General features: G+C 33.3%; 197 protein-coding genes and 3 tRNA genes (2 of these 200 running past the window's edge). 96 read left to right on the top strand and 104 right to left on the bottom strand.

The genetic code is table 11. The annotated features are described in order from the left end of the window. The 3 genes from ACM55H_RS04925 to trmD form a co-directional block, all read right to left on the bottom strand. Window positions 1-1,056: the 5' portion of an NADP-dependent isocitrate dehydrogenase gene (locus ACM55H_RS04925; protein ID WP_416835436.1), read on the bottom strand. It extends 1,185 nt beyond the left edge of the window; only the first 1,056 of its 2,241 coding nucleotides appear in the window; it begins with the start codon at window positions 1,054-1,056; its stop codon lies off the left edge, out of view. A gap of 269 nt (window positions 1,057-1,325) precedes the next feature. Continuing rightward, window positions 1,326-1,676: a 50S ribosomal protein L19 gene (rplS, locus tag ACM55H_RS04920; RefSeq protein WP_035673785.1), complete on the bottom strand. Its 351-nt coding sequence runs from the start codon at window positions 1,674-1,676 to the stop codon at window positions 1,326-1,328. A gap of 171 nt (window positions 1,677-1,847) precedes the next feature. After that, window positions 1,848-2,525: a tRNA (guanosine(37)-N1)-methyltransferase TrmD gene (trmD, locus tag ACM55H_RS04915; RefSeq protein WP_416835435.1), complete on the bottom strand. Its 678-nt coding sequence runs from the start codon at window positions 2,523-2,525 to the stop codon at window positions 1,848-1,850. A gap of 396 nt (window positions 2,526-2,921) precedes the next feature. Between trmD and ACM55H_RS04910 the strand changes: the two genes are divergently transcribed. Beyond that, window positions 2,922-3,854, top strand: coding sequence for a peptidylprolyl isomerase (locus tag ACM55H_RS04910; protein WP_039111015.1), 933 nt, complete (start codon window positions 2,922-2,924; stop codon window positions 3,852-3,854). A gap of 117 nt (window positions 3,855-3,971) precedes the next feature. Here ACM55H_RS04910 and ACM55H_RS04905 read toward each other — a convergent pair whose 3' ends face one another. Continuing rightward, window positions 3,972-4,871: an alpha/beta fold hydrolase gene (locus ACM55H_RS04905; protein WP_416835434.1), complete on the bottom strand. Its 900-nt coding sequence runs from the start codon at window positions 4,869-4,871 to the stop codon at window positions 3,972-3,974. 195 nt (window positions 4,872-5,066) lie between these two features. On the opposite strand from ACM55H_RS04905, the gene ACM55H_RS04900 reads away from it, so the two are divergent. Beyond that, on the top strand, window positions 5,067-5,366 hold the full coding sequence (locus ACM55H_RS04900; protein ID WP_416835433.1) for a cytochrome c: 300 nt from the start codon (window positions 5,067-5,069) through the stop codon (window positions 5,364-5,366). A gap of 64 nt (window positions 5,367-5,430) precedes the next feature. Here the strand turns inward: ACM55H_RS04900 and ACM55H_RS04895 are convergent, their stop codons facing one another. Continuing rightward, window positions 5,431-5,985 (bottom strand): thioredoxin family protein, encoded by a 555-nt coding sequence (locus tag ACM55H_RS04895; RefSeq protein WP_416835432.1) that lies wholly within the window; start codon window positions 5,983-5,985, stop codon window positions 5,431-5,433. Window positions 5,986-6,159: 174 nt separating this feature from the next. Here ACM55H_RS04895 and ACM55H_RS04890 point away from each other — a divergent pair, with 174 nt between their 5' ends. Then, on the top strand, window positions 6,160-6,495 hold the full coding sequence (locus ACM55H_RS04890; RefSeq protein ID WP_416835431.1) for a tRNA-binding protein: 336 nt from the start codon (window positions 6,160-6,162) through the stop codon (window positions 6,493-6,495). A gap of 4 nt (window positions 6,496-6,499) precedes the next feature. Here ACM55H_RS04890 and ACM55H_RS04885 read toward each other — a convergent pair whose 3' ends face one another. From ACM55H_RS04885 to ACM55H_RS04860, 6 genes are all read right to left on the bottom strand, one after another. After that, window positions 6,500-7,048 carry an RBBP9/YdeN family alpha/beta hydrolase gene (locus ACM55H_RS04885; RefSeq protein ID WP_416835430.1) on the bottom strand — a complete coding sequence of 183 codons (549 nt, stop codon included), beginning with the start codon at window positions 7,046-7,048 and terminating at the stop codon, window positions 6,500-6,502. Between the two features lie 200 nt (window positions 7,049-7,248). Further along, entirely contained in the window at window positions 7,249-9,768 is a 2,520-nt protein-coding gene (gene mgtA, locus ACM55H_RS04880; RefSeq protein ID WP_416835429.1) for a magnesium-translocating P-type ATPase, read from the bottom strand. Between the two features lie 286 nt (window positions 9,769-10,054). Beyond that, on the bottom strand, window positions 10,055-10,888 hold the full coding sequence (locus ACM55H_RS04875) for an alpha/beta hydrolase (protein WP_416835428.1): 834 nt from the start codon (window positions 10,886-10,888) through the stop codon (window positions 10,055-10,057). A 24-nt stretch (window positions 10,889-10,912) separates the two neighbouring features. Further along, window positions 10,913-11,440 (bottom strand): hypothetical protein, encoded by a 528-nt coding sequence (locus ACM55H_RS04870; protein ID WP_416835427.1) that lies wholly within the window; start codon window positions 11,438-11,440, stop codon window positions 10,913-10,915. Between the two features lie 333 nt (window positions 11,441-11,773). Further along, entirely contained in the window at window positions 11,774-12,157 is a 384-nt protein-coding gene (locus tag ACM55H_RS04865; RefSeq protein WP_039110963.1) for a PUR family DNA/RNA-binding protein, read from the bottom strand. A gap of 69 nt (window positions 12,158-12,226) precedes the next feature. Beyond that, window positions 12,227-13,987 (bottom strand): ABC transporter ATP-binding protein, encoded by a 1,761-nt coding sequence (locus ACM55H_RS04860; protein WP_416835426.1) that lies wholly within the window; start codon window positions 13,985-13,987, stop codon window positions 12,227-12,229. 203 nt (window positions 13,988-14,190) lie between these two features. Between ACM55H_RS04860 and ACM55H_RS04855 the strand changes: the two genes are divergently transcribed. From ACM55H_RS04855 to yajC, 3 genes are all read left to right on the top strand, one after another. Further along, the gene (locus ACM55H_RS04855) at window positions 14,191-15,297 is read left to right on the top strand and encodes a Glu/Leu/Phe/Val family dehydrogenase (protein ID WP_416835425.1); all 1,107 of its coding nucleotides are present in this window, start codon (window positions 14,191-14,193) and stop codon (window positions 15,295-15,297) included. Between the two features lie 227 nt (window positions 15,298-15,524). Then, window positions 15,525-16,436, top strand: a complete 912-nt coding sequence (nusB, locus tag ACM55H_RS04850) for a transcription antitermination factor NusB (protein WP_416835424.1) — start codon at window positions 15,525-15,527, stop codon at window positions 16,434-16,436. A gap of 31 nt (window positions 16,437-16,467) precedes the next feature. Continuing rightward, window positions 16,468-16,740, top strand: a complete 273-nt coding sequence (gene yajC, locus ACM55H_RS04845; protein ID WP_039110960.1) for a preprotein translocase subunit YajC — start codon at window positions 16,468-16,470, stop codon at window positions 16,738-16,740. A 76-nt stretch (window positions 16,741-16,816) separates the two neighbouring features. On the opposite strand, the gene ACM55H_RS04840 is transcribed toward yajC, so the two are convergent. From ACM55H_RS04840 to ACM55H_RS04820, 5 genes are all read right to left on the bottom strand, one after another. Next, window positions 16,817-17,260: a hypothetical protein gene (locus tag ACM55H_RS04840; protein ID WP_416835423.1), complete on the bottom strand. Its 444-nt coding sequence runs from the start codon at window positions 17,258-17,260 to the stop codon at window positions 16,817-16,819. Between the two features lie 251 nt (window positions 17,261-17,511). After that, window positions 17,512-18,099, bottom strand: a complete 588-nt coding sequence (locus tag ACM55H_RS04835) for a YdeI/OmpD-associated family protein (protein WP_416835422.1) — start codon at window positions 18,097-18,099, stop codon at window positions 17,512-17,514. Continuing rightward, on the bottom strand, window positions 18,100-19,377 hold the full coding sequence (gene pepT, locus ACM55H_RS04830) for a peptidase T (protein WP_416835421.1): 1,278 nt from the start codon (window positions 19,375-19,377) through the stop codon (window positions 18,100-18,102). A gap of 223 nt (window positions 19,378-19,600) precedes the next feature. Next, entirely contained in the window at window positions 19,601-20,023 is a 423-nt protein-coding gene (locus tag ACM55H_RS04825; protein WP_416835420.1) for a DUF1003 domain-containing protein, read from the bottom strand. Window positions 20,024-20,186: 163 nt separating this feature from the next. After that, window positions 20,187-20,858, bottom strand: a complete 672-nt coding sequence (locus ACM55H_RS04820) for an alpha/beta family hydrolase (protein WP_416835419.1) — start codon at window positions 20,856-20,858, stop codon at window positions 20,187-20,189. A 434-nt stretch (window positions 20,859-21,292) separates the two neighbouring features. Between ACM55H_RS04820 and ACM55H_RS04815 the strand changes: the two genes are divergently transcribed. The 4 genes from ACM55H_RS04815 (at window position 21,293) to ACM55H_RS04800 (ending at window position 25,345) form a co-directional block, all read left to right on the top strand. Then, a complete protein-coding gene (locus ACM55H_RS04815; protein WP_416835418.1) occupies window positions 21,293-22,312 on the top strand; it encodes a quinone-dependent dihydroorotate dehydrogenase in 1,020 nt (339 codons plus the stop codon). Between the two features lie 125 nt (window positions 22,313-22,437). Next, on the top strand, window positions 22,438-23,301 hold the full coding sequence (locus tag ACM55H_RS04810; RefSeq protein WP_416835467.1) for a hydroxymethylglutaryl-CoA lyase: 864 nt from the start codon (window positions 22,438-22,440) through the stop codon (window positions 23,299-23,301). Window positions 23,302-23,402: 101 nt separating this feature from the next. Next, window positions 23,403-23,954: a hypothetical protein gene (locus ACM55H_RS04805; RefSeq protein WP_416835417.1), complete on the top strand. Its 552-nt coding sequence runs from the start codon at window positions 23,403-23,405 to the stop codon at window positions 23,952-23,954. Next, window positions 23,951-25,345: a DUF5723 family protein gene (locus ACM55H_RS04800; protein ID WP_416835416.1), complete on the top strand. Its 1,395-nt coding sequence runs from the start codon at window positions 23,951-23,953 to the stop codon at window positions 25,343-25,345. The genes ACM55H_RS04805 and ACM55H_RS04800 overlap by 4 nt, the downstream gene beginning before the upstream one ends. Before the next feature lie 7 nt (window positions 25,346-25,352). On the opposite strand, the gene ACM55H_RS04795 is transcribed toward ACM55H_RS04800, so the two are convergent. Then, window positions 25,353-27,854 (bottom strand): cation-translocating P-type ATPase, encoded by a 2,502-nt coding sequence (locus ACM55H_RS04795; RefSeq protein ID WP_416835415.1) that lies wholly within the window; start codon window positions 27,852-27,854, stop codon window positions 25,353-25,355. Between the two features lie 162 nt (window positions 27,855-28,016). Between ACM55H_RS04795 and guaB the strand changes: the two genes are divergently transcribed. Further along, window positions 28,017-29,489, top strand: coding sequence for an IMP dehydrogenase (gene guaB, locus ACM55H_RS04790; RefSeq protein WP_416835414.1), 1,473 nt, complete (start codon window positions 28,017-28,019; stop codon window positions 29,487-29,489). A 134-nt stretch (window positions 29,490-29,623) separates the two neighbouring features. Here guaB and ACM55H_RS04785 read toward each other — a convergent pair whose 3' ends face one another. From ACM55H_RS04785 to ACM55H_RS04770, 4 genes are all read right to left on the bottom strand, one after another. Next, window positions 29,624-31,864: a cation:proton antiporter domain-containing protein gene (locus tag ACM55H_RS04785; RefSeq protein ID WP_416835413.1), complete on the bottom strand. Its 2,241-nt coding sequence runs from the start codon at window positions 31,862-31,864 to the stop codon at window positions 29,624-29,626. 386 nt (window positions 31,865-32,250) lie between these two features. Further along, complete coding sequence (locus tag ACM55H_RS04780; RefSeq protein ID WP_416835412.1) at window positions 32,251-33,024, bottom strand: polysaccharide deacetylase family protein; 774 nt, start codon at window positions 33,022-33,024, stop codon at window positions 32,251-32,253. 30 nt (window positions 33,025-33,054) lie between these two features. Next, window positions 33,055-34,401: an adenylosuccinate lyase gene (gene purB / locus ACM55H_RS04775; RefSeq protein WP_416835411.1), complete on the bottom strand. Its 1,347-nt coding sequence runs from the start codon at window positions 34,399-34,401 to the stop codon at window positions 33,055-33,057. 66 nt (window positions 34,402-34,467) lie between these two features. Further along, the gene (locus ACM55H_RS04770) at window positions 34,468-35,160 is read right to left on the bottom strand and encodes an SIR2 family NAD-dependent protein deacylase (RefSeq protein WP_416835410.1); all 693 of its coding nucleotides are present in this window, start codon (window positions 35,158-35,160) and stop codon (window positions 34,468-34,470) included. A 65-nt stretch (window positions 35,161-35,225) separates the two neighbouring features. On the opposite strand from ACM55H_RS04770, the gene ACM55H_RS04765 reads away from it, so the two are divergent. Then, entirely contained in the window at window positions 35,226-35,888 is a 663-nt protein-coding gene (locus ACM55H_RS04765; protein ID WP_416835409.1) for a TrmH family RNA methyltransferase, read from the top strand. Between the two features lie 70 nt (window positions 35,889-35,958). Here the strand turns inward: ACM55H_RS04765 and ACM55H_RS04760 are convergent, their stop codons facing one another. From ACM55H_RS04760 to ACM55H_RS04720, 9 genes are all read right to left on the bottom strand, one after another. Further along, a complete protein-coding gene (locus ACM55H_RS04760) occupies window positions 35,959-36,264 on the bottom strand; it encodes a type II toxin-antitoxin system RelE/ParE family toxin (RefSeq protein WP_416835408.1) in 306 nt (101 codons plus the stop codon). Beyond that, the gene (locus tag ACM55H_RS04755) at window positions 36,264-36,482 is read right to left on the bottom strand and encodes a hypothetical protein (RefSeq protein ID WP_416835407.1); all 219 of its coding nucleotides are present in this window, start codon (window positions 36,480-36,482) and stop codon (window positions 36,264-36,266) included. The genes ACM55H_RS04760 and ACM55H_RS04755 overlap by 1 nt, the downstream gene beginning before the upstream one ends. A gap of 373 nt (window positions 36,483-36,855) precedes the next feature. Continuing rightward, on the bottom strand, window positions 36,856-37,218 hold the full coding sequence (locus ACM55H_RS04750) for a hypothetical protein (protein ID WP_416835406.1): 363 nt from the start codon (window positions 37,216-37,218) through the stop codon (window positions 36,856-36,858). Window positions 37,219-37,251: 33 nt separating this feature from the next. Further along, on the bottom strand, window positions 37,252-38,163 hold the full coding sequence (locus ACM55H_RS04745) for a GIY-YIG nuclease family protein (RefSeq protein WP_416835405.1): 912 nt from the start codon (window positions 38,161-38,163) through the stop codon (window positions 37,252-37,254). 523 nt (window positions 38,164-38,686) lie between these two features. Further along, window positions 38,687-42,028, bottom strand: a complete 3,342-nt coding sequence (secA, locus tag ACM55H_RS04740; RefSeq protein WP_416835404.1) for a preprotein translocase subunit SecA — start codon at window positions 42,026-42,028, stop codon at window positions 38,687-38,689. An 84-nt stretch (window positions 42,029-42,112) separates the two neighbouring features. After that, window positions 42,113-42,334 carry a DUF2795 domain-containing protein gene (locus ACM55H_RS04735; RefSeq protein WP_007138072.1) on the bottom strand — a complete coding sequence of 74 codons (222 nt, stop codon included), beginning with the start codon at window positions 42,332-42,334 and terminating at the stop codon, window positions 42,113-42,115. Between the two features lie 241 nt (window positions 42,335-42,575). Then, a complete protein-coding gene (locus ACM55H_RS04730; RefSeq protein ID WP_416835403.1) occupies window positions 42,576-43,145 on the bottom strand; it encodes a cob(I)yrinic acid a,c-diamide adenosyltransferase in 570 nt (189 codons plus the stop codon). Between the two features lie 31 nt (window positions 43,146-43,176). After that, entirely contained in the window at window positions 43,177-44,034 is an 858-nt protein-coding gene (locus tag ACM55H_RS04725) for an ATP-grasp domain-containing protein (RefSeq protein WP_416835402.1), read from the bottom strand. Window positions 44,035-44,213: 179 nt separating this feature from the next. Then, entirely contained in the window at window positions 44,214-44,900 is a 687-nt protein-coding gene (locus ACM55H_RS04720; RefSeq protein ID WP_039110941.1) for an ABC transporter ATP-binding protein, read from the bottom strand. 372 nt (window positions 44,901-45,272) lie between these two features. Here ACM55H_RS04720 and ACM55H_RS04715 point away from each other — a divergent pair, with 372 nt between their 5' ends. Then, complete coding sequence (locus tag ACM55H_RS04715) at window positions 45,273-45,947, top strand: hypothetical protein (protein WP_416835401.1); 675 nt, start codon at window positions 45,273-45,275, stop codon at window positions 45,945-45,947. Between the two features lie 148 nt (window positions 45,948-46,095). On the opposite strand, the gene ACM55H_RS04710 is transcribed toward ACM55H_RS04715, so the two are convergent. Then, a complete protein-coding gene (locus tag ACM55H_RS04710; protein WP_416835400.1) occupies window positions 46,096-46,725 on the bottom strand; it encodes a carbonic anhydrase in 630 nt (209 codons plus the stop codon). Window positions 46,726-46,758: 33 nt separating this feature from the next. Then, window positions 46,759-47,559 (bottom strand): O-methyltransferase, encoded by an 801-nt coding sequence (locus ACM55H_RS04705; protein ID WP_416835399.1) that lies wholly within the window; start codon window positions 47,557-47,559, stop codon window positions 46,759-46,761. Window positions 47,560-47,744: 185 nt separating this feature from the next. Here ACM55H_RS04705 and ACM55H_RS04700 point away from each other — a divergent pair, with 185 nt between their 5' ends. Continuing rightward, window positions 47,745-49,295, top strand: coding sequence for an SDR family NAD(P)-dependent oxidoreductase (locus ACM55H_RS04700; RefSeq protein WP_416835398.1), 1,551 nt, complete (start codon window positions 47,745-47,747; stop codon window positions 49,293-49,295). A 288-nt stretch (window positions 49,296-49,583) separates the two neighbouring features. Beyond that, entirely contained in the window at window positions 49,584-49,889 is a 306-nt protein-coding gene (locus ACM55H_RS04695; RefSeq protein WP_416835397.1) for a hypothetical protein, read from the top strand. A 119-nt stretch (window positions 49,890-50,008) separates the two neighbouring features. On the opposite strand, the gene ACM55H_RS04690 is transcribed toward ACM55H_RS04695, so the two are convergent. From ACM55H_RS04690 to ACM55H_RS04675, 4 genes are all read right to left on the bottom strand, one after another. Further along, window positions 50,009-50,614: an NAD(P)H-dependent oxidoreductase gene (locus ACM55H_RS04690; RefSeq protein WP_416835396.1), complete on the bottom strand. Its 606-nt coding sequence runs from the start codon at window positions 50,612-50,614 to the stop codon at window positions 50,009-50,011. 165 nt (window positions 50,615-50,779) lie between these two features. After that, window positions 50,780-51,655: a helix-turn-helix domain-containing protein gene (locus ACM55H_RS04685; protein WP_416835395.1), complete on the bottom strand. Its 876-nt coding sequence runs from the start codon at window positions 51,653-51,655 to the stop codon at window positions 50,780-50,782. Between the two features lie 149 nt (window positions 51,656-51,804). Next, window positions 51,805-53,667 (bottom strand): ABC-F family ATP-binding cassette domain-containing protein, encoded by a 1,863-nt coding sequence (locus ACM55H_RS04680; protein ID WP_416835394.1) that lies wholly within the window; start codon window positions 53,665-53,667, stop codon window positions 51,805-51,807. A gap of 147 nt (window positions 53,668-53,814) precedes the next feature. Then, on the bottom strand, window positions 53,815-54,432 hold the full coding sequence (locus ACM55H_RS04675) for a hypothetical protein (protein ID WP_416835393.1): 618 nt from the start codon (window positions 54,430-54,432) through the stop codon (window positions 53,815-53,817). Between the two features lie 136 nt (window positions 54,433-54,568). Between ACM55H_RS04675 and ACM55H_RS04670 the strand changes: the two genes are divergently transcribed. The 10 genes from ACM55H_RS04670 to ftsY all read left to right on the top strand — a co-directional run bounded on the left by ACM55H_RS04670 (window position 54,569) and on the right by ftsY (window position 62,351). Then, window positions 54,569-55,732 (top strand): glycosyltransferase family 2 protein, encoded by a 1,164-nt coding sequence (locus ACM55H_RS04670; RefSeq protein ID WP_416835392.1) that lies wholly within the window; start codon window positions 54,569-54,571, stop codon window positions 55,730-55,732. An 84-nt stretch (window positions 55,733-55,816) separates the two neighbouring features. Then, a complete protein-coding gene (locus ACM55H_RS04665; RefSeq protein ID WP_416835391.1) occupies window positions 55,817-57,118 on the top strand; it encodes a dihydrolipoamide acetyltransferase family protein in 1,302 nt (433 codons plus the stop codon). A 135-nt stretch (window positions 57,119-57,253) separates the two neighbouring features. Continuing rightward, window positions 57,254-58,024: a 3'-5' exonuclease gene (locus ACM55H_RS04660; RefSeq protein ID WP_039109505.1), complete on the top strand. Its 771-nt coding sequence runs from the start codon at window positions 57,254-57,256 to the stop codon at window positions 58,022-58,024. Window positions 58,025-58,102: 78 nt separating this feature from the next. Continuing rightward, the gene (locus ACM55H_RS04655) at window positions 58,103-58,714 is read left to right on the top strand and encodes a fumarylacetoacetate hydrolase family protein (protein ID WP_039109507.1); all 612 of its coding nucleotides are present in this window, start codon (window positions 58,103-58,105) and stop codon (window positions 58,712-58,714) included. Further along, complete coding sequence (locus ACM55H_RS04650) at window positions 58,714-59,058, top strand: Hpt domain-containing protein (RefSeq protein ID WP_039109508.1); 345 nt, start codon at window positions 58,714-58,716, stop codon at window positions 59,056-59,058. The genes ACM55H_RS04655 and ACM55H_RS04650 overlap by 1 nt, the downstream gene beginning before the upstream one ends. Window positions 59,059-59,269: 211 nt before the next feature. Next, entirely contained in the window at window positions 59,270-60,523 is a 1,254-nt protein-coding gene (locus ACM55H_RS04645) for a CinA family nicotinamide mononucleotide deamidase-related protein (RefSeq protein ID WP_416835390.1), read from the top strand. 72 nt (window positions 60,524-60,595) lie between these two features. Then, window positions 60,596-60,832 carry a 50S ribosomal protein L28 gene (rpmB, locus tag ACM55H_RS04640; RefSeq protein WP_024980263.1) on the top strand — a complete coding sequence of 79 codons (237 nt, stop codon included), beginning with the start codon at window positions 60,596-60,598 and terminating at the stop codon, window positions 60,830-60,832. Window positions 60,833-60,859: 27 nt separating this feature from the next. Then, a complete protein-coding gene (rpmG, locus tag ACM55H_RS04635; RefSeq protein ID WP_017495179.1) occupies window positions 60,860-61,042 on the top strand; it encodes a 50S ribosomal protein L33 in 183 nt (60 codons plus the stop codon). A gap of 75 nt (window positions 61,043-61,117) precedes the next feature. Further along, window positions 61,118-61,270: a DUF4295 domain-containing protein gene (locus tag ACM55H_RS04630; RefSeq protein WP_082014152.1), complete on the top strand. Its 153-nt coding sequence runs from the start codon at window positions 61,118-61,120 to the stop codon at window positions 61,268-61,270. A gap of 127 nt (window positions 61,271-61,397) precedes the next feature. Further along, entirely contained in the window at window positions 61,398-62,351 is a 954-nt protein-coding gene (gene ftsY / locus ACM55H_RS04625) for a signal recognition particle-docking protein FtsY (RefSeq protein WP_416835389.1), read from the top strand. 189 nt (window positions 62,352-62,540) lie between these two features. Here ftsY and ACM55H_RS04620 read toward each other — a convergent pair whose 3' ends face one another. After that, complete coding sequence (locus ACM55H_RS04620) at window positions 62,541-63,617, bottom strand: serine hydrolase domain-containing protein (RefSeq protein ID WP_416835388.1); 1,077 nt, start codon at window positions 63,615-63,617, stop codon at window positions 62,541-62,543. A 233-nt stretch (window positions 63,618-63,850) separates the two neighbouring features. Between ACM55H_RS04620 and ACM55H_RS04615 the strand changes: the two genes are divergently transcribed. Together ACM55H_RS04615 and ACM55H_RS04610 are read left to right on the top strand one after the other, a co-directional pair. After that, on the top strand, window positions 63,851-64,294 hold the full coding sequence (locus ACM55H_RS04615; protein ID WP_416835387.1) for a lipocalin family protein: 444 nt from the start codon (window positions 63,851-63,853) through the stop codon (window positions 64,292-64,294). Next, window positions 64,275-64,571 (top strand): DciA family protein, encoded by a 297-nt coding sequence (locus tag ACM55H_RS04610; RefSeq protein ID WP_073355171.1) that lies wholly within the window; start codon window positions 64,275-64,277, stop codon window positions 64,569-64,571. The genes ACM55H_RS04615 and ACM55H_RS04610 overlap by 20 nt, the downstream gene beginning before the upstream one ends. A gap of 142 nt (window positions 64,572-64,713) precedes the next feature. On the opposite strand, the gene ACM55H_RS04605 is transcribed toward ACM55H_RS04610, so the two are convergent. The 3 genes from ACM55H_RS04605 to bshC form a co-directional block, all read right to left on the bottom strand. Then, window positions 64,714-65,133 carry a nucleoside-diphosphate kinase gene (locus tag ACM55H_RS04605; protein ID WP_113634352.1) on the bottom strand — a complete coding sequence of 140 codons (420 nt, stop codon included), beginning with the start codon at window positions 65,131-65,133 and terminating at the stop codon, window positions 64,714-64,716. A 111-nt stretch (window positions 65,134-65,244) separates the two neighbouring features. Beyond that, window positions 65,245-66,516, bottom strand: coding sequence for an acyltransferase family protein (locus ACM55H_RS04600; protein ID WP_416835386.1), 1,272 nt, complete (start codon window positions 66,514-66,516; stop codon window positions 65,245-65,247). Between the two features lie 33 nt (window positions 66,517-66,549). Continuing rightward, window positions 66,550-68,175: a bacillithiol biosynthesis cysteine-adding enzyme BshC gene (gene bshC, locus ACM55H_RS04595; protein ID WP_416835385.1), complete on the bottom strand. Its 1,626-nt coding sequence runs from the start codon at window positions 68,173-68,175 to the stop codon at window positions 66,550-66,552. 104 nt (window positions 68,176-68,279) lie between these two features. Between bshC and ACM55H_RS04590 the strand changes: the two genes are divergently transcribed. Beyond that, on the top strand, window positions 68,280-69,563 hold the full coding sequence (locus tag ACM55H_RS04590; RefSeq protein WP_416835384.1) for an MFS transporter: 1,284 nt from the start codon (window positions 68,280-68,282) through the stop codon (window positions 69,561-69,563). Window positions 69,564-69,570: 7 nt separating this feature from the next. Here ACM55H_RS04590 and ACM55H_RS04585 read toward each other — a convergent pair whose 3' ends face one another. Next, window positions 69,571-72,909: a T9SS type B sorting domain-containing protein gene (locus ACM55H_RS04585; RefSeq protein ID WP_416835383.1), complete on the bottom strand. Its 3,339-nt coding sequence runs from the start codon at window positions 72,907-72,909 to the stop codon at window positions 69,571-69,573. Window positions 72,910-73,087: 178 nt separating this feature from the next. On the opposite strand from ACM55H_RS04585, the gene ACM55H_RS04580 reads away from it, so the two are divergent. From ACM55H_RS04580 to ACM55H_RS04540, 9 genes are all read left to right on the top strand, one after another. Continuing rightward, complete coding sequence (locus ACM55H_RS04580) at window positions 73,088-75,289, top strand: B12-binding domain-containing radical SAM protein (RefSeq protein WP_416835382.1); 2,202 nt, start codon at window positions 73,088-73,090, stop codon at window positions 75,287-75,289. Between the two features lie 104 nt (window positions 75,290-75,393). Then, window positions 75,394-75,879, top strand: coding sequence for an acyl-CoA carboxylase biotin carboxyl carrier protein subunit (locus ACM55H_RS04575; protein WP_416835381.1), 486 nt, complete (start codon window positions 75,394-75,396; stop codon window positions 75,877-75,879). A gap of 4 nt (window positions 75,880-75,883) precedes the next feature. After that, on the top strand, window positions 75,884-77,326 hold the full coding sequence (gene accC / locus ACM55H_RS04570) for an acetyl-CoA carboxylase biotin carboxylase subunit (protein ID WP_416835380.1): 1,443 nt from the start codon (window positions 75,884-75,886) through the stop codon (window positions 77,324-77,326). A gap of 3 nt (window positions 77,327-77,329) precedes the next feature. After that, window positions 77,330-78,871 carry an acyl-CoA carboxylase subunit beta gene (locus ACM55H_RS04565; RefSeq protein WP_416835379.1) on the top strand — a complete coding sequence of 514 codons (1,542 nt, stop codon included), beginning with the start codon at window positions 77,330-77,332 and terminating at the stop codon, window positions 78,869-78,871. 215 nt (window positions 78,872-79,086) lie between these two features. Further along, window positions 79,087-79,404, top strand: a complete 318-nt coding sequence (locus ACM55H_RS04560; RefSeq protein WP_416835378.1) for a GIY-YIG nuclease family protein — start codon at window positions 79,087-79,089, stop codon at window positions 79,402-79,404. Window positions 79,405-79,739: 335 nt separating this feature from the next. Next, window positions 79,740-80,831 carry an SGNH/GDSL hydrolase family protein gene (locus tag ACM55H_RS04555; protein WP_416835377.1) on the top strand — a complete coding sequence of 364 codons (1,092 nt, stop codon included), beginning with the start codon at window positions 79,740-79,742 and terminating at the stop codon, window positions 80,829-80,831. Beyond that, on the top strand, window positions 80,821-82,200 hold the full coding sequence (locus tag ACM55H_RS04550; protein ID WP_416835376.1) for a sialate O-acetylesterase: 1,380 nt from the start codon (window positions 80,821-80,823) through the stop codon (window positions 82,198-82,200). Before ACM55H_RS04555 ends, ACM55H_RS04550 begins: the two co-directional genes overlap by 11 nt. A 358-nt stretch (window positions 82,201-82,558) precedes the next feature. Continuing rightward, window positions 82,559-84,877, top strand: coding sequence for a beta-glucosidase BglX (bglX, locus tag ACM55H_RS04545; protein WP_416835375.1), 2,319 nt, complete (start codon window positions 82,559-82,561; stop codon window positions 84,875-84,877). A 180-nt stretch (window positions 84,878-85,057) separates the two neighbouring features. Continuing rightward, a complete protein-coding gene (locus ACM55H_RS04540) occupies window positions 85,058-86,014 on the top strand; it encodes an aldo/keto reductase (RefSeq protein WP_416835374.1) in 957 nt (318 codons plus the stop codon). Window positions 86,015-86,072: 58 nt separating this feature from the next. Here ACM55H_RS04540 and ACM55H_RS04535 read toward each other — a convergent pair whose 3' ends face one another. The 6 genes from ACM55H_RS04535 to ACM55H_RS04510 form a co-directional block, all read right to left on the bottom strand. Continuing rightward, the gene (locus tag ACM55H_RS04535; RefSeq protein ID WP_416835373.1) at window positions 86,073-87,632 is read right to left on the bottom strand and encodes a glycoside hydrolase family 28 protein; all 1,560 of its coding nucleotides are present in this window, start codon (window positions 87,630-87,632) and stop codon (window positions 86,073-86,075) included. Window positions 87,633-87,790: 158 nt separating this feature from the next. Further along, window positions 87,791-89,080 (bottom strand): glycoside hydrolase 5 family protein, encoded by a 1,290-nt coding sequence (locus ACM55H_RS04530; protein ID WP_416835371.1) that lies wholly within the window; start codon window positions 89,078-89,080, stop codon window positions 87,791-87,793. A gap of 174 nt (window positions 89,081-89,254) precedes the next feature. Then, window positions 89,255-90,457 carry an AGE family epimerase/isomerase gene (locus ACM55H_RS04525; RefSeq protein ID WP_416835370.1) on the bottom strand — a complete coding sequence of 401 codons (1,203 nt, stop codon included), beginning with the start codon at window positions 90,455-90,457 and terminating at the stop codon, window positions 89,255-89,257. Window positions 90,458-90,459: 2 nt separating this feature from the next. After that, window positions 90,460-91,653, bottom strand: coding sequence for a glycoside hydrolase family 130 protein (locus ACM55H_RS04520; RefSeq protein ID WP_416835369.1), 1,194 nt, complete (start codon window positions 91,651-91,653; stop codon window positions 90,460-90,462). Between the two features lie 23 nt (window positions 91,654-91,676). After that, on the bottom strand, window positions 91,677-93,068 hold the full coding sequence (locus ACM55H_RS04515; RefSeq protein ID WP_416835368.1) for an MFS transporter: 1,392 nt from the start codon (window positions 93,066-93,068) through the stop codon (window positions 91,677-91,679). Window positions 93,069-93,101: 33 nt separating this feature from the next. After that, entirely contained in the window at window positions 93,102-94,247 is a 1,146-nt protein-coding gene (locus ACM55H_RS04510; protein ID WP_416835367.1) for a glycoside hydrolase family 26 protein, read from the bottom strand. Between the two features lie 279 nt (window positions 94,248-94,526). Between ACM55H_RS04510 and ACM55H_RS04505 the strand changes: the two genes are divergently transcribed. The 12 genes from ACM55H_RS04505 (at window position 94,527) to ACM55H_RS04450 (ending at window position 112,919) form a co-directional block, all read left to right on the top strand. Then, complete coding sequence (locus ACM55H_RS04505; RefSeq protein ID WP_416835366.1) at window positions 94,527-95,405, top strand: helix-turn-helix domain-containing protein; 879 nt, start codon at window positions 94,527-94,529, stop codon at window positions 95,403-95,405. Between the two features lie 452 nt (window positions 95,406-95,857). Beyond that, complete coding sequence (locus ACM55H_RS04500) at window positions 95,858-99,166, top strand: VCBS repeat-containing protein (protein ID WP_416835365.1); 3,309 nt, start codon at window positions 95,858-95,860, stop codon at window positions 99,164-99,166. A 747-nt stretch (window positions 99,167-99,913) separates the two neighbouring features. Continuing rightward, window positions 99,914-103,060 carry a SusC/RagA family TonB-linked outer membrane protein gene (locus ACM55H_RS04495; RefSeq protein WP_416835364.1) on the top strand — a complete coding sequence of 1,049 codons (3,147 nt, stop codon included), beginning with the start codon at window positions 99,914-99,916 and terminating at the stop codon, window positions 103,058-103,060. 14 nt (window positions 103,061-103,074) lie between these two features. Beyond that, window positions 103,075-104,637 carry a RagB/SusD family nutrient uptake outer membrane protein gene (locus ACM55H_RS04490; RefSeq protein ID WP_416835363.1) on the top strand — a complete coding sequence of 521 codons (1,563 nt, stop codon included), beginning with the start codon at window positions 103,075-103,077 and terminating at the stop codon, window positions 104,635-104,637. A gap of 286 nt (window positions 104,638-104,923) precedes the next feature. Continuing rightward, window positions 104,924-107,788 (top strand): beta-galactosidase GalA, encoded by a 2,865-nt coding sequence (galA, locus tag ACM55H_RS04485; RefSeq protein WP_416835362.1) that lies wholly within the window; start codon window positions 104,924-104,926, stop codon window positions 107,786-107,788. Window positions 107,789-107,799: 11 nt separating this feature from the next. Then, window positions 107,800-109,041 carry a glycoside hydrolase family 27 protein gene (locus tag ACM55H_RS04480; protein ID WP_416835361.1) on the top strand — a complete coding sequence of 414 codons (1,242 nt, stop codon included), beginning with the start codon at window positions 107,800-107,802 and terminating at the stop codon, window positions 109,039-109,041. 2 nt (window positions 109,042-109,043) lie between these two features. Beyond that, entirely contained in the window at window positions 109,044-110,009 is a 966-nt protein-coding gene (locus ACM55H_RS04475; RefSeq protein WP_416835360.1) for a glycoside hydrolase family 5 protein, read from the top strand. Between the two features lie 223 nt (window positions 110,010-110,232). After that, window positions 110,233-110,652 carry a QcrA and Rieske domain-containing protein gene (locus tag ACM55H_RS04470; protein ID WP_416835359.1) on the top strand — a complete coding sequence of 140 codons (420 nt, stop codon included), beginning with the start codon at window positions 110,233-110,235 and terminating at the stop codon, window positions 110,650-110,652. A gap of 79 nt (window positions 110,653-110,731) precedes the next feature. Further along, window positions 110,732-111,133, top strand: coding sequence for an OB-fold protein (locus ACM55H_RS04465; RefSeq protein WP_416835358.1), 402 nt, complete (start codon window positions 110,732-110,734; stop codon window positions 111,131-111,133). A gap of 11 nt (window positions 111,134-111,144) precedes the next feature. Next, a complete protein-coding gene (locus ACM55H_RS04460) occupies window positions 111,145-112,008 on the top strand; it encodes a DUF5777 family beta-barrel protein (protein WP_416835357.1) in 864 nt (287 codons plus the stop codon). 18 nt (window positions 112,009-112,026) lie between these two features. Continuing rightward, complete coding sequence (locus ACM55H_RS04455; protein ID WP_416835356.1) at window positions 112,027-112,368, top strand: hypothetical protein; 342 nt, start codon at window positions 112,027-112,029, stop codon at window positions 112,366-112,368. Window positions 112,369-112,373: 5 nt separating this feature from the next. Further along, entirely contained in the window at window positions 112,374-112,919 is a 546-nt protein-coding gene (locus ACM55H_RS04450; protein ID WP_416835355.1) for a YceI family protein, read from the top strand. 69 nt (window positions 112,920-112,988) lie between these two features. Here ACM55H_RS04450 and ACM55H_RS04445 read toward each other — a convergent pair whose 3' ends face one another. The 3 genes from ACM55H_RS04445 to mmsA form a co-directional block, all read right to left on the bottom strand. Next, window positions 112,989-114,323, bottom strand: a complete 1,335-nt coding sequence (locus ACM55H_RS04445) for an aminotransferase family protein (RefSeq protein ID WP_416835354.1) — start codon at window positions 114,321-114,323, stop codon at window positions 112,989-112,991. Window positions 114,324-114,345: 22 nt separating this feature from the next. After that, window positions 114,346-114,795, bottom strand: a complete 450-nt coding sequence (locus ACM55H_RS04440; protein WP_416835353.1) for a GNAT family N-acetyltransferase — start codon at window positions 114,793-114,795, stop codon at window positions 114,346-114,348. Between the two features lie 103 nt (window positions 114,796-114,898). Further along, the gene (mmsA, locus tag ACM55H_RS04435) at window positions 114,899-116,356 is read right to left on the bottom strand and encodes a CoA-acylating methylmalonate-semialdehyde dehydrogenase (RefSeq protein ID WP_416835352.1); all 1,458 of its coding nucleotides are present in this window, start codon (window positions 116,354-116,356) and stop codon (window positions 114,899-114,901) included. Window positions 116,357-116,558: 202 nt separating this feature from the next. Here mmsA and ACM55H_RS04430 point away from each other — a divergent pair, with 202 nt between their 5' ends. The 10 genes from ACM55H_RS04430 to ACM55H_RS04385 all read left to right on the top strand — a co-directional run bounded on the left by ACM55H_RS04430 (window position 116,559) and on the right by ACM55H_RS04385 (window position 128,119). Next, window positions 116,559-118,085: a Na+/H+ antiporter NhaC family protein gene (locus ACM55H_RS04430; protein ID WP_416835351.1), complete on the top strand. Its 1,527-nt coding sequence runs from the start codon at window positions 116,559-116,561 to the stop codon at window positions 118,083-118,085. Between the two features lie 10 nt (window positions 118,086-118,095). Continuing rightward, complete coding sequence (locus tag ACM55H_RS04425) at window positions 118,096-118,767, top strand: GNAT family N-acetyltransferase (RefSeq protein ID WP_416835350.1); 672 nt, start codon at window positions 118,096-118,098, stop codon at window positions 118,765-118,767. An 18-nt stretch (window positions 118,768-118,785) separates the two neighbouring features. Beyond that, complete coding sequence (locus tag ACM55H_RS04420; protein WP_416835349.1) at window positions 118,786-120,132, top strand: aspartate aminotransferase family protein; 1,347 nt, start codon at window positions 118,786-118,788, stop codon at window positions 120,130-120,132. A 58-nt stretch (window positions 120,133-120,190) separates the two neighbouring features. Then, the gene (locus ACM55H_RS04415; RefSeq protein ID WP_416835348.1) at window positions 120,191-121,789 is read left to right on the top strand and encodes an amidohydrolase; all 1,599 of its coding nucleotides are present in this window, start codon (window positions 120,191-120,193) and stop codon (window positions 121,787-121,789) included. Between the two features lie 64 nt (window positions 121,790-121,853). Further along, the gene (locus ACM55H_RS04410; RefSeq protein ID WP_039109557.1) at window positions 121,854-122,339 is read left to right on the top strand and encodes an Lrp/AsnC family transcriptional regulator; all 486 of its coding nucleotides are present in this window, start codon (window positions 121,854-121,856) and stop codon (window positions 122,337-122,339) included. Next, window positions 122,332-123,633, top strand: coding sequence for an aspartate aminotransferase family protein (locus ACM55H_RS04405; protein WP_416835347.1), 1,302 nt, complete (start codon window positions 122,332-122,334; stop codon window positions 123,631-123,633). The genes ACM55H_RS04410 and ACM55H_RS04405 overlap by 8 nt, the downstream gene beginning before the upstream one ends. Next, window positions 123,630-125,051, top strand: coding sequence for an aldehyde dehydrogenase family protein (locus tag ACM55H_RS04400; RefSeq protein WP_416835346.1), 1,422 nt, complete (start codon window positions 123,630-123,632; stop codon window positions 125,049-125,051). The genes ACM55H_RS04405 and ACM55H_RS04400 overlap by 4 nt, the downstream gene beginning before the upstream one ends. 85 nt (window positions 125,052-125,136) lie before the next feature. Next, window positions 125,137-125,787 (top strand): GNAT family N-acetyltransferase, encoded by a 651-nt coding sequence (locus ACM55H_RS04395; RefSeq protein ID WP_416835345.1) that lies wholly within the window; start codon window positions 125,137-125,139, stop codon window positions 125,785-125,787. Between the two features lie 76 nt (window positions 125,788-125,863). Next, complete coding sequence (locus ACM55H_RS04390) at window positions 125,864-127,216, top strand: NAD-dependent succinate-semialdehyde dehydrogenase (protein WP_416835344.1); 1,353 nt, start codon at window positions 125,864-125,866, stop codon at window positions 127,214-127,216. Window positions 127,217-127,267: 51 nt separating this feature from the next. Then, window positions 127,268-128,119, top strand: coding sequence for a TorF family putative porin (locus tag ACM55H_RS04385; protein ID WP_416835343.1), 852 nt, complete (start codon window positions 127,268-127,270; stop codon window positions 128,117-128,119). Between the two features lie 91 nt (window positions 128,120-128,210). On the opposite strand, the gene can is transcribed toward ACM55H_RS04385, so the two are convergent. The 3 genes from can to ACM55H_RS04370 all read right to left on the bottom strand — a co-directional run bounded on the left by can (window position 128,211) and on the right by ACM55H_RS04370 (window position 130,934). Beyond that, on the bottom strand, window positions 128,211-128,846 hold the full coding sequence (gene can / locus ACM55H_RS04380; RefSeq protein WP_416835342.1) for a carbonate dehydratase: 636 nt from the start codon (window positions 128,844-128,846) through the stop codon (window positions 128,211-128,213). 61 nt (window positions 128,847-128,907) lie between these two features. Next, window positions 128,908-130,563 carry a SulP family inorganic anion transporter gene (locus tag ACM55H_RS04375; protein ID WP_416835341.1) on the bottom strand — a complete coding sequence of 552 codons (1,656 nt, stop codon included), beginning with the start codon at window positions 130,561-130,563 and terminating at the stop codon, window positions 128,908-128,910. Window positions 130,564-130,652: 89 nt separating this feature from the next. Continuing rightward, window positions 130,653-130,934 (bottom strand): hypothetical protein, encoded by a 282-nt coding sequence (locus ACM55H_RS04370; protein ID WP_416835340.1) that lies wholly within the window; start codon window positions 130,932-130,934, stop codon window positions 130,653-130,655. Window positions 130,935-131,510: 576 nt separating this feature from the next. Between ACM55H_RS04370 and ACM55H_RS04365 the strand changes: the two genes are divergently transcribed. Next, entirely contained in the window at window positions 131,511-132,560 is a 1,050-nt protein-coding gene (locus ACM55H_RS04365; RefSeq protein ID WP_416835339.1) for an outer membrane beta-barrel protein, read from the top strand. A gap of 433 nt (window positions 132,561-132,993) precedes the next feature. Here ACM55H_RS04365 and ACM55H_RS04360 read toward each other — a convergent pair whose 3' ends face one another. The 5 genes from ACM55H_RS04360 to ACM55H_RS04340 all read right to left on the bottom strand — a co-directional run bounded on the left by ACM55H_RS04360 (window position 132,994) and on the right by ACM55H_RS04340 (window position 138,559). Beyond that, window positions 132,994-133,896, bottom strand: coding sequence for an N-acetylmuramoyl-L-alanine amidase (locus ACM55H_RS04360; RefSeq protein WP_416835338.1), 903 nt, complete (start codon window positions 133,894-133,896; stop codon window positions 132,994-132,996). Window positions 133,897-133,927: 31 nt separating this feature from the next. Beyond that, window positions 133,928-134,395 (bottom strand): hypothetical protein, encoded by a 468-nt coding sequence (locus ACM55H_RS04355; RefSeq protein WP_039109568.1) that lies wholly within the window; start codon window positions 134,393-134,395, stop codon window positions 133,928-133,930. A gap of 42 nt (window positions 134,396-134,437) precedes the next feature. Then, window positions 134,438-135,751, bottom strand: coding sequence for a 30S ribosomal protein S12 methylthiotransferase RimO (rimO, locus tag ACM55H_RS04350; protein ID WP_416835337.1), 1,314 nt, complete (start codon window positions 135,749-135,751; stop codon window positions 134,438-134,440). 259 nt (window positions 135,752-136,010) lie between these two features. Then, window positions 136,011-137,513: an OmpP1/FadL family transporter gene (locus ACM55H_RS04345; RefSeq protein WP_416835336.1), complete on the bottom strand. Its 1,503-nt coding sequence runs from the start codon at window positions 137,511-137,513 to the stop codon at window positions 136,011-136,013. 47 nt (window positions 137,514-137,560) lie between these two features. Then, a complete protein-coding gene (locus ACM55H_RS04340; protein WP_416835335.1) occupies window positions 137,561-138,559 on the bottom strand; it encodes a hypothetical protein in 999 nt (332 codons plus the stop codon). Between the two features lie 101 nt (window positions 138,560-138,660). Here ACM55H_RS04340 and proS point away from each other — a divergent pair, with 101 nt between their 5' ends. The 5 genes from proS to rpsT all read left to right on the top strand — a co-directional run bounded on the left by proS (window position 138,661) and on the right by rpsT (window position 140,803). Beyond that, on the top strand, window positions 138,661-140,139 hold the full coding sequence (gene proS, locus ACM55H_RS04335; RefSeq protein WP_416835334.1) for a proline--tRNA ligase: 1,479 nt from the start codon (window positions 138,661-138,663) through the stop codon (window positions 140,137-140,139). Between the two features lie 78 nt (window positions 140,140-140,217). After that, window positions 140,218-140,289: transfer RNA gene (locus ACM55H_RS04330), tRNA-Glu, on the top strand. 47 nt (window positions 140,290-140,336) lie between these two features. Then, window positions 140,337-140,408 (top strand) — tRNA-Glu (locus tag ACM55H_RS04325). A gap of 38 nt (window positions 140,409-140,446) precedes the next feature. Then, window positions 140,447-140,518, top strand: a tRNA-Glu gene (locus ACM55H_RS04320). Window positions 140,519-140,551: 33 nt separating this feature from the next. Continuing rightward, the gene (rpsT, locus tag ACM55H_RS04315) at window positions 140,552-140,803 is read left to right on the top strand and encodes a 30S ribosomal protein S20 (RefSeq protein ID WP_039109573.1); all 252 of its coding nucleotides are present in this window, start codon (window positions 140,552-140,554) and stop codon (window positions 140,801-140,803) included. 61 nt (window positions 140,804-140,864) lie between these two features. Here the strand turns inward: rpsT and ACM55H_RS04310 are convergent, their stop codons facing one another. Further along, on the bottom strand, window positions 140,865-141,272 hold the full coding sequence (locus tag ACM55H_RS04310) for a response regulator (RefSeq protein WP_416835333.1): 408 nt from the start codon (window positions 141,270-141,272) through the stop codon (window positions 140,865-140,867). Continuing rightward, complete coding sequence (locus ACM55H_RS04305; protein WP_416835332.1) at window positions 141,272-142,987, bottom strand: PAS domain-containing sensor histidine kinase; 1,716 nt, start codon at window positions 142,985-142,987, stop codon at window positions 141,272-141,274. Before ACM55H_RS04305 ends, ACM55H_RS04310 begins: the two co-directional genes overlap by 1 nt. Window positions 142,988-143,156: 169 nt before the next feature. Here ACM55H_RS04305 and typA point away from each other — a divergent pair, with 169 nt between their 5' ends. Further along, window positions 143,157-144,953: a translational GTPase TypA gene (gene typA, locus ACM55H_RS04300; RefSeq protein ID WP_416835331.1), complete on the top strand. Its 1,797-nt coding sequence runs from the start codon at window positions 143,157-143,159 to the stop codon at window positions 144,951-144,953. A 159-nt stretch (window positions 144,954-145,112) separates the two neighbouring features. Here the strand turns inward: typA and ACM55H_RS04295 are convergent, their stop codons facing one another. The 7 genes from ACM55H_RS04295 to ACM55H_RS04265 all read right to left on the bottom strand — a co-directional run bounded on the left by ACM55H_RS04295 (window position 145,113) and on the right by ACM55H_RS04265 (window position 158,849). Further along, a complete protein-coding gene (locus tag ACM55H_RS04295) occupies window positions 145,113-147,902 on the bottom strand; it encodes a T9SS type B sorting domain-containing protein (protein ID WP_416835330.1) in 2,790 nt (929 codons plus the stop codon). 81 nt (window positions 147,903-147,983) lie between these two features. Next, window positions 147,984-152,453, bottom strand: coding sequence for a T9SS type B sorting domain-containing protein (locus tag ACM55H_RS04290; protein ID WP_416835329.1), 4,470 nt, complete (start codon window positions 152,451-152,453; stop codon window positions 147,984-147,986). Window positions 152,454-152,477: 24 nt separating this feature from the next. Beyond that, on the bottom strand, window positions 152,478-154,793 hold the full coding sequence (locus ACM55H_RS04285; protein WP_416835328.1) for a T9SS type B sorting domain-containing protein: 2,316 nt from the start codon (window positions 154,791-154,793) through the stop codon (window positions 152,478-152,480). A 15-nt stretch (window positions 154,794-154,808) separates the two neighbouring features. Then, window positions 154,809-155,645, bottom strand: a complete 837-nt coding sequence (locus ACM55H_RS04280; protein ID WP_416835327.1) for an ABC transporter permease — start codon at window positions 155,643-155,645, stop codon at window positions 154,809-154,811. 4 nt (window positions 155,646-155,649) lie between these two features. Beyond that, window positions 155,650-156,564 (bottom strand): ABC transporter ATP-binding protein, encoded by a 915-nt coding sequence (locus tag ACM55H_RS04275; RefSeq protein WP_416835326.1) that lies wholly within the window; start codon window positions 156,562-156,564, stop codon window positions 155,650-155,652. A gap of 64 nt (window positions 156,565-156,628) precedes the next feature. Then, window positions 156,629-157,030: a response regulator gene (locus ACM55H_RS04270; RefSeq protein WP_416835325.1), complete on the bottom strand. Its 402-nt coding sequence runs from the start codon at window positions 157,028-157,030 to the stop codon at window positions 156,629-156,631. Then, window positions 157,020-158,849, bottom strand: a complete 1,830-nt coding sequence (locus ACM55H_RS04265; RefSeq protein WP_416835324.1) for a sensor histidine kinase — start codon at window positions 158,847-158,849, stop codon at window positions 157,020-157,022. Before ACM55H_RS04265 ends, ACM55H_RS04270 begins: the two co-directional genes overlap by 11 nt. Window positions 158,850-159,193: 344 nt before the next feature. On the opposite strand from ACM55H_RS04265, the gene ACM55H_RS04260 reads away from it, so the two are divergent. Further along, complete coding sequence (locus tag ACM55H_RS04260) at window positions 159,194-160,258, top strand: hypothetical protein (RefSeq protein ID WP_416835323.1); 1,065 nt, start codon at window positions 159,194-159,196, stop codon at window positions 160,256-160,258. Window positions 160,259-160,281: 23 nt separating this feature from the next. Next, complete coding sequence (locus ACM55H_RS04255) at window positions 160,282-161,163, top strand: SdiA-regulated domain-containing protein (protein WP_416835322.1); 882 nt, start codon at window positions 160,282-160,284, stop codon at window positions 161,161-161,163. Here the strand turns inward: ACM55H_RS04255 and ACM55H_RS04250 are convergent. Beyond that, window positions 161,146-164,877, bottom strand: a complete 3,732-nt coding sequence (locus tag ACM55H_RS04250; RefSeq protein ID WP_416835321.1) for a metallophosphoesterase — start codon at window positions 164,875-164,877, stop codon at window positions 161,146-161,148. The genes ACM55H_RS04255 and ACM55H_RS04250 overlap by 18 nt on opposite strands. A 24-nt stretch (window positions 164,878-164,901) precedes the next feature. On the opposite strand from ACM55H_RS04250, the gene ACM55H_RS04245 reads away from it, so the two are divergent. Next, window positions 164,902-166,086: a Pycsar system effector family protein gene (locus ACM55H_RS04245; RefSeq protein WP_416835320.1), complete on the top strand. Its 1,185-nt coding sequence runs from the start codon at window positions 164,902-164,904 to the stop codon at window positions 166,084-166,086. Here ACM55H_RS04245 and ACM55H_RS04240 read toward each other — a convergent pair. From ACM55H_RS04240 to ACM55H_RS04195, 10 genes are all read right to left on the bottom strand, one after another. Next, window positions 166,083-168,452 (bottom strand): GAF domain-containing protein, encoded by a 2,370-nt coding sequence (locus ACM55H_RS04240; RefSeq protein WP_416835319.1) that lies wholly within the window; start codon window positions 168,450-168,452, stop codon window positions 166,083-166,085. The two genes, ACM55H_RS04245 and ACM55H_RS04240, sit on opposite strands and share 4 nt — an antisense overlap. 352 nt (window positions 168,453-168,804) lie before the next feature. Then, the gene (locus ACM55H_RS04235) at window positions 168,805-169,044 is read right to left on the bottom strand and encodes a hypothetical protein (RefSeq protein WP_416835318.1); all 240 of its coding nucleotides are present in this window, start codon (window positions 169,042-169,044) and stop codon (window positions 168,805-168,807) included. A gap of 210 nt (window positions 169,045-169,254) precedes the next feature. After that, entirely contained in the window at window positions 169,255-170,313 is a 1,059-nt protein-coding gene (locus tag ACM55H_RS04230) for a nucleoid-associated protein (RefSeq protein ID WP_416835317.1), read from the bottom strand. Window positions 170,314-170,361: 48 nt separating this feature from the next. Continuing rightward, complete coding sequence (locus tag ACM55H_RS04225; RefSeq protein WP_416835316.1) at window positions 170,362-170,721, bottom strand: four helix bundle protein; 360 nt, start codon at window positions 170,719-170,721, stop codon at window positions 170,362-170,364. Between the two features lie 80 nt (window positions 170,722-170,801). After that, entirely contained in the window at window positions 170,802-171,341 is a 540-nt protein-coding gene (locus ACM55H_RS04220) for an IS1096 element passenger TnpR family protein (RefSeq protein ID WP_416835315.1), read from the bottom strand. A 155-nt stretch (window positions 171,342-171,496) separates the two neighbouring features. Further along, entirely contained in the window at window positions 171,497-172,102 is a 606-nt protein-coding gene (locus ACM55H_RS04215; protein ID WP_416835314.1) for an HPP family protein, read from the bottom strand. Window positions 172,103-172,108: 6 nt separating this feature from the next. After that, a complete protein-coding gene (locus tag ACM55H_RS04210) occupies window positions 172,109-173,389 on the bottom strand; it encodes a chloride channel protein (RefSeq protein ID WP_416835313.1) in 1,281 nt (426 codons plus the stop codon). A 184-nt stretch (window positions 173,390-173,573) separates the two neighbouring features. Then, window positions 173,574-173,963 carry an SMU1112c/YaeR family gloxylase I-like metalloprotein gene (gloA2, locus tag ACM55H_RS04205; protein ID WP_416835312.1) on the bottom strand — a complete coding sequence of 130 codons (390 nt, stop codon included), beginning with the start codon at window positions 173,961-173,963 and terminating at the stop codon, window positions 173,574-173,576. 12 nt (window positions 173,964-173,975) lie between these two features. Continuing rightward, window positions 173,976-174,236 carry a hypothetical protein gene (locus ACM55H_RS04200; RefSeq protein WP_416835311.1) on the bottom strand — a complete coding sequence of 87 codons (261 nt, stop codon included), beginning with the start codon at window positions 174,234-174,236 and terminating at the stop codon, window positions 173,976-173,978. A 9-nt stretch (window positions 174,237-174,245) separates the two neighbouring features. Further along, window positions 174,246-174,803, bottom strand: coding sequence for a sugar O-acetyltransferase (locus ACM55H_RS04195; RefSeq protein ID WP_416835310.1), 558 nt, complete (start codon window positions 174,801-174,803; stop codon window positions 174,246-174,248). Window positions 174,804-174,942: 139 nt separating this feature from the next. On the opposite strand from ACM55H_RS04195, the gene ACM55H_RS04190 reads away from it, so the two are divergent. The 7 genes from ACM55H_RS04190 to ACM55H_RS04160 all read left to right on the top strand — a co-directional run bounded on the left by ACM55H_RS04190 (window position 174,943) and on the right by ACM55H_RS04160 (window position 182,419). Beyond that, entirely contained in the window at window positions 174,943-177,102 is a 2,160-nt protein-coding gene (locus ACM55H_RS04190; protein WP_416835309.1) for a TonB-dependent receptor, read from the top strand. A gap of 234 nt (window positions 177,103-177,336) precedes the next feature. Then, on the top strand, window positions 177,337-177,957 hold the full coding sequence (locus ACM55H_RS04185; protein ID WP_416835308.1) for a hypothetical protein: 621 nt from the start codon (window positions 177,337-177,339) through the stop codon (window positions 177,955-177,957). Window positions 177,958-177,985: 28 nt separating this feature from the next. After that, the gene (locus tag ACM55H_RS04180; protein ID WP_416835307.1) at window positions 177,986-179,341 is read left to right on the top strand and encodes a histidine kinase; all 1,356 of its coding nucleotides are present in this window, start codon (window positions 177,986-177,988) and stop codon (window positions 179,339-179,341) included. Window positions 179,342-179,389: 48 nt separating this feature from the next. Further along, complete coding sequence (locus ACM55H_RS04175) at window positions 179,390-179,689, top strand: 2TM domain-containing protein (protein ID WP_416835306.1); 300 nt, start codon at window positions 179,390-179,392, stop codon at window positions 179,687-179,689. Window positions 179,690-179,705: 16 nt separating this feature from the next. After that, window positions 179,706-180,059 (top strand): 2TM domain-containing protein, encoded by a 354-nt coding sequence (locus tag ACM55H_RS04170; protein ID WP_416835305.1) that lies wholly within the window; start codon window positions 179,706-179,708, stop codon window positions 180,057-180,059. Between the two features lie 62 nt (window positions 180,060-180,121). Then, window positions 180,122-181,612, top strand: coding sequence for an ArnT family glycosyltransferase (locus ACM55H_RS04165; protein WP_416835304.1), 1,491 nt, complete (start codon window positions 180,122-180,124; stop codon window positions 181,610-181,612). 51 nt (window positions 181,613-181,663) lie between these two features. Beyond that, window positions 181,664-182,419 (top strand): LytR/AlgR family response regulator transcription factor, encoded by a 756-nt coding sequence (locus ACM55H_RS04160; RefSeq protein ID WP_416835303.1) that lies wholly within the window; start codon window positions 181,664-181,666, stop codon window positions 182,417-182,419. A 106-nt stretch (window positions 182,420-182,525) separates the two neighbouring features. On the opposite strand, the gene ACM55H_RS04155 is transcribed toward ACM55H_RS04160, so the two are convergent. The 5 genes from ACM55H_RS04155 to ACM55H_RS04135 all read right to left on the bottom strand — a co-directional run bounded on the left by ACM55H_RS04155 (window position 182,526) and on the right by ACM55H_RS04135 (window position 186,899). Then, the gene (locus tag ACM55H_RS04155) at window positions 182,526-182,708 is read right to left on the bottom strand and encodes a CsbD family protein (RefSeq protein ID WP_416835302.1); all 183 of its coding nucleotides are present in this window, start codon (window positions 182,706-182,708) and stop codon (window positions 182,526-182,528) included. A gap of 240 nt (window positions 182,709-182,948) precedes the next feature. After that, a complete protein-coding gene (locus ACM55H_RS04150) occupies window positions 182,949-183,722 on the bottom strand; it encodes a CDP-alcohol phosphatidyltransferase family protein (RefSeq protein WP_416835301.1) in 774 nt (257 codons plus the stop codon). Window positions 183,723-183,778: 56 nt separating this feature from the next. Next, window positions 183,779-184,801, bottom strand: a complete 1,023-nt coding sequence (locus ACM55H_RS04145; protein ID WP_416835300.1) for a COX15/CtaA family protein — start codon at window positions 184,799-184,801, stop codon at window positions 183,779-183,781. 50 nt (window positions 184,802-184,851) lie between these two features. Then, entirely contained in the window at window positions 184,852-186,285 is a 1,434-nt protein-coding gene (locus ACM55H_RS04140) for a CCA tRNA nucleotidyltransferase (protein WP_416835299.1), read from the bottom strand. A 53-nt stretch (window positions 186,286-186,338) separates the two neighbouring features. Further along, on the bottom strand, window positions 186,339-186,899 hold the full coding sequence (locus ACM55H_RS04135; RefSeq protein WP_416835298.1) for an L-threonylcarbamoyladenylate synthase: 561 nt from the start codon (window positions 186,897-186,899) through the stop codon (window positions 186,339-186,341). A 70-nt stretch (window positions 186,900-186,969) separates the two neighbouring features. Here ACM55H_RS04135 and ACM55H_RS04130 point away from each other — a divergent pair, with 70 nt between their 5' ends. From ACM55H_RS04130 to ACM55H_RS04120, 3 genes are all read left to right on the top strand, one after another. Then, a complete protein-coding gene (locus ACM55H_RS04130; RefSeq protein WP_416835297.1) occupies window positions 186,970-187,941 on the top strand; it encodes a WaaS/CpsH family glycosyltransferase in 972 nt (323 codons plus the stop codon). Between the two features lie 86 nt (window positions 187,942-188,027). Further along, a complete protein-coding gene (locus ACM55H_RS04125) occupies window positions 188,028-189,140 on the top strand; it encodes a glycosyltransferase (protein ID WP_416835296.1) in 1,113 nt (370 codons plus the stop codon). A 21-nt stretch (window positions 189,141-189,161) separates the two neighbouring features. Beyond that, window positions 189,162-189,983 carry a polysaccharide deacetylase family protein gene (locus ACM55H_RS04120; RefSeq protein WP_416835295.1) on the top strand — a complete coding sequence of 274 codons (822 nt, stop codon included), beginning with the start codon at window positions 189,162-189,164 and terminating at the stop codon, window positions 189,981-189,983. A 66-nt stretch (window positions 189,984-190,049) separates the two neighbouring features. On the opposite strand, the gene ACM55H_RS04115 is transcribed toward ACM55H_RS04120, so the two are convergent. Beyond that, window positions 190,050-191,120, bottom strand: a complete 1,071-nt coding sequence (locus ACM55H_RS04115) for a glycosyltransferase family 4 protein (protein WP_416835294.1) — start codon at window positions 191,118-191,120, stop codon at window positions 190,050-190,052. 141 nt (window positions 191,121-191,261) lie between these two features. Between ACM55H_RS04115 and ACM55H_RS04110 the strand changes: the two genes are divergently transcribed. After that, the gene (locus ACM55H_RS04110; protein ID WP_416835293.1) at window positions 191,262-191,969 is read left to right on the top strand and encodes a lipopolysaccharide kinase InaA family protein; all 708 of its coding nucleotides are present in this window, start codon (window positions 191,262-191,264) and stop codon (window positions 191,967-191,969) included. Here the strand turns inward: ACM55H_RS04110 and ACM55H_RS04105 are convergent. Genes ACM55H_RS04105 through ACM55H_RS04090 form a run of 4 tightly spaced genes read right to left on the bottom strand, consistent with a single transcriptional unit; the run spans window position 191,955 to window position 195,692 of the window. Next, a complete protein-coding gene (locus tag ACM55H_RS04105) occupies window positions 191,955-192,743 on the bottom strand; it encodes a glycosyltransferase family 2 protein (protein WP_416835292.1) in 789 nt (262 codons plus the stop codon). The genes ACM55H_RS04110 and ACM55H_RS04105 overlap by 15 nt on opposite strands. 31 nt (window positions 192,744-192,774) lie before the next feature. Then, a complete protein-coding gene (locus tag ACM55H_RS04100; protein WP_416835291.1) occupies window positions 192,775-193,839 on the bottom strand; it encodes a glycosyltransferase family 9 protein in 1,065 nt (354 codons plus the stop codon). Window positions 193,840-193,859: 20 nt separating this feature from the next. Beyond that, a complete protein-coding gene (locus tag ACM55H_RS04095; RefSeq protein WP_416835290.1) occupies window positions 193,860-194,840 on the bottom strand; it encodes a glycosyltransferase family 2 protein in 981 nt (326 codons plus the stop codon). A 36-nt stretch (window positions 194,841-194,876) separates the two neighbouring features. Beyond that, window positions 194,877-195,692, bottom strand: coding sequence for a 2,3,4,5-tetrahydropyridine-2,6-dicarboxylate N-succinyltransferase (locus tag ACM55H_RS04090; RefSeq protein ID WP_039109614.1), 816 nt, complete (start codon window positions 195,690-195,692; stop codon window positions 194,877-194,879). 146 nt (window positions 195,693-195,838) lie between these two features. On the opposite strand from ACM55H_RS04090, the gene ACM55H_RS04085 reads away from it, so the two are divergent. From ACM55H_RS04085 to ACM55H_RS04075, 3 genes are all read left to right on the top strand, one after another. Next, window positions 195,839-196,573, top strand: coding sequence for a class I SAM-dependent methyltransferase (locus ACM55H_RS04085; RefSeq protein ID WP_416835289.1), 735 nt, complete (start codon window positions 195,839-195,841; stop codon window positions 196,571-196,573). Between the two features lie 24 nt (window positions 196,574-196,597). Further along, window positions 196,598-197,014: a Holliday junction resolvase RuvX gene (gene ruvX, locus ACM55H_RS04080; protein ID WP_416835288.1), complete on the top strand. Its 417-nt coding sequence runs from the start codon at window positions 196,598-196,600 to the stop codon at window positions 197,012-197,014. A 120-nt stretch (window positions 197,015-197,134) separates the two neighbouring features. Further along, complete coding sequence (locus ACM55H_RS04075) at window positions 197,135-198,631, top strand: malate:quinone oxidoreductase (protein ID WP_416835287.1); 1,497 nt, start codon at window positions 197,135-197,137, stop codon at window positions 198,629-198,631. 65 nt (window positions 198,632-198,696) lie between these two features. Here ACM55H_RS04075 and ACM55H_RS04070 read toward each other — a convergent pair whose 3' ends face one another. After that, window positions 198,697-200,910, bottom strand: a complete 2,214-nt coding sequence (locus ACM55H_RS04070; protein WP_416835286.1) for an FUSC family protein — start codon at window positions 200,908-200,910, stop codon at window positions 198,697-198,699. 196 nt (window positions 200,911-201,106) lie between these two features. Between ACM55H_RS04070 and def the strand changes: the two genes are divergently transcribed. The 4 genes from def (at window position 201,107) to ACM55H_RS04050 (ending at window position 204,744) form a co-directional block, all read left to right on the top strand. Continuing rightward, window positions 201,107-201,694 carry a peptide deformylase gene (gene def, locus ACM55H_RS04065; RefSeq protein ID WP_039109618.1) on the top strand — a complete coding sequence of 196 codons (588 nt, stop codon included), beginning with the start codon at window positions 201,107-201,109 and terminating at the stop codon, window positions 201,692-201,694. Between the two features lie 90 nt (window positions 201,695-201,784). Next, window positions 201,785-202,270 carry a DUF5606 family protein gene (locus tag ACM55H_RS04060; protein ID WP_416835285.1) on the top strand — a complete coding sequence of 162 codons (486 nt, stop codon included), beginning with the start codon at window positions 201,785-201,787 and terminating at the stop codon, window positions 202,268-202,270. An 82-nt stretch (window positions 202,271-202,352) separates the two neighbouring features. Beyond that, window positions 202,353-203,135 (top strand): nucleoside triphosphate pyrophosphohydrolase, encoded by a 783-nt coding sequence (mazG, locus tag ACM55H_RS04055; RefSeq protein WP_416835284.1) that lies wholly within the window; start codon window positions 202,353-202,355, stop codon window positions 203,133-203,135. Between the two features lie 160 nt (window positions 203,136-203,295). After that, a complete protein-coding gene (locus ACM55H_RS04050; RefSeq protein WP_416835283.1) occupies window positions 203,296-204,744 on the top strand; it encodes an APC family permease in 1,449 nt (482 codons plus the stop codon). 1 nt (window position 204,745) lies between these two features. Here the strand turns inward: ACM55H_RS04050 and ACM55H_RS04045 are convergent, their stop codons facing one another. Continuing rightward, window positions 204,746-205,426 (bottom strand): Crp/Fnr family transcriptional regulator, encoded by a 681-nt coding sequence (locus ACM55H_RS04045; protein ID WP_416835282.1) that lies wholly within the window; start codon window positions 205,424-205,426, stop codon window positions 204,746-204,748. Between the two features lie 110 nt (window positions 205,427-205,536). On the opposite strand from ACM55H_RS04045, the gene ACM55H_RS04040 reads away from it, so the two are divergent. The 8 genes from ACM55H_RS04040 to ACM55H_RS04005 all read left to right on the top strand — a co-directional run bounded on the left by ACM55H_RS04040 (window position 205,537) and on the right by ACM55H_RS04005 (window position 214,273). Further along, the gene (locus tag ACM55H_RS04040) at window positions 205,537-207,942 is read left to right on the top strand and encodes a heavy metal translocating P-type ATPase (RefSeq protein ID WP_416835281.1); all 2,406 of its coding nucleotides are present in this window, start codon (window positions 205,537-205,539) and stop codon (window positions 207,940-207,942) included. 117 nt (window positions 207,943-208,059) lie between these two features. Continuing rightward, a complete protein-coding gene (gene ccoS, locus ACM55H_RS04035) occupies window positions 208,060-208,251 on the top strand; it encodes a cbb3-type cytochrome oxidase assembly protein CcoS (RefSeq protein WP_039109622.1) in 192 nt (63 codons plus the stop codon). Between the two features lie 68 nt (window positions 208,252-208,319). Continuing rightward, complete coding sequence (ccoN, locus tag ACM55H_RS04030; RefSeq protein WP_416835280.1) at window positions 208,320-210,509, top strand: cytochrome-c oxidase, cbb3-type subunit I; 2,190 nt, start codon at window positions 208,320-208,322, stop codon at window positions 210,507-210,509. 5 nt (window positions 210,510-210,514) lie between these two features. Beyond that, entirely contained in the window at window positions 210,515-210,685 is a 171-nt protein-coding gene (locus ACM55H_RS04025) for a CcoQ/FixQ family Cbb3-type cytochrome c oxidase assembly chaperone (protein WP_082014155.1), read from the top strand. A 27-nt stretch (window positions 210,686-210,712) separates the two neighbouring features. After that, the gene (locus ACM55H_RS04020; protein ID WP_416835279.1) at window positions 210,713-211,651 is read left to right on the top strand and encodes a cbb3-type cytochrome c oxidase N-terminal domain-containing protein; all 939 of its coding nucleotides are present in this window, start codon (window positions 210,713-210,715) and stop codon (window positions 211,649-211,651) included. 4 nt (window positions 211,652-211,655) lie between these two features. After that, the gene (gene ccoG / locus ACM55H_RS04015; protein WP_416835278.1) at window positions 211,656-213,074 is read left to right on the top strand and encodes a cytochrome c oxidase accessory protein CcoG; all 1,419 of its coding nucleotides are present in this window, start codon (window positions 211,656-211,658) and stop codon (window positions 213,072-213,074) included. Between the two features lie 38 nt (window positions 213,075-213,112). Then, window positions 213,113-213,562 carry a FixH family protein gene (locus tag ACM55H_RS04010; protein ID WP_416835277.1) on the top strand — a complete coding sequence of 150 codons (450 nt, stop codon included), beginning with the start codon at window positions 213,113-213,115 and terminating at the stop codon, window positions 213,560-213,562. A 9-nt stretch (window positions 213,563-213,571) separates the two neighbouring features. Continuing rightward, complete coding sequence (locus ACM55H_RS04005) at window positions 213,572-214,273, top strand: sulfite exporter TauE/SafE family protein (RefSeq protein WP_416835276.1); 702 nt, start codon at window positions 213,572-213,574, stop codon at window positions 214,271-214,273. 73 nt (window positions 214,274-214,346) lie between these two features. Here the strand turns inward: ACM55H_RS04005 and hemN are convergent, their stop codons facing one another. The 8 genes from hemN to ACM55H_RS03965 all read right to left on the bottom strand — a co-directional run bounded on the left by hemN (window position 214,347) and on the right by ACM55H_RS03965 (window position 224,619). After that, on the bottom strand, window positions 214,347-215,711 hold the full coding sequence (gene hemN / locus ACM55H_RS04000; protein WP_416835275.1) for an oxygen-independent coproporphyrinogen III oxidase: 1,365 nt from the start codon (window positions 215,709-215,711) through the stop codon (window positions 214,347-214,349). A gap of 137 nt (window positions 215,712-215,848) precedes the next feature. Then, window positions 215,849-216,322, bottom strand: a complete 474-nt coding sequence (locus ACM55H_RS03995) for a hypothetical protein (protein ID WP_416835274.1) — start codon at window positions 216,320-216,322, stop codon at window positions 215,849-215,851. A 118-nt stretch (window positions 216,323-216,440) separates the two neighbouring features. Next, on the bottom strand, window positions 216,441-216,788 hold the full coding sequence (locus tag ACM55H_RS03990) for a hypothetical protein (protein WP_416835273.1): 348 nt from the start codon (window positions 216,786-216,788) through the stop codon (window positions 216,441-216,443). Window positions 216,789-216,932: 144 nt separating this feature from the next. Beyond that, a complete protein-coding gene (locus ACM55H_RS03985; RefSeq protein WP_416835272.1) occupies window positions 216,933-218,954 on the bottom strand; it encodes a DUF349 domain-containing protein in 2,022 nt (673 codons plus the stop codon). Window positions 218,955-219,279: 325 nt separating this feature from the next. Then, window positions 219,280-220,029 carry a shikimate dehydrogenase family protein gene (locus ACM55H_RS03980; protein WP_416835271.1) on the bottom strand — a complete coding sequence of 250 codons (750 nt, stop codon included), beginning with the start codon at window positions 220,027-220,029 and terminating at the stop codon, window positions 219,280-219,282. Further along, entirely contained in the window at window positions 220,029-221,423 is a 1,395-nt protein-coding gene (locus tag ACM55H_RS03975) for a tetratricopeptide repeat protein (protein WP_416835270.1), read from the bottom strand. Before ACM55H_RS03975 ends, ACM55H_RS03980 begins: the two co-directional genes overlap by 1 nt. A 286-nt stretch (window positions 221,424-221,709) precedes the next feature. Then, entirely contained in the window at window positions 221,710-222,900 is a 1,191-nt protein-coding gene (locus ACM55H_RS03970) for an aspartate aminotransferase family protein (RefSeq protein ID WP_416835269.1), read from the bottom strand. An 84-nt stretch (window positions 222,901-222,984) separates the two neighbouring features. Further along, window positions 222,985-224,619: an OstA-like protein gene (locus ACM55H_RS03965; RefSeq protein ID WP_416835268.1), complete on the bottom strand. Its 1,635-nt coding sequence runs from the start codon at window positions 224,617-224,619 to the stop codon at window positions 222,985-222,987. Between the two features lie 273 nt (window positions 224,620-224,892). Between ACM55H_RS03965 and ACM55H_RS03960 the strand changes: the two genes are divergently transcribed. After that, a complete protein-coding gene (locus ACM55H_RS03960) occupies window positions 224,893-226,761 on the top strand; it encodes an alpha-amylase family protein (RefSeq protein ID WP_416835267.1) in 1,869 nt (622 codons plus the stop codon). 59 nt (window positions 226,762-226,820) lie between these two features. Here ACM55H_RS03960 and ACM55H_RS03955 read toward each other — a convergent pair whose 3' ends face one another. The 6 genes from ACM55H_RS03955 to ACM55H_RS03930 all read right to left on the bottom strand — a co-directional run. After that, window positions 226,821-227,264: a hypothetical protein gene (locus ACM55H_RS03955; protein WP_416835266.1), complete on the bottom strand. Its 444-nt coding sequence runs from the start codon at window positions 227,262-227,264 to the stop codon at window positions 226,821-226,823. A 252-nt stretch (window positions 227,265-227,516) separates the two neighbouring features. Next, window positions 227,517-228,290, bottom strand: coding sequence for a superoxide dismutase (locus ACM55H_RS03950; RefSeq protein WP_416835265.1), 774 nt, complete (start codon window positions 228,288-228,290; stop codon window positions 227,517-227,519). Between the two features lie 8 nt (window positions 228,291-228,298). After that, the gene (locus ACM55H_RS03945) at window positions 228,299-228,568 is read right to left on the bottom strand and encodes an acyl-CoA-binding protein (RefSeq protein WP_416835264.1); all 270 of its coding nucleotides are present in this window, start codon (window positions 228,566-228,568) and stop codon (window positions 228,299-228,301) included. Further along, the gene (locus ACM55H_RS03940; RefSeq protein WP_416835263.1) at window positions 228,568-229,221 is read right to left on the bottom strand and encodes a phosphatidylserine decarboxylase family protein; all 654 of its coding nucleotides are present in this window, start codon (window positions 229,219-229,221) and stop codon (window positions 228,568-228,570) included. The genes ACM55H_RS03945 and ACM55H_RS03940 overlap by 1 nt, the downstream gene beginning before the upstream one ends. After that, on the bottom strand, window positions 229,211-230,101 hold the full coding sequence (locus ACM55H_RS03935) for a phosphatidate cytidylyltransferase (RefSeq protein ID WP_416835262.1): 891 nt from the start codon (window positions 230,099-230,101) through the stop codon (window positions 229,211-229,213). The genes ACM55H_RS03940 and ACM55H_RS03935 overlap by 11 nt, the downstream gene beginning before the upstream one ends. 1 nt (window position 230,102) lies before the next feature. Continuing rightward, on the bottom strand, window positions 230,103-230,686 hold the 3' portion of the coding sequence (locus ACM55H_RS03930; protein ID WP_039109643.1) for a lactate utilization protein B/C. The gene runs 19 nt beyond the window's last position; only the last 584 of its 603 coding nucleotides appear in the window; its start codon lies beyond the right edge, outside the window; it ends in the stop codon at window positions 230,103-230,105.

Genomic DNA, 230,686 nt, shown 5'->3' with positions numbered 1-230,686 from the left:
CATTGAAGCATCAACAATTACATCCGAAGGAACGTGAAGATTAGTAATTCCTTTTTCAGAATTTACCATGGCCAATGCTGGTCCGTTTTCTATTGCTTGGTTTATTGCAGCTTCCACTTCAGCCTGCATAGGATGTCCTGCAATTTTTGCATATACATCACCTAAACCATTTCTAGTGTCAATATTCAATTCATTAAATAAAGCAGCGTATTTTTCGAAAACAGCAGCGAAATAAACTTCTACGATAGCCCCAAAAATAATTGGATCAGAAACTTTCATCATCGTAGCTTTCAGGTGAACTGAAAGTAAAACGTTTTGTTCTTTAGCTTCTTTGATTGTTTTAGCAACAAAACTTTTCAAAGCATTCAAGTTCATAACAGAACTATCGATTATTTCACCTGCTTTTAATGGAGTGCTTGCTTTCAAAACAGTAGTTGAACCATCTTTAGCAACAAATTCTATTTTCACATCAGTAGCATCAGCAATAGTAAGTGATTTTTCACTTCCGTAAAAATCGCCACTTTCCATAGAAGCTACCTGTGTTTTTGAGTCAGATGACCAAGCTCCCATTGAATGTGGGTTTGCTTTAGCATAATTTTTAACTGCTTTAGGAGCTCTACGGTCAGAGTTTCCTTCACGTAAAACTGGATTTACGGCAGAACCTAAAATTTTAGAATATTTAGCTTTGATTGTTTTCTCCGCTTCGTTTTGTGGTTCTTCTGGGAAATCAGGTAAATTATAACCATGAGATTGTAATTCAGCAATAGCCGCTTTTAATTGAGGAACAGATGCCGAAACATTTGGTAATTTTATAATGTTTGCTTCTGGAGTTGTTGCTAATTGTCCAAGTTCTAATAAAGCATCTCCCGTTTTTTGATCTTCAGTCAAAAATTCAGGAAAGTTTGCTAAAATTCTTCCGGCTAAAGAGATATCTCTAGTTTCAATTTCAATGTCAGAAGTTGATGTAAATGCTTGTACAATAGGTAGAAATGAATAAGTTGCCAACAAAGGCGCTTCATCAGTAAGGGTGTAAAAAATTTTTGATTTCTGTGTCATTTTTGTATTTTTATAATCGAATCACGGTTAAATGTAGCTTAAATAAGGTCTTTCACTTGAAATAAGGCGGACAAATATATGAAAATCAGATGTAATAGCAGGCGCATTTTATATAGAAAAATACGAATTTTTAGATTACTAACTTGTTATTCTTAATTTGTTAGTTTTATAGGTTCTATAATCCTAAATTAGGAATTTATGAGGAGAAAAATTAGCAAAAAAAAAGTCCCAACATTGTAGGGACTTTTTTATAGTAAAGAGATAGTTGACTATCTTCTTTTGTCTTTAATTTTAGCTTTTTTACCAGTAAGTTCTCTAAAGTAGAAAATTCTAGCTCTACGAACTGCACCTTTTTTGTTGATTTCAATTTTTTGTAAAGCTGGTAAGTTTACTGGGAAGATACGCTCAACTCCAATAGCACCTGACATTTTACGAATTGTAAAAGTTTCTGTATTAGCAGAACCTCTTCTTTGAATAACAACTCCTTTAAAAAACTGTGTTCTAGTTTTTTCACCCTCTCTAATTTCGTAGTAAACTGTGATAGTATCACCAGCTCCAAAAACAGGAAAATCTTTTCTAGCTACTAATTCGTCTTGAACGAATTTCATTAAATCTGCCATGATAATTTTTTAATTATGGTTTTTATTAAATCAACATTCACGGATCTCGCCAGAGGTTAACCTAATGTGGGCGCAAAAGTAAATAAAAAAGTTTAAAGTTTAAAGTTTTTCTTGTTTAAAGTTTAGAAGTTGTTGAATGCCAACTTTAAACCTCAAACTTTAAACTAATTTTTACTCATCCAGTAAATCCGGTCTTCTATTCTTAGTATGCTCATACGCCATATCTTCACGCCATTTATCAATTTTGGCAAAATTTCCGCTGGTCAAAACATCAGGAACTTTCCATCCGTTATAATCAGCAGGTCTTGTGTAAATAGGTCCTGACAATAATCCATCTTGAAAACTATCCGTCAATGCTGAGGTTTCATCACTCAAAACACCAGGAATCAATCGGATTAAAGCATCCGATAAAACCAAAGCACCTAATTCACCACCACTTAAAACATAATCACCAATCGAGATTTCCTTTGTAATGAAATGGTCACGTACCCGTTGATCCACACCTTTATAATGACCGCAAAGGATAATAATATTTTCATACATCGACATCGTGTTCGCCATTTTTTGGTTCAGGGTTTCCCCGTCTGGCGACATATAAATGATTTCGTCGTAGGTTCTCTCACTTTTCAAATGCGTAATGCAAGCATCAATCGGCTGCACCGTCATCACCATTCCTGCACCACCGCCATAAGGGTAATCATCCACACTTTTCTGTCTGTTGGTTGTATAATCCCGTAGATTATGAAAATGAACTTCCACCAATCCTTTATCGATGGCACGTTTCATAATTGAAGCCTCAAATGGACTTCGCAATAATTCTGGGAGAACAGTTACAATATCAATGCGCATAATTTCTTTTCTAAGTTTTAAAGCGCAAAGGTACAAAGTTTTTGAGACTCAAAATTTCTCAAATAAACGAATAGCCAAATAAGCAATTAAACTTTTCTTTAGGAGCTATTTCCAGCTATTCGTTGCAATCTTTTTATTCGTCGAAAAAGGCGAATAAAAAGGATTTTCACTGCAAACGAAGTTCACTGAACTCCTATGAAGATAGAAATTAAGTGAAGTAATCTGGGCTAGGGTTTAGTTGAATTAGGAGGTTATATAGAAGGTGTTATGTTAGAAACGTTTTCTAAAAATCCATTCCTGTTGAATATCCAAACTTTCAAATAACCAAATCAACGCCTCAATTCCCTTTTTAAAATTAATTTCGTAAATTTGCCCTTCAATAAAAATTATACAAAAATGGAAAACGGAATATATGCTAAATTCAACACCACAAGAGGTGCTATTTTAGTAAAACTAACACACGATTTGACTCCAGGAACAGTTGGGAACTTCGTAGGATTGGCAGAAGGAAACTTAGAAAATAAAGTAAAACCTCAAGGGGTTAAGTTTTATGACGGATTAAAATTTCATAGAGTAATTCCTGATTTCATGATTCAAGGTGGTTGTCCGCAAGGAACAGGAACTGGAGATCCAGGATATAAATTTGACGATGAATTTCACCCAAGTTTGAAACACAACCGTCCGGGAGTTTTGGCTATGGCTAATTCAGGACCTGGAACAAACGGTTCTCAATTTTACATCACACACATTCCAACAGAATGGTTGGATAACAAACATACTGTTTTTGGACATGTAGTAGAAGGACAGGATGTTGTTGATGCAGTTGCTCAAGGAGATGTTTTGGAATCTTTAGAAATTATCAGAGAAGGTGAAGAAGCTAAAAATTGGAATGCAATTGAAGCTTTTATTACTTTTAAAGGTTCACGTAACAAACGTGATGCAGCTTTAAAAGCAGAGGCGGAAGCTGAAATGGAAAAATTAGCTGCTGGTTTTGAAAAAACAGAAAGCGGTTTGCGTTACCAATTCATCCAAAGAGGTGAAGGTAAAAAAGCAGAAAATGGAAAAACGGTTTCAGTACATTATACAGGACAACTTCCAGATGGTAAAGTTTTTGACAGTTCATACCCTCGTAAAAAACCAATCGAATTCCCATTAGGAAGAGGAAACGTTATTGAAGGTTGGGATGAAGGAATTGCCTTGTTGCGAGTAGGTGACAAAGCACGTTTCGTGATTCCAGCTCATTTAGGGTACGGATCTCGTGGTGCTGGAGGAGCAATTCCACCAAATGCTACATTGATTTTTGACGTAGAATTAATGGACGTAAAATAGTCTAATTCAGATAACAGATTTTAGTTGTCAGATAAAAATAAAAAATCCCAAAACGAAAGTTTTGGGATTTTTTATGCGATAAATGCAACTTGTACTTATTTCTCAATTTGAGTGATTTCAAATCTCTGAATTTAAAAATTCAAGCAAATCCTTGTTTAATCTATCTTTCTCAATATAAAATAAACCATGCGGAGCTCCTTCGTAAATAATAAATTTGTTGTCTGGTATTAATTTTGTTGCTATCTCAGAAGTGATTTCTATAGGAACAGTTTTGTCCTCATCTCCATGAATGATTAATGTGGGCACATTTACCGAGGCCATTTCTCTACGAAAATCGGTTGAGGAAAATGACTTTGCACATGCTAAAGTCGCGCGTGGTGACGCAAAAGAACATAGCATTCTATAATAATCCAATAAAGGGGTGCTGATGGGTTTACTGATGAAACTCACTCCGAAAAAAGTTTTTCCAAAACTATCCAGAAAACCCATTCGATCGTCTTTAATTTGTTCTGCCATAGCATCGTATTTTTCTTGTGAAACACCATCTGGATTAGAATCTGTTTTTAATAGAAATGGCGCTATAGAAGCTATTAATACTGCTTTTGAAAGTCCTTTGCCGCCATGCCTGCTAAAATAGCGAACGACTTCGCCACCGCCCATAGAAAATCCAACAAGTGTAGCGTCTTCTAAATCCAATTGATCAATAATTGCCTTTAAATCATCAGCTAATGTGTCGTAGTCATACCCGTCCCAAGGTTGTGAAGATTTACCAAATCCCCGACGGTCGTAAGCAATAACTCGGAAATTATTTTCTACAAGTGTTTCAATTTGATATTCCCACATTTCATTAGAAAGCGGCCATCCATGAATAAGAATTACAGGTTTTCCTTCTCCATAATCCTTTACATATAATTTTACATTTGGAGCTGTTTCAATATATTTGTCTGACGCAGTTTTTAATCCGGAAATTGTATTGTCTTTATGTGATTCGCTATTGTTTATTTGGTTCGATTCCATAAGTTTAATTTTTTATGTGATGAATTTTTATTCGTGTTTTGTAAAATTAGGTTCAAATCACAAAAATAATATTACAGAATTTGTGCAATTAATTGCAAAATTGATAGGTTTGTTGCTCAATACATCAATAATTTAAATATCAAAGACTTAATGTTATTGGTATTTTTTTATATTTGTTATTCTAAATAACTAATTATGAAATCAAAAATAGTAGCAGTAGCAGCACTTGCAGTAGTTTTATTTTCGTGCGCTTCTAAAACGGTGGCGGTACAAACTGCTCCAACAGAAGCAGCAAAAACAACCGTACTTTCACCAGAACTGGTTGAAGGAAAAAATTTATATGAAAATAGTTGTGCCAGATGCCATAAATTGTATGCTCCAACTGCATATAGCAAGGAAAATTGGCAGCCAATCTTAACAAGAATGCAAGTAAAAGCGCACCTTGACGATGTTAAAATGGCAAGTATTTCAAATTATATATCTTCTCAATTGTAATATTTTATTTTTACACTATAAAAAAGTATGTTGACTTTATCCAACATACTTTTTTAAATTAGATTTATTTCCATTTTATATTACAACCAATACTTGGTTTTTGATTTGGATTAATTATTCGATTGTAAATTACACTATCAATCGCACCCCGCAAATCATTGCCACTAAGCGGAATCCCATTTCCTGGTCGGCTGTCGTCCAACTGACCGCGATACACTAATTTATTTTGGTTGTCAAACAAGAAAAAATCTGGTGTGCATGCCGCGTCGTATGCTTTGGCAACGTCTTGTGTTTCGTCATATAAATAAGGAAATTCCATTTTGTTTTCGAAAGCAAATTCAGTCATCAACTCCGGTGCATCTTGAGGGTATTGTGAAATATCATTACTTGAAATAGCGATTATACCAATTCCCTGAACCCGATAATCATTAGCGATCATTACGACTTCTTCAATCACATGACGCACAAACGGGCAGTGATTGCAGATGAATAGTACTAAGGTCCCTTTTTCACCCTTTAAATCTGAAAAAGAAAACCATTCATCAGAATTAGTGTTTTTCAAATGAAATTCAGGTGCAACAGTTCCAAGCGGAATCATTTTTGAAGCAGTTTTTGACATTTATGTTTTTTTGGATTTAAGTTTTAAAAAACGCTTTTTTTAAAAGTTGTGATGTCTTTTTTTAGATTTTAAACTTTAAAGTTATGAAAAAAGGATTGTTTCTAAACAGAAAACAGTAAATTTCGTTTGTAAAACAGTGTCATTGAAAATTGACTTTAAAACGAAAATAAATTTATGGAATTAACTTGGTCTGAATTTGAAAGAGTGGAAATGCGCGTGGGAACTATCTTAGAAGTAAATGATTTTCCCGAAGCTAGAAAACCTGCCTATCAGTTAACAATAGATTTTGGTTCAGCAATCGGAATTAGAAAAACATCGGCGCAAATAACGAAACGCTACCAAAAGGAAGAATTGAAAAATCGGCAAATTGTTGCAGTGGTCAATTTTCCTAAAAAACAAATTGGGAAATTCATAAGCGAATGCTTGGTCTTAGGAGCAGTGGGTGATGAAGGAGATGTTATTTTATTGGCTCCGGATTTTAAAATTGAAAATGGGTTGAGAATAGGATAAACAATTAATTATTAATTTTATCAATTAATTGTTGCAATAGCATTTGTCCTTCTTCCCAAAATTCGAGATTTGATTCGGAATTGATATGTCCTTTTTGACCAATATTTATAAAATCACTTCCCCACATTTCAGCAAAATATTCGGCTCTTTGTACAGCTATGTATGGATCATTTTCGCTAGTCACTACTATGGAAGGGAAATCTAATTTGGATAATGGTATTGGCGAAAAGTTCCAAATTTTCTCTGGTGTATGCTCAGGTGAATCTACATCTGCAGGTGCAACCAGTAAAGCACCAATTATATTAGGGTTATTATTTACAGAAACCCAATGCATTACTAAAGAAACGGCAAGACTGTGTGCAACCAAAATAGTGGGTTCTTCCAGTTTTAGTATTGCTTCGTTTAGTTTTAAAAGCCAATCCTCGCGTTGAGGTTCGTCCCAGTTGTTTTGAATTACCTTAGTGGCATTTTTATATTTTTTGAGCCAGTAGCTTTGCCAATGCTTTTCTCCTGAATCACCCAAGCCTGGGATGATTAATAATTTTATTTCCATTCTGAATATATAACTAATAGGAGTTCATCTAAAAAAAAACGTAAGTTTTTAGAAGAACTATTTTATGGAATAAAAATATGCAATTTAATCGATATAAAAATCCTTTTTTTAGAAATAAAAAGGAGAATTCATTTGGGGAAATACAAGCTCAATATCAGTTATTCATAGTAATATTAATTAATTTTAAGGCATATTCAATATTAAGTTCGTATGTACTTTTTGAAAAACCAAACTTTTAAAAGGTCAGCTGTAATGATATAGATCAAAACTATTAGTAACATAATACCCATATTGAGAAGAGGAATTGGCGATAATCCTATTGTAGTTGCAATAGGAAGGTAAGGAAGTGTAACTGTAATTATTAACCCCAGTATACTCAAAATAAAAAGATACTTGCCCGGTTTACTTTTAAAGAAGTTTTTATGTGTTCGTATTATAAACAGGATGAATAATTCAGTAAGTATGGATTCTACAAACCAAGCAGTTTGAAAGGCAGATTCTTTTACTTTTAATATATAATAGAGTATAAGAAAGGTTATCACGTCAAATAGTGAGCTGTGAATCCCAAAAATAATCATGTAATTTCTAATGAATTTTAAATTCCATTTTCCGGGTTTGTTCAATTGTTCTTGGTCAACATTATCTGATGCAATGGTGAGATAAGGAAAATCAGTTATGAAATTAGTTAATAAAATTTGTTTGGGCAACATAGGCAGAAATGGTAATAAAAGGGAGGCAATCGCAACGCTGAACATATTTCCAAAAGTAGAGCCTGTGTTTATAAAAATGTATTTTAAAGTATTTGCAAAAGTTTTCCGTCCTTCTTTAATGCCATCTATAATAACTGCTAAATCTTTTTCCATTAATACAAAATCGGCAGCTTCTCGAGCGACATCAACAGCATTTTCTACAGATATTCCAATATCGGCAGCTGTTAAAGCAGATACATCATTAATACCGTCACCCACATAGGCAACTGTATATGTTTTTCTTAAAGCCTGAATAATATGCTCTTTTTGTTGTGGTTCTACTTCGGCAAAAATGTGTGTTTTCCCTACCAAATGTTTTAATGCTTCCGGACTTGTACTGAAAAGTTCTTGTCCTGTCATCACAACAGGGTTAATGATTCCAATTTTTAAAGCGATGGATTGGGCTACATTTTTATTATCACCAGATATTATTTTCAGGTGTACTTGTAGTTTTTTTAATTCCTCAATTGTTTCTATAATACCTATTTTAACGGGATCTTCGAGTAAAATAAAACCAGCAAAAATCATGGAGGTTTCATCTTCTTTTACAATAGCATTGGAGTTGATGTTCTTATAACATATGCCGATGCTTCGCAATCCTTTGATCCCAAATTCTTCATATTTGTTTTCAATTTCGGCTTTATGTTGTTCTATGTCTTCAACAGTTCCATTACTCAATCTCACCGTAGTACAAATACTCATGATATTGTTAAACGCTCCTTTACTGATCAATAATTTATTTGCGTCGGTAATAATAGCGATGCTTAATCTTTTACGTATAAAATCATAAGGAATCTCGCCTAATTTTGTTGGATTAGCTTTTGTTTCTATTTGCAACTTTTTTATGGCTTCATCAATTGGGTTGGCGTAACCTGTTTCAAAATAAGCATTCCAATAGGCCAATTCTTTTACAAATTCATTTTCGGTGCCTAAACCATCAACGGTTCCTGCTACTATAATTGCACCTTCTGTAATGGTACCAGTTTTATCAGTACACAATAAATTGACTTCTCCTAAATTTTGGATAGAAGCCAGTTTTTTTACGATTACTTTTTTATCTAACATTCTTTTGGCACCTGCACTCATTGCAATAGTAGTAATGGCAGGGAGCAACTCAGGTGCCATTCCTACGGCTAAAGCCAATGCAAATAAGGCGGATTCAATGGCACTTTTGTGATTTAATAAATTGACAATCAGTATGAATATTGAGAGCACTAATGTTATTTTCATTAAGAAATAACCAAAGTCTTTGATGCCTTTTTCAAATTTAGTTTCTACTGTAGCGGAAGCACTTTTTGCAATGGCGCCAAAAATAGTTTTGCTTCCTGTATTAATTACTACTGCTTTGGCTGTACCACTGACTATATTTGTTCCTTCCCAGAGGCAGTTTGTTCTTTTGGTTAGTTCTGTTTTTGCATCCACTATTCCTGCTATTTTTGCTGTTGGATAGGATTCTCCGGTTAAGCTGGCTTCATTGGCATGTAATTCATTGGCTTCAATAATTAGGCAATCGGCGGGTAACATATCTCCAGCTTTCAAGAAAATAATATCGCCGGGAACTATAGTAGAAGAAAGAATTTCTTGTTCTTTTCCATCTCTCAAAATACTGCTTTTTAATGCAATCATAGATTGTAAAGCAGCTACAAAACGACCTGCATTTCTTTCTTGGAAAAAACTAAGGAAACCGGTAGACAAAACGATAAATAGTATAATAAAAACATCGGAGGTGTCACCAAGAAAGGCTGATAATATTACAGCTCCAATAAGCAGTAACATCAACGGACTTTTAAATTGTCCTATGAAAAGGAAAAAATCCTTTTTCAAAATTGATTTGTTTATTTTGTGTTCTCCGGATTCTAGCAGGATTTTTTCAGCAATTGTTTTGGATAAACCTTTGTCGCTACTATTTAGTTTTTGAAACCAATAGTTCGGGTCAAATTGCCAAAAATTATCAGTTGGAGAAGTTTGCATAAAGACTAATTTTTTAAGTTATTAAACTGCAAATTAGAAAAGCAATTGGATTATTTTTTGCTACATGTAATAGCGGATAATTGAGATAAATTTGGACAACAATAGTTTATTTTAAAAAAAAAACTATTAGTTGAAGATTTTGATTTTCAATAGATTCTCAAAGTTAATGATTTTAGGGGTTAAATATTCGATAACAAAAGCAGAAATTAAAAAGAAGAATGATGCCGGAAGGAAATCGCTTTCTGAAAGAGTGATTTCACGTTCGTCAAGAATAGTTGTTTTAGCATTATTTTTTTATATTTTTTTTCTCATGGACAATTCTTTGTACTTCTTTTATAACTAAAGGAAAAGCAGGTTCTGTCATGTTGTGACCAAAACCATCTAACTCGTAGAGCTTTGTTTCCTTATGGCCGGCAATTTTCATCATTCGCATTAAATAGGCATTTTCTTCATAACGGCCTAACATTTCTAATTCACGGTCGCCGGTTATTAATAATAGAGGCGGAGCATCGGCACGAACATGAAACAGTGGCGCAAGCTCGTCTATTACAGGTTGTGTTTCAGGAATACCTCTTTCTTTTCTTATTTCAAAATGGGTAATAGCCTGACCACTTAATGGAATGATTCCTGCAATTTTGTTTGCGTCTATTCCATCAGCCAATAACCATTTTTTGTCTAAACTAATCATACTTGCCAAGTATCCACCAGCAGAATGTCCGGAAATAAAAATCAAAGAATTATCACCGCCAAACGTGTTTATATTTTTAAAAACCCATGCTACAGCTGCTGCGGCATCTTCAATATATTTTGGAGAACTTACTTTTGGGGACAAACGATAATTTACGGAAACTACACAAATACCTTTGTCTTTAAGTCCTTCAGGAAGTTCTTTGCTACCCGAAGTTAATCCGCCTCCATGAAACCAAACTACAGTTGCGAAACCACTACTGTTTTTTGGATAATAAATATCGAGAAGGCATCGTTCGTTGAGGTAAGCATCTGTTTTGTTTATCGCATCGCTATAGTATGGAATGTTTGATTTTGTAATGTATTCCAATTTTTGGGCAGAAATTGTAATACCAAATAAGAATATAAAAATGGGAAGGAAAATTTTCTTCATTTTGATTTTTTTTTGAATCTTATTTTAGTCTTTTAAACTGTATATTATTTTTTGAAAGTCTGCTTTAAATTTATCTTTGTTTTCAGCTGCTGACCAAGATAATACTTTGTAATAAGCAGATTTTGTTTCAACTATTCCCACTAAATAATAAATGTTAATTTTTGCCTCTTTATCGTAGTAAGTCACGTCAGATTCAACAAAATTAATATCCCCGTTTTTTTTATATAATGGTTGTGAAATAATTCTGTCGTCTTCATCTGTTAGAAAGTCTTTTATAAAACCTTCATAAAATTCGTTGATAGAGGAATAGTTTAATTCGGCTAATTTTAGTTCTTCTTTATTATCTTCTATTACGAAACCATATACATCTTTGACTTCACTTTTGTACTGGATAGTTGCGGAGTTATTCAATCCTATCGTTTTTCCCATATATTCTGGTAGACCAATATGAAAAACGTGTCCGGCTTCGTACTCTTTTAAAGGTGTTTGTGCATATAAAGTGCTTGACATTACAATTAAAGTAGTCATGAAAAGTGTGAATTTTTTCTTCATTTTTTGTTGATGTGTTATTTGTTTCAATAATTTTAAGCGGTCATTTATTGGTCTCAAATATAGTTTAAAACTATGCACTTTTAGGGCATTTCGCTTTAGCTTCTAAAAATTTTCACCGCGGATTCGCAAATTATTTATTCAGCTTTGATGTGCTTAATTTGCGAATTTGCGGTTTAATTTTTTTGTTCTCGTTTTAACCGTGGAGACTTTAAGTCTGCTAACTAAATCTATGGACTGAAAGTCCATAGTGGTTTAGTTTTTTAAATGTACAAAAAAAGTCCAAAAATCATAAGACTTTTGGACTTTTTAGTTTTGTAAATTAGTAACTAAGAATTAAATATCATCAAATTCTATATCAGTAAAAGTTGATGTTTGTGGTAAAATTTCGTCATCATCTGTTTTGTCCGATGCGTATTCTTTTTTGAAATCTTTTTGGTGTCTTTCAGAGATTACTTCTTCGCCTTTGTGGTTCAAAACGTAAGAAGTCATTTCTCCAAGAATTTCTGCAAAAGCTGCAAAGTCTTCTTTGTATAAATAAATCTTGTGTTTCTTAAAATGAAACGATCCATCTTCTTCAGTGAATTTTTTACTTTCGGTAATCGTTATGTAATAATCATCAGCTTTGGTAGCTCTCACATCAAAGAAATAGGTTCTTCTTCCAGCACGTAAAACTTTAGAAAATATCTCTTCTTTTTCTAACATGTCATTTTCTCTCATAATCCTTTCTGTCAATTTTTTTATTTAATAGCAATCAAAAATCATAAAAATTTATTTATTATACAACAATTATAGTAATTCTTTTTCTGAAAGTTGTTTCAAATAAAGTGATGCATAATACCCTTCTTGATTTATCAATTGATTATGAGAACCTTGTTGAATAATTTTTCCGTCTTCAAGAATGATAATATTATCTGCATTTTTAGCTGATGAGACCCTATGGCTAACAATAATAGTGGTTTTGTCCTTACAAATTTCATACAAGTTGTTCAAAATAGCTTCTTCAGTTTCCGTATCAACTGCAGATAAACAATCATCAAAAAGTAAAATTTCCGGGTTTTTAATAATGGCTCGCGCTATAGAAACGCGTTGTTTTTGTCCACCTGAAAGAGTGATTCCGCGTTCGCCAAGAATAGTGTCGTATTGTTTGTTGAAACCAATGATATTGTCGTGTACGACTGCATTTTTTGCAGCAGTTTCTACTTCCTCATCAGTTGCATTTTCTTTCCCAAATTTGATGTTGTTCTTGATACTATCCGAAAACAAGAAAGCATCTTGCGGTACAATTCCAATGCTGTTTCTTAAATCATAGAGGTTCAAAGTACTTATTTCATTTCCATCAACTGATATTCTTCCATCGGTAACTTCGTATAATCTGGAAATCAAAGAGGAAATGGTTGATTTCCCAGATCCTGTTTTTCCGAGAATTGCCAGCGTTTCTCCTTTCTTTACTTTAAAAGAAACATTTTTTAATGCTTCTATATTGGTATCTTCATAAGTGTAGCTCACATTTTCGAATGAGATAGTACCTTCAATAATAGATTTATTTGGATTTTTATTTTTTATTTCCGGTTCGATTTTCAGGAACTCATTAAGACGCTTTTGAGAAGCTTCGGCCTCTTGAACCATTGACGAAACCCATCCTAATGAAGCAACCGGCCACGTTAGCATATTGACATATAAAATGAATTCTGCGATGGTTCCAATACTTTTTATAGTGCCATTAATATACATTAGACCACCAAAATAGATCACAACTAAGTTGCTTATTCCTATTAGTGCCAACATTAAAGGACCGAATAAAGACTGTACTTTTGCTAAATCTAAACTTTTGCTTTTACTTTCGTTTGCCAAATCGACCATGTTGTTTTGATGTTGGTCTTCTAATGAATAGGCTTTAATTACTCGGATTCCAGAGAATATTTCTTGTGAAAAACTGGAAACTTTCGACAGGTATTGTTGGAAAATAGTACTTCTTTTATTGATTTCAGAACTTAATTTGAAGATGCAATATGATAAAACCGGTAAAGGAAGAATGGTGTATAATGTCAATCGTGGCGATACATTGTACATGTAACCAATTACAATTGCAAAACGGATAAAGGTGTTTATCGTATACATTACGGCGGGTCCCACATACATTCTTACTTTGGAAACATCCTCACTGATACGGTTCATCAAATCACCAGTTCGGTTTTGTTTGTAGAAATTTTGCGACAAGTTTTCATATTGTCTAAAAACTTCATTTTTTAAGTCAAACTCAATATGTCTTGACATTACAATAAGGGTTTGTCTCATCAAAAAAGTAAGAAAACCAGCTATAATGGTAGTGGCAATAATCAGTAAAATGTTTGAAACTAATTCCTGTTGAATAACATCCGCTGTAACGGATTTGTCTTTTGAAAAGGCTTCAATTGCTTTAAATGATTTACTAATCAATTTTGGTGTAAACAAAGAAAATATTTGTGCAATAATTGTAAATAAAATACCAAGGGAAAAGCTGTATTTATATTTGATAAAATATTTGTTTAAATAACGTAATTCTTTCATTTTTTTAAGATATTCTGTGTTGAAAAAGTTTTATTTTTTGATTAATAATCAATTTTTGATATTATTAAAAATTAATCATTTATCTCTTGTAATTGTGATATTGATAATTTAACGAATGAATATTAGGATATATTTATTTTTTATGTAAATTTGATTTGTCTTTTTGACGAATTCGTAATTTATCACTATAAAAATCAATACTTATGAATGCAGCTTTCACAACTGGAAAGGAACTTCAAAAAATGGATCCCGTTTTTGGTCAATTATCATTTGATGATCACGAACAAATTGTATTTTGCAATGACAAAGATACAGGTTTAAAAGCAATTATTGGTATTCATAATTCGGTTATGGGTCCTGCTTTAGGTGGTACGCGTATGTATAATTATGCCAATGAATGGGAAGCACTAAACGATGTATTGCGACTTTCTCGTGGTATGACTTATAAAGCGGCTATAACAGGATTGAATATTGGTGGAGGTAAAGCTGTTATTATTGGCGATGCCAAAACTCAAAAGAGACCTGAATTGATGCGTAAGTTTGGAGAATTCGTTCATTCTCTAAGCGGAAGATATATTACTGCCGAAGATGTAGGAATGGAAACTAGGGATATGGATATCGTAAGAGATGTTACGCCTTATGTTACTGGGATTTCTGAAGAAAGAGGCGGATCTGGAAATCCATCTCCTGTTACGGCTTATGGAGTATATTTAGGGATGAAAGCAGCGGCGAAACATCAATTTGGTTCTGATGTTTTGGATGGTAAAAAAGTATTGGTGCAAGGAATTGGTCACGTTGGAGAAACGTTGGTTGATTATTTGACAAAAGAAGGAGCGCTAGTAACAATAACTGATATTAATGAAGAAAGATTGTATGAAGTAGGAGCGAAGTACAATGCAAAAATATTTACTGGAGAGGATTTATACAGTGCCGATGTTGATATTTACGCGCCTTGTGCTATGGGTGCAACTATAAATGATGCAACGGTACATAAAATTAAAGCGAAAGTAATTGCTGGTGCGGCTAACAACCAATTAGCAAATGAGAATATTCACGGAGCAATTTTGCAGGAACGCGGAATTCTTTATGCACCGGATTTCTTGATTAATGCTGGTGGAATTATCAATGTGTATGCGGAATTAGCCCATTATGACAAAGCTGAAATCATGCGTAAAACAGAAAATATTTACAATACTACATTAGAAATTTTTGATTTTGCTATTGCAAATAATATGACGACACACCATGCAGCTTTGACGATTGCCCAAAATAGAATTGATCAAAGAAAGATAGAAAACAGTAAGAAGTAGTTTTAGTTTTTAATATATAGTCGCAGTTTACAGTCACAGTCTTCGGGTATAACCGGAAATTATAACTGAATTCTGCGACTGTTTTCTTATAGGATAATCTAAATTAGAACCAAAAGCTTTTTTTAGCGTTTTAATTTTATTTTAAAAAATGAAATTCTTATTTTTGCAGACTAATTAATAAAAGTTCTTACAAGGTGGTAAACAGAAGACACATACGCGTTAAAGTAATGCAATCCATTTATGCGATGCATCAAAGCGGTTCAGATAATCTGGAGAAAGAAGAAAAATTCCTTTTTTACAGTATCGACAATATTCAAGATTTATACCTTATAATGCTTTCTTCACTGATTGAAATTTGTAAAACAGAAACTATCTTTTTACATAAATCGAGTCTGAAACATCTTGCAACTCCTGAGGAGCGTAAGCCCAACGAAAAATTCATCAAAAATCAAATTTTTCAAATTCTTTCCGAAAATAATTCACTAAATATTGCGCTGGAAAACCGTAAAATCAATAATTGGACTTTAAACGACGATTATATTTTATTGCTTCTTAATGATATAAAGGCGAGTAAATTGTATGCTAAATACATGAGTGACTCGACTAATACATTTGAAGAAGACAGACAATTTATTGTTGATTTGTTCATGGAAGTAATTGTTCCGAACGAAAAATTATACGAATATTTAGAAGATGATAAGTTGACTTGGGTTGATGATATTCCGTTAGTGAATACGCATATCATCAAACAATTAAAAGCTATCAAATCTGGTGAAGATGATAATTTTAGAGTTCCAAAATTGTACAAAGACAATGAGGACAAAGATTTTGTTAAGGATTTGTTCCGAAAAACAGTCTTAAACGAAACCGAATTAGCCAAAGAATATATTGACAAAACACCAAACTGGGACAGTGATAGAATTGCCGAAATTGATACCATTATTCTTAAAATGGCAATTTGTGAATTTTTGAAATTTCCATCAATTCCTGTAAAAGTTACTTTAAATGAATATTTAGAAGTTGCCAAAGAATATTCTACACCAAAAAGTAGTATTTTTATCAACGGAATTTTAGATAATTTAGTAAAAGAACTTGAGGCCAGTAAAAAAATTATTAAAGCCGGTCGTGGTTTAATGTAATATTTATAAATAAAAAAAGGGAATTAAAATTATGGGACAATTAACTCAATTTGCGCCGTTTCTATTAATGTTTGTGGTAATCTATTTCTTCATGATCAGACCACAACAAAAAAGAGCTAAAAACGAAAAAGAATTTGAAAGCACTTTGAAAGTAGGCGATAAAATCATAACAAAAAGTGGTCTTCACGGAAAAGTTTCTGAGTTAGCTGATACTACTGTAGTTATTGAAACAATGTCAGGAAAGCTAAAAATGGAGCGTTCTTCTATTTCTATGGAAATGAGTGCTGCTTTGAGCAAAAAATAATTTTGCTTTAATGAATTAAAAAAGTCCCAACCGATTATTATTCGGATTGGGACTTTTTTAATAAAAAACAAAAGGATTATTTTTTATTCTTTTTATTCTTCTTTGCTTTTTTTGATTTTGCCTTGGCTTTTTTAGCTTTTATCTTTGCTTTGACTTTCGCTTTTTTAGCTTTATCCTTTTTAGCTTTTTTGGCCTTTTTGGCTTTTGCTTTCGCTTTTTGTTTCGCTTTTTCTTTTGCATCAGCTTTTTTAGCCTTTTTCTTGTCTTTATCTTTCATTTTTACTTTCTTTTTAGTCCCGTTTTTAGTTTTTTTCTTATTTGAAATGTCATTATCATCTTCTGGATTAATAGCATAAATTTCTATAGTTTCCGTTATGATTTCTTCAATTACCGGTTCAATTCCTACAACTGGTTCTTCGGAAGGTTTGATTACTTTAGTTTTTCTGGTCCTAACTGGCTTGTGAATTTCAGGTTTTTCGGGAGATACCGGAGTAGTTTCCGCTTCTTTCTTTTGTATCATAATTTATAGTGTTAGAATTATTTTTATACAATTAAACCAATAGTTGTTCAGGTTTTACTAAATTGTTAAATGCCTGTAAGTAAATATAGTGATTTAATACACTGGCTAATGTTAAGTTTTTCAGTATAGTTTGCAAACAATATTCTGATTTGGAACAAATGGAGTTGTTTTGAAAATGAATCTTAGGAGGTGATTGTGATGAGGTTGAATAAAAAATCCCAATTCTGATGCTTCAGAAATGGGATTTGATTTTATCGGTATTTGTCATTTAAACCAATGTTTTCTACTATCATTGGTTTTATTTTTTCGATTCGGGAAAGTTTAGTTTCTTCTCGTTTTGCGGTTTCAATATATTCCAAAAATTCTTTTTGTTTGTAAGGAGAGAATTTTAGAAATGCTTCTGCTAAATTCATATCAGCATCCAATTCCTTTTGTAAAAGTTCTGAAACTATACTTTTTCCTTTTTCAGGTTTAAGTTGCTTCCCTTGTTTTTCATTTTCTATGGCTTCATGAATATAATGTAAAACTGCTGCCTCATCAACTTCATCTTTGGATGAAAACCGCCATTGGCGCAACGATTTGGTAACACCTTCTTGTGCATTAACCAACACTTGTTTTTCATCTTTCAGGAAAACACCATTAAAAAACCAAACCGTAAAATAGTTTTTGAATCCTCCAATTCCAAGTACATTCTTGCCATTCAGGACATAAACGCAACCTCCCCATTTTGTGGTTTCGATTAGTTCCGTTTTAGCAATAATTGATTTCAGAAATTCTAATTCTTCTGACCAACTATTGACTTTATCCCAAATGTGTGTATTGGTTTTTAGTGGTTCCAATTATTTTTTATTTTTAGCTATTTCTTCTGTTTTAGTAAAATCACCTGCTGCAGTCAATTGGGCAATTTTTACAATTACGTTAACTGCTTTTTGCATACTTTCTACAGGAACATATTCGTATTTTCCGTGAAAATTATGTCCGCCGGCAAAAATATTTGGACAAGGCAATCCTTTATACGATAATTGTGAACCATCTGTTCCGCCACGTATCGCTTTTATAAGTGGTTTTATATCTAATTCTCTCATCGCTTTTTCTGCAATATCGACAATATGTTTTACCGGTAAAACCTTTTCTTTCATATTGTAATATTGGTCTTTTATCTCAGCAATAACTATGTCTTCACCAAATTGTTTCGCAAACTTCTTGTTGATTTTTCGAGTGATTTTCTCAATTAATTCTTTGCGTTTCTCAAATTTTTTCTTGTTATGATCCCGAATGATAAGTTCCAAAACGGTTTCTTCAATGCTTCCCGTTAGATGATGCACATGGAAAAAACCTTCGTAACCTCTTGTTTTTTGAGGTGTTTCATCTTTTGGTAATTCATTTATAAAATCGTTGGCGATTAACATGGAGTTAATCATTTTCCCTTTAGCGTAACCGGGATGAACACTTTTTCCTTTGAAAATAATTTTGGCACCAGCCGCATTAAAATTTTCATATTCTAATTCGCCTACTTGGCTGCCATCCATAGTATATGCCCAGTCTGCTCCAAATTTATCTACATCAAAATGGTGAGCGCCACGACCAATTTCTTCATCTGGCGTAAAGCCAACTCTGATTTTTCCGTGTTTGATTTCTGGATTTTGGATAAGGAATTCCATTGCGGTAACAATTTCAGTAATTCCGGCTTTATCATCAGCTCCTAATAGTGTTGTTCCGTCAGTGGTAATCAAAGTTTGTCCTTTATAAAGCAACAAATCCTTAAAATAGCTAGGTGATAATACAATGTTTTTATCGGCATTTAAGATAATGTCTTTTCCATCATAATTAGGGACAATTTGGGTTTTTACATTGGCACCGCTAAAATCAGGAGAAGTATCAAAGTGAGAAATAAACCCAATGACAGGCACTTCATGCGCGACATTACTTGGCAAAGTAGCCATAATATAGGCTTTGTCATCAATTGCCACGTCTTGCATTCCAATTGCTTTCAATTCCTCAACCAGTTTATTGGCTAAATTCCATTGTTTTTCAGTGCTTGGCGTAGTTTCTGAGTTGGGATCAGATTCAGTATCTATAGTTACATAACCAATGAAACGGTCAATAATATGTTGCATAAAGTGTTTTTTAATGAGATACAAATATACTGCTTATTTAGAGAATCATTTTATTGAGAAGAGTTTGTCTTTTCTTTATTTCTATTAAAAAAACCTGAAATTAATACACTAAAAACAGAAGATTTAATTGAATACTTAACATAATAAATGAATAAATCACATGCTTTTTTTAGGATTGTAAAATCTATATTTTTGCTTAAATTACTTTATTATATTTTAGATTTTATTTGATAGAATTTTTCTTCATTTCTTCCAACATCGTAATGATTACATCTAATTTCTCTACCTCTAGTTTATTCAATTTTATAGTCAAAGCTTCAATTTCCAGTTTTGCATCTATATTAGTTTGGTAATCTGCTTGTGCTTGAACTCTGTCTCTATCATTTTGCCTGTTTTGGGACATCATAATAATAGGAGCTGCATAGGCCGCTTGTGTAGAAAAAAGAAGGTTTAGTAAAATAAATGGATATACATCCCAGTGGTACATGAATCCAATTAGATTTAATGCCATCCAAAGCACAACTAAAATGGTTTGAATAATAATGAATTTCCAGGACCCCATTCCTTTTGCAACTGAATCTGCTAAACGGCTTCCAAAGCCTAATGTTTCAATGTGTTTTTCGTGCCAGTTTTTATGATTAAGCATACTCATGAATTTAGTTTAGTATATATTTTTGCTATTATATAGATTAATTTGCGAATTATTTATCGTTATAAGATATTAGATCAAAATTAATTTTGAGTAAATATATATGATTTAATAGACTTTAATATTTTTATAATTACAACTTATCGTTTATTTATGAATTTTAAGGAAGATTAATTGTAGTGCTAATTTTTGTAAGCACATTTTTCCAATCATCATCAGATGTTTTAAAATCATGATTGGTATCTACAAAAAAGAGTTCAATATTAGGAGAAAGTGTATAATTTCCTATTATTTCAATTCCACCATATTCATCTTTTTTACCTTGAATAATTAAAAAAGGGGTTCGTAAATTTTTTAAATGAATGAAACGATGAGGTTCGATCTCTTTTTCAGGATGTTTGAATGGATAGCCTAGGCAAATTATATGTTTTATATTTAATTCATCTGCAATTAGAGAAGCTATTAATCCACCGGAAGACCTAGATATTATAATTATTTCTTTATCGCTACCCATTTTTGAAATTAACTGTTTTAATATTCTGGAACGGAATTCGAGGTGGCTAATGTTTTTTTTGTAATAATTATAATAATTTTTAAAATTCAGAGCTGCATATTTAAAAAGGCAAATTTTCCTGTATATTTTTTTAAAAATATCGGGTAACCAAATGTATCTTTTTTCAAAATTTACTGCATGGTAAATGGCACTTCCAATAGGTTCATATACTATTAAAAACTGATGTTGCTCTAAATATTCTAATAACGAATTGTTTAATGAACCATCTTTTCTTAAGTTTTCTCGTCCAACAATTAAAAAGATTTTATTGAAATTCATGTTTTTATTCTTTAGCTTTTTTTGAATATCTCACCTAATTTATTAAATATAATTACAAATCAATAAATAGGATTTTGACTTTATGGGCCTCAAATTATAGTTTAAAACTATGCACTTTAGTACATTTAAATTTAGCTTCTAAAAATTTTTCACCACGAATTTCACCAATTAGCACGAATTAATTAGCGGGAATTCGTGGTTAATATTTGATTTGCAATCTTGCAGACTTTAAGTCTGCCTACTAAATCTATGAACTTTAAGTCCATAATAGTTTAGTTTTAAATGAGATTAAGCCATTCAATACTTAAGATAAAGAAATAATTTGCATAAGCTTAATAGTTTGTTTTATTTGAATAAAATTATCAATAAATTATTTTCCAAATTTTTAATTATCGAATAGATAGTCCTATTTTTGCACCACCAACACAATAACCATGTATAAACTACTCATTCGCCCGATACTTTTTTGTTTTGATCCAGAAAAAGTTCATTATTTCACTTTTTCATTGATTCGTTTCTTGTCTAAGATTCCAGGATTTTCATTTATTTTTAAATTGCTTTACGAAGTAAATGACCCCAGATTAGAAACTGAAGTTTTTGGATTGAAATTTAAAAATCCAGTAGGTTTAGCTGCTGGTTTTGATAAAGATGCCAAGTTGTATAAAGAATTGTCCAACTTTGGTTTTGGTTTTATCGAAATAGGAACTCTTACTCCAAAAGGACAAGAAGGGAACCCTAAAAAGCGTTTGTTTCGTCTAAAAGAAGATAGCGCGATTATCAACAGAATGGGATTTAATAATGGCGGTGTTCAGGAAGCTGTTGAACGATTAAAAAGCAATAAAGAGGTTTTAATAGGCGGAAATATTGGAAAAAATAAGCTAACTCCAAATGAAGAAGCAACTTCAGATTACGAAATTTGTTTTGATGCGTTGTATGATTATGTGGACTATTTTGTGGTGAATGTGAGTTCGCCAAATACACCAAATCTTCGCGCTCTGCAAGACAAGGAGCCATTGACACAATTATTACAAACTTTGCAAAATAAGAATTTGGCTAAGCCAAAGCAAAAGCCAATTCTCTTAAAAATCGCTCCTGATTTAACGGATGAGCAATTACTGGACATTATAGATATTATTAAAGAAACTAAAATCGCAGGAGTTATTGCGACTAATACCACGATTTCAAGAGAAGGATTGCAATCCGAAAATAAAAATGAAATGGGTGGATTATCAGGAAAGCCATTGACAAAACGTTCCACTGAAGTTATTCGTTTTTTATCTCAAAAAAGCAATAAAGCCTTCCCGATTATTGGAGTTGGAGGAATCCATTCTGCTGACGATGCTATAGAAAAACTGGAAGCAGGAGCTTGTTTAGTACAATTATACACTGGTTTTATTTATGAAGGGCCAGCTTTAGTAAAAGCGATAAACAAAAAGATTTTAGAACGATTGTAGGTTTTTAATAGTACCAAATTGTGTACTGTTTTTAATTATTACCAAAAGGCGTAATACTATCAATTTAGTGAAATTTAAAATTCATAATTTAAAATTCATAATTGTTTTTCTATCTTTGGATTTCTATGGAGCCAATAAAAATTATAGAATGTCCACGCGATGCCATGCAAGGCATTAAGCAATTTATTCCTACTGAGCGAAAAGTATCTTATATACAATCGTTATTGCGTGTAGGATTTGATTCCATAGATTTTGGGAGTTTTGTTTCACCAAAAGCGATTCCGCAAATGCAGGATACCGCAGCAGTTTTGGCACAACTTGATTTGTCTCAAACCAGAAGTAAACTTCTTGCGATTATTGCCAATACACAAGGGGCAGTTCTAGCTTCTGTTCATCCAGAAATCCACTATTTAGGTTTTCCTTTTTCGATTTCAGAGAATTTCCAAATGCGAAATACGCACAAAACAATAGCCGAATCTTTAATCACGTTACAAGAAATTCTTGAAATTGCTGACAAAAGCAATAAAGAAGTGGTGGCTTATCTTTCTATGGGTTTTGGAAATCCGTATGGAGATCCTTGGAACACCGAAATAGTAGGTGAGTGGACCCAAAAATTATCTGATATGGGAGTTAAAATCCTTTCACTATCGGATACGGTGGGAAGTTCGACACCGGATGTAATCTCCTATTTATTTTCGAATTTAATTCCAAAATATCCTAAAATAGAGTTTGGTGCCCATCTTCATACCACGCCTGAGAAATGGTTTGAGAAAATTGATGCAGCCTACAAAGCAGGTTGTCGACGTTTTGATGGAGCAGTCCAAGGTTTTGGCGGATGTCCAATGGCAACGGATGACTTAACAGGAAATATGCCCACAGAGAAATTATTGTCTTATTTTACGTCACAAAAAGAAAACACCAATACAAGTCCAATGAGTTTTGAAAGTGCTTATAATGAAGCTTCTAAGTTGTTTGGGGAATTTCATTAGAAAAAGATAGCTTTTAGAATAGGAATAACAATAATAATAAGTAGCACTTTGGTGCGTTGATAGTTTAGTAATTATGAGGTTGATTTTAATAAATAAATAGAATGAAACTACTGGCTTTCAATAGAATTTTAAGAACACTAATTTTGGTGTTATTTTCTTTTTCATGTACTAGCAATCTTGATTTTAATCAGGCAAATGATTTGAAATTAGAACCTGTTGTTGTTGCTAATTTGGCTTATTTTGATGTTCCTGCAAATCAATTTGTAACTAATGGAGTGGAACAAACTGTAACTATTGATACCCCTACCGTTGATGTTTTTAATGATGCTTTTTTTAAAAATAATTTAGCAAGAGCTGATTTCTTTTTTGAAATCAATAATACTATAAATAGAGCTTACACTTTAGACTTAGTGTATTTGGACAAAAATGATCAGCCTCTTTATTTTACTAATTTTGTTATACCTGCTTACACGGGAGTTAAAAATTTGGTAACTAAAACCGATGTGTTTGCAAATGCTAAACTTGATTTATTGAAAAGAACCGCTAAAATTGCTTTCATCCTCAGGATGTCTCCAGGACCTTTATTGACTGAGAATAGTTCAGGAAGCATAATATTACGTTCAAGTGTAACTGCTTATTTAGTTATACAATGAGAAAAATAATCTTCCTTTTTGTTCTATTTATATCAGTTAAATCTATTTCCCAAAATAAGCAAATTTTATATAATTTTACTTCAGTTCCTCAGTCTTTGATTACTAATCCGGGTTCTGATGTGAAATATAAAGGCTATTTTGGAGTTCCGTTATTATCTGGAATTTCAGCTAATGTAGGTTCCAGCGGATTCTCAGCCTATGATTTGTTTGCCAATGATGGAGTTGATTTTAATGTCAAATTGCGGAATGTTGTATTTTCCACCACCAGAAAAGATAAGGCAACAATCAATGAGCAGATAGAATTATTTAGTGGAGGTTTCAAAGTAGGCGATTGGCAAAGTAACTCTTATATTTCCTTTGGAATGTATCAGGAATTTGATTTTCTCAGTTATATGCCTAAAGATTTAGCCATACTGGCTTTGGATGGAAATAGTAATTATTTAGGAAAAGCCTTTAATTTGGGCGATTTAAATGTTAAGGCTGAAATGCTTTCGGTTCTTCATGTCGGATTTCATAAAAATATAAATGAGAACTTGATTGTTGGGGTAAGAGGAAAGATTTATTCCAGTGCTTTTAATGCTACTTCGACTAAAAACTCGGGATATATTTATACTATTCCTTCGAATAATTGGGTTTATGAACAAGTTATTTCTTCTAATTTAGAACTCAATACCTCCGGAATTTCAAAATATACGGAAAAAGATTATTCAGGTGATATAGTAAAAGATATCACTAAAAAAGCTTTTTTTGGAGGTGATTTAGGACTTGGTTTTGATGCCGGACTTACGTATTATCCTAAAAAAGATATTCAGTTTACGGCAAGTATTGTTGATGTTGGATTTATAAAGCATTCTAAAGATGTGGAAACTTTCACCTATAAAGGATATTATAAATACGAAGGAATAACTCCTAAGTTTACAAATGGGAATTCTTCAGGAAATATATACCAAGAATTTAAAGACGCAATTCCATTGGATACTTTATATACTAAATACACTACTTGGCGTCCCGCGAAGTTTAATTCTTCTATCCAATATTCATTTGATGATGCAAGAAGTAAAGATTGTAATTGTGATGGCACTGAGTCTGAATATAAAAATGCTGTAGGAGCTCAATTATTTATTATGTCTACTCCAAGAACTCCTTTTATGGCTTTCACCACCTATTACAGAAGGCGTATTTTAAATTCTTTGCAAATGAAAGCGACGTATACATTAGATTCATATTCTTATAAAAATATAGGTTTGGGATTGTCTGGCCAGTTTGGAAAGTTCAATTTATATGTGCTTGCAGATAACTTGTTAGAATATCATGATTTGGCAAAAGCCAATAGTCTTTCTTTTCAATTTGGATTAAACATTATTTTTAAAGACAGTAATGAGCCTTATTAATAGCTGATTATTTGGGGTTTCGTCTTTTAAACCATTTGTAAATTTCTATCCAAAGTACTGAAACAAATCCCACTAAAATACTTAATCCCATTTGCAAACCAGAAACACTTTCGAACTGGAAAAAATGGGCAAATAAAGGAACAAACAGCAATAAAGCAGTGATTAGAATTGTCAAACCAATAATCAGCAGAACTAAATTGTTTTTATAGCCTAAAGTTGTAAATATGGAATAGTAAAAGGAACGATTAGTAAGCGTCAAGAAAATATTAGAAGCTATTAATGTTAAGAAAACGGTAGTTCTTGTCACGCTTTCAGAGCAATTATCAGCTACACAATACCGATAAACAAATAAAAGTCCAATAGTGATTATTATACCTTGAATAATACTAATGGCAATCTCTTTTAGGTTAAAAAAAGTATTGCTAAAAGGTCTTGGTTTGAGTAACATTAAGTTGCGTTCCATAGGTTCGTTTTCATAAATAATGGAACAAGTTGGTCCCATAATTATCTCCAGAAAAATAACATGTACCGGCGAAAAAATATTGGGATAAATCCATCCCAATGCCAATGGAATAAAGACTATCATTATGATTGGAATGTGTATGGAAATGATGTATTGAATTGCTTTTTTTAGATTACTGTATATTTTTCTACCCATTGCAATGGCGTCAATCATTTTAGAAAAATCATCGTCAACGAGGATAAGATTAGCAGCTTGTTTGGCTATTTCGGTGCCTTTTTTGCCCATGGCAATTCCTATGTGAGCTGATTTTAGGGCAGGACCATCGTTTACACCATCACCAGTCATGGCTACAATTTGATTATTATCTTTCAGCGCTTTTATAATTTTGAGTTTCGCCTCAGGAAACATTCTTGTGAAAATGGTGGTTTCCATCACTTTTTCTTTTAGCGTAGCCTCATCCATTGCCATTAATTCATCTCCATTCAATGTTTTTTTTGCGTTTTGAAAACCAATTTGTTTAGCGATTGTAGCTGTGGTCACTGCGTTATCACCTGTAACTATTTTTACCTGAATTCCAGCTTTATAGAAAGTGTCAAAAACCGCTTTTATATTTTCCTTTGGAGGATCATAAAAAGCCACTAAACCTTTAAAATGAAATGAAAAATCCTGTTGTTTTTTTGGATAATCTGTTCCTGAAAATTCAGCAACACCAACTCCTAAAACGCGGAATCCTTCTTCAGCCATAGTTGTCATTGCGGTAAGGATTTGTTGTGTCTCTTTTTCGGATAAATTAGAACAAGCAATCAATGCTTCCGGAGCACCTTTGGCGGCAATAATTCTTGTACCGTTTTGGCTTTCAAAAACATGAGTCATCATGGGCGGTTTTCCACTCAATGGATATTCATGGATTAATTTGAAATTAGGTCGTTCATCAATACTTTCTAATTTTGAATACGCTTCATGCAATGCAATTTCCATTGCGTCAAACGGAATAGGTTCACTGGCCCACATAGAGAGCGTTACTAATTCCTGTTCTTCGCTACTCAGGATTTCTTTTGGATTCGAAATTTCATTCGACGAAAAAGTATACCATTGCGCCAGACTCATTTTGTTTTCAGTAATGGTTCCTGTTTTATCGGTACAAATTACGGTGGCACTACCCAAGGTTTCCACAGTTTTTGTCTGTTTTGCAATAATACCCATATTCATCAACCGCCAGGCACCAAGCGCCATAAAAGTCGTGAAAGCAACAGGAATTTCTTCAGGGATAATACTCATTGCTAAGGTTAATGCTTTCAATAGGCTGTCTAAAACATCTTTGGAATTATAATAATTAATGGCCCAAACAATACCAAAAATGACTAACCCAATGAGGGACATTTTTTTTACAAAGTTCCCTATTTGCAATTGCAAAGGCGTTTTTTCTTCTATAATTGTTTCCAGACTTTTACCTATTTTTCCCAGTTTAGTTTGGTTACCAATAGCAGTTACTTCACAAATTGCCAAACCGCTAGTGGCAATTGTTCCCAGAAATACCTGCTTGTTTTCAGAAGTTTCATTTTTAAAAACCGCAAACGATTCGCCTGTAAGAATGGATTCGTTTATAGAAAAATCATTGGATTGTATGATAATTCCGTCAGCTGGGATAAAGGTGCCTTCTTCTGTTTGAATCAAATCTCCCATGACAATTTCTTCACTTGGAATTTCCATAATTTCGCTGTTGCGAATGACTTTGCTTTTGGGTTGTGATAATTTTTTTAGTGCTTCAATAGCGTTTCTGCTTTTTGATTCTTGATAAAGTGAAATAGTAGAGACTATTACTATAGCGACAGCCATGAAAATCCCATTGCCAAAATCTCCCGTAATGAAATAAATACTAGTTGCAATCACAAGCAACAAAAACATTGGCTCTTTAACCATTTCGATTAAAGAAGTAAAGAAATTATTTTTATCCTGATGGGCTATGGAATTAGAACCGTATTTTGCTCTTGATTGGATAACTTCGTCATTAGAAAGCCCTTTTAATTGTTGTTTAGTTTCTGTCATGAAAAGAAATGAATCAAAGTTATAGATTGTAAACAAATACAGTAGCTAGTCACAGTAATAATGCGTTATTATGCAATTTAATCATTTAATATAAAAAACTGTCGTTTTTTCGCTTAAGATTGTGTATATTTGCACGCAATTTAACTACAACTACAAATTGCAATGATCGCACACAATTCTAAGATTATCGGTGAAGGATTAACTTACGATGATGTACTATTAGTTCCCAACTACTCAAATGTTCTTCCACGCGAAGTGAGTATTCAATCAAAATTTTCAAGAAACATAACACTTAACGTTCCTATTGTATCTGCTGCTATGGATACTGTTACTGAAAGTGCAATGGCAATTGCTATGGCGCAAGAAGGAGGAATTGGAGTTTTACATAAAAATATGACTATTGAGCAACAAGCTGCAAAAGTTCGTAAAGTAAAAAGAGCTGAGTCCGGGATGATTATTGACCCGGTGACTTTGCCATTGACTTCGACTGTAGCCGATGCTAAAAATGCGATGAAAGAATTCGGAATTGGAGGTATTCCAATTGTCGATGAAAATAAAATACTAAAAGGTATTGTTACGAATAGAGATTTACGTTTCGAAAAAAATAATGCCAGACCTATCATTGAGATAATGACAAGTGAAAACTTGGTAACAGTTGCCGAAGGTACTTCTCTTGAACAAGCCGAAGTAGTTTTGCAAGGGTATAAAATCGAAAAACTTCCAGTAGTAAATACTGATTATAAATTAGTTGGTTTAATTACGTTTAGAGATATTACCAAATTGACCCAAAAACCAAATGCAAATAAAGACAAATACGGACGTTTACGTGTAGCGGCTGCATTAGGTGTTACTGCAGATGCTGTTGAAAGAGCTACTGCTTTGGTTAATGCGGGAGTAGATGCAGTTATAATCGATACCGCTCACGGACATACAAAAGGAGTTGTAGATGTGCTAAAATTAGTTAAAGCTAAATTTCCTGACTTAGACGTTATTGTTGGTAATATTGCCACTCCTGAAGCAGCCAAATATCTTGTTGAAAATGGAGCAGATGGTGTGAAAGTAGGGATTGGGCCAGGTTCTATCTGTACTACCCGTATTGTTGCGGGTGTTGGATTTCCTCAGTTTTCTGCGGTACTTGAAGTGGCTGCAGCGATTAAAGGTACTGGAGTTCCAGTAATTGCTGATGGTGGAATTCGTTATACAGGTGATATCCCTAAAGCTATTGCTGCGGGTGCGGATTGTGTGATGTTGGGTTCATTATTAGCCGGAACAATGGAGTCTCCTGGAGAAACCATTATTTTCGAAGGAAGAAAATTCAAATCATACCGCGGAATGGGTTCTGTTGAGGCGATGCAGGAAGGATCTAAAGATCGTTATTTTCAAGATGTGGAAGATGATGTTAAGAAACTGGTTCCGGAAGGAATTGTAGGTCGTGTGCCTTACAAAGGAGAATTGAATGAAAGCATGCAACAATTCATTGGTGGTCTTCGTGCAGGAATGGGATATTGCGGATCAAAAGATATTCCAACTTTGCAAGAAACGGGTCGTTTTGTTCGTATTACTGCAAGTGGAATCAACGAAAGCCATCCACATAATGTGACGATTACTAAAGAAGCTCCGAATTATTCGAGATAAAATAGTCTAAAAAAGATAAAAGCAAAAAAGTGCAAGAAATGAATCTTGCACTTTTTTTATGTCTAATTATGAAGGAAGTTAATTGATGATTTTGTTTTCCTCATCTTTGAAGAGAGTTGTTGGGGTGAGGATTTTTAATTATGAACCAAATCGGCTAATAATTTTTTGTCACCCACAATCCAAAGAATATCATTTTTTTCAAGAATAATATTGGATTCCGGATTGAGAATTCGATTTCCTTTTTTTTCTATTCCTACGATCAGTCCACTAGTTTTCTCTCGTAATTGCGATTGACGGATGCTTTTTCCAATAAATGCTTCGTTCTTCAGTTCTATTTGTCGCAATACAATTTCAGTTTCGGTAAGCGTATCAGGAACATCAATTTCATGTTGGTCTAAATACGATTTAAATTCCTTTACCTGAGAATCTGTACCTATTACACATATTTCATCGCCAGGAAATAACCGTTCGCTTTTATTGGGAATATTGATCATAATATCGCCTCGCTTGATAAAAGCAATATTTATTCCTATTTGTTCCCGAATTTTTAATTCTTCCAATGTTTTTCCTGCAATATTTGACTCTGTCGCAATATCGAAAAAAGTCATGTGTCCATCCCAAGGAGATAAATCGCTTCGGCTTCTTTTGGCTTTTGTAATTTCTCGGGCATTTAGGTTTTTTAAGAAATGATTTTCAATTTTATGGTATTGTGCATTTAATCTTTTTTGGAAAACAAAATAAACAACTAAAGCTGCAATTAGTGTGATGAAAGCAATAATCGGAGAGAAGAAAATATTTAATAAAAATCCAATAAAAAATATGGTGAGCAGCAATCTAAAAAGAAACATCATTAGGATTGGTCCACGATATTTTCGTTCTTCCAGCAAAATGGCCACTTCGTTTACAGCAACACGACGTAATGAAAGCGCCCATAAAAAAGGAGAAAGCACTCCCAAAGTAATTAATGCGCCTATAGCATTACCAAATTTAAAATCAGTAACCAACGGTAAAAGATATTTGGATGAAAGTAAAATTGCCGCAAATATAATTACGGAATAAACAACGACTTGTACGATATAAGCATTGATTACAATTTGCCAATTACTTACTGATTTAATGGCTTGAGCATTCGCACTATAACGCTCAATTCTTTTTATCCATCTTCGAGGTAATTTTTTTGCTAGAAATTCTGAAAAAGGAGTAGACATTTTTATCATAAACGGAGTGGTAAATGTTGTCACCGCTGAAACTGCCACCACTATAGGATACAGGAAAGAACTGGTTACATTCAGTGTCATTCCCAATGTGGCTATAATAAAAGAAAATTCACCAATTTGTGACAAACTCATTCCTGTTTGCACCGATTGTTTTAATGGCTGCCCGGAAAGTAATGCTCCAATTGTTGAACTTATCGACTGACCAAAAATAGTAACGACAGTCAAAATCATTACAGGAATTGCATGTGCATATAAGGTTTGTGGATTGATTAACATCCCAACTGATACAAAGAAAATTGCACCAAATAAATCCTTAACGGGCTTCACTAAATGCTCAATATGTTCGGCTTGAGTTGTTTCGGCAATAATAGAACCCATAATAAAGGCGCCAAGAGCCGGTGAAAAACCAACATCTGCTGCCAGAATTACCATCATTAAACATAATGCAAGCGAAATAATAAGCAACATTTCATCGGATAATAAATGTTTTGCTCGTTTGAGTAATGTTGGAATAAAAAAGATACCTCCAACAAACCAAATCGTTAAGAAAAACACCAATTTTAAAACAGATAAAAACAATTCACTACCCGAAAATTGCTGACTCACAGCAACAGTAGAAAGTAAAACCATCATCAAAATGGCAATAATATCCTGTACAATAAGCGATCCGATTACTATTCCGGCAAATTTTTGTGCTTTTACGCCTAATTCGTCAAATGTTTTGAGAATAATTGTCGTTGATGAAATCGAAAGAATAACACCTAAAAAGATGCTATCCATTTTCGACCAATCCATCCATTGGCCAACGAGAAAACCAACTAATACCATCGTGAAAATTTGAGTAATCGCGGTAATAGAAGCTGTTCCGCCTACTTTCATCAATTTTTTAAAACTGAATTCCAGACCCAAACTGAATAATAAAAAGATTACGCCAATTTCTGCCCAAACCTCCACACTTTTAATATCTGTTACCGATGGAAAAAAATTAAAATGATTTCCTGCCAAAAATCCAGCAATCAAATATCCCAAAACGAGCGGTTGCTTGATTTTTTTAAATAACAAAACGGCTACTCCCGCTGTCATGAGGATTAATCCTAAATCGCTAATCAATGGTTCTAAATGGTGTGCAGCTTGTGATACAGTCTCTGTTGGAGTCATAGGCGGGTACTTTATTTGTATGGTTTTCTATTCTTGTAATATAGATAAAATTTTAAAAAATACTCCTGTTTAGTATGAGTTTTAAGATAAATTTATAAAAATTATTATCCTGTAAAAGTTAAAATCCAATTGGTTTTCCGCTACTTTTTTTAATAAATAAATATACTTTTTGGATTTTTAGGAGCTATTCCAGCCTTACGTTTCAAGCTTTCGCTCATAAATCTTTTTTTCTATTGCACTTTCAGGAGCTTCCTGTGGTCGCTCTGTAAGTACAAGAAAAAATAGCTTTATTTTCTCCAGGTTTTTCACTCCAGTCTGGGCTATTTGGCCAGAATCATTTGTACTTTTATAAAATTAATACTTTTTGCTGTTGTTATGTAAATATTTTATTTTAAATCATTCAATTCAGATAAAGTATAAAAGGTCATGTTATGTTGTTTGACATAATTGCAAATCAGTTTTAATGTTTCCATTTTGGTCTGATAATTAGCTGTTATTTTTTGTACAGGTTTGTGACCAAACAATATTAGAATTTTGTGCTTTCGTTTAGCATAATCTAATAGTTTTATAAGATAAGGAATGCTGAAATTGGGATGATCCGTATCAATACCTATTCCGAAAACTAATTTTGAGTTATTGAAATAGCAATTTTGAAAAAAAGGATCTTCTGCACCGTAGGTTGTTCCTCTAATAATTTTAAATTTTTTTAAAAGGGCTGCATCAATTTTCGCATTTCTAAATCCAAATGGATAGGCGAATGAAGTCACTTTAAAGGAATAAAAATGCATTAAAGCAAGCATCGGATTTATCTCCTGATTAATGTAGGCGTCAATTCCATTTTTGGCCACAAATTTAGGAGCATCAAAATGATGGAAACCATGCCCTGCAATTTCATGTCCTTCCTTTTGCAATTGCTTGAGTTCCTTTATTTCAGAATGACGTAGCGTATTTATTTTAGAAACACAAAAAGTAGCTTTCCAAGAATATTGATGCAGTATTTTATCTGCTTGGAACCATTCATTGATACTTGTGTCGTCAAATGAGATTACAACTCCAGGGTTAATCTCTTTAAGATTGCTTTTTTGAGAAGTGTTTTTATTCTCACAAGAAAATAAAAAAAAAGTACAAAGTAATATGAATTGGAAGTGCTTTTTGATCATATTACTTTGTACTTAGTATGTGTTTTGTGTTTAAATCCCCAAGAAATTACTTGGAGTGATTTGCATTAATTCGGCTTTAATTGCCTCCGAAACGTCTAAGGTTGCAATGAAACCATGAATCGCGTTTTTATCAATCGCTTCATTGGTTCTGGTTAACCCTTTTAATGCTTCATAAGGATTAGGATAGGCTTCGCGACGTAAAATAGTTTGAATCGCTTCGGCAACAACTGCCCAGTTTTTCTCTAAATCTTCGTGGAATTTAGATTCGTTCAATAACAATTTGTTTAATCCTTTCAATGTAGCTTCAAAAGCGATTATCGTATGTCCCATTGGTACACCAATATTTCTCAAAACCGTACTGTCTGTTAAATCACGTTGTAATCTTGACAATGGTAATTTAGCTGATAAATGTTCAAAAATTGCATTGGCTATTCCTAAATTTCCTTCTGAATTTTCAAAATCAATTGGGTTTACTTTATGTGGCATCGCCGAAGAACCTATTTCTCCCGCTTTGATTTTTTGTTTGAAATATTCCATCGAAACGTACGTCCAAATATCTCGGTCTAAATCAATGATAATAGTATTTATTCTTTTCAATGCATCAAAAAATGCCGCGAAATGATCGTAATGTTCAATTTGTGTAGTAGGGAAGGAGTGGTGTAAGCCAAGATTTTCTTCAACAAATTTTCCACCAAATTTTCTCCAGTCAATTTGTGGATATGCTACGTGATGTGCGTTGTAATTTCCGGTTGCTCCGCCAAATTTAGCTGCAAAAGGAACATTAAACAACAAACGCATTTGCTCTTCTAAACGCTCTACAAAAACACCAATTTCTTTACCCAAACGAGTTGGTGAAGCGGGCTGTCCATGTGTGCGTGCAAGCATTGGAATGTCCTTCCATTCAACGCTTAAATCTTTCAATTTTGAAGTTAAAGTGATTAGGGAAGGCATGTATACTTTCTCGAAAGCTTCTTTTGTAGAAAGTGGAATTGCCGTGTTATTAATATCCTGAGAAGTCAATCCAAAGTGGATAAACTCTTTATATTCAGATAAGCCTAATTTTTCAAAAGCATCTTTGATAAAGTATTCCACCGCTTTTACATCGTGGTTGGTTACTTTCTCCGTTTCTTTGATCCAAAGTGCATCTTCAGTAGAGAAATTTTTATAAATGTTACGTAAACTTTCGAATAAATTCGGGTTTACATTTTTTAGTTGTGGCAGCGGCACTTCGCACAAAGCAATAAAATATTCAATTTCAACCAATACGCGGTATTTGATTAAAGCTTCTTCAGAGAAAAATGGAGCTAAAGAAAGGGTTTTACTTCTATATCTTCCATCAATAGGAGAAATAGCATTCAATTCGTTTAAAGTAGTCATTGTTTTGTTGTTTGTTCGAAAGGCGCAAATATAAACTTTTCGTGACAAAATAGAAAACGAATGGTTTTAAATAAGTCCGATTAGCTTCTTTTTTAATGTTTTCATTCCTTGAGAAGCCATTTCAGGAATCACATCTAATGGATTTCGGAGATTTGGGATTTTTATGGGTTTTGGATCAATATAAAAAATGGGTGTTTCTTGAGGTATAAAATCGATTAACCCTGCAGCAGGATACACTTGCAACGAAGTGCCGATGACAGCAAAATAATCCGCAGTTTGTGTTATTGCAATAGCTTCGTCAAGTGCAGGAACTTCCTCGCCAAACCAAACAATATGAGGACGTAATTGATTTTGATCGTTATCGAAATCGCCAAAATTCAAATCATCTTGCCAATCCAGAATATAATTTGGATTTTTAGAGCTTCTCACTTTCAATAATTCTCCATGAAGATGCAAGACATTCGAACTTCCGGCACGTTCATGTAAATCATCTACGTTTTGGGTAATAATGAAAACATCAAATTCATTTTCTAATTCTGCCAAAATTTGATGACCCAAATTGGGTTGCACTTCCTTGAGTTGTTTTCGTCTTTGATTATAAAAATCAAGCACTAAGGCAGGATTTTTATGCCATCCTTCCGGTGTTGCAACGTCCATAACGTTATGGCCTTCCCAAAGTCCATCACTATCGCGAAAAGTTTTTATGCCGCTTTCGGCACTTATTCCTGCTCCTGTCAAAACCACTAATTTCTTTTTCATTTGTAAAATGCATTAAGAGATAAAACTACTCTTTTTTAGTATTTTTGCCAAAAAAATAACCTACAATGATTGATATCGATTACCTTAATTTTCTCGAAAATATCCTGACCGATAACCGAAAAGAAAAATTTCTGAAAGTATTGGAAAACAGAACCAATCATTTTACCATTGTCGTAGAAGATATTTTCCAGATGCACAATACGAGTGCGGTAATGCGCAGTTGCGAGGTTTTTGGAATTCAGGAATTGAATGTGATTGAGCAACGGTACGGAAAAAGTATCGATAAGGAAATTGCGATGGGAGCTCAAAAATGGGTTGACATCAATACCTTCGACAGTATTACGAACTGTGTGGATACATTGAAAAGTAAAGGTTACCAAATTATTGCCACTACGCCTCATTCAACTGATTGTTTGATGGACGATTTTGATATTTCGAAACCAAGCGCTTTGTTTTTTGGAACAGAGAGAGACGGATTGTCTGAAGAAATTTTGAAACGTGCTGATGGTTTTCTGAAAATTCCCATGGTAGGTTTTACGGAGAGTTTGAATATCTCGGTTTCGGCAGCGATCATCATTCAAAACCTGACGAACCGGTTGCGCAATTCAAACATCGATTGGCATTTATCCGAAGAGGAAATTTTAGTAAAAAGATTGGCGTGGGCCAAAAATTCCATAAAAGACATTAAACGAATAGAAGAACGGTATTTTGAAGAGAACCCGAAGTAGATTGGATTTATGGATGGATTCCAAATTAAAAAAAATGTTATAAATACGAATAGGAGCATGCTTTTCAAACTTATCTTATGTCCTTTTCTAATTGGTCTGGATTTTGTCTTGTGTCAAAAACGGTGATAATCTCAATCTCTTTTTTGTCAAAGTTTATTCTATAGTAAAAAGTAGTTTGTTTTGTTACAACACATTTAAAAAGCCCTTTGAATAAGTATGATTCTGGACAACTTTCAGGTTGATTTGAAATTTGTTCAATTTTAGAAGTTAGCTTTTTAATAAAATCATTTCGAACTTTCAAATTCCAATTCTCTAAAAGAAAATCATTCAATTTTAAAAGTTTATTTTCAGCTAATTCGGATAAAAATACTTTCACTAAGAGATTTTTTTCAAAAAGTCATTGAACTCAACTCTTTTTCCTTTATTTAACTCTTTTATCCCTTTTTCAATTTCTTCTTGTTCGGGCACACTCAATTCATCCCAAAAGTCAACTTTTTCTTTTTGTATGAATTCTGTGATTTTTTCGATGAATTTATCATTCTCAATGTTGAGAATCATTTTTACCAATTCTATTTTAGAAGTTTGAATATCCATAATATTTATTTCTTAAATTCAAAGTTACAAAAAAATAGTCACAGATATTCCCAATGCATTGTCTTTCCAACGAAGGAGGAATCGTAGTACCTATTTTGATAAAGTATAGTTTACTCAAATTTGTTTTTTTTACCGTTAGCTGAGTCATTGCGAGGAACGAAGCAATCACATCCAGTATTTCGACAAAGTAAGTGACAAGTTTGCGGAAGTATGTAGTTTTTAGTTTAAGAAACTGCGTTACAAACGCTGCGATGGTGCTCCAAATTAAAATGGGTACTCGTTGCAAACGAGCACCAGAGTGGAGAAACGCAAATGTGAACTTACCACAAAATTCGCAATTGTGTGAAACGGCTGTTATGCGTTCGTGCTTATATTAATATTTAAAATTTTTTTCATGATTTTCTAAAAACTTTTTGCGCGGACTTTCTTCTTTCCCTTTATATTTTTCTGTTTCAAAATAATATGCTGCATGTGAACATTTCAGAAATAATTTTGATTCTTCTTCTGACAATATCCATTCGTATGATTGCGATTTTTGAAAAAAATCAATCATGATTTTAAATTTAAAAGCATTTAAATCTTCCTCGAAGTAATATATTTCACTTTCGTCTTTATCTACAAAAGTCATATTACTTTCATCCAATTTCTTTTTTGATATAGAATCATTGATAATAGAAAACATTGTAATGACATAATCAGCTACCCAATTTTCTTTTCGTAATATTACTAGTTTCATATTTTACTTAAGTTTCGTTATGCTTTAATGCTTTTAACCTTCTCCACCTTCAGTCATATTCCCAAGTGGATTATGTTTAGAAATATATTCTCTCTCAAATTTTTTACAATCTCTTCTGGTTCCTTCATAAACAATTTTTTGCTTGACTTGCTCATGGTACTTTTGAATGAATTTAGATTTAAACAAATGTGATTCGTCATAAAAAGCGCCTCTGATGTGTTGCTCAAATCTTTCTGATGGATTAAATGCAATACCTACATAAAAAACAAAAAAATCACATTCTAAAGTATATACATAACAATATTCTTCATCAGAACCTAAATAGTTTTCTTGTAGTTGTTTGATTTCTTTTTCTCGCTCGGAAAATGACATTTCAAATGAATTGGTTTCATATTCTAATGTTATTATTTCATCATATTTATTGATTAATTCGATACCTGATTTAAGGAATTCAATTGTTTCATTATATATTTTTTCAATTTTTTGTAAATCATATTTCAACATATCATATTTAACGCTGAACTCCCATTTAAATTTGTAGCCTCTGTTATTAAAAAAATCTTCTTTTAAATAATAAACGTCATGCCATATTTCATATGATTTTCTACCCCAAGTTTGGTATTCATCTACAAAAAGTTTCACTTTTTCTGAATTTATGCAATAGGGCATAGGAGTATATGAATAGCCCAGTTTGTCTATCTTATACATTTTAAGTTTTACCTTAAATGATAAACACTTTTTATAAATTTCAATTGCTTTGTCTCCGATAAATGTTGGTAAAGAGTTTTTTTGATACTCTACTAACAAATCATTGGTTTTGAAGTTTTCCATTATTTCAGAAATTCTTTTGAAATCAGGATGTAATTCACGCCATTCATCAAAATGCGAAAGAACTTCTTTTCGGTTGTTGTCTAATTCTTGGATAAATTTTTTTGCTTCCTCCATTTATATTGCAATGTGATTTAGGTGTCGAATTTGCAGAGATATACTAGCATGACGCATAACTAGTATATAGGTCTGACGATATCAGACTTATGGCCCCAAAATTGGGTATATAGGTCTGATAAACGTCAGGCTTTATTTATTTTCAAATATATAAATAAATCACTGAAAAATCTTATAAATTAGAATTAGTAATTAATTTATTGCTAAAGATATATTCTTTAAGTGACTCATTATTACGGGAAACCGTAAACGGAGTTACTTATCGCAAATCCCTAGCCCTGAAAGTAGTGGAAAGCCTATGCCGGTTGAAAACTACTTTTTTCTGGTGGTGGCAGAGCGAATCCCGACACTTCGGGAGAAGCTCCTGCCAGCGGCTAGAAAAAGGGTTTGAAACCAAATAGCTTGCAGCGTAGGGCGGGAATTGCTCCTGAAAAAGATCCTGAAATAAATTCAGGATAAAAAAATTCCCCAACTACTTTCGTAATTGAGGAATTTAATTTTAAATAAGAAATCGAAACGGTTATTAGTTAACAATAACCCATTGACCTGAAGCGATTAAGCTTTCGGCTTTTTTGAATTTCATTTCTTGTGTTTGTCCGTTAGCCACGTTTTGAATTGTAACGGTGTCATTGCGATTGATTTTTGGCATATCTCTCACGATCGTTTCCGTTACTTGTCGTTGTTGGGTCTCTCCAGCCTCACGATTTATATTTTCACTGTTTGGAATTTCGTCTTTACTCAATTTATAATCTTCTTTCTGACGAACTACTTTTGCTTCCTGAATTTGTTGATTCTCTTGAGCCGGTAAATCACCTTTGAACAAGAACGAAATTACTTCTTTGTTTACATTGTCAAGCATTCCTCTAAATAAATTGAACGCTTCCAGTTTGTAAATAAGCAATGGATCTTTTTGTTCGTGAACGGCTAATTGAACAGATTGTTTCAACTCGTCCATTTTACGCAAGTGTTTTTTCCAAGCCTCATCAACAATAGACAAAGTAATGTTTTTCTCGAAATCAGCAACTAATTGTGCCCCTTGAGTTTCGTATGCTTTTTTCAAATCGGTAACCACATTTAAGGTTTTGATTCCATCAGTGAATGGAACTACAATACGCTCAAACTGGTTGTTTTTATCTTCGTAAACATCTTTTATGATAGGGAAAGCTTCTCTGGCACTTCTTTCTGTTTTCTCCGTATAAAATTCTAGTGTCGCTTTATATACTTTACCGGTTAATTCCATTTCAGTTAATTTCACAAACTCACTTTCTGTAACCGGAGAAGTGATAGAGAAATAACGAATTAATTCGAATTCAAAGTTCTTGAAGTTATTTGTTGCTTTATTTTCGTCAACAATCAATTCGCAAGTATCGTAAAGCATGTTGGCAATATCTAATTTCAAACGCTCTCCAAACAAAGCATGACGACGACGTTTGTAAACTACTTCACGTTGTGCATTCATAACGTCATCGTATTCCAATAAACGCTTACGAACACCAAAGTTGTTCTCTTCTACTTTTTTCTGAGCACGTTCGATAGATTTGGTCATCATAGAATGCTGAATCACTTCACCTTCCTGCAATCCCATTCTGTCCATCACTTTAGCCACTCTTTCAGAACCAAATAAACGCATTAGGTTATCTTCAAGAGAAACATAGAACTGAGAACTTCCAGGGTCACCTTGACGACCTGCACGACCACGTAACTGACGGTCAACACGACGTGAATCATGACGTTCCGTTCCTACAATCGCTAATCCACCAGCCGCTTTTACTTCAGCAGATAATTTGATATCGGTACCACGACCAGCCATGTTAGTAGCAATTGTTACCACACCGGATTTTCCTGCTTCTTCAACGATTTGAGCTTCTTGTTTGTGCATTTTTGCATTCAATACATTATGCGCAACACCTCTCATTTTAAGCATTCGGCTTAATAATTCTGAAATCTCTACCGAAGTTGTTCCAATTAATACCGGTCTTCCTGCATTTGATAATTGGGTTACATCCTCAATTACAGCATTGAATTTCTCACGAGTAGTTTTATAAATAAAATCCTCTTTGTCTTTTCTTGCCATTCCTCTGTTAGTAGGAATTTCTACCACATCCAGTTTGTATATTTGCCATAACTCACCCGCTTCAGTTACTGCTGTTCCAGTCATACCGCCTAGTTTGCTGTACATTCTGAAATAGTTTTGTAAAGTTACTGTTGCAAATGTTTGTGTAGCAGCTTCAATTTTTACGTTTTCTTTGGCTTCAATTGCTTGGTGCAATCCATCAGAATAACGACGACCATCCATGATACGACCTGTTTGCTCATCAACAATCATGATTTTGTTGTCCATGATTACATATTCTACATCTTTTTCGAATAAAGAGTATGCTTTTAAAAGCTGGGTCAATGTGTGAATACGCTCACTTTTAATTCCGAAATCTTGGAATAATCTTTCTTTTTCTTCCGCTTCTGCGTCTTTATCCAGTTTTTTCTTTTCGATAGCTGCAATTTCAGTTCCAATATCCGGAAGTACGAAAAAGTCAGCATCAGTATCTCCTGAAAGGAATTTAATTCCGTTATCAGTCAATTCAACTTGGTTGTTTTTTTCTTCGATTACAAAATACAACGCTTCATCAATCTTATGCATTTCGCGATTGTTGTCCTGCATGTATTGGTTTTCGGTTTTTTGAAGCAATTGTTTGATTCCTTCCTCACTCAAAAATTTAATTAAAGCTTTATTTTTAGGTAAACTTCTGTACGCTCTTAACAATAAGAATCCGCCTTCTTTAGTATTTCCTTCTTTGATTAATTTTTTAGCTTCAGATAAAAATCCGTTAGCCAACTGACGTTGTAAACTAACTAAGTTTTCAATCTTTGGTTTCATTTCCATGAATTCATGACGATCACCTTGTGGAACTGGTCCTGAAATAATCAATGGTGTTCTTGCATCATCAATCAAAACAGAATCGACCTCATCAACAATGGCGTAATTGTGTTTTCTCTGAACTAATTCATCTGGCGTATGCGCCATGTTATCTCTTAGGTAGTCAAAACCAAATTCATTATTTGTTCCGTAAGTGATGTCAGCATTATATGCTTTTTTTCTTCCTTCAGAACTTGGTTGGTAATTGTCAATACATTCAACAGTTAAACCATGAAATTCAAATAAAGGTGCTTTCCATGTACTATCACGTTTTGCCAAATAATCATTTACCGTTACTAAATGTACCCCGTTCCCGGTCAAAGCATTTAAATACAACGGTAAGGTTGCTACCAATGTTTTTCCTTCACCCGTTTGCATTTCAGCTACTTTTCCTTCATGCAAAACCATTCCGCCAATTAACTGTACGTCATAGTGAATCATGTCCCAAGTAATTTCTTTACCGGCTGCACTCCACGAATTAGCCCAAATTGCATTATCACCGTCTAAAGTGATGTAGCTTTTAGTTGCAGAAAATTCACGGTCTTTTGCAGTTGCAGTTACAACGATTTGAGTATTGTCTTTAAATCGTCTTGCTGTTTCTTTTACTACGGCAAATGCTTCAGGAAGAATTTCCAACAACGTTTTTTCCGAAATATCGTAAGCTTCTTTTTCCAGCGCATCGATAGCGATATAAATATCCTCTCTTTTATCAATGTCTTCAATGCTTTCCACTTCCTGTTTCAATGCGTCAATTTTAGCATCTTTTTCAGAACGGGCTTGTTTTATTTTATCTTTGAAAAAAGCGGTACGCGCTCTAAGTTCATCATTAGATAATGCCATTAGAGGATTTTCAAAAGTTTTAATTTTGTTAAGATAAGGCTGTAATGCCTTGACATCTTTTTGAGATTTATCTCCAACAAAGACTTTAATGATACTGTTTATAAAACTCATAATATGTTTTTATTTCTATTTGTGTAATTGTGTAAATTTAAACAAAAAAAAAGCCTCTTTTGAGACTTTTTCTTGGTTTACTTTTTAATATTCATCCTCATTCCAAAGATAATCTTCGTCTGTAGGATAATCTGGCCAAATTTCTTCCATTGATTCATATATCTCGCCTTCATCCTCAATAGATTGAAGGTTTTCTACTACTTCTAATGGAGCTCCTGCTCTAATAGCGTAGTCAATAAGTTCGTCTTTGTTAGCAGGCCACGGGGCATCACTTAAATAGGATGCTAATTCTAATGTCCAATACATCTGTTGTCGATTTAGTTTTGTGCAAAAATAAATTTTTTACTGAAAAAGACAAGTAAAAAATCATTTATTTTTAGTTAAAGTTAAGAACGTCTTTGTTGATTGCTGATTTTTGATTTCAGAATAACGATTTTTGATTTTAAAAAATGCTTTTTCACGGTTTTAAATCGCTTATAATCATTTGAATTAAATATAGATTTAACTTTTCAGTAAATCTGAAATTAAAAATCGTTAATCTTAAATCCTATTTCCTTGGAATCCATTGAACTTCCGCAGCGTTCAAATCATGAGACAACTTTCGTGCCAACACAAAAAGATAGTCAGAAAGTCGGTTCAGGTACTTAATTGCGATTTCGGCAACGGGTTCATTGTGGCTTAAATGGACTGCTAAACGCTCTGCTCTGCGACAAACGCAACGTGCTATATGACAATATGACACAGTTGTATGCCCACCAGGAAGTACAAAATGGGTCATTGGCGGCAATGCTTCTTCCATAGCATCAATTTCATTCTCCAATAATTCAATATCGGACTCAATAATCCCTAGTTTTTTTAAACGTAATTCCCCGTTTTTCATCACCTCTTTTTCTGGAGGCGTAGCCAATAAGGCGCCAACTGTGAATAAGCGATCTTGAATTTCTATAAGGATTTCTTTGTAATGGCTATTCATTTCCTGATCCCGAATCAAACCGATATGAGAATTCAATTCGTCAACGGTGCCATAACTTTCTATTCGTGCATGGTCTTTTGGGACTCTGGTTCCACCAAAAAGTGCTGTTGTTCCTTTATCTCCAGTCTTTGTATATACTTTCATCTACCGTTTATTTGATTTTAAAAGAACAAATTTAGGGTATTAATTCCACTATTGCCGTTACAAATCGTTCCAGTGAACGGTCACTGAGATTGAAATACAAATCGGGTTCGATGCACTCAATTTCCATTAAGTACAAATCATTGTCAATTATTATTCCGTCCACTCGGGCATACAATAAATCATCTTGAAAAGTATGGACAATTTTTAGCGCTTTTTCAATGAGTTCCTGACTTGGTTGAATCAAATTGTATTTTCCTCCAAATTGGGATTGTACTCTAAAATCCCCATCAATGGGTTTCTTGTTCACACAATGGGAGAATTTTTTATTGAAAAAGATAAAGGAAGTTTCACCCAAAGTTTGAATTTGCGGCATGAATTCCTGTAAAAGCAATTCTTTCTGTGAAGCGATAGTTTTGTATTGTTCGTTTATTTTTGGAATATCCGACAGTTCAAAAACCTCGGTGAGATACGAGCCTGCAGAAAAGGCAGGTTTTATAACTGCTTTTTTCCAATGCGAGGGAATGCGTTCTGCAAGATTGAGATTATCTGTTTTATCTATGAAAACTGTGGGCAGAATTGTGATTCCCTGCTTTTCCATTTCACGCAAATAAAACTTATGTATATTTTGCTTGATTACTTCAATAGGGTTAAGTGTTTTAATTCCTAATTTTTCTATTTGGTCGAGCCAAATCGTAAATTCGGTTTCTTTTTCGAAATAATCCCAGGTATTGCGAAAAATTAAATAGTCGAAATCAGTCCAATTGATGGTTTTATCACTCCAAATTACCGCTTTGGCTTCTATATTATGTTTGGCTAATACAGGAATTAATTTTTGATCTTCAGGAGTTAAATCGGGAAGTTTTTCGCAGGTCAGTAAAGCAATTTTCATCTTGGTTGGAGGTGTTATTTGGAATTTTAGATGGCATTGTTAGTGGGATTCCCTAGCCCATATAAAAGTGCTATCCTCTTTTATGTGATTCAAACGAAGGAAGAATCATATGAAAGAGAAACAAGCGGATAGCCGGACATGAGCGAAGCGAACTGACGAAGTAAATAGCTTATAAAAAACTATTTAGTAGTATCACTTTCAATAAGTCCATCTCTTAAACGGATAATTCTATGAGCGTAAGCCGCAATTTCCTCTTCGTGAGTTACTAAAATCACAGTATTCCCATTGGCGTGAATGTCGCCAAAAAGCTTCATAATCTCCACGGATGTTTTACTGTCTAAATTTCCTGTAGGCTCATCGGCAAGGATAATGGACGGTTTGTTGACCAAAGCACGGGCAATTGCAACACGCTGGCGTTGTCCACCTGAAAGTTGGTTGGGTTGGTGGTCCATTCTATCGGCAAGATTTACCTGCTCCAATACTTCAGTAGCTCGGGCATTTCTCTCGGATTTAGAAAATCCTGCGTAAATCATGGGTAAAGCCACATTATCTAGTGCAGTTGTTCTTGGTAAAAGGTTAAAAGTCTGGAAAACAAAACCAATTTCTTTATTGCGAATTTCGGCTAATTCATCATCTTTCATCTGGCTTACATCTTTTCCGTTCAGAATATAACTCCCTGAAGTTGGTGTGTCCAAACAACCTAATAAATTCATTAAAGTTGATTTTCCAGATCCTGATGGTCCCATTAATGCAACATATTCCCCTTTATTTATTTGTAAATCAATGCCTTTTAGGACATAAACGATTTCGTTTCCGAGTACAAAATCTCGTTTGATATTGGTTATTTTTATTAACGGGTTTGCCATTGGTATTTTTGATTTTTACCCTTGAGCATTGCTTAGGGAACTATTAAATTAGATTTTAAAAGTACAAAAGACTTTTTAATTATTAATAAGTAGTTGTTTTTTTAAAATTGTTACATTTTTGGACTCAATTTAAAACAGCAAAGTGATTTATATAATTGTAATAATTGTTTTTTTACTTCAAATACTGTTTTTAATACACAGAATTGCTTTTTTATGTTTTACACTATTTTAGTAATAATTTATATAATTCACATTTTTTTATTTTTTATATCACAATTAATTTGATTTATTTCATAATTTTTGGTTTTTTATTGAATATGCGATAGTGTTAATTACATTTGTTGATGTAATATTTAATCAAATCAAGTAATTATGAAAAATACAAAATTGTTGTTAGGATTAGCGGTAATCGCTTTAGGATTTACCTCTTGTAAAGATGAAAAAGCAGAGCAAGCAGAGAAAACAGTTGACACTTATGTAATGTATGTAGATTCATTAGGTAATGTAGCTGCTAAAGATGCTAAAGAAAATTGGCAAGGTATTGAAGCGACCTATCAAATAAGAAATGGAGAAGCACAGGCGGCTTTGACAAATATGAAAGATAATGCGAAAATGCAAGAACGCCTTGATGCAGCAAATGCTAAATATGAAGCTTTGAAAGCTAAAGTTGAATCTGAAAATACAGCGGAACAAAAAGTTACAGCGGTTGCAAATCCAAAACAACAACTAAGAAATGCTTTGTTTGGTGAAGGAAAAATAGGGGATGACATGAATTTTGACTGGGTAAATGCAGCTAATATTCATAGAGTTTACCAACAATTTGTGCATGCTGTTGAAGACAATAAAGATAAATATTCTCGTGAAGACTGGGATGAAGTTAAATTAATGTACGAAGCATTGGATAGTAGAAAAAATACTGTTGAAAAAGAAGGACTTTCATCTGAAGACAACAGAAAAATTGCTGGTTTAAAATTGAAATTTGCACCAATGTATACATTGAATAGAATGGGAGCAAAATCAGGAGAAATGAAAAGAGCTAAAGAATAAGGAATTACTAATTCAAAGTTAGAAATGACAGTCAGCAATGGCTGTCATTTTTTTTATGTTTGATTTTTCCAATATTGATTTCAAAAACGATAGCTTGAATTAGAATCTTTTGCTTTACTGTTTTAAAAGTTTTTTATACGAACAGTCATTAGGTTACTATTTTGTAAATTGCTTTAATATCCTTCAATATTTCATCAAAGTCTATTTTCAGGTCAATTAGTGTACCGGTATGGATGTCAAAAATCCATCCATAAACTTTTAAATTGCGTTCGCTGTTCGCTTTTTGAACTTCAGCAGTTTTGATGATATTGATGCATTGTTCCTGCACATTTAATTCTACGAGTCTTTTATATCTTTCTCCCTCATTTGTTATGGAGTTTAGCTCTTTCCTGTGAATTCGGTACACATCACGAATGTTTCTTAGCCAAGGGTTTAAGATGCCCAAATCAGATTGTTGCATGGCTGCAAGTACACCGCCACAACCATAATGCCCACAAACGACAATATGATTTACTTTTAGATGCACTACGGCATAATTAATAACTGACATGGAGTTCAGGTCAGTATTGGGAACCATATTGGCAATATTTCGATGTACAAAAACCTGTCCTGGTTGCAAGCCCATAAGCTCTTCAGCAGAAACACGGCTGTCAGAACAACCTACGTAAAGAAATTCAGGAGACTGTCCTTCTGCTAGTTTTTCAAAGTAATTTTCGTCAGATTGAAGTTGTTTGGCAATCCAGCTGTGATTATTCTTAAAAATTTGTTTTACGTCCATGAGATGTTATTTTGAATTTTAAATGTACAAAATCTAAATCCGAATTACAAAATGTTCTTTGGGCTGTTCTCTTCTAAAAAACACCAATCCCCATTGAAACGTATCAATAGTTACAGTCACTTTTGGATGTTTTTTTATGATTTCCCACGCTTCTTCCATTTCTGGGGACCAATGAATGTCATCGAAAATCCAAACGGTTTCGTTGGTAATTGTTGGAAGTAATAATTCAAAATATTGTAGCGTTGCTTTCTTGGAGTGATTGCCGTCGAAGTAGATTAAGGAAAAGTGTTCAGTGTTCAGTTTACTCAAATAAGCGTTGAATTCGGTTACTTCTGAATTTATATTGTTTAAACCAAATTGTCTGAATTGACTTTTTGCAATTGCCATTGTGTTAGGACACCCTTCCAGTGTTGTGATTTTTGCTTTTAAATTACCTAATGAAAACGCGGAAGTCGCTAATCCTAATGAAGTGCCAATTTCTAAAATAGATTGCTTTGCCTGTTCGCTATCGTTCGGGTCAGGCTGCAAATAATTCGTGATTCTAAATAATAATTCGGCACGTTTTGGAGAAATCCCCGCTGTTTTAGCAATCTTGGAAATTACTCTTGTATTGGACCTGAAAACTTTTGAACCTGCGCCAAAATCAGTTACTTCAATGGTATTGTTGTTTTCTAAAAGTGATTTTCTGTAATTTCTTAGAACAGTATATTCCGGTTTTGACTTTTTATCATAAAAGCATTTGGTCAATAAAGTAAATACAAAAGGAGAATGTACCGCATGCTCATTTTTTGAGTGCCAAAGGAATTGTAAGTACGATTTTATTTGGAATAACATAAAGATAGTTGCAAAGTAGGTGCGAAGATAGTAAGATAATAGTCGAAAGTCAAAAGTCTGAAAGTTGCAATGACATAATCTTTACGCTGGGACTTTCGACTTTATGACTTTGAAACTTTACGACTTTAAAATGGCTATATTTGCCGCCTTGGAATTTATACCAAGAATAATACACGTTTTTTAAGATGATAATATCAGCAATAGAAAATAAGACTGCCATAAGCTCGGAAGAAATTGACCGATGCATCGCTATTTTGGCACAATTGAATACGGATACAGACCAAATATTTGATATTCCAAAAGAACAACGAACGGCTTTAATCAAAGCTGCAGGAATGTTTTCCAGACCGGATCGTGATGAACTTTCCCGTAGAAAAAAGGATGGAAAGCTGGCCGTCAAAAGGAAAATGGAAAAACGGGACAGAACCGCCCGTAAGGAAACCGGAATTCGGCATGCCCGCGAAGCGAGTGTTTTTGTGGCACCAAAATTATTGGCCATGAACCATCTCGCTCTCAAAGAACAATTAGAACTGGAAACTCCCAGAAATTGTTACGTTTGTAAAACCGAGTTTACTAAAATGCACCACTTTTACGATACAATGTGTACCGATTGTGGCGATTTTAATTATGCCAAACGATTTCAAACCGCAGATGTAAAAGGACAAGTTGCTGTTATTACTGGCTCTCGTCTAAAAATAGGCTATCACATTACGTTGATGCTCTTACGCGGAGGCGCAACTGTTATTGCTACGACTCGTTTTCCGGTGGATTCCGCTTTGCGTTTTTCTAAGGAAGATGATTTCATGGATTGGGGACATCGTTTGAAAATTCACGGATTGGATTTACGACACATTCCCAGTGTGGAGATTTTTTGCAATTTCATAGAGCAAAAGTACGAGCGTTTGGATATCTTGATTAATAATGCAGCACAAACCGTGAGACGTCCCGCCGGATTCTATGCCCATTTAATGGAAAACGAGGAACTTCCTATCGCTTCTTTACCCCAACAAGCACAAGAACTATTACTGGATCATACCAATTGTTTGGATGAATTAAAAGTATTGACATCAGGAGTTTCTTCGAATCAAAATATGCCGGTGACTTGGCATGGACCAGAACCGGGTATTGGGTTGCGGGCTTCCGCCAAATTATCCCAGATTCCGTATTCGTTTGATAATGCGCTCGTGGCGAATGAAGTTTTCCCGGAAGGGGAACTTGATGCCGATTTGCAGCAAGTAGATTTAAGAAAGACTAATAGCTGGCGTTTGCGATTGGGACAAATAGAAACGACGGAAATGATTGAAGTGCAGTTGGTGAATTCAGTAGCGCCATTTGTATTGTGTAACCGCCTTTCGGAAGTAATGAAGAAAGATAACACGGGACAAAAGCATATCATTAATGTTTCGGCTATGGAAGGAAAGTTTCATCGCTTTTTTAAAGAAGACCGTCATCCGCATACTAATATGGCCAAAGCTGCTTTGAATATGCTGACGCACACTTCCTCAGGAACTTTAGCAAAAGACGGAATTTTTATGAATGCCGTAGATACGGGTTGGGTAACCGACGAAGATCCAGCCGAATTAGCCAAAAGAAAACAGGAAGAAGAAGATTTTCAACCGCCATTAGACATTGTGGATGGTGCGGCGCGAGTTATGGATCCGTTATTTGACGGTATCAATACAGGAAAGCATTGGTGTGGGAAGTTTTTGAAAGATTACAATCCTATTCCTTGGTAGGAACGATTCATTTATAAAATTAAAAACCACAACAGAATCTAATTCTGTTGTGGTTTTTTGTTGGCTTGCATTACTGACTCAGATTGTAAATCATTACTGCCTAAATAATTTATGAAATTTTTAGAGTTTTAAATGAGGTTAGAAAACATTTTATTAATTAGTTTTGTTGTAAATTAATAATTTAAGAGCTGTTATTATGCGGTTTTCTTTTTTTTATTATCTTTAATACAGAATTCAACAATATAAAAATTGAAACATTAATTTAATCACATTTTAATTTAAAATACTATGGTAATAGAGTATAAAGGAGAACAGAACGGAATTCCGACAAAATTTACTATAAAAATAATCGGAAATAATATATCGAAAACAAGTTCGAATTACCAAATTGATTTATTGGTAGGGGACAAGCAATTGCCAACTTTTAGAACATTTATTCATAAGAGTTTGTCTAATTGTTTAAAAGAAATTTACTTGTTCCGTAAACACAACGGTATCAAGTTTGATGCATCTTCAGAAAAAGTTGCGCCTAAAGTAACCCTTTACAATTCGATTTTATACAACTACCACAAGAAGACCTTGTTTATGGCATAAATCATTTGCAAAGGCTTTAAGTTTATACATGAAAAACCACAACAGAATTAGATTTTGTTGTGGTTTTTTGTTTTGTGCCGTTGCAGGTACGGAAAGGATTTCTGTCTTTATTTTGTATTTTATAAATTTAAAAATTTTGTCAAATGTGCCGGATAATTGTTTAAGTCTTGTTCAATTTGAGCACTCTTGAAAATATCAAAACAGTTATAATCCGGTAGAATATCATAACCGCAAAAACGGTAATTGCTGGAAATAGTAAGGAAAAGATCGGCAGTGCCTTTGCCTTGCATCAGTAACTGGGAAGGATTGTCAAAAGCTTCTGCTGGAGCATTCCAAGTGGCACAAATCATAAATTTTTTTCCTTGCATCTTTCCGCCTGATCCGTATTGTTTAGACTCGTCTTCTCTGGATCTTCCGTCTCCGGAAAGAAATTTTTGGCTATGCAGTCCGCTATTGAACACTTCGTCAACATACTTCTTGTATATCCACGGTGCGCCAAACCAGTTTACGGGAGTTTGCAAAATTACAATGTCGGCTTCCAAATGTTTTTCTACTTCTTCATCAGGATTGTAGCCCTTTTCAACTTTTGTTTCTAAAATGACATAAGATTGAGAAGTGAAAAAATCTTTTGCAGTTTGAATAAATGAATTGTTAAGCTTTCCTTCTGTCCAATTTGGATAAGTTAAATGAGTATCAATCAGTAATACTTTTTTTGTTGTTTCCATTTTTTAATAATTAATAAAGTTTTCAGTTCTAAATCGTAACGTTTCTGAAATTACTATTTAGTACGACAAAATTAAGGGTTAGCATTATCGCCAAAGTGTACATACTACTAAAAAAAAGGAATCATTTTACTGATAAAAAAACGCCTAGATTGAAGACGTTCCTAATTATTGAATTTGTTTCTTGCTTGCGAGTTGTAATCGATATTCTCTTGGCGTGAGGTTTACCTGCTTTTTAAAGAATTTTGAAAAGTAATTTGGGTATTCAAAACCCAATTCATAAGCCACTTCGGCAGTATTCATTTTGGTGTTTTCTTCCAATAATTCCTTTGCCTTTTTAATCACAAATTCGTGTATGTTTTCAATGGCAGATTTTTGTGTAAAATGCTTAACGATATCGCCTAAATAGTTTGATGTTAATCCTAATTTGTCGGCGAAATATTGAACATTTGGAATCTGTTTTACAGGTTGATTGTAATAATCAATTAAACTTTGTTGAAAGTCAGTTATAATTCGATTGTATTGTTTTGGATTGGTTGAAAACTGCCTGTTATAAAATACTTCTACCAATGAAACCAACACATTCACATAAGAAATCAAAAGACCGAAATGTTGTTTTTCGCTTTCGTAATATTTCAGCATTAATTGAAAAACGGAACTGATTTCTCGGACCTCTTCTTCGTTTAAATACAAGGCTTCGTGTTGTCCGTAATCCAGATATGTTTTGAACAAAAACCGATTTTCTTCGATAATTTTCTTAGAAAGTTGCAAATACATTCCAGTATAAGTGGGCTCCACATCCCAACCAGTTGTTAATACTAAATCCGGGCTATTGAAAAATACGGCTGTAACAGGTTCTGCATCGGGTACAGCTTTACTTTTAAAATTAATTTTAATAGAAATTCTATAAAAATCCACCATTACAGGTTCTGACTTCAAAAGCATATTAGGCGGGTCATAATACCCGATATCAATATCATTATCCAATGGCTTTGGCAGACCAATGTATTTGTTGTATGAAGTGAAGTCTTTGAAAGTTTTCATGCTACAAAATTACTTTTTTATTCTTTTACTAACTGAGTTTCGTTTTTAAAATAAAAACCCACAACAGAATCAAAATTCTGTTGTGGGTGTAAGCTAAATGGGATTAATGTTCGATACTACAAACTGATACTGAACACTGAATACTAATTTTATCCCTCAATCTTAGCCGAAAGCTCAAACCATCGTTCTTCTTTCTCTTCAATTTTATTGATGATGTTTTTCAATTCATTAGCTTTCTTTTCAATATCAGCTTCGGCAATTTTTCCGTCTGAAAATAATTGCTCAATAGTTGCTTTCTGAATTTCTAAATCTTTTATTTCTCGTTCCGTTTTTTGAAATTCTTTTTGCTCGTTGAATGTCAGGTTCCCGGTTGGATTGTTTTGTTTCCAGTCTTTTTTGTCGGCTTTGTTTTCCTCTTTTTGAGCTACATCGGCACTGTCTTCATAGGCTCTAAAATCAGAATAGTTTCCAGGGAAATCTTCCACGACACCATCACCTCTAAAAATAAATAAGTGATCTACAATTTTATCCATGAAATATCGATCGTGAGAAACCACTAAAAGACAACCCGGATAATCCAAAAGGAAGCTTTCTAAAACATTCAGGGTCACAATATCCAAATCATTGGTTGGCTCATCCAGAATCAAGAAGTTTGGGTTCTGAATCAAAACCGTACACAAGTACAAACGTTTCAATTCACCACCACTCAATCTATCAACAAAATCGTACTGTTTTTTAGAATCAAACAAGAAACGCTCTAACAATTGAGAAGCCGAAATCAATTTCCCTTTCATCAACGGAATGAATTCTCCGTATTCTTTAATCACATCAATCACGCGCTGACCCGGTTTTGGGTTAATCCCGCTTTGCGTGTAGTAACCCACTTTTATCGTTTCGCCAATCACTACTTTTCCGCCATCAAGCGGTAAAGTTCCAGTCAATAAATTCAGGAAAGTAGATTTTCCAGTCCCATTTTTCCCAATGATTCCAATGCGTTCGCCACGTTGAAAATCAAAACTGAAATTATCCATGATCACATGATCCTTGAATTTCTTGGAGATTTTGTGAAGCTCAATAATCTTGCTTCCCATACGTTCCATATTGATTTCAAGCTCTACTTTATTTTCACGACGGCGACTTTGTGCTTTTTCCTTGATTTCATAAAAATCATCCTGACGCGATTTCGATTTTGTCGTTCTCGCTTTTGGCTGACGGCGCATCCATTCCAGTTCTTTCACAAAAAGATTCTGTGCTTTATCCACACTCGAATTTTCGGATGCGATGCGTTCTTCTTTTTTCTCTAAATAATAGGAGTAATTTCCTTTGTATTGGTATAATTTTCCGTTGTCAAGTTCAATGATTTCATTACAAACACGCTCCAAAAAGAAACGGTCGTGCGTCACCATAAACAACGTAATATTTTCTTTGGCAAAATAGCTTTCCAGCCATTCGATCATCTCTAAATCCAAGTGATTTGTAGGTTCATCCAGAATCAATAAGTCGGGACGATTGATCAAAATAATAGCCAATGATAAACGTTTTTTCTGTCCACCGGAAAGATTTTTTACTTTCAGTTTGAAATTTTCCAATTTCAGTTTGAACAAAATTTGCTTGTACTGCGTTTCAAAATCCCACGCATTATGCTGATCCATTCCGTCAAAAGCTTTTTGATACGCTTCTTCATCCTCAGGATTTTCTAATGCTTTTTCATAGGCTTCAATCACTTTCAAAGTCTCATTATCTGAAGCGAAAATGCTTTCTTCAATGGTCAATTCGTCTTGCAAATTGTTGTTTTGAGAAAGGAAAGCCATTTTTATACCTTTTCTCAAAACCACTTGTCCTGTATCAGACTCTTCTAAACCATTAATAATACTCATAATGGTCGTTTTTCCAGAGCCATTTTTGGCTATGAAGGCAATTTTTTGGTCTTTATTGATTCCAAAAGAAATGTTTTCAAAAAGCGTTCTTTCTCCAAAAGATTTCGATATATTTTCGACAGATAAGTAATTCACAAGTGTAATTTTTTGCAAAAGTAAGCTATTTAAACGAAGTTGTTGCAATCACATGACTTTGAGTGCAAAATGAAATGAAATATCTAAAGAATTTAGCGGGAATGATTCGATAAAAATGGTTTTAGCATTTTATAAATGATACTGTTTTTAATTTTTTGATTGTTTTAAGTTTTGAATCAGTACTGCAGTTATTTCTAATGTAGCGCCAGCAACAGGCTTGTAGTTCACAAAATTAAATTTACACAGGTTGTTAATGTTTAAGCGTTTACCATTTGGTAATCCGTCTTGTTTAAAATCAGACCACGGAATTTTTATTGTTGTAAATTTATCCGGAGAAATAGGTAAATCAACTCTTGGATGAGAGCCTCCATGCACGCAACCCGTTCCATCCTCATTTCCTTCACGGGCTTGTAGTTTAATAGGATGTGAGGATTTATAAGTGATACTGACAAAATTTGAGTCTTCAGGTAAATTAGTTGGAGATCCATCATTTGATTGAGAAGGTGTTATAAGCACATTCAATTCAATTTCACCAACAGGAGAATTAGTAGCTGTTACACGAATAATGGTGTCTTTTTTGCGAATGGTATTGATGACTTCTTGGTTTTCAATTGTTGGTCCGGCAACATACCAAACGCTCGAAATGACGAGATTGGTATCATTGTTACTTTTCTTTTTTGTATCCGTTTTGAAACTTGAAATCAAGCATAAAGTTATAATCAAACCAATATATTGAGTCCAGTTACCAAATCGTTTATTTCTCATGATGTAGTTTTTTAGATTTGTGCTAAAGTAATTAAGAATTATTTCTTTAGATGTTAGTTAAAGAAAAAAATGATTGGAGTTTACGAATAAGTTTATCCGAAAATTTTTATCTTACCAAAGTTTCAATTTATATTCAATGCAACTATCCGTCATCATCCTTAATTATAATGTCCGTTTCTTTTTGGAGCAATGTCTGTTAAGCGTTCAAAATGCTTTAGAAACCATTGACAGCGAAATTATTGTAATTGATAATGATTCTTCTGATGACAGTTGTGCAATGATAAAACAGCGCTTCCCAAACGTAAAACTCATTCAAAATAATGAAAATTTAGGTTTCCCAAAAGGCAATAATATAGGAGTTGCTCATGCTCAAGGCGAATATGTTTGCATTCTCAATCCGGATACCGTAGTCGCCGAAGATACGTTTGTGAAAGTATTGGCTTTCGCCAAAAAACAAACTGATTTAGGAATTGTAGGTTGTAAACTCATTGATGGCAGCGGTAATTTTCTGCCTGAAAGCAAACGTGGTGTTCCAACACCTTGGATTGCTTTTACCAAAATCACAGGTTTGTACAAATTGTTTCCCAAGTCAAAAAGATTCGGGAAATACTATGCGCAACATTTAAGGGAAAACGAAACGGGAAAAGTAGATATTCTCGTAGGTGCTTTTATGTTCATGAAACGAGATTTGTATCTTGAAGTAGGCGGATTTGATGAAGATTGTTTTATGTATTCAGATGATATTGATTTGTCTTATAGGATGTTGCGAAAAGGGAAATCCAATCATTATTTCTATGAAACAACTGTTATACATTATAAAGGAGAAAGTACAATTAAGGACAAAGCCTACATGAAACGTTTTCAGGAAGCCATGAATTTCTTTTATAAAAAGCATTTTCATATATCTGTATTATTCTCGTTTTTTATGAAAGTTGGAATTGTCTTTTTTTCTTTTGTGAAAATGTTTCAGGGAAAACCCAAAATAAAAATTCCTCCAAAATCATATCTGCTTTATTCTTCGAATGAAAAATTAGCAAACAAATTGGCTTTGGTTTTGCAAAAAAAAGTCTCATTTCATGATTTGAAAACAGAAAAAATGGTAATTTCGTCTTCGATAAGAAGTGGAGATGGAACCGAAATTATTTTAGATAACGAATTCGTTTCTTTCAAAGAAAGTATTGCAATTCTCGAATCTTCAAGGAATAAATCATTTACATTTAAAATCATACCCAAAAACGCTAATTTTTTAATTGGAAGTAATAATAGTAACGAAAGAGGTGAGATTATAAAAATAGAATGAAAAATTACATTAAATGTAATTTATGTTTAAAATATTTAGTAATTTCGCAAACTGAAAATCAAAATCACCTTTTAGGTTAACAATATGGCAAGATTTGAATTAAAGCTTCCAAAAATGGGAGAAAGCGTTGCAGAAGCGACCATTACAAATTGGTTGAAACAAGTTGGAGACAAAATTGAAGCCGACGAAGCGGTACTAGAAATTGCTACTGATAAAGTCGACAGCGAAGTGCCAAGCGAGGTTTCGGGTGTTTTAGTGGAACAATTGTTTGGTAAAGATGATTTGGTTCAAGTAGGGCAAACCATCGCTATTATTGAAACAGATAGCGCTACTGTTACTGAAGCAGTAAAAGAAGTTGTAGCTCCGGTTGAAGCAGCAATAATTGAAAAAACATTTGATGCAGCTAAAGAAGCAGTTGCAGTTCCAACAGATTTTTCAAATTCTGAAAAGTTCTTATCGCCTTTGGTGAAAAATATTGCCAAAGAAGAAGGGGTTTCTGTTGTAGAATTGGAAGCAATTTCTGGAACTGGAAAAGAAGGAAGAGTTACTAAAAATGATATTTTAGAGTACGTAAAAAATAGAACAAGCCAACCTGTAGTTTCGACTCCGGTTCCAGCGGTTCAAAAAACAGTTGCAGCTCCAGTTGCTCAAAAAGCGGCTCCAGTATCTGTAAGTGGTGGTGATGAAATTATAGAAATGGACAGAATGCGCAAGCTAATTGCGGGTTATATGGTCGCTTCAGTACAAACATCAGCTCACGTACAATCGTTCATTGAAGTCGATGTGACGAATATTGTAAAATGGAGAGAAAAAAATAAAATTGCTTTCGAAAAAAGAGAAGGAGAGAAGTTGACTTATACTCCAATTTTCATGGAAGCAGTAGCAAAAGCTTTAAAGGATTTTCCTGGGATGAATATTTCTGTAGATGGTGATTTTATCATCAAGAAGAAAAATATCAATCTTGGAATGGCGGCGTCATTGCCAAACGGAAACTTGATTGTTCCTGTAATTAAAAATGCAGATCAACTGAATTTAGTTGGAATGGCAAAAGCGGTAAACGATTTAGGAGGTCGTGCAAAAGCAGGGAAACTAAAACCAGACGATACGCAAGGAGGAACCTATACGGTTACTAATGTGGGGACTTTTGGAAGTGTTTTTGGTACGCCAATTATTAATCAACCGCAAGTGGGAATTTTAGCTCTTGGAGCAATCCGTAAAATGCCGGCGGTAATCGAAACACCAGAAGGAGATTTTATCGGTATTCGTCAAAAAATGTTTTTATCGCACAGTTACGACCACAGAGTTGTAGATGGTGCTTTAGGAGGAAGTTTTGTAAAACGTGTGGCTGAATATCTTGAAGCTTTCGATATCGACAGAGATTTTTAAAGGTACTTACATACAATTCAAACCCGACTAGTTTTTTTGAAAATTAGTCGGGTTTTCTTTTTGATGTTTTTAAACGGTAAACTTTAAAAAAATTAAACCCAAATTTCTATATTTGTAGTCACACAAAAATTAAAAATGGAACTTAAACTCAATAAACCAATTTGCTTTTTCGATCTTGAAACCACAGGAATTGATATCGGAAAAGATAGAATTGTAGAAATCTCAATATTCAAAGTTTTTCCGAACGGAAATAAAGAAAGTAAAACTTGGTTAGTGAATCCAACCATTCCAATTCCACCTCAAACGACCGCTGTTCATGGAATTACCGATGAAAAAGTGGCTAACGAGCCTACTTTTAATGAATTAGCGACGCAAGTTTATAATATGATTAAAGACAGTGATTTGGCTGGATTTAATTCTGATCGTTTTGATATTCCATTGTTAGCCGAAGAAATGTTGAGAGCCGGAGTGGATTTTGATATGAAAGGCAGGGTTTCTGTAGATGTGCAAACTGTTTTTCATAAAATGGAAGAACGTACATTAGGCGCAGCACACAAATTTTATTGTGGAAAAACACTCGAAAATGCACATTCTGCTGAAGCGGATACTATGGCGACTTACGAAATATTAAAAGCGCAATTGGATCGTTATCCTGAATTGGAAAACGATATGAAATCATTATCGGAATTTACTACAAGAAAGAAAATTGCTGATTTTGCCGGAATGATTGCTTTTGACAAAGACAATGAAGAAATTTTTGCTTTTGGAAAACACAAAGGAGTGAAAGTCGATAAAATTCTAGAAACAGAGCCAGGTTATTTCAGTTGGATGCAAAATGCTGATTTTCCTTTGTATACTAAGAAAGTCTTAACGGCAATAAAATTAAGAAAACTCAATACAAAATAAGTTTTTAGTCACGGTTTCAGTTTTTCAGTTTTTAAACTGCGACCGAAAACTGCGACTGAAAACGGAATACTAATTAATATGAAAATAATCTGCATTGGTAGAAATTACACGAATCACATAGAGGAGTTACACAACGAAAGACCTACTGAACCTGTGGTTTTTATGAAACCGGATTCGGCTATTTTATTAAAGCAACATCCATTTGTAATCCCTGAATTTTCGGAAGATATTCATCACGAAATTGAAATTATTGTCAAAATCAGTAAAGTTGGAAAATACATTGAACCTAAGTTTGCGCATAAATATTATGACGAAATTAGTGTCGGTATCGATTTTACCGCTCGTGATTTGCAAGATAAATTAAAAGCGAAAGGTTTGCCTTGGGAAAAAGCGAAAGCATTTGACGGTTCGGCGGTTATAGGAGAATTTTTACCTAAAAATCAATTTAGTTCATTAGAAAATATTACTTTTGAATTAACCAACAACAATAAAACGGTACAAATCAGTAATTCCAGTCATATGTTGTGGAAAATTGACGAACTTATTTCTTATGTTTCTCAGTATTTCACCTTAAAAATTGGGGATATTATTTTTACGGGAACTCCTGAAGGGGTAGCTGCTGTGAAGCCGGATGACGTTTTGGAAGGATTTTTAGAAGGACAACAACTATTTAGAATACAAGTAAAATAATGGCTATAAATTACAACCTTTCAAAAGTGTACGCACTTTCAGACAACGATCCAGAATTTGTAAATGAAATTTTGACTTTGTTTGTTACTGAAGTTCCAGACGATTTATTGCAAATCAAAGAAGGAATAAAAAAGAAAGATCATAAGCACGCGTATTCTTATGCACATAAGATAAAACCAACTTTGGATTTAATGGGCTTAAACGTGGCTTTCGAAGAGATTCTTCAAATCGAAGCTTGGACAAAAGGCGAAGGTAAAAAGAAAGATATCAAAGAAACTTTTAAGAGCGTTAAAAATCAAGTCAATGATGCCATTAAAGAAATAAAAAAAGACTTTGATTTGTAAAATTTGGGCATGACCCGCTGAAAAAGCAGGTTGGGTTATCCATTGCAAACGAAGTTCATTGAACTCCTATAAAAAAACTATTAGGTAAAGTAATCTCCCGAAGAAAAATCGGGAGGATTTTACTATTATACCTCTCGCAAGAACGGAATGTACTAATTTACACATTCCTCATTTTAGATTACTATCTCACAAAAAAACTTCACTTAAAAAAATGAAAGCAACCATAATTACTATAGGTGACGAAATTTTAATAGGCCAAATTATCGATACGAATTCTGGTTTTATTGCTAAATCTTTGGACAAAATTGGAGTTGAAATCAACGAAATGGTTTCGATAAGCGATGATAAAAAACATATTTTAGATACGTTTGCAAAGCTTCAAAACACTGTAGATTTGGTTATTATTACCGGCGGTTTAGGACCAACAAAAGATGATGTTACCAAGAAAACATTTTGTGATTATTTTGAAGATGAATTAGTTGTTGATCAAAAGGTACTTGCTCATGTTACGCAACTTATTGAAGGTTTTTATAAACGAACTATTACTCAAATTAATAAAGATCAGGCACTGGTTCCGTCAAGATGTACGGTGCTTCATAATCAGGTAGGTACGGCACCCGGAATGTGGATGAAAAAGGAAAATACAGTATTTATTTCGCTTCCTGGAGTTCCTTATGAAATGAAATATTTAGTAGAGCATGAGATAATTCCTAAAGTAGTCCGTGAATACAAGCGCCCTTACATTCTTCATAAAACAATTCTTACTTACGGTCAAGGCGAAAGTATGGTTGCTGAGCGTATTGAAGAATGGGAAAATAACCTTCCGGAATCTATAAAGTTGGCTTATTTGCCTGCGCCGGGAAGAGTTCGTTTGCGTCTTTCGGCTCGTGGGACTGATAAAGAAAAATTAGAAGCTGCCATTGAAGAAAATGTAAAATCATTGGATGCAATAATCCATGATATTATCGTTGGTTTTGATGATGATGAAACTTTGGAGGTTGTAGTGGGGGAAATGCTGACAAAACAAAATAAAACCCTTTCCACTGCTGAAAGTTGTACAGGAGGAAAAATCGCACAGGTGTTAACATCGGTTCCTGGAGCTTCAAATTATTTTAAAGGTAGTGTGGTTTCCTATGCTACGGATGTTAAAATTGACGTTTTAGGGGTCTCAGAAAGTCTCATAAAAGAACATTCTGTTGTGAGTAGTGAAGTGGTTTCGGCTATGGCTTTGAGCATTAAAAAGATGATGAAAACAGATTATGCAATTGCAACAACTGGAAACGCAGGACCGTCAAAAGGAGATTCTAATGCAGAAGTTGGTAGCGTTTTTATCGCATTAGCTACACCAACTGAAGTAATTGTAGAAGAATTTAATTTTGGTCAACCCCGTGAAAAAGTGATAGATAGAGCAGTAATTAAAAGTTTAGAGCTGTTGCAGAAAGAAATTTTGAAAAATGTGCGATAAATATGTTGCTTAATAGGTTTATTTTTCTTTTCTTTGCACCCTGATTTTGAATAACGATAAAAGATAAGCATAATGTCAAGAGTTTGTGACCTTACAGGTAAAAGAGCGATGGTAGGAAATAACGTTTCTCACGCTATGAATAAAACTAAGAGAAAATTTTCTGTAAACTTAGTAAAAAAGCGTTTTTATCTTCCAGAAGAAGATAGATGGATTACTCTTAGAGTAGCAGCATCTACGATAAAAACAATTAACAAAAATGGAATCGCTGCAGTTTTGAAAAAAGCGCAGTCAGAAGGATTTATTAAATAATCTTTTCCAAAATAAATAAATAGCAAGATGGCAAAGAAAGGTAATAGAATCCAGGTAATTTTAGAATGTACTGAACACAAAACATCAGGTGTTGCAGGGACTTCAAGATACATAACAACAAAGAACAAAAAAAATACTCCGGACAGATTAGAGATTAAAAAATTTAATCCAATCTTGAAACGTGTAACTGTTCACAAAGAAATTAAGTAATAATTAGAGATTTTAATAAAAATCTCAAATGGTCACATTTGGAGATTTTATTAAAATACAAATAACATTTGAATCATGGCAAAGAAAACCGTAGCATCGTTACAAACATCTTCTAAGAGATTATCAAAAGCCATCAAAATGGTGAAATCTCCTAAAACAGGAGCATATACATTCGTAGAATCTATTATGACTCCAGAAGCAGTTGATGAATTCTTGAAAAAGAAATAATTCACAAGCATATTATATAGAAAAGCTACTTTCATTCGGAAGTAGCTTTTTTATTTTCTATATTTACCGATTAGAAAAACGTATGGGTTTTTAGGGCTCATGCATCATTTTTTATACCACAAATACAATGAGTTTTTTTAAAAGAATATTTTCTTCAGAGAAAAAAGAAACATTAGACAAAGGTCTTGAAAAGTCAAAAACAAATTTCTTTTCAAAGCTAACTAAAGCCGTTGCCGGAAAGTCAAAAGTTGATGATGAAGTTTTAGATAATTTAGAGGAAATCCTTGTTGCCTCAGATGTGGGTGTGAATACCACACTGAAAATAATCACTCGAATAGAAAACCGTGTTGCCTCAGATAAATATCTGGGTATAGAAGAACTCAATGAAATCCTACGAGAAGAAATCGCTGCGTTGTTATCTGAAACCAATACAGGTGAAGCTACTGAATTTGTAATTCCGACTCAAACAAAACCTTACGTTTTAATGGTAGTTGGTGTAAACGGTGTTGGTAAAACCACTACAATTGGTAAGTTGGCATATCAATTCAAAAAAGCAGGTTATAAAGTAGTTCTTGGTGCTGCAGATACTTTTCGTGCTGCAGCTATTGATCAATTGCAAATATGGGCGGATAGAGTAGGAGTGCCTATTGTTCGTCAAGATATGGGAAGTGATCCAGCCTCAGTGGCTTTTGATACGTTACAATCAGCAGTGGCTCAAAATGCAGATATTGTTATTATTGATACAGCAGGACGTTTGCATAATAAAGTTAATTTAATGAATGAATTGACTAAAGTGAAGCGTGTAATGCAAAAAGTTGTTGGCGATGCGCCACACGACGTATTATTAGTTTTGGATGGTTCCACCGGTCAAAATGCTTTTGAGCAAGCAAAACAATTTACTGCCGCTACAGAGGTTACTTGCTTAGCGGTTACTAAACTTGACGGTACTGCCAAAGGTGGAGTTGTCATAGGAATCTCAGATCAATTTAAGATTCCTGTAAAATACATTGGTGTTGGAGAAGGAATTGAAGATCTTCAAGTTTTTAATAAATACGAGTTTGTTGACAGTTTTTTTAAATAATATTTATACAATGAATTTTTCTTCCATCAAAAATAGCAACCCCATTTATTTTTACTTTGTAAGTATTATTTCTTTTATACTGGCAAATCTTATCCGAGATAAAAGTATTGGTTTTTATTATTTCTTATTGGTAATTGGTTTGGTTTTCTTCGTTTTAGGTTTTATGAAACGATTGAAAACAAAATAGATTTATTGATACAAGGCATTGATTTTTTGCCATAAAACATCATCAAAATCCGATAAGGCCAAATTGACATTATCGGCTGCGTCACCCATTCTGATAACAACCATTTTCTTGCTTGGAATGACATAGATTTTTTGGTCATTTTTTCCTAAAGCCATAAACATATCGTTTGGTGCAGATGGTATAATACTTCCGGGAATCGTAAGTTGTGATTGTGGTAAATGGTAACTGGCTTTACCATTAAGCCACCATAAATATCCATATCCTAAATTAATGTTTTGAGAAGTAGTTGTTGCTTCGGTAAAGTAGTTTTCATTGAGAATTACGGTGTTGTCCCATTTTCCTTTGTTGTACATTAATAATCCAAAACGTGCCATGCTGCGCGTGGTACTTCCATAAACAGAATTATTCCCCGATTGAAACCAAGCGCCATCCATTCCTATTTTATCTCTTAGTTTGGTGTTGAAGTAAGTGTTCCAAGTTTGACCGGAAGCTTGTGCAATAATATCTTGCAATTTTACATACACATTATGATAGGCCCATCTCGTTCCTGCATCGGCCTTGTATTGCAGACTTGCCGGAGAGACATCATCGCCATTAGCGATGTCCTCGATACCTGAAGTCATGGTGAGTAAGTTTTTGCAGGTAATTAGATTTTCTTTGACTAATGTTTCACTTGTCCAACCCGTTCCAATGTATTGTGAAACTTTATTGTTGATGTTCAAAAATCCTTCTTGTTGTGCAATCCCGGTTAGTGTTGAAGTCAATGTTTTTCCGGCGCTAGCCCAATACCAATTGGTGGTTGCTGCATGTCCATTGAAATAATTTTCCATTACAATTCGGCCATTGATCAGAATGATGAAACTTTTGGAGTGTTTCAGTTCTAAATAATCCAAAAGTGGCTGAACAGCAGTTTGTTTCCAACCCAAACTTGCAATTGATTTTGTTTCCCAAGTTGTACCTATTAAAGGAGGGAAATAGAGTGTTTCTGTTGGTGTAGGCGTGGGAGTTGGGTCAGCAGATTCGGAACTGCAACTCATGCACAAAAACGCGAAAAGCAGGCTGTAGATTATTTTTGACATGTTCTGGCTATTTATAGGATAAGACCAAAAATATAGAAAATAGTTTAATGTGTTTTGAGTTTTTTGTTTTTGTTTGAATTTATTAAGTTTAACTTTGTCCTTGGAAATATGCTTCTTTTTTATTCGAATGTCATAGCCCTGATTGTAACGTAAATCCTTTTTAATCGCTTTTTCAGCGGTTAAAAAGATTGAAGTGGAAAGCAGGAAATAGCTCCTAAAAAAATAAATTAAATATGAAAAACACATTCAGCATTCTTTTTATAGCACTCTTTTTTGTGGCTTGTCAGCAAAAGATAAAGCCTGCCGATGTTGAGAAATTAAATGGATATTGGGAAATCGAGAAGGTTACTTTTGAGAAGGAAAAAGATAAGGATTATAGCATCAATGAGAGTTATGATTATTTTAAAATAGACAAAAATAATAAAGGGATTCGAAAGAAAGTGATGCCACAATTAGACGGGACTTTTTTAGTGAATGATGCATATGAAAACGTGACGGTACGATTCAAAGACGATAAAGCTTATATTGATTATTCGACTCCTTTTACAAAATGGAGTGAGGAATTAATCACGTTAAAAGATGATGAATTAGTGCTGATGAATGCAGAGAAAAAGGAATATCATTACAAGAAAACGGGACCGATAAATTTACTGGGTGATGGCAAAAAGGTTAAATAATCAAAGTACGATAGGGGATGTTTTGAAACAAATTATCCAAGTGAATAAACTGCAACCCGGAATGGACCAGATTGACGTTAAAGACGCATGGAAAAATCTTATGGGGAACGGCGTGAACAGTTATACTAATAATGTGGTTTTGAAAGGAAGTACTTTGTATGTGGAGTTAACTTCGTCAGTATTAAGGGAAGAATTGAGTCATGGAAAGTCGAAAATTGTTGCCATGATTAACGAGGAACTGCGTCGCGATGTGGTGAAGGATGTTGTTTTGAGATAATGATTTTAGATTGTTGATCAACGATTTTAGATTTCAGTGATTGTAAATAAAAAATCCCGTTTCAAATTTTTGAAACGGGATTTTCTGTTTTATAGGATTTTTAAATCTTAATTCAAAAATTCGTTAATCTTCAATCATAAATCTAAAACTGCTCTCTTCCAGCAAAATGGAAAGCACCTTCGATAGCTGCATTTTCATCGCTATCAGAACCGTGAACTGCATTTTCTCCAATAGAAGTAGCATATGCTTTACGGATAGTACCTTCAGCAGCTTCAGCAGGATTTGTAGCACCAATTAAAGTTCTGAAATCTTCAACAGCGTTGTCTTTTTCTAAAATAGCAGCAACAATAGGTCCTCTTGACATGAATTCCACTAATTCACCATAAAATGGTCTTGCAGCGTGAACTTCATAAAATGCTTGAGCATCAGCTACAGTTAATTGTGTTAATTTCAAAGAAACGATTTTGAAACCTGCATTAGTAATCATAGCAAGTATGTTTCCGATGTGTCCGTTAGCAACAGCATCAGGCTTAATCATTGTAAAAGTTCTATTCGTAGCCATTTTTTGTGTTTTTTATATTTGGGTGCAAAAGTAGCCTTTTTTTATGTGTATATTTTAATAAATAATCAATAAAAAGGTGTTTGTTTAAGATTAACGTTGATTTTTTGAAATTTAGACCTTAAAGATTAATTTATGTTTATAAAATGTCCATAAAATAAAAGACCAAATTGTTACATAAATTAAGGCTCCAGCCAATGATGCTGTCATGGGATTATTGAAAAAAGGAGCTATCCAAAATTCATAAAGATAGTTTTGAAGATTGATTTGCTCGGAAGGAATTTCTGGATTTTTGAATTGAATCATTTCTAATCCTTGAGGAATTATCTCCGAAAAAAAGAAGACAATCATGGGATTTACACCCCAAATAAGAAATAACTTGGTCCATTTTTTATAGTTTGCAATATCAATTACATAATAAAAAAGCGTCAAAGAAAGTATCGCAAGTCCTGATGTATATAAAACAAAAGAGCTAGTCCAAAGTGATTTGTTAAATGGAAATGCTATAGACCATAAAAGCGCCAGAATAATAAGGGTGATTCCTGCGATTCCCATTTTTTTTGCAATTTCAATCTTTGGTAAAGGACGATTTAATAATTGACCAATCAATAATCCTATTATTCCGGAAGCTATTGCGGGTATAGTACTTAAAATTCCTTCTGGATCCCAAGTTTTTGTTACTGCCCACACATGATCTTTTAATAAAATTCCATCCATCCAAGATGCCAAATTACTGCCTTTTTCAAGGTTTGCTAATCCAATTCCAGGAACTGGAATCAACGTCATTATTCCCCAATAGCCTAATAAAATTGTTGATGCTACAATAACTTGCGTTTTTTGCGTGGTTTTTAAGTACAAAAGAGTTATTACAAAATAAACAATTCCAATGCGTTGTAAAACACCTGGAAGTCTCACGTCATGATAGGCTTCGATACCGCTAAAAGCCAGAAATATATACGCGCCAAGTATTGAAAGCATCAAATAGGTTTTGTTTTTTAAAGAAAAATTACCCATTAGTGTATAGCCCACTCCAATTGTAATGGCTAATCGTCCTATTAATAGAGGAATTCCTTCTAATCCGAAGAGTTGTATTTTTCCAAAAAAATTAAAAAATACCCCCAAACAAAACATGCGTAATGAACGAACCATTATTTTATTAAAAGTGTTGTTGTCAAAAGTTTTGGTTGGCATTGCGAACGATACCGCTACACCCATAATGAAAATAAAAAAAGGGAAAACCAAATCAGTAGGTGTACAGCCATTCCAATCAGAATGTAATAAAGGAGGATATACCGTTGTCCAGCTTCCTGGATTGTTGACAATGGTCATTAATAAAATAGTAAATCCTCGAAATACATCCAGTGAAATTAGGCGTTCTTTGGTCATTAGTTTTTGGTTTGGTTTAAGCGGTTATTGGTTTTAAGGAAGTGTAATTATATCAAAATTAGATTGTAAAGGGTTTAATTTTTTTACCAATGAAGGAATTAAATTTTCTCCGTTTTCTAAATAGAATTCCGAAAAATTAGCTTGACGTTCCTGTAAACTTTGGTTGGGAAACAATTCGTTTTGCAAGTCAATAATTCGTTGTAAAATAGCACTTAAATTTCTTTTTTGCGCTTTCAGTAATCGTTTTTCCAGATTTTCCAATCCTTTAATTTGTTTTACTTCCTGCGCTTTTACCGCTCCAATAAAAGATTCATCTGTTTTGTTTGCAATGTCATAAAGTGCTTTAAACTGTTTTTGCAATTGTTCTTTCAGATTGGTCAAATCGATTGGAAACTCCGATAATTGTTTGGTTTTGTTATTGATTAAATCGGTTTGTTTTGAAAATAAATCGTTCCAAGTCAAGTCTAATTTATCTGCTTTTTTGGCTTGTTTTTCTGTTGTCAGCAATACTGAATTTCTTAATAAAAGCATTGGAAAAGTCACTTTTTCGGAAGCAAAAAATGATTTCAATTCCAACCAATACGCAATTTCTCCACCACCGCCAATGTAACATAAATTGGGTAAAATGACTTCCTGATACAACGGACGCATAATCACATTAGGACTAAATTTTTCAGGATGGTTTTCTAAAAGTGCTAGAATTTCAGTCTCCGAAAATTCAATTTTGGTATGATTTACTTTGTATTTCCCGTTTTCAAAAACGATGCGTTCGCGTAAATTATCCTCGATATAAAACAAATTAATTTCACGAGGATTTACTTGAATGGTGTAGTCTTTTAGTTTTTCGGCAGTTTCAAGTACTAACGGATGAGAAGATTGGTGCAGTAATTCTTGTTTTACAAAAGGAATGAAATTGCGTTTTAAATCTTGATTATCAGCGTCCAGAATTACTAATCCGTAAATTCCAAACAAAGCATTCGCTAAATGTCTTGTGGCATCGGCTAGATTATTATGTTTGATGTAAGAGTCCTCAAATAATTTTTTTATGGTATTTGCGTTCAAGCTGGAACCAATTTCCAGTGCAAATATTTCAAGAAATTCCTCCAAGCCTTCAGTGGATAATCTCCCAACAGGACCGGTACTGTCTCTGTTCCAGTGGAATTTTTTACCTTTAAAACTAAAATAATTGATTTCTTCAAAATCATGGTCTTCGGTTGCCATCCAATAAATGGGAACGAAGTGATACGTTGGATATTTTGCTTTTAATTCGTTTGTCAAATTAATAGTCGAAATAATTTTATACAAAAAATATAAAGGACCACTGAATAAATTTAATTGATGTCCAGTAGTGACAGTAAATGTATTTGTATTGCTTAAAGCGTTAATATTTTGTTTGGTCAAAGCCGAAGTTTCAACATTTAAGTATTGTTTTTGTAAAACGGAAACCAAAACACTTCTTTTATTTATTTTGGCCCCTTCCCCTTCGGGGAGGGCTGGGGAGGGGAAATTTGCTTGCTTCTCCAGAATTTGTCCTTCAAAGTTTTCAAGCGTTGGGAATCTGTTATATAGGGATTGTAAGTTTGTCTTTTGGTCTAAATAATCATTCATCAAAGGAGAGAAATATCCGGAATTCTGATAGCTGATACAGTCGGTTGGCATAATAAATTTTTATATGTTGCTAATTTACCAATAATAATTGGAACTATAATATTTGTTACTTTCGAAAAATAGTATCAATTTTATCGAAATATTTTAACATTCCTATGAAAGATAATTCAAATCCGAATAAAGAAAATTCATTAAAACATGTCCTTTTTGGCAGTTTAATTGGTACAACTATAGAATTTTTTGATTTTTATATTTATGCAAATGCAGCTGTTTTGGTTTTTCCCCAATTGTTTTTTCCTTCAACTAACAGTACTAATTCTGTTTTGCTATCCCTAGCGACGTTTTCGATAGCGTTTCTTTCCAGACCTCTTGGTTCGGCCGTTTTTGGCCATTATGGAGATAAAATAGGTCGTAAGACTACCTTAGTAATCGCTTTATTGACGATGGGGATTTCGACGGTGAGTATTGGTTTCTTGCCGAGTTATGCCAGCATTGGAATTGCTGCCCCTTTATTATTAATGCTGTGCCGCTTTGGCCAAGGAGTTGGTTTAGGAGGCGAATGGGGTGGAGCCGTATTATTGGCCATCGAAAATGCTCCGCCTAATAAACGTGCTTGGTATGGTATGTTTCCTCAATTGGGAGCTCCAATAGGTTTGTTGCTTTCGGGAGGGACTTTCTTGATTTTGACTGATACGATGAGTGCGGATGCTTTTCTGGATTATGGCTGGAGGATTCCGTTTATAGCGAGTTCCTTACTGGTTGTTGTAGGTTTTTATATCCGATTAAAAATCACCGAAACTCCCGCTTTCGAAAATTCTAAAAAAGAACAGGAGGAAGTAAAAATCCCATTTTTTACTTTATTGAAATTTTATAAAAACCAATTGATTTTTGGCACTTTTGCTGCTATTACCACTTTTTTAGTGTTCTATCTCATGACGGTATTCACACTCAGCTGGGCAACTTCTGATTTGGGTTATTCCAAAAGAGATTTTTTATTAATGCAGTTGTTTTCGGTATTGTTTTTTGCACTTTTCATTCCTGTTTCGGCTCTAATTGCGGATCGTATTGGGCGTAGAAAGATGTTAATTTATGCCACAACAGCTATTGCTATTTTTGGGTTTGCATTTTCTTTTTTCTTAAACTCAGGCAGCACCATTCTAGTAACTTTGTTTTTATGTGTTGGAATGGCTTTGATGGGATTTACATATGGCCCTTTGGGTACTTTTTTATCGGAATTGTTTCCTACTACTGTTCGTTATTCGGGTACTTCTCTAGCATTTAATTTGGCAGGAATCATCGGAGCAGCTTTTGCGCCCATGATAGCGATTTGGTTGGCGACGCAATATAGTTTGACCTATGTTGGTTTTTATTTGAGTACCGCAGCCTGTATCTCTTTATTTTCGTTGTTGATGATTAGCAAAGAAGAGCATAAGTTTTGATGTTGAACTATCTCTTCAAACTAAAATGACCTCGATATTCTTTTCCATTTGCTCTTTTCACTACAAACCAATAATCAGTAGCTGGAAGTGGCTGACCGTTGATTGTTCCATCCCAACCAGTAGCATTCTGCAAGTCTATAATGAATTTTCCATAACGGTCAAATATTTTAATGGTTAGCCCCACCTCAAAATCTGAAAATTTGATTTTCCAATGGTCATTATAACCATCTCCGTTTGGAGTAAAAAATTTTGGATACATCAATAAATAGACTTCATCGGTTACAGTTCCACAACCATTTTTGTCTCTAACAGAAACGGTATATTGTCCGCTAATGATGTTCAAAAATTGATTGCTATCCTGAAAATGAATACCGTCAATGGAGTATTCAAAATCGCCTGAGCCGTTAACGTAAGCGGTTAGACTATTTTGATTGTCCGTCCAATCTTGTGTTTCAATGGAAGTAATTGTTGCGATAGTTGATTTTTTTACTATGAAGTTTTTTGTGCTCGAACAATAAAAAGAATCATAATCATCAGTTACTGTTACAGAAAAATTGCCGGGAGTTACCACAATTATGGACTGAGTAGTAGCTCCGTTTGACCATAAATAAGTATCAAAACCAGAACCGGCATCAATCGTAATTGTATTGTTTTCACAAATAGGAACAACATCTGGAATCGATATTTTAGGCTTAGATAAAAGGGTTAGTTTTAATTCAACAATAGCGTAGCATGGTGTGTTTGAATTGATACGGACATAAATTTTATTGTCTCCTAAAGCTAAGTTGTAATTTGAAAAATTAGTAATTTGATTATTTGCCAATTGATTTTCTGCAGCTGAAAAAGTCGAATAATAAGAAAACGTATATCCGGAAGTATTTGAAATTATCTTCGAATTATAATCAGATAAATTCACTTTCTCGGAACCATCATTCAAATCATCACAAAATAATTCGGCATAATTGGTTGCAGGTAAAGTGCTTATTAAGGAAATGGTAACTGCCAGTTTTGTTGTGCTTTCGCATCCACTCAATGTTTGTGAAGCATAATATATGTTGCCATCTTGCAAAGGAGTTGAATTAGACAAAAGCATACCAACACTATTATACCATTTTATAGCGGTTCCTAAAACTACAATTGTATCTAAAGTTGGATTTTGACTCGTGCAAAAAGTTTGACTAACACTTCCTGTTGGAGCAGCGGTATTTTGGATATTGATTGCAACTGGGATTCTATCACTTTCGCAACCGCTTATGGTTTGCGATGCATAATAAGTGATGCCGTTTTGGAGTGGAGTTGTATTCAATAATAGAGTTCCATTTGTTAAAGCATTATACCATTTTATGTTTTGGCCCGTAATTGCAATGTTACTAATTGTTGCATTTTGTTGAATGCAAAAGGTTTGGGGAGTTGTTGTTGTAGTGGGGACATTATTGTTTACCACTACTTTTACAATTACTCGCTTACTTTCACATCCATTTACAGTTTGAGAGGCATAGTAAGTTATTCCATCTTGAATGATTAAGCCATTATTTAAAAGGTTTCCATCTGTTAATGAATTATACCATTTTACATTCTCTCCAATAATTTTAATGTCTGAAAGTTTTGTATTTTCGCTCTTACAGAACACAAGATTTGATGGTACTGGTGGTTTTGGTAAAGGAATGAATTGTACGCTAACGGATAATCTGTCAGTCAAAGGACAACTGTCATTATATGCGGCAAAGTAGGTTTGTCCGTCAATAATTGGAGTTTGTTTTGAAAGTGGGGTATTTGAATTTAAGGAATCATACCAATCTACAGATTCTGAGCAGGGTTTTAAATCTTCAATTTTATAAATGTTTGAATCACAAAAACGCTGAATTTCTTCTCCTTCTGGAACATTAGAATTGCATTCAGATAGTTTTAAAATATAGCCATCACTGTAAAACGAATGTAAAAAATAAGTTGATTTTGGGCTTGGGTCAAAGTCAACTTGACTTAAAAAAGGTCCACCTATTAATATGTTGTTTTCAAAATCGATTTGTAAACTTCTAGCTAGATTTATTATATTTTTGAAATTAATGAAATTTCCAGAATTATCAAATTTTAATAGGAGACTTTCTTTACTTATTTGTGTGTTTTTATTTGGAAAAACTTTATTACAGCTATTATTTATAAATGTTTCTCCAGCAACATTAGCTGTAACGTATAAATTTTTATTTTTATCAAAAGCTAGAGAACCTAGATGTTGCCATTCACTACCATATATGAAATTATGCCAAATATAATTACCTTCTTGATTTAGTTTAAAAAGTATGCTATCAATAGAATCTGATGTGAAAGTCAAATTGATATTATCGAAATTTGGTATGAAAGGCCTATACATACTTGAAAAAGATGTGCCAAAATAAATATTGTTTGCTCTATCAATTTTTATAGATTTATCGCCACCGCTCCCTCCAGAATCTCCTAGTTGTCTGAACCATAGGTTTTGCCCATCTGGCTGAATTTTACATATAAAACCGCAATTACCATTAGAGGTGTATGTTTTATTTAAAAAACTAATATTGGTTTCAAAAATACCTGTGATAATAATATTATTAAAATTGTCACAAACAATTCCGTTAGGATAATCATATCTACTTCCACCAATGTTTTTAGCCCAAATAAACCCTCCATTTGAATTGTTTTTTAAAATAAATATGTCTTCAGAATTATTATTTAAATTATAAACTCCAGTTCCAGCATCGAAATCTACACTTGTTCTACCCACAACACCAGTTGTAATAATGTTGTTATTGTTGTCTAATGTTGATTCTTCTGCATAGGCTTCTGCATAATAATTACCAAAAACAAAATTGCCATCCGAGTCAAGTTTGATTATGTAAGAGCCTGGGTTACCTGTTGGGTTATTAATTATATATTGACCAACTTCGTCAGGATTTAAATCTATTTGTAATCCCGTTGCTAAACCTGTAATGATGACGTTTTCATTTTTATCTAAAATGATCGATCTACCTCCATCCGCCCAATTAGATTTAATTTGTTTTACCCATAAAAAGTTTTTGTCCTTGTCTAATTTTAAAATAAAACCATTTGTAAAACCTATCGAAGGTGGAGATGCGGTTAAATTAAAATTATTAGCACTGGGGTCAAAATCAACGGTTCCACCAAAATATCCAGTTGAATAAATGTTTCCTTGACTATCAGTAACAATTGATCTAATATCATTATAACCGTAACCGGCTTCATAGTTAGTACTAGATGCCCAAATAAAATCTTGTGCTTTTCCAATAAATGAAGTTAATAATGAAAACAGTAACAAAAGTTGCTTAAATGTTTTTTTGTTGTAAGTGATGGTCATTCAAATGAATTTGTAATCTTTAGTTAATTGTAAATGTAATTAAATATGTATTAATTTTATAAATTTTTAATTTAGATAATGTTTCGTTTTTTAAGTTAAATCACTAATGCAATTTGTAGTAACATGTTTACGTGGAAAGAATAAAATTATCTCTTATTTTTGCACAAAACAATTCCTTTTGAAAACAAAACTTTTCCTAATTACGCCTCCTTTTACCCAATTGAATACACCGTATCCAGCAACTGCTTATATCAAAGGGTTTCTGAATACTAAAAACATTGAGTCCGTTCAGGCCGATTTGGGTATCGAAGTGATTTTGAAATTGTTTTCGAAAGAAGGTTTGAAAGATTTGTTTGAGGTTGCAGGTATCAAATTTCAAGTTGAAGAAATTTCAGATAATTCGAAACGTATTTTCGCTTTACAAGACGAATATCTAAAAACTATTGATCCAGTAATTGCTTTTTTGCAAGGAAAAAATCCAACATTGGCACTTCAAATTTGTCAGGAAGATTTCTTGCCGGAAGCGTCCCGATTTGCACAATTGGAAGAATTGGATTGGGCTTTTGGTACTATGGGAACACAGGACAAAGCGAAACATTTAGCGACTTTGTATCTGGAAGATATTTCGGATTTTATTGTGGAATGTGTCGACGCTAATTTTGGTTTCAGTCGCTATGCAGAACGTTTGGGGCGAAGTGCGAATTCTTTTGACGAATTGTACGAAGCCTTACAACAAGAACCAACATATATTGATAATTTACTCCTTTCTATTCTAAAAGAGAGAATAGAAACCATTCAACCTACATTATTCCTGATTTCGGTTCCGTTTCCGGGGAATTTATATTCGGCTTTTCGTTCGGCACAGTGGGTGAAAAAGCATTATCCAGAAATTAAAATTTCAATGGGTGGTGGTTTCCCAAATACCGAATTGCGTTCGCTTTCGGATGCTCGTGTTTTTGAGTTTTTCGATTTTATCACCTTGGATGATGGCGAAATGCCAATCGAAGAACTTATAAATGCTGTCACTTCGAGCGCAGTCGAGAAGCAATATAAACGAACTTTTCTTTTGGAAGACGGTAAAGTAGTTTATAAAAATAATTCCCTAAAACACGATTACAAACAATCGCAAGTGGGCACGCCTGATTACTCTGATTTACTTTTGGATAAATATATTTCGGTTATTGAAATTGTGAATCCAATGCATCGCATGTGGAGCGACGGACGCTGGAATAAACTCACCATGGCGCACGGTTGCTATTGGGGGAAATGCACTTTTTGCGATATTTCATTGGATTATATCAAAGTGTACGAGCCCGTTGCTGCCAGTTTATTGTGCGACCGAATGGAGGAAATGATTGCCCAAACAGGCGAGAACGGATTTCATTTTGTAGATGAAGCATCACCTCCGGCTTTGATGCGCGCACTCGCACTCGAAATCCTTCGTAGAAAATTAGCAGTGACTTGGTGGACCAACATTCGATTCGAAAAAAGTTTTACCAAAGATTTATGTTTGCTTCTAAAAGCTTCTGGGTGTATCGCAGTTTCTGGCGGACTCGAAGTCGCTTCCGATAGATTATTAAAACTGATTGATAAAGGCGTAACAGTCGAACAAGTTGCTAAAGTAACCCGAAATTTCACCGAAGCCGGCGTAATGGTTCATGCCTATTTGATGTACGGTTATCCTACACAAACCATTCAGGAAACCGTCGACAGCCTGGAAATGGTGCGACAATTATTTGAAGTTGGCGTGTTGCAATCGGGCTTTTGGCACCAGTTTGCCATGACGGCACACAGTCCTGTGGGCTTGTATCCGGAGAAATTTGGTGTGGTAAAAGAAACTGAAATCTTGGGAACTTTTGCCAACAATGATATTAACTATACTGATTCAACAGGAATCGACCATGATAAATTCAGTTTTGGACTCAAGAAATCCTTGTTCAATTTCATGCACGGAATCTGTTTTGATTACGAATTGCAGGATTGGTTTGAATTTAAAATTCCAAAGACTAAGATTTCAAGCGATTTTATTTTTGATGCTTTACAAGAGGATGATGATTTCAACATAAAGTCCACTGCCAAAATCGTTTGGTTAGGAGGGAAGCCATTTGTAGAACATTTTACCAAATCCAAAAAAGGAAATTCTTGGGAGTTGATGACCTTGACTTTCCATGATAAAAAAGAAAGTTTCTCCATTCAAACCAATAAAAATGAAGGCGAATGGCTAGTGGAAATACTGCAAAAAATAGCAGTTTCGAATGCTAAAATCTACACGTTTCAAGAAATAAAAGCAGATTTTGAAACACAATTTGAAGACTTTGAATTGTTTTGGTACTCAAAACCAATTAAAACTCTTAGAGAATTTGGATTGTTAGTGTTGTAAATTTATTTTACGATAACTATATCAAATTAGCATAAAACTTTTATTTTTAGATTACGAAAACGTTTTCTTTACTTATTTTTACAACCAATTAAATAAATACACGTATGAGTATTGGTTATAAAGTAAATGTAAATGATACTTTCCTTTTTGATTTGGAAAAGGAAAGTATTTCACAACTGGATGCAGTTAGTGTGGAAGCTAATAAATTTCATATACTACATCAAAATACCCCTTATAAAGCGGAAATCCTAACTTCTAATTTTCTTCAAAAAAGTTATACGGTAAAAGTGAATAACAACACTTACGTTGTGACAATTTCAAATCCTTTGGATATTCTTATCAAAGAAATGGGGTTTGAAGTGGGACTTACCAAGCAAGTCAATTTTATCAAAGCACCAATGCCCGGATTGATTCTAGAAATCAGTGTTGTGGTGGGGCAAGAGGTAAAAGAAAATGATAATTTAATTATTCTGGGCGCTATGAAAATGGAAAATAGTTTTCTTTCTCCTCGTGATGGTATTATCAAATCGATTTCGGTTGCTATGGGAGATGCAGTAGATAAAGGACAGTTGTTAATTGAATTTGAATAAGACTATGAAAAAAATATTAATTGCCAATAGAGGGGAAATTGCCATCAGGGTGATGAAAACCGCACAGAAAATGGGTATTAAAACTGTGGCGGTATATTCAACTGCGGATAGAAATGCACCTCACGTAAAATTTGCCGATGAAGCCGTTTGGATTGGAGAAGCACCTTCGAGCCAGTCCTATTTATTAGGTAGCAAAATCATTGAAGTAGCCAAAGCTTTAAACGTAGATGCCATTCATCCAGGTTATGGATTCCTGAGTGAAAATGCTGATTTTGCTGAAGAAGCTGAAAAAAATAACATCATCTTTATTGGTCCCAAGTCGAAAGCGATAAAAATCATGGGGAGTAAATTAGCGGCCAAAGATGCTGTTAAGCAATACAATATTCCAATGGTTCCCGGTTTTGACCAAGCCATTACTGATGTCGAAAAAGCTAAAGTAGTGGCCAAGGAAATTGGTTTTCCAATTCTGATTAAAGCTTCGGCAGGTGGAGGCGGAAAAGGAATGCGTGTTGTAGAAAGTGAAGCCGATTTCGAATCCCAAATGGATCGAGCCATCAGTGAAGCGATTGCTGCTTTTGGAGACGGTTCCGTTTTTATAGAAAAATATGTAGGTTCGCCAAGGCATATTGAAATTCAAATTATGGCGGACAGTCACGGTAATGTGTTGTATTTATTCGAAAGAGAATGCAGTATTCAAAGACGTCACCAGAAAGTAATTGAAGAAGCTCCTTCTTCGGTTTTAACACCGGAATTGCGAAAAAAAATGGGTGAAGCAGCTGTTTTGGTTGCTAAATCCTGTGATTATTTAGGGGCGGGTACTGTTGAGTTTTTATTGGATGAAAACAACAATTTCTACTTCTTGGAGATGAATACCCGTTTGCAGGTAGAACATCCCGTTACGGAATGGATTACAGGAACAGACTTGGTAGAACTGCAAATCAGAGTAGCAAGGGGAGAAGCATTGACCATCAAACAAGAAGACCTGAAAATAAAAGGGCATGCGATGGAATTGCGTGTGTATGCTGAAGATCCGATGAATGATTTTCTGCCAAGCGTAGGTCATTTGGATGTGTATCAATTGCCAGTTGGTGAAGGAATTCGTGTGGATAACGGTTTTGAACAAGGCATGGACATTCCCATTTATTACGATCCAATGCTGGCTAAATTAATTACCTACGGAGAAACCCGTGAAGAGGCGATTCAAGTTATGCTCAAAGCCATTGAAGGGTATCAAGTGGAAGGTGTACAGACGACGTTGCCTTTCGGTAAATTTGTATTTGAACATGAGGCGTTTCGTTCCGGGAAATTTGATACGCATTTCGTAAAGAACTATTACAATGCTGATGTATTGAAAAACCAAATGGCGCAAGAAGCCGAAATCGCTGCTTTGGTAGCGTTGAAACAGTATTTTGAAGATCAAAAAATCGTACGCTTACCAATTCAATAAAGTATGGAATCTAAAATAAAAACACTAAACGATAAAATTGCCGAAGCTCATTTGGGTGGCGGTAAAAACAGAATTGCAAAACAACATTCCAATAAAAAACTGACTGCAAGAGAACGCGTCAACTATTTGATGGATGAAGGTTCTTTTGAAGAAATCGGGATGTTGGTAACGCACCGAACATCTGATTTTGGAATGGAAAAAGAGCTGTATTACGGTGACGGAGTCATTACAGGATACGGAACCATAAACGGACGATTGGTTTATATTTTTGCTCAGGATTTTACCGTTTTTGGTGGTTCGTTATCCGAAACACATGCCGAGAAAATCTGTAAAGTCATGGATATGGCGGTCAAAATGGGAGCGCCCATGATTGGACTGAATGATTCTGGTGGAGCACGTATTCAAGAAGGTGTTCGTTCTTTGGGCGGTTATGCCGATATTTTTTACCGCAACGTACAAGCCAGCGGTGTGATTCCACAAATCTCTGCTATTATGGGACCCTGTGCCGGTGGAGCGGTGTATTCTCCTGCGATGACCGATTTTACGATGATGGTCGAAGACACCAGTTATATGTTTGTTACCGGACCCAATGTGGTAAAAACCGTGACCAATGAAACCGTAACTTCGGAGGAATTGGGTGGGGCGAGTACGCATTCTACCAAGTCTGGTGTGGCGCATTGCACGTCAGCAAATGATGTGGAATGTCTGGAAGATTTGAAACGCTTGTTGCGTTATTTACCACAAAGCAATAAAGAGAAAGCGCACAATTTGCCTTACGAGCTGAATGATGAGGTTCGTGCCAAATTAGCGGCTATTATTCCGGATAATCCCAACAAACCCTACGATATGCACGAGGTGATTAGTGGGATTATTGACGAAGATTCGTTTTTTGAAATTCATAAAAATTATGCCGAAAATATCCTAGTGGGTTTTGCCCGATTGGGAGGAAAAAGTATTGGAATTATAGCAAATCAACCGATGATTTTAGCCGGTTGTCTCGATGTGAACAGTTCGAAAAAAGCGGCACGATTTACCCGTTTTTGCGATTGCTTCAATATTCCGCTATTGGTTTTGGTGGATGTACCGGGCTTTTTACCTGGAACCGATCAAGAATGGAACGGGATTATCGTTCACGGTGCCAAATTGTTGTATGCCTTAAGCGAAGCAACCGTACCCAGAGTAACCGTGATTACGCGAAAAGCTTATGGTGGTGCGTATGATGTGATGAACTCGAAGCACATTGGTGCCGATATGAATTTTGCCTGGCCAACTGCTGAAATTGCCGTAATGGGAGCCAAAGGAGCCTCTGAAATTATCTTCAAGAAAGAAATTAACGAAGCCGAAGACCATGAAGCAAAACTCTTGGAAAAAGAAGCCGAGTATGCCGATTTGTTTGCGAATCCCTACACAGCGGCGCAACGTGGTTTTGTCGATGAGGTAATCCTACCACAAGACACCAGACGCAAATTGATAAAAGCATTTAGCATGCTTGAAAATAAAGTGAGCGTAACCCCTAATAGAAAACACGGGAATATTCCTTTGTAATTGTTGGATAGAATGGAAGAAACCACCTGATGAAGGTGGTTTATTTTTTTAATTTGAGTGTTTATAGTAAAGATGGTAATTTTCTGATACTTATTTACTTTTCATAAGTTTTTCCGTCTATTTTGTCATTCCGAGGAAGGAGGAATCTCCACAAGTTGCTCAATAATATATTTTAAATATTATTTTCTATTTTATAAATAAAACCTTACTTTAGTTTGATGCAATTACAAGAGGGGTATCATACGTATTACATTTATATCATTACCAATAAAGCAAAAACAGTTTTGTACACGGGCGTAACAAACCATTTAAAAATCCGTTTGGGGCAACACATAGATAATATTACATCTGGAAATAAAACATTTGCGTCAAAATATAATGTTCATTTTTTACTTTACTACGAAAAATTCACTTGGATTCAGGAAGCCATCGCACGTGAAAAAGAAATAAAAGGTTGGCGAAAAGAAAAGAAATTGAATCTCATTAAAACGATTAATCCCGAATTGAATTTTTTGAATCACTTGTTTGAATAGTATTGTGGAGATTCCTCCTTCCTCGGAATGACAAAAATGAGGATGAAAATGAGGGGAATTATAAAAAGATAGGCTAATGAAGACTTACCACTTTTGTTATTTTCCAATTTGTCCAAAAAATATCTATAAATGTATTTCTTATCAAACAGATACATATTAGTATTGTAAAAACAACTATAAGAAACCTATCTTAAGAATTATCTTATTAACATGGTTTTGTCATTTTAAAGTACCGGATGGTGTTTTTTTATTACTATTTGACATTTTAGTATCTTTCTAATAGCATTTAAAAGCATAGGTTTGCTTTCCATGTTTTATTTAACCAACCCACTATAATGTTTAAAAACAAATCTCTTTTAGTTGTATTACTATTTCTTCCCTTTATTTCCTTTGCTCAAAAAGTAGCGGCGCAAAACAGTTCCTTTCTCTATTCAGGAAGAGTGGAGAATCTTGCTAATGATAAAGTAATTTTGATAGGTTCTGCTTCATCTGTTTCGTTTGATTTTAAAGGAAATTCATGTTCTATTTCGTTGCAAAGTCTTGAAGAACACCAAAATTATGTATCATTAGAATTAGATGGAACTTATATTGGAAGAGTTCGAATTGAAAAAGGAGCGTTGCAGTCCTTTCCCATTGTAATTTCCAAAAAGAAAAAAATACACCGTCTCACGATTTATAAAGCTACCGAAGCTACGAATGGCGGGGTTTTATTTGGTGGAACTACAGCCAAACTAACCCAAATCACTCCTATAAACAAAAAGAAAATAGAACTCATAGGCGATTCCATTACGTGTGGATTTGGAAACGATACGGCTGCAATTCCTTGTGGAACAGGAGAGTGGTACGACCAGCATAATGCGTATTGGGCGTATGGACCTATAGTTTCTCGTAGCCTGAATGTGGATTATGTGTTGAGTTCCGTTTCTGGATTTGGGATGTATCGTAACTGGAATGACGAGCATAAAGACGAAGCAATTATTCCTGATGTTTATGAAAATTTATATTTGAATAAAGACAATTCTAAACCGTATGATTTTGCTTTTCAGCCGGATTTGGTTAGTATTTGTTTGGGAACGAATGACCTTTCGGATGGGGACGGAAAAAAAGAGCGATTGCCTTTTAACGAAGAAAAATATGTTTCAAACTACATCAATTTTATCAAAACAGTTTATAAACATGCGCCTAATACCAGAATAGTATTGTTGAACAGTCCGATGGTTTCGGGAGACAGAAATGTAATTTTGGTGCGTTGTTTGAAAAAAGTGATTCATGCTTTTGAAAATGATACGCAACACAAAATTATTGCTTTATTCGAATTCCAATCGATGAAACCAAACGGTTGTGGTTCGCATCCAGATATTGCCGATGACAAAATAATGGCCGCCCAATTAACTCCTTTCTTTAAAAAATTACTAGATGAAAAATAATATAATTGCCTTTGTTCTCTTTCTGATACTTTGTAATACTGCTGTTGCAAATGTTACGCTTCCGAATGTGCTTTCCGATAATATGGTTTTACAACGCAATTCCGAAGTTACGATTTGGGGTTGGGCGAATCCACAGGAAGAGGTCGTTATAACTCCAAGTTGGAATCATCAGGAATATAAAATCAAAGCCAGTAATCAGGCCAAATGGGAAATAAATATACCAACTCCAAAAGAGGGCGGACCGTTTACGATTTCCATAAAAGGATACAATGAAATTGTATTGAAGAATATTTTGATTGGCGAAGTATGGATTTGCTCGGGACAATCCAATATGGAAATGTCAGCGAGTTGGGGGATTGAAAATGGTGATGAAGAGGTGAAAAACGCCACGAATCCGAATATCCGATTTTTTATGATTCCCAAATTAACGGCAACTTCACCACAAAATAATGTGTCGGGTAACTGGACGGAATGCACACCGGAAACGATGAAATATTTTAGTGCAACAGGTTATTTCTTTGCCAAACGTTTACAGGAACAGTTGAAAAATGTGCCTATCGGTTTGATTGGTTCGAATTGGGGCGGAACGCCAGCGGAGATTTGGATGCCGGAAGAAGTCATTCAAAAAGATACAGTTTTACTGGAAAGTGCCAAAACCCGAAAAGAAGAATCTTATGGACCAAACCAGCCGGGACGCGCTTTTAATGCGATGATTTATCCCTTGGTGGGTTTTAAAATAGCAGGTGTGATTTGGTATCAAGGCGAATCGAATGTGGGTTCAACGGTTTATGACAAAACCTTTTCGGCTCTGATTACTTCTTGGAGAAAATTATGGAATTACGACTTTCCGTTTTATTACGTTCAGATTGCGCCTTATAAATATGGAGAAAATCATTTTGGAGGTGCTGAAATTAGAAATGCACAACGCAAAGTATTGCAAGAAGTTCCCAATACCGGAATGGCAATAACCAGCGATATTTCTCCTATAGATGACATTCACCCAAAAGACAAGAAATCAGTTGGAACAAGATTGGCGAATTTGGCTTTAGCCAATACGTATAAAACCAATTCGGATGTGGTTAACGGACCACTTTACAAAGCAATAAAAATCGATAAAAATAAAGTTGTTGTTGCTTTCGATTATGCCGACGGATTGCATTTTACTACTAAAAAATCAAATCAATTCGAAATTTCCGGAACTGATAATGTGTTTTATGAGGCAGAAGCCGTGATTAAAAAAAATACAGTGATTTTAAAATCTGATAAAGTGGCGCATCCCGTCAAAGTTTGTTTTGCATGGACGAACACAGCACAATCTGAGTTGTTTAATAAAGCGAATCTACCTGCTTCGTCATTTGTGAGTGAATGATGAAATTTTAAACAAGTTAACCACATAAGGAATATAAGGGCATTTAAGTAGGAAGGTAATGTGAAAATCCAAAAGCTCTCGTGATGCCGCATGTGGGCAATGCCATTAAGCTAAGGAATAATCTCCATGATTTTGTCATTCCGACGAAGGAGGAATCTCAACAACGTGAGCAACAAACAGAGATTCCTCCTTCGTCGGAATGACAAATAGACTCTTAACTTAATGACATTGCGCGTGAGGGATAGAAGGCGGTATCCTCGTAGCGTAGCGGAGAGATAAAGCCGTATAGCCCGACGCTTTTCCTGATTTTTTTCAGGGAAAGGGTCACGCCCAAAAATCAAAAAAACCAAACCAAATTATGAACACTAATAAATTAATTATTGCGGGGATTTTTTCCCTGATTACCATTTCAACTATGAATGCACAGAAAAAACCACATTTAGATAAGAAGAAACCGATTGAAGAACGCATTGATTTGTTGATGAAACAAATGACGCTGGAGGAAAAAGTGGGGCAGATGAACCAGTATAACGGCTTTTGGGAAGTAACCGGACCGGTGCCAAAAGAAGGCAATGCCGAGTTGAAATACAAACATTTGCGTGACGGTTGGGTAGGATCGATGCTGTCTGTTCGTGGGGTAAAGGAAGTAAAAGCAGTACAGAAAATTGCGGTGGAAGAAACGCGTTTGGGGATTCCGTTGATTATAGGATTTGACGTGATTCACGGGTATAAAACCTTGAGTCCAATTCCGCTGGCAGAAGCGGCGAGTTGGGATATGGAAGCAATAAAGAAATCGGCGCAAGTGGCTGCAGACGAAGCGTCTGCGGTGGGAATTAACTGGACTTTTGGTCCAAATGTAGATGTTTCGCATGATGCGCGTTGGGGTCGCGTGATGGAAGGTGCGGGTGAAGATGCCTATTTAGGAAGTAAAGTGGCAATTGCCCGAGTTACTGGTTTTCAAGGTGATACAAGAGCCGATTTGGCCAAAATAAATACGATTGCGGCTTGCGCCAAACATTTTGCAGCCTATGGTTTTGCCGAAGCCGGAAGGGATTATAATACGGTAGATATCAGTAATTCAAGGTTGTATAATGAAGTTTTACCTCCGTTTCATGCGGCGGCTGAAGCTGGAGTTCGTACGTTTATGAACTCCTTTAATATCCTAAATGGAATTCCTGCAACGGGAAACAGTTTCTTGCAAAGAGACATCCTGAAAGGGAAATGGAATTTTGATGGATTTGTGGTTTCAGACTGGGCTTCGGTTCGTGAAATGATAGCACACGGATTTGCCAAAGATGGTGCGGAAGCGACTCAAAAAGCAGTAATTGCGGGTTCTGATATGGATATGGAATCGTATTTGTATGTGGTTGAATTAGCAAATTTGGTTAAATCAGGTAAAGTAAAAGAAGCTTTGGTTGATGATGCGGTTCGCCGAATTCTTAGAGTGAAATTTGAATTGGGATTGTTTGATGATCCCTATAAAAATTGTGACGAAAAGCGTGAAAAAGCAACTATTGGAAGCAAAGCTAATAATGCGGGTGTTTTGGACATGGCCAAAAAATCAATCGTGTTGTTGAAAAACGCTCCCTCTCCTTTGGGGAGGGCTGGGGAGGGGATACTTCCGCTACAAAAATCTGGGCAAAAAATTGCTTTAATCGGCGCTTTGGCAAATGATAAAAACAGCCCGTTGGGAAGTTGGAGAATTGCTTCAGATGATAATACGGCCGTATCCGTTTTAGAAGGAATGCAACAATACAAAGGGAATCAATTGACTTTTGAAAAAGGAGCAGATTTGACGGTTGGGAAAACAGCTTTTGTGGATGAATTGGTTTTCAATACGACTGATAAAAGCGGATTTGATGCTGCCAAAAAAGTAGCTGCCAGTGCTGATGTGGTGGTCATGGTTTTAGGAGAACATGGTTTTCAATCTGGAGAAGGACGCAGCAGAACGAATCTCGATTTACCGGGTGTACAACAGGAATTATTGGAAGAAATTTATAAAGTAAACTCAAATATTGTTTTGGTTTTAAACAATGGAAGACCATTGGCCTTGCCTTGGGCAGCAACACATATTCCAGCCATTGTTGAAGCTTGGCATCTGGGAACACAAACAGGAAATGCCGTAGCGCAAGTCTTGTATGGCGATTACAACCCAAGCGGAAAATTGCCCATATCATTCCCAAGAAATGTAGGTCAATGTCCAATTTATTACAACAATTACAGTACAGGAAGACCTACTAATGGAGAGGGAAATGTGTTTTGGTCTCATTATACAGATGTGGAGAAAACACCACAATTCCCTTTTGGTTTTGGATTAAGCTACACTACTTTTGACTATAAAAACCTGAAAATTAATAAAACTGCTTTCGCAAAAGGGGAATCGGTTGTAGTTTCAGTAGACGTTACCAATTCTGGAAATTATGACGGAAAAGAGGTGGTGCAATTGTACATTCATGATGATGCAGCGAGTTTGGCCAGACCGGTAAAAGAACTAAAAGGCTTTGAATTGATCAACTTGAAAAAAGGAGAAACGAAAACCGTTACGTTGACATTAACCGATAAAGAACTTGGTTTTTATGACAATGACGGAAATTATTTAGTTGAACCTGGAACTTTCAAAATTATGGTAGGAGGAAGCTCAGACAAAGGGTTGGAAAGTGGTTTTGAGTTGAAATAAATCCTCACTCCAACCCTCTCCAAAGGATAGGAAGAAGTAATGGTTACTATCGCTAGTGTCAATTTTAATAAATTTAACCCAACTTGTTATTAAAACAGGTCGGGTTTATTTGCATTATATACTTATGAATGCGAATTTTACAAATTATAAAATTGAAAATCAAATCTTTAAATTGGTATAATGAAATACAACAGATGTGGGAAAAGTGGTTTATTACTGCCACAAATTTCTCTTGGCTTATGGCATAACTTCGGTTCAGTGGATAATTTCGAAAATGGAGAAAATATTGTCAAAGCCGCTTTTGACAAAGGAATTACACATTTTGATTTGGCCAACAATTATGGTCCGGTTCCGGGTTCTGCGGAAACTAATTTTGGTAAAATCCTGAAGAATAATTTTCAAGGAAACCTGCGCGATGAAATCGTAATTACAACCAAAGCCGGTTACACGATGTGGGACGGTCCTTATGGGGATTGGGGTTCCCGAAAATATTTATTATCAAGTTTAGACCAGAGTTTGAAACGTATGAATTTAGAGTATGTGGATATTTTTTATTCACATCGTTTTGACCCGGAAACGCCTTTGGAAGAAACCATGATGGCGCTTGATTATGCGGTGCGAAGCGGAAAAGCATTGTATGCAGGAATTTCTAATTATAATGCAGAACAAACCAGAGAAGCCACCGAAATCCTAAAACGATTGGGAACACCTTGTTTGATTCATCAAGTGAAATATTCGATGTTTGTTAGGGAACCTGAAGCTGGTTTATTAGATGTTCTGGAAGAGAAAGGGGTGGGCTGCATTGCTTTTTCACCTTTGGCACAAGGACTTTTAACGGATAAATACCTGAAAGGGATTCCTGAAAATTCAAGAGCTTCCAATCCAAATGGACATTTAAGAACGGATGAAGTTTCGGAGGAAAGAATCCAGAAAATTATACAACTGAATGCCATTGCACAACAGAGAAATCAATCTTTAGCTCAAATGGCTTTGGTTTGGTTATTAAAGGACAAGCGAATCACTTCGGTTTTAATTGGCGCGAGTTCTGTTGCCCAATTAAATAATAATATTGACAGTTTGCAGAATTTGGATTTTTCCAAAGCGGAATTAGCCGAGATTGAAAGTATTTTGGGATAGTATGTATAATAAAAGAGACGCACAATTGCGTCTCTTTATTTGATGTAATTTTAAAAAGTTAATTTTTTACGTTAATCTTTTTTACAATAATTTTTTTATCTAAAACTAAGTCGGCATTTGTCCCATTTTCAAGTAAAACAGGAACAGCCATTTTGTTTATTGGAGCCCCGGATCCTTTAAAATTTGTAATGCGTACATCGTTGAAATTATTAATTTCGATACCATTAGTAAAGTAAGGCATTCTGGTACCTGTCCAAGTTAATTTGAAGTCTTCAATAATTAGACCATCAACATATTGTCCGTAAATACCCGGAATGTCATGTTGAAAAAGCTGTTGTTTTTCATCCAGACATCCTCTTAAATCGATATTTCCGCCGGCTACATCGTTTAGTTTGCTGTCAACAAAATCAAAAGTTACATTTTTGAAATTGATGTTTTGAAGTCGGCTTTCTTCAGAACCATATACTAAAATTCCGTTTTCGGCTTTACAGTTTACATTGCTAAAAGTCACGTTTTTGATTACGCCTAATTTTTCCGTTTCTGTACCAGCTACTTTTACTTTTCCACGAACTGCCGAAATATGAATCGGTTCTCCATTTCCCCACCAATCGCCGGTTCTAAGTTTGGTTTCTATATTTACATTCGATACATTTATATTTTCTAAGGAACCTTGATCTCTCAGGAAAATCCCAATTCCTCTAGTTGAATTCGTAATATTACAATTAGAAATATTGATATTTCGAACCGAATTATGATCGAAATAACCTATTCTAATAGCGCTTGAAGCAGATTGAAGATTACAATTTATAATATTAATATTTTCTGAAGAATGACGTAAATCTTTAAAACCAGGAACTTCAAAATGCGAAGCATACCCAACAACAATAATCGCATCGTCTCCTGTGCGAACATCGCAATTACTAATCGTGATATTTTTTCCTGAAGTAATATCAATTCCATCTGCATTTGGCGCCAGCATATTGGTCCAAAGACGTATTCCGTCAATTAAAACACTGTCGCAATCGGCTATCAAAATAGTCCAGAAAGTGGATTGTGTTATGAAAACATCTTTTATAGAGACTCTTTTGCAATTACTGAAAATGATGGTTTGATAAGGTCTTTCTTTTGGTACAATTGGCCCGTCGCCAATACCGCCATCCACCACTTTTCTGAAATTTTCTTTCTGGCGCGTACCAGTAACGCCACCCCATTCAATTTTTTTAGTTCTAGTTGCATCAAAAAAGACACCACCATTTGCATCAATATTTCCACTTCCAGAAATGGTAATATTTTCTGAATTCTCAGTAAAAAACATGCCGTAATGTACTCCGTTTACAGAAAGATAATCATTAATGTCAGCACTTCCTCTTAAAATTGCACCGCTTTCAAGATAAAGATTTACGTTGCTTTTTAAGTTTATCGTCCCCATCATAAAAATACCTGTAGGCACATAAACGGTTCCTCCGCCGTTTTTAAAACAAGTATCAATTGTATTTTGAATTGCTTTGGTATTTATAGTTTTGGCATCGCCAATTGCTCCGTACTTTGTAATATCAAAAGTTTGTGCATTGGTTGAAAATGCAAAGCTGATGAATAATAATATGATGATTTTTTTCATTTGATTTAATTTAAAAAAGGTAGATAATTAAAGACCTCAACAAAGTAATTCCAGTAGTTTTAATGAAATTTTTGCGGTTCATTTTAAAATATGGTTTTTAGTAATGCACCATCATAAAAGATGCACAGCAGTGCATGTTTACATATAGAATTAAAAAGTTATTTCAATTTCAAATTATACATTTTAACCAATTCCAATGTCAATTTATCAGAAGAAAATACCGAGTTCAAGCCCTGTGGTTCTTGTGGAGGATCTGCAGTAAAAGTGTCTCCGATATTCCATTTTCCTGTACTGTTAACGGCTTTTCCTTCGCCACCAAAGCCCCAGAAATTAACTCCTTGTAACGTCTCATTATTGTTGTGACTTTTCAATAATCTTTCAAAGAAAGCTTTGTAAAATGTATTTCTATCCACTACGGAGGATTTAGGGAATAGATTTTCGTTAGCTCTTGGTAATCCAAATTCTTCAATTACAATGGGCCTGCCTAATTTTTTTGCTACTTCAATATGCTCGTTAATATATTGAGTTGCTTTTTCAATCGCAATTGGTAAAGTGGCTTTCGCATCATCAGCCTTGAACCAACCCCAGTTTTTCGGCCAAATATGCATCGTCAAATAATCAATTTTCGGATTCATATGTGTACGTTCAAAAGTTGCCAAATCATCATTCGAGCCTGCTTTTCCTTCGGAACCTGTCGAAATTAAATGATTGGGGTCTAAACTGTCAATCAAATCAACCGTTTTGTTCAGCCAAAGTGTAAATTTTTCTTCATTTTCAACGCTAAGAACGCGAGGTTCATTACCTACTTGCCAAGCCATAATCGCATTGTCCTCGGTATATTTTTTATTAGTATAGGCATTTGTTCTACCTAAAATGTATTTGATATGATTCTCAAAAGCAACCATACACGGTTCACAACTGTGGTATTGCTTCACATAATCCATAAATTGTGGCCAAGTGTTGGGTTTTATATTCGGATTCGGAATTTTTCCGTAACCATTCCATTCTAAATATTGTGACATACCGCCAGACCATTCCCAGTTGTTGTTGAGGTATAAAACGGCATACATATTGCGTTTTCCCATTTCTGCAATCAAGAAATCCAAACCATCCAGTAAATCGGCATTGTATTTTCCCTGTTCGTATTGCAAAGCCGGACTAACGGTATAATCGTAGGTTCCGCCATCAGCACCTACTAAAATTCTAAGATTGTCAATACCGTTTTTCTTCATTAAATCCAGTTCGCGAAGCAATCGTTTACGGTCGCCGACTTTTTTGGAACCCAGTAAACTGCCATACCAATAATTGGTGCCAACATACGAATACGGTTTATCACCTTTGTAAAATTGCGTTCCTTTTACGGTTATTGGAGCTTGTTTTTGTGCCGAACAAACAGTTGCCAAAAAACAAATAGCGAGCAGCATTATTTTTGAAACTAAATTCTTCATATTTTTTTATTTAGGAGCTATTTCCAGCTATACGTTTTAATCTTTTATTTTTTAAAGAAAAAAATAAAAGGATTTCCACTGCTATCTGGGCTAGGGCATTTGTTAAATCTAAATGATTATCTTATTCATTTGTCATTCTGATAAAGGAGTAATTAAGCCCCAATATGGTTCAATCTATTTATTCTCGATTTTTTTAATTCGGTTTATGACTTCAATGCAAGCTCGACCATTGTGATAGGGACATTTCCAAAAACCGGCTTTGTCTTTTTGTATCAACGAATAATCTGCATTTACACCCCAGTGCCATTCCCCATTTTCGGTATCAATAATATGTTTTTTTATAAAATCCCAATTCTTTAGGACTACATCTAAATAGGTTTTATCTCTGGTTAATTCATAGGCATTAAAAAATCCTATCATTAATTCCGCTTGCGGCCACCAGTGTTTTTCAGCAATTAATTCACTGCTTTCCGGGTCTAATTCATACCATAAACCACCATCTTCATCAATTCCTTCCTTGGTGACATCCGTAAGTTGAATGGCGTGTTTTTTATAACGGGCAATCAATGAAGCATCTTCTGAAATTTCGGCACATTGCAATAGGAGCCAAGTGGCTTCAATATCATGGCCATACGAAATTACATCTGGTTTTTCTATCCAGTTTTCGTCAAAAAACAGTCTTAAATGCCCCGTTTCTTCATTTATAAAATGAGTGTCAATCACTTCTAGTAATTCAATGATGTCTTTACGCAACGTTTCATCTTTCCAAACCTTATATAAATTGGCATAGCCTTCCACAATATGCAAATGAGTGTTCATTGTTTTCTTTTCGTTGGCGTCTTTATCGCTCAAGCGTAAATCATCAATGTTTTTCCAGTCTCGGGTAAAAGCTTCCAGATATCCTTTGTTTATTGGATCATAACTGTACTCCTGAATCTTTTTGTACAAATCAATGGCAACTTCCAGTGCTTTCTCCTCTTTGGAAACAGCATAATATTCAGTCATTCCATAAATCACAAATGCTATTGCATAGATTTGGTTTTTGGTGTCTTTTGGAGTTCCATCGTGATGGAGACTCCAAAAAATTCCTCCAAATTCCGTATCATAAAAATGGGATACTATATAATCAAAAGCTCTTTTGGCAATACTTTTATGTTCTTCGTTTTTGGTCAGTTGGTATGCTGATGAAAAAGTCCAGAGGATTCGTGCATTTAAAACCGAACCTTTTTCTGCTTGCGAATTAATTTGATTATTATGGTCTATTTGACCAATGAAACCTTCGTTTTTGGTGTCCATAGTAAACTTCGACCAATACTCAAGAATTGCATCGAGTTCAGTTGTAAGTTCAGATTGTAGTTGTTGTAATGGTGTGGACACGCTTATGAAATTGCTTTGTTTTTATTCACTTGTTTAATGATTGTATTCACAGAACCTGCTGACGTAAAGGTGTCTTCAGGTGTGTTCATAACATAATCAATCAGTTTTTCAACGGATGAAACGGCTACATGCATTCTAGTGTCTGAAGACGCATAATAGATAAATACGGTTCCGTCTTCGTCTTCAATCCAACCATTAGAAAACAACACATTCGAAACATCGCCCACTCTTTCTATTCCTTCTGGAGCCATAAAATGTCCGGCAGGCTTGTGGATTACTTTTGAAATATTATTTAAATCCGTCATGAACATATACAAAGTATAACGTAATCCGGCAGCGGTATTTCTAACACCATGAGCCAAGTGCAACCATCCTTTAGCCGTTTTTATAGGAGCTGGCCCTAAACCGTTTTTAAGTTCGTAAACAGTATGGTATTGTTTTCCGTAGATGATAGTTTCGTCCTGTACAATTGGATTTGTCATGTCATCAATATAACCAAGTCCTACACCACCGCCATTTCCAATGTCAATAAATCCATCTTGTGGACGAGTATAAACAGCGTATTTTCCGTTTACAAATTCAGGGTGAAATACTACGTTTCTTTGTTGTCCAGTATTCGAAATCAAATCAGGCAAGCGTTCCCAGTTCACTAAATCTTTGGTACGAACAATTCCTGCATTAGCAATTGCGGAGCTAGTATCTCCTTTAGGAGCTTTTGGGTCTTTTCTTTCGGTACAAAAAATACCATAAATCCAACCATCTTCGTGGTTTACCAAACGCATATCGTATACATTCGTATCTGGTTCTTCCGTTTGGGGTAATACGCAGGGTTTATCCCAAAATTTAAAATTATCGACTCCATTTGGACTTTCAGCAATAGCAATAAATGATTTTCGGTCAAAACCTTCTACACGAACAGCCAGAATATATTTATTATTCCATTTCATGGCACCGGAATTTAAAGTGGCATTCACTCCAATTCGTTCCATTAGCAAAGGATTGGTAGTCTCATTTAAATCATATCGCCATTCAATTGGAGCATGTTTGGCTGTTAAAACAGGATTTTTATAACGAACGAATATACCGTTCCCAACTGAAGATTGAGGCTCATTTTTTTGCTCAATTAGTTGTTGAAATTCATTTCTAATTTCAATTTTTCTTTTTTGGAAATCGGTATTTATTGTTTTTGTATTCATGATTGAAAGTTCTAAATCAAGTATTAATTAGTTAAATTTCTTTTGTTGTTAAGGTCTTGTTCAATAGTCTGTAACTTTTCTTCAGTAAGCGGGTAGAACAAGATAAAAAGTACTGAAATAACAGCGGCAGCGGCTGGAAGAATGCTAAGCATCAGTTGAATTCCGTTTTGGGTAACTGCAGTTTGCTCAATATTTGCCTGAAAACCATAATATCCCAATAGCCATCCTGTCGCTGCACCTCCTATAGTCCATCCAAATTTTTGAGACATCGAAGAAGCTGAAAATACGAGTCCTGTAGCGCGTCTTCCTTGTTTCCATTCGGAATAGTCAGCGCTGTCAGCGTACATCGACCATATTAATGGAAATACGCAACCTGCACAAATGCTGATTAAAACTTGGAAAACCATAATCAACAGTACATCTTCTTTTCCGAAAAAGTAGAAAATTACGCTCAAAATAGCAGCCAAGGACATTGCTCCGAAAAAGGTGTTTTTTTTGCCAATTTTATTTGCGATTGGAGTCGCCGCAATCACACCGATAATATTCGCTGCCTGTCCTAAAACCAAGTACAAAGAAGTAGGTGTCATGGCAAAAGTTTCTCCAAAGAGGTTGAAACTATAACTTACCGTATTGCTCACATAATATTTAAAGTAATACACTGCTGCACCATCACGAATTGAATTGAAGACTAATGTTCCAATTCCTGCTCCAAGTAAAATCCACCAAGGTTTATTTTTCCAAAGATCTTTCAGGTCTTCCTTCAAATCAGTTTTCTCACCTGAAATGGGTTGAACTCTTTCTTTGGTTAGAAAAAAACAGCCCCAGAAAAATAGAGTAGTTATAATTCCAAAAACAATTATGGTGTACAACCAACCTGTTTTTGAATTCATGTTTCCTCCAAAATGATTTACCAATGGCTCAATTAACCAAAGGGCTAATAAACTTCCGCCAAACGCAAAAACCATTCGATACGAAGAAAGCGTAGTGCGTTCTTTTCTATCCGAAGACAATACGCCCAAAAGAGATGCGTAAGGAACATTAATTATAGAATACACCATCATCATTAACGAATAGGTTACATAGGCGTAGATTATCTTACCTTTTTCATCAAAATCAGGGGTGTAAAAGGTTAGTATTCCTATAATGGCAAATGGTATGGCTGTCCACAAAAGATACGGTCTGAATTTTCCCCAACGTGTTTTTGTGCGGTCAGCAATAATTCCTACCAATGGATCAAAACAGGAATCCCAGATTCTTGTAATCAGGAACATAGTTCCCACAACAGCAGGTGCCAAACCGAAAACATCGGTGTAAAAAAACATGAGATACATACTGAATATCTTCCAAAACATGGAGGAAGCAGCGTCTCCCAAGCCGTAACCAACTTTTTCTTTTATACTTATTTTATTATGCATTTTTTGGGGTTTAAAGGTCTAAAGGTTAATTAATTATTTTTTATATAGGTTTTCTTTTGCAGCATCTTTTTCGAATAAAATTTTGCCAAGATTATAAAAATCTACGAAATCTTTTTCGCTTGCCTGTCCTTTGTAAGGGGCGTAATAATGCATTTTCTTTTCTTTTTCCTGCCATCCGTGGTTTCTCCAAACCAGTACATAGGAAATTTTATAATCACCAATCGCTTTAATCAGTGTATTGGTCCACCATTTATCATAAGGAATCGCTTCATAACCGGTCTCGGCAAAAGCCATAATTTTATTTTGCTCTTTGGCAACTTCATCCATTATCTTGAATTGTCTTTGGCAATTTTCTACAAAAGAATTGTCTTTTGTAGGATCATCGTATTGGTAATTGTCAAAACTCAAAATATCCGCATAATCAGAACCTGGATAGTATTCCAAAAATTCTTGTTTAGTTTTGAAATCAGCTGTATTATAAACATAGATTAAATTATGAACGCCCTTTTTTTGCAAATAATCAATAGTGAATTTCCATAAAAGCTTGAATTCTTCAGGGCTCCCATTATTTTTGCACCACCAGAACCAGTTTCCTGTAAGCTCGTGATAAGGGCGATACAGCATCGGAATTAATTTTCCGTTTTTATCTTTTAAAGTTAAAATATATTTTGCAGCTTCATCAAGCCAAGATTTAAATTTCTCATGACTTTCTCCTCCCGGTAAAGCCGAAGCCAACGATTTTGGAGTAGTGTCCCAAGCATTTTTCCCAGTCAAAGGATTATCAAAATGCCAGCTTAGGGTTATAATACCACCTCTTGCATGACCATCTTTAATAAATTGTCTCATTTTGTCAAAAGGGATGCCGTCAATATTGTTTGGCGATTTTTTTTCCAGTCCGCCAAGATCCCATCCATAAACTGCAGGATAATCTCCGGTAACCTCTTTTACATCACTTTTTCCAGCTTCATATTTCCAGTTCACTCCGTAAGCCAAATCGTCCTGATGACCAAAAAGGATTCCCTTAGAAGTCAATTTTTTTAGTTTTTTGTATAAAATTAGGGTCTCAGGAGTAGATTTTTTATCAGAAAGAGACGATTTTGTATCAATGGTTTGTGCTTTAGAAGAACATGAAATTCCAATATAAAAGAAGGTTATTAGGGCGAAAAGAGTTTTTTTCATTTAGTGGTAATTAATTTGAGTACTTAAATTTTAGAAGTACGTTTTATTTGAAAATTGCATTTAGAATCCATTATTGTGTCAAAAATAAAAAAGATCATTTTGGCTTTGTTATTGTCAAAACTATAAAAATAGTAAGTATTAAAAATGATTCGTATTTAATATTGATATTGTTTTTAAAATATTGATAAATGTATTTTTCAAAGATAATTGGAAGGCCTGCTTTTAATTAATATTATTTTATCAATTATATATCATATTATTGCAAATAAAAAAGGTACTATGAGCAATTTGAAAAATTTTTACAGAGAGATACCGCCGCTTTCTTCCGGAGACAGTTTTTTAGTTTTTGATAGGGTTAAAGATAATTTTGATTTTCCAGTACACTATCATCCTGAATTTGAACTCAATTTTATTCAAAATGGCAAAGGGGTAAAGCGGGTTGTGGGAGATAATATAGAAGAAATTGATGATGTTGAATTGGTATTGGTTGGTCCTAATTTGTACCATGGTTGGGAGCTAAATAAATGCACAAATTCACAAATTCACGAAATAACAACTCAATTTCATAATGATTTATTTGATGAAGCCTTGTTGTCAAGAAGATTGATGCATCCTATTAGAGATATGTTCAATCGATCTATTCATGGGATTTTATTTTCAAAAAAAATTACGGAAGAACTCGCGCCAAGACTAATTAAAATTTCAAAATTGGACGGGATGGATTATTTTCTTGAGATTATTTCCATACTATATGATTTAGCTATTTCCAGAAATCAAAGGCTTTTGTCAACATTCACTGTTGATTATGATACGTTTGACGATTACGATAAAATGAAATTGGTTTATGAATATGTGCAAAAAAACTTTGCTGAAAAAATAACATTAGAAGACGTTTCCAGTGTGGCGAGTATGACCAGTATTTCGTTTAACCGATTTATCAAAAAGAGAACTGGAAAAACCTTTGTCAATTATATAAATGATATCAGAATTGGGTATGCTGCCAGATGGTTGGTTGAAAAAGATTTGAGTATCTCGGAAATTGCCTTCAAATCCGGATTTAATAATATTGCTAATTTTAATAGAAGTTTCAAGTCTATAAAAAAATGTACACCAAGTCAATATAGAGAAGATTTTTCTGGCTTGAAAAGAATATTGTAAACTACCTAAAGTTTATGATTCTTGTTTTTTCTTTTAAATTGATTTATAGATAATCTATTTGGATTGTTTGTGGATTTTCTGCTTCTTGGAGTTGCTGTTGTTTCTTACGAATGTTTTTATTCTATGGTTTAAATTCCTTTCAGGAGCATGTATTTACATTTGCTTTATCGTAATTTTTTGTGAGAATAAATTGCGTTTTGTATAATTTAAAGGTATTATTTTTTATGAATTAATTGCTTATTGGGTAAAAAGTAAAAATATTATCATAAAATGACATAATACTATTAATTAGGTGTTTGTATCTGGTATAGATTTGTTGATTAGTAATAATTTCAATTGATAGGTTTAATAATCCTTGTATTTTTTATAAAAACTTTCTTGATTCGGTTAAAAATTGAAAAAGAAAGGTTTAGCTATCAATGTCTAGTTGCAAACCAAATAGTAGTTTAATTATGTTAAAACGAATTGTTGTTTTTTTATTATTTATTGTTTCTTTTTCCAGTTGCTCGAAGTTCAACGATGATACTTTGTTTTCTAAACAAGAATCAGACGATACTGGAATTAAGTTTGTAAATAAAGTAGTGAATGGTCCAAAAATGAACCTGTTTAAATACAGAAATTTTTATAATGGAGGAGGAGTTGCAATTGGAGATATTAATAATGATGGATTATCCGATGTTTATTTTACTTCTAATCAAGGTTCTAATAAATTATATCTCAATAAAGGAGGCTTTAAATTTCAAGACATTTCTAAATCGGCTGGAATTGAAGGGACTAAATCTTGGTCAACAGGAGTTGTAATGGTTGATATTAATGCCGACGGTTTACTGGATATTTATGTTTGTAATGCTGGGAATACCGAAAGTAAAAATCAAGAAAACGAACTTTTTATCAATAATGGGAACCTAACTTTTACTGAAAAGGCTGCGGAATATAATCTGGCAAATACAGGAATAACTACGCATGCCGCTTTTTTTGATTATGATAAGGATGGAGATTTAGATTGCTATATTTTGAATAATAGTTTTATTCCAGTAAGCAGTTTAAATTATTCAAATAAAAGAGAATTACGTGACAAAGATTGGGATGTTCCTGAGATTTTAAAAGGGGGAGGCGATAAATTGCTCCGTAATGATAACGGTAAATTTAACGACGTAAGTGAATCTGCCGGAATATATAGTAGTCTTATAGGATTTGGTTTAGGAGTAACCGTTGGAGATGTAAATGGAGATTTATATCCGGATATTTACATATCTAATGATTTTTTTGAGAGAGATTATTTATACATTAACAATAAAAACGGGACTTTCACAGAACAAATACAAGACTGGGCAACTCATACAAGCCAGTCGTCGATGGGTGCAGATATGGCGGATATTAATAATGATGGTAAAGCTGATATATTTGTTACAGACATGCTTCCAGAAAATGATGAACGTACTAAAAACGTAACCAGTTTTGATAACTATGATTTGTTTTCCAGAAAATTAAATCTAGATTTCTATTATCAATACATGCAAAATACTTTGCAACTCAATAACGGGAACAATCAATTTAACGAAATTGCTCATTATGCCGGTGTTGCAAAAACGGATTGGAGTTGGGGAGCGTTACTGTTTGATATGGACAATGATGGATATAAAGATATTTTTGTAAGTAACGGAATTTACAATGATCTGACCAATCAAGATTTTATGGATTTTTTTGCAAATAGTTTTTTTCAAAAATTGGCAACATCAGGTAAGAAAGATGAGATGGAAATGATTATTGCTAAAATGCCTTCTACTCCAATCCCAAATTATGCCTTTAAAAACAATAAAAAAATAACTTTTACGAATGAGGCGCAAAATTGGGGATTAGATACACCAAGTTTTTCAAATGGATCTGCTTATGGAGATCTTGACAATGATGGTGATTTAGATTTAGTTGTCAATAATGTCAATATGGAAGCTTTTGTTTATAAAAATAATTCAGAAAAAAATCCAAAAAATCATTTTGTTAAAGTGAGATTAAAAGGAGATAATCAAAATAAATTTGCGATTGGGAGCGTGGTAGAATTATTTTCCGGGAAAGAAATAATAAGACAAGAATTAGTTCCTTCAAGAGGTTTTCAGTCGTCTGTAGATTATGTGATGACTTTTGGAATCGGTTCTAAGAAAATCGATTCTTTACAGGTAATTTGGCCAAACAGCAAATTTCAAACTATAAAAAAGGTAGTAAATAACACTACTTATAATTTAAATGTTACTGATGCAAAATTAAATTATAGCTTGAAAAAACAGGAATCAAAACCGTTTTTTTCTGAAAAGAAAGCAACCTTTTTAGCGCATAAAGAAAATGAATATATCGATTTTGATTATGAAGGTTTAATTTCCAAAGAACTTTCGCAAGAAGGACCTAGTCTTGCTGTAGCAGATATTAATGGGGACGGTAACGATGATGTTTTTATTGGCGGAGCCAAAGGACAAAGGGGGAAGATCTATTTGAATAATGGGAATGATAATTATACAATTAGCAATCAAAAGGATATAGATAGTGATGCTAATTATGAAGATACGGCAGCTAGCTTTTTTGATGTTGACGGTGATGGAGACCAAGATTTATTGGTTGGTTCCGGTGGAAATGAAAAAGAGGACCAAGCAAATTATAAAAATCGATTGTATTTGAATAATGGAAAAGGAGTTTTTATAAAAAGTAAAACGATTATTCCAACAGCCAATTCGAATGTCTCCGTAATAGCTCCAAATGATTTTGATAAAGATGGTGATATAGATGTTTTTATAGGAAGTAGAAGTGTTCCAGGTATTTATGGTGTAGATCCAAAACAATTATTATTAGAGAATGATGGTAAAGGTAATTTTAGGAATGCTACAGGTAAAAAAGTTTTCAAAGGGAATGAATTAGGAATGATTACGGATGCAGTTTGGGAAGATATTGATAATGATGGCAAAAAAGATTTAATTATTGTAGGTGATTGGATGGCTCCAAAAATTTTAAAAAATACTGGGAAACGATTGGTTGAATACAAATCTAATTTAACAGAATACTCCGGTTTTTGGAATGCAGTTAGTTGTGTAGATGTCAATAATGATGGGAAGAAAGATCTAATTCTGGGGAACAAAGGAACCAATACTTCTTATAAAGCATCCAATGAAAACCCGATGCGATTGTTTATTAATGATTTTGATGATAACGGAACTATTGAGCAAGTTGCAACCAGATCGATTAATGGCAAAGATTTTCCAATTCATCTAAAAAAAGAAATAACAGCACAAATTCCGATGTTGAAAAAGAAGAATCTAAGCTATTTGGACTATTCAAAAAAGACATTTCAAGAATTATTTGCTCAAGAAATTCTGAGTAAAACTATACAAAAAACCGCTACTATTCAAGAAAGTATAATTGCAATTAATACTGGAAATGGAACGTTTAAAGTGAAAGTTTTGCCTAAAGAAGTTCAGTTTTCTTGTGTAAATACAATCTGTACTTTGGATGTAAATCACGATGGGATTTTAGATATTATTCTAGGCGGCAATCAATATGAATTTAAACCACAATTTTCAAGATTAGATTCTAATTATGGAAGTGTTCTTCTAGGTGCTAAAAATGGAATTTTTTCATGGTTGCCTTATGATAAATCAGGTTTCTTTATTAAAGGAGAAGTGAAACATGTTGGGACAATAAAAAATAAAAACAATACTATTTCTTTATTGGCTGTTATAAATGATAATATTCCTAAAATATTTAAACTTAATAAATAATTTTTTGAATAGAATTTATTTTGCAGAAACTATATTGGTTAATAATAAATTTAGCGTTTTGAGACAATAAATTTATTTTAATACCACTTAAGCTTTTATTTTAACGCTAAAAAAACTGATCCTTTTTTTTCATAAATCAGTCATATAATTACAGTCCCATCCTTTTTTGTCTTGTTTTCTAAAAAAAAGTATGATTTGGAATTACTAGGATTAGTTTCTTCGATTTTATTGGTTTTTCATTACAATTATTGCTATTTGAAATGAATTTCAATTCGTTTGCTCATGAAAATTGAGCTGTGCCTCTAAATCATAAAATATTTATTTAAAGATTATGGATTTTGTTACTATATGATCTTTAAAAATTAATAAAGCATAAGGTTTTTTTTAACCGTACAGGTATTTATAAAAAGAATAGTTTTTTGAACTCTTTTTTTTATAAATACCTAATTCTATTCTGCATAGTAAATTAATAAATCTTCGGTTAGTTGTTTTTAGAGGTAATGTTATGTTTTTCAGTTGCATAAAAAAACAACTGATGGATTATTTTGACAATGCTAAAATACTATTAACAAAAGATAATTTTGTATTAATCAAAGGTTTTCATTGTTATTACATTTGAAAATCTGTTTTTATATCTATTTAAAAATATAGTATGTATAAAAAAAGAATATATTTTTTGACAAAAATATATTTACAAGACTATTAACAAACTAATCAATTAACCATTTAACAAACTAAAAATTAATTATGAAAAACTATTTATTTAGAAATTTACTCCTATTTGGAGCTTTTATGATTTGCGGTTTCATTCAAGCCCAAAGTGTTTCAGGTACAGTATCGGATGTTAGCGGTAATTTACCAGGGGTAAACGTTTTGGTGAAAGGAACAACTAATGGAACTTCAACAGATTTGGATGGGAAATTCAAGTTGAATAACGTTACAAATAATGATATTTTAATCTTTTCATATCTTGGTTACGTTTCCCAAGAAATTAAAGTTGCAGGAAAATCAATCATTAATTTAAAACTTCAATCCAGTTCAGCAAATTTAGATGAAGTTGTTGTTGTTGCTTACGGTTCAAGTAGAAAGAAAGACTTGACTGGAGCGGTTTCATCAGTAAGTTCAGAGAAATTAAATGCAATCCCAGTTTCTTCGATAGATCAAGCTTTGCAAGGAAAAGTATCTGGAGTTCAGGTGACTAATAATTCAGGAGCTCCCGGTTCTTCAATGCAGGTTAATATTCGTGGTGTGGGTACTTTTGGTAAAACTACACCTTTGTATATTGTTGATGGTTTCCCAACTACTGATATTTCGTATTTAAATGCTAATGATGTACAATCATTGACAGTCTTAAAAGATGCCTCTGCTTCTGCATTGTATGGTATGAGAGCCAGTAATGGTGTTGTGATTATTGAAACTAAAAGTGGTAAAAAAGGCGCTATTACTGTTGATGTTAATTCATGGATGAGTTCAAATACAGTTCCTAAAAAAATCCAATTATTAAATGTTAACGAATTTGCAGCATTTGCTAAAGAAATTAAAGGTACAGCTTTAAAAGATTCTTATTTACCTGAATGGGATAATCCAAGTGCATTAACCAATGTAGATTGGCAAGATGCTACATTTAGAACTGCGATACGTTCTGGACATAACATAAGCATCAGAGGTGGAAATGAAATGTCAAAATTAGCTTTTACAACTGGAGTATTAAATGAAGAGGGTACGGTAATTGGTTCTTCTTCAAAAAGATATAATGTTGGAATGAAAGGAGATTTTACGATTTCTGACAAATTCATAGCTAAATCCAGTTTGAAATACGGATACCAAGAAACCTACCAACCATTAGGTCCTGGTTATTATGGATTATCTCAAATGTATACAAACGTTCCTTATTTATCAAACACTACTGGAACTAATTTACCTGTTAGTAATGGTTTGTATGGAGCATTTCCAGATGCAGATGCAACTTCAACCAGTACAAATTATATTGCACAGGCGTTAGAGCAATCGAATAGCAATGGTAGAAACACATTTCAAGGAAGTTTAGGATTAGAATATGATATATTGAAAGGTCTTGTTGCTAAAACGAATCTTGGTTTTACGACTAGAAATTATGCAGGATCTTCATTTCTTCCAAAATATAAAAGATCTGTTATAAATAATGACCAACGTGACAAAGCAATATATAATGTAAGTCAAAATACTTCAAAGGAATGGTTAGCGGAAGCATTTTTAGAATATACTAAAACATTCAACAAGCACAAATTTTCTGTATTGACTGGTTATACTGCTCAAAAAGAGGCTGCTTCTATAGTTTCTGCAAGAGGACTTGGTTTTTTAACCAATAACATTAGAGATTTGTCACAAGCACAAACAGTAGATAGCAATCAAGGGTATTCTTCAACGCAAACTTTAGTGGGAGCATTGGCACGATTAAACTATAACTATGATAGCAAGTATTATATTACAGGTACTTGGAGAAACGATGGTATTGGAAATCGTTTTGTTATAGAAAATTCAAGAGCAAATTTCTTTTCTGCTGCCGGAGGTTGGAATATAGATGAAGAAGCATTTATGGATGGAAGTGTTTTCAATGTATTAAAATTACGCGCTTCTTGGGGACAAACTGGTAATGCATTGGGTGTTTCTCCTTTTCAATATCTTGCTAATTACAGCAATGGAACAAGTGGAACGGATGATTCAGGGTATATTTTGGGTGATTCACCGTACTTGTCTTCAGGTTTAACTCCTGATAATACACAGAATAAAAGTTTAACATGGGAAAAACAAGTTCAAACGAACGTAGGTTTTGAAGGAGAATTGTTTAATAATAGTCTTTATTTTACTGTTGATTACTTCGTTAAAAAATCGTCTGATTTCTTGTTTAACAAAGTTACTCCAGCTCAAAGCGGATTTTCTACAGGAGCTGTAAATGCAGGTCAAATTTCAAATAAAGGTTTGGAGCTTTTAGTTGGATATAGAAAAACTAAGGGAGAGTTTACATGGGATGCTTCTGTGAATCTTACGACAATCAAAAATAATATCGATAAACTGGCGGATGAGAACACCAAGTTTGTTTTATTGGAAGAAAACTTTATACCAACTTGGGCAACTAACTGGAAAGATGTTACAAGATCTTATGTTGGTGGAAATGTAGGTACATTCTATGGTTACAAAGCAGATGGAATTTTCCAAACACAAGGAGAAATTGATGCTCTTAATGCAAATGCCCCAGGTGGTGCATATCAAAATCCAAAAACATCTCCTGGAGATAGAAAATTCAAAGATTTGAATGGAGACGGAAGAATCACTGATGAAGATAGAACTGTAATTGGTAGTCCAATACCAAAAGTTTTTGGGAACTTTAACTTTAATGCTAAATATAAATCTTTTGATTTAGGGATAGATATTTATGGAACTTTTGGAAATGATATCTTGAATTATTCAAGAGTTGAACAAGAGACTGCTGGTGGTTTTAATTTAGGTCAAACCTACACAAACGTTAGTAAAGATTACTATAACAACCGTTGGACTGTTGCAAATCCTTCTAATGAATATGCAAGAGCAATTGTAGATGATGTTGATACTAAGAATAATAGAGTGTCTGATCACTTTGTTGAAGATGGTTCTTATGTAAGATTAAGAAATGTAAAATTTGGCTACACATTCCCTTCTTCAATGATTAAAACGATTGGGATGACGAATTTAAATGTTTTTGTAAGTGCTCAAAACTTACTTACCATTACAAAATATAGTGGTATTGACCCAGAAGTAGGGCAACTTGGATCTAATATAGATGGAAAAACACTTGATACTGTTCAAGCAACAGGAATTGATATAGGAGCTTATCCAGTTTCTAAATCTCTTACCGTTGGAGTTAATTTACAATTTTAATAATATTATTAGTCATGAATAAAAAATCATATAAAATAAATCTTTTAAAAATTACTGCAGGATTTGCAATATTGATAGCAATTGGCTGTTCTAACGAATTTTTACAAGATAAAAATACTAAAGGGATTACTGACGAAGTTGTTTTTGGTAGTGATCTTACTGCGACTGCAGCAATAAGTGGGATTTATGATGTCTTGCAATCAGATTCTGACGGTAGAGAATACGATACAAAATCACTATTTGTACCTGCAAATTATACGACCCAAGATTATGAAGATTCTGGTGCGGATACTGAATTTAAAACCTACAATATAGGTACTGATTCCGGACGCTTTAATAACCTATGGATTATAAATTACAAAGGTATTGGAAGAGCAAATATTGCTTTGCAAAAATTACCAAAATCTATTGAAAGTGGTTCAATTAGTAAAGATTTAGGAAATAGACTTATTGCGGAAAGTAAATTTCTTCGTGGTTTGTTGTACACTATGTTAGCACAAAATTTTGGAGGAGTACCAGTGGTGGTAAACCCATCTGGTGGAGATGTAGCTGTAGATGATTATGCTCCTAGAAATACACAGGATGAGACATTTGCTCAAGTAGTTGCTGATATGGAAGCAGCAATTCCAAATTTACCTTGGAGCTATGGTCCGGAGGATAAAGGTAGAGCGACTAAAGCTACAGCATACCATTATTTAGGGAATGCTTATATGTGGATGAAACAATACGATAAAGCTGCAAAAGCATTTGAAGCGCTTGAAGGTCACGCACAATTAGAAGCAGATTTTTTAAACGTTCATGCTGCTGCAAATAGAAATGGTAAAGAATCTTTATTTGAAATTCAGTTTTATGATAAAGCATCGGATATGGGTTGGGGACGTAATGACAACGTAACTGCTTTGCAATCGTTCTGTATGCCAAATGAAATTAGTGGTTGGGGAGGTTATATAAACGCGACCAAAGTACTTTATGATTCTTTTGAATCTGGTGATAAAAGAAAATTTGCTACTGTAATTGGTCCTGGAGATGTACATCCGGATCCATTATGCCAAATAAAAGATTTTCCAAATAACAATATTTATACTGATGCTCCTGCAAATACAATAAAAATGAACACTGCCGGTACAGTTGCAAAACCTTGGACTGCTGTAAGTAATGCAGGTTATTTTTGTGTAAAAACATGGAGAGATCCAGCGTTAACAGGAAATGGGAATGGAAAAATATTTGGTGGTCAAAATCTTATTCTGGCTCGTTATGGAGAATCATTGATAAGTCTAGCAGAATGTTATTTGAATTTAGGTAAAACTGCGGAAGCAATTACAACTATAAACAAGATTAGAACTAGAGCTGGTTTAGCTTCTCTTACTGCTATTACAACTACAAACATATTAGATGAATACCGTCATGAAATGGCCGGAGAATTTACACTTTGGTATTTGTACAGAAGATCTGGAAAGGCTACTGAATATATCAAATTGAGACATAACATTACAATACCGGCTGGTAGAGAATTAATGCCATTGCCAAAATCACAAATTGATGCAAATCCAAATTTAGTACAAAATACTAGTTATTAAATATTTTTTAAGAATAGGCTGTTCAATAAAGACAGCCTATTTTATAAGTTGAATTAATACAGTTTATCCCCTTTTGTACAATTGAGAAAGACAACGACAGTTTTTCATTGAATGAGTTTGTGATTCAATAATTGGATTATAACATGAATTGATTCTTAAAAGCATATGTATTCGGGATACATTAGAATAAAATAATTTGTTTTTTGAGTTTGTTTTAAAAGATTCCCTAATTGAGCAATTAGGGAATTTTTTTATTAAATTTTAATAGGGTTGTAAATAGTTAAAAATGAAAAAACGAAAAAAAATTATAGTGCTGTTCTTTTTACTTCATTTTGTAATGTTCTCTCAATCTAAAGCAATAGTACGTGGAAGAGAACATATCTCAATTGATCGTAATTGGAAATTTGCATTTGGTCATCCATCAGATGCAAAAAAAGATTTTAATACGGGAACGGCTTATTTTTCCTATTTAGCTAAAGCAGGTTTTGGGGATGGAGCCGCTAGTGCTAATTTTGATGATCGATCTTGGCGAAATTTAAATGTTCCACATGATTGGGGTGTGGAACAGGATTTTAGTAGTAAAGCCAGTTTTAGTCATGGGTTTAAAGCGATTGGAAGAAACTTTCCAAACAAAACTATTGGCTGGTATCGCAAGAAAATAACCATTCCTGAGAGTGATTTAGGACGAAGAATTTATATTGTTTTTGATGGGGTTTTTCGAAATTCAATTGTTTGGATAAATGGACATTATTTAGGAAATCAAGATAGTGGCTATTTAGGTTTTGAGTACGACATTACAGATTATATTAATTATGGAGGAGAAAATTCAATTGCAGTTCGCGTCGATGCAACCATGGAAGAAGGTTGGTTTTATGAGGGTGCTGGAATTTATCGTCATGTTTGGTTGAATAAAACAAATAATCTGCACGTTCCTGTCAATGGTACTTTTGTGCAAACAAAAACCAAAGATAATGCTACAACAATAAATGCATCAGTTTCGGTTACAAATGAAGATAAAATGTCAAAATCCTTCAAAATCCTTCAAACTGTTTTTGATGCATCAGGAAAGAAAATATCAGAAAATACGATAAACTCATGCAGTTTAAAGCCTAGAGAAACAAAAGACTTTACTTCAGATATGAAGGTTCAAGATGCTATACTTTGGTCAATTGAAAATCCGTATTTATATAAAATGGTTACTTCAATTTATGAGGAGGATAAATTAGTAGATAACTACGAAACCACTTTTGGAATAAGAACAATTCGGTTTGATGCCAATGAAGGTTTTTTTCTTAATGGAAAACACCTTAAAATAAAAGGAACCAATAATCATCAAGATCATGCAGGAGTAGGGGCAGCAATACCGGATGCTTTGCAAGAGTTTAGAATCAAAACCTTAAAGTCATTTGGCAGTAATGCTTACAGATGTTCTCATAATCCGCCAACACCTGAATTATTAGATATCTGTGACCGCTTAGGGATGCTTGTAATTGATGAAAATCGTCTCATGGGAAGTACTCAAACTCAATTAGGAGATGTGAAAAAGTTGATTGAACGAGATAGAAATCATCCTTCAATTATTAGTTGGAGTGTGGGAAATGAAGAGTGGGGAATTGAAAACAATATTGTTGGAGCCAGAATTGCAAGTACTATGCAGTCTTATGTTAAATCAATTGATTCGACCAGATATGTAACTGCAGCATTTAGTGGAGGAATAGGTAGTGATGGAATTACGACTGTTATGGATTTGTTAGGAATCAATTATATCGTGAATAAAAGTACTGACGAACAACACAAATTATTTCCCAATCAATTTATTTGGGGAACCGAAGAAGGAAGTACTAATGCAACTCGTGGCGAGTATTATCGGGACAATAAAAAACATATTATGCCAGCTTATGATAAAGCGCCAAGCAGCAGTTTTATTAGTATAGAACAAGGCTGGAAACACTATAATTCACGTCCTTATTTAGCAGGAATGTTTATCTGGACCGGTTTTGATTATCGTGGAGAACCAACTCCTTTTGAGTATCCTTCTGTAGGATCATATTTTGGTATGGTAGACCAATGTGGTTTTTATAAAGACACTGCTTGGTATTTAAAAGCATGGTGGCAAGACGAGCCAGTTTTACATCTATTACCGCATTGGAATTGGGCTGGAAAAGAAAATCAAGATATAGAAGTTTGGGCGTACAGTAATTGTGATGAAGTAGAACTTTTTTTAAACAAAAAAAGTTTAGGTAAAAAAACAGTTGAAAAAGACGGCCATTTAGGGTGGAATGTAAAATATAATCCAGGAACTCTGGAAGCTATTGGTTATAAAAACGGTAAAAAAAATATAATCGATGTTGTAAAAACAACAGGAGTTGCTGCCAGTTTAAAATTAGAATCGGATAAAATTGTTCTTGACGCCAATAAAAATGATGTGGCTGTAATCAAGGCAAGTACACTGGACAAAAAAGGATTGCAAGTTCCTATTGCAGATGATGAAGTAACTTTTTCTATCACTGGACCTGCAGAAATAATTGGTGTTGGAAACGGAAATCCTACGTCATTAGAACCCGATAAATTTTTAGAAACGATTACAGTTTTGAATATTGAAAATCTTAAAGAGAAAGAAGTTGAAAGTATTACTTCATTAGAACAAACAAAAGATAACATCGCGATTGTTTCATGGGAAAATGCTTTTAGAGAGGAAAGAGATAGTGTTTTTGGAAAAAAAGTAAAAGCAATCTTGTATAGAACTGATTTTGAACTGTCCTCAAATTATAAGGAATCAAGAATTACATTCTTTTATAATAGTTTAGGAAAACAGCAATCTATTTTTATTAATGGTAAACAAATAGCAAATGCAATTCCTGAAAATAAAAATGGAGATACATTTGTTTTGGACAAAACAATGCTGCGTTCAGGTAAAAATACCATTGCAATCCTTTCCGAGCCATTATTAAAAGTAAAACCATGGGATGTGATAAATCAAAATGCTGGTTCTATTCAAATTCTTACTTCGGCAGAACAATATAAGCGCAAATTATTTAATGGTTTGGCTCAAGTAATTATTCAAACGACAGGAGAAGCAGGAGAAGTTAAACTTACTGCTACTTCAAAAGGATTAAAACAAGCAGTCATTTCTATTAAAACAATTAAATAACACCACTTAAGATGAAAAAAACAACAATAAGTTTTCTATTATTACTTTTCACTTTTATAGGCTTTAGCCAAGGAAATAAAGTTACTCAAACTGGTGGAAAATATGATGGTCTTGCCATGACTCCACCTATGGGATGGAATTCCTGGAATACTTTCGAAACCAATATTGATGAAAAGCTAATCAAAGAAACGGCAGATATTATGGTGGCTTCGGGTATGGAAGCGGCCGGTTACAATTACATAGTTCTTGATGATGGCTGGATAGCCAAAGAACGAGATAAAGACGGTAATCTTGTTGCTGATCCAGTAAAATTTCCAAGTGGTATAAAAGCATTAATTGATTATGTTCACTCGAAAGGATTGAAATTTGGATTGTATAATTGTGCAGGTACCAGCACTTGTGCCGGATATCCAGGAACACGAGGATATGAATACCAAGACGCTAGGTTTTATGCTAGTTTAGGGATTGATTTCCTAAAATACGATTGGTGTAATACAGCAGGAATAAATGCTCCGGAAGCTTATGCCACTATGAGTAACGCGCTTAAAACTGCTGGTAGACCTATTGTTTTTAGTCTTTGCGAATGGGGTGATAACAAGCCATGGGATTGGGGGAAGCCAATTGGGAATCTCTGGCGAATTTCAGGAGATATTTATCCTTGTTTTGATTGCGAGTTCCACCACGAAGAAGGAAATTGGTCGTCATGGGGATTTATGAAAATTGCCGAAATGCGTAAAGACATTCGTAAGTTTTCGGGACCAGATCATTGGAATGATTTTGACATGCTGGAAGTGGGTGATGGAATGACAAATACCGAAGATAAAGCTCATTTTACGATGTGGTCGATGATGGCTTCACCGCTTATTGCCGGAAATGATTTTAGAAAAATGTCAAAAGAAACATTGGCGATTTTAACCAACAAGGAATTAATTGCGGTGAATCAAGATAAATTAGGCATTCAAGGGTTTAAATATTCATCAGAAGATGGACTGGAAGTTTGGGTAAAACCGCTATCCGATGATAATTGGGCAATTACTTTTGTAAACAGAAGCGATGTTACTAAAAAAGTAAATTTCGATTGGAAAAAACAACTCATAAAAGATACCGATTTTAATTTAGAAGCAAATTTTAATACCACTTCTTATAAAATTAAAAACCTTTGGAAAAACAAAGAAGCGGGAAATACCAAAAAAGCTTTTGTTGCTAATTTAGCGTCGCACGATGTAATTACTTTGAAATTAATTAAAATATAAAGATGAATGTAAAATCTAAAATTATAATACTATTGTTTTTGTTTTGTTGCTATTTTTCTAATGCTCAATTTGTAAAGCATCATGGGCAGTTGCAAGTTGTAGGAACACAATTGGTGGACAAAAACGGAGATGCTATCGTGCTTCGCGGTCTGAGTTTTGGCTGGCATAGTTTCTGGCCTAGATTCTATAATGAACGAGCAGTAAATTGGTTGAAAAAAGATTTCAAATGCAATGTAGTCAGAGCTGCAATGGGCATTGAAGTAGGAGATAGGCCCTATATAAAAGAACCTGTTTTTTCGAAAGAAAAAATAGAAGCAGTTATAAATGGCGCTATCAAATCTGGAATTTATGTGATTATAGATTGGCACAGTCATAATATTAATCTAAAGGAATCTAAGGAATTTTTTGCAGCAATGTCAAAGAAATACGGTAAATATCCAAATGTGATTTATGAAGTTTACAATGAACCGGATTATGAAACTTGGGAAGAAGTAAAAAGTTATTCCGAAGAAGTAATCAAAGTAATTAGGGAGAATGGCCCAGATAATATTATTCTTGTGGGTTGCCCTCATTGGGATCAGGATATTCATCTTCCTGCTACAAATCCTATAAAAGGCTATGATAATCTAATGTACACGATGCATTTTTATGCAGGCACACATGAAAAATGGCTGCGGGACAGAACCGATGAAGCTATAAAAAGCGGATTGCCGGTCTTTGTTTCAGAATCTGCGGGAATGGAAGCTACTGGTGACGGACCTTTGAATTACGTGGCTTGGCAGGAATATATTGATTGGATGGAAGCTAGAAAATTGAGTTGGATTACTTGGTCCGTTTCTGATAAAGAGGAGAGTTGTTCTATTCTAAAAAAATCCGCTAATTCAGATGGTAATTGGAAACATGAAGACCTGAAAGAATCAGGAATAAAGGTTCGGGAACTTTTGCGAAAGTATGCTATCAAAAAATAATTCATTAAAACTCTGAACGCAAGTTTGGAGTTTTTTTTTAAGCAATTTTTAAGCGAATATAAGATTCAAAAGCAAACGGTTTGATTAGATTTGGTGAAATTATTATTGATTTTAAATTTAAATGATTTTATATGTAATTTATGATAATTTGAAGCGTTATTAACGAAATTGAGTTTATAATTATAAAAAATAAGTAATAGTATTGAATTATAAAAATTAAATTATGAATAGAAAAGAGTTTTTTGCAAGAGTAGGATTTGGAGCTGCTGCAGTTTTATTGCCAGCTTGTGTTGCTGGATTAGCAACAAGTTGTTCCAGCGATGGAACAACGTCAGGGACAACAGCTGGAGTGGATTTTACTGTGGATGTGAGTTCCGGAACTTTGGCTACTAATGGTGGATTTATGGTTTCGCAAGGAATTGTTATTGCCAGAACACTAACAGGAGATTTTATAGCAGTTTCGGCTTCATGCACACATGAGGGAACAAGTGTGAATTATAATTCAGGCGGAAATAAATTTGTTTGTCCAAATCATGGAGCACAATTTAGTAGTACAGGAACTGTAACTTTAGGTCCGGCAACCCGTAATTTAACAAAATACAATACGTCATTAAGCGGAAGCACGCTAAGAATTTTTTCATAATAACTTTGAGGTTATCGAAAAACAAATCTTTTTAACTTTCGAATAAAATAATCAAGGAATTAATAACCATTTAAATAAAATGATGAGTAAAAAAGTAAAAATAATTTTTGTTTCACTGATTGTAATTGCGCTTGTTGGATTATTGGGGTATAATTATGTAATGCATGGAGGCGAAAGAAATTTAACTACAGAAAAGACTGATTTCACTGTTACTTCTGCAAATATTATTGCTGAATTCACAAAAGATATAGATGCATCAAATAAAAAATACCTAGAAAAAGCAGTTGCAATAACAGGAACAATTACTAGTGTGAATGCAACTGAGGTTATAATTGACAATGCTATTATTTGTAATTTAAAAAAACTGGATTCTTCTATCAAAAAAGGCCAAACTGTAACCGTAAAAGGTAGAATTGTTGGCTATGATGATTTAATGGGAGAATTAAAACTGGATCAATGTTTTATAATAATTAATAATTAAATTAAATGAGAATGAAAAACTTTTTAGGTTTTGTGTTTATGTTTTTTATGGTTGGACATGTCTTTGCACAAGATGATTTATTAAATCAGTTGGATACTGTTAAATCAAAAGAAAAGCAAATTGAAATGTCCGCTTTCAAAGGGTTACAAATAGTCAATATGCAATCGACCAAATTACCGACAAAAGGAGAGTGGTATATGGTTGTTTCGCACCGTTTTGGAGATTTGACTAAAGGGCTGGATAATTTTTTTGGATTGGATAATGCCTACACAAAAATTGGTGGAATCTACGGAGCAACTGATTGGTTATCATTAGGGTTTTCAAGACAAACGTATAATAAAACCTATGAGTTAACGGCAAAATATAAATTGGCAAATCAAGAAATAAATGGTTTTCCTGTAACTATAGTTGGTTATAATACAATGGATATTAATAGTGCTTTGAAAACGTCTCAATATCCTTATTTAAAATTCAATAACAGATTAGCTTTTACAACTCAAATACTAGTTACCAGAAAGTTTACAGATAAATTTTCATTAGAAATGGCACCAATTTATGTTCATAAAAACTTATATGAAGGAGGATTAGAACAAAAAGATCTTTTGCTGGCAGGTGTTGGTGCGAGATATAAAATAGCCAAAAGATTAAGTGTGAATCTGGAATATGCTGCACGAGTAAATATGCCGGAAAATTTTGTGTCTCCTTATCATAATCCACTTTCAGTAGGTCTTGATATTGAAACTGGAGGTCACGTTTTTCAACTGGTTTTCTCAAATAGCCAACCTATGAATGATGTTGCGGTATTTTCTAATACAGCGGGAGATTGGAATGGTGGAAGTATTTATTTTGGATTTAATATGTACCGTGTTTTTTAAAAGTTAAAAGAATAAATTATGAAAAAGATAAAAATATTTTTAATGATTATTGGTACTGTATTTGTAGTTTCATGCGAATCAAATACGTATGATCAGATTTCAGTTCCTGTTACTAATCCAACATATGTTGCAAATGTGCAACCGGTGATTAGAGCAAATTGTACCGGTTGCCATAACTCAGGTGGTCAATTCCCTAATTTAGGAACTTATGACCAGTTAAAGACAGCTATTGTAACCGGAGATGTAATATGTAAAATTGATGGTTCATGCGGATCCATAATGCCTACAGGAGGGAAAATGCCACAAGGAACAATAGATATGATTAAGTTATGGACCGCTAATGGTTTTATAAATCAATAAAAATTATGAAAAAAATAGCGTTTTTAGGATTGTTGGTTTTTGCAGGGAATGTAATGTTTTCTCAAAAAGTGATGACACGTACAGGAGAAATAAAATTTGAAGCTTCAATGCCTGCTTTTGAAGAAATAGCAGCCAAAAATAATACGGTATCGTGTATTCTTGATGAATCTACCGGAGATTTTGTAGCATTGGCTTTGGTGAAAGCATTTAAGTTCAAAGCTCCTTTAATGGAAGAGCATTTTAATGAAAATTATATCGAATCATCTAAATTTCCCAAGTCAACTTTTAAAGGGAAAATTTTAAATTTTGATGCTTCAAAATTGTCGGCTGCAAAGACAGTCTATGATTTAGAAGGAGATTTAACTTTGCATGGCGTTACTAAGAAAATCAAAACTAAAATTACTTTAGTTGGAACTGCAGATAAAGTTAATGCTACAAGTAATTTTTCAGTAAAACCGCAGGATTACAATATTGAGATTCCTAGTCTCGTGAAAAATAAGATTGCTGAAAACGTTAAAATTGCAATTAATTTTATACTCCAGCCGAAATAGATTGTAGTGCATGAATAAAAAACTCCAAACGCAAGTTTGGAGTTTTTTTATGAAATAAAATAGATTGGACTAAATTACATATTCGTCGGCAATGCTTAATGCCTGAGAAATAATAGCTAAGCCCTCATCAATTTGTTCTTCATTTATCATTAAAGGTGGAGCAATAAAAATATAACCCCAACGCACAAAGGTGTACAATCCTAGTTCTCTTAATTTGGCTCCCACTTTATTCATAACTTCCATTTCGGCGGCATTAGCGTTGAAAGGAGCCATCAATTGATACGGTTTTTTGCTTTTTACAACATCTAAACAACCCAATAATCCTTTGTTTCTAAAATCCCCTATGGAAGGATGTTTTTCACGCATTTCGTTGATGCGTTTTTCCATATAAGCACCCATTTTAATTGTGTTTCCTATCAAGTTATCACTTTCGTAAATATTGACAACTGCCAAAGAAGCTGCCAAAGAAACCGGGTGAGAATTATAAGTCAATCCCAGCCATAAAGGAGAATCGTCGAATTTCGCGGCGATTTTATCCGAGACCATCAAACAACCCAAAGGTAAATAAGAGGAAGTCAATCCTTTTGCCATGCAAATCATATCGGGTACAATAGTACTATGCTCAAATCCAAACCATTTTCCGGTTCTCCCAAAACCACTCATTACTTCGTCGGCAATAAATAGAATTTCATATTTTTCACATAAAGCTTTAATGCCTTTTAAATATCCTTTTGGATAATGAAGACAACCCGAAGATCCGCTTTCTCCTTCGAAAATAAAGGCTGCAATAGTATGACCGCCTTCATAACGAATAATTCTTTCTACAGAATCTAAACTCCATTTTAATCTCGTTTCTTCATCTTGATCACTTAAACCATAAAAATCATAAGGATCATCAAGATGAAAAATATTAGTCGATTGTTGTGCGTCCGTATATTGTTTTCTGGGATCACCACCTACAGACATACTCGCGGATGAATTTCCGTGAAAGCCTCTGTATCTGCCAAATATTTTATGTTTTCCAGTATATAAACGGGCTAGTTTTATAGCATTTTCAATGGATGAAGCACCACAAAGTGTAAAAAAAGCTTTGTTTAAATCTCCAGGACAAATGGACGCTAATTTTTTAGCTAATTTGGCTCGGATTTCTGTGGTGCAAGAAGGCGTCACGTAACTTACTTTTTGCATTTGTTCGACTACGGCATCCGTAACACGCTGGTCACCATGACCTATATTCACCGACATTAATCCGCTGGAGAAATCAATAATTTTTTTACCGCCTACTTCATATAAATAAACGCCTTCGGCTCTTTCGATTGGAATAGGATTTACATTTTTTTGGGCAACCCAAGTAAACAAGCTGTATTGTTTACTATCACTTATTATTTGTTCTTTAGTCAACATGCGTTATTTATATAGTTTTAGTTTATTTTACAACAAGGTCATAGCTGTAAAGATATTCGTCTCTTTTGAACCCCATTTTGTGATAGAGCCCTTGTGCTGTACTGTTGTTTTTTGCGGTTCTCAATCGAATTAAATCAGAGCCTAATTCTTTTGCTAAATCAACGGTTTTTAGAATTAATTGTTCTCCAATTCCTTTTTTTCGAATAGTAGCATCAACGAATAAATCATTTAAAATCAGTATTTTATTCAATGCCAAAGAAGAGAAGGTGACATAGATTAAAGTAAATCCTATGGCTTTTTCTATATTATCTTCATCAAAAGCTAAAAAAATAATAGCTTCATTATTCTCTAATCGTTCTTTTAAATACGTTTTGTGTTTTTCGGTATCAGATGGTTTTTTATAGAAAACCAAATATTGATCAAACAATGGCGTCAATTGATCCAAATCTTGTAAAGTAGCTTTTCGTATCATAATTGTTTATTTTAAATGGTTTGAACATTAAAAATACAAATTATTATTTAATTTCCATCCTCTTCTCCTTTGGGGAGCCCACATAACTTTTTGAATGAAGGATTTAACTCATCCAGTTGGTACCCGCTTCAGGATTCCATTTGGTCGTCGTTTTCTTTTCTTTGGTAAAAAATCCAATAGCACTTTTCCCAGTAATATCACCTGAACCAAATCTTGATTCATTCCATCCACCAAAACCAAAAGGTTCTCTAGGAACAGGAACACCAATATTTACACCACACATTCCTGCCGAAGCATTTTCAGTAACATAATTTGCCAAACCGCCACTTTGTGTAAATACGGAACAGGCGTTTCCATAAGGATTGGCGTTTTCAATTGCCAAAGCTTCGTCAATCGTATTAACGCGAACAATAGTAAGAACTGGCCCAAAGATTTCTTCTTTTGCCACACACATATCGGCAGTCGCATAATCTATGATAGTTGGTCCAACATAAAAACCATTTTCTTTTCCGGGAACAGTAGTGTTTCTGCCGTCCAAAATAATTTTGGCACCTTGTTGTTCAGCTTCAGTAATATAAGACTCAATTTTTTCTTTGGCTGCTTTCGAAATTACCGCACCCAATGTTGTACCACATTGAATTTTATTGGCATCGTCTATTAATTTGTCAAGAATAGCATCACAATTTCCAACAGCTATTAAAGTTGCCGCTGCCATACAGCGTTGTCCTGCACAGCCACTCATGGAAGCCACAATATTTGATGATGCCATATCAGGATGGGCATCTGGAAGCAGAATAATATGGTTTTTTGCTCCGCCAAGTGCTAAAACTTGTTTCAAATTATGACTGGCTCTTTGATACACTATTTTTGCCACTTTCGTAGAGCCTACAAAAGTGATGGCTTTGATATCCGGATGATCGCAAAGATTCTCAACAGTAGATTGTGTGCCATTTATAATATTAAATAAACCATCAGGCAGTCCGGCTTCTTTCAATAGTTTCGCTGTGTATTGACTGCTGATTGGTACGGCTTCGGATGGTTTCAAAATGAAAGCATTCCCCAATGCAATAGCATTTACAATGGTCCAATGTGGAACCATAGTTGGAAAATTAAAAGGAACAATCGATGCCACAATTCCTAAAGGTAATTTAGTAGAAGAACAGTAAACTCCTTTACTGACTTCCATATTTTCACCATTTACAAATTGTGGCAGTGAACAGGCAAATTCTGTCAGTTCAATTGCCTTGTCAATTTCGGCTTTGGCTTCCCCGTGAATTTTTCCGTTTTCACGATAAATAATTTCGGTTAGTTCAATACTGTTTTGTTCCAATAATTGTTTGTATTTATAGAAAACTTGCACGCGTTCTTTTAAGGTAACTTTTTGCCAAGCTTTTTGTGCTTTTTGAGCAAAACTGATAATTTCATTCAAATCTTCCATAGTGGATTCATTGAAAGTAGTTAATTCCTTACCGTCTAATGGCGATATAACTGTATGAATTTTACTGGAGCTTCCAGATTTAAACTCCCCATTTATAAAGTTTTTTACTTCATCAAATACCATGATTTTACTTTTTTAGTTTTTCAAATATACACTTTTTATCAAAAAAACAATAATATTTTTTGTGAGTATTAAAAATATTGTTAGATTTACAAAATAATAACCTAATTATTAATTTATTTACAAAATGTATTTAAATTGTTTTTAAGTGCTAAGTTTAAAACTAACCAGTTTAAATTATTTCTATTAACCAAAAACAAAATCAATGAAATCAATCTCAACTATTATTGGAGTCGCCTTACTATTTCTGGCAGGACTTTGTTATTTTATCAATTGGCATGCTTTAGTTCCCGCATTTACTGTATTAGGAATTGCAATAATGACAAGAAAAGCGTTGGAACCTTTAATTATTGGTTGTGCTGTGGGATTCGTTTTATTGGCAATGCAAGGTGGATCCAAAGAATTTTTTCCTGAAGGGGAAGGGATGATTTTTCCATTGAATATGTTTGACGGTATGTTTTCTTCCATTTCTAGAGATGCACATGATCAAGGATTAATATGGGTGATATTAGTATGTATATTATATGGTGCATTTGTACAATTATTAGTGGCTTCCGGTGGAATTAATGCAGTTGGGAAATATTCTGAAAATCATGTTACAAATAAAAAGCAGTCGTTAATTATGACTTATTTTCTAAGTTTTTTCTTTTTTCTGGATGATTATTTAAGTGCATTGTCTATTGGTAATACGATGAGACCTATTACAGATAAATTTGGTGTTTCAAGAGAAAAATTAGCCTTAGTTTTAAGTTTTGTTTGTGTACCGTTGACTATAATATTTCCAATTTCGACTTGGACTATTTTTTATGGAACTCAAATAGCGGCTATTGAAGGAGGTGTTTTAAATAGTGCAGGAAAAGTTATAACAAGTCCTATTGAAGCATTTTTAGGTACAATTCCGTATAATTTTTCGGCTTGGATTTCTTTAATTTTGGGTGCATTAGTGGTATTTCAGTTAATCCCGGATTCAAAAGCAATAAAGGAAGCGGAGGCAAGTGTAAAAGTAATTGATGCTGATGTTGTAAAAGTTAAGAAAAAACCAGCAAAAGAAGGGAAGCTGGTATATTTCATTTTGCCTTTGGTTATTTTAATTTGGTGTACCATTTTTCCTTATCCGTATGATTCAGAATATTGGGGTAGTGTAACTTTTTCTTCTGAATCAATTTTCGGCAGTATCGATGCACTTCGTGGAATAGCTACCGCTTGTGTTTTTACGTACTTGTTTTATTTAGTATTAGGGGTAATAAAATTCAATAAAATATCAAACAACTTCGTTAAAGGGATGGAATCAATCACTTTCGTTTTAGTGGTTTTAGGAATGACTTATTTATTAAAAGACGTTCAAAACGGATTGGGTTTTAATGAATTTGTAGCAGCGAAATTACAAGGAATTAGCTGGTTGAATAGTGCGACACTTCCTTTTGTTGTTTTTGCATTAGTGGCATGGATTTGTTGGGCTACGGGCTCAAACTGGGGAATATATGCGATTTTAGTTCCAACGACTGCTATATTATCTCGTTCCCTTGGAGCAGATTTTTGGTTGACCCAAGGAGCACTAGCTTCTGGAACTGTTTGGGGAGCTGCGGCTTGTTTCTTCTCTGATAATAGAGTTCTTACGGCGCAATCTTGTAAAATAGATATGATGAAACATGGTATTTCACAATTTCCATATCAGTTAGTAATATTTGGAGTTTCATCAATCTTATATTTAATAGCCGGCTATGTAATTTAAAACGAAAAATATGATAAGCAAAAGTATTTTTGAAAATCAATTTGTAATTCGGAATGCTACATTAAATGATGTCATTCAGATGGAGTATGTACAATCACAATGTTATCCAACTTTGCACGAATCAGAAATATTGAATAGAAATCATTTTGCTAATCATCTAAAAATATTTCCTGAAGGGCAGTTAGTGATTGAAGAGGACGGAAGGATTATCGCATCGGCAAGTACTTTTAGATGTAATTTTCCAGAACATGACAGTACTTTTTTGGAAGAAACAGATAATTTGTGGCTTACTAATGTTCAAATATCGGATGGAGATTGGATGTATGGAATTGACATGGGGGTGTTACCGGAATATCGTGGTTTAGGTCTTTCTAAAGAACTGTATAAAGCACGGCATGAGGTATGTAAAAAACTTGGAATCAAAGGACAGATTATTGCGGGAATGACCATTGGTTACGGAAAAGTAAAAGACAAAATGACAATTGAAGAATATTGTTATGGATTAGAAATGAATAAATATACGGACCCAACCATTACGCCGCAGCGAAAATCAGGATTTAGATGGATAAAACCTTTGTATAATTATATAAATGATCCTGAATCTGGGTTTGCCAGTATCTTGATGTATTTGCCGGTTGATGAAGATTATAGTTTAAAAAAACAGTTACAAAATAAAAAATAGAATAAAATCAAATAAAAAATGGGAACTCAAATTAAAAAAGTATCAGAAATTCCTGGACCAAAGAGTAAAGAAATGTTAGCAAGAAGAGCAGCTGCTTTACCTGCCGGTTTAGGGAAATCTACCGAAGTGGTTGTTGAAAAGGCTGAAGGCGCTTTAGTATGGGATGTAGATGGGAATCAATTGATTGATTTTGCCGGAGGAATTGGGATGGTAAATTTGGGTCACAGACCTCAAGTGGTGGTTGATGCCATAAAGGATCAAATGGATAAATACCTGCATACTGGGGCATTGGTAACTACCTTTGAACCGTATTTAGAGTTTGCAGAATTGCTTAATAAAATTACTCCAGGAGATTTTCCTAAGAAAACATTATTGGCTTGTTCCGGATCTGAAGCAGTAGAAAATGCAGTGCAAATTGCAAGATATTTTACGAAGCGACCTGCAGTTATTTGTTTCGAAGGAGCATATCACGGTAGAACTTTACTTACGTTGAGTTTAACCAGTAAATATGCTTTGTTTAAAAAAGGGTTTGGTAGTTATGCGCAGGATATTTATCGTTTTCATTCTCCAAATGTATATCGCAAACCAGATAATTTTACGGAAGAAGAATATATTGATTTTTGCATCGAACGTTTCGACCAGAACTTAATTTCACATGTTGACCCTTCTTCGGTTGCAGCAATTATTATCGAACCGGTTCAAGGTGAAGGCGGTTTTATTCCTGTGCCAAAACGTTTCTTGGAAAAAATCAGAAAAGTTTGTGATGAACATGGTATCGTTTTTATTGCCGATGAGGTTCAGGCAGGAGCCGGTAGAACTGGAAAATTCCTTTCTATTGAACACAGCGGAGTAATTCCTGATATGGTAACGATGGCAAAATCGATAGGTTCAGGATTGCCTATTAGCGCCGTAACTGGTAGAGCTGATATCATGGATGCACCGCATTTAGGAGGTGTAGGAGGAACGTATTCAGGAAGTCCAATTGCTGTAGTTGCCGCACTTGAAACCGTTAAACAAATTAATACACCAGAATTTTTAGCAAAATCAGTTCATGTGGGAGATACCATCAGAACACGATTAAATGCTATGGCAAATAAATTTTCTTGTATTGGTGATGTTCGTGGAATAGGAGCAATGTTGGTAGTTGAATTTGTGAAAGATAAAAAAACCAAAGAGCCTGATATGGATTTTGCCATGGCAGTAATCAAAAAATCAGTCGCAAATGGATTGATTTTAATTAGAGCAGGATTGTACACTAATTGTATTCGTTTTTTACCTCCAATTGTTATCACTGACGAACAATTGCATGAAGGATTGGATGTTATTGAAAATGCTATTCAAGAAGTATTGAACGAAAGAAAATAATTTAGACGAAAGTCTTAAAGTCGAAAGTCATAAAGATTTAATTCGACATTGAGACTTTATGATATTAAATCTTATGACTTTTAAACTCATATATAATGCCAATATTATTACTATGGATTCTGCTTTTGCAAAAGCGGATTCCATGGTAATTAACCATTTGGGAAAAATTGAAGCTATTGGAACTGAAACCGAATTGCGAAATCAATTTAGTTCTTTTTCCAATGAATTTGATTTTAATGGACAAACAATAGTGCCAGGTTTGAATGATGCCCATATCCATGTTTGGAAAATTGGACATCTTCGCACCTATATGTTGGATGTTCGGGGAGTAAAATCCATTGTGGAATTCAAAAGATTATTAAAAGAATTTGCCGAGAAAAATCCGAATTCCGAATGGATTATGGCTCGTGGAATTAATGAAATGGTACTCGAAGAAAAACGATTGCCAACCAAAGAAGATTTGGACGAAATTATTTCTGACAGACCTGTTTTTGTAATTAGAACTTGCGCTCACATTGGAATTGCCAATTCAAAAGCCATAGCAATTTCAGAAGTTGATGAAGCTACTGAAGTTCCTTTTGGAGGAGAAATTCGCAAAAATGAAGATGGTAGTTTGCAAGGTATTTTTACCGAAAGAGCTTTGGGATTAATCATGAATACTATTCCTCCATTTACTTTCGAAGAATATAAAAACATGATTCTTGAAGCGCATAAGTATTTATTGAGTTTGGGAATTACAAGCGCGACTGATCCGGCTGCGAATGAAGAATTATTGGCAGCTTACATTAAATTGGACCAAGAAGGATTGTTGAAAGTGCGAATGAATGTTTTTCCGCTTCGAATTCCGGACGGTAGTGATGAAATCCAGGTTTTACCGGAACAATATGAATCGGAATTTTTGCAAATAAAAACCGTGAAGTTTTTCTCTGATGGTGGTTTGAGTTCAGCTACTGCGGCATTGAATATTCCGTATAAAAATACCGACGGTTATAAAGGTGTTTTGAGATTGGATTACGATAAGTTTTATCAAACAGCCAAAGAAGCCGTTGAAAAAGGGTTCTCGATTGCCACACATGCAATCGGGCATCAAGCAGTTGATTTGACTTTGAAAGTGTATCGTGATTTGTTCAATATTGATAATACATTAAAACACAGGATTGAGCATGTTGGTTTTTTATCCAATGAAAATATAAAAGATTTTAAACACATGAATATGACCGCAGCGATGCAACCCATTTTCATTTACGAATTGGCAAACAACTTCAAAAGCACTTTAGCGGACGAATTATTAGATGTGGTTTATCCTTGCAAAACAGTTTTGGATAACGGAATAAATTTAGCCCTATCCACTGATGGTCCCGTGGTGAAAGAAATAAATCCTTGGGTTAATATGGAAACGGCGGTTACCCGAAAAGCGATGGATGGATTTGTCATTGGCGAAAGCCAGAAAATAACTTTCGAGCAAGCATTACGCGCCTATACTGTAGGAAGTGCGATTGCGGATAATTTAGAAAATATAAAAGGAAGTCTTTCTACAGGGAAATATGCCGATTTTATTGTTTTGAATAAAAATCCATTTAAATTAGACGATGTTTCTACCGTTGAAGCCAACGAAACTTGGGTTAATGGAGAATTAAAATATAAAAATATTAAATAACTTTTCCAGACTCGTCTCCCTCTCCTTTGGAGAGGGTTGGGGAGAGGAAAAAAACAAATAAAAGATGAGCGCATTAGACGATGAATTAGATTACCAAATATTGAAACTCCTTCAAAAAGACGGCAGAATGTCGTTTACTGAAATTTCAAAAGAAATTAATGTGGCAGTGAGTACCATACGCCATCGTTATATTAACTTAATTGAAGATGGGACTTTGCAAATTATTGGAAGGGTAGATCCTAATAAAATTGGTTTTAATGCTTATGCAAGTGTGTTGATTTCGGTTAAACCAAAATCATACATGAAAACCATTTTTGAGGAATTAGCAAAGTTGCCTGAGATTAGTTTCTTAGCATCAGTTTCAGGGGATTATGATATTGAAGCCAATATTATGTGTCGGGATATGGAGCATTTAAACGAATTATTAGGAGATAAAATTCATGCGATGGAAGGTGTTTTTGATACCAAAACGAATATGTATATGAAGATTTACAAATTCGCGCAACCCGATTTAGAATTAGCAAAATTATCAAGCAAACAAAATGAATAATACAGACAAATTATACGAAAGAAGAAAAAAAAGTGTCCCAAACGCTTTGGGAATTTTCAATCCATCCAGCATTCAATCTGCCAAAGGAGCCATTATTATTGACGCCGATGGCAGAGAATTGATTGATTTTGCAGGAGGAATTGGGGTAAATAATGCGGGACACGGTGTGCCGGAAATTATTGAAGCGATCAAAAGTCAAGCAGATAAATTCATTCATGCTTCGTTCAATGTTTCTGTTTACGAACAATATTTAGACTTAACGGAAAAATTATGTGAGATTTTGCCACACGGTGAATCTACTAAAGCAATGCTTACGTTATCTGGTGCTGAATCAGTTGAAAATGCCATTAAAATTGCGCGTGCCGTAACCGGAAAATCAGGAATTATCTGTTACGACGGATCCTTTCATGGACGTACAATGATGGCGATGACTTTGACATCTAACGTGAAATACAAAGAAGGTGCCGGACCTTATGCTCCTGAAGTATACCGTCTTGAATTTCCGTATTACAAACCGAGTATGAGCGCCAGAATGACCTCAGATGAGTTTGATGATTTGATGATTATGAAGTTGCATAAAACTTTTTCATCAACCGTTTCAGTAAGTCAAACCGCTGCAATTATCTTGGAATTAGTACAAGGCGAAGGTGGCTTTACCGTTGCTTCAAAAAAATATGTTCAATACTTACGTAAATTCTGTACCGAAAATAACATTTTCTTGATTTTTGATGAGGTACAATCCGGTTTTGGACGTACTGGAAAATGGGCCGCTTTCGAACATTATGGAGTAACTCCAGATTTGTCGACTTGGGCAAAATCTATGGGCGGCGGAATGCCTATTGGTGCTGTTATTGGAAAACAGGAAATTATGGATGCCGTTAAACCGGGACTTATTGGAGGAACGTATTTAGGAAATCCGTTGAGTTGTGTGGCTTCATTAGCAAGTATCAATTACATGCAAAAAAATAACATCAATGCAGCTGGTGAAAAAGTAGGCAAGATAGTTCGAGATAGATTCAATCAGTTGCAAACTAAATATCCGAAAAACATTACTGATGTCCGTGGATTGGGAGCGATGTTGGCTATTGAATTTTTTAATCCAGAAACTAAAATGCCTGATGGTGATACCACAAAAGCAATAGTCAATAAATGTTTAGAGAAAGGACTAATTGTAATCACTTCTGGAACATACGGAAATTGCATTCGAATTTTAAGCCCATTATTTATAGAAGATGAAATTTTAGAAAAAGGCTTATCTATTTTGGAACAAACAATAGAAGAAATACTATCATGAGAAAGCAATATATAAATGGAGCATGGTGCGACGCAATTGATGGCGCAACTTGGGATGTACAAAGCCCGGCTACCGAAGAAATAATTGATAAAGTCCCTTTTGGAAACACTGCTGATTGTACGTTAGCTATTGCAGCCGCTGAGGCTTCTTTCAAAGAATGGAAAAGTACAACGCCTTATTTTAGAGCTGAAATATTAAAAAAAGCAGCTAATTATATTCGGACAAATGTAGAAGCTTTTGCAAAAGAAACTTCATTGGAGACGGGAAAACCAATGCTGGAATCAAGAGGGGAATGGCAAGTTTCTGCTAATCTTTTCGAATGGTTTGCTGAGGAAGGAAAAAGAAATTATGGTCGAGTAGTTCCTACGAACAGAGCCGATAAAAGAGCGATGGTCATTTATCAGCCAGTGGGAGTTGTGGGAGTAATTACGGCTTGGAATTTTCCGGCTTATAATCCGGCACGTGCTGTTGCAGCTGCTTTGGCTGCTGGTTGTTCTGTAGTTATGAGAGGTTCGGAATTTACGCCTTTGTCGAGTTTTAATTTGGCTACAGCCATACATGAAGCCGGAATTCCTAAAGGAGTTTTCAATTTAATCAACACGGAACCGGTTTCTACCGGAATTGAAATGATTGATAATCCTTTATTGAAAAAAGTAAGTTTCACCGGAAGTACCCGAGTTGGGAAAATATTAATGGATGGCGCTTCAAAAACGTCAACTAAATTGTCTTTGGAATTAGGTGGAAATGCACCAGTAATTATCGATAAAGATGTAGATGTAGCCGTAATTGCTCATCAAGCTTTGGTTGCCAAATTGAGAAATTGCGGTCAGGTTTGTGTTTCGCCACAACGGTTTTATGTACATGCTGACATTTTTAAGCAATTCATTGCTATTGTGAAGGATGATATTTCAAAATTGAAAACAGGAATTAATGGTGGTGATATCGATTTTCTTGGTCCGCTTATCAATAAAAAACAACAGGAACATTCCTTGGCTATGCTTGAAAAAGCGAAAAGCGAAGGAGCAATAATTCATATTGGCGGTGAACCTGCTGAAAAAGGTTTTTTTGTACATCCGGCTTTGATTGAAGCGCGACAAAGTCAATCTTTTATCAAAACGGAAATGTTTGGACCATTACTGATTGTGATTCCTTTTGAATCCAAAGAACAAGTTATCGAATGGGCAAATGATACCGAATACGGCTTGGCATCCTATGCGTTTACCAATCATATAAAAACGGCTAATTTCTATGCCGAAAATCTTGAATTTGGAATGGTAGGAATTAATGAATGGGCTCCTCAAGGAACTGAATTACCATTTTCAGGTTGGAAAAGTAGTGGAATAGGCCATGAGTCCGGTTCTGAAGGATTAAAAGAATACATGGAATTGAAACTAATCAGCTACGGCAATATGTCATAGAAGTATTAAAGTCGAAAGTCATAAAGTGAAAATTTTCATTAGTCTTTCAATTTTTAAATCTTTCAAATCATTTAATTATAAATACATGAAAAAAGAAATTTTAGGTAAATACACGTTGCAAACGCCTTTGCCGGAACATGCCAAACAGCAAGCGGAATTACAGGAAATTGTTTTTCCTACTTTGTCTGCTGAAGAATTAATTACGGAAGAAAAATATAAAAGGCATTTGGAGATTTTTCCAGAGGGACAATTTATTGTTTTGGATGGTGATAATGTGATCGCATCTTGTACAACTTTGCTTCAAAATTACCACAAAGGACATCATACTTTTTTGGATATTTCTGATGATTTATGGTTGGGAACGCACGACCCTAAAGCCGATTGGATTTATGGGTTGGATGTTTCTGTTCATCCGGATTACCAAGGGAAAGGTATTGGAAGAGAAATTTATAATGCGCGTCAGGATGTGGCCAAAGCATTAGGTTGCAAAGGACAAATGACGGCTGGGATGCCTATTGGTTATGACAAAGTAAAAGATCAAATGACTATTGCGGAATATTGTGATAAATTGATAAAAGGTGAAATTATTGACCCAACTGTTACGGCTCAAACCAAATGCGGATTCATTCTGGTGGAACCTTTGTTTGATTATTTAGATGATCCTAGAAGCGGAAATTGTTCGGTGTTGATGTATTGGCCTTTGGATTCAAACACTAAATTAAGCGAGAACCATTAAAAAAAGTGTTCAGTCGTAATGGAGTTCTGTCAAGGAACTTTAAACGTGCAACATTAAATTTTAAACAAAAAACAAAATGATATTCAAATCAATAAATCCATTTTCAAGAGAAATTATTGCGGAACACGAAGTGTTGACAAACGCACAATTGAATCAGAAATTGGAATTGTCAGAAAGTGCTTTTAAAAATTGGCGAAATACGTCTTTTCAGGAAAGAGCTGAAAAAATGAAAAAACTAGCTAATATTCTGAGAGAAAAGAAGGATGAGTTAGGTTTATTGATTACTAATGAAATGGGGAAAATTTTACCCGAAGGAATTAGTGAAGTCGAAAAATCAGCAGGAAATTGTGATTTCTATGCGGAGAATGCAGAGAAAATGCTGAAAGACGAAAAGTACGATACGCCTTTTACAAGCCTATCTGTTTATGACCCAATGGGCGCTGTTTTTGCGATTATGCCTTGGAATTATCCTTTTTGGCAAGTATTGCGTTATGCTGCGCCGGCAATTATGGCGGGGAATGTGACACTTTTAAAACATGCTCCAAACGTTATAGGTTGTGCCAAAGCGATCGAAAATGCATTTCTGGAAGCTGGTTTTCCAGAAGGTGTTTTCCAACAAATAACTATTGATATTACTCAAGTCGAAAGTGTAATCGCTTCGGATATTGTACATGGAATTACATTAACAGGTAGTGAAATGGCAGGTTCTTCTGTGGCTTCATTGGCTGGAAAGCATATCAAAAAATCAGTTATGGAGTTGGGAGGTTCAGATGCATTTATTGTTTTGAATGATGCCAATATTGAAAAAGCAGCTACTGTTGCTACTCAATCCAGAATGCTCAATGCAGGTCAGGCTTGCATTTGTGCTAAACGTTTTATCGTTACCGAAAAAGTAGCGGATGAATTTGCTGCCCTTTTTGCCCAAAAAGTAAATGCTTTACATCAAGGAAATCCTTTGCAGGATGGAATTAATATGGGGCCATTGGCCCGATTAGATTTAGCCGAAAAACTAAGCCATCAATTAGAAAAATCATTGCAACAAGGAGCCAAATTAGTACTGGGAGGAGAGCGTGAAAATTGCAATTTCCAACCAACATTAATTGATTTTGTTGATGCTAATAATATTGCTTTTCAAGAGGAAACTTTTGGTCCATTAGCAACAATTATAAGAGCCAAAGATGAAAACGATGCTATCACTATTGCGAATAATCATAGATATGGTTTAGCATCGGCTATTTGGACGGAAGATCGTGAAAACGCATACAGATTAGCTAGAAAAATTGAAGCCGGAAATGTTTTTATAAACTCATTGGTCCGTTCTGATTCTAGAATTCCTTTTGGAGGAACAAAAAAATCGGGGTATGGAAGAGAATTATCTGAAATTGGTATTAAAGAATTTATGAATATGAAATCGGTAATTATCGAATAATAATTAAGAATAGAAATTGAATTAAAATTAACAACCAAAACCAACCAAAAAATGAAAAAAGCAGTATTAATTTTAGCATTAATGTTAACAAGCGGTTTGGCATTTGCGCAAGACACACCAGTTGCTACTCCTGTGGCTGAACCAGAAGCTCCAGAGCCTAAATTTACAGCCGCTGTGGATGTTGTGTATCCGTACTTATGGAGAGGAATAAAATATTATGGAGATAAAATAGCTGTTCAGCCATATATGGCTTATGCTATTACAGATAAATTATCGGTTGGAGTATGGGCAACAACAAATTTTTCTAATGCTGCCGATGCTTACAACGAGTTTGATTGGAATATTGCCTATCAAATATCTCCTGTTGTGAAAGTAATGTTGAGTGATTACTATTGGCCAGCGACTAAGAATAATCAAGATTGGGAAAGAAGCAGTTATTTTGATTATTCAGAAGGGTCAGCACAGAGTTTAGATCTTTCTGTATTATTAGATTTTTCAGAAAAAGGGGTGCCGTTGGATTTTCAATGGAATACGTTTATTGGTGGAGGCGATTATAAATATGATGATAATGGAGAAAGATCAAGAGCTTTTTCCAGTTATGCTGAATTAGGATATACATATTCTTTAGAAAGTGCAGGTTTGGACATTAGACCTTTTGTAGGCGCAGTGGTTATTAATGGAGGCTATTATGGTGTTGATGCTAGTGGTAAAGCAGGATTTACTTTCTCGAATGTAGGAGTAAATGTAGCTAAAGAGTTAAAAATTACAGAGAAATTTAGTTTGCCGGTTTTTGTCAGATATACGAATAATGACTACGGAATTCAAAAATTTGATAGTAATGATAACCTGACTAAAACGGTTAGGAATTTCTTTTCTGCTGGTATGACTTTTAACATCAAATAATTCATTTTCTATCAGATTACCTCTTTTTCTTTCAATAGCCTAGCTTAAGAATTATATAAAAAAAAATCGCCATAAGGCGATTTTTTTTATTTTAGAATCTCAATTGATATACTTCATCTAAATCTTTTTCGGAACTGATATTTACTTTTAAATCAGTTACAAAACCTGAATTTAATCCATAAACCCAACCATGTAGTGTTAAATCTTGTCCGTTTTTCCAAGCGGCCTGAACTATGGATGTTTTGGCTAAATCAAAAACTTGTTCTTTTACATTGATTTCAACAAAAGCATTGAAGCGTTCCGTTTCATCAGTAATTGAATTTAAATAATTATCATGTAATCGATAAACATCTTTTATGTGTCTGATCCAATTGTCAATAATACCAATAGAATCATTTCCCATTGCAGCCTTTACACCACCACAACCATAATGACCACATACAAGTACATGTTTTACTTTCAAAACATTCACTGCATAGTCTAATACACTTAGCATATTCATATCTGAGTGTACGACCATATTGGCAATATTTCTGTGTACAAATACTTCGCCAGGTTTAGCTCCAATTATTTCATTAGCAGGAACTCTACTGTCTGAACAGCCAATCCATAATAAGGGTGGAGTTTGGCCTTTGGCCAAATCTTGAAAATAATTTGGATCCTTAGCTAGAGAAGTTTCGACCCATTCTTTATTATTGTCTAATATTTTTTTATAAAAATCTTTCATTTTTTTTTGTAATTAAAATTTAACGTTCTATCTGTTTTTAAATAAATATTTTTTTCAATTCTTATTTGATTAAATCTTCTGTGGTTATTTCTCTTTGAACCATTTTTCTTTTCGCAACATCGTAATAATGTTCAAAAGTAACTTTGTTAGGGATTTCGTCGCTATTTTCTAATTGATACGCTTTTTTAAACCCTTTAAGTTTTACTTTAATATGATCCTCTTTTGCTCTGACAGTTTTAAATTCATGGATTAAATCCAAGATGTCATGGGCTATATAAACAGTATCTGTTGCATCAATAATTACTTTTGAGTTTTCCGGAATATCATTCAATGTAGATTTAATTGCCGCTTTATTTAAAAAAGATACTTCTTGTGCTAAATCGATATGAATGACATCACCATCTGCATATTCTTCTTTTCTAAAATGATACGCTCGTTTCAAGTTTCCTTTCAAAACAAATATAATACTGATGATAATTCCTAGCGCAACACCTTTTAATAAATCGGTAAATACAACTGCTAATAAAGTAGCGATGAAAGGGACAAACTGATATTTTCCTTTTTCCCAGAAATGTTTGAATGTTGATGGTTTAGCCAATTTATATCCTACTAACAGTAATATAGCGGCTAATGTTGCCAATGGAATTTTATTCAAAATGAATGGAATAGTTACAACACTTACCAATAACAATACACCATGAATGATGGTCGACATTTTAGATTTGGCTCCTGAATTACTATTTGCAGAAGTACGTACAATTACAGATGTTAATGGCAAACCACCTAAAAGAGCGCTCACCATATTTCCAATCCCTTGAGCTTTAAGTTCTACATTGGTATTAGTATAACGTTTTTGAACATCCATTCTATCAGCCGCTTCAATACTTAATAACGTTTCTATCGAAGCAACAATGGCAATAGTAAAGGCAACAACCCAAACTTTAGAATTTGTAATTCCAGAAAAATTAGGGGTTACAATTATTTGTTTGAATTCTTCTAATGACGTTGGAACTGGTAATGAAACTAAATGTTCTTTGGCTATAGCCAATGAGCTTCCAGCTGAGGTAAAAATTTCATTCAAAACAACACCAATAATTACAGCCACAAGTGCGCCAGGTACTAATTTTAATTTTTTCAAAAAAGAAACTTTATCCCAAGCAATCAATATTACTAATGAAAGTACTGTAATAATTATGGATCCCAATTGAATGTAATTAAAAACGGCCAGTAATGCAGAAAATGTATTGCTTCCTCCCAATTCTAAAAAGGCTTGATCTCCCTCAAAATCACTATCGTAACCAAAAGCATGAGGTAGTTGTTTCAGAATAATAATAATTCCAATTCCGGCCAACATTCCTTCAATAACATTGGTTGGAAAATAATTTGAAATAGTTCCTGCTTTAATGAATCCCAATAGCAATTGGATTAAACCAGCAATAAAAACTGCAGTTAAAAAAACGTCAAAAGCACCTAAATCAGTAATAGCAGTAAGAACTATAGCAGTTAATCCAGCGGCTGGACCTGAGACACTTAAATTAGATGTACTTAAATAACCCACAACTACACCACCTACAATACCTGAAATTATTCCCGAAAATAACGGTGCGCCAGAAGCCATTGCAATACCTAAACACAATGGAAGCGCCACCAAAAAAACCACTAAACCAGATGCAAAATCGGATTTAAGGTTAGCAAAAAGATTGATTTTTTTTGTCATAATACCTTACTGAAAATTGAATACAAAGAATTTGTTCACATTGTTATAATGTGAGAATTAGATTTTAAAATTTTAAAATCAACGTTGTATTAAACTTGGTCAGGTGGGGGAATAAATATAGAAGAAGCAATTATATCGTGCTTAGACAAATTCTCTGATAGAATAAGACTTGAAGTTAACTCCGATAAATTGATTATTTCATAAGCCATTTCAAAATGAAAAATTGCTTTAATCTGTTTGTGTGATTGTTCTTCTTCAAAAAAACTATAGGTAATAGAAGTGTCAGTACTTTTCTCTATAGCACTAACAATTGTTGGTGTCAAAAGAAAAGCAATAAAAACAAACAATAATATTCTTGCAATTAGCTTCATTGCTGCAAAAGTAGAATTTAACAAATGAAATAAATACTATTTTATGAAATTTAAAATAAAATTAACATCTGTATTGTCCTTATAGAAGGAGTAATTAATCTTTATATTTTGCTGTTTTATGTTGAGTAATGACAAATATGTCAAAAATAATTATTTGTTAAGATTGCGTTTAAAAATAGGGGTCTTATGTTTATTTTTGATTAAAATATAGATAAAATAACTTTTTTATGTATTTATTTTGCTTGTATTGTGAAAAAAATAGGGGTGTTTGTGGATAATTAGATTATGAAATTTTTAAAATATTACCGTAATAATATGGAATACCTATTATTCTTTAATGATTTTTTGTTATCAATAATTCTTCTCAAAAAGTGTCAAAAAAGTAATTATTAATTATTCAAGTAAGATAAAAGTTAATAAATTCGCCAAAAGGAAAAGTATTTGACACTAGAAAAACAATGATTAAGACGTTATTTCTTTTTTAGATCAAATAATAAAAATGGCAAATCAAAATATTTAATACCTATTTAACCAAAGTAATACCAAACCAGATTAATAACTAAAACTAAATTAAACATGAAAAAAGCATTAACTATTTTAGTAATTTTACTAACGACAAGCATGACATTTGCACAAGATGCGCCAGCACCAGCAACTACTTTTGGAGGATCTGCTGATATGTATTATAAATATGATTTTGCTAACTTAGCAGGAAATGGAAAAACTAGTTTTACTAATTCTCATAACTCATTTGAGTTAGGAATGGCTTCGATTGAGGCATCTCATAAAATGGGTAAAGCATCTGTGTTTGTAGATTTAGGTTTTGGAAACAGAGCTAAAGAATTTACATATAATGACAATGCAAGTTCATTTATGATTAAACAATTAAATTTTACTTACGAAATTTCAGATAAATTTAAAGTTACTGCGGGTAGCTTTGGAACTCATATAGGATATGAACTATTGGATGCTGTGGATAATAAAAACTACAGTATGTCTTATGCTTTTACAAACGGACCATTTTTTAATACTGGTGTAAAAGCACAATATACTTCAGGTAAAGTAAGTTTTATGGCGGGGGTAACTAATCCTACAGATTTCAAAACTGCTATTGAGGCTGGTTCTACTCAAAAAACTTTCATCGGACAAGTTGCTTATGTTGGAGATTCAGGAAGTATTTACTTTAACGTAACTTCTGGTAGTTCAAATCCTGCGACTACTGTGAATAAAACACAATTTGATGTAGTAGCCTCTAAAAAGATTTCTGATAAATTCTCTTTAGGATTTAATGGGACCTACGCTTTAATAAATGATGATGTAATTAGTGCTAATGATGAGAAATGGTTCGCTTTAATTGGATATGCTACCTATGCTCCAAAAAGCAATCTTAGTTTAGCCTATAGATTAGAATATTTTGATGCAAAAGATGCTGCTGTTACTCTTTCTGCTTTAGGTGGATCTAGTATTGTAGGGAATACACTTTCATTGAACTACAAAGTTGGGAATTTAACGATTATTCCTGAGGTTAGAGTTGACCTTTCATCAGAAGATGTGTTTATGGATAGTAATTCAAGCCCAACAAGTTCTAATGCATATCTTTTGTTAGGAACAACTTATAGTTTCTAATTAAATAAATTAAGATAATATTTTTTTTTGCTGTCAAGATACTTTTTTAAGTGTTTTGGCAGCTTTTTTTATGGAATCAAAATGGATTTTAATGAAAGTGTTTTAAGTGAAGAGTGATGTTTTAATAGCTCAAAAATAGAACCTTTCATTAAAAGCCTATTTGCAGTATTTTGTTGTTTTTTAATATTAATTACCTGAGTTAGATTATTAAAGTATTTATTTTTATTACCGTTTATAATCCTGTAAGGTTTCTAAAACCTTGTAGGTATCATTTTTAGATTACATACCTACTAGGTCAAAAAAAAAGGCTTTCAGGAAAACCAGTCATCCATAAATTAATGATGTACAGTTTATAAATAATAACAGTATAAAAGAAATGGGCTTTTTGAATCTTTCAAAAAGCCCATTTCTTTATTTCTTTGAAACTGATAAATTATTGTTTCTTATATATCGAGTAGATTATATTCTTGGTGTTTTCATCTACTATATCATCTACTTGAGATTGAATATAATGCAATTTGAATGCTGTTATAGCTGCCGAAAGGTTTTTTGTGTCATAGCCAATAATGCGCAATCCTTGTTCTACATTGAAGTCAGCGGGTGCAGTTTCTAAAATTTCATCAGACCAAATTCCAAATCCTTTCTCTGCTAAAATTTTCCAAGGGAATAAAGCACTCGGGTCTTTTTTTCTGGCAGGAGCAATGTCTGAATGTCCAATAATATTTTGAGTTGGAATATTGTAATCTTTTTTTAGTTTAGTCAAAAGGGCTAGTAAGCTATTAATTTGCAATTCGGTAAAAGGTTCTGTTCCGTTATTGTCTAGCTCAATTCCTATTGACGCAGAGTTGATATCCGTATTTTTCCCCCAGGAACCAATCCCTGCATGCCATGCTCTTAAATAGTCATTTAGCATCTGAACTACTTTGCCATTATCTGAAATTACATAATGAGAACTTACTTGAGACTCTATTTTTGTAAATGTATTTACGGTTTGTTTCAATGAATCTTGAGCAGTATGATGTATAATTATGAAATTAGGTTTTCGTAAATTAAAATTTACTGTACCTATCCATTCGGTATTAATTCCATTTGTTAAAGGAGTAGAGCCCATTTTTGAAATGGAATCTTTAAAAATATGTAATTGTTTTGCGTATAAAGTATCAATGCTTATTGACGTCACTGGAACAGAAGGCAAAGCATGTGGCTCTTTGTCTGAAATAGTTTCCTTTAATGTTTTGAGTTTCGTATCGTATACTTTCTCACTAGCTTTATAAGGGTTAGTGGAACAGGAAGTTATTAGAATAACTAAAATTAAAATCTGAAAATGTTTAGTCATACTTTTGTTTTTCGTTTTTATTCAAAAAAAGTTATCTGTTCCTTTTTGATTTTTTTGGGTTTTTACTTTCTTCTTTAAAAACCTTGTATTTTTCTTTTTGATCGTCGTTCAATAACTCTACAACCTTTCTTTCTGTGTTTTCTGAAAGTATTTGAATGTCTTTCATTTGATCACTTTGATTAGTGTCTTGTTTTAATATGACTCCTTGTTGTTTAATGCTTTCAGTCAATATGTTTGCAATAGCAATTTCTTGAAGTTCATCAAGTACCAGTGCAGGTTTTAGTCTTTCCATGATTTTTCCTACGGTTTCTTCAACCGGGACTTCTCTTGGTTTGTCCGGAGTTCTGTTTTGATCCATTCCGCTATTCATGCGACCACTACCATAACCATTTCTGCCATAGCCACCTCCGCCATAACCACTATTTCCATATTGCGCAGAAATAGTATTAATTGATAATAACATAAATGCAGTCACAAATAAGGACGGAACTATTTTCATATTTAATGTTTTAAAAAGGTTTTCAAAAACTATATTACAAATTTAAACAGGCTCACCATATAAATCAAATTCTGTAGCCTCAATAATTTTTATCATTACAAATTCACCAGTCTTTACATAATGTTTTGAAGCATCAATCAAGACTTCATTATCAACATCTGGACTATCAAATTCAGTACGCCCCACAAAATGACCACCTTCTTTTCTGTCAATGATGCATTTGAATATTTGACCTACTTTTTCTTGGTTTAAATCCCAAGAAATTTGAGATTGTAATTCCATTATTTCATTAGCACGCTCTTGTTTTACTGTATCAGGAACATCATCTTCTAATAAGTAAGCATGTGTGTTTTCTTCATGAGAATATGCAAAACAGCCCATTCTGTCAAATTTCATTTCTTGAACAAAATCTTTCAATATGTTGAAATCTTCTTGAGTTTCTCCTGGATAACCTACAATTAAAGTCGTACGAATTGCCATTCCGGGAACTGCTTCACGGAAATCTTTTAATAATTTTGTTGTTTTTTCTTGAGTGGTTCCGCGACGCATCGATTTCAAAATTGAATCTGAAATATGTTGCAACGGAATATCAATATAATTACAAATCTTAGGCTCGCGCTTCATGATTTCCAAAACATCCATAGGAAAGCCTGTAGGGAAGGCATAGTGCAAACGAATCCATTCGATTCCTTCTACTTTTACTAAAGCTTCTAATAATTCACCAAGATTTCTCTTTTTATAAAGATCCAGACCGTAATAAGTCAAATCTTGAGCAATTAAAATCAATTCTTTAACGCCATTTTTTGCTAAACCTTCCGCTTCTTTTACTAATTTTTCAATGGTTTGCGAAACATTTTTTCCTCGCATTAATGGAATCGCACAAAAACTGCATGGTCTGTCACAACCTTCAGAGATTTTTAAGTATGCGTAATTTTTTGGAGTTGTTGTTAAACGCTCCCCTAATAATTCATGTTTATAATCAGCTCCTAAAGCTTTTAATAATTGTGGCAACTCAGTAGTTCCAAAAAATTGATCTACATTTGGAATTTCTTTTTCTAAATCAGGGCGGTAACGTTCTGATAAACATCCTGTAACGAAAACTTTATCTACTAATCCTCTTTCTTTTTTATCCGCATATTCTAAAATCATATTTACTGATTCTGCCTTGGCATTATCAATAAATCCACAAGTATTTATGACAATAATGTTTCCTTCCTCAGCTTCTGGAGCTTCGTGAGTAACATCTTTTCCGCTTGCACGAAGCTGCCCCATAAGGACTTCACTGTCATATACATTTTTCGAACACCCTAGAGTGATTACGTTGATTTTATTCTTTTTTAAAGACTTCGTTCTCATAACATTATAATCCCGATAATTTGGGAATTTTGCAAAATTACAATTTTTTATTCAAACTGAACTTATTTCAGTTTCTTTTCAATTTTTTTTGGAGCTATTCCTGCTGTACGTTGCAAACGAAGTTCACTGAACTCCTATTAAAATAAAAGTATAGTGAAGTAATCTCCCGAAAAAAATCGGGAGGATTTACACTGCCATCAGGGCTAAAAAAAATCCGTTCCATAATAACGAAACGGATTTTCTATAGTAGTTTTATGAATTACAATTCGAATAATAAAGTCAAAGAAACGTTATTATTCATAGTATTTATTTTAGCGCCATCAGTAAAACCTTGGCTAAAAAAACCTTGTTGTGAATTTCTTTTTGCTGTTGAATAGGATAAATCAACTTTGGTTGAACCAAAATTATACCCTAAACCTCCTGAATAACCAGTTAAATCACCAACAGTTGTTTTATTTTTATAAGGGCTTTGTTCGTAACGGTATCCAGCTCTTAAACTCAATTGCTCAATTTTGTATTCAGCACCCACTCTCACTTCGTTGGTTTTGTCCAAAACAGAATTCATATAGCTGTTTACATCACGGAAATAAGAATCATTTTCAGGTTTGAATTTAGTGTTACTATAATCTTTCATGGCGTAATCAATACTGATCAACCCAGATTTACCAAAAACATAAGCAAAACTTCCAGTCAGTTTACTTGGTGTTTGTAGCTTATAAGGTGCATAAACATTTGTAATTTGGGGGTCAACAACATCGTTCGTATCAGGTAGGTTTGCAGCACTACTCACAGCAACGAGTTTCTGAGAAAATTCATCGCTTAAGTGATACCAAGTTGATGATTCGTAAGCCAGTCCTAAGCGAACTTCATTCGTAACTTTTGCAATAGCACCTATTTGAAATGAAAATCCTGTTCCGTAAGTGTACAATTCATTATCAAAACGCAGCCTCGTTACAGTATAATCAGTAGTCAATGGAGCGCTATTGTCTTCATAAAAACTGGTGGTTTGTCTATAGTCGGTAAAATGAGAGTTTAAATTCAGTCCAATATATAGTTTGTCTTTGTATGAAGTTGCTGCGTTAAAAGATAATTTTCCATTATATCCATTAGTGCTGATGGTGTTTTCTTGATAATAATTTCCACTTGCAGGAACATTTGAGGTGTATTGTGTATTATTGGAGTTTGTACTTTCTGGATTTATTACATATCCTTGGTATCCTAAAAACGCTTGTTGCGCTCCATGATTTAAACTTCCGTAACTGGAATCTCTTAAGTCGCTTAATGGTACTCCATTTGCATAACTCAAAAAATAGCCGTCAACAGAGTTGGTTGGATTAGTTCCTGCAGAAAATATAGAATTGTTATAATTGTTTACGTTGTCATAATTCACTCCTAAAGAAAACTTTTTCCAATTGCTATTTGAATTCTGATTTTTAAAAACAAAAACACCTCCAGCTTGGTTTAGATCAAAGGAATTGTTTTTGTCAGTTGTAGTAGAGCCAAAATAATTGGAATTGTTTTTTGTGTTGTAACTACTCAAAGTAGCACCTATTTGATTGTTTGAAAAAACTGCAGAACCAGCAGGATTTATATTCAAAGACGATAAATCTCCACCAAGTGCTCCAAAGGCGCCTCCCATAGCTCTAAAACGTGCGGTACCAGTCAAGTTGTCTTGCGCATATCGCATTGCATCTGTTATTTCTTGTGATTGTGCAGCACTAAAAGTGAAGCCAGTCAATAGTAGGAATAAATATTTTTTCATTTTATTTCAGGTAAAGTTTAGTTTTTTATTCAATTATAAGGAGGAAATTATCTTCTTCCACCACCGCCGCCACCAGATGATCTTCCGCCACCACCATAACTGGAACCACTTGAGCTAGGACTGTAAGATCTTGAAGTAGATGAATTGCTCTCGCTTCTGGATGGATTAGGGGAGTAAGATCTAGTAGGAGTACTGCTTTCGCTTCGAGAGTAATTGTTGCTTGTATTTGCTCTTCGGCTTGGATTGTTATATGAGTTATTTTGATTCTGAAATTGATTTCTTGTAAAAGTAGGGCTTGTTCTAGTTACAGGACTTCCGTAGTCACTATAACTATTTCTTCTGTTACTACTGTTTATTTGATTTTGAGAATAATCTCTAGATGTTCTATTGCTATAATTTCTGTTGCTGTTTATGTTGTTAGAATAAGAGGAACCTCTTCTGCTAGGGTTGTAAGAATAATTGTTATTGTTATAATATCCCGATGAATATCCTCCACCATAATAAGGGTATCCATAATTTGAGTATCCAAATCCAAACCCATAGTAAGGAAATCCCCAGCCGAAACTAGAATAACCATATCCATAACCATAATAAGGATAACCGTAACCATAACCGTAATTTGGATAGCCATAACCGTAATTTGAATATCCATATCCATAAGGTGAACCGTATCCATATCCTAACGAAAGACCCCAGTAATTAGGAGATACATTTATAATTGTTTGGTTAGAATTACTTCCCCAGCCACCATAGCTTTGATTGTTATTTGGAATACTGTCATTATATGTGTTGTAATTATCGATATCGGTAAAAACATCAACGGGTTGGTCGTTGTCTTGTAGAGAACCGAAATAATTTTTATAATAATTATTTTGAGGGTTTTGATTCTCTCTTTCAATCACTCTTTTGCTGTTATTTCCATAAATTCCATCCCCGTCATAGTAAGAACTGTTTTGATAAGAGCCACATGAGGTTAACAGAATGCTCAAAAAACCAACAATATAATAAATTGATGTGTTTTTGAGGGAAAAAGTACTAGTTTTCATATCTATGGGGTTTTTTATTGTTGGACAATACAAAAATAGTTAGTTTTGCGGAACTATTTAGTTAAAATTATTAAAACAAAATTTGTGCCAAACTATTCAATATGAGTAAGAACTTAACTACAAGATCAGAAGATTATTCAAAATGGTATAACGAGTTGGTTGTAAAAGCCGATTTAGCCGAAAATTCAGGAGTTAGAGGCTGCATGGTTATTAAACCGTACGGTTATGCAATATGGGAAAAAATGCAAGCTGAGTTGGATCGAATGTTTAAAGAAACAGGTCATCAAAACGCCTATTTTCCTTTATTTGTTCCAAAAAGCATGTTTGAAGCAGAAGAGAAAAATGCAGAAGGATTTGCAAAAGAGTGCGCTATTGTAACGCATTATAGATTGAAAAATGATCCCGATAAGCCAGGGAAGCTTATGGTGGATCCTAATGCAAAACTGGAAGAAGAATTAATCGTTCGTCCAACAAGTGAAGCGATTATTTGGTCCACATACAAAGGATGGGTACAGTCTTATCGAGATTTACCGTTGTTGATTAACCAATGGGCAAATGTGGTGCGATGGGAAATGAGAACAAGGTTGTTTTTACGTACCGCAGAATTTTTATGGCAAGAAGGGCATACTGCTCATGCAACAAAAGCAGAAGCAGTTGAGGAATCAGAAAAAATGATGCATGTCTACGCTGAGTTTGCCGAGAATTTTATGGCAATTCCAGTAGTAAAAGGTGTGAAAACTGAAACGGAACGTTTTGCTGGAGCGGAGGAAACGTATTGTATTGAAGCCTTAATGCAAGACGGAAAAGCATTGCAAGCAGGAACATCTCACTTTTTAGGACAAAATTTTGCTAAAGCATTCGATGTTAAATTTGCTAATGCCGAAGGGAAGCAAGAACACGTTTGGGGAACTTCATGGGGGGTTTCTACTCGATTAATGGGAGCTTTGGTAATGACGCATTCTGATGATCAAGGATTGGTTCTGCCTCCTAATTTGGCGCCAATTCAAGTGGTTATTGTTCCTATATATAAGACAGACGAGCAATTAACAGCTATTACTGCCGAAGTGGATGTTTTGGTAAAGGCATTTAAGAAATTGAATATTTCTGTAAAATACGACAATAGAACAACTCAAAAACCAGGGTTTAAATTTGCTGAATGGGAATTAAAAGGAGTTCCTGTTAGAATCGCTGTTGGTCCAAAAGATTTAGAGAACGGTACTTTTGAAGTTGCACGAAGAGATACGTTGACTAAAGAAATTGTTTCCAAAGACGAAATTGTAGCTTATATCACCGATTTATTGGCTCAAATTCAAATTGATTTGTTTGATAAAGCCTTAAATTATCGAAATACTCATATTACGGAAGTAAATAGTTTTGATGAATTTAAGCATGTTTTAGACACTAAAGGAGGCTTTGTATCAGCTCATTGGGATGGAACTGCAGCAACTGAGGAGAAGATTAAAGACTTGACTAAAGCTACTATTAGATGCATCCCTTTAGATAGAGTGGAAGAGTCGGGAAGCTGTGTTTTTACTGGGGGTGAGTCTGTAGGAAGAGTGTTGTTTGCGAAGGCATATTAAAAAAAAATAATTTTTTTTGCATCTACTATTGTACGTTTCAAAAATAGTTGTATTTTTGCATCCGCATTAGAGAAGCAGGGCCCGTTCGTCTATCGGTTAGGACGCATGGTTTTCATCCATGTAAGAGCGGTTCGATTCCGCTACGGGCTACTATTTTTTTTGCATGTTAAAGTTTTCCTGAACTTAGAGGGAAAAATGGCCCGTTCGTCTATCGGTTAGGACGCATGGTTTTCATCCATGTAAGAGCGGTTCGATTCCGCTACGGGCTACAATTTCAATTTAGATTGATAAAAACTTAGGAGGATAAGGTCCGTTCGTCTAGGGGTTAGGACGCCAAGATTTCGTCTTGGTAACAGGGGTTCGATTCCCTTACGGACTACAAAAAAATAGTAAAAGATAAAAAAGCAATAAAATGGCAAATCATAAATCAGCTCTAAAAAGAATTAGAAGTAACGAAAAGAGAAGAGTATTAAACAGATACCAACACAAAACTACTCGTAATGCAATTAAAGCATTAAGAATAGCTACTGATAAAGTAGATGCTACATCTAAATTATCAAGTGTAATTTCTATGATTGATAAATTAGCTAAGAAAAATATTATCCATGATAATAAAGCTTCTAATTTAAAGTCTAAATTAACGAAACATGTTGCTAAATTGTAATTACTATAATTTTTAAATAAATAAAAAAAAGCTCTCAATTTATTGAGAGCTTTTTTTATGCTTATATTTTGTTTTTTAAGTATTCAAGCATTGATAGGGTTATAGGCTTTGATAAAAAATCGATGACCATAGGGTATGATTTTGCTTTTTCTAAGTCTTCAGGGTCTATTGTGGAAGAAAGAACAACTACTTTTATAGAGCTGAACTCGGAGTAATCGATGGTGTTGAAAATGTCTAAAAATTCCCATCCTCCCATCACTGGCATATTTAAATCTAAAAAGATTAATTCAGGATGTTTTTTTAATCTGCTTTCGGTGTTAGTGTATTTTATTTTATTAAAGTAGAGAAGAGCCTCTTCTCCATTTTGAGCAGTGATTGTTTCATTAGAAAAGGATGCTTTTATGATTACTTTTTTGCATAACATAAGTGTTATGGGGTCGTCGTCAACGCATAGAATTTGGTCTAGCATTATTGTTTGTTTTTGAATGTTAATGTGAATGTAGTTCCTTTGTTTACTTCGCTTTCAATGCTAATAGTTCCTCCCATGGTTTCGACTTGGGATTTTACCAGATATAATCCCAGTCCTTTGCTGTCAGGGTAATTATGGAATCTTTGATATAGTCCAAAAACTTTATCACGATTTCTTTCTAAATCAATTCCTATTCCATTGTCTTTGAATATTAAATAAACGGTGTCGTCAACTTCATTTGCATTAATTGTTATTTTTAGTTTTCTATTTTCAGATTTGTATTTTATAGCATTTGTTAATAGGTTTAACATAATGCTTTCTATATAGGCTTTGTTTGTATTTAATACAGAAACTTTTTCAAAATTAAGTTTAATTATGGGCTTGTACAATTCAATTTGGAAACTTAATTGATTAAAGACATTTTCAAAAATTTCTTTTAGCAGTACTGCTTCTTTTTGAATAGAAGGGTTGTCTTTAATGATGATGACTTTTACTAAGTCGTTTATGGTGTCATTTAATAAATGGGTAGACTTATTGAAGCCGTTTAAAATCTCTTTTAATTCTTGATTTTCAATTGGGATGTCTTCAATTAAATTTAAAAGACCGGTTAAATTAGATAAAGGAGCTCTAAGATTATGAGAAGTGATGTATGAAAATTGCTTTAAATCTTTATTGTTTTGTGTTAATTCCCGAATAAGTTGCTCTTTTTCTTTTTCTTGTTTTTTTTCTGTAGTAACATCTCTTTGTATCGAAATCCAATGTGATAGTTCATTTTCGGAGTTATAAATAGGAATCATTGAAAAGCGAACCCAATATTCTTCTTTGTTTTTTTTATAGCTTATGGTTTCAATTAAGCATTCTTCTTTGTTTTTTAAAGCGGTAATGAGTTTTTTATATTCTTGTTTATCTGAATTTAGACCTTTAAAGAGATTTAGTGTTTTTCCAATAATTTCATCGGGTTTGTATCCAGACATTATAGAGAAAGCTGGATTAACATAAATTATTTTTGGTAATGCATTATTATTAGAATTAGCTTCGGTAATAATTATCGAATCTTTGGATTGGGTAATTACAGTTTCCAGTAATTTAAGCCTTTGTTCTTCTTCTTTTTGTTTTGTAATGTCTTGTATGGCACCAATCATTCTTATGGCTTTTCCATCTTCATCTTTAAGAAGAAATCCTCTGTCAAGTACGTATTTATAAGAGTTGTCAGCACATCTAAATCGGTACTGATCTTGCCATTTTTCTGTTTTTTGTTCAATAAAAGAATATAATTTTATTGACATTTTTATACTGTCTTCTGGATGAATTTTGTCAAACCACCATGTTGAGCTATCTCCTACTTCATCTTCTTTGTAGCCAAAAACACTTTCAATACCTTTATTCCAAGATAAATTATCTTCTTGTATTTTCCAATCCCAAATAGTGTCACTTGTTGCTTTTGCTACAATGTCGTATTTTTCATTCGATTCTTTAATTTCGTCATTTGTATTCTTTAATTTTTCAAAAATAGCAATATTTCTATTGTCGTTTTTTGATAAAATATATTTGTAAGCTATACCTGTTAAAGAAATAAATAATAAATCTTTTATGAAATTATAATACTGATAGTTAATGTTGTAAGCGTATTTTTGTAATAATTTATGACAGATGATTGCCATAAATATGGATATAAGTATATAGGTTAGAGTTATTTGATTGGTTTTGTTTTTCATTACTCAAATATAATTAAATAATGCTAAATTACTAAGTTCATTCAAAACTTATTTTACGGGTTTAAATTGTTGTTTTTCTAGCTCTAAAAGGTTAACAATATGTAAACTATTGGATAAATATTTTTTATATCAAAATAAAGTGTACCTTTGCACCCATTAAAAATCACAGATGGAATCTATTAGAAACATTGCAATTATTGCCCACGTCGATCACGGTAAAACAACTTTGGTTGATAAAATTATGTATCACTGTCAGTTATTTCGTGACAACGAAAACACAGGTGACTTAATCCTTGATAACAACGACTTAGAGCGTGAAAGAGGTATTACCATTACTTCAAAGAATGTTTCTGTAGTTTACAAAGGAACAAAAATCAACATTATCGATACTCCTGGTCACGCCGATTTCGGTGGTGAAGTTGAGCGTGTATTGAATATGGCTGATGGAGTTTGTTTACTGGTAGATGCTTTTGAAGGACCAATGCCACAAACACGTTTTGTATTACAAAAAGCTATTGACTTAGGTCTTAAACCTTGTGTTGTAATCAATAAAGTTGATAAAGAAAACTGTACTCCTGAAGAAGTTCATGAAAAAGTTTTTGACTTAATGTTTGAATTAGGTGCTGAAGAATGGCAGTTGGATTTTCCAACCGTTTATGGTTCAGCTAAAAATAACTGGATGTCTGACCATTGGGAAAACGTAACCGATAATGTTGAAGCATTGTTGGATATGGTTATTGAAAATGTACCAGCTCCTAAAGTTTCTGAAGGAACACCACAAATGTTAATTACTTCATTAGATTTTTCTGCATTTACAGGCCGTATCGCCATTGGTCGTCTTGAAAGAGGTGTTTTGAAAGAAGGAATGCCAATATCTTTAGTAAAAAGAGATGGTACTATTATAAAATCTAGAATTAAAGAACTTCATACTTTTGAAGGTCTTGGACGTAAAAAAGTACAAGAAGTTATTGCAGGAGATATTTGTGCAATTATCGGAGTTGAAGGTTTTGAAATTGGAGATACTATCGCTGATTTTGAAAATCCAGAAGCGTTGAAAACAATTGATATTGACGAGCCTACCATGAGTATGTTGTTTACAATTAATGACTCTCCTTTCTTTGGTAAAGAGGGTAAATTTGTAACTTCTCGTCATATTAGAGATCGTTTGACAAAAGAATTAGAGAAAAACTTAGCAATGAAATTAGGTGAAACTGATTCTGCTGATAAGTTCATGGTTTTTGGTCGTGGAGTACTTCACTTGTCTGTTCTTATTGAAACAATGAGAAGAGAAGGTTACGAATTACAAATCGGTCAACCACAAGTTATCATCAAAGAAATTGATGGTAAAAAATGTGAGCCAATTGAGGAATTGACAATCGATTTGCCAGAAACTCTTTCAGGTAGAGCGGTTGAGTTCGTTACTATGCGTAAAGGTGAAATGCTGAGTATGGAAACTAAAGGGGAGCGTATGATTGTAAAATTTAATATTCCATCACGTGGAATTATTGGATTGCGTAACCAATTGCTTACTGCTACTGCTGGTGAGGCTATTATGGCACACCGTTTCATAGGATATGAGCCTTACAAAGGAGAAATTTCTGGACGTAACAAAGGTTCATTGATTTCTATGGAAAAAGGAAAAGCTATTCCTTATTCTATTGATAAATTACAAGATCGTGGTAGATTCTTCGTTAATCCTAATGATGAAATTTACGAAGGTCAAGTAATTGGAGAAAACTCTCGTAGCGATGATATGTGTGTGAACGTAACTAAAGAGAAAAAACAATCTAACGTTCGTTCTTCTGGAAATGATGATAAAGCTAGAATTATTCCTCCAGTTATTTTCTCTCTTGAGGAAGCGTTGGAGTACATTCAAAAAGATGAATACGTTGAGGTTACTCCAAAATCTATTCGTTTGAGAAAAATATATTTGACAGAAACAGATAGAAAAAGATTTAAATTCTAATTTTTATTTTTTTTAATATAAAGCCATTCGTTTATTCGAATGGCTTTTTTTATGGTTTAGTTTTTGGTTACAGTAACTTTTTTTTGTACTCAGAAAAATGTACTAATAAATTCTTAAATTTATAGATTGAAAATATCTGGATTGTATATAATTTAGTTCTTATCTTTTTAAGCTAAAATGGCCTTTTGCTTCTCTACCGTCTTCTAATTTTATTGTGAACCAATAATCATCAGCGGGTAATGGTTCTTTATGAAAAGTGCCATCCCAACCAGGGCTTGAAGGAGATAATTGACGAAGTAATTTTCCGTATCGGTCAAAAATGTATATAACTGTATTTTTGTAAAAAGGTGTATTTATTCCTTTTAAATTCCAATAATCATTGTATCCATCATCATTTGGAGTAAAGAATTTTGGCGCATCTAATACAGTAAAACTTTTTATTTTTTGGCCACATTCATTATTGTTTTCTATTATCAATTCATGAAAACCACCTGGTACATTTTCAAAAATAGTTGAACTTTGAAAAGGTGTTTCAGTGCCATTTTGAAAATGAATCATATATCTGTAATCATTTGGATTAACCACCTCAATTATAACTTGGTTTAAGGGCTGAAAATCTTGAATTATTATGTTGTTTATTTTTGCTAAATAGGATATCGTTACAATGCATTTTCGTGTTGTTGAGCAGCCTGATTTGTTTTTTACAATAACACTATATTCGCCTTGTTTGTTTACTGATATTGTTGGAGATGTTTCACCGGTTGACCAAGAATAGGTAAAATCACTGGTGATTGCGGGTGCTAAAATTCCAGCATCTAATAGTATCGAAGGATTTGTATTTCCCTCACATAGAATTCTATTTTCTAAAACATTAATTTTTGGAGTTGGTTCTACGATAATTTCAAAATGTCCAGTCCCATAACAACCTTCATTGTTTTCAGCTCGAAGAAATATTGTTTTTGAAGCTGAAGTGTAATTCTCTTCCAGTTCATTGATCCCTAATGAGGCATCATCTTCATTAGCATAAAAGAATAAGCGTACATCTGAAGGTAAATTCAATTCAGTTTTTATTAAGTTTTTTTTCTCTTTCAAATTGAACAAACTTTTTCCTTCGCCAAGATCACATTCGCGCATTGCTTCGGGTAATAATAAAATGCTTTTATTAGCATGTAAAATAACTGATCCAATGCTATAACAAGTTGAGTTTGGTTGAGTAACTTTTGCAAATATAATTTCATCAGGAATACTGTTGCGGTAATTTACTGGAATCGACTGGGTATTCGTATTATCATTATCTGCATCAACAACACTATGATAGTAATATACTTCAAAATCTTTTTTTCCTAAACTAATTGGTTCATTAGCTAAAGCCAAATTGAATGTTGCTAATCCATCTGTAGGTAAATTATCTTGTGTGTCGCATTGAACTAATTTATAGGGTGTCGAAAGTATTTTGGGAGTATCATAAATGGTTATTATTTTTTCAAGCGGTTCCCTGTCTTCTCCATTTACAGTTTTTATTAACGTTACTTTATAATCACCGGTTTTAGTGTAGGTATGATATGCATCTCTATTTGTGGATGTAGAACCATCTCCAAAATCCCAAAGAACTGCATCTATTTTTTCGACAGAATTGATATAAAAATGTGTTGATTGGCCGAAACAATTAAACTCATAGCTAAATGCATATAAAAATAGTGAAGTAATAAATGGAGGTAAACCTAATTTGGCTTTTTTTCCGCCTAAATCAATTTCATTTTGTAAATAATTACAGTTAGAGCCATCTAATTCGGGGTTGTTTATAACAGATAATTTATAGCTACTATCATTTCCATTTGAATTATATCCGGAACGGTATATTTTTTCATCAAGTGCTAATTGTAATGCACCTGCAACATTTGTGGATGAGTTGATTGTGGTTTTTGATCCAATAATATTTGAGCTTTTTAAGTTAAATTGAATTAATAAGCTTCCTAAAGAAACATCATCGTTACTGAACAGATTTGTAGTTACATATAACTTTTTAGATTTTGCTGAAAATTCTAATCCATATGGATTTACTCCGTTAAGAATTGAAAATCCATTGCTTACTTTTCCTGTAACGGAATCGAAATCGAATAGCCATACGTTACCGGTGTTTCTAATTATATTATTTTTTGGACCTAAATCATCATTCTGTTTTACGGAGGTATTTGCTATAGCTATTTTTTTTCCATTTGGAGATGTTTTTAAATAACCAATGGCATTTGAGAGATAACCACCGATAGGTACATTTAATGGTGTACTAGTTTGGATAGGTTTTTTATCAACGCCTTGATTCGTTATTTTGAAGGAATAAAAAGTGTTTTTGAAATGAGTAATTACCCAAAAAGAAACACCATCTCCATGTTGTACTGCTGTAATTTTCTCGGAGCATTTAAATTTTACATCTTCATCATTATTTGTATCGTAGGTTATAAGATGTATGTTTTTTTCTTTAATGGAAATATCTCCTAAACCATTATTTAATCTTAAATCAACTAAGGAGTAGTTTAATCCATTATTAGGCGGATCTTCATCATTTAATGGGTTGCTATCTACATTTGCAGGAAGTGGTTGATCTACGGTGAAAATATAATATAAATTGGGATTGTTTGGTTTTGGAACGATAATCGCTGATTGTGTACTTGAGTTATGCCCAAGTAAACCATAACCATTTGGCATAATCTGATGTGATTTATCATATACAATTGAACCATCTGTATAAAAAAGTAAATTTCCATTTTTATCAGAAATAGTTGTACATCCTTCGGCGGTATTTAATTGACCGTCTATTAAGGCAACAGGACTTCCTGAATTAAAATCTAAACCAGCTCGAGCACCAAAGTACCAGTTTGCAGCTTCTTTTTGTGCAAAAGTAGGTATTGAAAAAAATAGAAGAAAAAAGATAATTAGTGTACCGTATTTCATGTTTATTTTAAACTAACAAATATAGTTAATATCTATTTAAAAAATAAATTTTAACATAAATCATAAATATTGTTTAATATTTTATCTCTTTAAGCTAAAATGTCCTTTTGCTTCTCTACCGTCTTCTAATTTTAGAGTATACCAATAATCGTCTGCGGGTAAAAGAAAACCATTAAAAGTTCCATCCCATCCTTGATTTGAAGTGTTTATTTGTTTGAGAAGTTTTCCATAACGATCAAAAATATAAATAATAGAATTTTTATTGAAACTTACATTTACTCCTTTTACATTCCAATAATCATTTTGGCCATCACCATTGGGTGTGAAAAATTTAGGAACTCCAATTACTGCTACTGATTGACTAACGATTCCGCAGCCATTTTTATCATTAATGTATATTTCATGAATTCCGGCTGATACATTATCGAAGAAATTAGATTCTTGAAAAGGTCCAAAAGAAGCATCCATACTATATTCGTATTGTCCTTGTCCAGTTATATTTATAGTTATAGAATTTGAATCGGATAAATCAACTATATCAATGTTAGCAATTTTAGCAACATCCGAAGCAGTAACTTTTATTGTTCGTATTCTGCTACAACCTGCTAATGAGCTAACTTCAACTGTATAATCACCTTCTTGATTTACATTCAATGTTGGCGTTATGTCATTTGGTAAAATAACTCCATCTTTCTTCCAAACATAAGTATAATTACTTGTTGGTGAGCCATCTTGAATTCCAGAATCTAGTTTTACAAAAAAAGTGGGAAGGTTAGAACATACCAATTCATTTTCTTCAAAATCTTCGTTTGTATCAATATTAGGTTTTGGATTTACTTTTAATGTAATTCGGGGACTTAAACCATAACAGGCATTATCAGCGGTACTTTCTACACGAACCCAAATTTTTTGTTCATTTGGATAACCTTCATTTGTATAGTTTGTAGAATTTGTAATTTCATCGCTTTCTGACAAAGCGTCTGCTTCATTTTTGTAATATTTTACAGAATATAAAGAACTTGGTATAGGAAGAATTGACAGTATATCATTTGTTACGCTACTAAAATCAAAAGTAGAAATTCCATCAGTATCATCATTGGTAATGGCTAAGTCATCACAATTTGAAAAAGTACGACTGAATGTGGCTGGAATTTGAGTAGTAGAAACTACTAATGTAATTTGAACTGTATTAAAGCATCCGTTTGTATTTTCTACTCTGGCCCAAATAGTCATACTGCCAGCAGTTGTATTTTTAAAAGCTAAAGGGTTTGAAATTAAATTTGCAGTATCACCTGCTTGAGCTCCTAAAAGTGTGGTGTAATAGGTGAAAGCCTCAGAGGCAAAATTAGATGAGATGACATTGTTTTTTACCGTTAAATTAAAATTAGAAAAGCCGTCAGTATCATCGTCACATTGAACAATTGTGGCTGTATTAATTATTGGTAAGGCATAAACTGTTAAAGTAGTCTCTGCAGAAATTAAGCCACAAGAATTACCATTTTTTTCCAGTTTTACTCTGTATTTATATCCGTTCATTGCATTCGTAACACTTTTTATTGAAAGAGTATTGGTTGTAACACCATTGTAAATGGTATTATTTGAAATGGTACTCCATGTATTTCCATCAGTTGAAAGTTGCCATTGGTATGTATTTCCATCATTATCAAGTACTGTAATTGTTGTGTTTTGTAATTCACATGCAGGCTTTGCTTGCGGTTGTGTAATGATTTCAATTGGTGCAGCAATAATGTAATTGTTATTTGGAGTACTATATCCTACACCGCTTGTAACTTTACCATTTGTATTGACTGTAACGGGATTACTGCCTAATATTCCATCATTATTGGGGTCATTAAAACCAGCCTCAAAAACATCAAAACAAATGTCATTATCACTGTCCAAATCGATGTAATTAAAATTCCCGTCTAAATCAGTATCAGTGATAGTATAATTTAATTTACCGCTATCAGGACTCGTTTCAAGTCCGTCAAATAAACCATTGGATCCAAAAGAAACTGGCAAACCATCTATAATTCCATCTTTATTGGTATCAATAGCATTACTTCCTGATTCGATCAAATCATAAATGCCATCATTGTCACTGTCTAAATCATGTAAATCATATACAACAGGAAATATATTAAAAATATCATTGTCGGTATTAATTCGTATTAGTCCAGGTTCGAAAACATTGTCTAATCCATTTTTATTAGAATCAGTCCCTGAAAAAACTTTAAAACCTTTTCCTTGAGCTTCAATAGTATCAGGAATTCCATCATTATCGCTATCTAGGTCAAATAAATCAGGTATTGTGTCAGAATCTGAATCAAAGTTTTCGGTATGACTAATCATGAATATTGCTTTATTGACGCTTGTATCGGATAGATTAGTATGGGTAAATGTAACCGAATTAGTAAGATAAGATGAAAACTGGAAGCTACCCAAACCTGGAGTTAATGGTATTGTGCTTTTTAATCGAAAACGGATTTCGAAAGAAGAGAATTCAGTCACTCCACTTTCATAAATCCCATCATAATTAGTATCTACTAGCAATTGATTTTGCGGATCTGTCAACGTAATAGTTTTATTTTCTGGAACTTGTAAAATAAAATCTCCCTCAGCATTTAAGTATTCGGAAACAGCTGTAATTTGGTTTGAATTATCCTGAGCTATATAATTAATGCTAATACTTTCTGGTTTTGTCAGGTTTAAAGTGTATGAAACTGAATTTGTTATTCCAGCTGGAACTTGTGATACAAATCCATATAATGGTTTTCCTGTTATAGTTCCACTTCCGGTTATAGTAGCATTATAATCAGAACTTATAATCGTATTTGACTGATTTAATAAGGAGATGTTGGCTTCAAGAGCATTTGTTATGCCATCATTATCCAAATCAATATCAATGTTATTATTAGTCCCGTCATTATCTGAATCTAATGGACAATCACTTACTGGAATTTTATCCGAAAAAATAGGAATTATACTTGGACAGCCCACAATGCTTCCTTTTACTTGGTAATAGCCCGGTTGAGTAGGAGTATATGAATTTAAATTTGCACCATTAATTGGATTATTATTAAAATACCATTGAAAGGTATCATAAGACGATAAAGTACTGATTTTTAACTTTACATTTGGAATGCATGCGGAATTGGACACTAAAATTTTATCAGTAACAATTTCCGGTTTAGTATCAAAACCGGAATAATAGCCACCATAGGTTGCAGCTCCATTAGTTCCAAAATAAGAAACATAGAGTTGCCTGTTGGATTTTACTGCAATATTTCCCACCAGATTGTTTTCAGTATATCTTACATAATTGGGATTGCCAACAACAGCAACTGGTAGACTAACTATTGGGTTATTATTTATGGTTACTGTTGCTCCAGTCTCAGTAACGATATTTAAACCGCCATCATAAAATGTATTTCCTATAGATTCAATAGATGGAATGTTGTCAACAATACTAGGTGTTGCACAGTTTAATGGTGGTACAAAAAAAAGATTCTGATTAGCGGGAGATGCGGATCCTCCAATGCTTTGATAAGCAAAAACATTTTCAGAAGTAGAAATGTATAAATTTCCATTAGTAAATTTACTTCCATCAATATCGGCATATTCCCCTTTGTTAATCGTTTTAAAAAGAGTGGTGCCGTCAATGAAAACTTTGGTATTATCTACGTTTGCAATCAATAAAACACGTTCTAATTCATCAGTTCCAATTCCTTTGACAAAGATGTATTCCTTTCCGGTCTTTTCGAAAGGGACAATTTGGTCAAAGCCTACATCTCTTCCGGCTGGATTTCCTTGTGCGTTTAGACTTGTACTGTTGCTACCTGCAAATGAACCGGAATTGACAACTATAGGCTTATCCGATTCTACTAAGGCTCCAATCATTTTGGAACTATTAGAAACAGTATTGTCGTAATTTTCTAAAGCTAAAATATAACTTTCATTTTTGTTTAAAGTAACTATTATTGGCCCAGTAATAGTAGTGCCATTTGACAGTACCGTACCAATAGGAATATTTGAAATAGTGACTTTTGTACTGTTTTCTGTCGATAGAATGGATGCGAAATTTAATACAGTACTGTCATAAAGAGGATTTAACATAGCCCCTAATCGAAACGTTTTTCCTAGAGCGCTATTTCCTTTAGATACTAATCCTCCTGCATGAACATATGCATTTGGGTTAGGGCCTGAATTGACTCTTACACTTGCATAAATTAAATCTTCAGCTTCAATTACATAGCCTTTGTTTGTTAAAATTCCGATAGTTGTTTTTGGAGTGAATAGTTGGGTGTTATCTCCTTGTCCAATAGAGTAAATATATGGATTACTGTTATTTACAACGCCTGTTATTATACTGCCTCCATTTGCCATAATTTTGAAATTGACATCTGTACTGCTTGGAGTAGAAATATAGATATAATGATCACCTGCCAAATTTGTTCCACAGGTTATAGGTGGGATGTAATGTGTTTTACTAAATTGGGCAACGCAAGTAATGGATAGGAAAGTAAAAAAAAGGAGTACTATTCTTTTCATTTTATAAAAATAAGAAATTAAGATTTATCTTTTTAATGTAAAATGTCCTTTTATTATTCTTCCATCTTCAAAGGTTAAGTTAAACCAATAATCATCTGAGGGTAATGTATATCCATTGAAAGTGCCATTCCAACCAGAACTTGTTGAACTAAGTTCTTTTAATAATTTACCATAACGGTCGAAAATCGTTATTTTAGATTTTGGTAACAAATTTAGATTTTTAATTTCCCAAATATCATTAAATCCATCTCCGTTTGGAGTGAAATAACGAGGGTAATCTAAAACATAAATTTTAAATGGATTGGATAAACCGCAACCATTTTTATCTCGGGCATAAACTAAATAATCTCCCGGAGCAACTGCGTTGAATAACGGATTATCTTGAAAAAAGGATCCATCAAGTGAAAATTCATAATTACCAACTCCAGTATATTCAATCAATACTGAATTTTCATTTCCATCAAAATCATTTATTGTAGCCCCGGTTATTGTAGCTATTCCAGATGCTGCTACTTCAAAAGTCTTTGTTGCAATACAACCATTTGGATTAGTAACTTTTACCGAATAGTTGCCAGATGTAGTAACATTAATTGAATTTGTAGTTGCTCCCGTGTTCCATAAATAACTTGAAAATCCAGTATTAATAACTAAGTTTATTGAACTCCCGTTGCATAATACGGCTTTCTCATTTTGAAAGTTTGGTGGATTAAAAGTATTAACTATAAGTTTTTCCGGAGTGATTGCATAACAATCAGAACCATTTACAATTCTGGCATAAATAATTTGTTGGTTTGCAACAGTATTATTAAAAACGTTTGACAAAGGATTTTTTTGTGCAATAGCGTCAGTTGTATTCAAATAATATTCAACAATTAATCCGGCAGGTAATCCATTCAAAACTTGTGGTGTTACTTGTGCATTTAAATCAAAATGATACAAACCATCTTGAGTACTATCACCATCGCAGGTCGAAATTGGATTTTGAGGGGCAATACTATTGTTTGAAATTTGAAGAGTAACTTTGGCATAGTTCGCACAACCAAAAGAATTTGTAGTTCTGGCAAAGACTATTTGGTTTATTGCCTTATTTTGATAACTTGTTGAATTCGCAATTGGATTAAGTTGCGTTTGAGCATCAACTAAAGATTCATAATACACAATAGTACTTAAGTTAGGATTATTATTTTTTACCAAAGTATCAACTCTGGTTAAATCAAAAATTGAAATCCCATCATTATTGTCATCGCACTGTGAAAGTGTAGTGTCATTCAAAATAATTTGTGGTGTATATTCTATTCTTATTTCATCGGTTGCCATACAAGTTGTAGGGGACAAGGTAACTTCAACTTTGTAGTTGCCTGTATCAGTAATGGTAAGGGACGGATTAGTTTCGCCTATTATTTCATTAGAATCTTTAAACCATTTGTAGCTATAGCTGGCAGGTAGATTAGTATTAATAGTATAGCTTTTGCCAAAACAAATTGGGTTATTCGTTGCTAAGAGTTGATCAGGTCCTAAATCTATTTTTGGAGAAAAACTACCTGCCTTTAGAAAAACAGCGGAGTCATAATATTCATTACTATCATCAGCAATTACTAATTTTATGTGATAAGTTGTTCCTGCTATGACATTTGTTTGAGCATTCAGGACTATTGTTTGTGCACTATAATTCGTGGGACTTGTTGCTGAGCTGTATCCACCAAAATAGTTTTCGTTTTTTGCTGGGCAACCACCGCCTACGCCAAATGGTAAAATAAGAGGATGAACATTTTGTGATGAAACAGGGGTAGAAGTGCCGGCAAGAACAGCTAAATTTTGATAATTGATTGCGCTCCCTTTTTCTTTTATTAAAAATGCAAATCCATCAGAATAACGACATGGGAAATCATCTTGGTATTCATTGGAAGCAAATATATAATCGAAACTTATGAAATTAGTTAGTGGTGTAAAATCGAATTCTAAGACTGTTGCATTTACCGTTTTAATACCTAATTCTTTATCTAAATCAGTATCACCTGACCAAGCAGGATCCCCTCCTCCTTTAGTTCTTACAAACGGGCCTATTGAATTTTGACTGCTCCAAGTACTTAAAAGCACACCTTCAGTAAACGGAAAACTACCTCCTTCATTATTAAAATAGCCATAACTATTTTGCCCAGCAGTAAATGTATCTCCAGTTGCAATTGGGTTTGAAATGTTAGCACAAGAACTATTTACTAAAACATTCTCAACAAGTTGTTGCGCTGTATAAGAGTCATTTACAGATATAGATTGCGCCGTTGAACTAAATATAGAGCAACGAATAAAAATATAAAATAAGATTATTTTTATACATTTCATAGCACTGTAAAGATACTACAAATCTCTATTTTTTAATAAGCGATAGGATAAGAATGTAAAAATGAAAGTCCAGCATAAAACGATTATTATTGAGGAGAAATGAACACCGTAATCTTTACCGTTTTCTATTCCAATTTGGTTTCCAATAGACTTAATGATTGATAATCTGGAGAATGGTTCCACAATTAAATTAGACATGGATTCCAGTGGAAAAAATTGTGTTATATACGATGCTTTATCGCTATCCGGAAATATTTTAAAAGTTAAAATTCCTTTGGCAATACCTTCAATAATATTCCAAACTAAAAGAAAACCAAGAGCAAATGCAGAACGTTTTACTAATATTCCTAAAAATAAGCAGAAAGAGAAAAATCCAATTAACTTTATAAAATAGGCCAAAATATATTCTAAATCAGAGAAAACAATGCCGATTTCAGTATATGAGGAAAAGCTAAATCCTAAAATTAATGACATTATAAACACAAAAACGGTTGATACTGCAGCAAATAAAATTATGGTCAAAAATTTTGACATAATAAATTCTTTTTTACTCATTCCGTCTATCAGATTTTGTTTTAATGTCCCGTAACTGTATTCGTTTGCCATCATTGATACAATAACAATCGCTAGGAATAATTTTAAAATAGCGGCAATATAGGTATTGAAATGCCAAATGAAAGGGAAATTAAAAATACCCATTTCGGCAAGATGAAGTTTGAAAATTCCAAGGTCAAATTTGATAGAAGCAATTAATGCAATAAAGGTTAGTAAAATAAAATAAGTCAAAGTCAATACTCGGCTTGCTTTATTTTTCCATATTTTTTGTAGTTCTATTGAGAGAAGTCGTTTCATTAGTTTAGTTTTTGATAGTTGATTTAGCGTTATTTGTTAATTCTAAAAATTGCTCTTCCAAGCTGTTTTTTCGCTTAACCAAATGATTTAATACAATGTTTTTTTCGAAAAGAAATTGATTTAATTCCCTTGCTTCCCAATCATGTTTTAAATAAACTAAAACTTTTCCACCCTCATTTACAACATTTTTCACGGCAGGATGAGTCTTTAAAATGAATGCCAGATTTTCATTATCATCAGCTTGTAACTCAAAAAATCCTTCATTGGTAGACATACCGCCAACTAACCCAGAATATAAAATTTCGCCTTTTCTTAAAACTAGTGCATGTGTACATACTTTTTCTACTTCATCCAATAAATGAGAAGCCAGTAAAATGGTAGTTCCTTTTGCCGCAATATGTTTGATTATATCTCGAATTTGATGAATTCCTTGTGGATCTAAACCATTCGTTGGTTCATCAAGAATTAAAATCTCCGGATCATTCAGTAGGGCAGAAGCTATCGCTAAACGTTGTTTCATCCCAAGAGAAAAAGTACTGAATTTACTGTCTTGTCGGTCTATTAAACCTACTAATTCCAGCTTTTCATTTACTTTAGTATAATTGATACCTTTTATTCTGCAAACCAATTCTAAGTTTTCTTTTGCCGTCATATACGGATAGAAATTAGGCCTTTCTATTATGGCTCCCACTTTTTTTAGCGCTTCATGGGTTTGCATAGTGCCACCAAACCAGCTATATTCTCCAGAAGTTTTATTAACAACATTCAAAACAATCCCTAATGTTGTTGATTTTCCGCTACCGTTTGGACCAAGAATTCCATAAACATTACCTTTATATATGTCAAATGAAACGTCTTTTAAGGCTTGTAGACTGCCATAACGCTTGTTAAGATTTTTGATAGAGAGTATAATTTCCAAAGTGTCTTTTTTTAAGTTTTATATAGGACGAACAAGGGTGTTATTTGTTACTATTAAACGGGAATTAGTTTATTTTATCAATTAAAGTGCAAATTTTATTTAATTTTTCAGCAGTAATAGGTTTCATAATAAAGTCTTTTACTATGCTGTATTTTTTAGCCATTTCAATATCAAACGGATCAATTGAAGATGTGATCATGAAAATTGAAATTTTTTTCTTTATTTGTAACTGAATAAATTCATCTAAAAACTGCCATCCATCCATGATAGGCATATTCAAATCAAGTAAAATTACATCTGGCAGTTTTTCATTTTGATCGTAATTTTGTTTTAGCTTATCTAATGCAAATTGAGGATTGTAGAATGGATCAATTTCTTCACAAAACTTGTTTTTAGAAATAATAATACTCATTAGTTTAACTGATATCTTATCGTCGTCAATGATATAAATCAATTTATTTTTCATTTAAAAACACTTTAAAAAGGGATCCAGAACCAACTTCACTTTCTATTTCAATTTTACCATCCATGGCCTCAAGTTGGCTTTTAGTTATAAATAATCCAATTCCTTTGGCATCTTCATTTCCATGAAAAGTTTTATACATTCCGAAAATTTTGTGACCATTTTTCTTTAAATCTAATCCTAATCCATTGTCTTTGAAAGTTATAATTGTAAAATTTTTGTTTATTTCATAACCAATTTCTAAAATAGCGTTGCGTTGTGGAGATTTATATTTTATTGCATTGGTAAATAGATTGAGTAAAATACTATCTAAATAAGCTGGGATTACATTGACAGTTAAATCATCAGGAATGGAATGGGTTATTGTTATCTGACTTTCTTTGATAACCAAACTCAATGATTTTTTTGTTTTTTCGATTTCGTCTTTTAAACGAATCGTTGTCTTTTCAATATTAGTTTTTTGCTGAATAGTTATAATTTCATTTAAATATTCTATTGTTTCTGATAGCTTTTCGGTTCCTTCTTTAAATAAATCAAAATAGGAAAGTTTCTCAGTAATATCATCTGTATTTTCAATTACATCGACAACCATAGATAAATTACTGGTATGGGAACGAATATTATGTGAAACAATATGGGTAAAGTTATATAGCTTATTATTTTGTTGGCTGGTGACTTCTAATAAATGTTTAAGTTCAATCTCTTTTTCAATTCTAAGTGTAACATCTCGACCAACTCCAACAAAATTTATAAAATTATTTTGACTATCAAAAACGGTAGTAATATTCAATTCAAACCAGTACTTTTCTTTTTTCTTATTGTAATTCAGAATAATAATTTTTATACTTTCTTTATTCCTAATTGCTTCCCGCATAGTAGCAGTGGCCTGTATATTTGTTTCAGGTCCCTTTGATAAATACCCAGGTTTCTGACCAATAACTTCATTCATGTCTAAGCCTGTCAAATCTAAATAGGCTTGATTTGCCCATATTGCCTCTCCCTTTGGATTCGCAATTACAATAGTATCAGTAGTTTCTGAAGCAGCTAGGGATAACAGTTTTAGTTTTTGTTCAATATTTTTCCTTTCGCTAATATCTCTGATGAAACAGACTAAATAGGTGATTTGATTTACCTGAAATTTTTTGCCTGAAGCAATTTCTACAGGTATTGATTCGCCATATTTAGATTTTATATAGGTTTCATTTACTACATAATCATCCTTAGTTAAATTATAAGTTAGAAAAATCCGGACTTGTTTTTTATATTCTAAAGGGAATAATTCCGAATTATGCAAGCCTATTAATTCAGAACATTCGTAACCGGTAAGTGAAGTAGTTCGGGGGTTACAATCTGTTATGATTCCATTAGAAGTGTCAATGATAATAATTGAATCATTGGCACTAGAGAAAATAGAAGAAAATTTTTCAACGTTTAATTGAAGTTCGTTGATTAAATTTTGCTCTTTTGTGATGTCTTGAAAAGTACCTAATAATTGAGTTGTTTTTCCGTCAATCAATTCAACTTGACAGATACATTCTATATGTTTAATATTATTTTTAGCAGTGATGATTTGAAATTTATCTTCAAAAGATATTCCTTCATTGATAGCCTTATCAATTAATAATCTAATTTTCTCTCTATTTTCACCCTCAGTATAGAAATTAATTCCATTTCCATTTATTGGCTTGAAATCTTCGGGAACTTCTAGAATATCTTTTGTGACAGCATCCCAGTAAACATTATCAGTTAGTAAGTTCAGTTTCCATACACCAATCTTTGCCGATTGTGCAGCTTTTAAATATAGCTCAGGTATATTTGTCATAGTAGGTATTAATTTAATCTATTGAGGGGGAGTCAAATATATAGTAAATATGTTGGGTTAGCATTCTTTTTAACATAAAAATGGAAGTTTGATTTCCTTTTTGGAGTATTTTTTTAATATGTTTAAAGAGAATGTAAAAAATGCTTATTTTAAAAAAAGCCTTTTCAAATCATTAAAACGGCTAAAGCAATAACGTTTTTTTCTTGATGTAATGGTATTGTATAAATGGTTTTAGAAATTCCTTCATAACAATAAAAACTATCATAAGTAGGGAGTTGAAGAAGTTCGTAATTAGGATATTTTAAACTCTAATTTATCGTAATTTTGCATTAAATATTTTTCGAATGAGCGAGCCAATAATGCTTTTTAAAAAACCATCTTATCCCATAAATAATTCACTTTTGGATTATTTGGAACGGTTTGATCGAATTTCAAAAGTGCCTATTTTCTATGATGATTTGTTGCGTTTTTCCGGTTCTATAAATGTGTATGATAAAAACGATCAGGATACTTTGTGGATTCGGGTGTATTATAATGAATTTGAACGAAAAGAGATTGATTTGACTTTGATGAAAATCTATTCCCTTTTACATTCTGATGGTAATTTGGGAATTATTAAATTTCTGAATGTGGATTCAATCGATTATTGCACTTTTGGAAATTCAAAGCCTTTTCGAATCAAAGTCAGAAACATTCTCAATGATAATTACACTCATTTTTATGTCAAGAAAGCGGATGCTTCCCGAGTTTATGGACTGGAACTGGAACACATTTTGTCTCCTGATAAAATAAATTTTTTAGTATACAAAGACACTTTAATCGAAGAGCATATTATGGGAATTGCCGGAGATGTCTTCATTAAAACACTTCTCGCTGATTGTACCGAAACCGAAAAGTCTCAAATCGCAAAAGAATTTGTGAAGTTCAACGAGCGCTGTATGATTCGATTATTAGGGGATATGCGTTCTTATAATTATGTAATTATACCCATTCACGATTTTGATCAGGTAGTCTATAGAATTCGTGCAATTGATTTTGACCAACAATGCTTTGAAGGAAATTTTAAAGTGTATCGTCCACAGTTTTTTAAAGAAAATTATCCGATGGTAAAGTTGGTTAAAGATAAACTGCAACATAGTTCCATTGAGCAGTATAAAGATGAAGAACGAGCCGTTTTAGCTAAAAGGATTCATTCTGCCGAAAATCGTATTAAAAGGTTGTTGCAAATCATGGGTTCTGATGTTATTTCGACAGATGAACATTTGAATCAGTTGAAATTAGAACTGTATAGTTATACCAATGATTTGAATTTTAAAAAAGCAAAATCTATGGGGAATGTAATGAGTGCAGCTTTTGAATTTATTACCAGAAACTTTAAAAATACTAATTTATTCAATACTGGATTTTAGTCTTTTTATAAATTTATACTACAATGGGTTTAAAAAATTATATTTCGGTCGTAATTGCTTTTATTTTTTTATCCTGCCAACAGGATTCAAATTCATTAACTACGCTTTATTCTTTGCCTAAAAAGTTAAAAGAAGTTTCTGGAATTACCTATTTTCCAACAAACAATTTGCTTTGGACACTAGAAGACAGCGGGAATGCAAATTCAATTTATGGATTAAATTCCAATGGTGATATAGTTAAAAATATAACCATCGAAAACACAGAAAATATTGATTGGGAAGATATTTCAAAAGACAAGGATGGGAATTTATACATTGGTGATTTTGGTAACAATGATAATTTGCGTAAGGATTTGTGTATTTATAAAATCGATAAAAATTCATTAGGTAACGAAAGTACAACGCCAGTTTCCAAAATTTCATTTGCTTATCCGGAACAAAAAGATTTTCCACCCAAAAAAACAGCAATGTTCTATGATGTTGAAGGTTTCTTTGAGTTTAAAAATAATTTCTATCTGTTTACCAAAAATCGAAGTAAAGGTTTTGATGGAACTTCCTATTTGTATAAAGTACCAAATGCAGTAGGTTTTCATCAAGCAGAATTTATGGGAGAATTCAAGACATGCGGAGATTATAATCATTGTGCAATAACAAGTGCAAGCATAAGTCCGGATGAATCGAAAGTAGTTGTTTTAAGCCATGACAAGATCTGGATATTCGAGAATTTTACGGGAGATAATTTCCTCAACGGAATTAAAACAGAATTGTATTTAAACCACTTTTCTCAAAAAGAAGCTATTTGCTTTAAGGATAATGAAACTTTGATTATTGCAGATGAAAAAACAAAGAAAATAGGAGGAAAGGTCTATGAAGTTTCTCTCAAAAAACTAAAATCCAAATCCTAAACCAAAAGCAATACGAGCTTCTTCATCGGCACTTTTGAAATAAGTGATTCTTGCCGTAATTACATTCAATCCATTGAGCCATAATCCCCCACCAAAAGATTGATGCCATTTATCTGAATTTTCACCATTGACCCAAACACGACCATAATCAAAACCGCCTAAAATCCCGTAAGACATGGGAATAACACTTCGTTTTATTTTTCCCAAATTCCATCGAATATCACTACTTTGATAAAAAGACTGCTTTCCTAAGAAGCGCTCGTTTCTATATCCTCTTAAATCATAATCGCCTCCTAATGTGGCGCCTTGATAGAATTCGAAATTGTTGTTTAATAGTATTTTTGATTTTAAAATTGTTGCCAAAATGACTTTTCCATTAGCATCAATTTTATGATTAAAATTGATTTTACTTTCTAATGTAGGGAAATTTCTTTGTGCATCGTTCGTATTCATTTTCCAACTTCCAGCTACTGAAAATCCAAACCCCATAGTTGGAAATGAAGGAATGTCATAATTTTCAAAACTGTATTTAACGGTAGCTCCTGCAAATTGTTGGCTACCAAAAACATTAGGATTTACAACTCCTGGTATATTTATAAAACGATTATTAGTTTCTTCGACACTGATTTTTTCAAAAGTAGTAGAAAAACTAATTTCACTTCCATATTTTCCTATTTTCTTAACGGATGGTGTTACTTTTAGTGTTCGAAGACGAACCCGATTGTAATTCATTCCAAACGTTTCATCATTGTTTATGGTCTCATTTCCAGAACCGAAATAATTAATGGTAAAATTAGGGCTTGTGAATTTTGATTCTAAATCCAAATCCCATTTGCCTAAAGCTTTAGGGAAAGAGCCGTTGTAAATGAGCTCATATCCATTGGTTGCAAAAAAATAATTGGCTTTAAGAACATGTTTTTGAGTGTATGGATTCTGATTAAATTTATTTACGGTATAATTTGCAATGAAGCCTAATTTTACTCCGTCATCAGGATTATAACCACCAAAAGGCAATCCTGAAAATGCGTTGTATTTGGGCTTTTCATAATCGTAAAGATTAGTTTCATAATCATCTGTCAAAACAGTTTTAGTTTTAGAATCTAAAGCATATGTGTTCTCTTTTGATTTAAAATCATATATTTTTATTTTCTTTCCGTTTTCTATAGTATAAGAATCAATGTTTTGTCCGCCAATCAATCGAATATTTATGTTCGCTTTTGCGTTGCCTTTTACTTCAAAAAAATCATCATCATCCAAGCCATAAATCCAAATGTTTTTGGTTGTACCAGCTGTAAAATTTTTGGTGTAAACCAATTCTTCTTCATTTTTTTTGATGCGATAAACGGCAATCTCAAGATTGTTTTTTGCTTTATGGGTAATTATAAATTTGTCTTTTTTATCAGTACCAACAATCAAAACTGTTTTTTGAAGCACTTTGTAATATTCCGAGGCATAGCGTTGTAATTGCGTTTTCCTAACTTTCAATTTCTGTTTAATACTTTTGATAGTTTCATCCTGAACGGCTGCTGGCAAATTATTAAAAGCGTTATCAATGTCGGCTTCAGATAGATTTTCCTGAATGAATTTAGCTTGGTTAATCCAGTCGTTTTCATTAGCTGTTTTTAATAAAGCAATATCTTGTGGATACGGTTCGCGGTTGAACCATTTCACGTTTCGGATTGCCTCCTTAAAAGTTTGCATGTGGCGCAAAGCGGGCATATTCATTAAGAGCGAAAGCAGCGCTCCATCGTATTTAGAAAAAGCTTGATCTCTATCTCTGGGAATGGGTTTGTAAACTATTTTTTCACCGTCTTTATATTCTCCCCAACGCCACTGGTCACTATGTCTATCCCAATCACCAATAAGCATATCAAACAATCTGGCTTTGATATAAGCAGTTTCATCCACAGTATATTTCTCGTCTTTGCGCAGATTTTTTAATAAATCATCCGTTCCAATAATTGCATTTGGCTTACCAAAGGTGGCCAAGTCTTTCTGATTATCAGTAGGACGCTCCTCCACCATATACAATTCATCTCCAAAATCAGTATTGAAACCTTTTAAAGCCTTGTGTTTTGGGATGTAATATAATATTGGATTGGTATGGGCAAGACCAATTTTTTCTGCTAAATTACCCACTGCAAATGGAGTATAAGGATGTGAAGTGGTGTAGAAGTCAAATAAAAAGTTCTCTGCATAGGTATCTTCAAATTCGTTTACAACAAATTGATCCTTGAACGCTACAGCTTGCAGAAAACGGGACGCACTTTTCTTTAGGGCGCGCATCACATACTCTTTTCCATTTTTATCAACTAATTGCAATGATTTAGATTGGTGTCCACCTCCGGCTCTTTTGGGTTTTAATCCACTAAAAAGGGTATCAATTGTAGTGGTTTGAACCGTTATTGGAGTACTGTATTGTTTTCTATAATGTTGCCCAAAGAGAAACTTATAAAATCCATTTTTATGGGTTTGTTTTTCAGAGTAAATTGCAGCAGTGGTCATTTTTGGAAATGAAGAAGGGAATATCTGGTTGTAATTCTCTTTCGAATTTAAAACTGAATGTTCAAAAAGTAATTTTTCGATGTTTTTTTCATTCCCATAAAATAAGACTTTTGCAGAACCATTTTGATAAATATTTAATGCTGCGAAGCCATTTCCGCCATAAGAGAAATCAGTAGGAAAAACGGTCTTTGCTGCCTCTGATTTTGAACCGGCACCACTAATAATCTGCTTAATATTGTCCTTGTCAATATATTGTAAATTATGATCGTGCCCAGAAACTACAATAACATTATCCTGACTTTGAATCAATGTTTTTATTCTTTTTACAAAAAGGGTATATTGTTTGTTTTGAATGTCTTGTGGACTCATTCCCGACGTTTTTCGTATCAAATTAATTAAAGAACCAACAACTGGCAACGGGATTTTTTCTTCTAATGGGAAAAGTTGTTTTTCTAATGAAAATTGTCCACCATGAGTTCCATTACTCAACAACGGATGATGAAGTGCCAGTACCACTGTTTTGTCCTGATTTTTATTTAGAATGTTTTCTAGTTCTAAAAAAAAATCTTCTCTTGTTTTGATATTACAGTCATCATTTATAGTTGGGCTTTTATCCCAATCTTCTAGAAACCATTGGCTGTCAATAGTGATTAGTGTCAGGTTTTTATTTATTTCTAAATCATCAATTCCACATCCTTTTCTGGGTAAAAATGATTTTTTATCGTTGAGATAATCCGTTACAAATTTAGCTTGTCGGTCTAATCCTTTCATACCGCTGTACCAATCATGATTTCCTGGTATGAAAATGGTTTTGCCTTTGAAGTTTTTAGAGAGTTTTAGTTGATTTGTTAGCTTGTTTTCAGCAATAATTCGTTCATTTGGATGGTCAGTATTGGGTAATCCTTTTGGATAAATATTGTCGCCTAGAAATAATAGAGTAGTATTTTCGGTAGCTTTTTTCAATTGATTAGCCAGTAAACCAAGTGTTTGCTGTGTTCTTTCTTCATTTGCATTACCCGCATCGCCTACTAAAAAAAAAGTATGCACAATTTTTGAAGTATCAGAAGCGTTTTCAGTTACAGGATCTTTTATGTTTTTTCCAAATTGCGCATGATGTGTAGCACAAGATTGTAATACCAATAATATAAGAATAAAACCGAAATTTATTTTATTCCTATTTATAAAACGATTATCCAAAAACAATTCCATAATTTAGTAGTATAATTATTTCTTATGAATCTTATAGAACAAGCCGAAGATTTTGTTGGTAAATTACTCAAAGATAAACTTTCTAATTCATATACTTACCATAATATTCATCACACACGTGAGATGGTTGCAGCAGTTTTAAAACTTGCTGAAGGTATGGGCGTAAATACTTCTGATAAAGAAATTTTGCTTATTGCTGCATGGTTTCATGATGTTGGGTATATTAATGGTTGTACAAATCACGAAGATTCCAGCAGTACTATTGCGACCCAATTTTTGAAAGAAAAAGGGAAGACAGAAGAGTATATTATAAAAATTGTCAATTTAATAAAAGCTACTGCAAAGGAATATGTGCCTCAGACTCTTCTTGAAAAAATAATTAAAGACGCGGATTATTACCATCTTTTTAGTGATGATTACATGTCCAGTTGTGAAGTTTTGAGAAAAGAATGGGAAAACACAGAGAATAAATCGTATTCTGATAAAGATTGGGCTGCTGAAAATTGGGATTTTCTAGTAAATAAGCATCGGTTTTATACTGATTTTGCATTGAAAAATTGGCAACCTTTAAAGGAGAAAAATATTAAAAGGATTCAGAAAAAAATCAATGTAACTGAAGATAAAAAGGATAAAAAATTGAAAAAAGAAGATAAAAAGAAAGAAAAAGAGGAAAAACCGGAACGTGGTATTGATACTGTTTTCAGAGTCACACTTGGTAATCATACCCGTTTGAGTGGTATTGCGGATAGTAAGGCAAATATTCTACTTTCTGTAAATGCGATTATTATTTCAATTGCACTTTCTACTATTATTCCAAAACTTGATAGCCCTAAAAATGCCCATTTAGTGATTCCAACCTTTATCATGGTAATTTCTAGTGTAATCACAATCATTTTTGCCATACTTTCTACTCGTCCAAAAGTAACAAGAGGTGTTTTTACGAAACAAGACATTGAAAATAAAAAAGTGAATCTTCTTTTCTTTGGCAATTTCTATAAAATGCCTTTGCAAGACTATGAATGGGCCATGAATGAAATGATGAAAGACAGAGATTATATTTATAATTCTATGATCAAAGATTTGTATTTTTTAGGAATAGTTTTAGAGAAAAAATACAGGCTATTAAGAATAGCCTATAATCTTTTTATGATTGGAATAGTTATTTCGGTTATTGCTTTTGTTATAGCATTCAAAATGGTTGGCGCTTAGTTTAACTCGTCCAGTAAATCTTGATAGGAATATTTTTCAGTAATTTGTTCTTTATTGTAATTGATTACTTTTACTCTAATGGCTCTTAGACCGGAAACACCTTGTAATTCTTCGACTTCAAATTGCTCGATTGTTGGCTCCAATATTTTTTTGAATTGTAAAAATTTTATGTAATTCAAATATTCTGTTTCTTCCTGATTATGAGAATATACAATCGTGATTTTTTCTTTTTGGGTAATTCTTTCTTTGGTTCCTTTAATATTGGCTTTGTCAATGCGTTTTTTTACAACTTCATAACGGGCATTATAGGTTCCATCAACATCAAAACGTTTTTCATCCATTCTAAATCGAATAGTAATAGGAGAACTGAATACTAAAATTAACGAGGTTACATCTAGCTCATAAGGCAATGAAGATTTGAGTAAATGATGTTCTAATTCCATTTCGCATAAAGTCTGTAATTGCCATAATCTTAAATTATGAAGGTACATACTGTCAAAAACTTTAGTTGGGGCAATTGAAGCACCTATATAAAGATTGTGTTCTACACCATCCGTTTTGAATCTTTCGTAGTAATGAGGATAAATATTTTGAGCTTCAACTTGCTTTTTATCTAAAATAGAAGCTAGTTTTTTATTGATAATTGACATTGCATTATCGAATTTTTTTCTGGAATGATAAAACATTCCCGTTTTTTCATCCAGTTTTTTAAAATAATTTTCAACTAAAACTTGGCATTCATTATCCATTTTAGAATTATTTAAAATAGGATGGATTTCAGTTTCAATATAACGTTGAATTTGTTGTTCCGTATCTGCTTTCAAAGGAGAATTTAATTCCGTAAAAAACGATTGTAATTCAAATTTTCGTTGCTCCAATAATACAAGATTTGTATTTGATTTTAGACTTTCAAAAATTTCAAGGAGTGTTTTTAGTTGCTTTCTCAAATCCTCTTTTACGGTCTCATTCCTATGTTCAGACGAGCCTTTAATATCGATTTGACCATACAAAGGATACACTTCCTTAAAAGCAATTTCTTTGAAAATATAGTCTTTATTAGGATTGTTAGTTTGAAAATACTTCTGGGCTTCTCTTCTAAATTTCCAATAAATACTTGGGTGAATTGTAGTGTATTCTCTTTGAATGATAGCTTCTATTTGGTGTTGCATATCATTTTTATAACGCTCCAATGTATCTACTAAATAAGGTAAAATTAAATCCAGATTGTTTGCATTTATACTGTTAAGTTCTCTAGGTTTAGCCGAAACTAATTCTATAATACCTAAAAGTTTATCGTTTTTTATTACAGGAGCAAGAATACAGCTTTGGATATTTAGTTTTAAAAAATGTTCGCCTAGTTTTTCATTTCCGGGTGTTGTAGCAAATTTTTTAACGTTTGAAATTACAAAAGGTTTATTTTGTTCTAAAATATTTTCCAATGAGCAACCAAAAAGGGCGTTTTTACAATCGGCTTCCGGCAGGTCATTAAGAATAAAACTGCCTATTTTTTTGTCATCATAAGGAGGTTTTACAAACTTTTCATCTTCTTCATTATAAATGATTAAACCAATTTTTAAATCTGATATTTTGAAAATTGAACGAAAAATGGTTTCAAAATTTTGATTGCTATCGGCTCGTTCGTTTTCTGATTTTAAAAGATTACTTTTTAAATTAGAAATGGCACTTTCAATGGAAGCATCAAATAGCGATACAATACCAAAACCTTTTAAAATCCAGCTTTCATTAGGGAATTTTTCTTTCCATAAATCAATATTATCATAATTATCCATCAATAAATCGATGTCTTCTGGAGTTAATGTTATCGCTTTATCAGTAGGAATAATTTCCATAAAATCGGCATTATATAGAATTCTGTAATGTTTCATGATTCCATTTGCATCTGGAATATCATAAAATAAAGGTTTGTTGAAATCAAAATGCTGATTATAGAATGTGTTCAAAATCAAAATGCAATTCAGGATATAGAATTGATTGCCATCAAAATCCCGGATAGCCATGTCAAAAGTTGCTCCGGCATTATGAAGTATTTTTTTGAATCTTTCGCTATAATTAAAAGTAAAATTTTGAAAAGGAATAGTAACTGCTTTAATTTCATTATTTGTCAAAGCAGTAGGGAATAGGTCAGCTAATAAATATTTTATCAGTGTTTCGTTATTATGAATCAAATTAAAATCCTCAATTCCAGTTCTAAATTGTGGGAAAGGCTCTATTTCTTTCAATAAAGCTTTAGCATAATTAGAGCGATAATCGACATTGGTTGCCGCAATTCCCTCTAATGTTTCAATGAGTTTATGAAACGAAATCAAGGTCTTGAATGGGCTTTCTTTGAAAAAATGATAATCCATCGGATAGTTTATTTAGAATACAAAATTACTGATAAACGAAATTGGATGGACTAATTTTAAGTTCTTTTTTTAAGAAGTATGTAGTATGATTTTAATAAGTCAAATTTTAGTATTCTTTAAGAGATTTATGAAAATTATTCAATAGAAATGCTATTGTATTTTAATAATTTTTGTTGGTTATTTTTTTGTCTCAATATCATTATAGATTTTATTAATAAGAGGATTAGCATCTTTTCAAGGTTTTAGTAGGTTAGTAATCTGTTGTAATTTAATTCTTGAAAACTTTTATTTAATGAAATTGACTTTAATAAAAAACTACTGATTTATAGCTTTTAAATAAAAAACAATTGTGTTAAAGAGCATGAACTCTTTTTTTATAAAAGCCAATCAATGTTTCATTTATTTCTTTTAGTTCTGGAGTAAGAAATGTTTTCTGTCCATTTTCATCGTTAGTTAATTCAAGATTGCAAACAGTACATTTAAATTCTTTGAAATGATTTGTAACATTTCTAGTTGTAATAATTCTATGCCCAAACAATGAACACAAAATGTTTTTCTTCAGAAATTTTCCTTTGATTTCAATTGTGTTCATATATTTGAGTATTAAGATTTGGGGAATTAAACTTAATTAATAATCGCTTAAATATCAAATAAAATCGATTAAATGCATTATATGTTAATAAAAACATAAAATTTCTTACAATTTAAATAAATAATAATTCTTTTTTGTCTTGTAAAGTCAAAAAAAATTCCCAATCACTTTCGCAATTGGGAATTGAATATTTAAGTAGATAACTGTAAACTAACTCTTCTCTTCTTTATTGAAATAAACTAAGTAATAGTACATCTGTTTTTCTTCATCCCAACCTTTTTCTACAAATTTCTCTGCGCTTTCAGGATTGATGAAATCCATTTTTATTTGGATATGTGTATCTAAATTGATTACGTTTTTAATAGACTTTCTAGCATCAGAAACCGCTGCATTGGCAATAGGAAATGAGGTTACATCTTCAATGCTGTATTTCTCTCCTTTGTCTATTTTATAATTCTTGAATTCTGGAATCAAATCCGGGTTGTCTAAAACTTCATTTAAGAAATTTGTTTCTTCGAATTGATCATTTTTGGCAAAATAATTCACGGAACGATTCATAAACATCACTTCTTCTTTCTTGTCTTCGGCAGGGAAAACAACGTCTTTGGCAAAGTTCTGACAGAATTTTAAATATTTTTTGGTAATGAAGTTTTCATCCTCAAAAGCATCTACTGAAAGGAAATGTTCCAGCCAATATCTTGCATCGTAACGGTTGCTGTCTACCGTCAGGATTTTGTATCCTTCTTCTTTTTTATAATTAAAGATTAAGCAACCTTTGTCTAATTTGTTTAGACTTACACCTTGTTGTAATATCATTTCCAAGTGTGTTTCCTTTTCCTCAAATTGTAAAAAGTCAGCTTGTATCTCACTTTTGAAGATCCCTATGGCGTCTACCACATTATTATCAATACTAACATTTGTTAAATACGTAACATATACCTCTCCATTCTTGATGTGCGGATGATTGGATTGCTCAAATAAGTGTTTCGTAATTTTTTTTGAAGTTTCATGAATCGTACTTGGATTTTCAAAAATTTCCGTTGCAAATTTGAACATGTCATTATAATCCAAATCGATTTCATGGGCGAATTGAAAATAGTTTTCTTCTTTTTCTCTAAAGGGTTTAAAGAAAAATTCTTTCATCAAGGGTACAATTTCATCATTTAAATTAAACGGTTGCTCTGATAAAAAAAGGGCTTCGTTTCTACTTTTATTACCAACTCTATGAATTGATAAGTTTTCGATATGGGTATTATATAAGTTGATCATGTTTTGGATAAGGTTCTAAGTAGTTGAGGTTCTCAGGTGCTAAGGTTTTTAGTTTCGGTCTTTTATTTTACTTATAAATGAAACTAACATTCGCTCTATTTCTCTACTATTTTCGTATAAGTTGTTAAATTCTTCTTCGTCTAAGTATTGTATGTTTTTTGCAATTTCTAATTGTGTTTGCATTTCAAATAATGAACCAATTGAAATATTCAGGAATCGTAAATATTCTTTGTTACTATCTCTTCCAAAGCCTTCGGCTATATTACTAGGAATTGAAATGGAGCATCGTCTTATTTGGGATGTTAATCCAAAAATTTCTTCTTTTGGAAATTTCTTGGTTGAATTGTAAATTTTTGTTGTTAATGACATTGATTTTTGCCAAACTAATAGATTCCTAAAGTTACTCATATACTATAAAGGGGTTAATTTTTATCAAATATAAAACTTAGCACCTCAGTACCTTAGGTTCTTAGCACCTTTTTTAAAACCTAATTCCAATTCTCCTCAAACCCATAGTCTTCAAAACTATCATCTCCTTCAAACATGTCTAAATCATCTTCGTCCAGTCCATCTTCAAATTCATCATTATAGTCATCTGCATTATCTGATTCAAAGTTTTTTTCCATAGCTTCATCAGGCATTTCACCGTGAGAAAATATCGTCTCTGGGTATAAATTTCCAAGAACCTGGTCTTCAATAGCAGCTAATTCTACAAGGAAAGTCCACATGTTGATGAAATCATACACATAGATAATCTTGGTATTTTGTTTATCTAAAATATCCGATAGCTGATAATCGCTCATTACTTTTTGTTCCCCTGGAATATCTCCGGTATCAAAAAGCGAAATTTCGTCTTCTTGATTCCATGTTTCATCACAAGTATAAAAAGAAGCCACTTCCATTCCGTCAAAACCAAAGGAATTAAAGATAGCATTGTGTAAATCTTCTAAAGTATCGTCTTCAAGTATTGCAATGTCTCTAAAAACATCATCTTCTGCGTCTAGAATTACTCTAAATTTATAAACCATAATCTTTGTTTTTGTTGAAAGGTCAAAGGTAAAATTTAATTTTAGATTTTAGATTTCAGATTTCAGATTTGTTAATAAGATTTTTGTGTATGATTCTGTAAGGAGAGTATTTGATTGATTGTCTTTTTTTCTAAAATAGAGACGTCTTTTAGAAATTAAGATAAGCTGTTTCTAAATTTATTGGTAATTCGTTTTCGAATGATATGATACTTTTTATGATTTGGATAACTTCTGTTCGCGGTCATGTTATTGAAAATTAAAGCCACAATCAGTAGAATAAGTACACCACTTAGAACAGGATACAATACATACCAATAGCCAAGCATTGTAATTTTAGGAGAACCAATTATTGCAATCAATGCGGTGGCTCCTCCAGGAGGATGTAATGTTTTGGTTGCTTGCATTAAAACAATTGAAAACGATACGGCTAGAGGAGCACTTATCCATAAAATATCGGGTGCAAATTTAGCTACAGTAACTCCTACAATCGCTGATACAAGATGACCGCCAACAAGATTTCGGGGTTGTGATAATGGACTTTGGATTGCGCCATAAACTAAAACACTTGAGGCACCAAAAGAGCCAATCAAAAAAACTACATCTGAATGCAGCAGTGTTTTGGATTGCATATAAGCCATTAGACCTATACCAATAAACGATCCTAAAAAAGCCCAAAAATGTTCTTTGAAATCAACTAAAGTTTCTTTGTAAAGAATGTATTTAGTTTTGCGATAATTCCTTTTTATTTTTTCAATTGGCATAAACTATTATTTTGATAAACTAGCAGAATAGGAGTATACAGTGAATGGATAAATCATTTTTGCTGTGTATTTTGAAATCAGACAAACAACTAAAATGGGAAGAAATAAAGTATAATCATTGGTTAATCCACAGACTAAGAAAATCGCGGTAAAAGGTGCGTGAATACTGGCGCTTAAAACCGCAGCCATTCCAATAACCATAAAGTTTACAGGAATTACATTAGCGTTTAAATAGGTGTTTAAAAGCAAAGCAACGAGCAATCCCAAAAAGGCACCGATAAATAGGCTTGGCGCAAAAACACCTCCATCACCTCCTGAGGCAAGCGTTGCCGATGTTACTATTGGTTTTAAAAGGATAATTCCAATAAATGTCAGTACCAATGAAAATGAAAGTGTTACGTCATTCGAATGCACAAAAATTCCCTTAATTGCATGGTATCCTTCTCCATAAAGTTGTGGAAAGAAGAATAAGGAAATACTCAGGATTAGTGAGCCTATCAGAATCTTATAATAATGAATTTTTATTTTTGAAAATTGGGATTTAAAGAATAATACACAACGGGTGAGATAAACGGAATTGATACCGGCTAAAATTCCTAAAAGTATAAAATATGGAATCGCTTGTAAATGCCAAGTTGTAATAGTTACGGCAAACAAAGGCTTTTCATCCAATAAAAAAACAAGGCCAAAAGCTATTGCAACCGCAATCAAGTTACTGATTAAAAACGCTCGGGTTACCTTTCTGGAAATGACTTCAATCGCAAAAAGAATTCCCGCAATAGGACTGCTGAATAAAGCAGTAACACCGGCTGCAACCCCTGCACATATCAATTCGGTTTTGTACTGTCTGAATACGTTTTGTTTTCTTTGAGCTACAGAACCAATAGTAGCCGAAGCAACAACGGTAGAAACTTCAATTCCTGTAGATCCTCCAAAAACTACGGTCAATAATCCATTGATGAAATGAGAAGGGATTTTATAATTGGGTAAGTTCTTGGATTTGGAATTAGTGCTTTCAAAAATTTCTTTAATCCCTTTATTTTCTTTTTTTCTAAAAAGATATTCTCGAAGGAAATAAATAATAGATAGACCAAAAACCGGAAAAACGATAATGAATATTGGGTTTAAAGTTGTTTGATGAAAAAAAATTTCCTCGTAATATTCGGTTATTTTTTTTAATGAAATCCCTAAAAATGCCGAAAGAAAACCTATTAGAACAGAAACAATAACTAATTTTTGGAGTTTGATTAATTGATAATTTTTTTTAATTCGGGCAGCATTGTTCATCTAAAAATTGTTTTTACAAACTTTAATCCCAGATAAAATAAAAATGATTTATTTGAAAAATAAAGTTTTTGAGAGTATTACAAATTTAAAGAAAGAATCTTAGACTGGGGTTCGAAAATCAATATAATTGCTATTTTTTATGATTTCTTTATGAATTGTGCTTTTTTGGTAGGTTAAAATGGTCTTATTTTTCATAAAATTCAATCGGAAGATTATCTGGATCAGCAATGAAAGTAAAACGTTTGTTTGTTGTTGGATCGAATCGTATGGCTTCAGATGCAATATTTTTTGAAGATAAAAAATCAATGGTTTGATCAATATCATTTACTTCAAATGCTAAATGGCGCAATCCAGTAGCTTCTGGTCCTGAAGTACGCTGAGGTGGATTTATAAAGGAGAAAAGTTCAATGATGTAAACGCCATTTAAAGCCAAATCAAGTTTGTAGGATTCTCTTTCCTTGCGGTAAATTTCCCGAATAATTGTTAAGCCCAAAACATCGATATAGAACGTTTTAGATTTTTGATAATCGGAGCAAATAATAGCTATATGGTGCACTTTGTTGATGGAAATCATAGTTGTTTATGTTTATTTTAAATAAGTCATTTCAGGAAGATTCGCATTTGGATCTTGCGATAAAGCATCTGAATGGAGTTTGTGGATTAAGGCTTTTGTTTTGTCGAGGTTATCAATCTTAAAGAGGAATTGTACTTCATTTTCATCATCGGCATTTTGCCAAAGGTATTCTAAATACATTCCTTGGGAGGCATGAAACGCTTTGTCTTTTTCTAAAACAGCTTTGATGGTTTCCAAAGGGATATTTTTGAGTTTTGCTAGAACGTGTGGCATAGGTTTAGTTTATTCGTTAAGTTTTCGAATCACTTTTGCTGGATTTCCAACTGCTAATGAATTATCAGGAATGTCTTTTGTAACAACAGAACCGGCACCAATAACAGAACCGTTTCCTATAGTTATACCTGGGCAAATAACAGAATTTCCCCCTATCCAACAATCATCTCCAATCGTTATAGGTAATGCATTTTCATGAGTCTTTCTCAGTTCAGCATCAAGTGGATGTGATGCGGTATATAATTGAACGCCTGGAGCAAATAGCACATTAGAACCAATAGTCACTTTGGCACAGTCTAAAACTACACAATTTACATTGAAATAGACATTTTCTCCGCAACTGATATTGTATCCGTAATCACAAAAAAATGGAGGTTCAATATAAAGATTGGCCCCTGCATTAGGAATTAGCTCTTTTAATATTTCGCGTGCTTTTTTCGTTACTCTATATTCGGTAACATTTAATCTGTGAAGAAGATTTTTTGATTTTCGCCTGTCTTTTACTAAAACAGGATCTCCAGCCAAATAATACGCTCCATCTATCATTTTTTCTTTTTCTGTTTTCATAAAATGAAATATAGTTTAGGTAAATATAAAAGAAATTGAGGATGATTACAACTCATCCTATAATTTCAACAGTTCAGTTAATTATTGTTTTATGATTTTAATTCCCGAAATATATTTGCTTCATCAAAAATCAAATATTATGAAGTTTATTTATACTCTTACCATTTTACTGTTCTCTGTAACGCTATTTTCACAAACAACGCTTTCCGGGAAAGTGGTTGATGAAAAAGGAAATCCAATAGCTGGAGCTAATATTTTTATCGAAGGAACTTATGACGGTACTTCCAGTAATGAAACGGGTGATTTCACTTTTACAACCACTACAACAGGGAATCAAACTTTGGTGGTGAGTTTCTTAGCGTATGAAACTACAAAATTGATAATCGATGTTTCAAATTTTAAAAATAAAACTATAAAACTAAGAGACAATGTCAATGCACTGGATGCTGTAATAATTACCGCAGGAAATATGGAAGCAGGTGACAAGGCAAGAGTTTCGGTGTTGAAACCACTTGATATTGTTACTACTGCGGGTTCTGCAGGAAATATTATTGCGGCTTTGCAAACGTTGCCCGGAACGCAAAATGTGGGTGAGGACGGACGATTATTTGTACGTGGTGGCGAGGCTAATGAAACACAAACTTTTGTAGATGGGATTCGCGTGGCGCAACCTTACGGCGCTTCTTCTCAAAATTTACCTACACGCGGTCGATTTTCGCCCTTTCTTTTTAATGGAATATCATTTTCCACAGGTGGTTATTCTGCTGAATATGGGGAAGCTTTATCAAGTGTTTTGTTATTGAATACGCAAGATGAACCCGACCAAAACAAAACCGAAATTTCGTTAATGACTGTTGGTCTGGGTTTTGGAAACACACAAAAATGGAAAAAAAGTTCTTTGAGTGTGAATACCGCGTATATCAATTTGGCTCCATATCAAGCTGCTATCAAGCAAAATGTAGATTGGAATAGTCCGTATCAATCTTTGTCTGGAGAAACGGTATATCGTTATAATTTCAATAACGGAATTTTGAAATTATACGCTGCTTTTGACTCCTCAAAATTCGATATTAATCAAGAGAACATCAATTCGGAACAGAAGATTAGAGTCGATTTAAACAATACTAATTTTTATTTTAATTCTTCCTATAAAGGCGGTTTTGGAAACAACTGGCAAATTACTTCGGGGTTGAGTTATGGTTATAGTAAAAATAAAATAAAACTGGATTCGGATGCTGTTGCAAATGATGAAAACGCGGCTCATTTGAAATTAAAATTAACACAACGTTTTTCTGAAAGAGTGAAATTGTCTTTTGGGGCGGATTATTTTATTACCAAATTCAATGAGGATTTCAAGGAGAATTTAGGAACTACAACTACGAATGGATATAATTCAGCTATCGGAGCAGTTTATACTGAAGTTGATGTTTTTTTCTCCAAAAAGTTTGCTGCAAAAGCAGGATTGAGAGCTTCGTACAATGATTTGCTAAATGAAACTGCAATTTCTCCCAGAGTTTCATTGGCCTACAAAATGGCTAAAAATAGTCAGCTTTCATTAGCTTATGGAGACTTTTCACAAACACCAAATGTTGATTATATCAAATATTCTAAGTTCCATCAGTTTGAAAGTGAGAAAGCCTCACATTATATTTTGAATTATCAATACAATAAAAACGGAAAAACCTTCAGAGCAGAAGCCTATTACAAAGATTACAGTAATTTGGTAAAATACGACACACCATCGATACAATACAATTCAGTGTTTAATAATAATGGTTCCGGTTATGCTAGAGGATTGGATTTGTTTTGGAGAGACGGGAAATCAATCAAGAATTTGGAATATTGGGTTTCGTATTCGTACATTGATACAGAGAGAGATTATAAAAATTTTAGTGCTCAAGTCACTCCTAATTTTGTCGCGGATCATAGTTTATCGGTTGTTACTAAATATTGGATAAACGATTGGAAATCACAAATTGGATTCACAAATTCATACAGTTCGGGGCGTCCATATAACAATCCTAATGAAACGAAATTCATGAACGGAAAAACAAAATCATATAACAGTTTGAGTTTTAACTGGGCTTATTTATTGTCTACGCAAAAGATTTTGTATTTCTCCGTTTCTAATATTCTAGGAAGCCAAAATGTGTATGGTTATGATTATGCAAAAAATCCAAATACTGCCGGAGTTTATAATAGGGCAGCAATTACGCCAACAGCAGATCGTTTTTTCTTTCTTGGGTTCTTTTGGACTATAAGCAATGATAAAAAAGAGAATCAGCTGAAGAATCTTTAAAAGAGTCATAAAGTCGAAAGTCTTAAAGTCAAAAGCTATTTTGTTTGTAGAGAGTTTTTAGAATAGGATGTATTCTCAAATCAGTCGCTGACTTTCGACCTTTGACTTTTTGACTTTCGACTAAAATTACGATTCATCCATTAAAATCAACAGTTCAGTAAGTATAAATTTTAAAAAAGATACAACCAATGTAAATTTGGTCAACAATTAATCAACAACTAAAAATTAAATATCATGACAAAAGTTATCACCGCAATCGCATTATTTGTATGTAGTTTATTATCCGCTCAAGGACAATTTGAGCAAGGAATGGGAAAAGCATTCGGACTTTGGAAAGAAGGAAAAAGCACTGAAGCTTCTGATTTATTCGAAAGAATTGCTGGAGCAGAAAAAACAAGTTGGTTGCCTAATTATTATGTTGCATTAGTAAATACAACCACTGCTTTTGGAACACAGGATAAAGATAAAATGAATTTGTTACTTACCAAAGCTCAAAATGCATTGGATACTGAAATGGGTAAAAATCCAAATAATGCAGAATTATTAGTGATGCAAGCCATGATTAATACTGCTTGGATTGTTTTTGACCCTATGACAAACGGAATGAAATTATCTGGAAAAACAATGGAATTGTATGCCAAAGCGGAAGCAATCGCACCAGAAAACCCAAGAGTAGTCTTTGGTAAAGCAGAGTTTCAAATAGGAGGGGCTAAATGGACAGGAATTGACACTAAACCTTTATGCGAACAAATTGAAAAATCAATCGGACTTTTTGCTACTTTTAAACCGGAAACTCCTTTTTCTCCAAAATGGGGATTGGATAGAGCAACTGAAGCATTGAAAAACTGTAAATAAAATTTACTAGAAAAAATATAAACTGAAAATGGAAAATCAAAGGATACATACCTACACAGAATTTAAAAAAGGAACAATTGTTTCTCTTAAAATTGCTCTGATTTTCACATTTGTTTTTTCTTTAATTCAAGGACGTTATGATTTAGAAACGGTATTGACCACTTTTTGGGTAAGTTCGTTGTATTCTTTTGGAATTGGTTTTGGTAACGGAGTAATCAACTCCCTTCTGAATAAGAAATGGGATTGGCTGGAACAAACTAATTTGAGAGTGTATTTTGGGATAATTGCTACGGTGTTGTATACCGTTCCGGTTGTTTTAGCAATTGATTATTTGACCTTTGTGGTTTTTCAAAAAATGAACCCTAGTGAGTTTTTTAATGATAGAATGATCTGGGTTCATTTATTTTATATCATACTTTCTTTAGGTGTTTCGACTTTCATGCATGCACGAAGTTTTATGGCGAATTGGAAACGAGCATCAAGAAAAGAAGTAACGGAACAAAAAATAATTGCAGGTACCGCTTCGGCGAAGTTCGAAAGTTTAAAAAATCAAATTGACCCCCATTTTCTTTTTAATAGTTTGAATGTTTTAAGTTCTTTAATTGAAGAAAATCCAGATAATGCCCAACGGTTTACGACTTCATTGTCAAAAATTTATCGGTATGTATTGGAACAAAAAGACAAAGAGTTAGTTTCAGTTGAAGAAGAATTGGCTTTCGCCAAAACCTATATGAACCTGCTCAAAATGCGTTTCGAGAATAGTTTGTTTTACGAATTACCAAAAACAAATAGTAATCCGGAAGCCAAAGTAGTTCCGCTTTCTTTACAGCTTTTATTGGAGAATACCGTAAAGCACAATGTAGTTAGTGAACAAAGACCTTTGCACATTCGTATTACAATTGAAGGCGATTACCTTGCTATTCAAAATGATTATCAAAAGAAGGAAGTTTTGCAGGATCGTCAGGGTGTAGGATTGCAAAATATCATCAATCGCTATGGAATCATTACTAATAGAAAAGTATTGATTGAGCAAAATGAAAAAACTTTCACGGTCAAAATACCCATTTTAACTAAACAAATTTCAGTTATGGAAACTAGTACTAATTATAACGAAAATAGCGCGTATTACAGAGCTAAAAAACGGGTTGAAGAACTCAAAGGTTTTTATGGAAACCTGATTTCTTATTGTTGTGTTATTCCACTTTTGATATTTATTAATCTTACGTATTCTCCACAATTTCAATGGTTTTGGTTTTCGGCTGCAGGTTGGGGTTTTGGATTAATTATGCATGCTTTAAAGGTTTTTGGTTACAGTTCTAACTGGGAAGAACGAAAAATAAAGGAGATTTTGCAAAGAGAAGACAGTAAAAAATCTTGGAAATAGTTTTGAGTTTAAATTTTAAACTTGAAAAAAAATTATTAGAAAAATAGTATGGAAAATAGATATCAAAACGAAGAGCGTTACTACATGGCAAAAAAACAAGTAGAAGAAATAAAAGGTTTTTATGGCAACTTGATTTCCTACATTGTAGTAAACATAGGATTAGTGATTCTGAATTTAAAAACATCGCCCGATCATTTATGGTTTTATTGGCCGTTGCTGTGGTGGGGAATTGGCATTGTTTTTCACGGTCTCAAGGTTTTTAAATATATGCCTTTCATAACAAAAGACTGGGAAGAGAAAAAGATTAAGGAGTTTATGGAAAAAGAGAACAAGGAAACTTGGGAATAATTTAATATTTATAGAGATGGGAAGATTTAGAGATAGAAGGCTAAATGATTATAATACCGAAACGTATAATCCTGACGAACGCTACAATTTAGCTTACAAAAGAGTAAAAAGAATCAAAGGTTTTTATGTACATCTATTGGTTTATATAGGTGTAAATGCATTCCTTATTATTGGGAGTAACAACGAGAGTATATCTAGTAATCATCTTTTTTGGAGCTGGGAAACTTTTTCAACAGCATTGTTTTGGGGAATTGGATTGACTGCTCATGGATTATCTGTTTTTGGAAGAAATATATTTTTTGGTGCAAACTGGGAAGAGAAAAAAATCCAAGAATTAATGGAAAAAGAAAAAAGCGAGAAATGGGAGTGAAAATGAGTATTCAGTCGCAGTTTTTAGTTGTGACTCTTTAAACTTTAAACAAGAACTTAACCTTGAAAAAATATTTACCAGTCATAACTATTTTAGCACTTATTAAGCTTTCTATTCATTTGATAGGAAACCAAAATTATGGATTTCATCGGGATGAATTATTACACTTATCAGTAAGCGAGCACTTAGATTGGGGTTATTTTGAATTTCCGCCTTTCATTGCTTTTGTTGGTAAAATAGCTCATTTTATGTTTGGGTATTCGCTATCTGGTGTTCGGTTTTTTTCTACGTTAGCGGGAGTTGGTATTCTTATAATTTGTTGTTTGATTGCTAAAGAATTAGGAGGAAAGATAAAAGCAATTCTGTTAGCTGGAGTTTCAGTACTGGCTTTTGTTCCTTTTTATCGGAATCATATGCTATTTCAGCCGGTAGCTTTCGATCAGTTATTTTGGACACTTGGATTTTATTTTTTGGTCAAATATTTCAACACCGGAAATATAAAATTTCTTCTTTTTCTTGGTGTTTCTTCGGGTTTTGGTTTAATGAATAAGTACACTGTATTTGTTTGGGGATTAGGAGTTGTAGCGGGTTTGTTATTTTATGAAAAAGGAAAAATATTCAAGAATAAATGGTTCTACTTTTCAGGATTAGTGACTTTTTTAATTTTTTTGCCAAATTTGATTTGGCAATTGAATCATCATTTTCCAGTAGTATTGCATTTGCAAAAGTTGAAAGAAAGCCAGTTAGATGAGAATGGTCCTTTTGATTTTGCAATAGAACAGTTGAAGCATCCTTTTACTTTAATGATAAGCTTAATTGGACTTTTTGCTTACTTTTTTGACAAAGATTTAAAAAAGTATAAAACGTTTGGAATTGCCGCTTTGGTGATATTTGGCAGTATGTGGATCACGCAATCGAAAGCCTATTTTTTCTTTGCGATTTACCCTATATTATTTGCGGCTGGAGCTGTTAAAATTGAAAAATTGCTGGAAAAGAAGCCAAAATGGAATTATGCAGTTGCTTCCGTTCTGTTTCTTCCAATAATTCCTTTTTTGCCTCAGGCAATTGCTATTCTTCCAATTGAAACCTATGTTAATTACTCTGATTTAGAGTTACAAAAAAACGGACGTATTAAGCTCACAGATGATTATGCTGATATGTTTGGTTGGGAAGAACAAGTGAAATTAGTTGATAGTGTATACCAATCATTACCGGCTAAAGACAAAAATGACTGTGTTATTTTAGCTAAAAATTATGGTGAAGCCGGAGCAATAGAAATCCTTGGGAAAAAGTATCGATTGCCAAATCCAATTTGTAGTAATGGAAGTTTTTGGCTTTGGGGAACTGGAACTACAAGTGGGCAAGTTTGTATCAGTATTGGTAATGAAAAAGAAGTTGTAGAGCGAGTTTTTAAAGATTGTAAATTGCTGAAAATTATAAAACATAAATATGCTATTGAAGAAGAAAATAATATCCCGGTATATCTTTGTCGAAATCCAAAAATAAATATTCAGCAAAAGTGGAAATCATTGGAGAAACAGGTATTTGATTAGTAAAGCAGCAAAATAAAACGATTCCCTTTTTTGAAACCTTAAACCTAAATTATGACTACAATAATAATAGAAGACGAAAAACCAGCTGCCAGATTACTGCAAAGAAAACTCGAAAAACTAAATATTCAAGTAGGAGTGATGTTGCATTCAGTGGAAGAATCTATTGATTGGTTTTCTAAAAACGAGCATCCGGATTTGATCTTTTTGGACATTCAATTGTCGGATGGATTGTCTTTTGAAATCTTTGAAAAAGTAGCCATCAAAAGCGCCATAATTTTCACAACGGCTTATGATGAATATGCGTTGCGCGCCTTCAAATTAAATAGTATTGATTATCTTTTGAAACCGATCGATGAGGACGATTTGGAAGTAGCAGTTTCTAAATTTAAAACGCGCTTACCAAAACAAGAAACAGTACAATTAGATTTTGAGCAAATCAAAAAAATGCTAACCAATCCATTTGAAAAAAATTACAAAAAACGTTTTACTGTAAAAATTGGACAACATTTGAAAGTGTTCGCTACTGATGAAGTCGAATGTTTTTTTAGTGAAAATAAAGGAACGTACATTCATACATTCGATAATAGAAATTATTTAATTGAAAATACATTGGAGTTTTTGGAACAGGAATTAGATCCTATGGATTTCTTTAGAATCAATAGAAAATTCATTATTCCGCTTAAAGCAATTAAAGAAATCGTGTTGTACAGTAACTCTCGTTTGAAGGTTATTTTGCCTTCTTATAAAACCGATGAAGTGATTGTAAGCAGAGAAAAAGTTTCCGAATTCAAAACCTGGATTGGGTAATTAAAGCACAAAAAAAAGCTGTTTCAAAAGCCTCAAACAAAATCCAAAAACGAAGAATATTCAGCGAGGCTTTTGAAACAGTTTTAGTGATTTTTGAATCTTAAAATTATTCAAATAGGGATCTGATTTCTTTTTCAGTTTTGCCTAATTTTTGTTGCAATTTTCCCCAAGTTTCATCTTCTTTTCCTTCTTCAAACAACACATCGTCGTCTGTCAATTCTGCAAATTTTTGTTTAAGTTTTCCTTTTAGTTCATTCCAGTTTCCTTTAATCTCTTTTGAATTCGGCATAATGTATAGTTTTAAATTGATTATTATTTCTTTTACAAATCTGGTGATTGAAAGAGGAAAAACTATTACAGAATTAAGACGGTTTGTTGTTTAATTTTTGGCAAATTGTTCAGAAGCTTGAATACTATTTTAAGTATTTGAATAATAAAATTTGTTTAAATTAAAAAGTAAAGTAATTACACTTAAGTTTATGGTGTTTAATGAAATAAAATTTACATATAGATTATATCTATGATGGTTTTATGCCTTGAAAACTGTTTTTCTAATTCCAATTAATGCGAAAATAAACAATGAGTAAACAATAAAAAATGGAATGATATATTCGATTAAATTTAGGGGTAACATAATAGCAATAATCAACAATTGAAACCCTAATCCGTAAATTGAAAGTAATGTCATAAACCAATGTGGAAATGTTTTTACCTTGTACGCCTCTTTGTCAAGTGTGTGAATTATTTTGTCAAAAGTCCCGTAAACAATCGTATAAATTTGAAACAGGATATCAACTGATTTTTGGCTTTCTCCAGGCAAAGCTCTGGGTGATTTGTATTCGAAAATTTTACTGGTTGTATCTCCACCAACAGATTTATTTCTTAAAATTACATAGTAGTAATTGTATAAAGTTCCTTGTAATTGGATGCCGATAAATGCTAAAATAGTAAGCCAAATTGTAGCTTTTGAAACATAACAAATAGTCATAAAAAGCAAAAAATTTAAGATGATATCAAAAACACTATCAAGGTATCTTCCGGTATAAGATGGTGTGTTTTTTATGCGTGCCAGTTCTCCATCGGCAGCATCAATTCCTGATTTCAGAATGATAAAAAAACTGGCTAAAAAGTAATGATTTTGTAAAATACAGTAAATTGCTATAAGACCTGAAAGCCCAAAAAGCAGCGTAACATGAATGGGAGTAAATCGGGTATTCTTTAATTGATTGGCTAAAAATTTTCCGAATGGTCTTCCGTAATCGGATAAATCTAAAAATTTATCTTGAGCAGCAAGTTTAGACATTTAAGTTTATGAACAAAGAAATGCGACAATATAGTCAGGTATAAATTGTGAAAAAATTATTTTGATAATCGATGTAACGTAAAAGTCATTGCCGTCAATAAGAAAAATGCACTAACTTGGTGTAAGAGTCCTAACCACAAAGGAACGCCATATAATAGCGTTAGAACACCTAAACCAAACTGAACAAAAACCAATAATAAAAGCAATTTAATTCCTTTGGTTTGTGCTTTGTCTAAAGTAAAATTAATGCTTTTGAAGTACAATAAAACAATCATGCCTACTACAAAATAAGCTAATGTTCTATGTACAAATTGAACCCCGCTTTTACCTTCTGTGAAACTCAAAAACAGGTTTTTTTGTTCCAGAAAAACACTGTCATGGATAAACTGTCCATCACTCATTAAAGGCCAGTGATTGTGAATTAAACCAGCATTTAAACCCGCAACAAAGCCACCATATATAATTTGCAATAACAAAAAGGCTAGTGCTACACGGGCAATGGTTCGTAACGATTTTTCAATTTCTTTCTTTTCAGGATATAGTAAATCCAAAGCAACCCAAAGCGTATAGGCAAATGTGATAAAAGCAAAAGTTAAATGCAATGAAAGTCTAAAATGGCTTACGTCCGGATTATTTACCAGACCACTTTTTACCATAAACCAACCTAAAAATCCTTGAAAAGCACCCATTCCTAAAAGAATGTAACATTTTTTTAAGGTATCGCGGTCAATTTTTTTCTTACTTAAAAAATAAACAAACGGGATGATGAAAACAAAACCAAGAATTCGTCCTATAAAACGGTGAAACCATTCCCAGAAATAGATGAATTTATAATCCGAAAGAGTAAAATCGTTATGGATATTGATTTTTTGATATTCTGGAAATTGTTTGTATTTCTCAAAAGCTTCCTGCCATTTTACTTCCGAAAGTGGGGGTAAAGTATCGGTAACTAAATGCCAGTCGGTCATGGAAAGTCCTGAATTAGTTAAACGTGTAATTCCGCCTACAACAACCATTAAAAATATTAAAAAGCATCCTGAAAGCAACCAAATTACAACTGATTTATTTTCCTTTTTCATTTTTGAAACTAATTTTTGCAAAGATATTTTAAAAACAATTAATCCTTAATTCAACAAGCGTTAATCTTTAATCCAATTTTTTCGGCCCTTTTTAACATAAATCCATAAGCAGCTTGATATTCGTTTGGGATTTCTCCTTCTAATATGGCTTCTTTGATGGCTTCTTTGAGTATTCCAATTTCTTTGGATGGTTTTAAATTGAAGATTTCCATAATTTCTTCTCCTGATATCGGAGGTTGAAAATTACGAACATGATCGCGTTCTTCTACTTCCACAATTTTCTTTCGAACAATTTCAAAATTATGGTGGTATTTCTTGAATTTATTAGGGTTTTTGGTAGTGATATCCGCTTCACACAACGTCATTAGATTCTCTACATCTTCACCCGCGTCAAAAACCAAACGACGCACAGCAGAATCTGTAACGGTATCTTGTGATAAAACAATCGGACGGGAACTCATCATCACCATTTTTTGTACGAACTTCATTTTTTGGTTCAAAGGCATATGCAAACGTTCAAAGATTTTCTTTGCCATTTTCCCGCCTAAAAACTCATGACCATGAAACGTCCAGCCTTGTTTTTTATTGAAACGTTTGGTCGGTGCCTTGCCAATGTCATGTAATAATGCAGCCCAACGCAACCACACATCATCTGTATTTGGGCAAATATTATCAACAACTTCTAAGGTGTGATAGAAATTATTTTTGTGTGTATGACCCTCAATTTCTTCTACTTGATTTAAGGCGGTCAATTCCGGAAGAATAATATCCAAAAGTCCTGTTTTGAACAATAATAAAAATCCAATGGAAGGTTTGTCTGTCGAAAGAATTTTATTCAGTTCGTCAACAATACGTTCCCCGGATATAATTTTAATTCGCTCTGCATTTTTTGTAATAGAGTTCAAGGAATGCTCTTCGATTTCAAAACCCAATTGGTTTGCAAAACGAATTCCTCTCAACATCCTCAAAGGATCATCAGAAAAAGTAATATCCGGATCTAAAGGTGTTTTGATTGTTTTATTTTTTAAATCTTCCAGTCCATTAAATGGGTCGGATAATTCGCCAAAATTTGAAGCGTTTAATGATAAAGCCAAAGCGTTTATAGTAAAATCACGACGGTTTTGATCGTCTTCAAGAGTTCCGTTCTCTACAACAGGATTGCGACTGTCTAGATTATAGGATTCTTTTCGAGCGCCAACAAATTCAATTTCGGTATCTTCAAAACGCAACATCGCTGTTCCATAGGTTTTAAAAACTTGAACTTTTGGTTTTTTTGGGAGTAATTGAGATACTTTCAAAGCCAATTCTATCCCGCTGCCAACGGCAACAATATCAATATCTTTTTTGAAATCTCTATTCAAAAGCAAATCTCTCACGAAACCACCAATTACATAACTTTCAATGTTAAGTTCTTGGGAAGCTTGAGAAATGACTTCGAAAATTTTATTATTTAAGGCTTCTTTATAGGAAGTTTTGATGCTCATTTTAAAAATGTTTAAAGTCTATAGTCCAAAGTTGCTAAACTGAATACTACAAACTATTTACGTATCACTTTCACCTGAGAATCATTCGTCAATTTTATAATTGTAGAAGGTTTTCCGGCAATTTTTTCGCGATGCAAATTTACAACATAGTCGACGCCTTTTATAATTTCGGGGCTAATTTCTTTGAAACTTTTTGGGGTAGGTTGTCCAGAAATATTTGCTGAAGTTGAAACCAATGGTTTTTTCATCTTTTCCAATAATTTAAAACAAAAAGGTTCTTTCACGATACGGATTCCTAAAGTGTTATCTGGAGCAATTAAATTAGGAGCCACATTTCTTGGTTTGTCTAAGACTAAAGTCGTTGGGTTTTCGGATAAATCCATGATTTGCCATGCCACTTCAGGAATATCCTTAAATACATTGTACATCATTTTTTCACCATTCATCAAAACAATCATGCTTTGGGTTTCGGCTCTTTGTTTGAGTTTATATATTTTGGCAACAGCCTCAGGATTTGTAGCGTCACAACCAATTCCCCAAACCGTGTCAGTAGGATAGAGGATTATTCCGCCTTCTTTTATTACTTCGTAGGCATTGTGTATTTCTTGATTCATTATAATTTTAGGTATTTAAATATAACTTTCTATTTTTGCTAGAAATGATAATTTTACAAAGATAGCAATAATGACAAAAATTAAACGAATAGCAATAATAACTACGCATTCATTTGGTTATATTGACTTTTTAGTTGAAAAGCTTTATGCAGCGCAGAATGTTGATTTGACTTATGTTAATATTGATGCTATTCCATTTTCTTATAAAAATATTTTCTCTAGACTTATTAATTTTTTTTTGAAATTGATCAGTTTTCCTAGTTTAAAAGAAAAAAACAAGACAAATTATATAAAAAAAGTAATTCAAAATGGAGATTTATTTGATCAGATTTTAATTATTAGACCTGATAAATTGGAGCGTAAAGCGTTATTGTTGTTAAGAGATAATGCAATTCAAATGAGCTGTTTTTTGTTTGATGGTATTGAAAATTTTAAAGATCAAAAAAAGACATTATCTTTTTTTGATACGGTTTATAGTTATGACAAAAAAGATGTTGAGAAATATAATTTTCAATTTTTGACTAATTATATTTACGATGATCAAATTGAAACTAAAAAAATAACTAATCTAGTATTTAATATATCTTCATTTGATGAAAGATTTCCGTTTTTAGTAAAGCTTGCTAATTATTTTTCACAGGAGCGAATTTCTTTTCGTTTTATAGTAAAGAAAGATAGGTTTTTTAAACATAAGAGTATTGAAATTTCGGATAGATATCTACTAATAAGTGAAGTTAAAAATATAATTGCAAGCAGTTTAGTATTAGTAGATATCCAGCAGAAGAATCAGGACGGGTTAACTTTCCGTATTTTTGAGGCCTTAGGTTATAAGAAAAAATTAATTACTAATAATCAGGATATTGTTACTTATGATTTTTATAATCCAAATAATATTTTTGTCATTTCAGAAAGTAATTATGAAGTACCTTCTAGTTTTTTTGAAACAGATTTTGTAGCAATTGATAGCGATATTCTTAGTAAATACAAATTAGACAATTGGATTTTTGAAGTTTTTAAAGTCAATACCGTGGAGAATAATTAATTGTTTAATTTTTAAGTACTTTTTAAGCACTTTTTTTATTTTTTTATTTAATATTAAGACTATTTTTACTGATAAAATAATCATTAATGAAATTAATCCATTTTACTACGTCAAATGTTTGGCGAGGTCATGAGCAAATGATTGTTGATTTATATGAATCATTCAGGGATAATAACTTTGTCGAGAATCAATTAATTATATGTCCTGTTAATTCTGAATTGTATAAAGTTGCCGTAGAAAGAAATTTGCAGGTTCAAAATTTTGATTTTAAATCAGAATATGATTTAAAATTCGCAAAGAAATTTAAAGAAATTGTTGGCTCATATAATGCAAATGTTGTAATTATTCATAATAGTAAAGCGCATACGATAAGTGTTCTGTCATCTGTTTTTTTTGGTTTAAAAATTCCTTTAGTTTTATGTAGAACTTTAATTAAAAATATTGGAACTAATTTTTTCAGGAAATACAAATACAATTACAAAGGAATTAGAAAAATTGTATGTGTATCTGATGCCGTAGTTGAAATCCTCAAACCTTCTATAAAAAATCATGATTCTATGACTGTTATAGGAAGTGTTGTTGATACGGATAGGTTTATTAATAATAAAAAAAATGGATTCCTGCATAGAGAATTTAATATTCCATCAGACTATAAAATTATTGGTAATGTTTCTGCTTTTTGTAAAGTGAAAGATCATTACACTTGGATTGATACTGTAGAAGAGTTATATAAAAGAGGATTGAAAGCAAAATATATTTTGATAGGAGAAGGATCTTTAGAAGCGGAGATTAAGACTTATGTTAAATCCAAAGGATTAGAGAATGAAGTTATTTTTGCCGGATTTAGAGCAGATGTACATAAATGCCTTCCAGAATTAGATTTATTTTTGTTCACATCAAAATGTGAAGCTACAGGAGGAGTTGTCCTCGAAAGTTATGCATGTAGAGTTCCTGTAGTTGCTGCAAAAGCTGGTGGAATCCCTACGGTCTTAATAGATAATGAGACTGGTTTATTAGCAGAAGCGGGAAATCCAATTGATTTTGCCAATAAAGTCGAAATTTTAATTAATAACAATACTATGCGAAATAAATTTATAAACAATGGCTTTGAATTTTTGATGACGACTTCTACACGCTTTATAATTGGCGCAAAATTTTTAGATGTTTTAAATGAAGTAATTAATAATAATTTGATTTAATTGAGTTTAAAAATTTATACCATGATTTATTTAATAATTATATTATTTTCAATTTTATTTATTTTTTTGATTGTTCTGAATATTCAATTTAAATTGTTTTATTTTCCATCAAAAAAAATCAGAATTTTAGAATATCACTCCATCTCTATAAATGGTTTTGAAGATCAAATAACAATTAGTAAAGAGAAAATAATTGAACAATTTGAATATTTAAAAAATAACAATTATACGACTCTTTGGATGTCAGAAATTGATGAATTGACAAACAAGAAACAGGATTTGCCTGCAAAAACTGTTGTTCTTACGTTTGACGATGGTTTTTTAGATAATTATACCGAGTTATACCCTTTGCTGCAACAATACAACTTTAAAGCAGTTTGCTTTATGGTTTTAGGTAGAATAGGACAAGATGTTGATTGGAACGGAAAATATGTCAATGAGAATATGAAGTTGATGAATAAACAACAATTATTGGAAATAGGGTCTCATATTGAGTTAGGATATCATACTTTTAAACATGATAATTATGCAAATTTAACGTTAGATGAGATTGAAAAAGATCTGCAATTATGTCAAGAAATTATCAAAAAAGAAGAATTAAATGTTTTTCCTGCTTTGGCATATACTTTTGGGGGGTATTATCGTAAAAAAGGAGTTAATCAGAAGCTGTTTTTTGATTTATTGAAAAAGTATGGTATTAAATACGGGCTTCGAATAGGCAATAGAATCAACATTTTCCCTTTGAAAAATATTTATGAAGTACAACGTATTGATATTAGAGGAACTGATTCGATGAAAGATTTTAAAAAGAAAGTGATTTTTGGAAGAAAAAAAATATTTTAAAATATTAATTAGCAAAAATGTTTCAACGTTTTTCAATAGATTTTATTTTTTTGTGGAATAAAATTTTTAGAAAAGACACTTCTCATAGACTTTTAAATAATCTGCTGCTGCAACTTTCCAATTAAAACTTGCGGCTCTTTCTTTCATTAATGATTCCATCAGATCTTGATTGTTGTAGAAATGGTTTAAACCTTCAAATAGTATGGTTTTCATGTATTCAGGGTCAAAATTATCCCAATAATAAGAATGTTCTCCACCTATTTCCGGTAAGGATGTTTTATTGGATAAGAAAATGGGTTTGCCAAAATGCATCGCTTCTATTGGCGGAAGCCCAAAACCTTCGCGAATTGAAGGGAAAAGAAAAGCATGACATTTTGATAAATAATATTGTTTTGCAATATCGTCCACTTTTCCAGTAAGAAAAACGCGATTTTGTAGGTTGTTTTCCGTGATGAATTTTGCTATTTCGATTCCATACGATTTATGGTTGTTTCCAGATATAATCAAATTGAAATCAGGGATGTGAATCATCATTTTTACTATAGACAAGAAATTTTTTCGTTCTAAAAAATCACCTATAGAGTATAAAAAAGGCTTGTCTAAAGTGATTTCAGAAATAAATTCAGAAGTGTCTAAAATGGTAGTAATAGGATTTCCATTGTGAATCACATATTCAGGAACATTGGGTACATTAAAATATTGATGGGTTTGTTTTTTTGCAAATTCGGATATGTAAGTAATCGCTGTAGCTTTTTCTAATTTTGCAAGAAAGAGTTTGTTTGCTTTATGATTCATATCAGATGAGATTTCCTCCACAAAATTTACATCATGTACGGTAAGTAAATATTTATTGATGTGAAATGGCTCCACTTTTGTGTTTTGATTGACAGAATGCCATAAGTCATACTTTTTCCGCGTTCTAAAAAGACTGTGACGCGATAAATTGGTGTATTTATGATAGCTAAATTTTTTTCCAAATTCTTTCTCAAGAATTTCTGGGTTTTTAGCATTTAGAGTTAACTCTAAATCATTAAATTCTAATTGATATAAACCTTTAATTAGCTCGTAATTAAAAGTTCCTAATCCAGTTGCCTTATTCTTAAGGTTATGCGTTTCTAAAAATACAGTTTTTGACATAAATAGCATTGTAATGAAGTAAATGTAAACCTTAAATTGGATAAATAAAATGCAATAACTACTTTTGTTTACACTTATAATGTATTGATGCAAATAAATATTCACTCTCATTTTCTAAAAAGCAAGTCAAATTTATTGGCAATGATTGAAAATTTTAATTCAAATGGAGTTCTTTTTGGCGATGGAAACCGAAATAAAATAAAACTATTTGATTTAGAAGAAAAAACGATTAACATCAAATCGTTCAAAATTCCTCACGTCATTAATCAAATAGCGTATAAATATTTTAGAAAATCTAAAGCCAGACGTTCATATGAATTTGCCAATAGATTACTGGAAAATGGAATTGGAACGCCACAACCTATTGCTTATGCTGAAAATTTCAAATTTTCAGGATTAGAAAATAGTTATTATATCAGTGAGCACCTTGAAGCGGAGTTAACTTTTAGAGAATTAGTGCTAGATCCAGATTATCCAGATCACGAAAATATATTGAGACAGTTTACTCAGTTTACTTTCGATTTGCATGAAAAAGGAATCGAATTTCTAGATCATTCACCAGGAAACACTTTGATTAAAAAGGGGCTTCAAAATCAATATGAATTTTTCTTGGTGGATTTGAACCGCATGAATTTTCATGATGTTATGGATTTTGATGCTCGCATGAAAAATTTTCATAGGCTTACGCCAAAAATTGAAATGTTGGCTGTAATGAGCAAAGAGTACGCAAAACTTTACAACAAGGACTACGACGAAGTTTTTAGTAAAATGTGTTTTTATACCAATGATTTTCAGATGAAATTTCATAGAAAAATCGCCCGAAAAAAGAAACTGCTATTTTGGAGATAAGGGTTGTTTTTTATTCCAAAGCTGATTTAATTCCTTGTATCTAATATGAATGCAATACGCGTTCAGATAACAAATGATCACTCCTTTTTTCCCATCAAGAAAACCCAAACGAACAAAATAATTGTATAAGAAATTATAGGTTGGATGCAGAAGGTGGAGTAAATAGTGCGATTTTTGTTTTTTGATAAACTTCTCTTGAGCCTTAAATTTTCCGTAACGAATTATTTTCGATTTATAGGATTCATAATTAGCATAGGAATAATGGATAAGTTTGTTTTTTAGGATGCCAATTTTTCCATCTACTTTTAATTTCTCATGAATCAGTCTTTCAGAAGTATATTCTGCATGATTTTTATGGAAAAGCCTAAATATTTTATCACTTTGATTTCCGCTGAAATGCAATACTTTGTTCTCAAACATAAAAGTTCTCGGAAATAAAAAAGAAGCGTATGTTAGGTTGTTTTTTACAGTAACTAAAATTTCATTTTTTAATTCAGGAGTTAATCTTTCGTCAGCGTCCAGAAATAAAACCCAATCATTTTTGGCCTGTGAAATAGCAAAGTTTCTTTGAGAAGAATAATTTTCAAACGTATTTTGAATGAATTTTACATTTTCGAATGATTTACAAATAACCTCAGTATTATCGGTACTAAATGAATCTACAACAATAATTTCGTCAGCAAAATCCAAATCAGCCAAAAGAGCTTTCATTTGATTTTCCTCGTTTAATGTGATTATTAAAACTGAAATTTTAGTGTTGTGATTGTATTTCATTAATTTTTAGCTCTTTTACAAAAATATAGCATTATTTCAAATGTGTTTCTAAAAAAGCATTTAATGCAGGGAAAATCAACTCAGGAGTAAATTCCTTGTAGAATAAAACAGTTTCTTTTTTTATTATTTTAGCCGTTTTACCTTCAAATAAATTTGGTTTGAACTCTCTTAAATGTAGCGAAACATGATTAATTCCATCTTCAAAAGTAGCCCATCCTTTTTTATCAATCCAAGGTGAGAAAATTATGAATGAAGGTTTTTCTAATGCTTTTGCCATATTTATTGCTCCGCCATCGTTGCCAATTATCATATCACAATGATTCATTATGGCAATAAACTCTCGGATGTTTTTTCCTAAAATAGAGAAATGAATCTTTTGTTTGGTGTTTTCTTTACAACCATTGTAGATTTTTTTGGCATCTTCAATTTGCTTTGGAAAATAATTAAAAAGAATATTCGCATCATCTTTATCTGCAATGAAATCTACTAATTGCGACATGTATTCCAGCGGATAGGTTTTGTCATCACTACTGCCAATTATACTCAGCATAATCGTTTTTTTGGATTGGTCTATTCCATAAGATTTGAAAAGTGATGTAGCAAAATCATTCTCTTCTTTTTTGACATAAATTCTGGGAAATGTTTCTAATTCAATATCCAGATGTAAAGGATTTAGTAATGCTAATCGTTGCTCAATTATTAGACCTAAATTGGTATCGGATGTTTTTTGTCTTTTTATAGTATCTGTATAAAGGAAGTCTCTTCCTTTTTTCCAATACGAAATTTTTTGTTTTGCGCCTGAAAATAATACAACAAGCCAACTTTCTAATTTAGAATACGCATCAATAACAATGTCATATTTTTCAGCTCGAATGGATTTCAATAATTTAAAATATTCCCATTTGCTTTTTTGATGTTTTTCGTTGAAAAGAATGAGATTATCAAAACTTGTATTCCCTTGTAAAACAGCGATTGTTGATTCGTAAACCATGTAATCAATTTGCGCTTTTGGATAGGCTTTACGCAAATTGTTGCATAATATGGAGCTTACTAAAACGTCTCCAATCATTTTTTGTTGAATTACGAGTATTTTCATTCGAAGTAAATTTGAAAAAATTATGCTTTTGTTTTCAAGTAATTCATCGCGCGAGGACTAATCCAGGTTTGTTTTTGTATCGCATTAAAATAATAAATGAATAGATTTTTTAGCATCAACCGATTCACTTTTAATTTTGGAATAAAAAATAAAAACAGGCTTAAAAACGACAATATTATTTTCTCACTAAGAACTCCTAAAATCAATAAACTATGAAAATTAAGTTGTATTCCTGTTGGAAATTGATTGCTGATATAAACGTGTTTAGAAATAATCACTTCCGTTTTTGTGAGTGCTTTTGTTTTTACATTGAGTCGGGATGCACCACCATGTTGATGAAATATGGTTGCTTTTCGAGTAACGGCAACTATTCCTCCGTTATCAGCTATTTTTTTACAAAGATCAACATCTTCAAAATACAACCAGTAATCTTCGTTCCAGCCTTTAATTTTGTTAAACCATTCTCGGCTTATGAAAATGACTGCTCCGGTAACCCAATCTGGGTAAAACAAATCATCAGTGTCGTTAAAACGTTTTTCCAGTTTTGTTTTATTCAGTTTTCTGAAAAAAGATCTTGAGATTCCAAAAAATCGCCCTAAAGCCGGAAATAAATTATTCTGTTTGTAAAAAACATGGTTTTCATTTATTTGCAAACAGGATAAAATCCCAATTTCAGGATGTGAAACAGCTGTTTGTAAAAGAGTTTCCAGGGCTTCAATAGTAAGTTTTGTATCTGGATTTAAAAAAAGGAAATGGTTTCCCGTAGCAATGTTTGCACCAAAGTTGCAACCATTTGAGAAACCATTATTACCAGAATTTTCTATAAATGTAAACTTGGAATATTTTTGTTTAAAAACAGGAAATTGTCCGTCATTAGAAAAATTATCAACAATGATAACTTCGAATGAGAATGTTTTTGAACTAATTGCATCAATAGATTCTAAACATTCGTCTAAGGCTTTCCAACCACGGTAATTGACAATAATTATTGAAATATCCAATAGGTCTTTTTATAAAGATTTTTAAACGAAAACGGATTATACCGCTACGTCATATTCGCGTAAAGCATTGTTCAATGATGTTTTTAAATCAGTTGAAGGTTTACGGGTTCCAATGATTAAAGCGCAAGGTACTTGGAACTCACCAGCAGCGAATTTTTTAGTATAACTTCCAGGAATTACAACAGAACGAGCAGGAACGTATCCTTTCATTTCAACTGGAGTATCTCCTGTAACATCAATAATTTTTGTAGAGGCAGTCAAACAAACATTGGCACCAAGAACTGCTTCTTTACCAACATGAACACCTTCAACAACTATACAACGAGAACCAACAAAAGCACCGTCTTCAATAATTACCGGAGCAGCTTGTAATGGTTCAAGAACACCACCAATTCCTACACCACCACTTAAATGTACGTTTTTACCAATCTGAGCACAGCTTCCTACAGTAGCCCAAGTATCAACCATAGTTCCTTCGTCTACATAAGCACCAATATTTACATAACTTGGCATTAAGATAACACCGCTAGAAATGTAAGCACCGTAACGCGCCACAGCATTAGGAACTACACGAATTCCTTTTTCTGCATAGCCTCTTTTCAATAACATTTTATCATGGTATTCGAAAATTCCAGATTCCCATGTTTCCATTTTTTGAATAGGGAAGTACATCACTACCGCTTTCTTAACCCATTCATTTACTTGCCATCCCTCTCCAACTGGCTCAGCAACACGTAATTTTCCTGTGTCTAATAATTCAATAACTGCTCTGATCGCATCAGTTGTTGTTGTTTCTTGTAACAAAGCGCGGTTTTCCCAAGCTTGTTCTATAATAGTTTGTAATGGATTCATTTTAATTAGATTTTTGACAAAGATATGTTTTTTACCGAAAAAGCAAAAAGGTTAATTGATTTGAAAATGTTATAGATTTAACTTGCTTTGTGTTTAATGTTTTTTAAATGTTGTAAATTTGGATGATAAATGAAAATCATGGGAATATGAAAGATAATTTCTCCAAACAAGCTTCCGAATATTCAAAATTTAGACCGCAATATCCAGATAAATTGATTGATTATTTGGTTTCATTTGTCAAAAATAAATCGGTCGCACTTGATATAGCAACAGGAAATGGGCAAGTGGCACAGAAACTTTCTAGATTTTTTGAAACGGTTTATGCAATTGATATTAGTCAGAATCAACTTGATAATGCGATTCCTTCGGATAATATAATTTATAAAGTAGCAGCAGCCGAAAATACCTTTTTTAAAAATCAAGAATTTGACTTGATAACTGTGGCACAAGCGGTTCATTGGTTTGATTTTGATTCGTTTTATAAAGAAATCTACAGAATATTAAAACCAGACGGAATCTTTGCTGTATTAGGTTATGGATTGTTTTCTACCAATGAAGATTCTGATGCAATAATTCAAAAATTTTATTATAATATAGTTGGTCCGTATTGGGATACCGAGCGAAAATACTTGGATGAAAATTATAAAACGATTCCATTTCCATTTGATGAAATTGTTACACAATCTTTCGTAAATCATTTTGCATGGACTTTTGAAGAACTTATTGGTTATCTGGAAACATGGTCGGCAACACAACATTATATTTCGAAAAACAATAAAAATCCTTTGGACTTGATTTATGATGAGTTGAAAATTTCTTGGCAAAAAAATGATAAGAAAGTGGCTTTTCCATTGTTGCTAAGAATCGGAAAATTAAAATAGTTACCTTTGAAAAAAAAATAACAAATGCCAAGAATTCTCGCTATAGATTACGGACAGAAACGTACAGGAATCGCTGTTACCGATGAAATGCAAATCATTGCTTCAGGTTTAACTACAATTCCATCTGCAACAGCTATTGCTTTTTTGAAGGATTATTTTGCCAAAGAAAAAGTAGAAGCAGTGCTTATTGGTGAACCCAAACAAATGAATGGTGAACCTTCAGAAAGCGCTTCTATCATTAAAGGTTTTGTAACGCATTTTACGAATCATTTTCCGGATATGAAAGTCATTCGGGTAGATGAACGGTTTACATCAAAAATGGCATTTCAAACGATGATTGATAGTGGACTCAATAAAAAACAACGTCAAAATAAAGCACTGATTGATGAGATTTCTGCAACGATAATGCTTCAGGATTATTTGACTCGAAAAATATTTTAAAAGCGTTGTTTTGAAGGCAGTAAAATGACTACAATGTTTTCGTGATTTCCTACTTTTTAACAATTATTTGTTATAATTTTTATGGTTTTATGAAGTATCTTTGCGCTTTAAAATTTTGTTATGCCTGATACAACCATTCGTTCAAATAGTGATGTAGTTCTTATAGGAGCTGGAATAATGAGCGCCACACTTGGCTTAATCCTAAAAGAATTACAACCGGATATTAAAATTGAAATTTACGAAAGATTAGATATTGCTGCTGCTGAAAGTTCTGATGCATGGAATAATGCAGGAACAGGGCATTCTGCTTTTTGTGAGCTTAATTATACTCCTGAAAGTGAAGATGGCAGTATCAGTCCTAAAAAAGCAATCAGTATTGCGGAATCTTTCGAAGTTTCTCGTCAATTTTGGGCTTATTTAGTCCAACAGAAAAAAGTTTCATCTCCTGAAAATTTTATAAAAAGCATTCCACACATGAGTTTTGTTTGGGGTGATAAAAATGTGGAGTATCTTAAAAAAAGATATGAAGCATTACATGCGAATCCGCTTTTTAAAGAAATGCTTTTTAGTACTGATTTTTCTCAGTTAAAGGAATGGATGCCTTTGGTTATGGAAGGTAGAAAGGATACAGATCAAGTTGCTGCAACTTCAATGGCAATTGGGACAGATGTGAATTTTGGAGAATTAACCAGAAACATGTTCAATTATTTAACGCAATTGGATGGTGTTACCATGCATTTTCATCACGAAGTTCAAAAATTGAAACAACGTGAAGATAAATCGTGGAGAATAAAAATTACAGATTTGGCTACAGGCCAAAAAAGAAAAGCATATACTAAATTTGTTTTTATAGGAGCTGGTGGTGGTTCATTACCATTGTTAGAAAAAGCAGATGTTCCGGAAGGAAAAGGTTTTGGAGGTTTTCCAGTGAGCGGACAATGGCTCAAATGTACTAATCCTGAAGTGATTGCAAAACATCAAGCTAAAGTTTATGGTAAAGCCAGTGTTGGTGCGCCACCCATGTCTGTACCACATATTGATTCCCGAATGATAAATGGAGAAAAAGCATTGCTTTTTGGGCCTTTTGCAGGTTTTTCTACTCGATTTTTAAAAAATGGATCCTATTCAGATTTACCATTATCTATAAAGCCAGACAATATCATTCCGATGATTGCTGCTGGTATTAAGAATATTCCACTTACAAAATATTTGATTGAACAAGTACGTCAATCACCAAAAGATAGAATTAATGCATTACGAGAATATGTTCCTGGTGCAAGATCTAAAGACTGGAAATTAGAAAGAGCTGGTCAACGCGTACAAGTTATCAAGAAAGACGAAAAAGAAGGAGGAATACTTGAATTTGGTACTGAAGTAATCACAACTGCTGACGGTTCATTATCAGTTTTACTTGGTGCTTCACCGGGTGCTTCAACTGCAGTTTCGATTATGATAGATTTAATAGGAAGATGTTTCAAAGAAGAAATTGGAACACCGGAATGGCAGGAAAAATTAAAAAAAATGATTCCGTCTTATGGGCAGGCTTTGAATACAAATCCAACTTTGTTAGCCGAAATAAGAAAAGATACTGCTGAAATTCTAAAACTGAATAATTAGTATTTCATAATAAAATAAAAGTGCTGGTTTTTAGATGTTTAATCTAATTCCAGCGCTTTTTTATTTTAAGATTGCATTAATTCTTTTGTTGTCTTTACTATGTTTTCGGATAAATTAGTCAACCAGATTAATTGTTCTATAACCAATTGTGCTTCCTGCATTTTCAATTGAAACGCTTCTTCATCAATAGGAATTCCTGCTTTTAATTCTTTTTCTCTAATATTTTTTAACTCGGTAAAACGCATGGCTAAATCTTCTTTTGGAAGGCTTTCTTTTATATCTAAATCATTTTCTTTCAAAAGCGCAATAGCATTATCGAGGTTTTTAATTACGGTATCAACCACAACATTAAATGCCTCAGAAGCTGATGTCGTTTTGTGCGATTGAATGTAAGTTCCTAAGGAAGCTGAAGAGGAAAGTAGAGAATGATTGAGTATGGCCAGTTTATATACTTGTGGCAGTTGTTTTTGTTTTGATTTAGGTTCTTGAATCATTCTTTGAAAAGAGGCCATTAAATTACCTATTTCTATAAAAGCATTCTTTCTGGCTAATCGGTAGGAAGTAGAAATAGTTCCCTTTTTATTATAAAAAATGGAGATTTCCTTCAGGTAATTTTCATTTGCTTTTATGGATTTTTCCAAATAAATGGGAATATTTAAAAACTCCCATGAAGGCCATAAAAAGTGATTGGCAAAAAAAGCTAATGCTGCCCCAACAATAGTATCCAGAATTCTATATTGAATCACATCACTAATATTTGGAGTCAGTATTCCATAAATAAAAACAATATACATCGTCACAAATGTTGCGCTGACTTTATAATTTGTTTGTGTAAAGGAAAATCCTAAAAGCATGCAAAGAATAGAAAAAACGCTGATGATAATACTATTGTGTATGAATGTAAGAACTCCAAATGCAATTAATCCTCCTAAAATAGTACCGAAAATTCGATGAAAAGATCGTTGCTTGGTTAAGCCATATCCTGGTCGCATGATTACGATGATAGTCAACAAAATCCAATATACGTTGTGAAAAGGCAGTACATTACCAATGATAAAACCAATTAGAATGGTGATGGTCAATCGTAGTGAATGTCTAAAAATAGTAGAAGAGAAACTAAGATTTTCAATCAGCGTACTCAAAGGATAATATTGCGGTGTTAGAAATTTTTCTAAGTCTTTGTCCTTTCCTTTAAAATCCAATGAATTGATAGCCAAGGTAAATGCGCGTTCTACAATTTTTATTTTTTCAACTTGTTTTTCGGCATATTGAAGCATAGTTGTCAGCATAAAAACACCTTCGGAAGCGGCAATTTTTCCTAAGTCATTTTCGTATTCTGTGATTGCAAGTTGTAAAGCATTTAAATCACCAAGTAAATTATGTTTAGAAACATATTTAGTTCGGTTTTGTACACTTTTATATACCTGTTTTAAACTTGTGGCAAGATTATAAGCCAGGCTCTGGTATGTTAGTAACACCTTTGGATGATCGTCAAATTTTTGATGTAACTTATCATGGTCGAAAGAAGTAGATAAGGCAAGTTCCAGAATTTCTATCAATGAAATAAAAACAATAAGCATCTTGCGGTTTTGATTGGAAGAACCGGAAGTAGTATGACTACTGATTAGCACCTCTCTAATGTTTTGTCGAATGGTATTCAATTCAACCTGAAGGTGTAATTGTTTTTCAATAATTGCTTTTTTGTCAGCATTAATGGTCCATAAATCCCCTCTTAGTTTTAAATACTTAGCCGTTAGTTTGATGCATTCAGCAATTTCTAATTCGATATAACGATGAGGACTTACATAATGAAAAATAAGGGATATTAGAAGGTAAAATAAACCACCTACAAGAATTAATCCTGAATATTCAATCATTTCCCAGCTGGTATGCAAATGTGCAAATGCCAATGAAACGGCAAGTAACGCCGAGAAAGAAACCGCTGTGGCTCTTTTTTCATATACAGAAAGCATGGATATCAAGAAAATCAAAAGTGCTAAAAATGGATAAAAAATCCAAGAATAGGGATGCATGATATTCACTAACAAATTGAGACCGGCAACTAGAAAAGCAGTAACCAGAACACCATTGATTTTATGTTTTAAACTACTTGGAATGTCACTTGGATAGGTGAAAAAAGCTCCTAGTGCTATAGTAAAACCCATTTCAAAATTACCAAGAAAAGAAAACAATAAAACAGGAATGACTGCCGCTATCGTTACCTTTAAGGCATTATTGAAATAAGTACTGTCTGTAAATTTTCGGATTCTGTAAATCATATAATTGTATTACTAACAAAGGTAAGAATTGTACGAATTATTCAAAGGATAAAGAGATGTGTTTTGAACTTAATTGTAAAAAAACACTAATTATCAATGGAGGATTATTCATTGTCTATTTTTTTACTATTTTTGCAGACTGAATTAAATGGAGACATATTCAGATTTACAGTAGATAATACTTAATATAACAATAATGATTTTACCAATTATAGGATATGGTGATCCTGTTTTAAGAAAAGTAGGAGAAGTTCTTACACCAGAACATCCAAACTTGAAAGAAACGATTGCCAATATGTACGAGACGATGTATAACGCCTATGGTGTGGGACTTGCTGCACCGCAAGTAGGATTGGCAGTTCGCTTATTTGTAATCGATACGACTCCTTTTAGTGATGATGAAGATTTAGAAGATGCTAAACAACAGGAATTGAAAGGATTCAAAAAAACTTTTATCAATGCAAAAATGATAAAAGAAGAAGGTACAGAATGGAGCTTTAATGAAGGATGTTTAAGTATTCCTGATGTTCGTGAAGATGTGTATCGAAATCCAACCATAACTATTGAATATTGTGAAGAGGATTTTGTAATGAAAACAGAAGTTTTTGACGGATTAATCGCCAGAGTAATCCAACATGAATACGATCATATTGAAGGGATTTTGTTTACGGATAAAATTTCGTCCTTGAAAAAACGTTTGATTCAAAAAAAGCTTAAAAACATCTTAGAAGGCAAAACTTTCCAAGAGTATCGAATGAAATTTTTTGGTAAAAAAGGAAGATAAATTCCCATTTATAGCCTTATCTTGGTATAATTTTTGGTTTTAAATGAAAAAAAATAAGTCAAATTCTTAATAAATAATTACAAAAAAAACATGAATTTAGAAAAAATATTAGCCATTTCTGGGAAACCGGGCTTATACGTATTAAGAGTACAAACGCGTACTGGGTTTGTTGCGGAATCATTATTGGACGGAAAAAAAATTACAGTGAATTTAAAAAGCAATGTGAGTTTATTGTCGGAGATTTCTATTTATACGTATGAAGGCGAAAAACCGTTAGCTGAAATCATGCAAAAAATTGCTGATAAAGAGAACAAAGGGCAAGCAATTTCGCATAAAGAAGAGAATGCGGTTTTATTAGCTTATTTTAAAGAAATTTTACCAGATTATGATGAAGAAAGAGTATATCCTTCTGATGTAAAGAAAATTTTGAATTGGTATAATATGCTTCAAGCAAAAGGGTTAGTTACTGACGAAACACCGGCTGCTGCAGTTGCAGAAGAAGTTGAGGTTACAGAAGAAATACCAACAGCAGAAGTTGAAGCTCCTGCAAAAAAAGCAAAAGCTAAAAAAGAGTAATTTCAATTTTAAATAATATTTAATCCTGTTCAGTCATTTTCTGGACAGGATTTTTTTTATTTTTACAAAAAACCATTTCAATATGAATTCAAGAAAAGACCAGCTGCAAGCTTTCGAAAGATTATTAGATATTATGGATGATTTGCGGGAAAAATGTCCTTGGGACAAAAAGCAAACTATGCAAACTTTACGTCATCTTACTATTGAAGAGACTTACGAATTAGGAGATGCTATTTTAGATAATGATTTAAATGAAGTCAAAAAGGAGTTAGGTGATTTGTTATTGCATATTGTTTTTTATGCTAAAATAGGGAGCGAAACGAGCGATTTTGACATGGCCGATGTTTGCAATGAAATTTGCGAAAAGTTAATCCATCGTCATCCTCATATTTATAGTGATGTAGTGGTAAAAGATGAAGAAGAAGTAAAGCAAAACTGGGAAAAACTAAAACTGAAAGAAGGTAAAAAGTCTGTTCTTGAAGGTGTACCAAAAAGTTTACCCGCATTAGTAAAAGCAAGTCGAATTCAAGATAAAGTTAAAGGAGTAGGGTTTGATTGGGAAGAATCCCATCAGGTTTGGGACAAAGTTCAAGAGGAATTGGAAGAATTGCAAGTTGAGGTTGAAGAGGGAGATCAAGATAAAATTGAAGCCGAATTTGGAGATGTTTTATTTTCGATGATAAATTATGCCCGATTTCTTAATGTAAATCCCGAAGATGCTTTGGAACGAACGAATAAAAAATTCATCAAGCGCTTTCAATATTTAGAAAGTAAAGCAGGAGAATTGGGGAAACCATTAATGGATATGACTTTGGCTGAAATGGATGTTTTTTGGGAAGAAGCGAAGCGCCTTCCTAATAAATAGGAATTGGAAATCTATGATTTCCAAATACCTTAATTTTGGGAAGAAGCGAAGCGGCTTCCAAAATAAATAGGAATTGGAAATCTATGATTTTCAAATACCTTAATTTGGGGAAGAAGCGAAAAAATTATAGTGTTCAGTATTAAATAATTAAAATTACCCAATGCCAGAAAATAAAACCGAGTTAAAACGTTCTTTAGGATTAATTGATGCCACCAGTTTAGTTGCTGGTTCTATGATAGGATCAGGGATATTTATTGTTACATCAGCAATGGCAAGAGATATTGGTTCTGCAGCTTGGTTATTAGTTATATGGCTAGTTACGGGTATTATTACAGTTGCTGCAGCATTGAGTTATGGGGAATTAGCTGGAATGATGCCAAATGCTGGAGGGCAATTTGTTTATATTCAACGCGCTTATGGAAGATTAGTTTCCTTTCTCTATGGCTGGACAGTTTTTACGGTAATTCAAACGGGAGTTATTGCAGCCATTGCAGTTACTTTTGCTAATTATGCCGCTATTTTTTTTCCTATTTTAGACCATACACTTTTTAAAATAGGCGCTAGTTTTATTTTTTCGTACCAAAAAGTATTGGCAATTTCAAGTATACTATTGCTTACGTATATTAATACGAAAGGAGTAGAAAGCGGAAAAACGGTTCAATTGGTTCTTACTTCGGCTAAATTAATAGCGCTATTTGCATTGATTATTTTGGGATTGTATGTTGGTTTACAAACGGATGTTTTATCCAATAATTTCACAAACATGTGGGAAGCCAGTAAAACAGTTGTAAATCCTGACGGAACAATTACCGTCACAAAATTAGCGGGAATGGCACTTTTAGGTGCTGCGGGTGCCACGATAATCAATTCGTTATTTTCTAGTGATGCTTGGAATAATGTCACTTTTATTGCAGGAGAAATCAAAGAACCCAAAAAGAATATTCCACGAAGTTTGTTTCTTGGAACATTGATTGTTACTGTTATTTATGTTTTGGCAAATCTGGCTTATCTAGCTTTGTTACCGATGCACGGAACTCCAAATGCAACCGATATTGCCAGTAATGGAATCATGTTTGCCAGTAATGATAGAGTTGGGGCAGCTGCAGCAAGTATGATTATGGGAAATGTTAGCGTTTTTGTGATGGCCGCGTTAATCATGGTGTCCACTTTTGGATGCAATAGTGGCTTGATTCTTTCGGGAGGAAGATTGTTTTTTGCAATGGCAAAAGACGGATTATTTTTTAAACAAGCAACTGAATTAAACAAAAATCAAGTTCCTGCCAAGGCATTATGGGTACAATGTATTTGGGCTTGTGTACTTTGTATTTCTGGAAAATTTGGAGACTTATTAACGTATGCGACTTTTGCATCGTTATTGTTTTATATATTGACGATTTTGGGCGTTTTTATCCTTAGAAAAAAAGAACCAAATGCAGATAGACCTTATAAAGCGTTTGGTTATCCATTTGTACCGGCACTTTATATTGTGGTGACTGTGGCAATTTGTCTCACCTTACTGATTTATGATACGTTCAATACGGGGTTGGGATTGTGTATTGTGGGTCTAGGAATTCCAGTTTATTATTTTGTAATGAACAAGAAAGAGTAAGTTATTCAGCTAGTTTTTTTAGTTTGTTGATTTCTTTCAAAACTATCTTTTTTCCTGATAATTCAATTATTCCCAGTTTATTAAAATCAGATAATAATCGAATACAGCTTTCGGTGGCAGTACCAATCATACTTGCTAATTCATCTCTTGAAAGTTGGATTTTTAAGGAATTATCTTCATTTTTTCCAAAGGTGTCATGTAAATAAAGAAGCGTCTCCGCTAATCTTTCTTTAACGGTTTTTTGGGCTAAATTGACCATGTGATCATCTGCTTCTTTTAAATCTCCACAAATAGTTCTCATGACATTCATAGAGAACTGATTGTTTTTATCAAAGTATCCCATTACTTCCGACTTTGGAATAAAACAAACCTCCATGTCTTCAAGAGCAACAGCACTTAGATTCACAGGTTCGTCACTAATCATGGAACGTTGACCTAATAATTCTCCTTTAGTTACCAATTTTACGATATGGTCCTTACCATTTGGACTCAGTTTTGTGAGCTTGCAAATACCATCCTTAACACAATAGATACCATTGACATTTTCCCCTTCTTCAAAAATCACTTCCCCTTTTTTAATAGTGTGAGATGTTTTGCAGTCAGAAAGTTGTAATAATTCGTCTTTAGTAAGTGCTTTTAAAGAGCTAAATTCTCTAACGATACATTGTTCGCATTTGCTCATAATTGGAAGGTATTTTAAATCTATTACAAATTTAGACATTTATATGACATATATCATATTTTTAACTCATTCAATTTGTCACCTTTGTTTCAGGTAAAATGAGCAAATTTATGGACACACAAAACTGTTTCCATTGTGGATTAGATATTATAAAAGAAGATGAAATTATTTTTGATGCCAAAAATTTTTGTTGCAACGGTTGCAAAACCGTGTACGAGATTTTTAGCCTCAATGATTTGACTTGCTATTATGATTTTGAAAAATCCCCTGGAGCAACCCCGCAAGAAATTAATGGTAAATATGATTTTTTAGATAATGAGAGTATTGTATCCAAACTTTTGGAATTTGAAGAAAATTCAACCGCTATTATTTCACTTAGTATTCCTCATATACATTGTAGCTCGTGTATTTGGATTTTGGAAAATCTACAGCGTCTTCAAAAAGGAATAAACACTTCTCAGGTTAATTTTCCTGAAAAAAGAGTCCGAATCACTTTCAATCCAGAAGTTGTTTCTATTAAAGCTATTGTTTATTTATTGAGTTCCATTGGTTATGAACCATACATTAGTCTTGAAAACTATGAAACGGGAACTAATAATGTCGATAGAAGTTTAACGTATAAATTAGGGGTCGCTTTCTTTTGTTTTGGAAATATAATGTTGCTTTCATTTCCAGAATATTTTGAAGTTAAGGAATTTTGGCTGGACCAATACCGAGACTTTTTTAGAGGAGCCATTTTTATATTATCATTACCCAGTTTTTTCTATTCAGCTAGTGGTTATTACGTTTCGGCGTATAAAAGTATTAAATCTAAAATGCTCAATATCGATATTCCTATTGCTTTGGGAATTATAGTGATGTTTGTGCGAAGCACTTTTGACATCTTTATGAATTACGGATCTGGATTCTTCGATAGCTTAACAGGATTGATTTTCTTTATGCTTTTGGGTAAAATGTTCCAAATCAAAACCTATAGTTTTTTGAGTTTTGAAAGAGATTTTAAATCTTATTTTCCAATAGCAATTACCAAGATTAATACCGATGCTACTGAAGAAAGTGTTGCTATTTATGAAGTTCAAAAAGGCGACCGATTACTCATTAGAAACCAAGAATTAATTCCTGTTGATGGAATTTTAATTTCAGAAAAAGCAGAAATTGATTATAGTTTTGTCACTGGAGAAGCGATTCCTATTACTAAACTATCAGGCGATAAAGTATTTGCTGGCGGAAAACAAATAGGTAAAGTAATAGAAATGGAGGTTTTACATTCAGTTTCACAAAGCTATTTGACACAATTATGGAGTAATGATGTGTTCCAGAAAAATGTAGAACAAAAACACAAAACTATAACGGATAGAATTTCTCGTTATTTTACGCCCATACTTTTATTAATTGCGTTTTTTGGATTTGGATATTGGATTTCTATTGATGCGAATATTGCTTTCAATGTGTTTACAGCTGTACTGATCGTTGCCTGTCCATGTGCATTGGCATTGACGGCGCCATTCACTTTTGGCAACGTATTGCGAATTTTAGGAAAACAGAAATTCTACCTCAAAAACGCTTTAGTTATTGAACAATTAGCTAAAGTCGACACTATAGTTTTTGATAAAACGGGAACTATTACAACTAATAAAAAGTCGAATATTTCCTATGAAGGTGATGCACTTTCTGATGAAAATTTGCTGCTGATTAAAAATGTACTTCGGGCGTCGAATCATCCATTGAGCAGAATGTTATATGATTATTTGCCTGTGCCAATCTTGCAAAACAAATCAGCAACGGAAACTAAAAAATTAAAAGTTGATGCTTTTGAGGAAATCACCGGTAAAGGGATTCAAGCACATATTTTTGGATACGAAATTCAAATTGGTTCAGCTGCTTTTGTAAAAAGAACAGAAAAAAATAATATTCAGCAAACTTCTGTCCATATAAAAATTAACGGTATTTATTATGGAAAATTTATTTTCAACAATCAATATAGAGAAGGGTTAGAGGAACTTTTTAAAAATCTAAGCAGTAAATATCAAATTAAGGTTTTGTCAGGCGATAATGAAGGGGAAAGGGCAACATTAGAAAACCTTTTGCCGAAAGGCACGGAATTAATATTCAATCAAAAACCGGAAGAAAAATTAGAATTCATTAAAAAATTACAAGAAGAAGGCAAAAATGTGATGATGGTGGGGGATGGATTGAATGATGCCGGAGCTTTGGCGCAAAGCAATGTTGGAATTTCAATTTCTGAAAATGTGAATGTTTTTTCACCGGCCTGTGATGCTATTCTGGATGCTAGTGAATTTCAAAAATTAAGCTATTTCCTGAGACTTTCTAACAATGCGATAACAACTATAAAGATGAGTTTTACGCTTTCACTTTTATACAATGTGGTTGGATTGTCATTTGCCATTACAGGAAATTTATTGCCTTTGGTAGCGGCTATCATTATGCCTTTGAGCACAATAACTATTGTAAGTTTTGTGACTGTGATGAGTAGCTATTATGCAAATAAAAAATAGAATTATATAAGTTTTTGAACTGCGCTTTCACATATTTTTAACATAAAATAAGAAGTATGACAAATGTCATATTTTACTACAAACCGTAAAAGTAACTTTGTTAACACAAATTAAGGTATGAGTGTCATTTATTTATTAATCTCCATCAGTATAATAGTCGCTATAGGGTTTTTTATTGCTTTTATAAGAGCGGTAAAAACCGGTCAATATGATGATGATTATACGCCATCAGTCAGAATGCTTTTTGACGATGAGCTTTTGAAATCAACCCAAAAAGAAGAGAGACCAGAAAAACAAGATGAGAAGTAATTGAATCTGAAAACTTCAATAACTTTTAGCCTTAAACATTAAACTTTTAAATTAAAACAGATTTAATTATGGAAATGCAGCAGTTTTATTATGACAACAAAATTGTAAAAAAATTCATTTACGCAACCATCGTCTTTGGAGTTGTAGGGATGTTAGTGGGGCTTACATTAGCCTTTATGTTCCTTTTCCCAAATATAACTGATGGAGTTTCGTGGTTGAGTTACGGTCGATTAAGACCTTTACACACGAATGCAGTTATCTTTGCTTTTGTGGGAAATGCAATGTTTGCAGGGATTTATTACTCTTTGCAACGATTGTTGAAAGCCAGGATGTTCAATGACTTTTTGAGTAATCTTCATTTTTGGGGATGGCAATTGATTATTGTTGCTGCAGCCATATCATTGCCTCTTGGGTATAGTTCTTCAAAAGAATATGCCGAATTAGAATGGCCAATTGATATAGCAATTGCACTAATTTGGGTTGTTTTTGGTATCAATATGATTGGAACCATTTTAAAACGTAGAGAGCGCCATTTGTATGTTGCGATTTGGTTTTATTTGGCAACTTTTGTTACTGTAGCGGTTTTACATATTTTCAATAGTTTAGAATTGCCGGTGTCACCCATGAAAAGTTATTCTGTTTATGCAGGAGTTCAAGATGCATTAGTGCAATGGTGGTACGGACATAATGCGGTTGCGTTTTTCTTGACAACACCTTTCTTAGGATTAATGTATTATTATGTTCCAAAAGCGGCGAATCGTCCCGTGTATTCTTATAGATTATCTATTGTTCACTTCTGGTCATTGATTTTTATTTATATCTGGGCAGGTCCTCACCACTTGTTATATTCAGCGTTGCCTAATTGGGCACAAAATTTAGGAGTGGCTTTTTCTATCATGTTGATTGCACCATCTTGGGGTGGAATGATAAACGGACTTTTAACTTTGAGAGGTGTTTGGGATAAAGTGCGAGTAGATCCAGTTTTAAAATTCTTTGTTGTGGCCATTACCGGTTATGGAATGGCAACTTTTGAAGGGCCAATGTTATCGTTGAAAAATGTAAATGCTATTGCGCATTACACGGATTGGATTATTGCTCACGTTCACGTTGGGGCGTTAGCTTGGAATGGATTTATGGCTTTTGGTATGATATATTGGTTGATTCCCAGAATGACTAAAAGTACTTTGTATTCTCTTAAATTAGCTAATTTTCACTTTTGGATCGGGACTTTAGGGATCATTTTATATACAATTCCAATGTATGTTGCCGGGTTTTTACAAGCTTCTATGTGGAAACAGTTTAATCCTGATGGAACTTTAACTTATGGTAACTTCCTTGAAACTGTAACTCAAATTATGCCAATGTATTGGATGAGAGCTATTGGTGGAACTCTTTATTTAATTGGGATGTTTTCTTTAGTGTATAACATTATTCAAACCGTTAGATTAGGGTCTAAAATCGAAGATGAATTGGCTGAAGCTCCTGAATTAATAAAAATTAGCTCAGGAAGAGTTAAAGGAGAGAAATTTCACCCTTGGTTAGAAAGAAAACCTATTCAATTGACAATCTTAGCAACTGTTGCTATTTTAATTGGTGGTGTTATCCAAATTGTACCTACGATTATGGTCAAATCGAATATCCCAACAATCGCCAGTGTGAAACCTTATTCTCCACTGGAATTAGAAGGACGTGATTTATACATTCGTGAGGGTTGTGTAGGGTGTCACTCTCAATCTGTTCGTCCTTTCCGTAGTGAAGTGGAACGTTATGGACCACAATCTAAAGCAGGAGAATTTGTATATGATCATCCATTTCTATGGGGGTCAAAACGTACAGGTCCTGATTTATTGAGAGTAGGAGGAAAATACAATGATAACTGGCATTTCAACCACTTTTGGAGCCCTCAAAGTATATCTGCAGGTTCTATTATGCCAGGTTATAAATGGCTTTTTGATAATAAACCGATGGATATTTCTCTAACTCAAAGCAAGATGAAAGCCATGGTTACACTTGGTGTTCCTTATACTGATGCTCAAGTTGCAAATGGGTTGAATGATTTAAGAGCGCAAGCTATTAAAATTGAAGAAAGCTTGAAAAACGATCCTGACTTTGTAAAAAGTTATAATGATAGCAAGAAAAAAGCAGAAGCAAGAGGAGAAAAATTTATTCCAATGAATGAAAGAGAAATCGTAGCAATGATTGCTTACATACAAAGACTTGGAACGGATATTAAAGTAAAAGATATTGCTAAAAAATAAAAGTCATGTTCGAACAAATTAAACACAATATGGAAACTATCGAGGGAGTTGCGATATATCCAATCTTATCCTTATTAATCTTCTTCGTCTTTTTCATTGGACTTGGAATTTGGGTTTTCTCCTATAAAAAAGACAAGATTACTGAATTAAGCCAAATCCCTTTGAACGACAATTAAATAGTATAATTTTTTAAAATTTAGAAAATGAAAAAATTAATTCCAGCATATGTAAGAGTTCCGGTTGTTTTCTTTGCTGTATTTGGAGCAATGGAGTATTTTATTGACTCAGGTGATAGACCGGCTTTTATAAAATTCCCAATGGTTGCTGTCTTTTTGTTTGTATTTCTATTCCTTTTAATAGCGATAGAAATTACAATGAGCGCAGTTGATAACATTACCTATCAATTGATGACGGAAGAACAGAAACAAAAATTGGAAAATGTTACTTCGATTAGTTTTAAGGAAAAAGCATGGTTCATAAATCTGATGAAAAGCTTAACCAAGTCAGTACCATTAGAAAATGAAAATCAATTACTATTAGAGCATGACTATGACGGAATCAAAGAGTTAGATAACAATTTACCGCCATGGTGGGTTTATTTATTCTACGCTTGTATTCTTTTTGGAGTTGTTTACATGGTTCGATATGAAGTTTTAGGAGCTGATAATCAAGAAATGGAGCTTAAAAAAGAAGTGGCTCAAGCCAAAATTGATATTGCTGAATATATGAAAACTGCTCCAGATTTGATGGATGAAAAAACAGTTGTTTTATTGACAGAGCCTGCAGATTTAGCGGCTGGGAAAGAAATTTTCACAACGAATTGTGTGGCTTGTCACAGAGCTGATGCCGGAGGACAAATTGGACCAAATTTAACAGATAACCATTGGATTTTGGGTGGAGGAATCAAGAATTTGTTTCACACTATTACAAATGGAGGCCGCGATGGAAAAGGGATGATTGCCTGGAAAGGTACTTTGAAACCAAAAGATATTCAGCATGTTGCCAGTTATGTATTGTCTTTACAAGGAAGCAATCCAAAAGATCCGAAAGCACCTGATGGTGAAATTTGGGTTGATGAGAATGCTCCAAAAACCGATGCTGCTGTTGCTTTAAAAACAGATAGTACTCAAGTTAAAAAATAAAAAAATGTCAAAATTACCAGACGAAGCTTTTAGAGATACTATCGGAACGATTGACGAAGAAGGAAATCGAAAATTTATTTTCCCTAAAAAACCTTCAGGTAAGTTTTATGATTATAGAAAGTGGGTCAGTTATTTTTTGCTGATTGTTCTTGTTGCCAATCCTTTTATAAAAATTAACGGCAATCAGTTCATGATGTTTAATGTGTTGGAAAGAAGATTCAATATTTTTGGATTTCCATTTTGGCCACAGGATTTTTATCTTTTCGTTCTTTTTATGATTGTTGGAGTCGTATTCGTGATTCTTTTTACGGTGATTTTTGGACGAATATTTTGCGGATGGATTTGTCCACAGACTATTTTTTTAGAAATGGTTTTCCGCAGAATTGAATATTGGATTGAAGGAGATCGTGGTGCCCAAATTCGTTTGGAAAAGCAAGAATGGAACGCTGAAAAAATCAGAAAAAAAGGACTTAAATGGACCCTGTTTCTAATCATTTCCTTTTTTATTGCCAATGTCTTTCTGGCGTATCTTATCAGTAGTGATAAGTTGTTTTTAATGATTGAAGAAGGACCTGAAAACCATGTGAGCACTTTGGTTTCACTGTTGATTTTTACCGGAGTTTTCTATTTTATTTTTGCTTGGTTTAGAGAACAAGTTTGTATTATAGCCTGTCCTTACGGAAGATTACAAGGCGTTTTGTTAGATGATAAATCGATAAATGTTGCATATGATTTTGTCCGTGGTGAAAAAGAATTAGGAAGAGCTAAATTCAACAAACAAGAAGATAGAGCTGTCACTGGAAAAGGAGATTGTATTGATTGTAAACAATGTGTGAATGTTTGTCCAACAGGTATTGATATTCGAAACGGTGTTCAATTAGAATGTATCAATTGTACAGCTTGTATTGATGAATGCGATACGATTATGGACAGCGTTGGATTGCCAAAAGGCTTAATTCGTTACGCATCAGAAGATGAAATTGAGAAAAAAATCAAGTTCAAATTCACTCCAAGAATGAAAGGCTATTCCGCTGTATTGTTTATTTTGACAGGAATTTTAATAGGATTATTGTTTTTACGGACGGATGTTGAGGCTAGTATTTTGAGATTGCCGGGACAATTGTTTCAACATAAAGGAGATAACATCAGTAATATCTACACTTTTAAAATTATCAATAAAACCAACGATGATTTTAATGATATTCATTTCAAATTAGTTGGAATAAAAGGAACCTTAAAAGTAGTAGGAAAACAAGATTTCAAAATTCCTAAACAAGGTATGAATGGAGGAACTCTATTTGTAGAAATCAATCAAAATTTATTAGACAGCGATAAAACAAAATTAAAAATTGATGTCTATAATGGTACTGAAAAAATTGAGACAAGTACAACTAGTTTTTTAAGTCCGCGAAGTTTTGATTAGGAAATTAGTTTAGGATTAAAATATATAAATAAAATATCATGAAATTTAATTGGGGAACAGGAATCGTCATTGCATTTGGTCTATTTATGACCTTCATTTTATATTTTGTTTTCAAAGTTCAATCAGATTCAAAATATGATAATGAGTTGGTTGTGGAAGAATATTACAAGCATGATGTTCATTTTGGGGATGAGATGATACGAATTCAAAACGCACATGATTTGGCTCAAAGGCCAATAATAACGACTACTTCAGATGGGGTTACAATTGTATTCCCGGATGTATTTGTTCCAAAAAATATTAAAGGAAAAGTGTCCCTTTACAGACCGTCGACTAAAAAATTAGATTTTGAAATTCCAATTTCGCTATCTAATCCTACTTTGCTCATACCTAAAAAAAGTTTAGCAGGCGGTCGTTGGGACATTAATATGGAATGGCAATATGAAGGTAAACCCTATTTGACTAAAGAAACAATTTACATCAATTAGACTTAAACAATGCTTTACACGGCTTTCATTTTCGGTTTAATAAGTAGTTTTCACTGCATAGGAATGTGTGGACCCATTGCTATGATGTTACCCGTAGATAGAACGAATCAAGCAAAAAAAGTCACCCAAATTATCACCTATCATTTAGGAAGATTAACGGCATATGCTACTATTGGTTTTATTTTTGGATTACTGGGTAAAGGTTTTTTTATGGCTGGTTTGCAACAGAAATTATCCATATTCATTGGCATTGCCATGATTGTTATCGTTTTAATTCCTGATAAATTATTTGCTAAATATAATTTTTCGAAACTAGTTTTTAAAGTAATCTCTAAAATTAAAACAGCTTTAGGAAGTCAGTTCAAAAACAAGAGTTACAAATCATTATTCACTATTGGTTTACTCAACGGTTTTTTACCTTGCGGAATGGTTTATGTTGCCTTGTTTGGTGCCATTGCAATGCAAAGTGAAAGTCTTGGAGTTTTGTATATGATCTTATTCGGATTAGGAACAGTTCCTATGATGAGTAGCGTAGTCTATATTAATTCATTTTTGACAGTTCCTATTCGAAACAGCATCCAAAAAGCAATTCTTTATGTTGCTGTAGTTATTGGCGTATTATTTATCTTGAGAGGATTGGGATTAGGAATTCCTTATATTTCGCCATCCAATATGAGTTTGTTTGTACAGGCAAATCCTAATTGTCATTAATTTTTAATTCATAGTATATAAATAAAAGCACGCCATTAAGCGTGCTTTTATATTTTTTAAAGAGTAACAATCGCTAAATTGTCATCGAAAATAATTCGGTTTCCGGAGCTTTCCTTTTTAAACGCAAATCAAATGCCATACAAATATTGCGAACATAAGGTTTTCCTTTTTCAGTAACCTGAATTGTATTGTCATTTATAATTACTAATCCATCGTGTTCCATTTCCTTTAATTGAATTAAGACTTCGGGAATTTCATCAAAATATCCTTCGTTTTTTTGCCAGGAAGTTTCAAATTGACACATTAAATTCAAGATGTGTTTTCGGATGATAAGATCTTCATTAGTCAATAAATGACCTCTAAAAATAGGTAGCTTATCCCATTCTAATATTTGATAATAGTCCTCCAGATTCTTTACATTTTGAGTGAAACTAAACCAACTGTCACTAATAGATGAAACACCCAATCCAATCATTAATTGAGTTTTTGAGGAACTGTATCCCATAAAATTGCGATGCAATTTCCCGTTTTGAAAAGCGTCATACAAACTATCCGTTTTCAAAGCAAAATGATCCATTCCTATTTCATAATAGCCATTTTCATATAATAACTTTTTGCCAGTTTCGTACAACATTCGTTTTTTATCATCTTTTGGAATATCTTCATCATTGAAACCGCGTTGCCCATTTCCTTTAATCCAGGGAACGTGGGCGTAACTATAAAACGCCAATCGATCGGGCTGTAAAGATTTTGTTTTCTCAATGGTATCGATTACATCTTCAATTTCCTGAAATGGCAATCCAAAAATGATATCATGACCTATTGAAGTATAGCCGATTTCCCTTGCCCAAAAAGTAACTTTTGCCACATTGTGAAAAGGCTGTTCTCTATGAATTGCTTTTTGAACTTTTTCAGAATAATCTTGAACGCCAAAACTGACTCTACGAAAACCTAAATCATAGAGTTTTTGCAAATGCTCATGTGAAGTATTGTTCGGATGGCCTTCAAAACTAAATTCATAGTCTTTTGCTTTGTTAGCATGCGAGAAGATTCCGTTTATTAAATCCTCCAGATTTTTTGTAGAGAAAAATGTGGGAGTTCCACCTCCCAAATGAATTTCTTTTATAGTTGGTTTTTCTCCAAGGATAGTACAATAGATAGCCCATTCTTTTAAAAGTGCTTCAATATAAGGATGCTCAACACTATGATTTTTTGTAATACGCTTGTTACAACCACAAAAAGTACATAAGCTTTCGCAAAAAGGCAGATGGATATACAAACTGATTCCTTCAGCACTATTACTGGTTGTAAATGATTTTTTTAAACTTTCAACCCAAGTTTTTTCCAAAAAATCAGTTTCATCCCAATAAGGAACCGTTGGATAACTTGTATATCTAGGTCCAGGAACATTGTATTTTTGAATTAGCGAGTTTTTCATGATGAAGTCATTTTGCATAATCAAAAGTAGCATTACTCCTAAAAATTTAAAATGATAATTATCATATTAAAAATAGCATTTAAAAAAAAGAGACTGTCTTTTTGAACAGCCCCTTTTAGCGAATAATAATTAATAGTTTAGGAAATACAATCTGTAATAATTTTTGTCCATTTTTGTGCCAATACATGGTCTTCGTATAAACATTCTTGGTCGATTATTTCGTTTTCAATAGTGTAGAATTGAACCAGTTCTTTTTTATGGGCTTCTTTGTATCCAAATTCAAATTCTATTTTTATGATTTTAGCCGAATTGTTTTCAGTCGTCGCAACCAATTTGCAAGAATCAATATCATTTAAATTAACAAAAGAGACTTCTTCTTCCGGAGCGTTAAAATCCATTAAAAGAAAGCCTTTGTTTTTTTGGTCTAAAGCCAATACTTTTTTGTTTTGGGTTTCAGTCAATTCAAAATTGAAATGATTATTTTGACCGTATTTTTTCTTTATTTCCTTGATTTTATTCTTGTTAATGACATTTGAGCGAAATACAAAGAAGAGCGGAATGCCTATTAAGATTGTTATTATAAGGCCTATTATAGTTACTGATGTATCCATTTTTTTTATTTTTTTTGAGTTATTTGTAAAGCATGATAAATTCGATTGAAAACCAAATGGAATCCATTCGAAAAAGAAAGATAAGTGCATCTTCTAATTACGGAATCAGGGCTTTAAATCACCAAAAATAATGGAAAGGAAAGAGTAGGAGCGACACCATTTCACATCGATTGATGTCTTGTTTCGCATGACGGGAAAAGAATTTTAAGACCTTAAAATCCGGAATTGCAACTTGAAAATTTTCAAGATATTTTGCAATTGTATAATCGATAGTTTTATAATGGAATCCAACTATATTACTCGCATGGGGTTGAATAAAAACCGAAGAATGAATGGGGTCTGCAGAAAAGGAAGTACTGGTTTTTTCTATTTGAATTTTTTCAATAGGAGATTGGTTTGCATTAAAAGCAAATAATAAAACTATTGAAAGTCCAATAAAAACAAATGTTTTCTTAATCCAATTCATTTTGCAAATTTAAAATTAACAGCCGACTTTAGGTAGTTTTTTCTGATAAATGAAAGTTAAAATTTTAAATCAGGAAACTCTTTTACATAAAAAAACCTCGCACTATTTAAGAGCGAGGTTTGTTATTTTAAAAATTGCTGAAAATTATTCTATTTTCAAATTTCTCAATTGTTTTAATTTTTCTTTCCAAACATCAAGACTTTCTTTGTGAATAGCGATATTTTTACGAACTTCTAATACAATGGAATTTTCTTTTTTTGCATTTCTGGTATTGGTAAAAAACTGAATGTTATTCTCCAGTTGGAAAATTTCATTTTGTACTTCCTCAATTTTACGCATTAGGAATATCTTTTCGTTATCCAGTTTGCGCGTATCGTTACTTTCTGATAAATTGTCCATTCTATTGGAAAAACGGATCATATCAGTGTCTTTTTTACTCAAACTCAATTTTTCAAAAAGTGCATCCAGAATTTTATTGAATTTTCCTTCAATGTGTCTTCTTGGGAAGGGCACTTTTCCAAAGTTTTTCCAAGTTTCAATATGTAATTTTATAGCATCTAAATCAGTTTTGTGATCACCGGTCAATTGGTATTCTCTTAATGTTTCTAAATAGGCTTTTTTATTATCAAAAGCTTCTACTTCTTCACCGTTTTCTTCATTTTTTTGCTCTTTTAATTTGTCAAAATAATGATTACAGGCATCTTTAAACTCTTTCCAGATTTTATCCGAATATTTTCTTGGTACATGACCTATTTGTTTCCACTCATCCTGAATTTGCTTCATGATAGGGGTAGTCGCAGCAAAATCAGTACTTTCCTGTAGTTCTTTGGCTTTAGCAACAAGCGCTGTTTTTTTGCTTAAATTGTCGTTTTGATCTTTCTTAATATCTTTGTAAAATGAATTTTTGAAAGAATTAAAATTTCTAACGGCAGTTTTAAAACTGGCCCAAGTTTCCTCATTTACATCCGATGGTACTTTTCCGGCTGAAAAGAAAGCAGCTCTTAGCGCTTCAACTTTTTCTATTTGTGCCAGCCATTGTGAATGCGCATTTACTTTCTCAGTAGCTAAAACTTCAATTTTAGCGATAATTTCTTTTTTCTTTTCTAGATTTTCAAGTTCCGTTCCTCTTTGATTTTCAAATAAAACTTCACGTTTATCATGCATTTGTTTAGTCAAATCACTAAACTTATTCCAGATTTCATCACGATGTTCTCTAGAAACTGGTCCAATATCTTCTTTCCAGATTCTATGTAAATCCTGTAATTCTCGGAACGCTTTATTGACATCGGCTTCTTTTACCAATTCTTCAACTCGAGCTACAATTTTTTGTTTTTGTTCTAGATTATGTTTGAAATCCAAGTCTCTCGCTTCTCGGTCAAGATGCAAATAGTCATAGAAATTTTCCACATGAAAATGAAAATTATTCCAAACGTGATTGTATTTATCTTTCGGAATTGGTCCCGCATTTTTCCATCGCTCTCTTAAATCATTAAAATGTTTTAAGGTGTCTTTGATGTTTTCCTGTGGATTGATTAATTCTTTCAATTCCTCAACAATAGCCAAACGATTTTCTAAATTGGTTTTTAGATTGGTTTGTAAACTCTTGAAATGTGTATTTTTAGTATCTCTGAAAAGAGAATAATATTTGTCAAATTGGGTTTTTAATGGAGAATGGTATTGGAATTCTTCATTTGGATCTTGATTTTCAGCAAGAAATTCTTCTTTTTTCTCTTCAAGAAGATGGTTGTATTTAGCTAAGAATGCTTTTTTAATTTCTTCGATATGATCCTTTACAGACATCACTTTTTCATTGGTAACTAAATTTTTCAGTTCTTCTACCAGTTCTTCAAGAGATAATGTATCGTAATCCTGCATCGGAATATCATGACGTTCTTTCAACGTGTCATCTTCGCTTTCTTCAGCATTTGCCTCTGTAATTGCGTTTAATACCGATTGGTTTTCAGTTTCTATAGTAGGTTCATCATGAGTTAACTCTTCCCCTGTTAGGGTTACAACATTTTCGTCAATAGAGTGAACAGCTACGCTATCGTTATTTTCGTCAATTGTTTCAGTTTCCATAATAGTATCTGATTGATTTAATTCAAGTGAATTATTCTCTAAACTTCCATCTGCTTCCAGCAGGTTATCATTCTTTTCTTCTAACATTTTTTCAATGTGTAAGGTTTTTATTTTTTGTATCGAACACGAAAGATAGTGAAGGAGCATGAAATTACAAAATAAATCCTTTATTTAGAGTCGTTTTATGTTAAAATTTTCTTTTTTTTGAAGCAATTTCCTGCTATTCGCTGTATCTTTTTTATCCGCCGAAAAAGCGGATAAAAAAGGATGCCGCTACCATCAGGGCTAGGGTTTTGGCAATTAATCAGGATTTTTTTATTTACTACAGTACAATATTTTAAACAAAAAACCACTTTTTTTAAGTGGCTTTTTTACTTACATAAGTACGTGTACGAAAAATGAGATTTTTCTATTATTTATTCCAAATTTTCCAAGCTTTCTCTGCTTGAAAAATAAGCATGTCTAAACCATTTTTTATTTGGGCTCCTTGTGCTGCGGCTCTTTTAAGGAATTGAGTTTCAGCAGGATTGTAAATCAAATCATAGGCAATATGCTTATCCGTGAAAAACTCATACGGAATCAATGGAAATGCATCCACATTAGGGCTCGTTCCTACTGGAGTGGAATTTATGATTATTTGGTAATTATCGAATGTCGTTGCGTTGATTCGGTCATAATCAATAGTATCTTCCTTGGCTTCTCTGGAAACAAAAGTATATAGAATACCTAGTTCATCCAAAGCAAAAGCCACCCCTTTAGAAGCGCCTCCTGTTCCTAAAATCAAGGCTTTCTTATGGTGTGGCTGCAATAAAGGCTCTAATGATTTTTTGAAACCATAATAGTCTGTATTGTATCCTTTTAATTTTCCTTTTTTAGTAATTTTAATGGTATTTACCGCACCAATTTGTGTTGCGTTTTTAGATAATTTATCAAGAAATGGAATTACTGCTTCCTTGTACGGAATCGTAACATTCAATCCTTTTAAATCCGAAGTGTTTTTAATTATCTCCGGAAAAGAGGATATTTCAGGAATGTCAAAATTTTCATAGGTACAACCTGTGAAGTTTTCGTTATTAAATTTATCGGTAAAATATCCTTTTGAAAAAGAATAATTAATGTTGCGTCCTAATAAACCAAAACGTTTTCTAACTATGTCAACCATTATTTTTTATGTTTTGCTATGTAATTTTGTACCATTTTCTTTTTCCAAACAACAGGGAATAAATCTTCTAAAAGAATATAGTTGTCAAAATTCAATCGCAAAGCATTACTTAAATGGAACTTTGCTTTAGTGTTTTGTCCAATCATAAAATACAATCCGGCTAAACGGTATTCTACTTCGTTCTCTTCCGGAAAATATTCAGAGGCTTGTAATAAAGTTTGAATAGCACTTTCAAATTCGCCTAAAAATTGTAGAATATCCACCCAGAATAACCAGGTGTCTAATCCGTAATCACCAAATTCTACTGCTTTTCTATATCCAAACTCAGCTTCTTCAAAGAAGTTCATTTGTTTATTAATGGTCGCAAATCGTTTCCAATACAAACGATTTTGGTTGTCAATGGCTAATGCCTTGTTGACAAAAAACAGCGCTTTTTGGTAGTTTTTTTGACGCACATAAAAATCAGTTATGGCAATCCATCCTTTGTCTAAAAGGGGATCTTCATGAACCGTTTTATTGAAATATTTCAATGCTAAAACTTTGTTTCCCAGTTTTTCATAACATTTTCCCATACGGAGTAAAGCATAGGAAGTCGCATCATCTAATTCGATGGTTCTGCTGTAACTTTCGATAGCTTCGGCGTATTTTTTTAAACGTTCGTAAGCTTTGGCTTTCTCCATGAAAGCACCAAGGAATTCATCATCGATTAGAGTAGCATAATCAAAGGCGCGAATCGCATTTTCATATTCTTTTACACCGTAATGCAAACGACCTAGTTGGTGCCAGGCAATTTCGCTGTATGGGTTTTGGTCAATGTATTTATTCAAATAGGTAATAGCCTCTTGATTTTGATCTAAAAATTCAAAACAATACACAACGTTATATAATGCTGATTGGTCTTCCAGATCTTCTTCCAGACATTTGATAAAGCTTTCTTTTGCCATTTCCAGATTGTCCATAAAAAGATATTCCATACCTATTAAATTATAGACATCGGCATAGTCATCGGTATATTGTAATGCTATTTTCAACATCTCAACGGCCTTCTCGTGCTGGTCTCTTTTGGAACAGATATTGGCTTTTTGAATATAAATTTCTTCATTGGTTGGTTCAATGGCGTACAACTCATTCAATAGCTTTTCAGCTAATTCGAGTTTGTCATCATATACAAGCATTTCCACCTGGACTAGTTTTAGTCCGGTAGATTTTGGATGTTGCTCCAATGCCAGTTTCAGCGCTTTTTTTGCCAAAGCGGCCTTACCCATATCGAGATAATGAAGAATAATTTCTTCAAATTCTTCGGAGTCAAAAAAGAGCACTTTGTTGGTTTTCAACATGGACTCAAATTTAGACAATGATAAGTTATAGTCTTCTTCTTCGTTGCTTAATTGCATACTGTGTGTTTTTAATTTGGCCTAAATAAATTTAGGGAATCGTGCGTGTACTGTGAGGGAAAGTTAGAATTGTTGTGAACAATTTAATTAACAAAAAAGCTTTGGTTTAATACTGATGCCATAGCCCCGATTACTTCACTGTCTTTTATTTTAATTGGAGTTCAGTGAACTTCGTTTGAAGTGAAAATCCTTTCCTGACCTGAACTTGTTTTCAGGTTACTGAAACTCGTTCAGGTCAGGAAAGATTGCAACGGATAGCGGGAAATAGCTCATCATTGCGATATTTTTAAATATTCTTGTTCAAAATTTCATTCATTACTTCAAGTATGATGCTGCAACCTTCTCGTATTTCTCCTTCAGAAATGGTTAGAGGAGGTGTTATTCTAATGGCGCATCCTTCAAACAGTAACCAGAATAAAATGAGTCCTTTGTCTTGACATTTGAGAATCACTTCGTTTGTTATATCGGCATTTTTCGTCATTGCAGCCAGCATTAATCCTTTTCCTCTTATTTCTACTATCAAAGGATGTACCAAAAGTGTTCTGAATAGCTTTTCTTTCTCCATTGTTTCGGCCATGAGATTGGTCTCAGTAATTTCCTGCAAAGTTGCCAAACAGGCTGACGCAATGACAGGGTGACCTCCAAAAGTCGTGATATGTCCTAGTTTAGGATTATCGCTCAACAAATCCATCATGGCAGATGAAGCCGTAAAAGCACCTACAGGCATGCCGCCGCCCATTCCCTTTCCCATAACGACAATATCAGGAACGACATCGTAATTCTGGAACCCAAAGAGTTTTCCTGTTCTCCCAAAACCCGGTTGGATTTCGTCGAGAATCATAATCGCACCCACTTCAGTACAGCGTTGGCGCACTTTTTTAAGGAAATCATTGTGTGGCTGAATAAATCCGGCGCCACCTTGAATGGTTTCCAGAATTATTCCTGCTGTTTTAGTCGTTATTTTTTGTAAATCTTCTTCGTTGTTGAACGTGATAAAATCAACATCTGGAATCAACGGGCGAAAAATCCTTTTGCGTTCTTCAAATCCCATTACACTCATAGAGCCCATAGTATTTCCGTGATAGGCATTGTGGCACGAAATCAATTGGCTTCTTCCCGTGGTCCGTCTGGCGAGTTTTAAGGCGCCTTCAATAGCTTCGGTTCCTGAGTTGACCAAATAGGTTTTGTCTAAAGGCGCTGGCAGGAGTGAGGCTAATAGTTTGCAATACTGAACTGCGGGACTTTGGGAATATTCGCCATAGACCATCACGTGTGAATATTTGTCTAACTGATCTTTGATGGCTTGATTGACCCTCGGGTGTTGATGTCCCAATGCGCAAGCGGAAACTCCGGCCACAAAATCCAAGTATTTTTTATTATTGGAATCGTAAATGTATGAACCTACTGCATGCGACACTTCCATACCCAATGGATAAGGGGAAGTTTGTGCTTGGTATTTTAGGAAATCGGTATTCACTGGATTTTGTTTAATCGTTTAATTGTTTATTCGAGAGAACTGTAATCTAAAAACGGTGACTGAACATTAAAAACTGACCACTGATTACTTACTTTTCCCTTTCTTTTTATCATAGTTCAATGTTTCCTTTCGGATTTTCATCGGAACATCTTTCTTTGCTTCTTCGGCTTTAGTTGCTTTGGCTATTTTATCGTTGTCTTCATTTTCTTCAGGAGGAAAAATATCGTCTTTGGATTTTATTCTTTCATCGCCACGCCAGACTAAACCCCGAAGTTTTCGTGCGTTTTCAGGCAAATCTTTTTCGGGATAAATATCGCCATCCACTTGTTGGAAAAAGGTAATAGTTTCTATCGTTTTTTTATCAAAAATTATATTGATTTTACTACTCACATTTTTGTTGATTCCAATGAGTTCTTTGGCATCATTTCGCATATAATAGATGACTTCGGTGTTTTTTATAATATCCACATCATGTAATTTTCCTTCCTCAAATTTCCCAAAGAGATTTTGTCCTTTTACCTGATTATACCCCGTTCCCAGCGTATCTTTCGAGACCAGAAAAGTATTATTGAGGACTTTGAGCGAATCGAGCGCTTTGGTGTTATTATTTCCAATAAGATGCATGATGTCACCTGTAATCTGGTTTTCACCATTCCAAAGTATTGGATTTCCTATCAGTTTTGTTAAAGCTGTTTTGGAACTCGAATGTATCGAATCACATTTACCGCTCATATCCGTTTTGTAAAAGCGAACATTGTTGAAAGCCCGAATAATTCGATTCCCTTCTTTACCGGTAACCATTAATTTTTTACCATGAATATAAACTGAGTCATTTTCGACAAAGTTTACCGCCACAGCTCTTTTGGTTACAAACATCGAATCTTGATTTTTATATATTTCGGCGTAATTTCCTTTAACAATTCCGCGATTGATGGAATCCATTATTTTTACATTCCGAGTTGCCGATGCAAATTCCCTGTTTCGGTCATAATACAAACTATCTCCTTTTATAACCCGATCATCGTATCTTATATAGGATTTATTGAGAAAATGAGCTAGATTTTTTTTGGTGTCATAAAATCCTTTTTCGGTATAAATATAATTGGCTTTGCTGGTAATTGTGGAAGGCCCTAAAAGATAGGAATGCCCCGAATTGCTGAAATAATCCAAATGATTTGTTTTAATCACATACTTTGGATTCGTAATAGTAACTGCCGTAAGAAATTGGAATTTTTTTTCAGCTACATAATATTTTCCGGATTTACTTTTTAAAGTATTATCCTTATTTACGATTGTTCCGGGTGAATTATAAAATACTTCCTGAGTGTTTCTGTCAAAGTTTATGGTGTCTGTAGCCAATGTCGCATCCGGAGAACTCATAACTGCACTTCCAGTAGCAAATGCTTTTTTTACATTTCCATTATATTCAGCATATTTACTGTTTAAAAATAAAGTGTCTCCTTGAACTAATTGTACATTTCCAAAAGCTTTAATATAATTTTCATTTTGAAAGTAATAGGCTTTATTACAGGTTAAAACTACTCCATCATGGTTGACACGAACATTTCCGGTTAGTAAAACAGCATCGGGTATTTCAACTTGATTAACATCAAAATAATCAGAATGTTCTACAACAATTTTTTTGGGTGCTTGTGCCAAAACCAAATTAGTGCAAAGTAAGAGTAAACAACAACGAATGAAAAATAGCGGTTTCTTCAATGGATTTATTTTTTGTCAAATTTATGAAAAAGGAGACAATCCTAATCCATATTAGGATTTATTTATAATTACATAAAATCTGGCATAAAACTATTGCTGCTTGTTTTTAAAGTTATCAACAAATAGTGATACTCTTTCGTTGTAGTATCCGTTTTTAAAAACGATTCTTTTTAATTTTAAACGATAGCGGTTTCTTTACTCTAAAATATATTAAATTTAAAAATTGATTTAAAAATTATAAAAAAAGAATGAAATCAGCATAAATAATTTTGTATGATAAAAAAAATAACTATTGTTGCAGGAATAAGTTTGATGTTTTTGACAACGGCTTGTAAAACGAAAGATTTAAAAATGAATACAGTACAGAAAGAGACCGTCTCAAATAAAAAAGAAGTTGTATATCAGGTTTTTACCCGATTGTTCGGTAATAAAAATACCAATAATAAACCTTGGGGAACTATTGAAGAAAATGGAGTAGGGAAGTTTAACGATTTTACAGATGTCGCATTACGGGAGATAAAGGATTTAGGAGTTACTTATATTTGGTACACCGGAGTTCCGCATCATGCCTTGATACACGACTACACTGCAATCGGAATTTCTAACGATGATCCTGAAGTTGTGAAAGGAAGAGCAGGTTCTCCTTATGCCGTAAAAGATTACTACAATGTAAATCCAGATTTGGCAGTTAATCCAGCCAATCGTTTGCAAGAATTTGAGGCTTTGATTGCCAGAACCCACAAAGCGGGATTAAAAGTGATTATTGATATTGTTCCCAATCATATTGCGCGAAAATATGAAGGGAAGAACAATCCTAAAGGGGTAAGAGATTTTGGTGCTGATGATGATGTAACTGTCGAATATAAAAGAGATAATAACTTTTATTATATTCCAAATAAACACTTTGAAGTGCCCGATACGGATAAACCATTAAATGGAGAAAAGAATCCTCTTATTGACGGTAAATTTGAAGAATATCCTGCAAAATGGACTGGAAACGGGTCTCGTCTCGCAAAACCGGATCGTAATGATTGGTATGAAACGGTAAAAGTAAATTACGGAATTCGTCCTGATGGTTCGAAAGATTTTCCAGAACTTCCCGCCGGTTTTGATGCAAAATCATACAAAGAGCATTTTGATTTTTGGAAAGGAAAGGATGTTCCGGATTCTTGGAAAAAATTCAGAGATATTGCCTTGTATTGGACTTCCAAAGGGGTTGATGGCTTTCGATACGATATGGCCGAAATGGTGCCTTATGAGTTCTGGAGCTATATGAATTCAGCAATAAAAACAAAAAATCCAGATGCTTTTTTATTGGCCGAAGTCTATAATCCCAATGAGTATAGAAATTACATTCGTTTGGGTAAAATGGACTATTTATATGATAAGGTAGAAATCTATGATAAATTAAAAGATGTAATTCGAGGCAAGTCATTGCCAGATGGATTATCGGACATACAAAACGGTATGGCTGATATTGAGCATCATATGTTGCATTTTCTAGATAATCATGATGAACAACGTTTAGCAAGTCCAGAATTTGCGGGAACGCCAGAAAAAGGAAAACCCTTAATGGTAGTTTCAACCACAATAAGTACTTCGCCAACTATGATTTATTTTGGTCAGGAAGTAGGGGAGGCAGGAAATGAAAACGGAGGTTTTGGTACGCATTCGAGAACTTCAATTTTTGATTATGTAGGTGTTCCAAATCATCAGCGCTGGATGAACGCAGGGAAATTTGACGGAGGTCAATTATCAAAAAGCGAAAAAGACTTGCGTGATTTTTACAAAATATTGCTGAATTTTTCTCTTAAAAGTTCAGCTCTAATGGGGGAATACCAAGAAATTCAAACGGTTAACCGCCATGAAACTCAGGGGTACGATTCAGGGATTTATGCTTTCACACGCTGGTCAGACAGTCAAAAATTAATAGTAGTCACTAATTTTTCTTGGCTTACCACAAGTAATTTCGAATTAAAAATCCCTAAAGATATTATTCAAAAATGGAATTTGAAAGACGGAAATTATACGGTAACGGATCAGTTGTATAATAAAAGTGCCATTCAATTGCAGGTTATAAATGGGGAAGGAAAAGCCCATATTATAATTGCTCCATCCGAATCGTTTATTTATCAATTATAAATAGACATGAAAAAGGGTAAAATAAATTAATATTTTACCCTTTTTTTATGCTTATTTTTTTAGATTTTTTTTGTTTCTAAGATGACTTCAGATCCTGGATATTGTACATCTGCATTGTTCTCTGCAGTAATAAATATTTTTGAGGGCTTAAATGCGGTAACGGTTTCAAACGATGCTTTCAGTTTTGATGACATAAACTTAGTATCGCTTTTGATTTGCCCAACATTTTTTACAATTGATTCATCAGTTTCAATCCAAATTACATAAGCGTTTTTTGAAGACTCCAGTCTTTTTACCTCGGCTAAATTATCTATTTTAACCTTAATTAGATAATTCTTGTTGTTATCTTTTTTAATGGTAACCTGTCCACGCGCAGCTGGAACTACAGATGAGCTTTGAAAAGTAACTTTTTTGGCACATGAGGTAAATGAAAGGGATAGAAAAACTAAAAAAATACTTAATAATATTTTTTTTGAAAAGAAATTGGATTGTATTGTTTTCATTTTATTTAAAATTTGTTTGTTAAAACTATTCGTACAAAGTTGATTCTTTTGTGACGATGGTTCTTATACAAATTCATAAATAAGTTATGAAATTCACAGGTAGTTTTTTTAACTAAATTATTGGTTACAGATTCAAAATTTTTTCATTAAAAAATGAGTTTAGAACATGAAAAATTTCTTGGTTAATACAACAAAATGATTAGATAAAATGAATAGATTTATTATATCTCAGTAACAAAAAGATATAGTTTGCTACTTCTTATTTATCGCTGCATCATAATTTTCAGCCACTTTTTTCCAATTGATTAGATTAAAAAAAGCATCAATATAATTTTTTCTTTTGTATTGGTAATCCAAATAATAAGCGTGTTCCCAAACATCTAAAGCTAATATTGGTGTTCCTGGAATAAGTGCATTTTTCATCAAAGGATTATCTTGATTTTGAGTACTGGTCACTTGGAGTTTTCCGGCTCTGTCAACCACAAGCCATACCCAACCGGAACCAAATTGTTTTGTAGCTTCATCTTTGAATAAAGTTACAAAATTTTCAAATGAACCAAAATCGGTTGTAATTGCTTCGGCTAAAACATCTGATGGCTTTCCACCAGCCTTAGGAGCCATAATTTGCCAATATAAAGTATGATTGTAATAACCACCGGCATTGTTTCTGGTATTGGCGTCATTCAAGTCTAACTTTGCTAATACCTCTTCAATCGTTAAGTTTTCTAATGGTGTTCCAGCTACCGCTTTGTTTAAATTATTGGTATAGGTAAGGTAATGCTTTGAATAATGCATTTCTAGCGCTACTGCAGAAATATTTGGTGCTAATGCATCGTAGGAATACGGTAATTTTTCTAATTGAAAAGAGCCTTCAATTGCCTTAACATCATCAGGAACTCCAACAGTAATTTTTTCTTGGGCAGTTGGTAATGGAACTTCTACAACTTCGGTGAGTTTTTTGTTATTACAGGAAAATAATAATGTAAGAAACAAAGAACTAGAAATTAAAAAGAGATTTTTTTTCATGAGTAACATTATTTTTTCAAAATTGAATTTATGATTTCGATATACTGTTCTTTAGCTTCATCAGCACTAATGTTACTGATTTGCATCCAGGCATTTGTTTTGAAAGCATCCCTTAAATGGTAATTTGAGGTTTGCTTTAAATCCAAAGTTCCTATTGTAGCCTGTTTGTAATATGCATAGAGCCTTAACTGGACATCTTGCGGTAAAGATGCTTGAGTCATTTCAGACGCTATTTCAACGGCTTCTTTAAATCGTGTATCTAAATCTTTTTCAATCATTATCCTTTTGTAGCAATAATTGTTTTCCCTCCAATTGCTTTTTGATTAAGAACTACATTGATAGGTGTTCCTAAAGGTAAAAATATATCCACTCTTGAACCAAATTTTATAAAACCGGCATCAGTTCCCTGAATAACCTGCATTCCTTCTTCGGCATAATTTACAATTCGTCGGGCTAATGCACCTGCAATTTGACGGTATAAAATTGCACCGAATGTTTTATTTTCGATTACTACAGTAGTTCTTTCGTTTTCTTCACTTGCTTTTGGATGCCAAGCCACTAAGAATTTTCCAGGGTGGTATTTGCTGAATTTTACAATTCCACTTAGTCCATAACGCGTAACATGTACGTTTATTGGTGACATGAAAATTGAAATTTGCAAACGTTTGTCTTTGAAATATTCTCCTTCATAGACTTCTTCAATAACAACCACTTTTCCATCAACTGGAGCCAGTATTACATTGTCATTGAGTATTGCGGTTCTTTTTGGATTTCTGAAGAACTGTAAAATGATAATTAAAAGCAAAAGAGCACTTAATTGAATTAGCATTTTAAGCCAATTGGTGTCAATAAATTTATCGGACAATAAAACGACAACGGCTGTAAAAAACGTGCCTAATAAAATTGACGGGGTTCCTTCTTTATGAAACATAGTTTAAGATTTGGTAAAATAAAAATATAATTGGTGCTACAAATATAACACTATCTAGTCGATCTAGTATGCCTCCATGACCAGGCATGATACTTCCGCTATCTTTGACGCCAGCGATACGTTTGAATTTGGATTCAATTAAATCTCCTATAGTACCAACAATTCCAACAATAACAGCAATTGAGGTCCAAATTAAGATGGATCTTTCGCTAAATTGAGGATTGGCCTTGATGTAGTATTTTGATATTAAATAACCCGCTAAAACTGCAAAAACAATTCCGCCTAAGAATCCTTCTATTGTTTTTTTAGGTGATATTTTTTCGAATAATTTGGTTCGGCCTATAGATTTTCCAACAATATAGGCAAAGGTATCGTTAGTCCATATTAAAATGAATAATCCAATTATAATTTTTGGATTATAATCATTTATTCCAAATGAAATTTTAGTAATAAACACAAATGGCAGTATAATATAGCCTAATAAATACAAGTATTTTGATGAAGTGCTTATTTTTTGAATATTGTCATAAAATAAGAAAAGAATACATTTTATGGATACAACCAATGCTATAACCAATAAAACAATATCTAATTGTTGTATGTTTATTGCAATTTCTAAATCGGTATTGAATACCTGATTTAGAGTATCTGTAGTAGTTTTATTGTAATGACTTACTAAAGTTACTGTAGTATATAAAAGGGTTCCAAAAAGAATTGGAAATACTTTACTTATTTGAATTAAATTACAAAATTCATAAACTGCTATTATAAGAAAGATTCCAAATAGGATGAAAAAGCTTTCCGTTGAATATAAAATAGAAGCGAGTAATAATATAATATAAATAGCTCCTGATATACCTCGTTTTAGAGTTTCATTCATTTTAAAGGTCTTCTAAAAGCAATAAATATAGATTTTTTGCAGAACTTCCGTATTGTGTAAAATCTTCCTCTTTTGCTTTTTCGAAATATTTTATGGTCGTTATATTGGTTGGATAATCTCTTTCGTATTTCTTTTTTATGGCACTAAGTCCATCACTTTTTGCAGCAAGAATCTGACTTGTGTTTGCTAAAATAATAATATTAGCTGGTAATTCGTTAGGTTTATTTTGTTTAATTTGTTTCGATGAGAATAAAACAGATCCTTCTTCGGCAATTAAATTTTCGCAAGTTGCGAGAAGAAATTTAGGGTTTTTAGGTTTGTCATAAGTAAGTTTATTATCATCTAATATCCCAAAAAGATTAGGTTCATAGCATAAAACTTCACTTTCAAACCAGTCATTTTCTTCCAGTATGTTTTCAAATTGTTCCTTTACTTCTTCGGAGTTTTCGCAGTATAAAAATTTACCACCATTTTTTTTGAAATTATAGATAAATTTTTCATCTATAGAGGTAGCGTTATCAGCAAAGGATTTATTAAATTCACTTTCTTTATCTTCCTCAGAAGCCGGATTGTTAGCACCAAAAA

This window comes from Flavobacterium cryoconiti, from assembly GCF_048158645.1.
GTDB classification, from domain to species: Bacteria; Bacteroidota; Bacteroidia; order Flavobacteriales; family Flavobacteriaceae; genus Flavobacterium; species Flavobacterium cryoconiti.
Note: the sequence above shows the minus strand (reverse complement) of the source record. Positions and strands in the feature narration are given on the sequence as shown.

Bases quoted from the DNA above. Each gene is read 5' to 3' on its own strand.
- ACM55H_RS04785 (WP_416835413.1), bottom strand. From the start codon at position 31,864: ATGACTCCAACAGAGACTGTATCACAAGCTGCACACCATTTAGAACCA.
- ACM55H_RS04255 (WP_416835322.1), top strand. From the start codon at position 160,282: ATGGGTTTAAAAAATTATATTTCGGTCGTAATTGCTTTTATTTTTTTA.
- ccoG (WP_416835278.1), top strand. From the start codon at position 211,656: ATGTCAAAATTACCAGACGAAGCTTTTAGAGATACTATCGGAACGATT.
- ACM55H_RS04575 (WP_416835381.1), top strand. From the start codon at position 75,394: ATGAGTATTGGTTATAAAGTAAATGTAAATGATACTTTCCTTTTTGAT.
- ACM55H_RS04530 (WP_416835371.1), bottom strand. From the start codon at position 89,080: ATGAAGAATTTAGTTTCAAAAATAATGCTGCTCGCTATTTGTTTTTTG.
- def (WP_039109618.1), top strand. From the start codon at position 201,107: ATGATTTTACCAATTATAGGATATGGTGATCCTGTTTTAAGAAAAGTA.
- ACM55H_RS04280 (WP_416835327.1), bottom strand. From the start codon at position 155,645: ATGAAACGACTTCTCTCAATAGAACTACAAAAAATATGGAAAAATAAA.
- ACM55H_RS04565 (WP_416835379.1), top strand. From the start codon at position 77,330: ATGGAATCTAAAATAAAAACACTAAACGATAAAATTGCCGAAGCTCAT.
- ACM55H_RS04105 (WP_416835292.1), bottom strand. From the start codon at position 192,743: ATGAAATACAATCACAACACTAAAATTTCAGTTTTAATAATCACATTA.
- ACM55H_RS04390 (WP_416835344.1), top strand. From the start codon at position 125,864: ATGATATTCAAATCAATAAATCCATTTTCAAGAGAAATTATTGCGGAA.
- ACM55H_RS04270 (WP_416835325.1), bottom strand. From the start codon at position 157,030: ATGAAAAATAAATTGATTTATATCATTGACGACGATAAGATATCAGTT.
- ACM55H_RS04215 (WP_416835314.1), bottom strand. From the start codon at position 172,102: ATGCCAATTGAAAAAATAAAAAGGAATTATCGCAAAACTAAATACATT.
- ACM55H_RS04200 (WP_416835311.1), bottom strand. From the start codon at position 174,236: ATGCCACACGTTCTAGCAAAACTCAAAAATATCCCTTTGGAAACCATC.
- ACM55H_RS04180 (WP_416835307.1), top strand. From the start codon at position 177,986: ATGGAAAATCAAAGGATACATACCTACACAGAATTTAAAAAAGGAACA.
- ACM55H_RS04430 (WP_416835351.1), top strand. From the start codon at position 116,559: ATGAAATCAATCTCAACTATTATTGGAGTCGCCTTACTATTTCTGGCA.
- ACM55H_RS04870 (WP_416835427.1), bottom strand. From the start codon at position 11,440: ATGAAGAAAAAATTCACACTTTTCATGACTACTTTAATTGTAATGTCA.
- ACM55H_RS04700 (WP_416835398.1), top strand. From the start codon at position 47,745: ATGATAATATCAGCAATAGAAAATAAGACTGCCATAAGCTCGGAAGAA.
- ACM55H_RS04150 (WP_416835301.1), bottom strand. From the start codon at position 183,722: ATGTCTAAACTTGCTGCTCAAGATAAATTTTTAGATTTATCCGATTAC.
- ACM55H_RS04865 (WP_039110963.1), bottom strand. From the start codon at position 12,157: ATGAGAGAAAATGACATGTTAGAAAAAGAAGAGATATTTTCTAAAGTT.
- ACM55H_RS04425 (WP_416835350.1), top strand. From the start codon at position 118,096: ATGATAAGCAAAAGTATTTTTGAAAATCAATTTGTAATTCGGAATGCT.
- ACM55H_RS04820 (WP_416835419.1), bottom strand. From the start codon at position 20,858: ATGAATTTCAATAAAATCTTTTTAATTGTTGGACGAGAAAACTTAAGA.
- galA (WP_416835362.1), top strand. From the start codon at position 104,924: ATGAAAAAACGAAAAAAAATTATAGTGCTGTTCTTTTTACTTCATTTT.
- ACM55H_RS04220 (WP_416835315.1), bottom strand. From the start codon at position 171,341: ATGGTTTATAAATTTAGAGTAATTCTAGACGCAGAAGATGATGTTTTT.
- ACM55H_RS04340 (WP_416835335.1), bottom strand. From the start codon at position 138,559: ATGAAAACTAGTACTTTTTCCCTCAAAAACACATCAATTTATTATATT.
- ACM55H_RS04605 (WP_113634352.1), bottom strand. From the start codon at position 65,133: ATGGCTACGAATAGAACTTTTACAATGATTAAGCCTGATGCTGTTGCT.
- ACM55H_RS04860 (WP_416835426.1), bottom strand. From the start codon at position 13,987: ATGAAAGAATTACGTTATTTAAACAAATATTTTATCAAATATAAATAC.
- ACM55H_RS04375 (WP_416835341.1), bottom strand. From the start codon at position 130,563: ATGACAAAAAAAATCAATCTTTTTGCTAACCTTAAATCCGATTTTGCA.
- ACM55H_RS04040 (WP_416835281.1), top strand. From the start codon at position 205,537: ATGGACACACAAAACTGTTTCCATTGTGGATTAGATATTATAAAAGAA.
- ACM55H_RS04585 (WP_416835383.1), bottom strand. From the start codon at position 72,909: ATGACCATCACTTACAACAAAAAAACATTTAAGCAACTTTTGTTACTG.
- ACM55H_RS04190 (WP_416835309.1), top strand. From the start codon at position 174,943: ATGAAGTTTATTTATACTCTTACCATTTTACTGTTCTCTGTAACGCTA.
- ACM55H_RS04755 (WP_416835407.1), bottom strand. From the start codon at position 36,482: ATGGATATTCAAACTTCTAAAATAGAATTGGTAAAAATGATTCTCAAC.
- ACM55H_RS04250 (WP_416835321.1), bottom strand. From the start codon at position 164,877: ATGGAATTGTTTTTGGATAATCGTTTTATAAATAGGAATAAAATAAAT.
- ACM55H_RS04495 (WP_416835364.1), top strand. From the start codon at position 99,914: ATGAAAAACTATTTATTTAGAAATTTACTCCTATTTGGAGCTTTTATG.
- ACM55H_RS04825 (WP_416835420.1), bottom strand. From the start codon at position 20,023: ATGCTTAATCATAAAAACTGGCACGAAAAACACATTGAAACATTAGGC.
- ACM55H_RS04120 (WP_416835295.1), top strand. From the start codon at position 189,162: ATGATTTATTTAATAATTATATTATTTTCAATTTTATTTATTTTTTTG.
- ACM55H_RS04695 (WP_416835397.1), top strand. From the start codon at position 49,584: ATGGTAATAGAGTATAAAGGAGAACAGAACGGAATTCCGACAAAATTT.
- proS (WP_416835334.1), top strand. From the start codon at position 138,661: ATGAGTAAGAACTTAACTACAAGATCAGAAGATTATTCAAAATGGTAT.
- ACM55H_RS04715 (WP_416835401.1), top strand. From the start codon at position 45,273: ATGAAAAATACAAAATTGTTGTTAGGATTAGCGGTAATCGCTTTAGGA.
- ACM55H_RS04465 (WP_416835358.1), top strand. From the start codon at position 110,732: ATGATGAGTAAAAAAGTAAAAATAATTTTTGTTTCACTGATTGTAATT.
- ACM55H_RS04445 (WP_416835354.1), bottom strand. From the start codon at position 114,323: ATGTTGACTAAAGAACAAATAATAAGTGATAGTAAACAATACAGCTTG.
- ACM55H_RS04005 (WP_416835276.1), top strand. From the start codon at position 213,572: ATGCTTTACACGGCTTTCATTTTCGGTTTAATAAGTAGTTTTCACTGC.
- ACM55H_RS04210 (WP_416835313.1), bottom strand. From the start codon at position 173,389: ATGAACAATGCTGCCCGAATTAAAAAAAATTATCAATTAATCAAACTC.
- ACM55H_RS03995 (WP_416835274.1), bottom strand. From the start codon at position 216,322: ATGGATACATCAGTAACTATAATAGGCCTTATAATAACAATCTTAATA.
- ACM55H_RS03935 (WP_416835262.1), bottom strand. From the start codon at position 230,101: ATGAATGAAACTCTAAAACGAGGTATATCAGGAGCTATTTATATTATA.
- ACM55H_RS04070 (WP_416835286.1), bottom strand. From the start codon at position 200,910: ATGATTTACAGAATCCGAAAATTTACAGACAGTACTTATTTCAATAAT.
- ACM55H_RS04460 (WP_416835357.1), top strand. From the start codon at position 111,145: ATGAAAAACTTTTTAGGTTTTGTGTTTATGTTTTTTATGGTTGGACAT.
- ACM55H_RS04610 (WP_073355171.1), top strand. From the start codon at position 64,275: ATGGCAAAAAGGTTAAATAATCAAAGTACGATAGGGGATGTTTTGAAA.
- pepT (WP_416835421.1), bottom strand. From the start codon at position 19,377: ATGCAACATATTATTGACCGTTTCATTGGTTATGTAACTATAGATACT.
- ACM55H_RS04815 (WP_416835418.1), top strand. From the start codon at position 21,293: ATGTATAAACTACTCATTCGCCCGATACTTTTTTGTTTTGATCCAGAA.
- ACM55H_RS04240 (WP_416835319.1), bottom strand. From the start codon at position 168,452: ATGGATTATCATTTTTTCAAAGAAAGCCCATTCAAGACCTTGATTTCG.
- ACM55H_RS04885 (WP_416835430.1), bottom strand. From the start codon at position 7,048: ATGGAAATAAAATTATTAATCATCCCAGGCTTGGGTGATTCAGGAGAA.
- mazG (WP_416835284.1), top strand. From the start codon at position 202,353: ATGAATTCAAGAAAAGACCAGCTGCAAGCTTTCGAAAGATTATTAGAT.
- ACM55H_RS04540 (WP_416835374.1), top strand. From the start codon at position 85,058: ATGAAATACAACAGATGTGGGAAAAGTGGTTTATTACTGCCACAAATT.
- ACM55H_RS04900 (WP_416835433.1), top strand. From the start codon at position 5,067: ATGAAATCAAAAATAGTAGCAGTAGCAGCACTTGCAGTAGTTTTATTT.
- rpmB (WP_024980263.1), top strand. From the start codon at position 60,596: ATGTCAAGAGTTTGTGACCTTACAGGTAAAAGAGCGATGGTAGGAAAT.
- ACM55H_RS04235 (WP_416835318.1), bottom strand. From the start codon at position 169,044: ATGAACACAATTGAAATCAAAGGAAAATTTCTGAAGAAAAACATTTTG.
- ACM55H_RS04115 (WP_416835294.1), bottom strand. From the start codon at position 191,120: ATGTCAAAAACTGTATTTTTAGAAACGCATAACCTTAAGAATAAGGCA.
- ACM55H_RS04875 (WP_416835428.1), bottom strand. From the start codon at position 10,888: ATGAAGAAAATTTTCCTTCCCATTTTTATATTCTTATTTGGTATTACA.
- guaB (WP_416835414.1), top strand. From the start codon at position 28,017: ATGATCGCACACAATTCTAAGATTATCGGTGAAGGATTAACTTACGAT.
- ACM55H_RS04910 (WP_039111015.1), top strand. From the start codon at position 2,922: ATGGAAAACGGAATATATGCTAAATTCAACACCACAAGAGGTGCTATT.
- ACM55H_RS04385 (WP_416835343.1), top strand. From the start codon at position 127,268: ATGAAAAAAGCAGTATTAATTTTAGCATTAATGTTAACAAGCGGTTTG.
- ACM55H_RS04655 (WP_039109507.1), top strand. From the start codon at position 58,103: ATGAAAATAATCTGCATTGGTAGAAATTACACGAATCACATAGAGGAG.
- ACM55H_RS04620 (WP_416835388.1), bottom strand. From the start codon at position 63,617: ATGTCAAAAATAATCTACAGCCTGCTTTTCGCGTTTTTGTGCATGAGT.
- ACM55H_RS04230 (WP_416835317.1), bottom strand. From the start codon at position 170,313: ATGATCAACTTATATAATACCCATATCGAAAACTTATCAATTCATAGA.
- ACM55H_RS04365 (WP_416835339.1), top strand. From the start codon at position 131,511: ATGAAAAAAGCATTAACTATTTTAGTAATTTTACTAACGACAAGCATG.
- ACM55H_RS04470 (WP_416835359.1), top strand. From the start codon at position 110,233: ATGAATAGAAAAGAGTTTTTTGCAAGAGTAGGATTTGGAGCTGCTGCA.
- ACM55H_RS03955 (WP_416835266.1), bottom strand. From the start codon at position 227,264: ATGAAAACAATACAATCCAATTTCTTTTCAAAAAAAATATTATTAAGT.
- ACM55H_RS04075 (WP_416835287.1), top strand. From the start codon at position 197,135: ATGCCTGATACAACCATTCGTTCAAATAGTGATGTAGTTCTTATAGGA.
- ACM55H_RS04650 (WP_039109508.1), top strand. From the start codon at position 58,714: ATGGCTATAAATTACAACCTTTCAAAAGTGTACGCACTTTCAGACAAC.
- ACM55H_RS03945 (WP_416835264.1), bottom strand. From the start codon at position 228,568: ATGATTGAAAAAGATTTAGATACACGATTTAAAGAAGCCGTTGAAATA.
- ACM55H_RS04355 (WP_039109568.1), bottom strand. From the start codon at position 134,395: ATGAAAATAGTTCCGTCCTTATTTGTGACTGCATTTATGTTATTATCA.
- ACM55H_RS04265 (WP_416835324.1), bottom strand. From the start codon at position 158,849: ATGACAAATATACCTGAGCTATATTTAAAAGCTGCACAATCGGCAAAG.
- ACM55H_RS04475 (WP_416835360.1), top strand. From the start codon at position 109,044: ATGAATGTAAAATCTAAAATTATAATACTATTGTTTTTGTTTTGTTGC.
- ACM55H_RS04455 (WP_416835356.1), top strand. From the start codon at position 112,027: ATGAAAAAGATAAAAATATTTTTAATGATTATTGGTACTGTATTTGTA.
- ACM55H_RS03980 (WP_416835271.1), bottom strand. From the start codon at position 220,029: ATGGTTGACATAGTTAGAAAACGTTTTGGTTTATTAGGACGCAACATT.
- ACM55H_RS04670 (WP_416835392.1), top strand. From the start codon at position 54,569: ATGCAACTATCCGTCATCATCCTTAATTATAATGTCCGTTTCTTTTTG.
- ACM55H_RS04420 (WP_416835349.1), top strand. From the start codon at position 118,786: ATGGGAACTCAAATTAAAAAAGTATCAGAAATTCCTGGACCAAAGAGT.
- ACM55H_RS04290 (WP_416835329.1), bottom strand. From the start codon at position 152,453: ATGAAAAGAATAGTACTCCTTTTTTTTACTTTCCTATCCATTACTTGC.
- ACM55H_RS04725 (WP_416835402.1), bottom strand. From the start codon at position 44,034: ATGAAAATTGCTTTACTGACCTGCGAAAAACTTCCCGATTTAACTCCT.
- ACM55H_RS04305 (WP_416835332.1), bottom strand. From the start codon at position 142,987: ATGAAAAACAAAACCAATCAAATAACTCTAACCTATATACTTATATCC.
- gloA2 (WP_416835312.1), bottom strand. From the start codon at position 173,963: ATGATTTCCATCAACAAAGTGCACCATATAGCTATTATTTGCTCCGAT.
- ACM55H_RS04510 (WP_416835367.1), bottom strand. From the start codon at position 94,247: ATGAAAAAAACTCTTTTCGCCCTAATAACCTTCTTTTATATTGGAATT.
- ACM55H_RS04020 (WP_416835279.1), top strand. From the start codon at position 210,713: ATGAAAAAATTAATTCCAGCATATGTAAGAGTTCCGGTTGTTTTCTTT.
- ACM55H_RS04360 (WP_416835338.1), bottom strand. From the start codon at position 133,896: ATGACTAAACATTTTCAGATTTTAATTTTAGTTATTCTAATAACTTCC.
- ACM55H_RS04245 (WP_416835320.1), top strand. From the start codon at position 164,902: ATGAATCTTATAGAACAAGCCGAAGATTTTGTTGGTAAATTACTCAAA.
- ACM55H_RS04260 (WP_416835323.1), top strand. From the start codon at position 159,194: ATGAGCGAGCCAATAATGCTTTTTAAAAAACCATCTTATCCCATAAAT.
- ACM55H_RS04690 (WP_416835396.1), bottom strand. From the start codon at position 50,614: ATGGAAACAACAAAAAAAGTATTACTGATTGATACTCATTTAACTTAT.
- ACM55H_RS04520 (WP_416835369.1), bottom strand. From the start codon at position 91,653: ATGAATACAAAAACAATAAATACCGATTTCCAAAAAAGAAAAATTGAA.
- ACM55H_RS04155 (WP_416835302.1), bottom strand. From the start codon at position 182,708: ATGCCGAATTCAAAAGAGATTAAAGGAAACTGGAATGAACTAAAAGGA.
- ACM55H_RS04795 (WP_416835415.1), bottom strand. From the start codon at position 27,854: ATGACAGAAACTAAACAACAATTAAAAGGGCTTTCTAATGACGAAGTT.
- ACM55H_RS04505 (WP_416835366.1), top strand. From the start codon at position 94,527: ATGAGCAATTTGAAAAATTTTTACAGAGAGATACCGCCGCTTTCTTCC.
- ftsY (WP_416835389.1), top strand. From the start codon at position 61,398: ATGAGTTTTTTTAAAAGAATATTTTCTTCAGAGAAAAAAGAAACATTA.
- ACM55H_RS04590 (WP_416835384.1), top strand. From the start codon at position 68,280: ATGAAAGATAATTCAAATCCGAATAAAGAAAATTCATTAAAACATGTC.
- ACM55H_RS04490 (WP_416835363.1), top strand. From the start codon at position 103,075: ATGAATAAAAAATCATATAAAATAAATCTTTTAAAAATTACTGCAGGA.
- ACM55H_RS04125 (WP_416835296.1), top strand. From the start codon at position 188,028: ATGAAATTAATCCATTTTACTACGTCAAATGTTTGGCGAGGTCATGAG.
- bshC (WP_416835385.1), bottom strand. From the start codon at position 68,175: ATGCCAACCGACTGTATCAGCTATCAGAATTCCGGATATTTCTCTCCT.
- bglX (WP_416835375.1), top strand. From the start codon at position 82,559: ATGAACACTAATAAATTAATTATTGCGGGGATTTTTTCCCTGATTACC.
- ACM55H_RS03990 (WP_416835273.1), bottom strand. From the start codon at position 216,788: ATGAATTGGATTAAGAAAACATTTGTTTTTATTGGACTTTCAATAGTT.
- ACM55H_RS04630 (WP_082014152.1), top strand. From the start codon at position 61,118: ATGGCAAAGAAAACCGTAGCATCGTTACAAACATCTTCTAAGAGATTA.
- ACM55H_RS04010 (WP_416835277.1), top strand. From the start codon at position 213,113: ATGAAATTTAATTGGGGAACAGGAATCGTCATTGCATTTGGTCTATTT.
- ACM55H_RS03960 (WP_416835267.1), top strand. From the start codon at position 224,893: ATGATAAAAAAAATAACTATTGTTGCAGGAATAAGTTTGATGTTTTTG.
- ACM55H_RS04110 (WP_416835293.1), top strand. From the start codon at position 191,262: ATGATTGAAAATTTTAATTCAAATGGAGTTCTTTTTGGCGATGGAAAC.
- ACM55H_RS04085 (WP_416835289.1), top strand. From the start codon at position 195,839: ATGAAAGATAATTTCTCCAAACAAGCTTCCGAATATTCAAAATTTAGA.
- ACM55H_RS04100 (WP_416835291.1), bottom strand. From the start codon at position 193,839: ATGAAAATACTCGTAATTCAACAAAAAATGATTGGAGACGTTTTAGTA.
- ACM55H_RS04480 (WP_416835361.1), top strand. From the start codon at position 107,800: ATGAAAAAAACAACAATAAGTTTTCTATTATTACTTTTCACTTTTATA.
- mgtA (WP_416835429.1), bottom strand. From the start codon at position 9,768: ATGCAAACTTCTCCAACTGATAATTTTTGGCAATTTGACCCGAACTAT.
- ACM55H_RS04675 (WP_416835393.1), bottom strand. From the start codon at position 54,432: ATGAGAAATAAACGATTTGGTAACTGGACTCAATATATTGGTTTGATT.
- ACM55H_RS04045 (WP_416835282.1), bottom strand. From the start codon at position 205,426: ATGAGCAAATGCGAACAATGTATCGTTAGAGAATTTAGCTCTTTAAAA.
- ACM55H_RS04410 (WP_039109557.1), top strand. From the start codon at position 121,854: ATGAGCGCATTAGACGATGAATTAGATTACCAAATATTGAAACTCCTT.
- ccoN (WP_416835280.1), top strand. From the start codon at position 208,320: ATGGAAATGCAGCAGTTTTATTATGACAACAAAATTGTAAAAAAATTC.
- ACM55H_RS04555 (WP_416835377.1), top strand. From the start codon at position 79,740: ATGTTTAAAAACAAATCTCTTTTAGTTGTATTACTATTTCTTCCCTTT.
- ACM55H_RS04705 (WP_416835399.1), bottom strand. From the start codon at position 47,559: ATGTTATTCCAAATAAAATCGTACTTACAATTCCTTTGGCACTCAAAA.
- ACM55H_RS04805 (WP_416835417.1), top strand. From the start codon at position 23,403: ATGAAACTACTGGCTTTCAATAGAATTTTAAGAACACTAATTTTGGTG.
- ACM55H_RS04645 (WP_416835390.1), top strand. From the start codon at position 59,270: ATGAAAGCAACCATAATTACTATAGGTGACGAAATTTTAATAGGCCAA.
- ruvX (WP_416835288.1), top strand. From the start codon at position 196,598: ATGCCAAGAATTCTCGCTATAGATTACGGACAGAAACGTACAGGAATC.
- ACM55H_RS04295 (WP_416835330.1), bottom strand. From the start codon at position 147,902: ATGAAATACGGTACACTAATTATCTTTTTTCTTCTATTTTTTTCAATA.
- ACM55H_RS04145 (WP_416835300.1), bottom strand. From the start codon at position 184,801: ATGAAAAAGGAAAATAAATCAGTTGTAATTTGGTTGCTTTCAGGATGC.
- ACM55H_RS04370 (WP_416835340.1), bottom strand. From the start codon at position 130,934: ATGAAGCTAATTGCAAGAATATTATTGTTTGTTTTTATTGCTTTTCTT.
- mmsA (WP_416835352.1), bottom strand. From the start codon at position 116,356: ATGGTATTTGATGAAGTAAAAAACTTTATAAATGGGGAGTTTAAATCT.
- ACM55H_RS04050 (WP_416835283.1), top strand. From the start codon at position 203,296: ATGCCAGAAAATAAAACCGAGTTAAAACGTTCTTTAGGATTAATTGAT.
- ACM55H_RS04515 (WP_416835368.1), bottom strand. From the start codon at position 93,068: ATGCATAATAAAATAAGTATAAAAGAAAAAGTTGGTTACGGCTTGGGA.
- ACM55H_RS03975 (WP_416835270.1), bottom strand. From the start codon at position 221,423: ATGCAATTAAGCAACGAAGAAGAAGACTATAACTTATCATTGTCTAAA.
- ACM55H_RS04665 (WP_416835391.1), top strand. From the start codon at position 55,817: ATGGCAAGATTTGAATTAAAGCTTCCAAAAATGGGAGAAAGCGTTGCA.
- ACM55H_RS04840 (WP_416835423.1), bottom strand. From the start codon at position 17,260: ATGATACAAAAGAAAGAAGCGGAAACTACTCCGGTATCTCCCGAAAAA.
- ACM55H_RS04450 (WP_416835355.1), top strand. From the start codon at position 112,374: ATGAAAAAAATAGCGTTTTTAGGATTGTTGGTTTTTGCAGGGAATGTA.
- rpsT (WP_039109573.1), top strand. From the start codon at position 140,552: ATGGCAAATCATAAATCAGCTCTAAAAAGAATTAGAAGTAACGAAAAG.
- ACM55H_RS04395 (WP_416835345.1), top strand. From the start codon at position 125,137: ATGAAAAAAGAAATTTTAGGTAAATACACGTTGCAAACGCCTTTGCCG.
- ACM55H_RS04660 (WP_039109505.1), top strand. From the start codon at position 57,254: ATGGAACTTAAACTCAATAAACCAATTTGCTTTTTCGATCTTGAAACC.
- ACM55H_RS04025 (WP_082014155.1), top strand. From the start codon at position 210,515: ATGTTCGAACAAATTAAACACAATATGGAAACTATCGAGGGAGTTGCG.
- ACM55H_RS03985 (WP_416835272.1), bottom strand. From the start codon at position 218,954: ATGTTAGAAGAAAAGAATGATAACCTGCTGGAAGCAGATGGAAGTTTA.
- ACM55H_RS04135 (WP_416835298.1), bottom strand. From the start codon at position 186,899: ATGAATCAAGAAATACACAATGCCTACGAAGTAATAAAAGAAGGCGGA.
- accC (WP_416835380.1), top strand. From the start codon at position 75,884: ATGAAAAAAATATTAATTGCCAATAGAGGGGAAATTGCCATCAGGGTG.
- ACM55H_RS04615 (WP_416835387.1), top strand. From the start codon at position 63,851: ATGAAAAACACATTCAGCATTCTTTTTATAGCACTCTTTTTTGTGGCT.
- ACM55H_RS04750 (WP_416835406.1), bottom strand. From the start codon at position 37,218: ATGAAACTAGTAATATTACGAAAAGAAAATTGGGTAGCTGATTATGTC.
- rpmG (WP_017495179.1), top strand. From the start codon at position 60,860: ATGGCAAAGAAAGGTAATAGAATCCAGGTAATTTTAGAATGTACTGAA.
- ACM55H_RS04730 (WP_416835403.1), bottom strand. From the start codon at position 43,145: ATGAAAGTATATACAAAGACTGGAGATAAAGGAACAACAGCACTTTTT.
- ACM55H_RS04720 (WP_039110941.1), bottom strand. From the start codon at position 44,900: ATGGCAAACCCGTTAATAAAAATAACCAATATCAAACGAGATTTTGTA.
- ACM55H_RS04890 (WP_416835431.1), top strand. From the start codon at position 6,160: ATGGAATTAACTTGGTCTGAATTTGAAAGAGTGGAAATGCGCGTGGGA.
- ACM55H_RS04535 (WP_416835373.1), bottom strand. From the start codon at position 87,632: ATGAAAAAAATCATCATATTATTATTCATCAGCTTTGCATTTTCAACC.
- ACM55H_RS04780 (WP_416835412.1), bottom strand. From the start codon at position 33,024: ATGATCAAAAAGCACTTCCAATTCATATTACTTTGTACTTTTTTTTTA.
- hemN (WP_416835275.1), bottom strand. From the start codon at position 215,711: ATGAAAAACTCGCTAATTCAAAAATACAATGTTCCTGGACCTAGATAT.
- ACM55H_RS04765 (WP_416835409.1), top strand. From the start codon at position 35,226: ATGATTGATATCGATTACCTTAATTTTCTCGAAAATATCCTGACCGAT.
- ACM55H_RS04600 (WP_416835386.1), bottom strand. From the start codon at position 66,516: ATGACCAAAGAACGCCTAATTTCACTGGATGTATTTCGAGGATTTACT.
- ACM55H_RS04405 (WP_416835347.1), top strand. From the start codon at position 122,332: ATGAATAATACAGACAAATTATACGAAAGAAGAAAAAAAAGTGTCCCA.
- yajC (WP_039110960.1), top strand. From the start codon at position 16,468: ATGGGACAATTAACTCAATTTGCGCCGTTTCTATTAATGTTTGTGGTA.
- ACM55H_RS04090 (WP_039109614.1), bottom strand. From the start codon at position 195,692: ATGAATCCATTACAAACTATTATAGAACAAGCTTGGGAAAACCGCGCT.
- ACM55H_RS04170 (WP_416835305.1), top strand. From the start codon at position 179,706: ATGGGAAGATTTAGAGATAGAAGGCTAAATGATTATAATACCGAAACG.
- ACM55H_RS04160 (WP_416835303.1), top strand. From the start codon at position 181,664: ATGACTACAATAATAATAGAAGACGAAAAACCAGCTGCCAGATTACTG.
- ACM55H_RS04685 (WP_416835395.1), bottom strand. From the start codon at position 51,655: ATGAAAACTTTCAAAGACTTCACTTCATACAACAAATACATTGGTCTG.
- typA (WP_416835331.1), top strand. From the start codon at position 143,157: ATGGAATCTATTAGAAACATTGCAATTATTGCCCACGTCGATCACGGT.
- ccoS (WP_039109622.1), top strand. From the start codon at position 208,060: ATGAGTGTCATTTATTTATTAATCTCCATCAGTATAATAGTCGCTATA.
- ACM55H_RS04195 (WP_416835310.1), bottom strand. From the start codon at position 174,803: ATGAAAACAGAAAAAGAAAAAATGATAGATGGAGCGTATTATTTGGCT.
- ACM55H_RS03940 (WP_416835263.1), bottom strand. From the start codon at position 229,221: ATGTTTCATAAAGAAGGAACCCCGTCAATTTTATTAGGCACGTTTTTT.
- ACM55H_RS04745 (WP_416835405.1), bottom strand. From the start codon at position 38,163: ATGGAGGAAGCAAAAAAATTTATCCAAGAATTAGACAACAACCGAAAA.
- ACM55H_RS04895 (WP_416835432.1), bottom strand. From the start codon at position 5,985: ATGTCAAAAACTGCTTCAAAAATGATTCCGCTTGGAACTGTTGCACCT.
- ACM55H_RS04345 (WP_416835336.1), bottom strand. From the start codon at position 137,513: ATGAAAAAATATTTATTCCTACTATTGACTGGCTTCACTTTTAGTGCT.
- ACM55H_RS04310 (WP_416835333.1), bottom strand. From the start codon at position 141,272: ATGCTAGACCAAATTCTATGCGTTGACGACGACCCCATAACACTTATG.
- ACM55H_RS04905 (WP_416835434.1), bottom strand. From the start codon at position 4,871: ATGGAATCGAACCAAATAAACAATAGCGAATCACATAAAGACAATACA.
- trmD (WP_416835435.1), bottom strand. From the start codon at position 2,525: ATGCGCATTGATATTGTAACTGTTCTCCCAGAATTATTGCGAAGTCCA.
- ACM55H_RS04130 (WP_416835297.1), top strand. From the start codon at position 186,970: ATGACAAAAATTAAACGAATAGCAATAATAACTACGCATTCATTTGGT.
- ACM55H_RS04175 (WP_416835306.1), top strand. From the start codon at position 179,390: ATGGAAAATAGATATCAAAACGAAGAGCGTTACTACATGGCAAAAAAA.
- purB (WP_416835411.1), bottom strand. From the start codon at position 34,401: ATGACTACTTTAAACGAATTGAATGCTATTTCTCCTATTGATGGAAGA.
- ACM55H_RS03950 (WP_416835265.1), bottom strand. From the start codon at position 228,290: ATGAAAAAAAATCTCTTTTTAATTTCTAGTTCTTTGTTTCTTACATTA.
- ACM55H_RS04855 (WP_416835425.1), top strand. From the start codon at position 14,191: ATGAATGCAGCTTTCACAACTGGAAAGGAACTTCAAAAAATGGATCCC.
- ACM55H_RS04735 (WP_007138072.1), bottom strand. From the start codon at position 42,334: ATGTATTGGACATTAGAATTAGCATCCTATTTAAGTGATGCCCCGTGG.
- nusB (WP_416835424.1), top strand. From the start codon at position 15,525: ATGCAATCCATTTATGCGATGCATCAAAGCGGTTCAGATAATCTGGAG.
- ACM55H_RS04285 (WP_416835328.1), bottom strand. From the start codon at position 154,793: ATGAAATGTATAAAAATAATCTTATTTTATATTTTTATTCGTTGCTCT.
- ACM55H_RS04060 (WP_416835285.1), top strand. From the start codon at position 201,785: ATGAATTTAGAAAAAATATTAGCCATTTCTGGGAAACCGGGCTTATAC.
- ACM55H_RS04140 (WP_416835299.1), bottom strand. From the start codon at position 186,285: ATGAGCATCAAAACTTCCTATAAAGAAGCCTTAAATAATAAAATTTTC.
- can (WP_416835342.1), bottom strand. From the start codon at position 128,846: ATGAAAGATTTTTATAAAAAAATATTAGACAATAATAAAGAATGGGTC.
- ACM55H_RS04400 (WP_416835346.1), top strand. From the start codon at position 123,630: ATGAGAAAGCAATATATAAATGGAGCATGGTGCGACGCAATTGATGGC.
- ACM55H_RS04770 (WP_416835410.1), bottom strand. From the start codon at position 35,160: ATGAAAAAGAAATTAGTGGTTTTGACAGGAGCAGGAATAAGTGCCGAA.
- ACM55H_RS04810 (WP_416835467.1), top strand. From the start codon at position 22,438: ATGGAGCCAATAAAAATTATAGAATGTCCACGCGATGCCATGCAAGGC.
- rimO (WP_416835337.1), bottom strand. From the start codon at position 135,751: ATGAGAACGAAGTCTTTAAAAAAGAATAAAATCAACGTAATCACTCTA.
- ACM55H_RS04185 (WP_416835308.1), top strand. From the start codon at position 177,337: ATGACAAAAGTTATCACCGCAATCGCATTATTTGTATGTAGTTTATTA.
- ACM55H_RS04415 (WP_416835348.1), top strand. From the start codon at position 120,191: ATGATATTAAATCTTATGACTTTTAAACTCATATATAATGCCAATATT.
- ACM55H_RS04225 (WP_416835316.1), bottom strand. From the start codon at position 170,721: ATGAGTAACTTTAGGAATCTATTAGTTTGGCAAAAATCAATGTCATTA.
- ACM55H_RS04550 (WP_416835376.1), top strand. From the start codon at position 80,821: ATGAAAAATAATATAATTGCCTTTGTTCTCTTTCTGATACTTTGTAAT.
- ACM55H_RS04500 (WP_416835365.1), top strand. From the start codon at position 95,858: ATGTTAAAACGAATTGTTGTTTTTTTATTATTTATTGTTTCTTTTTCC.
- ACM55H_RS04440 (WP_416835353.1), bottom strand. From the start codon at position 114,795: ATGATACGAAAAGCTACTTTACAAGATTTGGATCAATTGACGCCATTG.
- secA (WP_416835404.1), bottom strand. From the start codon at position 42,028: ATGAGTTTTATAAACAGTATCATTAAAGTCTTTGTTGGAGATAAATCT.
- rplS (WP_035673785.1), bottom strand. From the start codon at position 1,676: ATGGCAGATTTAATGAAATTCGTTCAAGACGAATTAGTAGCTAGAAAA.
- ACM55H_RS04710 (WP_416835400.1), bottom strand. From the start codon at position 46,725: ATGGACGTAAAACAAATTTTTAAGAATAATCACAGCTGGATTGCCAAA.
- ACM55H_RS04800 (WP_416835416.1), top strand. From the start codon at position 23,951: ATGAGAAAAATAATCTTCCTTTTTGTTCTATTTATATCAGTTAAATCT.